We start from the raw sequence: 209,230 nt of genomic DNA, 5'->3' as shown, positions 1-209,230 counted from the left end.
ATAGGTTCGAGGTGGAAGCATGGTGACATGTGGAGCTGACGAATACTAATAGATCGAGGACTTAACCATATAATATGTAGCAAATGTTATCTAGTTTTGAAGGAATATGCCTTCATAGTTTGGTGATGATGGCAGAGAGGTCACACCCGTTCCCATACCGAACACGGAAGTTAAGCTCTTTAGCGCCGATGGTAGTTGGGACCTTGTCCCTGTGAGAGTAGGACGTCGCCAAGCAAAAACCTAAGTCGATTCGACTTAGGTTTTTTTGTGTCTATTTTTATGTGCGAAATGCCATAATCCATACATTTAATAACCTTAAAGAAGAAAAAGAATGAAAATGAGGCTATTCAAAGGGATAAGTATGAGAAGAGCGTAGTTGTTTTTTCATTATTGTCCTCATTATAAATAAAATAAATATAAACGGCATGCTTTATATTCAAGCATGCCGAATTAGTATATAGACCGTTGTCTGTATGATAGATCTCTAGAAATATATATTCTAATTTCTTATCCTTCTTGCATATAGTTACAATAATTCTTTTGAATATAACTAAAACACGAACGTTATTGGTGAGTAATAAAAAAACATTCGATTATTTGTTGACATTGTTTATGAAATATTGTTAATATAGCCATAGAAAGAATAATATATAAGACCTCATATAATCGCGGGGATATGGCCTGCAAGTCTCTACCTAACGACCGTTATTCGTTAGACTATGAGGGAAAGTCACTCGGTATTTTTCTATTCACAAGGGATACGTATGCCTGAGTAGAGCACTTTCTCTCATAGTAAAAAGAGAAACTGTTCTATTTCAGGCTTTTTTTATTTGAATCGGGGGGATTCTAATATGAAATCACTAGTTGGAGTCATAATGGGAAGCACGTCAGACTGGGAAACAATGAAATATGCTTGTGATATTTTAGATGAATTAAATATACCGTATGAGAAAAAAGTTGTATCCGCTCATCGGACTCCGGATTATATGTTTGAATATGCAGAGACGGCTCGTGAACGTGGATTGAAAGTTATTATTGCTGGAGCTGGTGGAGCAGCGCATTTACCAGGAATGGTTGCAGCGAAGACAAATCTTCCTGTAATCGGAGTTCCAGTTCAATCAAAAGCGTTAAACGGCTTAGATTCATTATTATCCATCGTCCAAATGCCAGGAGGGGTTCCAGTTGCAACTGTTGCAATTGGTAAGGCTGGTTCAACAAATGCTGGTTTACTTGCTGCACAAATACTTGGATCATTCCATGATGATATACATGATGCATTAGAATTGAGAAGAGAAGCAATTGAAAAAGATGTGCGCGAAGGTAGTGAGCTAGTATGACGAGAATCATTTTACCTGGAAAAACAATCGGCATTATTGGAGGCGGCCAGCTAGGAAGAATGATGGCATTGGCAGCTAAGGAGATGGGATATAAAATTGCTGTTTTAGATCCTACAAAACATTCACCATGTGCACAAGTTGCGGATATTGAAATTGTTGCATCATATGACGATTTAAAAGCAATTCAGCACTTAGCAGAGATCAGTGATGTTGTCACATATGAATTTGAGAATATTGATTATAGATGTTTACAATGGCTTGAAAAACATGCTTACTTACCGCAAGGCAGTCAGTTGTTAAGTAAAACACAAAATCGTTTTACAGAAAAGAATGCAATTGAGAAAGCTGGGCTACCGGTAGCAACGTATAGATTGGTTCAAAACGAAGAGCAGCTTACTGAAGCAATTACCGAGTTATCATATCCTTCCGTCTTAAAAACAACGACAGGTGGATATGATGGGAAAGGACAAGTTGTTTTAAGAAGTGAAGCTGACGTTGATAAAGCGCGAGAGCTTGCGAAAGCAGCAGAGTGTATTTTAGAGAAATGGGTGCCTTTTGAAAAAGAAGTATCAGTTATTGTCACACGTAGTGTAAGTGGTGAAACGAAAGTATTTCCGGTAGCGGAAAATATTCATGTAAATAACATTTTGCATGAATCTATCGTTCCAGCTCGCATTACAGAAGAACTTTCTCAAAAAGCAATTGCTTATGCAAAAGTGCTTGCGGATGAACTAGAACTTGTGGGAACACTAGCGGTAGAGATGTTTGCTACAGCTGATGGTGAGATTTACATTAATGAACTAGCACCAAGACCTCACAATTCAGGACACTATACACAGGATGCATGTGAAACGAGTCAATTCGGTCAACATATTCGAGCGATCTGTAATTTACCTCTTGGAGAAACAAATTTGTTAAAACCAGTTGTCATGGTAAACATTTTAGGCGAACATATAGAAGGGGTCCTAAGACAAGTGAATAGATTAACCGGGTGCTATTTACACTTGTATGGAAAAGAAGAAGCAAAAGCACAGCGAAAAATGGGGCATGTAAATATTTTAAATGATAATATTGAAGTCGCTCTAGAAAAAGCGAAGGGTTTGCATATTTGGGACCATCAAGAACAACTGTTGGAGGGAAAAAGATGATTAGTCGTTATACACGCCCAGAAATGGGTGCAATTTGGACGGAAGAGAACAAATTTAAAGCATGGTTAGAAGTTGAGATTTTAGCTTGTGAAGCATGGGCTGAGCTTGGCGATATTCCAAAAGAAGATGTTAAGAAAATTCGTGAGCATGCATCATTTGATATTGATCGTATTTATGAAATTGAAAAAGAGACACGTCATGACGTAGTTGCATTTACTCGTGCTGTATCAGAAACACCAGCATTAGGCGAGGAACGTAAATGGGTTCATTACGGTTTAACATCTACAGACGTAGTAGATACAGCGTTATCTTACATTTTAAAACAAGCAAATGAAATCATATTAAAAGACTTAGAAAACTTTGTAAGCATTTTAGCTAACAAAGCGAAAGAGCATAAATACACGATCATGATGGGAAGAACACACGGTGTTCATGCAGAACCAACAACATTTGGTTTAAAACTTGGTCTTTGGTATGAAGAAATGAAACGTAACGTAGAGCGTTTCAAACAAGCTGCTGATACAGTTCGCGTTGGTAAATTATCTGGTGCGGTTGGTACATACGCAAATATCGATCCATTCGTAGAAAAGTATGTTTGTGAAAACTTAGGATTAGAAGCAGCACCAATTTCAACACAAACATTGCAACGTGATCGCCATGCTCATTACATGTCAACACTTGCATTAATCGCAACATCTATCGAAAAGATGGCAGTTGAGATTCGTGGTTTACAAAAGAGTGAAACACGTGAAGTTGAAGAAGCTTTCGCAAAAGGTCAAAAAGGTTCTTCTGCAATGCCACATAAGCGTAATCCAATTGGATCTGAAAATATGACTGGTTTAGCTCGTGTTATCCGCGGTTATATGATGACAGCTTATGAGAATGTTCCATTATGGCATGAGCGTGATATTTCTCACTCTTCAGCAGAACGCGTAATTTTACCAGATGCTACAATCGCGTTAAATTATATGCTAAACCGCTTTGGTAATATTGTTAAAAACTTAACTGTATACCCAGAGAATATGAAACGCAATATGACAAGAACATATGGCTTAATTTATTCTCAGCGCGTAATGCTTACATTAATCGATAAAGGTATGGTACGTGAAGAAGCTTATGATATCGTACAACCTAAAGCGATGGAAGCTTGGGAAACACAAGTACAATTTAAAGAGCTTGTAGAAGCTGATGAGCGTATTACGAGCAAGTTAACACAAGAAGAAATTAATGAATGCTTCAACTATGAGCATCATATGCAACACGTTGATACAATCTTTGAACGCCTAGGATTAAACGAAGCGTAAAATTTCATATGGCACAGAATAGAGTCATTCTGTGCCATTCTTTATAAAAAAATTATTCACATTTTTCAAACTACAGGGGGCTTGCGAAATGCAAAAGCTAGAATTGCTGTATGAAGGTAAGGCAAAAAGAATTTATCGTACAGAATCAGCAGATATGGTTTGGGTAGAGTACAAAGATAGTGCGACTGCTTTCAATGGGGAGAAAAAAGAGACGATTACAGGAAAAGGTCGTTTGAACAATGAGATTACAACTTTATTGTTCAGAAAGTTACAAGAAGTGGGAATTAAAACACATTTTGTTGGGAAGTTATCTGAGACAGAGCAACTTGTTAAAAAAGTGAGTATTATTCCTTTAGAAGTTGTCACAAGAAATGTAATTGCAGGAAGTCTTTCAAAACGATTAGGAATGGAAGAGGGAACTGTACTTGCAGAACCAATCGTAGAATTTTACTTCAAAGATGATGATTTAGGAGATCCGCTTGTAACGGAAGATCATATTCGTGTATTAAACGTTGCGTCGCCAGAGCAAGTAAGCGTATTACGAGAGATGGCTCTACAAATCAATCAAGTGTTGATTGATCATTTCGCAAGCTGTCGTGTAACATTAGTAGATTTCAAATTAGAGTTTGGTGTAACGGAAGCAGGAGAAATTATTTTAGCGGATGAAATTTCCCCAGATACTTGCCGTTTATGGGATGAAACGAGCAACGAAAAGTTCGATAAAGACGTATTCCGTCGCGACCTTGGAAATTTAACAGATGCTTATGAAGAAATTTTAAAACGTTTAGGGGGAATTTCACATGTATAAAGTTAAGGTATATGTAACATTAAGAGAAAGCGTATTAGATCCACAAGGAACAGCAGTGAAAGGAGCACTTCATAGCCTTTCATTCACAGAAGTACAAGATGTTCGAATCGGAAAGTATATGGAACTAACAATTGATAAATCGGTAACTGATTTAGATAGCCAGGTAAAGGAAATGTGTGAAAAACTATTAGCAAACGTTGTAATGGAAGACTTCCGTTATGAAGTTGAGGAGGTTGTCGCACAGTGAAATTTGCCGTAATAGTATTTCCAGGTTCGAACTGTGATGTTGATATGTTCCATGCAATTAAAGATGAGCTCGGCGAAGAAGTAGATTACGTTTGGCACGATACAGAGAATTTAGATGAGTATGATGCAATTTTACTACCAGGTGGATTCTCTTACGGTGACTACTTACGCTGCGGTGCTATTTCTCGCTTTGCGAATGCAATGAAAGCAGTGCAAAAAGCTGCTGAGCAAGGAAAGCCGATTTTAGGTGTATGTAATGGATTCCAGATTCTTGTTGAATCAGGATTACTACCAGGAGCGTTAATGAGAAACGAAAACTTAAAATTTATGTGCCGAACAGTTCAGTTACGTGTTGAAAATAATGAAACGATGTTTACATCACAATATGAAAAAGATGAAGTAATTAATATTCCAATTGCACACGGTGAGGGGAATTACTATTGTGATGAAGAAACGCTTAAAAGATTAGAAGAGAATAATCAAATCGCATTCCGTTACGTAGAAAACCCGAATGGAAGCGTTTCAGATATTGCTGGTATTGTAAACGAAAAAGGAAATGTACTTGGTATGATGCCACACCCAGAGCGTGCTGTAGATGAATTACTTGGCGGTGCCGAAGGGCTAAAAGTCTTTCAATCTATCTTAAAACAGTGGAGGGAAACATATGTCGTTAATGCTTGAACCAAATCCAACACAAATTAAAGAAGAGCGCATATATGCGGAAATGGGGCTAACAGACGAAGAGTTTGCCATGGTTGAAAAGATTTTAGGCCGTCTGCCAAATTATACAGAAACAGGGTTATTCTCTGTTATGTGGTCTGAACATTGCAGTTATAAAAATTCAAAACCAGTGCTTCGAAAATTCCCAACAACAGGTGAGCGCGTCTTGCAAGGACCTGGGGAAGGTGCTGGAATTGTAGACATCGGTGATAATCAAGCGGTTGTATTTAAAATGGAAAGTCATAACCATCCTTCTGCTATTGAACCATATCAAGGGGCAGCAACAGGCGTTGGTGGTATTATCCGTGACGTATTCTCTATGGGAGCACGCCCAGTAGCTCTATTAAACTCACTTCGATTTGGGGAATTACAATCACCACGTGTGAAATATTTATTCGAAGAAGTAGTAGCAGGGATTGCAGGGTACGGTAACTGTATCGGTATTCCAACTGTTGGCGGCGAAGTACAGTTTGATCCATGTTATGAAGGAAATCCACTTGTAAATGCAATGTGCGTAGGCTTAATTAATCATGAAGATATTAAAAAAGGGCAAGCGCACGGTGCTGGAAATACAGTAATGTACGTAGGAGCATCAACTGGTCGTGACGGTATTCACGGTGCAACATTCGCATCTGAAGAGTTATCTGAAAGCTCAGAGGAGAAGCGTCCAGCAGTTCAAGTAGGAGATCCATTTATGGAGAAACTTCTTATTGAAGCTTGCTTAGAGCTAATCCAATCAGATGCACTTGTTGGAATTCAAGATATGGGTGCAGCTGGTTTAACATCATCTTCTGCAGAAATGGCAAGTAAAGCAGGAATGGGTATTGAAATGTACTTAGATGATGTACCACAGCGTGAAACAGGAATGACACCATATGAAATGATGCTATCTGAATCACAAGAACGTATGCTAATCGTTGTGAAAAAAGGTAGAGAGCAAGAAATAGTAGATTTATTTGAGAAGTATGGTCTTGCAGCCGTTACGATGGGGAAAGTAACGGAAGACAAAATGCTTCGTTTATTCCATAAAGGTGAAAAGGTAGCTGAAGTACCAGCAGATGCTCTTGCAGAAGAAGCACCAATTTATCATAAACCATCAAAAGAAGCAGCATACTTTGCTGAATTCCAGGCAATGAAAATGGAAACACCAAAAGTAGAAAATTATAAAGAAACGTTATTCGCTCTATTACAACAACCGACGATTGCAAGTAAAGAGTGGGTTTATGATCAATATGATTATCAAGTTCGCACAAGCACAGTTGTTACACCAGGTTCAGATGCAGCAGTTGTACGTGTACGTGGTACAGAAAAAGGATTAGCAATGACGACAGATTGTAACTCTCGCTACATTTATTTAGATCCAGAAGTGGGCGGTAAAATTGCGGTAGCAGAGGCAGCACGTAATATCGTATGTTCTGGAGGAGAGCCACTTGCAATTACAGATTGCTTAAACTTCGGTAATCCAGAAAAACCAGAAATCTTCTGGCAAATTGAGAAATCAGTAGATGGTATGAGCGAAGCTTGTCGCACATTACAAACACCAGTTATCGGCGGAAACGTATCAATGTATAACGAACGTAGTGGTGAAGCTGTATACCCAACACCGACAGTTGGGATGGTTGGACTTGTACACGATTTAAAACATGTAACAACACAAGAGTTTAAGCAAGCTGGCGATTTAGTTTATGTTATCGGAGAGACGAAAGCTGAGTTTGGTGGAAGTGAGTTACAGAAAATGATTCACGGCAAAATTTTCGGCCAATCACCAAGTATCGATCTAGACGTAGAATTAAAACGTCAAAAACAAGTATTAGCAGCAATTCAAGCTGGCCTTGTTCAATCTGCTCATGATGTTGCTGAAGGTGGTTTAGCGGTTGCAATTACTGAAAGTGCCATTGGTGCAAAAGGTTTAGGGGCTACTGTGAAATTAGACGGAGAAGCTACAGCAGCATTATTCGCTGAATCACAATCTCGCTTCGTTATAACTGTAAAACGTGAAAATAAAGAAGCGTTCGAGAAAGCGGTAGAAGCAATTCAAGTTGGAGAAGTGACAAATACAAATGAAGTAACAATTCATAATGAAGAAAATGAAGTATTACTTACAGCAAATGTAGATGAAATGAGAAAGGCTTGGAAAGGGGCAATCCCATGCTTGCTGAAATAAAGGGGTTAAATGAAGAATGTGGCGTTTTCGGAATTTGGGGGCATGAAAATGCAGCACAAGTTTCGTACTACGGATTGCACAGTTTACAGCACCGTGGGCAAGAAGGCGCAGGCATTGTCGTAAATAATGGTGAGAAAATCGTCGGTCACAAGGGGTTAGGTTTAATATCAGAAGTGTTTTCAAGAGGTGAGCTAGAAGGATTGAACGGAAAATCAGCAATCGGACACGTGCGATACGCGACGGCTGGTGGAAGTGAAGTAGCTAACGTTCAACCATTATTATTCCGTTTTTCTGATCATAGTATGGCATTAGCTCATAACGGGAATTTAATTAATGCAAAAATGCTTCGCCGCGAATTAGAGGCAGAGGGAAGTATTTTTCAAACAAGTTCAGATACAGAAGTACTTTTACATCTTATTAAACGTAGTACGAAAGATTCGTTAATTGAAAGTGTAAAAGAGGCTTTAAATAAAGTGAAGGGTGCGTTTGCGTATCTTTTACTAACTGGAAATGAAATGATTGTTGCGTTAGATCCAAATGGGTTCCGTCCTCTTTCAATCGGAAAGATGGGTGATGCTTACGTTGTAGCATCAGAAACATGTGCTTTCGATGTAGTAGGTGCAACATACATTCGTGATGTAGAACCAGGTGAATTACTTATCATCAATGATGAAGGAATTCACGTAGATCGTTTTACAAATGAAGTAGATCATGCAATTTGTAGTATGGAGTACATTTACTTTGCACGTCCAGATTCAAATATTGCTGGTATTAACGTCCATGCAGCACGTAAAAACATGGGGAAACGTTTGGCGGCAGAAGCTCCTATTGAAGCAGATGTTGTTACTGGTGTGCCAGACTCTAGTATTTCAGCAGCGATTGGTTATGCTGAGGCAACAGGCATTCCATATGAGTTAGGATTAATTAAAAATCGTTACGTTGGACGTACATTTATTCAACCTTCTCAGGAACTGCGAGAGCAAGGGGTTAAGATGAAGCTTTCAGCAGTAAGAGGTGTAGTTGAAGGAAAACGGGTTGTTATGATTGACGATTCTATCGTACGAGGAACAACGAGTAAACGAATTGTTCGTATGCTTCGTGAGGCTGGAGCGACAGAAGTTCACGTAAGAATAGCTTCACCACCTCTGAAATATCCATGTTTCTACGGCATTGATATTCAAACGAGAAAAGAATTAATTGCAGCAAATCATACAGTAGAAGAAATTCGTGAAATGATTGGTGCAGACTCATTAACATTTTTAAGTGAAGATGGATTAGTAGATGCAATTGGACGTCCATATGAAGGGAAATACGGCGGCCTATGTATGGCATACTTCAATGGAGATTATCCAACAGCCCTTTATGATTATGAGCAAGAGCTTTTTGAAAGTATGAAATAAGAAGGAAAAAGCTTCTACTTCTTTTGAGGTAGAAGCTAGCTTCTTTCTTAAAATGGCCCGCACAGGATAGGGAGAAATTAAAAGACGAGGTGTAGATAACGATGGCGAATGCATATAAGCAAGCAGGAGTAGATATTGAAGCTGGATATGAAGCGGTATCTCGCATGAAAAAACACGTACAAACAACAATGAGAAAAGAAGTACTAGGCGGTTTAGGCGGTTTTGGAGGTATGTTTGATCTATCAAAATTTGCATTAGAAGAACCTGTATTAGTATCTGGAACAGATGGCGTGGGAACGAAATTGATGCTCGCTTTTATGGCAGATAAACATGACACAATTGGTATTGATGCAGTAGCGATGTGTGTAAATGATATTGTTGTCCAAGGAGCAGAGCCGCTTTTCTTCCTTGATTATATTGCTTGTGGTAAAGCTGAACCTAGTAAAATTGAAAACATCGTCAAAGGTATATCAGAGGGCTGTCGTCAAGCTGGTTGTGCATTAATCGGTGGAGAAACAGCTGAAATGCCAGGAATGTATTCTACGGAAGAATATGATTTAGCTGGTTTTACAGTTGGGATTGTTGATAAAAAGAAAATTGTAACAGGTGAAAAAATTGAAGCTGGTCACGTGCTAATTGGCTTAGCATCTAGCGGTATTCATAGCAATGGTTACTCTTTAGTACGAAAAGTGTTACTAGAAGATGGAGAACTATCTTTAGAGCGTATTTATGGCCGCTTAGAACTACCTCTTGGTGAAGAATTATTAAAACCAACGAAAATTTATGTCAAACCTATTTTAGAACTATTGAAGAAACATGAAGTATACGGTATGGCGCATATTACAGGTGGCGGATTTATTGAAAATATTCCACGTATGTTACCAGAAGGAATCGGTGCTGAGATTGAACTAGGATCTTGGGAAATTCAGCCGATCTTTAGTTTGCTTCAAGAAGTTGGAAAACTGGAAGAGAAAGAAATGTTCAATATTTTTAACATGGGTATTGGTATGGTAGTAGCAGTGAAGGAAGAAGAAGCAAAAGATATCGTTCGTCTTCTTGAAGAGCAAAAAGAAACAGCTCGTATTATTGGACGTACTGTACAAGGGGCTGGCGTTACCTTCAATGGGGGCACAGCACTATGAGTAGATTAGCAGTTTTTGCTTCTGGAAGCGGATCTAACTTTCAATCTCTCGTTAATGCGGTAGAAGAAAAAAGATTGGATGCAGAAATTAGTTTATTAGTATGTGATAAACCAGAAGCACGCGCTGTTGGACGGGCAAATTATCATCATATTCCGTGTTTTGCTTTTTCAGCGAAAGCATATGAGTCAAAAGAAGCGTTTGAAAAAGAGATATTAAAGAAGCTAGAAGAATATGAAATTGATTATGTTATTTTAGCTGGATATATGCGTTTAATCGGGCCGACGTTACTAGAAGCATATGGCGGGAAGATTATTAATATTCATCCATCATTACTACCGAGCTTTCCGGGCAAAGATGCTGTCGGTCAAGCGTTAGAAGCAGGTGTGAAAGTAACTGGAGTAACAATTCATTATGTAGATGCAGGTATGGATACAGGGCCAATTATTGCGCAAGAAGCAGTGGTTGTTTCTGAAGGGGATACGAGAGAAAGTTTACAAAAGAAAATTCAACAAGTTGAACATAAATTATACGTAAATACAGTGAATCAAATTGTTCAGTCTGTGAAAGAATCAACTGTTAACTAACATACAACCAGGGGTGAAGGATAAATGAAAAAGCGTGCATTAGTAAGTGTTTCAGATAAAACAGGAGTAGTAGAATTTGTTAAAGGGTTACTAGAACAAGGGATTGAAGTTATTTCAACAGGTGGTACGAAAAAGTTACTAGAAGAAAACGGTTTACAAGTAATTGGTATTTCTGAAGTAACTGGTTTCCCTGAAATTATGGATGGCCGTGTGAAAACATTACATCCAAATATTCATGGTGGTCTATTAGCAGTTCGCGATAATGCAACGCATGTAGCACAAATGAATGAGTTAGGTATGGAGCCGATTGATTTTGTTGTTGTTAACTTATACCCATTCAAAGAAACAATCGCTAAGCCTGATGTAACATTTGCTGATGCAATTGAAAATATTGATATCGGTGGTCCAACAATGATTCGCTCCGCTGCGAAAAATCATAAATTTGTATCGGTAATTGTAGATCCAGTAGATTACGATGTTGTATTAGCAGAACTGAAAGAGAACGGTGAAGTAAAAGAAGAAACAAAACGTAAATTAGCAGCGAAGGTATTCCGTCATACAGCGGCATATGATGCGTTAATCTCTAACTACTTAACAGAGCAAATGGGTGAAGAAAGCCCAGAAACATTAACTGTGACATTTGAGAAAAAGCAAGACTTACGTTATGGCGAGAACCCACATCAAAAAGCAACTTTCTATAAAGCGCCATTCGCAGCAACTTCTTCTGTTGCATACGCAGAAAAATTACACGGTAAGGAATTATCGTATAACAATATTAACGATGCAGATGCAGCGCTTAGTATCGTGAAAGAATTTACAGAGCCAGCAGTAGTAGCAGTAAAACATATGAATCCATGTGGTGTTGGAGTAGGAACTGATATTCATGAGGCATACACACGTGCTTATGAAGCTGATCCAGTATCAATCTTTGGAGGTATTATCGCAGCGAATCGCGAAATTGACAAAGCAACAGCTGAAAAGTTACACGAAATTTTCTTAGAAATTATTATTGCACCTTCTTTCTCAAAAGAAGCTTTAGAAGTACTGCAAAGTAAGAAAAACTTACGCTTACTAACTGTAAATATTGAAAAAGCGACAAGTGCAAGTAAAAAACTAACTTCTGTACAAGGCGGTCTTCTTGTTCAAGAGGAAGATACGTTATCATTAGATGAAAGTACAATTTCAATTCCAACGAAACGTGAGCCGTCAGAGCAAGAGTGGAAAGATTTAAAACTAGCTTGGAAAGTTGTAAAACATGTGAAATCAAACGCAATTGTTTTAGCGAATGATAACATGACAGTTGGTGTAGGGGCAGGGCAGATGAACCGTGTAGGTTCTGCAAAAATTGCTATCACACAAGCTGGCGAAAAAGCACAAGGTAGCGCACTTGCATCAGATGCTTTCTTCCCAATGCCAGATACAGTAGAAGAAGCAGCAAAAGCAGGAATTACAGCAATCATTCAACCAGGCGGATCAATCCGTGATGAAGATTCTATTAAAGTAGCGGATAAGTATGGGATTGCTATGGTGTTCACGGGCGTACGTCATTTCAAACATTAATAGAGGATGTTTAAAAAGTCCGGTCAAGATAACAGTCGCATGTCGTCGTTGCATTGCCAGTGCGGTACTCATGTAGGAAAACTACATTCCGTGTCCTCCTGTCAAATGCGCCTCGACCTGCTCGGTTCTCTTGATCCTCCTTTTTAAACTTTTATTTATATGAAACCAAACTAGAAGCATAGCTTCTAGTTTGTACTTATTTAAGTATCGGGGGATGAAATATGAATGTTTTAGTAATCGGCCGCGGTGGGCGTGAGCATGCTTTAGCTTGGAAGTTTGCGCAATCTGAAAAGGTAGAAAAGATATATGTAGCACCGGGTAATGAAGGCATGCGCGATGTTGCAACACCAGTTGATATTGATGAAAATGATTTTGATGCATTAGTTTTATTTGCTAAAGAGAATAAGGTTGAATTAACTTTCATTGGACCAGAAATTCCACTTATGAATGGAATTGTTGATCGCTTTAAAGAAGAGGGACTTCGTGTATTTGGTCCAAATAAAGCGGCTGCTGTTATTGAAGGTAGTAAAGCTTTTACGAAAGAATTGATGAAAAAGTATAATATTCCAACTGCGGTATATGAAACTTTTACAGATTATGAAGAAGCAGTACAGTACATTCAAAAAGTTGGTGCACCGATTGTTATTAAGGCAGACGGATTAGCTGCTGGTAAAGGTGTAACAGTAGCAATGACACTTGAAGAGGCGTTACAAGCTGCGAAAGAAATGCTACAAGATGTAAAGTTCGGCGAAGCGAGTAAGAAGGTCGTTATTGAAGAGTTTTTAGATGGACAAGAATTTTCATTAATGGCATTTGTGAATGGAACAACTGTGCATCCGATGGTAATTGCGCAAGATCATAAACGAGCTTTTGATGGTGATAAAGGCCCAAATACAGGCGGAATGGGCGCGTATTCTCCAGTACCACAAATTCCAGAATCAGCAGTTCAAGAGGCGATAAAAACGGTATTACATCCAACTGCTAAAGCGATGATTGCAGAAAACCGTTCATTTACAGGAATTTTATATGCGGGACTTATTTTAACAAATGATGGCCCAAAGGTAATTGAATTTAATGCCCGCTTTGGCGATCCTGAAACGGAAGTTGTATTACCTCGCTTAGAAAATGATTTAGTGGATGTATGTAACGCTGTATTAGATGAAAGTGAATTAACGTTACAATGGTCAGAGGAAGCGGTAATCGGTGTTGTACTTGCTTCGAAAGGGTATCCAGAAGCATATAAAAAAGGTGACATTATTAAAGGATTAGATACATTGCAAGATGTAATTGTGTTTCATTCAGGTACAGCAATGAAACATGGTGACTTTGTAACAAACGGTGGCCGTGTACTATTTGTTGCTTGTAAGGCAAATAGTTTACAAGAAGCGAAAGATAAGGTGTATAAAGAAATCGGTAAAATTGAGAGTGATGGTCTATTTTACCGAAGTGATATAGGATATCGTGCAATTGGGCATGAGATGACGAGAAGCTAATATGTAAAAATCCCGCTGATTTCTCAGCGGGATTTTTTATGCCTCTTTATCTTTTTTCAATTTTCCTTTTTGCTTTGCCATTTCTCGAAGCAAATATTCGATGTGTGCATTGACGCTACGAAACTCATCATTCGCCCATTTTTCGATGACTGCGTGTAATTCAGGATCAATACGTAATGGAAAGCTTTTCTTTTTAGCCATAATGATTTACAACCTTTTAGTATAGGCTTCCTGTATTAATAACTGGTTGCGCACCTTTATCTGAAACGATGGCAACTAATAAGTTATTTACCATATTTGCTTTACGCTCGTCATCGAGTTCCAGTACGCCTTCTTCATCTAACATATGGATTGAATCTTTTGCCATCTTCACAGCACCTTCAACAATCTCTTTTCTAGCAGCCAATACTGCTTTTGCTTGTTGACGTTGTAGCATTGCATGGGCAATTTCTGTTGCGTAGGCTAAATGTGTTAAACGAGTTTCTAATACTTCTACGCCAGCGATTTCAAGGCGTGCTTCTAACTCACGCTTTAATTCTTCAGATACTTCTTCAGTATTTCCACGCAATGTAATGCTGGTTTCATCTTGGAAATTGTCATAAGGATACTTCGTTGCAACGTGGCGGATTGCCGTTTCACTTTGAATTTCTACAAATCGATCATAATGTTCAACGCCGAACATTGCTTTTGCAGAATCAACAACTTTATAGACGATAACAGCTGCAATTTCAATTGGATTTCCGTCAACATCATTTACTTTTAATTTCTTACTATTAAAGTTTTCAACACGTAACGATACAGTTTGACGGAATGCGAACGGAATCGTTAAAAATAAACCGTTTTGACGAATTGTTCCTAAATAATTACCGAAAAACGTAATGACTTTTGCTTGGTTTGGTTGAACAATACCAATACCTGTAGCAAGAACTGCAGCTAAAATAATAGTTAATGCTGCTCCTATGAAAATTTCTTGTACGAGGAAAAATACACCGATAGCGGCTAAAATTAAAATCCCGATAATACCGAGAAAACCATTTACATAAAATACTTGTTTTTCTTTCATATGATCGCCTCCTGATATAAAAATGATATCACTTTTATATCATTTCAAGCAAGGGGTTTGCACCTAATTTTCTGAATTTTATTGATTAGGTATATTTTAAGGTTCAAAATAAGAATGTACGTTCTGTTTTGTGGTAAAATAAAGAAGACTTAACCGCCCACTGCAGCAGCTAAGTCCCTTTGAGAGCATCTTGCATCGTGACAAATGATTCAAAGCGGTTTTGCCAGGATTATATCTTCAATCGCTGACTCAATCTCTTTGTCAGAAGCGTCATAACTTCCATTTGACCGTGGTTTGTCATAATTGGAAGTTTGGTTCACTTCTTCTTTAGTATGTCTCTTTTCAGCAAAATTCATGCTAGGCATTTTAAATGCCCCCATATTCATGTATTTTCCGAATTTCCACATTTCAACAATAGGGCAGAAACGAACAATTCCCTCTGCAATTTTCATTGCACCAATCCATAGCAAGACGTTAGACCAAGTGCACCACGGCTTGCGTACAAGTTTAGCGCTACTACAGCCGAAGAGGACAAGTCCGAGTGTGATTCGAATTAGGGCATTTATTGTACCGATGTTTTGCTTCATTAGAAAAACACTCCTTTTTATGAAAGTTGAAATAGATAATACTATTTCTCTTATTAGTATCCCGTGTGATTTTTGGGATATGTAATCCAACATTTGACGTTGAAAAAGATGTTGGAATGTGCGTGTGTGCAAGTAGCTTTTTTTGTTATAATGAAAGAATGCATAAAAGGAAGTTCAAAATTAAATCCTCTCGTTTGAAAAAATGTGGAAGAGGGAATTCCAAACTTAATTCTCCGTTTTAAACAAATATTTAAGATGAAGTTAAAAAAATCCTAATGAAAATAAACTGTTACTTTGAACAGAAATATACATAAATAGAGAAAAGAAAGGGTGTTTTCATGTACGATATTTCCGGGTGGAAACATGTATTTAAGCTTGATCCAAATAAGGAGTTAAGTGATGAACATTTAGAAATGATTTGTGAGTCTGGAACAGATGCTGTTATTGTAGGCGGAAGTGATGGAGTAACAATTGATAATGTACTACACATGCTAGTTAGCATTCGTAGATATGCAGTTCCTTGTGTGTTAGAGGTTTCTGATGTAGAAGCAATTACACCAGGATTTGATTTTTATTATATCCCAAGCGTTTTAAATAGCCGAAAAGTAGAATGGGTAACAGGCGTTCATCATGAGGCTTTGAAAGAATTTGGGGATATTATGGATTGGGACGAAATTTTCATGGAAGGGTATTGTGTTTTAAATCCTGAAGCGAAAGTAGCCCAGCTTACAGATGCGAAATGTGATGTAACAGAAGATGATGTGATTGCATACGCGCGTTTAGCAGACAAGCTATTACGTTTACCGATATTTTATTTAGAATATAGCGGTACGTATGGAGACGTTGAACTTGTTAAAAATGTGAAAGCAGAATTGAAACAAGCGAAGTTGTATTACGGTGGCGGTATTTCTAATGCTGAACAAGCGAAGGAAATGGCGCAGTACGCTGATACGGTAGTTGTTGGAAATATTATTTATGATGATATAAAAGCAGCGTTAAAAACGGTTAAAGCAGTAAAAGGAGAGTAGGTGCAGGCGTATATGAGTACGACAGATAAGTTATTAAATGGTTTAAATCCGCAGCAACAAAAAGCAGTACAAACAACGAACGGACCACTTCTATTAATGGCAGGCGCAGGTAGTGGTAAAACACGTGTGTTAACACATCGTATTGCGTATTTACTTGGTGAAAAAGGTATAGCGCCGTGGAATGTACTAGCTATTACCTTCACAAATAAAGCCGCTCGTGAAATGCGCGAGCGTATTGATACACTTGTCGGACCAGAAGCAGAAGATATTTGGATTTCTACGTTCCACTCTATGTGTGTACGTATTTTACGACGTGATATCGATCGTATTGGTATTAATCGTAACTTTACAATTTTAGATTCAGGCGATCAGTTAACTGTAGTCAAAAAAATTATGAAAGAGCGCAATATTGATCCGAAGAAATTTGAACCACGCTCTATTTTAGCGGGTATTAGTAATGCGAAAAATGAATTGTTATCTGCAGATAAATACGCAAAAAAAATTACAATCGCTGATCCATATGAAAAATTAACGAGCGATGTATATACAGAATATCAAAAACGTCTTCTGAAAAATAACTCATTAGACTTTGATGATTTAATTATGACAACGATTCAGTTATTTGAACGTGTTCCAGAAGTACTAGAGTTTTATCAACGTAAGTTCCAATATATTCACGTGGATGAGTATCAAGATACGAACAAAGCGCAGTACCTTCTTGTTAAACATTTAGCTGCACGCTTTAAAAATTTATGCGTTGTAGGTGACTCTGATCAGTCTATTTATCGCTGGCGCGGTGCTGACATTTCTAACATTTTGTCATTCGAAAAAGACTATGAGAATGCGCAAGTTATTTTGTTAGAACAAAATTATCGTTCGTCACAAAACATTTTAAATGCAGCGAATGCTGTTATTGAAAAAAATACGAATCGTAAACCGAAGAAGTTATGGACAGATAATGAAGTTGGAAGCAAAATCTCATACTACCGTGCTGCAACGGAAAAAGACGAAGCGTACTTTGTTGCGAAAAAAATTCGTGATGATATTCAAATGGGAAAACGAAAATATACTGATTTTGCCGTGTTATATCGTACGAATGCGCAGTCTCGTATGGTCGAGGAGATTTTCCTGAAATCTAATATTCCTTACAAAATTGTCGGCGGTACGAAGTTCTATGATCGTAAAGAGATTAAAGACATTTTGGCGTATTTACGTTTAATTGGAAATCCAGATGATGAGATTAGTTTCGCACGTATTATAAATGTGCCAAAGCGCGGAATTGGTGCGACTTCTATCGATAAAATTATTAATTACGGTGTGCAAAATGGAATTTCATTAACGGCTGTATTCGATGAGATTGAGCATGTTGGAGTAAGTGCAAAGGTTACAAAGGCAGTGAAAGAATTCGCAGGTTTATTACACAACTGGGTAAATATGCAAGAGTATTTATCTGTTACAGAATTGGTAGAAGAAGTTATTGAAAAAACAGGCTATCGCGATATGTTGAAAAACGAGCGTACGTTAGAAGCGGAAGGCCGTCTAGAGAACTTAGATGAGTTTTTATCTGTTACGCAAACATTTGAATCTCAAAGCGAAGATAAGAGCCTTGTTGCATTCTTAACAGACTTAGCACTTGTTGCTGATATTGATCGTGTAGATGAAGATCCAACTGCTGGTGAGGAAGTTATTTTAATGACGATGCACTCAGCGAAAGGATTAGAATTCCCAGTTGTCTTTATTGTCGGTTTAGAGGAAGGAATATTCCCACATACTCGCTCTCTAATGGAAGAAGATGAAATGCAAGAAGAGCGCCGTCTTGCTTATGTAGGTATTACTCGTGCAGAAGAAGAGCTATATTTATCCAATGCACAAATGCGTACTTTATTTGGTAGAACAAGTATGAACGCCGCATCTCGATTTATTACAGAAATCCCAGCAGAACTAGTGGAATCATTAAATGAAACAGCACCAAAGCGTGAAACTTCGTTTGGTGCAAAAGGAAGAACGGCTAGTAGCAGTAAAACGACAGTCACAACTACAACACGCTCTCGTTCAGCTTTCGCGCGTCCTGCAGCTAAGACGACAGGCGGCGAACAAATCGGCTGGGCAGTAGGCGATAAAGCTTCCCACCAAAAATGGGGAGTTGGTACAGTTGTAAGTGTAAAAGGTGAAGGTGATGCAAAAGAATTAGATATTGCGTTCCCAAGCCCAATTGGTGTTAAACGTTTGTTAGCAAAATTTGCACCTGTGACGAAACAATAGGAAAGGAATGAGGATATGTCAAAAGAGATAGCAAAACAACGTATAGAAGAACTGCGTGATTTGTTAAATACATTTAACTATCAATATCACGTATTAGACAATCCTTCTGTTTCTGATGCGGAGTATGACCGTAATATGCAGGAGCTTATAAAATTAGAAGCAGAGAATCCAGAGTTTATGAGTGAAGACTCTCCCTCAATTCGCGTTGGGGGAACTGTTCTTGATATATTTGAAAAAGTAACACATAAGTCACCGATGTTAAGTTTAGGAAACGCATTTAACGAGGGGGATTTACGTGATTTTGACCGACGAGTACGCCAAGGAATTGATGATGCGAATGTAAGATATATTTGTGAATTAAAAATTGACGGACTTGCTGTTTCACTTCATTATGAAAAAGGACGCTTCATTCAAGGGGCAACACGTGGTGATGGTGTAACAGGTGAAGATATTACTCAAAATTTAAAAACGATTAAAGCGATCCCGCTTCGTTTAAATGAAGAAGTAACGTTAGAAGCACGAGGCGAAGCTTATATGCCGAAGCGTTCATTCGTTAAGCTAAATGAAGAAAAAGAGCAAAACGGTGAAGATGTATTTGCGAATCCACGTAATGCGGCAGCAGGTTCAATACGCCAACTGGATCCAAAAATTGCAGCGAAGCGTAACTTATCTATGTTTGTATACGGTCTTGCGAATGTAGAAGAAAAAACAATTCCATCACATAGTGAATCGCTTGATTTCTTAGGTGAACTTGGATTCAAAACAAATCCAAATCGTCGTACATGTGAAACAATTGAAGAAGTTATCGCTTATGTAGAAGAATGGCAAGAAAAACGTCCGCATCTTGATTATGAGATTGATGGAATTGTTATAAAAGTAGATGATGTTGCTCTTCAAGAAAGTTTAGGAACTACAGCAAAGAGTCCAAGATGGGCGATTGCTTATAAATTCCCAGCTGAAGAAGTTGTAACAAGATTAACAGGTATTGAATTAAGTGTTGGTCGCACAGGGGTTGTAACACCGACTGCAGAGCTAGAACCAGTGCGAGTGGCTGGTACTATCGTTCGTCGTGCTTCTTTACATAACGAAGATTTAATTCGTGAAAAAGATATTCGAATTGGTGACTATGTTGTTGTGAAGAAGGCTGGAGATATTATTCCTGAAGTTGTGAACGTTATTTTTGATAAGCGTACTGGTGAGGAAGAAGAATATCATATGCCAACGCATTGCCCAGCATGTGAGAGTGAACTAGTTCGTTTAGAAGAAGAGGTAGCACTTCGTTGTATAAATCCAACTTGTCCGGCTCAAATTCGTGAAGGGTTAATTCATTTCGTTTCAAGAAATGCAATGAATATTGATGGACTTGGAGAACGTGTCATTACACAACTCTTTGATGCTGATTATATTCGTACATTTGCGGATTTGTATTCGTTGACGAAAGAGCAATTATTGCAGCTAGAACGATTCGGCGAAAAATCAGCAACGAATTTAGTACAAGCAATTGAGAATTCTAAAGAAAACTCATTAGAGCGGTTATTATTTGGTCTTGGTATTCGCCACGTTGGAGCAAAAGCAGCACGTACATTTGCAGAGCATTTTGAAACGATGGATGCACTTGTGAAAGCAACGGAAGAAGAACTAAAAGCAATTAACGAGATTGGTGAAAAAATGGCTCAATCCGTCGTGACGTATTTTGATAATGAAGACGTATTAGAGTTATTACAACAATTTAAAGAGTATGGCGTGAATATGACATACAAAGGTATAAAAATTGCAGATTTACAAAATGTTGAGTCGTACTTCGCAGGAAAAACTGTCGTTTTAACAGGGAAATTAGAAGTGATGGGACGAAGTGAAGCGAAGAAGAAGATTGAGGCATTAGGTGGAAAAGTAACAGGAAGTGTTAGTAAGAGTACGGATTTAGTTGTTGCAGGTGAAGCAGCAGGTTCGAAATTAGCACAAGCGGAGAAACATAATGTTGAGGTTTGGAATGAAGAGAGGTTCTTACAAGAGCTAAATAAGTAAGAGGTGCAAACTTACCATGAAAAAAATAGCATTAGCGGTATTAAGCCTTGGTCTACTTGTAAGTGGGTGTAGTGCAGGTGCCGACAAAGATGAAAAAGTGGCTGAGAAATCGGGGAAAGCAAAAGAACAATCAGTTGTTCCAAAATACGCTATGTCGGATGAATATTATAAGACGACAATTCCATTTGATGGTGGAAAGGCACGTGGTTTAGTCGTGCAAGGAGTAAATAATCGTCTTGATATAGATGAATTTGAAACAGGATTAATGCGTATTGCGAAGGAATCTTTTAGTACGAAAGATCATTTCTTTAAAGGTGGAAGTACTCTAGATACTCAAAATGTGCAGATGCTTGTTAAAAGAAAGCGTACAGATGCTGAGCAAAAGGAACTAGAGGACAAATTAAAAAAAGATGCCGTTAAATTCCCAAACATTGGGTTAAACCCAGCGTTAGGTGGAGGATCTGAATCATTAGAGGCAAAAAATAAAAAAAATCCAATATATATTTCCAATATTTTAGAGCATGATTATTATGTGAAAAAAGGCGAAACAGATGAACTCCAAGGCATTGTAGTTGGTTTAGCAATGAATTCGGTTCATTATTACGAGGAAGAGCATGGTTATCCGCGTGAGGCTAAAATTGAGCAAGAAAAAATGTTAGCTGAAGGGAAAAAAATGGCGCAAGAAGTCTTGAAATTTATGCATCAAAAAGATCCTACAACAAAAAACCTTCCGATAACATTTGCAATTTATCGTCAGGCTCCAAAGGCTTCACTCGTGCCAGGTAACTTTGTTTCTTATGCGAATGTTGAAAAAGGTAGTGAAACGGTTGAAGATTGGAAACAAATTAATGAGAAATATTATTTATTCCCATCTGAACAAGCGAAAACAGATAATAAACGTGAAGATTTGGCGAGAGTATCAAACTTTAAAGCAAAACTAAGCGATTATTTCCAAGGCGACTATACAGCTGTTATCGGTACTGGTATGTATAGAGACGATGAATTAAGGGAAGTAAAGCTTGATATTCCTGTCCAGTTTAATGGCAAAGCAGAAATAATTGGTTTTACACAATATGTAGCTGGACTTGTTATGGAATACTTCCCGAATTATATGAAAGTACAAGTAACGATTAAATCTGTAGAACGTCCAGAAGCGATTATTATACGTGAAGCGAAGCAAGATGAACCGTTTGTGAAAATTTTAGATTAAATAGAAGGGCCGTTCCTTTGTGGAACGGCTTTTTTTCTTGAAGAATTTTGTTATAATTTAAAATGTTATAAATAATGGGGGGTAAGGGGTAAAGCACATGGACGAATTAAGTTTTCAAGTCATTATTTTATTAATTGCATTCGGCTTTTTAGCAGCTTTTATTGATTCAGTTGTTGGCGGCGGAGGATTAATCTCGCTTCCGGCACTTATGTTTGTTGGTTTACCACCAGCTTCGGCAATTGCAACGAATAAATTAGCTGCAACGATGGGGACGTTTACGAGTGCGATTTATTTCATTCGATCGGGGAAGGTCGATTTTAAAATTGTAGGAAAGTTAATCCCGTTAACTATTATAGGGGCCGTCGCAGGTGCTTTAGTAGTAAAGTTTATTCCGCCGGATATTTTACGGCCGTTAGTGCTTGTAATGTTGGTGTTTATTGCCATTTATATTATCGCGAAAAAGGATTGGGGAAGTGTATCTACCTATAAGAAGATGACGAAAAGAAAAACATTAATATTTTTCTTCGTTATCTTAATGATAGGGTTTTACGATGGTTTTTTTGGCCCAGGGACAGGATCCTTTTTAATTTTTGCATTTTTATTAATTGGTTTGGATTTTATTCAAGCGGCAGCATCTGGAAAACTTTTGAACTTTGTTAGTAATATTGTATCTTTAATTACTTTTTTATTTTTGGATGTAATTCATTTTGAATACGGTATTATTATGGGATTATCGATGATTTTGGGCGCTTATTTTGGATCGAAGTTTGCAGTTCAAAAAGGTGTTGGATATGTAAGGACTTTATTTTTATTAGTAACTATTTTATTAATCGGAAAAAACATTTTGGAATATACTCATATTTTGTAGAGTTATACGTTTGTATAACTCTAATTTTTTATTATATTTTAAAAATTAATTAATTTTTAAAATATAAGTCTAGGAATATTTGAATAAATCTAAATTATCGTGTAGAATAATGTTGTAAAATGTAAACGTTTTTCTAAGGGGAGGCTAAAAGGATGGTAGTAGCATACAAACATGAGCCATTTACAGATTTTTCAGTGGAGGCTAACAAATTAGCGTTTGAAGAAGGTTTAAAGAAAGTAGAATCTTATCTTGGACAAGACTATCCATTAATTATTGGGGGAGAAAAAATCACTACAGAAGACAAAATTGTTTCTGTAAACCCTGCAAATAAAGAGGAACTTGTTGGTCGCGTTTCAAAAGCAAGCCGTGAGTTAGCTGAAAAAGCAATGCAAGTAGCGGATGAAACATTCCAAACTTGGAGAAAATCAAAGCCAGAAATGCGTGCAGACATTTTATTCCGCGCTGCAGCAATCGTTCGTCGCAGAAAACATGAATTCTCTGCTATTCTTGTAAAAGAAGCAGGTAAACCATGGAATGAGGCAGATGCTGATACAGCAGAAGCAATCGACTTTATGGAATATTATGGTCGTCAAATGTTAAAATTAAAAGACGGAATTCCAGTAGAAAGCCGTCCAATTGAATATAATCGTTTCTCTTACATTCCATTAGGAGTAGGTGTTATCATTTCTCCTTGGAACTTCCCATTCGCAATTATGGCAGGTATGACAACAGCTGCTTTAGTTTCTGGTAACACAGTATTACTAAAACCAGCTAGTACAACTCCTGTAGTAGCAGCGAAATTCATGGAAGTATTAGAAGAAGCTGGCTTACCAGCTGGCGTAGTAAACTTCGTTCCAGGTAATGGTTCTGAAGTTGGTGACTACTTAGTAGATCATCCTCGTACACGTTTCATTAGCTTCACAGGATCTCGTGATGTAGGTATCCGTATTTATGAGCGTGCAGCGAAAGTTAACCCAGGCCAAATTTGGTTAAAACGCGTTATCGCTGAAATGGGTGGTAAAGATACAATCGTTGTTGATAAAGAAGCAGATCTTGAATTAGCAGCTAAATCTATTGTTGCATCAGCATTCGGATTCTCAGGACAAAAATGTTCTGCATGTTCTCGTGCAGTAATTCATGAAGATGTATACGATCACGTATTAAATCGTGCTGTTGAATTAACGAAAGAATTAACAGTTGCTAACCCAGCTGTATTAGGTACAAATATGGGTCCTGTTAATGACCAAGCTGCATTCGATAAAGTAATGAGCTATGTTGCAATTGGTAAAGAAGAAGGCAGAATCTTAGCAGGTGGCGAAGGAGACGATTCTAAAGGTTGGTTCATCCAACCAACAATCGTTGCTGACGTTGCAGAAGATGCGCGCTTAATGAAAGAAGAAATCTTCGGACCAGTAGTAGCATTCTGTAAAGCAAAAGACTTTGACCATGCACTTGCAATTGCAAACAATACAGAATACGGTTTAACAGGTGCTGTTGTTACTAACAACCGTGATCATATTGAAAAAGCACGTGAAGACTTCCACGTAGGTAACTTATACTTCAACCGTGGATGTACTGGTGCAATCGTAGGATACCAACCATTCGGTGGCTTTAACATGTCTGGTACAGACTCTAAAGCTGGTGGCCCTGACTACTTAGCACTTCACATGCAAGCAAAAACTACTTCTGAAACTTTATAAGAAATAGTAGAAGAGATCTTCGCAGTCTGCGAAGATCTCTTTTTTTTGAAAAACTTTCTATATGTGGATTAAGATACATATCAGTAGAAAAACTAATATAAGGTGTATTTAAGTAAAATAAGGTATATTATATTGGTTGAATAAATTCTCTTTCAAGATAAGAAAAGTAGGTGAACAAAGTGGGAAAATATCAATTAGATTACAAGAGTCAGGTAGCCGTGGCAAAGTTTCATGAAAAACAGACGCCTGCCAAATTTGATAAAAAGCAGCAAATTGAAAATTTGCGTGCGGAGTATTTGAAAAAGAAGCAAAAACAAACAGATAAATAATAGGAGAGGCTAGTTCCACTTACCATAAATTACTATTTGGTAAGTGGAACTAGCTAAACCCTATTCATATCGGGATAAACATGTAAATAGAAACAAAGCAACGAGAAAAGTTGACTTATTAGTCACATTTTTTAGTATTCATTTTAAGAATTTCCTGTATAATACAATTTGAAAGAAAATCTATGGTTTGACAAGAAACACTCCTTTCGGTTTTGCTCACTGAAGGGAGTGTTTTTTTGTAGCTACAAACTCCGCTGTACTCATTACATTTGCATATACGCCATTTAAACTAGCCAAAATTGTGTTATGAATATAAACGGCTGGTATAGTAGCATTCTTAAAAGAAAGATCTTTTGTAGCACAAGCATCATGTATAACGGTACATTGAAAGCCGAAATCAAAAGCAGCTCTTACGGTAGCATCAATACACATATGAGTCATCATCCCGCATATGACGACGTGCTCAATAGCTAAATGTTGTAATTGTTCTAGAAGATCAGTTTCTCGAAAACTATTTGGATAATGTTTGAGTATAACAGTTTCATCTCTAAGTGGCCGTACACTTTCATGAATATGTACACCTTCAGTATTGGGTAGGAAAAAAGTAGCGTCATCTTTTATGGCTACATGTTGGATATGAAAAATAGGTTCGTTTTTCGTTCGAAAGAGTTGTAGTAGCTGACTAGCATAGTCGCTTGCTTCTACTGGATTACGCAATTCCATCTTTCCATTTGGAAAATAATCGTTTTGAATATCGACGAGTAAAAGAGCTGTTTTCATATATTTATCTTCCTCCGATTTCATATTCAAATAATGGTATTCAATTTATAGAGAGGATTCTCCTTTTAAAAAAATATGAAGGAAAAGAATTTTACATAACTTTAAAAACCAATATTATATTGTGATTTTTCATTTTAAAATTTTAATAAATAAATAATTAATATTTTTCTAAAAAATGTATTGACTCTTATTATTCTGAGTTCTATAATGAGAATTAATTAAACGACAATTAAATCGATACATTCTTATCCAGAGAGGTGGAGGGACTGGCCCTACGATACCTCAGCAACGGGTTTTTTAATACCGTGCTAACTCCAGCAAGCCTTATAAAAGGCTTGGAAGATGAGAAGATGTGACCGAGTACATATAAGTGCTCTCCTTCTTATCTTTATGTTTGATAAGAGGGAGAGCACTTTTTATTTCACCTCGAAAGCTCTACTTCAAGTTTTTACAGCATATAGGAGGGAAGAAAATGATTTCTTTTAACAATGTAAGCAAAGTATATGAATCAGGTGGGCAATCTGTTCATGCAGTGGAAGATGTAACATTATCCGTTGAGAAGGGCGAAATTTTTGGCATTATCGGTTTTAGTGGCGCTGGAAAGAGTACGTTGTTACGCTTAGTAAATATGTTAGAGAGACCGACGGCAGGAACGATTTCAATAGATGATAAAGATATTACATCACTATCGACGAAAGAATTACGGAAGCTAAGACAAAGAATTGGGATGATTTTTCAAAGTTTTAATTTATTTAATTCAAGAACAGTATTTGGGAATATTGCGTACCCATTGAAGTTAGCGAAAGTACCAAAGAATGAGATAAAAGAAAGAGTAAATGAACTGCTGAAGTTTGTAGGATTAGAAGATAAAGCAGACTATTATCCAGAGCAACTATCAGGTGGTCAAAAACAACGTGTTGGCATTGCAAGAGCACTTGCAACATCACCGGGTATCCTTATATGTGATGAGGCAACGTCAGCTCTGGATCCAGAAACAACGACAGAAATTTTAAACTTATTAAAGAAAGTAAATCGAGAATATAATGTAACGATTCTACTTATTACACACGAAATGCATGTTGTGAAAGAAATATGTCATCGTGTAGCTGTAATGGAGAAGGGGAAAGTTATTGAAGAAGGAAAACTGTTTGACGTTTTCACACAACCAAAAACAAAGACAACTCAAAACTTTGTACGCTCTATTATTAATGATCATTTACCGGAAAGTGTTCTAGGGAAAATTCAAAACGGAGGACAGATTTATCGCTTAACATTTACTGGTGAAGAGACAGGACAGCCAGTACTATCATATATCGCGAAAAACTATAACGTCGATGTAAATGTACTGTATGGAAATATTATTGAACTTCAAAATGTGCTATTTGGAAATCTTCTTGTAGAACTGCAAGGTGAACAGAAGGAAATTCAAAAAGCATTACAACATCTAAGACTACAAGTGCAGCTGAAGGAGGTAGAAGCTCATGCGAGTTGATTGGAGTATATTTTGGCCTCGCATAGTAGATGCGACGGGGGATACCCTCTTAATGGTAATCGTAACCCTTATATTTGCTACAATTCCCGGTATACCTCTAGGTTTACTATTATATGTAACGAGAAAAGGAAACTTTTTAGAAAATAAATGGGTCTTTTCTATTCTTAATATCATTATTAATACAATTCGTCCGGTTCCATTCATCATCTTCTTAGTAGCTTTAAGTCCACTAACAAGAAGTGTTATCGGAACGACGATTGGAACAGCAGCAGCAATTTTCCCAATGACGTTAGTTGCATCAATTGGTATTGCGAGAATGGTTGAAACAAATCTTGTTTCAGTTCCAAAGGGGGTCATTGAAGCTGCTCAAGCAATGGGTGCTTCACCATTTAGAATTGTTTTTGAAATTCTTGTACCAGAAGCGTTAGCACCATTAATCTTAGGAGTTACATTTATGACGGTTGGTTTAATTGAATTTTCTGCAGTTGCTGGGCTTGTCGGTGGTGGCGGTCTTGGTGACTTAGCGATGACATATGGTTATCAACGTTTTGATACATCAGTTATGTTCGTAACGGTCGTTTTACTTATTATTCTCGTACAGGTAGCTCAAAATTTAGGAAACTACTTTGCGAAAGTCTTTTTACGCAGATCATAAAAGGGAAGAGGGGAAAAGGAAATGAAGAAAATTTTAGCATTTGCATTATCAGCAATTGTAGGGATTTCAGCGTTAAGTGGTTGTTCAGATGCAGGAGCAAAAGAGAAGACAGTCCGCATTGGTGTAACTGGAACGGATGGAAACGCTTGGGAAATTGTAAAGGAAAAAGCTGAAAAAGAAGGGATTAAAGTTAAACTGGTTGAGTTCTCTGATTATACAACGCCAAATAAAGCGTTAGCTGATGGAGATATTGAACTAAACTCATTTCAGCATATAGCTTTCTTAGAGCAGTTTAAAAAAGAGCATAAGTTAGATATTACAGCTGTCGGTACAACGCAAATTGCACCAATGGGCTTATACTCTGAAAAACATAAGAAAGCAAGTGAAATCCCAGATGGTTCAGAAATTGCGATTCCAAATGATCCAACGAACCAAGCTCGTGCATTAAAACTTCTTGATGCAGCTGGATTAGTAAAGCTTAAGAAAGACTTTGGCTTATTTGGAGATCCAAGCGGCATTGCTGAAAATCCGAAGAAGTTAAAAATTACACCGGTTATCGCACAGCAAACACCTCGTGTATTAAAAGATGTTGCAGCGTCAGTTATTAATAACGGTGTTGCTGGTCAAGCTGGACTAGATCCAGCGAAGGATCCGATTTTCTTAGAAGATCCAAAGAATGAAAATGCAAAGACATATATTAATATTTTCGCAGCTCGTACGAAAGATAAAGATGATCCAATACTGAAAAAAGTAATTGAACTATATCATTCAAAAGAAGTAACAGATGCAATTAAGAAAGAAACAAATGATGGTTCCATTTCAGTAGATCTTTCACGTGATGAGCTTGAAAAAATCGTAAAATAATGATTGGGTTTAACGGGCTAGCAGAAGGAACCCCTCCGCTGTTAGTTCGTTCAACATATAATCTACTTAACAAACCCTAATTCTGTACCTTCCAATTCTGTATAACGTAGAATCCAATGTTTGTTAAGTAGAGTAATGGACCAGGAGTTTTCCTGGTCTTTTTTTTATCCCGCGTTAACGGACAGTAAAACTCCCACCTTAAAATTCAGTTGGAGCAAAGAAGTTAGGTGGGAGTCGGGCTGTCCGTAAACGTCCGATTGGTGAGGGCTGATTAAAGTTTCACTTTATGAATGAAAATAGCTAGCAAATAGTAAGGTAATCCAAATTATAATAGGATAAGAAAATAAGCTGAAAACGAGTGTAATTACAAATTTTTTTTGATAAATTAAGTGTTTTTGGGATGAAAAAAAGAAAATCGAAAATATGAAAATGAAAGCTGCCGATATTACGCCAGGGTTATAGGAACGGTAAATGAAAAACAAAATAATATGTTGAACGGAGTTGAAGAATATAGCCCCTTGTATAAAAATAACCCAGTATATAGAAGACAAGAAGTTTAGTTGATATAGAAAGACGATAAGTAAGACAAAGATTGTTAATGCGGAAATGGCAATGAAAAATTGTTGGCTTGTTATAAAATGAATTGAAAATTGATTAGCAAGATATTGTGGCATTTGGAAAGATTCTTCTAGGTTATGAATGAAAAATAACAAGGGAATAATCCAAAACATAATAGTGGAATGTTTTTTCAACAACTTAGATCACTCCAATATGGAGATAGAAAGCCTACAAAGGCCCTCTATCCAGAGATGTTCATTCAATTATGATACTTTTTAAATTATCTTCATGATGCTCTTGTTCTTGCGGATAAGCAGCTAGCTCCTCTTGTAAAATATTTAGCATTTGCTTAGCTGATTGCTGGATTGGTGTAGGTAACTCTTCTAATATATGCATACCGACTTTTATTTTTGTACGAATTACCTTCCTTAGTAGTTCCTCACGCATGTACTACACCTCCAAACCGAATGTTTAGTACATCATCTTCGAATTTTGCTCCTTGAATAGAAAGGTGTGTTAACGTTTTTGGTAATGTGATGTTTCGTTTAACAGAACCAGCACGAATGATAAGCTCATCACCTTTTTGATTTAATGCAAGTTCATTTTTGTTAGAGAAGGGAATGGACAGAACGAAAATATATTCATCGCCATCTTTTTTTACATATTGAGTGCGACCGTTAAATTTTACTTCAGTAGGAAAATGATCAGTTTTAAATAAAGCATCTCCTACGCGTTCTAACATAGGTAAACCAACAACTTCTTGTTCAAACATTGGGGCTTCGTAAATAGGAAGTGGATCAAAACTATCTTGAATTAATGTTTTATATTTCTTTTGGGTATCTTTCCATGCTTGAAAATAAGGATCGGTGACAGTTTTAGGAATGACACGATTGATCATAATGGCATCTACGTTATAATCGTATAAATTTAAATACGTAAAGCTGCGCTGTGCTTCTTTAATGACCATTTTTTCAGGATTTACAACGATGCGGATACTTGTTACGTCTCGGTTTGATAAAATATCTCTCATTTTTCCGAGCTGCTCAAGTGTATTCGTTAATTCGTCCATAATATCATCGGTTGGAAGGGGGACACCAAGAAGTGGTTGAGCTACAGGGCGAACAACTTTTAAAACTTTTCTTTTAATAGGAAAGAGTTTTTCCATCCACCAGCCGAGCATGTCTGGAAAGCTGAGCATTGCTAATGTTTCTCCTGTTGGAGCACAATCAATGATAATAACGTCATATGTGTTTTGTTTATAATAATCGAGTACGCGAAGTAAACTAATTAAATCTTCCATTCCAGGAAACATCGTTAACTCTTCGGTTGTAATATCATCTGCTGCTTTGGAAGTGAAGAGTAGTGTAATATATTTCTGTAACTTTCCCCAGCCTTTTTCCATCTCATAAATTGTATTAATTTCTTGTGCCCACAAATTTTCACGAATTTCTAGTGGCTCAGAAGATAACTTTATACCAAATGAATCTCCTAAACTATGAGCTGGATCTGTACTCATTACTAAAGTTTTTAATCCTTGTTTTGCGCTTTGAAGTGCAGTTGCTGCTGAAATGCTAGTTTTTCCTACGCCGCCTTTACCTGTATACAAAATAATTCTCATCATTCATATCCCCTTTGTTTCGAGTATCAAATATTACGAGTGTCGAAATATTTGATTGAATAAAAACCCAGATAGGGTTTTATTCAATCGGAATGTTTTTCATTTTAGGTGTAGAAACCTTTTCTTCAGTTTTTTGCTGTGACGTAGCAATGTGATTCATGATCTTTTGGAATATTTGTAGTAAGAATGCTTTTTCTTCTTCTGATAATGCTTCTGTCACTAGGTTAAAGTAATGGGCTGCATTTTGTTGTACTTCTTGAACGAGCATTACACCGTTTTCTGTTAAACGAATTAATACAATGCGTCGGTCGTTTTCATCACGGTACCTTTCGATATATCCCTTTTTTACAAGGCGATTTACAACACCTGTCGTTGTACTCATCGGTATATCAAGAAGGTCAGAGATTTTCGTCATTGTAATATCTGTATTTCGCTCCATCCAAAGTAAACAAAATACTTCTGTTTTAGAAAGTGTTAAATCTAGGCTTACCCATTCTTCAGGATAGAAAAGTTTCTTGGCGTTATCTAGCAGTAAGTCTAAAAAATGTTCATATTGCAACAATTAATTCCACTCCCGTATATTTCGAGGTTCGTAATATTTATTTTTATTTTATGTAGAATAGAAATAATTGTCAATGGTTTTGATTGTTTTTTCAGATTAGACAGAAAACTATCTTTTAAATAGTATTCTTTTATGATAGATTTATAAATATAAAACTAGAATTTACATAAAAATCCATCATGGTAAATATACTTATCTATAATGGGTATACAGCTAACGAGGGGGAGAACGATGAGAAGACGAAATACGCAAGCGTTCACGTTTTTAGCATGGACTTCATTTGTTTGCGCGCTTTCAGGTATGCTAATTGGAATTTATACGTTAGATGAAACGCTTAGTGTAAAAGGATATTACTTAATTGGAACATTATTTTTAACGATGTCTTGTTTTGTATTACAAAAAACAATTCGTGATAATGAAGAAGATAACGAGAGATTTCCGAAAAATAAACCGTTAGATAAAGAGTAAATCGTAAAGAAAGGCGTTTGCCTTTCTTTTTTTATGTAAAAATACCGTAAGTGCCGTGTGTTGACTTGCTTGAAGTACTGAAAATTTGGTATCATCAATAGTATTGTAGATTGAACGATATATTATGGAGGTGGCCTAGCCGTGTCAAGAATTTCCGTTGAGAATGTAAAGCACGTAGCACATTTAGCACGTCTTGCAATTACTGATCAAGAAGCAGAAAAATTTCAAAAACAACTAGATGCAATTGTTACATTTGCAGAACAGTTAAATGAATTAGATACAACAGATGTAAAACCAACAACTCATGTATTAACTATGAAAAATGTTATGCGTGAAGATGTACCAGAAAAAGGTTTACCAGTTGAAGAAGTATTAAAAAATGCACCGGATCACAAAGATAATCAAATCCGTGTTCCAGCAGTATTAGAATAGAGGAGGGGAATTTCGATGTCATTATTTGATCATTCAGTATCAGAGTTACATAAGAAGTTAAACAACAAAGAAATTTCCGTTACGGATTTAGTAGAAGAATCTTACAAACGTATTGCGGATGTTGAAGATAACGTAAAAGCTTTTCTTACATTAGATGAAGAAAATGCACGCGCAAAAGCGAAAGAATTAGATGCAAAAATCGACGCTGAAGATAATGGTTTATTATTCGGTATGCCAATTGGTGTAAAAGATAACATTGTAACTAACGGTCTTCGTACAACTTGTGCGAGCAAAATATTAGCAAACTTCGATCCAATTTATGATGCGACAGTTGTGCAAAAGCTAAAAGCTGCTGACACAATTACAATCGGTAAATTAAACATGGACGAGTTCGCAATGGGTTCTTCAAATGAAAACTCAGGTTTCTATGCTACGAAAAATCCATGGAACTTAGATTACGTTCCAGGCGGATCTAGTGGTGGTTCTGCAGCAGCAGTAGCAGCAGGAGAAGTACTATTCTCTCTAGGTTCTGATACGGGTGGTTCTATCCGTCAGCCAGCGGCATACTGCGGCGTTGTAGGTTTAAAACCAACTTACGGACGCGTATCTCGTTACGGATTAGTAGCATTCGCATCTTCACTTGACCAAATCGGACCGATTACACGTACAGTAGAAGACAATGCATACTTATTACAAGCTATTTCAGGTATTGACCGTATGGATGCAACTTCTGCTAACGTTGAAGTAGGAAACTACTTAGCTGGTTTAACAGGCGACGTTAAAGGTTTACGCATTGCTGTACCGAAAGAATACTTAGGAGAAGGTGTTGGCGAAGAAGCTCGTGAGTCAGTACTAGCTGCTTTAAAAGTATTAGAAGGTATGGGCGCAACTTGGGAGGAAGTCTCTCTTCCACACTCTAAATACGCTCTAGCAACGTATTACTTATTATCTTCTTCTGAAGCATCTGCTAACCTTTCACGCTTTGATGGCGTACGTTACGGTGTTCGTTCTGATAATGTAAATAACTTATTAGACCTATACAAAAACACACGTAGCGAAGGTTTCGGTGATGAAGTAAAACGTCGTATTATGCTTGGTACATTTGCACTTAGCTCTGGTTACTATGATGCATATTACAAAAAGGCACAACAAGTACGTACATTAATTAAAAACGACTTTGAAAATGTATTTGCTAACTACGATGTTATTATTGGACCAACAACGCCAACTCCGGCATTTAAAGTGGGCGAAAAAGTTGATGATCCAATGACAATGTATGCAAATGATATTTTAACAATCCCAGTAAACTTAGCGGGTGTTCCAGCGATTTCCGTTCCATGTGGGTTCGGTGCTAACAACATGCCACTTGGTCTACAAATCATTGGTAAACACTTCGATGAAGCGACAATTTACCGCGTTGCACATGCGTTTGAGCAAGCAACAGACTATCATACAAAAAAAGCAAGTCTGTAAGGAGGCGAGCATAGATGAATTTAGAAACAATTATTGGTTTAGAGGTTCACGTTGAGTTAAAAACAAATTCGAAAATTTTCTCTGCGAGTCCAACAGAATTCGGAGCGGAGCCAAATACACAAACAAGTGTAATTGACCTAGGATACCCAGGGGTACTTCCTACTTTAAATAAAGAAGCAGTTAACTTTGCAATGAAAGCTGCAATGGCATTAAACTGTGAAATCGCAACGGAAACGAAGTTCGACCGTAAAAACTATTTCTACCCAGATAATCCGAAAGCTTACCAAATTTCTCAATTTGATAAGCCAATTGGTGAAAATGGCTGGATTGAAATCGAAGTAGACGGTAAAAAGAAACGTATCGGTATTACACGTCTTCATTTAGAAGAAGATGCTGGTAAATCAACGCATACAGCTGATGGTTCATTAGTAGACTACAACCGTCAAGGTATGCCTTTAATCGAGATCGTATCTGAGCCAGATATGCGTACGCCAGAAGAAGCATATGCATACTTAGAGAAGTTAAAATCAATCATTCAATACACTGGTGTATCTGATTGTAAGATGGAAGAAGGTTCTTTACGTTGTGATGCGAACATTTCCCTTCGTCCAGTTGGACAAGAGAAGTTCGGTACAAAAGCGGAACTGAAAAACTTAAACTCATTCACTTACGTACAAAAAGGTCTTGAGCATGAGCAAGTGCGCCAAGAAAAAGAATTGTTATCTGGTGGTATCATTCAACAAGAAACACGTCGTTATGATGAAGCAACGAAGAAAACAATCTTAATGCGTGTGAAAGAAGGATCTGACGATTACCGTTACTTCCCAGAGCCAGACTTAGTTGAACTTTACATCGACGATGAGTGGAAAGAAGCAGTTCGAGCTTCTATTCCAGAACTTCCAGATGCGCGTAAAGCTCGCTACGTTGCAGAATTAGGCTTACCAGCTTACGATGCACACGTATTAACATTAACGAAAGAAATGTCTGATTTCTTCGAAGCAACTGTTGCAGACGGTGCTGATGCGAAATTAACATCAAACTGGTTAATGGGTGAAGTACTTGCATACTTAAACAAACAACAAAAAGAATTAAAAGACGTTGCATTAACGCCTGCTGGTTTATCTAAAATGGTTCAATTAATTGAAAAAGGTACAATTTCTTCTAAAATCGCGAAGAAAGTATTTAATGAATTAATTGAAAAAGGTGGAGACCCAGAAGAAATCGTTAAAGCGAAAGGTCTTGTTCAAATTTCTGACGAGGGTACACTTCGTAAAGTTGTAACAGAAATTCTTGATAATAATGAGCAATCTATCGAAGACTTTAAAAACGGTAAAGACCGTGCAATTGGCTTCTTAGTTGGTCAAATTATGAAAGCTACAAAAGGACAAGCAAATCCACCGCTTGTTAACAAAATCTTACTTGAAGAGATTAATAAGCGATAATAATAGTAACTTGTAAAGATTAAGCAGAAAAACACCCGTACATGGGTGTTTTTCTAGGTTAATCAAACGTTTGTTTAAATGAGAGAAAATCATTTAAACAAACGTTTGATTAACTGTCAAAAGTGGAAAAATGTTTGTATAGCAACTATGGTATGATAGTTGCAAAAAGGTGGGAATAATGATAAATCTAGACATAGAGGTTTTTTTTCATCTCATGAAATAATAGATAATTATTATTCTTTATATGTAAATTGTTACGAGGAAATAGATGGACATAAATTTTTTGTCAAATAAAACAAAACCATCGAAATGAATATTTATTTTTGATGGGCTACACGAATCGGGTTCTTACTGCCTGTTTGAGCGAGATAAAAAAAGGATAGGAAGATGAGAGGAGGTAGGCATGGGAATACTGAATAAAAGTTCGGTATGTTCTTTTTTAATACATAAAGAAATTTCCTGTGCTAATAAATGATGAAGCGAGCAAGAATTATTTATAATCCTACTTCTGGGCGTGAGCTATTTAAGAAGAGTTTACCAGAAGTATTACAAAAATTAGAACAAGCTGGATATGAAGCGTCTTGTCATGCGACAACGGGTCCTGGAGACGCAACTGTGGCGGCGAGGCAAGCTGCGGATCGTAAATTTGATGTTGTTATCGCAGCTGGTGGTGACGGCACGTTAAATGAAGTGGTGAACGGTTTAGTGGGGCATGAGCATCGTCCGAAATTTGGAATTATTCCCGTTGGAACGACTAATGACTTTGCACGTGCAATCGGTGTACCGCGTTCTATTGAAGAGGCAGCAGATATTATTTGTGAAGGAAAAACTGTACCATTAGACCTTGGTAGAGCAAACGATACATATTTTATTAATATCGCTGGTGGCGGTCGTATTACAGAATTAACATATGAAGTACCGAGTAAGCTAAAGACAGTATTAGGACAACTTGCTTACTATTTAAAAGGTATCGAAATGTTACCGTCATTACATCCAACATATGTGGAAATTGAGTATGATGGAAAATTACTACAAGAAGAAATTACGATGTTTTTAATTACGAATACTCGTTCAGTAGGCGGCTTTGAAAAGGTAGCACCATATGCATCAATTAACGATGGCTTATTTGATTTATTAGTGCTGAAAAAAGGGTCTATCGCTGACTTAATTAAAGCAGCAACACAAGCGCAGCGTGGTGAACATATTAACAATCCAAAAGTACTATACACACAAGCAAATCGAATTAAAGTGCATTCACCAGATAAACTAATGATTAATTTAGATGGTGAATACGGTGGAGATGCACCGATGGAATTCGAAAATATATATCATTGTCTCGAACTATTTGTTCCTGAACATCAAGAGGATGCCCTGTAAAGGCATCCTTTTTATTATGTAGAGGAATTGTAAATTGGAAGTTAGTTTGATTTTTATGGTATTTTTACAATTCGTTTATTTTATATCCATACTTTATTGATACACTGGAGGAGATAAGAAACGAGAGGTAGGATGCTATGGAGAAGGTAAAAGCAATATTATTTGATAAAGATGGGACATTAATGGATTTTCATTCAATTTGGATAAAAGTAGCTGAAGAACTTGTGGCGGAATGTATAAATTTATATGAACTGCCAAAGTCAATGCAGCCTACTTTACTAAAAGAAATTGGTGTGGATGGGGCATTTGTTCATCCTCGTAGCGCAATAGCGGCAGGAACAAGCCTCGATGTAGCAAAGGGGCTTTGTAAGTATATTACGTCATCTAAGGAAGAGGAGATGCATGAGTGGGTAAGTGAAAAGTTATTTTCTCTTATGTATGAGCATCGTTCCTATATGAAAATGACGGCGGATTTACCGAGAATTTTACAAGGTTTAAAGGATAGAGGATTTATTTTAGGTGTTGTTACAGCTGATGATTTTGCACCGACAGAATTGTTTTTAAAACAGTATCAATTAGAGTCTTTTTTTGATTATGTTGTAGCTTCAGATACGTTTCCAGCACAAAAACCAGATAAAAGAATTATAGAATCGTTTTGTGAGAAGTTTCATTTAGAAGCATGTGAAGTAGCCGTCGTTGGAGATACACCAACTGATTTATATTTAGCGAGAAATGGCGGCAATTGCTATGCAATTGGAGTACTATCTGGTACAGGAGATCGTCAAACATTAGAACCACTTGCTGATTTAGTGGTACAATCTGTTGGGGAGTTTATTTCTCATTCGGGTGAGTTCATTTGGGAACAAGGAAAGTCTAATGTGTAAGAAAAATAAGTCTATAAAGACTCTTGATGAGTCTTTATAGACTTATTTTTTATGTCGACATAGAAGGTATGTAGGATGAATGCTGGAAAAGAATGTTGGCATACATTTTGCAATGAAAAGAGAAAACAATGTAAAGAAAAGGATGGGGTACGTAATGAACACAAAAAAATTTGCTAAAGTAAATGAACAAATTCCTGGACCGAAAGCAGCGTCTTTATTAGAACGCCGCCAAAATATAGTACCAAAAGGAGTAAGTAACGGCATCCCAACGTTTGTACAATCTGCAAATGGTGCTCTTGTGACAGATGTTGATGGCAATCAGTATATTGATTTCGCAGGAGCAATTGGAACAATTAACGTAGGACATTGTCATCCAGCTGTGAAAGAAGCGCTTCATAAACAAGTAGATCAATACATTCATACTGGATTTAATGTCATGATGTATGAGCCATATATTGAATTAGCAGAAAAACTTGCGGCATTAGCGCCAGGAAGTTTTGATAAGCAAGTACTATTTTTAAATAGTGGTGCAGAAGCAGTTGAGAATGCGGTGAAAATCGCTCGTAAATATACAAAAAGACCTGGTATTATTGCATTTTCTAAAGGTTTCCACGGACGTACACTAATGACAATGACGATGACAAGTAAAGTAAAACCATATAAATTTGGATTTGGCCCATTTGCACCGGAAGTATATAAAGCGCCATTCCCGTACGAATATCGTCGCCCAGAAGGACTAACTGAAGAGCAGTACGATGACTTTATAATTGAAGAGTTTAAGAATTTCTTCATATCAGAAGTAGCACCAGAAACAATTGCAGCCGTTGTCATGGAACCTGTTCAAGGTGAAGGTGGATTTATCGTTCCAAGTAAGAAGTTTGTGCAAGCAGTACGCAATATTTGTTCAGAACACGGCATCTTATTTGTAGCGGATGAAATTCAAACAGGATTTAGCCGTACAGGAAAGTATTTTGCTATTGATCATTATGATGTCGTTCCAGATTTAATTACGGTATCTAAATCATTAGGTGCTGGTGTACCGATTAGTGGTGTTATTGGGCGTAAGGAAATTATGAATGAGTCTGCACCAGGAGAGCTTGGTGGAACGTATGCAGGAAGCCCACTAGGATGTGCGGCAGCATTAGCAGTACTTGATGTAATAGAAAAAGAGAATTTAAATGATAGAGCGATAGAATTAGGAAAAGTCGTAATGAATCGATTTGAAGAGATGAAAAATAAATATAATTGCATCGGTGATGTGCGTGGTTTAGGGGCAATGTGTGCATTCGAGGTCGTTCAAGACCGTAAGACGAAAGCACCTGATAAAACATTAACAGCTAATTTGTGCGCAGAAGCAAACAAACGCGGATTACTTCTACTATCAGCAGGGACATACGGCAATGTTATTCGTGTGCTCATGCCATTAGTAATTACAGATGAGCAACTTGAAGAAGGATTAACAATCATTGAAGAGTCATTGCAAGTCTGTTATGAGAAGGCAAATACTGCTCGCGTTTAAAAGTTAAATAATAAATCGCAAACATTCTAGCTGACTCTATATAAAATGCAGAAAATTCACTTTATAATAAAGGTAGGGAAGTGAATCGATGGATTTTGGAAGTTAGGGGTGGCTAGGATGGTTGCAGAAAAGGAACGAGTGTTAATGGATTTACAAGATGTATTTGAATATGCGTTTGACGAAATTTTTGTGACTGACGAAAAGGGAATCGTTGTGCGTGTAAATAGTACATGTGAAAGGCACTATCAATTAGCTGCTAAAGAGTTAGTAGGTAAGCATGTAAAAGAGTTGCAGAAGGATGGTATCTTTTATCCATCGGCAACGTTAGAGGTAATTGAAAAAAAGAGGCCGATTGAACTCGTCCAAACGACAAAATCAGGAGAGTATTTACACGTTCGTACAAGGCCTGTTTTTGATGATGAGGGAAATTTAAGAAGAGTGATTAGTTACTCTCGTGATCTTACAGAGCTCTATCAATTACGTCAAAAGGTAGAGGAAATGGATAATCAGTTAAAAACATATAAAAAAGAATTAAGAGAAACATATGAACATGAAGGACTTATTTTTAAAAGTATCGCTATGCAAAAAATAGTCGAGACAATTAAAAAAGTATCTGTAGTAGATAGTACTGTTCTCGTTTTAGGTGAGACAGGAGTAGGGAAGAGTCGATTAGTACGTCATTTACATGAAGTGAGTAACCGGAAGAATGAAAGTTTCTATGAAATTAACTGTGCGGCATTGCCAACAAATTTAATTGAATCAGAGCTTTTTGGATACTCAGGTGGATCTTTTACAGGTGCGAATCGTGAAGGAAAAAAGGGACTATTAGAATCCTCGCATAAAGGAACTCTTTTCTTAGATGAAATTGGCGAAATGCCGCTTGAAATTCAAGCGAAGCTTTTGCAAGTGTTACAGGAGAAGACATTTCGGCCTATTGGCGGAAGAGAATTAAAAAAGGTGGATGTCAGAATTGTAGCAGCCACAAATAGAGATTTAAGTATGATGGTGAAACAAGGAACATTCAGGAAAGATTTATATTATCGTCTGAATGTCATTCCAATTGTAATTCCACCACTCAGGGAAAGAACTGAAGACATTTTACCGCTCATTTATCATTATTTACAGCACTTTAATGAGAAATATGGCCGGAATGTAAAATTAGCACCTAGCACATTGCAAATGTTTGTTGGTTACCCGTGGGAAGGAAATAATAGAGAAATTGAAAATGTGATTGAACGAATTGTTATAACTGCTGATGATATCGTGACGATAGAAGATTTCCCGATAGCGATGCAAGAATCAACGGTTGAACAGTCCGGTCAAAGTCTCTATAAAATGTTAGAAGAAGTAGAACGGAATATTATTTTGAAAGCATATAAAACATATGGATCGAGCTATAAAGTAGCGGAGTTTTTAAAAATAAGTCAATCTGCTGCCACGAGGAAAATAAAGAAACTTATAGAGGAGGAAGAAAACATTGGATAAAAAAGCGACGTTTGTAAGCGTAGAGAAAAAGGCGATGTATATAAATGGTGAGTGGATTACATTGCAAGAACAAATCGAAGTAAATAATCCAGCAACGAAGGAAATATTTGCGACGGTACCAAAGGGCGGGGTAACAGAGGCAAAGCAAGCTGTTGATGCTGCCCATGAAGCTTTTAAATCATGGTCTAAGTTAACAGCAGCAGATCGTGCAATGAAGTTAAAAAAATGGTTCACACTTATTGATGAAAATAAAGAAGAGATTGCAGCGATTATGACGAGAGAACAAGGAAAGCCATTTGCAGAAGCGCTTGGTGAAGTGAATTATGCAAATAGTTTTGTTGAATGGTATGCAGAAGAAGGAAAACGCGTATACGGTGAAATGATTCCTGCTTCTCATCCGAATAAACGTATTTTAGTTATGAAGCAACCTGTTGGGGTTATGGCAGCTATTACACCTTGGAACTTCCCGGCCGCTATGATTACGAGAAAGGTAGCACCGGCGCTTGCAGCAGGATGTACGGCAGTTGTAAAACCTGCAAGTCAAACGCCGTTAACTGCGCTTAAATTGGCTGAATTAGCTCATGAAGCGGACATTCCAAAAGGTGTAATAAATATTGTAACAGGTAGTGCGAAAGCAATTGCGGATACGTGGATGGAAGATGGACGTGTTCGAAAGGTTTCCTTCACAGGATCAACGGAAATTGGGAAGGAATTAATGGCCAGTGCTGCACAAACGATGAAAAAGGTTTCACTTGAGTTAGGTGGTCACGCGCCGTTTATTGTTATGAACGATGCGGACTTAGATAAAGCGGTAGATGCGGTAATTGGTTCGAAATTCCGTAACGCAGGACAAACGTGTATATGTACAAATCGAGTATTCGTTCAAGAAGAAGTATACGAAGTATTTGCAGAGAAGTTCCAAAAGGCAGTAGGGCAGTTGAAAGTAGGAGACGGTTTCGGTGACGGAACGACTGTAGGACCACTTATTGACGAGCATGCAGTTTCGAAAGTACAGGAACATATCGAAGATGCTATTAAACAAGGTGGAACAGTTTTATATGGTGGCCAAAAGGTTGCAGAGCTAGACGGACACTTTATGCAACCAACTGTAATTGGATTAGCAAATGATACGATGCTTTGTATGAATGAAGAAACATTCGGACCAGTTGCACCAGTTGCGAAATTTAAAACAGTGCAAGAAGTAATTGAACGTGCAAATCATACACCATATGGATTGGCTGCTTATATTTTCACAAAAGACATTAGTCAAGCATTCCAAATTAGCGAAGCGTTAGAGTACGGAATTATCGGTTTAAATGATGGACTTCCATCGGTTGCACAAGCGCCGTTCGGTGGCTTTAAAGAGAGTGGTATTGGCCGTGAAGGAGGCCATTTCGGTATCGAGGAATATTTAGAAATTAAATATATTTCATTAGGGCTATAAGGTAGTATACTAGAATCTCTATAAGGTAACAGAGAAGGAGAGTCTAGTATGATATATTGGCTATTATTACTCGTAACAATTATTTTTGAAGTAGCTGGAACAATTGCGATGAAATTATCGAATGGTTTAACAAAGCTCGTTCCAAGTATACTTATTTTCGTATTTTATGGAATTTGTTTCAGCGTATTTGCCATCGTTGTCAAAAAAATTCATTTAAGTATCGCTTATGCCATTTGGTCTGGTGTAGGAACATTACTTATTACAATCATTAGCGTGTATTTTTTTAAAGAGCACATTAGCTTATTCCAAGCGTTTTGTATTCTCTTTATCGTTTTAGGAGTAATTGGACTTAAGGTTTCATCGGCATCATAAAAGGCTATCTTCCGGTGTGGAAGATAGCCTTTTATTTGTATTAAAATGCCCAGTTACCTTTACGGAAGATTGGTTCATGTCTTCCATCATCTGTAATACCGTCGATATCAAGCTCGGCTGATCCGATCATGAAGTCGTTATGTGTAATACTAGTGTTTGCTCCGTTTTCAGCAAGCTCTTCTTTAGACATTGTTTTTCCGCCAACTAAATTGAAAGCATAAGCACTTCCGATTGCAAGGTGGCAAGATGCGTTTTCATCAAATAGCGTATTGTAGAATAAAATATTTGTGTTTGAAATTGGTGAGTCATGAGGTACTAAAGCCACTTCACCTAAGAAGTGAGAACCTTCATCTGTTTCTACTAAATGTTTTAAAGCCTCTTCACCAGTTTCAGCTTTATAGTCTACGATACGCCCGTTTTCAAATGTTAACGTGAAGTTATCGATAATGTTACCTGCAAATGCTAACGGTTTTGTACTAGATACTTGACCGTTTACACCTGTTTTAAGCGGCATTGTAAATACTTCTTCAGTTGGAATGTTCGCCATAAATGGTACGTTCTTTTCATTTAAGCTACCAGCACCAGCCCATACATGCTTTTCTGGAAGTTCAATCGTTAAATCTGTTCCAGGACCTGTATAGTGAAGAGCTTTATAATGTTTTTCATTTAAGTAATCAACTTTTGTATGTAACGTTTTATCGTGTTCTTTCCATGCTTCCACAGGATTTTCTAAATCAGCACGAGTAGCTTTGAAAATAGCATCCCATAGTTTTGCTTCTCGTTCTTCTGGTGCAACGTCAGGGAATACTTTCGCAGCCCATTCTTTCGTAGGGACAGAAATGACACACCAGCTTACTTTATCAGCTTGTACGTAATCACGGTATACTTTCATTGCTTCACCAGCTACTTTATGAGCTGTTGCGATACGCGTTGCTTCTACACCTTTTAATAAATCCGGGTTTTCTGCGTAAATAGACATAAATGCAGCGCCTTCTTTTGCTAATTCTTCACGAGCGTGTGCTTTCCAAGATGGGAACTCAGCGAATGCTTCTTCAGGAGCTAGATCGAACTTTAAGCGTGTTAACGTCTCATCATTCCAATCCACATATACGTGTTTTGCACCAGATTTATATGCTTTTTCTGTAACGAGGCGTACAAATTGTACAGCTTCAAGAGGTGCACTAATTGATAGTGTTTGTCCTGGTTGAATATTAACACCAACATTGACTGCAAGGGCAGCATATTTCTCTAACGTTTGTTCAAATGACATATGTATAATCTCCTTTAATTTGAAAGATTTCTTACTATATATAATACAAGAAAATTCAAAAAATATATATAAATATAGCATAAAAAGAGAGCTCAAAATATATTGAGCTCTCATCATTATTTAATCGAAGAAGCAAATTGTTCTACAGTCGTAGAATTGTGTATGCGAACACGCTTCATTTTTAATAATTCATCGGGTTCACCTTTTGTAATGAATTTTCCGGGTTTTGTTGTCGTCGCAAATTGATAATATTTCTTCGTTTCTGCAACGACTTTATCATCTACATGACCGAATGGATAAGCAACTGCAATAACAGGCTTACCTGTTATTTTCTCTAGCTTTTCCTTTGATTCTTTTAATTCTTTTTCATAGTTTGTAATTTTCGGCAAGTCTGCATGTGTTGCAGTATGGGATTGCATAGAGAAAATGCCGGAATCGACCATTTCTTTTATGTCAGATGTAGACAGTGATCCTTCTACATCAACGTTATCAACAATCATATATTCTGTTGCTGTAGGTTTAAACGTATCGTCTTTTAGCTTTTGTAAAACATGAAATGCATTCATATTATTTTTCATACCGTCATCAAATGTAACGAAGATAGGTTTATTTACTTTATTAATATCGCCCCAACGTTCGAAAGTTAGTAACGTATAGCCGTTGTCCTTTAAATATTTCATTTGTGCTTCAAAGTTAGCAGGTGATACGAATAAATCTTTAATGCCTTGTCCGTGATAATCATCGATTGCATGATACATAAGAACGGGAACCTTTTGCTCGAAAGTAATAGTAGATTTTGTGAGCGGAATGGTTTTCCCATCTTCTTTTATTCCCGTTGCTTCGATTTGGAACTCACCGCGTTTTCCTTCAAATTCTTTTATGTCAAAAGGAAGTGAAAATTGCTTTTCCCTTTCTTTTGAAGATAAGGATTTAGCAGTTTCCTTTCCGTCAGCAGTTCGCCAAATTTTATATTGTACCTCAGTTAAAGTATCTTTTATATCTGCCATGTGAATAGTAGTGTTAGTAGATTCATATGTAATTGGGTTATAAGAAATTTTCCCTTGTTCTTGTACGGTCACTTCTTGTTTCTTAGTCTCTTGAACCTTTTTCTCTTTTTTAGGCTCTTGACTTACATTGCTAGTAGTACAACCTGCTAGAATAGCAGATGTGCATAAAGCGATTGCTGCGTATTTTTTCATAAAATCACCTTCTATTGTGTATTATGTTGCATTCTTACATTTAAAATCCCCACCGCTGTAAGAGAGGTGGGGATATACCCTTGTTCATCATAGCATTTGAAGAATATGAGGGGAATATGATTTTTAGGAGGAGCTATTAGAGCGATAGATTAATGACTTTGAATAGATGTATTTTTTTGTTTCTTATTAGAATTAATTATAATATAACCTACTACAAAGATAAGAGGAATAATGAATACATAGATAGGCATTCCCCATATATAATAGCTTTTCAAGGTTAAGACTAGTAAATGTAAGAAATCAAAAAGGGCGTGAATTTTCATAAGGTCCTCCAATAAGTTTTTTTACAAATTATAACATTTAAAGTTTGTTATTTGTATAATTTGGAAAGTGATTTAAGCTAATTTTAAAGTAAGAAGACTTATTAATGTACAATTTTGCATATGGATAACGAATTTATTGTTATATAATTATTTTATAATATAGTAAGAACGCTATAAAATTAAGTAAGAATGATGTACGGAGTGGAGAACAGAAATGAAATATAAAAAAATAATATATATCTTTTTCATATCGCTATTTATAGTTGGTTGTCAAAGTGAAGTGAGTAGAGCGAATAGTGTGGAAGAGTATATACCATCGCATTTTATGAATGCGGAAGTGACGGCGGATATTATGACACTTGAGATGGATCGAGATACACGTGAAAAAGTAGAGGTTATTACTAAAAAGATGAGTGATCATGTGAAGAAGGATAAAGAGTGGTACATAAACTACATATCAGGGCATACAGATAAACAGGTGAAGCCGTATCATCCTAACTTTGGTATTACAGAAGAAGAATATAACTTTTTTAGGAACGCTGTTGAGAATAGTAGTTTATCTAATACAAGTGATGGAAAGCTTCAATTTAAGCAAAAAAGTAATCATGAAATAGAAATTGTTTCAAGTAGAAACCTAGAACTATTCCAGCATCTAGTAATTGATACAGAGAAGAATATAATAAAAACTTCTTTTGGAGAATGTCAGTATGTTGGAGAAATAAAGCCATCTTCAGAAAAAAGAATATTAGGTCGAGTAAATGGAAAACGATGGATGTTACAGAAAGAAAATTTAATCTATTTATTCTCCTTAGGAAAGCTTGAAGGAGAAGATAAATCTGTTATGGTTATTTCAGTAAAAGGCATACACGAAGGAAAACTTATTAGTAAAGAGGAAGTAGTTGAATTCCGTTCGGTTTCATAAAGAATCAAAAAAATCACCTTACTCGTTAAAGTAAGGTGACTTTTTATTAAATAAACAATCCAGCAATTGTTGCAGATAAAATAGAAGCAAGTGTTGATGCAAATAGCATTTTCCAACCAAATTTAGAAACGATGCTTCCTTGTTTTTCAGAAAGGGCACGGATTGTACCTACAATCGCACCAATTTGGCTAATACTTGCGAAGCTAATTAAGAATACTGTAACGATTCCAACTGTACGTGGAGATAATGTTGCTGCAACATCTTTTAAATCAAGAATTGCTACAAACTCGTTTAATACAATCTTTGTACCCATAATACCACCAGCTGGAATAATATCTTGAGTTGGAATACCCATTAAGAATGCGAATGGGGCAAGTATATAACCGAAGATTTGTTGTAACGTAACAGCATATCCCATTGCACCTGAAGCTGCACTAATTACGTAGTTTACAACTTCCATCACACCGATGAAGGCGATCATTAATGCGGCAACGATACCAGCTACTTTTAAACCATCAAGCGCACCGTTAATCATTGCACCGATAAAGCTGTCACCGAATAAAGTTCTATCAAATTTTTGAATCACTTCATCTTCTTTCTTCGTATCAACTGGTGTTAATAGCGAACAGACGATTAAGCTTGAGAATAAGTTTAGCGGAAGAGCTGCTAGTACATATTTCGCATCTAACATCATTACGTATGATGCTGTAACAGAAGCAGAAACTGAGCTCATCGCAGAACAACAAATGATAAACATACGGTTTTTATTGAAATGTTGTAAATCATTTTTAATAACGATTAACGCTTCACTTGAACCGAAGAATACAGAGTTTACTGCGTGGAATGATTCAACACGTGGTAAACCAGTAATTTTTGAGATGGCACCGCCGACAACGCGAACGATGAATGGTAAAACACCTAAGTAACTAAAGATAGAAAGTAGTGCTGAGAAAAATACGATAATTAATAGTACGTTTAAGAAAAAGACAAAATCTCTTTGAATTCCATTAAAGAGAAAATCGACACCTGTCGTACCAAGTTTAATTAGTTTGTTGAAAACTTTACCAATGAAAATAATGATTTGTTGACCAATCTTTGTGCCAAACATAAACCAACCGATTAAAATTTGAAAACCAATCATAATAGCAATTGCACGGAAGTTGATTTTACTTTTGTTGTTTGACAAAGCAAAGCATAAACCTAAAACGACAAGAATACCGATAATGCTCATTACATATTGCATGTAGTTGCCCCTTTCAGAAGTTCGTATAAAGTTTGTACATAAAACGCTCGTTATATTACTAAAAATAAAACAAAGAGGTTTTATGTCATACGTAAGATGTCTGACCTTTTAGAAAAATAAAAATAAAAAAAAGACCCATATGGATTCACTTTCATCTATGAGAGAAAGCTAATCAATATGAGTCCTTTTTTGCACATAGGCTAATATTCATTAGTTTTCCCCATAGTCCAGCAATTTAAGGTTGCCGGGTAGAAACTCTCGATCCATATTATCGAGTATATATGAGGTAACATCGTCCGTATTAAATTAGTAGTAGCGTAACATTAACAGAGAACTATCGTCAATAGCTTTTTTTCTTCCGATAGAAATAGACCATATAAGTATGATAAAATGTAACGCAGTGTTATGAAAAAGAGAGGTCGGAAAATGAGTACAAAAATGACGCCACCAGTTGAGAAAAACGAGTTTATAGATGTAGTATTTGAAGATTTAACACATGATGGTGCCGGTGTTGCGAAAGTAAAAGGCTATCCTATTTTCGTTAAAAACGGATTACCAGGTGAAGAAGCACAAATTAAAATTATTAAAGTGAAGAAAAACTTCGCATTCGGTCGTTTAATGAAGCTTCATACAGAGAGCCCGTACCGTAAAGATGCAGAATGCCCGGTGTACAATCAGTGCGGCGGTTGTCAACTTCAGCACTTAACATATGAAGGACAATTACAAGCGAAAGAAAAACAAGTACGTGACGTTATGCAACGCATTGGCGGACTAAGTGATGTTCCTGTTCATCCTGTACTTGGCATGAAAAATCCGTGGGTATACCGTAACAAAGCACAAGTACCAATTGGAGAGCGTGAAGGTGGACTTGTAGCTGGTTTCTATCGCCAAGGAACACATGACATTATTAATATGGAATCATGTTTAATTCAGGCAGAAGAAAACGATACATTAATTCAAGAAGTAAAACGTATTTGTGAAAAACATGGTATTTCGGCATACAACGAAGAGCGTAACAAAGGAACACTTCGTCACGTAATGGCGCGTTACGGACAAGTAACAGGGGAAATTATGCTTGTCTTCATTACTCGTACAGCAGAACTGCCAAACAAAAAAGCAATTATTGAAGAAATTGCTGCGAAATTCCCTGAAGTAAAATCGATTGTTCAAAACGTAAACACGAAACGTACAAACGTAATCTTCGGAGACACAACGACAGTACTGTACGGATCAGAATATATTTATGACTTTATCGGTGACATTAAATTTGCGATTTCAGCACGTTCATTCTATCAAGTAAACCCAGAACAAACGAAAGTGCTGTACGATAAAACGTTAGAATACGCAAAATTAGATGGTAACGAAACAGTAATTGATGCTTATTGCGGAATTGGATCAATCTCCTTATTCCTAGCACAAAAAGCGAAAAAAGTGTACGGCGTTGAAATCGTCCCAGAAGCAATCGAAGACGCAAACCGAAACGCAGCACTAAACAACATGACTAACGCTGAATTTGGCGTAGGAGAAGCAGAAGTAGTCATTCCAAAATGGTACAAAGAAGGCGTAATCGCTGACACAATGGTCGTAGATCCACCGCGTAAAGGTTGTGATGAGGCACTACTAAACACAATCATCGACATGAAACCAAAACGCGTCGTATACGTATCATGTAACCCAGCAACATTAGCACGTGACTTAAAAGTACTAGAAGAAGGCGGGTATAAAACGCAGGAAGTACAACCTGTTGATATGTTCCCGCATACGACTCATGTAGAGTGTGTAGCTTGGCTGAAGTTGGTATAATAGGAAAGCAGTTGATATAGGAAAATCTATACCATCTGCTTTTTGGTTTATTGAGAGTTTGAAATTGTATTCATAGTGAGAGGATTTGAATTTGAAATGATAGATAATTTTTGGCGTGATTTACCACGACCATTTTTCGTACTTGCACCAATGGAAGATGTAACGGACGTTGTGTTCCGTCATGTAGTAAGTGAAGCTGGTCGCCCAGACGTATTCTTCACAGAGTTCACAAACTCGGATAGTTATTGTCATCCAGAAGGTATGAAAAGTGTACGTGGCCGTTTAATTTTTACAGAAGATGAACAACCAATCGTGGCGCATATTTGGGGAGATAATCCTGAATATTTCCGTCAAATGAGTATTGGTATGGCAGAGTTAGGATTTAAAGGCATCGATATTAATATGGGTTGCCCTGTACCAAACGTAGCATCAAGAGGAAAAGGTAGTGGCCTTATTCTACGTCCAGATGTTGCGGCAGAACTTATTCAAGCAGCAAAAGCAGGCGGACTACCTGTCAGCGTAAAAACAAGACTTGGCTTTAAAGAGTTAAGTGAGTGGGAAGATTGGTTAACGCACATTTTCAAACAAGATATCGCGAACCTTTCTATTCACTTACGTACAAGAGAAGAAATGAGCCAAGTGGATGCGCACTGGGAGCTAATTCCGGAAATTAAAAAATTACGTGATCGTATTGCACCAAATACGCTCCTAACAATAAATGGTGACATCCCTGACCGTAAAACCGGGCTGGAACTTGCTGAAAAATACGGCATTGATGGCGTCATGATTGGACGAGGAATCTTTAAAAATCCATTTGCTTTCGAAAAAGAACCAAGAGAGCATAGCAGTAAAGAACATTTAGATCTTTTAAGACTACAACTTGATCTTCAAGATCAATATGCAGAAGTATTACCACGCTCTATCACAGGACTACATCGCTTCTTCAAAATTTATGTAAAAGGCTTCCCTGGGGCTGCTGAACTACGAAATCAATTGATGAGCACGAAGTCGACTGATGAAGTACGTGTATTGCTTGATAAGTTTGAGGCGAGTGCTAGTGAGACCCAGGGTAGTGAAACGGTGTAACTTTTGAAAGTTAGAGGGATGGAGTGTAGTAATTTTATTAGTGTAAGGTGAACCGTATCAGAAGTAAGTGAGGTATTCTATATAAAACAAGGGTAAGAAAAGAATACAGGAAAAAATGGTAGGTTGATCTTGATCTTCACTGATATTAGCATGTTTATTTTATCCCGCTATTTGTGGGCAGTAAAACTCCCACCTCAAAATTCTGCTAGTGCAAAGAGGTTAGGTTGGATTCAGGCTGATAATAAGTGGGGGGATGAATCACCCCTCACTTATTAAAGTTGCACTTTATTACGCCTATAATTGGAGGCTATGCAAATGTTAAGTGATCAGACGAGATATTCTAGGCTCGCGAATATAACCAAAATAATAAATACAAAATTAGAATTACGTGAAGTATTACAGCGTGTAACCATGGCGATATCAGAGGAGATTGTTAGGTGTGACGCTGTTGGAATTTATTTACCTGAAGAAGATGGAACATTTAGAGGGTTTGCAGGAAAACCAGAGACCATAAATGGCGTAACGCTCGATACTCAAGTAATTGATCCTGAAGTAGACTTACTGGCAAAAGAAGTTATTGAGACTAAAAAAACCATCTATATTCCTGATACCTCAAAGGATCATCGACCGGATCCGAGACCAGTCGATGCGTTCAAAATTAAGTCTTTATTAGCTCTGCCTATCTCATTTGGGCAAGAGTTATTTGGTCTTGTTTTTTTATTTGATTATGGAGTTCCAATGAACTTAACAGATTCAGAAATTCAAAGTGTTGAAGCTTATGTAAACATGGCGGCGGTCGCCATTCAAAACGCAAAAAATTTAACCCAAAAAGAAAATCTTATTGCCGAGAAGCAGCTGTTACTAAATGTTACCCGTGATTTATCAATGTGTTCCTCAATACAGGAGAGTTTTGATAAATGCTTTTTTTACTTAGGACAGATTTTAGAGAGTAAAAACATGGCTGCCCACCTTTTAGATCCGCTAGACAAAACAACGATTAAAACAACGAAGTTAAGCTCGGGCTGTGATTGGATAGAAGCAGATTGGATGGAGAAAAGCTATGAAGCCAAGATTCAAGAGATTATTCGAACAAAACATATAGATAGTAAGTGTTTACTGATGATTCCATTGGTTTCAATGGGAGAAGTATTAGGGGTAATCGTCGTTGGCAAAGAGGAAAAAACTCCTAATTACGATGATTCCCGAATTCAACTGGCAAAATCTATCGTTGATGCCACAGCTCCTACGTTTTCAAACTTGTTATATATGGATCAACTTGAAAGCATGGTGGAAGAACGAACGAGAGAACTAGCTGCTGCTAATGAAAAAGTCACAAGTGTGATTGAAAGTATTACGGATGGATTCTTGACTTTGAATAATAAATGGGAATTTACGTATGTAAATAAACATCAACATTTCCCACAAAGAAAAACAGCAAAAGACGTATTAGGTAAGAATATATGGGAGGTCTTCCCAAGTAGCGTAGATACAGTTATATATAAGGAGCTTCATCGTGTAATGTCAGAGCGAACTACAGTTCATTTTGAATTTTTTTCTACCTTTGATGAATATTGGCATGAAGTTATTGCATATCCGTATGATGATGGCATTTGTTGTATTTGTAAAAACATAACAGAAAAAAAGCAATATGAACAGGAATTGAAAAGGTTATCCAACATAGAGTTAATAGGGCAAATGGCAGCAGGTATCAGCCACGAGATTAGAAATCCAATGACAACAGTACGAGGATTTTTGCAGTTATTAAAAGAAGAGAACAACTATGAGAAACATAATAACTACTTTAATTTAATGGTTGAAGAACTTGACCGTGCCAATTCTATTATTACTGAATTTCTCTCAATAGGTAATACAAAGAAATCAGATTTGCAGATGTTAGATTTAAACTCAATTATCCACGATATTATTCCTTTAATAAAGATAGATACGCATAATCAAAATAAATATATTCAAGTCGATACAAATGACGTTCCAGCATTACTTTTAAATCGTAATGAGATACGGCAATTATTAATGAACCTATATCGTAATGGCTTAGAAGCGATGAGTACAGGGAAAAATCTAACCATTAGCACCTATAAGGAAGGGCAAAATTGTGTGGTGCTTGCAGTGCGGGATGAAGGGAAAGGTATCAGCCCTGAAGTATTAGAGAAACTGGGGACTCCATTTTACACAACCAAAGATAATGGAACTGGATTGGGATTAGGCGTATGTTATGCCATTGCTACCCGTCATAATGCAAAAATAGAAATTCAAACAGGATCGGAAGGCACTACCTTTTTTGTTAAATTTAATTATGAAAATAATAAAAAATAATCTTATTTAGATTAGTTACGGTAAACTGTATTACAAATAAAAAGTTAAAAATAATCAACATTTCAGGAGGAAAAACAATGGCAATGAGCAACAACGATATATTAAAAAGAGTAAGATACGCTTTAGATATAAGAGATATAGATATGGTAGAAATCTTTAAACTTGGTGGTATGGAAGTAACGAAAGAAGACGTAGTTGATATGCTTACAAAAATAAAGAGAGCACCTCAGCACGAACCTGAAAACCCTGATGTGGAAGAAGATGAGTACGTAAAAACATGCGATATGATGATGTTAGAGGCGTTTTTCAATGGATTTATTACTTTAAAAAGAGGGAAGCAAGATCCGAAACCTGGGCAACCAGCACCTGTACAAAGCAAAGAGAGTGCTAACAACCTTCTTCTAAAGAAAATGAAAATTGCACTATCTTTAACGAGTGAGGATGTACTTGATATATTAGATAGCGTAGGCGTTACGGTGACTAAGGGAGAACTAGGCGCTCTATTAAGAAAAAAAGGCCATAAAAATTACAAAGAGTGCGGCGATAGATATGCAAGGAACTTCATTAAGGGGTTAGCTGTAAAGTATAGAGGATAATGAGCCCGTCAAAGAGGTAAATGATATAATAGGTAGAGTAGGACGTTTGTATCCTACTCTTTTTTATATGTAAAATAATACGTTAGGTGATGAAATGGTACATACATATTTAGGTGAGACAATTAATTTTCATATAACTTATAAAAAGAAAAAATCGGTGCGTCTTTTCGTAGATTCGTACGGAAATGTAGAAGTGCAAGCTCCGAAGGGAACGCCTGTTGAATACTTAGTCCAGTTGCTAGAGGAGAAATGGGATTGGATTCAGAAAACACGTAAGGAAATGCAGGAGCGAGCGCTTGGACCGCAGGAAAAGGATTATGATCAAGGCGAGGGTTTTCTATATTTAGGGAATACGTATCCGATACAAATCTCTCAAGATGCATGTATTACACAAGACAATGCAGTGTTTGAAGGAGATAAACTACATATTTATGTGAAAGAGCTTAAGGACGAGAAAGTACAACAAGCGTTAAAACGATTTTACTATAAGCAGTGTAAGTCATTGGTAGAGAAGAGTATTAAAGTGCATCAAAGTAACTTCAAAACAAAACCACGTTCTATTCGTATTACAGATAGTAGTCGTACGTGGGGCACTTGCGATTCAAATTTACAGCTAACATTCAATTGGAAGTTAGCGATGGCACCACAGCGAGTAATTGATTATGTAGTTGTTCATGAAATGTGTCATATGGTTCATTTAAATCATGATCGCTCTTTCTGGCGTCTTGTCGGGAAGATCATGCCTGATTATAAGGAAATGGAGAACTGGTTAGCGTTATCTAGTTGGAAGATGACGGTTTAATGTTGCGCTTTGTATAGGGTGCGATTATTGTCAATCTTTGCCGGTAAGTCGATATATTTCAAAAATCGCTGATATATTTGGAGTTGCGCCGATATATTTTGAAAATCGCTGATATATTTGGAGTTGCAATCGATATGTTCAATGAAGAGAAAGCAAAAGGAGATGTCATAGCAGACATCTCCTTTTTTTTGTTGTAGCAATTATCGCCCAAACTTCACAACAAAATCTTCATCCACTTTCTCCATCTTATACCCACGATACCCTTCCGAAAGTAACGCCTGCTGTCCACCAGCATCACTCATCGGAACGCTCTTAATCTCAGTCCAATCTCTTTCCTTGTCCCCACGCAATTCCTTCACAAAAACATACCGCATACTCCCGCCATATTTCTCTTTCAATGCAGCAATCTCCATCCCTTGCGCAAACTTATCCTTTAAACTTGGAATGTTAAAAGGGGCAACGGTGCAGCAAACATAATCGTACTGGCTATCTTCTTTTTGTAATTCGTCCATAATGACTTTCGCTAATATTTTTTGCATCCCATTCCCTCGGCAGTTCGGGTGAACGTTTGAGATTTCTTGATAGATGACGCGATGTAGTTCGCTTTCTGGTATGCCAATATCAAGTCCTAAATGTTCTTCGTCGATAGGAGGGACGAGTAGGGCACGAAATGCGATGAGTTCGTTTTCGATAAAAGCACCGATCATCATGCCGTTTCCTTCTAGAATGTATTGAAATTCTTCTTGTGAGAGTGGTTGTAAGCGACTTTTATCTTCTAGCGCTTCAACTACGACGTTTTGTAGTGATAAGATTTGTTCGATGTGCTCAAGTGATAGTAATGTAACGTGAAATGGATCGTTATTTTGTTTTAATGCTCCTTTATATAGCACTGTCATGTTGTTAGTCCTCCTTTAGCGTACAACGTCTTGAAAGACGGTTAGTTCTTGTAATGTATCTTCATTTATTTCAATGCCGAGTCCTGGCTTTTCGTTTAAGCGAATAAATGGTACGTCATAGTGTAAGTTTCCGATGTCTTTCGTGAATTTTAATGGACCTGTAAGTTCAACGCTCGTAATAATTTTTTTCGAGAAAGCGACATGGAATCCTGCGGAAGAGGCAACAGATGATTCGACCATAGATCCAACTTGGCATTCAATACCGGCCATTTCTGCTTGGTGAGCGAGTTTTACAGCTGGATATATGCCACCGCATTTCATTAGTTTTATATTTACTTTATCAGCAGCGTCTAATTTAATAATTTGGCGCATTTCACGAGAACCTTTTAATCCTTCATCAATCATAAGCGGAAGGTCTGTTTTAGAACGGATATGAGCCATGGCATCAATATCGTCCGCGATAACAGGTTGTTCAATCCAGTCAATGTTTAAATGTCCTAATGAACGTAGTGCTGTTAATGTGTTCGCGCTATTTTTCCAGCCTTGGTTTACATCAACGCGAATAGCAATGTCATTTCCTACACGTTCTCGTACAGCTTCAATACGTTTTACATCTTCTTTTACATTTGTACCAACTTTCATTTTGAAAGATTGGTAACCTTTTTGAATCATAGAAGCAGCTTCTTCAGCCATGGCTTCAGGTTCGGCGATACTTAAGACGTGAGTGACAGGAAACTCTTCATGGTAGCGCCCGCCAATTAATTGATATATAGGTTGATTTAGTTTTTTACCCATTATATCAAAACAAGCAATATCCATTGCGGCTTTCGCTGTTGGTACGCCGTAAATTGTATTGTCCATCATATCGTGTATTTTCTCGATATTCATTGGATTTTTTCCGATGAGCGCAGGAGCAAGTGTATGTTTTAAAGTATGGAAAGTACTTTCCCATGATTCGCCTGTAACGTGATCATCAGCAACGCCTTCACCGTAACCGATAATGCCTTCATCTGTTTCCATTTTGACGATAATAGAAGGCATATCAGAATAAGAACCATAACTAATAACAAACGGATCGCGAAGCGGTAAACGAATTGCATAAAGATGAATAGCTTTAATTTTCATTAGGTAGAGACCCCTTCCTGTTTACAATAGTTTTGTACATTTGATATAGTTGACGTTAAATAGTCGTTAATTAATGATAAGGAGTTAGAGAAATGATGATAAAAATTGCAGTTGTCAGTTCAAAAGAGTTTATGGAGACACTTTTACCTGTTGCTCATAAACTAGAAGAAATAGAGATTGATCCATATATTTACCTTCATCCGGCAGAATCTTCTGAACTATTGAAGCGTTTAAAGCCTTGTGATTTCATCTTTTTCTCAGGTGCTTTACCTTATTATATGGCAAAAGAAATAAGAGAACAATTACGAATTCCAAGTACGTACTTACAGCAAGACGAGGCAACTATTGCATCTTCTATTCTCTCTGTCATGTATCACCAAGGTATTCAACCACATCAAATTTCAATTGATTTAGTAGACCGTTCCTTCATTACAAATGTGTTCCATGATATAGGCATAAAAGAAAAGCCACAAGTGTTTGATTATAAAAATATGCTTTGGAGCAAAGATGAAATAAATAGAGTTATTGATTTTCATGTAGCTAAATATCAATCTGGAGAAGCTCATTTAGCTTTAACTAGTATTCACGCTGTCTATGATGAACTTCAAAAAATAGGTATTCCTTCAGAGCGTATGATAGATCCGAAGCAATCTATTATACATGGGTTAAAAGATGCGAAAATAAAAGCTGAGTTAGCAAAAAGCCATTCAGCTACTGTTGGTGCTTGTATGATTTCTTCTTTAGAATTACGAGAAGGTTTGTTTGAGCAATTAGATGTCATTTCAAAAGCACTACATGGTTCATTTAAAAAAATTGATGAAATGACGTTCATTTTGTATACGACTCGTGGTGATATTGAATCGATTATAAAAACGAATATGATAAATAATTTATTTGCGAGTATAGAAGGAACAATAGCTATTGGATTTGGTTATGGAAAAACCGTAAAAGAAGCGGAGCAAAATGCTAAAATCGCTCAAGATTTTGCGAAGAACAATCCACTAGACCACTGTTTTTATATACTAACAAGTGATAAAGAACTATTTGGTCCGTTCCCGAAAGAACAGAGAGTACAAAGTTTGAAGAATGAAAACCCGGAACTAATGAAAATAGCGAAGGAAACGAAACTTAGTCCAGCAAACTTATCAAAAATTATTCAATTTAGTCAATCACATTCGTCATTGAAGTTTACTGCAGCAGATCTTTCTGAATACTTACAAGTGACTCGCCGATCAACAGAAAGGTTATTAAAGAAACTTGTTGATTATGGATATGCTCATATTTGCGGCGAGGAAATGCCTTATCAACAAGGACGCCCTCGCGCAATATATGAACTGAATTTACCGTTATCTTTAAGCTTCTAATTGAGCTTTTTGTTTTTTTAGTAGTTCTGCTTTTTCAATGTCAGATAGTTTTGTAATTGTGAAACCAGTTATACCATAAATGATTGAGATAATAGGTACGATGAAATTCAATATAGCATAAGGAGCATATTCGAATGCGCCAACTCCAAGTGTTGCGAGTATAAATACACCACATGTATTCCAAGGCACGAACACAGAAGTTAATGTTCCGCCATCTTCTAATGCTCTGGATAAATTTTTAGAATGTAGTCCTTTTTCTGTGTATGCATTTGCGTACATTCTTGAAGGAACAACAATCGAAATATATTGTTCAGAGCAAGTAAGATTGGTTGCAAAGCAAGATGCGATAGTAGAAGCGATAAGCCCTTTTGCTGATGTCGCTAATTTTAAAATTTGATTTACAATTGAGCGAAGAATACCAGTATGTTCTAGTACTCCGCCAAAAGTCATAGCGACAATTGTCATAGAAACAGTATTCATCATCGAATCTAAGCCACCGCGGTTAAAGAGTTCGTCTACTAGCTTGTTTCCAGTGTCTATGACAAATCCAGCTTGGAGTGCACCGACAGATGCCGAGACAGAACCACCTTGAATAAAGACTTGTGATAAAAATCCTAAAATAATACCTACGAGAATGGCTGGTATAGCAGGAACTTTTTTTGCGACTAATACCATAACAACTACAGGTATGATTAGTAGGAAAGGGGAGATAACAAAGTTTTGTTGCAACACTTGTAACGTTTGATCGATGCTTTTTGCATCAATATTGTTCTCGCCGAAACTTCTTCCTAAGACTGCATAGACGATAAGAGTAATAATTAAACCTGGGATTGTAGTAAATAACATATGACGGATATGCCCGAATAAATCTGTATTTGTTAATCCTGCGGCTAAGTTTGTCGTGTCTGAAAGCGGTGACATTTTATCGCCGAAATAAGAGCCTGAAATAATGGCACCAGCAACCATTGGAGCTGGGATTCCCATACTTAGGCCAATTCCCATTCCAGCAACACCAATTGTGCCCATTGTAGACCAAGAGCTACCGATCGCTAACGCAACGATAGAACAAATCACGGTAATTGAAACTAAAAATAGTGATGGAGTTAAAAGTTTTAAACCGTAATAAATCATTGTTGCGACGATTCCCCCGCCAATCCAAGCACCGATTGTTAAACCTACAAGAATAATGATAACGATAGCGGGTAATGCAAGACGAATTCCTTTATACATTGCTTCTTCAAGATCGTTCCACTTGTAGCCATAGCGCCAAGCGACGATAGAAGCAACGGTTGTACCGATAATAAGTGGGACGTGAGGGCTTTGTTTTAATACAACAATTGTAACCATCATAACTGCAACTGTAATGATAATAGGGATTATTGCTATTCCAAAAGGTATTTCTTTTTTCATAAAGTTCCTCCTTGTTATGTATGTTTGTTTGTATTTTTAGAATTGTCGTAAAATAGACGTTTATTAGGTTATAATAACTAAAAATATATGTAAGCGTCAATAAAAAAACAGAAAATAAGGAATGTTCTATCGTTATAAAGTGAGTGGGAATAAGCTGTCGATTGTATTTAAAAATAAATAATTGACTTTTTTCTTAAAATTCAATATGTTCATAAAAACATCTGTTTTTCATAAGTATAATTAACCTGAATGGTTTTGGAATTGGGGAAGGAGAATGTAGCTTTGAAAACATTAGAATTACAAGAGCGTTTAACTGAAATTTTTCAGCATTTACATGAAAACCCTGAAGTGAGTTGGAAAGAATATGAAACGACAGCGTATATTACTGACTTTTTAAAAGAAGAAGGAATTTCATATAGAACATTTGATGATTGTCCAGGTGTAATTGCTGAGATTGGAGGCGGTAATCCCGTTATTGCGATTCGTGCTGATATGGATGCACTTTGGCAAGAAGTAGATGGAGAATTTAAAGCGAACCATTCATGTGGTCATGATGCTCATATGACTATTGTAATGGGGCTGATTTTACAATTGAAAAATATGAGATGGAAAAGTGGTACGGTTAGATTTATTTTTCAGCCAGCAGAAGAGAAGGGTAATGGTGCTTTGAAGATGGTGGAGAAAGGTGCTGTAGATGATGCTGATTTCTTATTTGGTGTCCATCTAAGACCGATTGAAGAACTATCTTTGAAACAAGCAGCCTCATCTATTCGCCATGGAGCAGCAGGATTTTTAGAGGGTACGATTCACGGAGAAGATGCACATGGAGCACGCCCACATCAAGGGATAAATGCGATTGATGTCATTTCCATGATTAATATCGGTTTGAAAAATATTTGGCTGCCACCGCAAAGTTCTTATTCAGTAAAAATGACGAGATGCCAAGCTGGTGGTGATAATTTAAATATTATTCCGGGAAATGGTCATTTCAGTTTAGATGTAAGAGCAGAGAGTAATATACTATTAGAAGAATTAAAGAAAAAGATTGAGCATGTAATAGAATCAGCTGCATCGATGGGGTCGAAAACTTCATACGAATGGATGGATCTTGCACCAGGAGCAGAGGTTTCCGAAGAAGCAGAGCGCTTTATGCGTAAAGGTATTCTCGAAGTGTATGGGGAAGAGAGATGCACAGGGCCTCTCTATACGACAGGAAGTGATGATTTCCATTATTATACAGTGAAAAGACCACATTTAAAAGCTGTCATGCTTGGACTAGGAGCAGACCTACAACCTGGATTACACCATCCGTATATGAGGTTTGATCATAGTTGTATTATGGATGGGGTAGAAATATTGAAACAAACTGTATTGAAAGTGTTAGAAAACAGGAGCTAGAGAGCTCCTGTTTTTTTGTCGTGAATTGTCGGCAAATCGATATATTTGAAAAATCGTTGATATATTTTGAGTTATGATAGATATATTGAGAAAATCGTTAATATAATTTCACGTACCTATTAATTTGATGAAAAATGAGCCTCCAGTACATGGTGTATAATAATAAGTACCATTTTCTAATAGGAGAAGAAGAATGAACGAACAATATTACGATGCTGTATTACATATAAAAACTGTCGGTGAGCAAAAAGGGTTTAACAAGTCTATGCATTATCACCGTTATGAACCGACGCCGTATAGCGGATTAGATGAGTTATTGAATCAATATGAAATACGAAGTAGCGACCGAATTGTAGACTTTGGATGCGGAAAAGGACGATTAAACTTTTACATGCACCATAAGTGTGATGCTTCAGCAGTTGGAATTGAAATGAATGAAGAGTTTTATAAAGACGCGATGGATAATCGAGATCGTTATGCACGAAAGGCACGAAACAGTAAGGGGAAAATTCAATTCCAGTGTTGTTTAGCGCAGGAATATGAGATTGATCCACATGATAATAGGTTTTATTTCTTTAATCCGTTTTCTGTACAAGTGTTTATGAATGTAGTAAATAACATTTTGGTTTCAGTAGAAGAAATGGGGAGAGAAGTGGATATTATTTTATATTATCCTTCTGAGGACTATATTTTCTTCTTAGAAAATCAGACTGCGTTTGAGCTGAAGAAAGAAGTTAGATTGCCAGGTGCTTATGAGAAGAATGGGAATGAGAGGTTTTTAGTTTATACATTAAGATTATAAAAAAGCAGGTGCCGAGGCACCTGCTTTTCTTTACTCACGTCTATATAATTAGTTACGGATTAAGTAATCAAATGCACCTAAAGCTGCGTTTGCACCTGAACCCATAGAGATGATGATTTGTTTGTACGGATTATTTGTACAGTCACCTGCAGCAAACACTCCTGGTACGTTTGTAGCGCCGTGCTTGTCTGTTACGATTTCACCGCGAGCGCGTTCAACTGTTTCGCCTAACCAGTCTGTGTTTGGAACAAGACCGATTTGTACGAATACACCTTGTAATTCAACGTGATGAACTTCTTCAGTTTCACGATCGATGTAAGAAATACCGTTTACTTTGTCAGTACCAGTGATTTCTTTTGTTTGAACGTTTTTCAGAACAGTTACGTTTGGTAAGCTGTTAAGACGCTCTTGTAATACAGCATCAGCTTTTAATTCTGGCATGAATTCAAGAACAGTTACGTGCTTAACAATACCTGCTAAGTCGATTGCTGCTTCAATACCAGAGTTACCGCCGCCGATAACTGCTACGTCTTTTCCAGTGAATAATGGACCGTCACAGTGTGGGCAGTATGCTACACCTTTATTTTTGAACTCAGCTTCACCTGGTACGCCAACGTTACGCCAGCGAGCACCTGTAGAAACGATTACGCTCTTACTTTTCAGAATAGCGCCGTTTTCAAGTTCCACTTCAATAAGTTCTTTCTTCTCTAAACGTTTTGCACGTTGTAGATTCATTACATCGATGTCGTATTCTTTAACGTGCTCTTCAAGGCTTGCTACTAGCTTAGGACCTTCAGTGCGTTTTACGCTGATGAAGTTCTCAATGCCCATAGTATCCATTACTTGACCACCGAAGCGCTCAGCAACGATACCAGTGCGGATGCCTTTACGTGCTGCATAAATCGCTGCACTTGCACCAGCAGGACCGCCACCAACAACAAGAACATCGTATGGATCTTTATCAGAAAGCTCTGATGCATCTGGACCGTTACCCATTTTAGCTAAAATTTCTTCAAGAGTCATACGACCGCTTCCGAAAGATTCGCCGTTTAGGAAAACTGTTGGTACTGCCATGATGTCTTTGCTTTCTACTTCCTCTTTGAATGCAGCGCCATCAATCATAGTATGTGTAATACCAGAGTTTAGAACGCTCATTACGTTAAGAGCTTGTACAACATCAGGACAGTTATGACAACTTAGGCTGATATAAGATTCAAAATGATATTCGCCTTGAATGTTTTTAATTTGATCGATTAATTTTTGTTCAACTTTTGGAGCGCGTCCACTTACTTGTAGTAAAGCTAACACTAATGAAGTGAATTCGTGTCCTAATGGAATACCAGCGAATACAACACCAGTGTCTTCACCAGGGCGGTTTACGCTAAAGCTTGGTGTTCTCTCTAATTCAACTTTTTCTACTGTAATCTTAGATGACATAGTAGCTAATTCGTCTACTAGAGCTAACATATCTTTAGATACGTCATCGTCTCCTGCGCTTACTTTAAGTAAAATGTCATTCTCCATTAACTGAAGATATTGGGATAGTTGTGTTTTTATATCTGCATCTAGTATCATTTTGATCGAACTCCTTAGATTTTGCCTACAAGGTCAAGGCTTGGTTTAAGTGTTGCAGAACCCTCTTGCCATTTAGCTGGGCAAACTTCACCTGGGTTGTTACGTACGTATTGAGCTGCTTTAATTTTGTTAACAAGAATACTTGCGTCACGGCCGATACCGTCAGCATTGATTTCCATAGATTGGATAACGCCGTCTGGATCGATGATGAATGTACCACGAGCAGCAAGACCTTCTTCTTCCATTAAAACGTTGAAATTTGTAGTGATTGTGCGAGTTGGGTCACCAATCATGATGTACTCGATTTTGCCGATAGTTTCTGAGCTATCATGCCATGCTTTGTGAGTGAAGTGAGTGTCTGTAGATACAGAGTATACTTCAACGCCTAACTCTTTAAGAGTTGCGTATTGGTTTTGTAAGTCTTCAAGTTCAGTTGGGCAAACGAATGTGAAGTCAGCTGGGTAGAAACAAACTACACTCCATTTTCCTTTTAAACTTTCGTCAGTAACTTGGATAAATTCTCCATTATGGTAAGCATTAGCTTTAAACGGTTTTACTTCTGTGCCGATTAATAACATATTAAAATTCCTCCTAAATGTTGGTTTTGAGCATCAAAAAATAGTGTGCTCATAAAATATATTTTTTAATTAACTATAATAATTCTAATTCGATATTAATTATCATATAGAAGTGGTTATTTTGTCAAGAGAATAAACGAACTTTATATCAATTTAATTAATATTTATTCTCAATTAAGATTGTTAGGGAATGAAAAGGTAGTTTTTATGTAATAGATTTTCAATGAGTATGTAAAAGAGTAGTGCGTATGTTAGAGACATGTTGTAAGTATAAATTGATAGGAAGGGAATAATTCTTAGAAGTTGTGGATTTGAAAAGGGATTGCTTATTTCTATTTTACAAAGAATTGTGTGATAAATAAAATAAAATGTATCGGAATCTTTGTGAACAATTATTGTCATCTCAAATATAATTAGGAAGTATATTTGAGATGATATAGAAGCATTGACTCGAGGGGCTAACAAGATATAATAAAACCTAGATATACATTTTAAGAAAGAAGAACATATAATATAGGATGAAAAAATTTTACCCTATTATTTTTTATAGCTTTTAGAAAACGCTTACAATTAGTGTGGAGGGGAAACCATGTCTAAGTTCACAAAGTATTTTTTAATGGAAGCTAACGATGTGATTGTATATGTGAAAGAGAAATTATGTAAGTTCGAGGATGCAAAGGGGGTACAGTGTAAAGAAATAGGCGATGGTAATTTAAATTATGTATTCCGCGTTTGGGATGAACAGAAGAATATTTCTGTCATTGTAAAGCAAGCTGGGGATACAGCGCGTATTTCAGATGAGTTTAAGTTGTCGACGAATCGTATTCGTATAGAATCAGATGTTTTGCAGTTAGAGGAGGAGTTAGCACCTGGGCTTGTTCCAAAGGTGTATTTGTTTGATAGTGTGATGAATTGTTGCGTAATGGAAGATTTATCGGACCACACAATATTACGTACAGCACTTATAAATCATCAAATGTTTCCAAAGCTTGCGGATGATTTAACGACCTTTTTAGTAAATACACTCCTATTAACATCGGATGTTGTAATGAATCATAAAGAGAAGAAGGAACTTGTGAAAAACTATATAAATCCTGAATTATGTGAGATTACAGAAGACCTCGTATACGCTGAACCATTTACAAATCATAATAAGCGTAATGAGCTGTTTCCGTTAAATGAAGGATGGATTAGAGAACATATTTATAGTGATAAAGAGCTTCGTATGGAAGTTGCAAAACTTAAGTTTTCTTTTATGACGAATGCACAGGCGCTTATTCATGGTGATTTGCATACTGGTTCTGTTTTTGTGAAAAGTGATTCCACAAAGGTTATTGATCCTGAGTTTGCCTTTTATGGACCGATGGGATACGACGTTGGAAATGTAATGGCGAATTTAATGTTTGCTTGGGTGAATGCAGATGCAACCATGCCGCCCGGTACTGAGAAAGATACGTATATGAGTTGGTTACAAACGACAATGGTAGAGGTAATTGATTTGTTTAAGAAGAAGTTTTTAAGTGCATGGGATATTCATGTGACCGAGATTATGGCGAAGGAAGAAGGCTTTAAGGAAGTATATTTACAATCTGTATTAGAGGATACAGCTGCAGTAACAGGTCTTGAGTTAATTCGTCGTATTGTTGGGCTAGCGAAAGTAAAAGATATGACTTGCATTGAGAATGAGGAAGCACGTGCTAGAGCAGAACGCATTTGTCTTCAAGTAGCGAAGAAATTTATTTTACAGGCGAATCAATATAAAACAGGCACAAACTTTGTAGAAGCGTTAAAAGAACAGTCAATGAACTATGCGAAGTAAGGGGAGAAGATGATGGAAGAGCAATTAATACCCATTCAGTGGAAAGATGATTCTTTAGTTTTATTAGATCAAACATTATTACCGAATGAGGTTGTCTATGAATCTTTCAAGACAGCTGAAAGCGTGTGGGATGCCATTCAAGTAATGAAGGTAAGAGGGGCGCCAGCGATTGGTGTTTCAGCAGCGTATGGTGTGTATTTAGGCGCTAAGGAAGTTACTCAAAGTACGGTGGAAGACTTTATAGCTGAAGTCAAAAAGGTGTGTGCATATTTGGCAACATCAAGGCCGACAGCAGTAAATTTATTTTGGGCACTTGAAAGAATGGAGGCAGTCGCGGCAGAGAACTCACATTTATCAATCGCTCAGTTGAAAGATAGATTACTAGAAGAGGCAAAAGAGATTCATAGAGAAGATGAGGAAATTAACCGTCAAATTGGGGAACATGCATTAACGTTATTCCATGATGGAATGGGAGTATTAACACATTGTAATGCTGGTGCGTTAGCGACGACTAAGTATGGTACTGCGACAGCTCCAATGTACTTAGCGAAAGAAAAAGGATGGGACTTAAAAATCTATTCAGATGAAACTCGTCCTAGGTTACAAGGTTCAACGTTAACAGCATTAGAACTACAGCGAGCGGGAATTGATGTTACTGTCATTACGGATAATATGGCAGCTATGGTCATGTCACAAGGAAAAATCGACGCTGTAATCGTTGGATGTGACCGCGTGGCAGCAAACGGTGATGTAGCAAATAAAATTGGGACATTAGGTGTATCTATTTTAGCGAAATACTACAACATTCCGTTTTATGTAGCAACGCCAACGCCGACAATCGACTTGAAAACACCGACCGGAAAAGAAATTCCGATTGAGGAAAGAGATGCTTCTGAGGTGATTAATCGTTTCGGACAATATTCTGCTCCAAAGGAAAGTAAAGTATATAATCCAGCATTTGATGTCACGCCACATGAAAATGTAACAGCGATTATTACGGAAAAAGGGATTGTAAAAGCACCGTTTACGGAGAATTTAAAAAAGCTATTTCAATAAGTAGATAGAATGAAAAGTCAGTCATCATAAGCTTCATACTTAGGGGGATGTATATGTTATTACAAAAAGAAAGAGAAGAAATTGTAGCGTATGGAAAGAAAATGATTTCTAGCGGTTTAACAAAGGGGACAGGTGGTAATATTAGTATTTTCAATCGCGAGCAAGGTCTTATTGCGATTAGCCCAAGTGGTTTAGAGTATTACGAAACAAAACCTGAAGATGTAGTTATATTAAACTTAGATGGTGAAGTGGTAGAGGGAGAGAGAAAACCATCAAGTGAGCTAGATATGCATCTTATTTATTATAGAAATCGTGAAGATATAAATGCGCTTGTGCATACACATTCACCTTATGCGAAGACGATTGCATCATTAGGGTGGGAGCTTCCTGCTGTATCATATTTAATTGCTTTTGCAGGACCGAATGTGCGCTGTGCACCGTATGAAACATTTGGGACGAAGCAATTAGCAGAGGCTGCTTTCGAAGGCATGATTGATCGCCGTGCTGTTTTACTTGCGAACCACGGTTTAATTGCAGGTGCAAATAATATAAAAATGGCATTTACTGTTGCGGAAGAAATTGAGTTTTGTGCGCAAATTTATTATCAAACGAAAAGCGTCGGAGAACCGAAGTTATTGCCAGAAGATGAGATGGAGAATTTGGCGAAGAAGTTTGAAGGATATGGGCAGCAATAGAATGATACAAAAACACCCTCAAGATTTCACTCTTGAGGGTGTTTCTATGCTTTCTTAAGCAACAAATACATAAAGTAAGGAGTACCAATTAAAGCAACGACAATACCTGCTGGAATGCCATTAGGTTCAACGATGTTTCGTCCAATTGTGTCTGCTAATAGCAATAGCCATCCGCCGATTAAAACGGCGATAGGCAAGAAGATTTGATGTCTTGGACCTACTAAAGATTTCGCGATGTGAGGAGCCATTAGCCCGATAAAGCTAATTCCTCCTGTTACGGAAACAGCTGCAGCAGCAAGTGCAACGGCTGCAACTAATAAGTATCGGCGCTCTTTTTCAATTTCAATTCCCACGCCGATTGCGACTGGCTCGTTTAATGCTAGAATGTTTAATCGATTTGCTTTATAGAAAACGAACGGAATGAATACGGTTAACCACGGGAGCATTGCGAAAACGAAGATCCAGTCATCTCCCCAAATGTTTCCAGCGATCCACTTGGCGATAAAGTCCACTTTCATACGATCAGCAGATGAAATAAGGACAATCATCATTCCAGATAGTGCAAATGAAAAACCAATACCAGTTAATGTTAATCGGATTGGCTGAAGTCCAGTTGATTTACTATATGAAAATACGTAAATTAGAACAGCTGTCAGAAATGCTCCGATAAATCCAACGACAGGTAGTAAGTAAAGAAATGAACCTACATCTATTGGAAAGTATAAAAAGAAAATAGCAACGGCAACACCGGCCCCAGAATTGAACCCGAGAATACCAGGTTCAGCTAAATCGTTTCGGGTAATTCCTTGCAGAATAGCCCCTGATAAAGCGAGAGCCATACCAGCTAATAATGTAATGACAATTCTAGGTAGTCTTAAAGAGTATAAAACGAACTCCTCTTTAAAAGTCCCTTGTCCCATTAATGTTGGGAGTAGTCGATCATAAGATAAAGATGCTGAACCGAGTCCCATTCCAACTACAATGGTTGTGATGGTTAGTATAAGTAAAGCGAGTATAATAAGACGTTGTTTTCTTAGAATAGATTGTATCATGAGAATGTTTTTCCTCCTTTACGTACAATGAATAGGAAGAATGGTAGCCCTACAATTGCGACAATAGCGGCAACTGGTGTTTCGTACGGAGCGTTAATCGTACGTCCGATTGTATCTGCAAGTAGCATAAAGGAGGCTCCAGCAATTGCTGACATCGGTATAACAAATCGGTAATCTGGACCGACAATTGGGCGTACCATATGAGGCACCATTAAACCGATAAATGCCATATTTCCGACAAGCGCTACAGACGCACCTGCAAGTAAAATAATAATGATAAATAGAATGGTTTTAATAACAATAATTTTTTGACCTAGTCCAATAGCTACTTCTTCACTGAAACTAAGAACCGTCAATTTTTTTGCTAGTAAGATAGCGATAAAGATACTAATTGAAATGACTGGAATAATAATTTTTAATTGGTCCCAAGTTGTTCCAATTACGCCCCCAGCAGTCCAAAGTGATACCTCTTGTGAAATTTTAAAGTAAATGCCGACACCTTCTGAAATTGCAAGCAAAAATGCTGAAACGGCAGCACCAGCTAATACAATTCGAAGAGGAGAAAGTCCGCCTTTTTTCACCATACCAATGCCAAATACCATAACTGCACCAATTGCAGCACCGATAAAGCAAGCAAATGTTAAGTAAAGATAGCTGATGGAAGGGTTGAAGGCCAGCGTTAACGCAAGTGCAGCATTTGCTCCACCAGATAACCCTAATAATCCCGGATCTGCAAGTGGATTTCGTGTTAATCCTTGCATAATTGCTCCAGAAACAGCAAGTCCAGCTCCTACAAAAATTGCAGCTACTTCACGTGGTAAACGAATTTCGCGAATAATAGATAGTTTGTCCCCTTTAGCGGAGGAAGTGAGTGCTAACCATACATCTTTTATTGAAGTATCTGCAGCCCCTAATACCATTGCCACCATAAAAATAAGAAAGAATGCAATTATGCTCAAAATGAGTTTGTACGTAAAAGCTATAGAACGTGGATTATCGTAATCTTTTGTCATTCGTTTCACATCTTTTCTGTTCATAGAATAAAGGAAGAGGAATTCTTAAATTAAGAATTCCTCATGTTTGTATTATTTACCAAGAAAGCTCTTCTTGAAGAAGTCTAGTTGGAAATCTAATGTAAGTGGATCATTGAAATAGAATTCCATCATGTTTGCTTCGTATACGCGATTATTTTTTACTGCTGGGATGTTTTTATATGATTCTGTCTCTTGGAATGAGTTATCAGTATCTTTGTTTTTACTTAAGATTAAGTAATCACCAGCAAACTCAGGTAATACCTCAGTAGATAATGCGTAGTAACCTTCTTTTAATGCTTTTTCTTTTACTTTTTCAGGCATTTTTAATTTCATTTCTTGGTACAGAATTTCTGTTCCACGGCCCCAGTTCTCGCCGTATACATAAAGCTGTTTGTTGAAGTTTTCTACAACAGAAACTGTTGCATCTTCACCGATTTTTGCTTTAATTTCTTTACCAGCGTCTTGTGCACGTTTCTTGAAGTCATCAACCCAAGTTTTTGCTTCTTTTTCTTTGTTTAATAACTTACCGATTTCTAAATGCTGTGTTAAGTAATCAACTTTTCCGTAAGTGTATGTTACAGTAGGAGCGATTTTCTTTAACTTATCAACATTTTTAATATTTGATAAACCAATGATTAAATCTGGGTTTAGTTCAGCGATTTTTTCAACATTTTCATCTGATACTTCAGCAACATCTTTAAGTTTGCTATCAAAACGTGGGTTTTGTTTAGACCATGAATCTACCCCAACAAGATTTACATCTAATGACATTACGTTACCAGCAAATGATGATAAAACAACAACGCGTTTTGGATTTGCAGGAACTTCTACTTTACCATTTTCAGATTGGTATGTAATTGTTTCTGATTTACTACCTTTTGCCTCGTTCTTTTTGTCTGTAGAGCCATTGCTACAAGCACTCATAACAAGAACGAAAAGAACTGTTAGTGAAATAAATAACTTTTTCATCGTTTTTCTCCTTTAACATAGATGATATGTGTATACAATAATTTGTTTAACTTTAATCTTTTGAAAGAGTAGTGGTAATACAAAATACGTATTAATAATCTTGAATACGAGATTTTACAATATAGTATTAACCATATTAATGAAAGAAGATGTAATCTCAAATTTGCTAATTATTAACAAAATGATAATGATTATCACTATTGATTCTTTAAATAATATAATTTTATATAGGTGTATTGTCAATAGTAATTTTGATTGTAAAATTTGCGGAAACAGGTTATATTTTATTGAGAATGATAATCAATGATTAGTAGCTGAGGAGTGAAGGTTAATGAATAGAGAAGAATTGTTTGATGTAACCGTGATAGGCGGGGGACCTGCAGGGCTTTATTCAGCTTTTTATAGTGGACTCAGAGAGATGAAAACAAAGATAATAGAATTTCAACCACAGTTAGGTGGAAAAATACATGTTTATCCGGAGAAAATGATTTGGGATATTGGTGGATTATTACCGGTTACTGGTGAAAAGTTAATTGAGCAACTTGTACAACAAGGGTTAACATTTCAGCCGGAAGTTGTATTGAATACAAAGATAGAATCAATTATTCGTAATAAAGATGGTATTTTTACGTTAAAAACAAGTACTGGAGAAGAACATTTTTCAAAAACAGTGATCGTTGCAACTGGAAGTGGTATATTAAATCCACAAAAGTTATCAATAGAAGGTGCGGAGCGATTTGAAGTATCAAATTTAAATTATACAGTTAAATCGTTAAAACGTTTCAAAGATAAAACGGTCATTATTTCAGGCGGAGGTAACTCTGCAATTGATTGGGCAAATGAGTTAGAACCAATTGCGAAAAAAGTCTATTTAACATATAGAAAAGAAGAATTATCTGGGCATGAGGCACAAGTAAAACAACTTATGAACAGTTCTGCAGAATGTTTCTTTAATACATCGATTACAACATTAATTGCTGGCGATAACCATGAAGCGATTGAATATGTAGAATTAACAAATCACGAAACGGGAGAGGTTTCTCAGTTAGCTATCGATGAAGTTATTATTAATCATGGATATGAACGTGACATTACATTATTAGAAAATAGTGAGTTAGATGTTGCAATTATAGATAACTATTATATTGCTGGGAATGCCAATAGTGAGTCTTCAGTAGATGGATTATATGCTGCGGGAGATATTTTAAAGCATGAAGGGAAATTACACTTAATTGCAGGAGCATTCCAAGATGCTGGAAATGCTGTAAATAAAGCGAAACAATTCATTCAACCAGATGCAAGTGAGTACGGAATGGTTTCTTCGCATAATGAAGTATTTAAGAAGAGAAATCGTGAATTGATCAAGCAGATGATGAAATAATAAAAAAACAAGTATACCCCCATTTACTTCTCTATTCGAATGACGAGAAAGGTAAATGGGGGTTTTCCTGTTTACTATATTTTCAATCATTATAATGACACCGGTTTCATCAGTTCATGTAATATGAACATTTTATTTGTAAATTTGCCTAGAAAACAATGAGTCTATGTTTTGCTGACGCAGAACAGTATTACATTATGCTGTCCCTTTAGCTCGTTCGTTAGGAAATGGCATATTTAATATAGAAGCAATGTACTGTTTTCCATGCATTCGAGCTAATGATTCTAATATTTGACGGACACGTTTTGTAAGATGTCCTTGTGCCTTTATAGCTTCACAATATGCGTCATAGAAAGCGTATTTAGCCCAAAGGAAATCATCTTGTTGGAATAAAAAATGATTTTTGTACCATTCCCCAATTGTATGGTAACAATTGTTTTCGTGTATTGCTATGCTTTGAGAAAGAATGCGATCAGATAAAGATGTAGTTAAATGAGAAATTGTGTTTTCTGTTTCAATTTGTAATGTTTTTTCTAACATTGTAATGATGTGACGAGTAGCCATATGTTAACTCTCCTTTGTGTAAATGGGTAATACCATTCTATATTTAAAAAATCCTTACTATATTATTATACAATATATGGAATGCAACCACCTTCTTTTTAAATTGCATTTACAAAATCTTTTTTATTTGTTTACAAAAATAAAGTAAGATACAGTATATATGAAAAAATAATAAAGGAATGAACGCGTTGTATATAACAATAGAAGAAGCTGCGGAGTATTTGAATTTACCAAAGTCGTATATTGAAGAGCTAATTCAGCAAAAGAAAGTTCGTGCGCTATTTGATGGAGAACAATATTTATTAAATAAAGAACAATTCAATACACATTTAGAACAAATGGAGAAATATAAGCAATTAGTGGAAGAAATATTAAACGAACCAATTCCAGAAGATATGGATGTTAAAGACGAAGATTAAATGATGGAAAATCCCGTATGAAGATATGCAGAAATGTATCTTCATACGGGATTTTTTTGTGCAAAGATGCCGAATTTAAAAGACCTTAAGTATTCTGTGGGATTTTGATAGGTAGTAGTCTACCATGTTAAAAGCATATTTTTTGCGAGCTAGGACAAACATAGAGAACGTAACCTGTACAGATACATATACTATCAGTGCAAAAGCTTATAAATTAATGGAAGGGGTTTTCTCGTGAGTTTATTTCATTGTGATTTTTTGAAAGACTTAATTGGATCTTTTGTGAGAGTAAACAGGGGTGGTCCAGAATCTCAAAAAGGAACAATAATATCAGTATGTCCGGACTACTTCGTATTGCAGAATGAAAAAGGTGAGCTGTATTACTATCAACTTAGTCATCTAAAAAGTATTACAAAAAATGCGAAAGACTGTGGATCAAGTGATTGCGAATGGGAAGATTGCGCATGTGCAGAAGACTTTGAAGCATTACTGCAAACTTTTAAATATTGCTGGGTGAAAATTAATCGCGGTGGTCCAGAGAAAGTGGAAGGCATCTTACAAGATGTTTCTTGTGATTTCGTGACATTGATTGTAAAAGAAGAAATTATATTAGTTGCAATAAAGCATATTAAAAGCGTTAACTATAATGCATTAGCATGCGGAGAGAGCGATGAGAGCGATGATAGTAGCAGTAAGGAAAGTAGTAGCAATAATTCAGGTCGCGCTCGTGCACAAAGACAATCAAGTAGAGGAAGATAATAAGAAAGGGGGATACAAAATTGGAGAACGTATTATGCTGTGACCAAATTAAATGTTTAGTTGGTGAGACTGTAAAAGTAAACCTGCGTGGACCAGAAAGTCGAGTAGGTGAACTCGTATCGTTAGGCAAAGACTATCTAACGTTACAATTACCTCATGGCGAATTAGTGTATTACCAGTTAAAACATGTGAAGAGTCTAGTTAAGAAAGTGAAAGAAAGTAAATGTGGTGATTGCTATAGTTCATGTTTCTGCTCTGATGAGGATACTTTTTTAGATATATTAAAAGACTTGAAGTATAAGTGGGTAAAAATTAATCGTGGCGGTCCAGAATGTGTGGAAGGTTTATTAAGTGAGGTACACCATGACTGTATTACACTAGTAAACTGTGATGAAGTTATTTATGTAATTAAGTCTCATATTAAGAGTGTGAGCCAAGTAGTTAAATGCAAAAAGAATGAAGATGAATAATGTTTAATAAATAAGAGGGGCATTATGAGGGAAAGAGAAGAACAATTTCTTATTTCGATAGTATGAAAAGGAATTACTTACTATTAAGACAGAACTTTGCCCTGATTATTTTTTTAGAAATGGAAGACAGGAAAGAAGAAATTTATAGGAAGGAGGATATAGATGAATGAGTTAAACAAAAGTATTGGAGAAAATATATATGTTAAATTAATCGGCGAAAAAAGATTTAAAGGTGTATTAATAGACGTAGGAAATGATATCGTTGTTCTTTACAATGGACAAGACTACGTATATATATCTTTATACCATGTACAATATTATAAAATTTTACGACCATATGATGAAGAAATATCAAAACCAGATGTGGATTCTGTAATTAAGAGAGAATCCCCTTCAATTTCTTTGAGGAAAGTATTAAGTACTTCTAAAGGGATTTTCACAGAAATTTATGTAGCTGGAAATGCTCCAATACATGGATATGTTACAAGTATAATGAACGATTATATCGTTTTTTATAGCCCAGTTTATAAAACAGTATATATATCTTTAAAGCATTTGAAATGGTTAATTCCATATAAAGAAAATCAAGTGCCTTATGCCCTTAATAAAAACGAACTCCCTGTAAATCCATTAAATATTACGTTAGCTCGAACGTTTGAAGAACAACTTATTAAAATGTCTGGCAAAATCATGGTGTTCGATTTAGGTGAGGAATCTAATAAAATCGGAAAGATGGCGAAGATTGATGAAGGACATATTGAAATATTAAAAGCACGTGATGCGAAAATGTATGTAAATATTCAACATGTAAAATCTGTCCATTGTCCGTAAGCTAGTTGAAAGGGCTGGCTTTTTCTTTTATATGCAGAAGAAAAGGTCGAGCCTATTTGTTTAGCACGATTTGAATATGAGGGGAAAATGAATTGAATATAAATATGTTAGCTTTATGTAGGGGGTACTAATCTTGTGCGAAATTATAAAAAATATGTACGAGCCATCTTTTCATATATTCAATTTATTTTTTTGAGGGAGAACTGCTTAACTAATCTATTAAAGGGGTTTTGTTGGTGGAGCAGTTTCCGAATTCGTTATCGATTACATTACTTGGTAGTGCTGGTGGGGCAGCAAAAGCAGTTTTAGCAATTTTAAATCAGGCGATAGTAAATGAAAAAGACCCGATTTATGAAGCGATAAAGAACGTTACATTTCATTTGGTTGATATAAAACAAAAAGATAGGGTTTATTATGATGAGTTGTTTCCAAATTTGAAAGAGCAATTGTTTTTATTCGAAATAGACCTCCAAGATGTAGTGACATTTAAAGAGCATTTAAAAGAAAGTGGTACGAGCGTCGTTATTGATGTTTCAGGAGCAGATACGATTAGAGTATTAAGCTGTTGTAATGAACTTGGGATTTGTTATATTAATTCAGCCTTGGAAAATGAGGCAGTAGATCAGGACGATAGCTTAATCGGTTTCCAGCTTACTGAAAGGTATACGAGGTTTGAGAAGGAGAAAGAGAAATTTACAAATACAAAAGCAATTATAGGTTCAGGTATGAATCCAGGTGTTGTTCAATGGATGGTTGTCGAACTTATGAAGGAACGTCCAAATGAAAAGCCAAAAGCATGCTATATAGTAGAACATGACACGTCATTTTTACATGATGCATCACTTATAAAACCTCATACACTGTATGCTTCATGGGCAGTAGAACGATTTCTAGATGAAGCGATATGGAGTTATCCGATGTATATGAGTCATCATCGTCCTCTTTACTTTTATGAAGATGTATATGCTTCAGAGTATAAAGTGAAGTTAGGGGAGAAAGAGTTCTATGGTTGTTTAATGCCACATGAGGAAGTTTTAATTTTAGGGAAAAACTTTAACATGGAAGTTGGGTTTCTTTACCGAATTAACGAGTATACAACAAATATAATTAGGCAAAATTTAGATAAGGTAGAAGATTTATGGAACTGGAATCGTAAAGTATTTAATCCAGCTGAAGAAGAGATTGCGGGCGAGGATCTAGTCGGTGTATTACTCGTTTATGAAAATAGCGAGACATATATGTATAACGTGATGAATAGTAGTCAAGTTTTTCATAAATATAAAACAAATGCGACTTACTTCCAAGTAGGATGCGGAATTTATGCTGGCTTGTGTAGTTTACTGTTCGATGACTTTAAACAAGGTGCTTATTATGTAGAGGAATTATTATTAAATACAGAAAGTAAGTATGGTGAATATTTAAATTTATATATGAAGGATTTTGTAGTGGGCGAAAATGACTTTTCGGATGGATTGCTGCATGACCGGGTAAGATGGATATAAGTTGTGATGAAAAGGAAGGGGAGATCTCCTTCCTTTTCGTATGATAAGGTTACATATTGCCCTGAAAGCAATTTCATACTTATATGAACAACTACTTTAAAAGTTAGATATATGAGGAAAGAGGAGCTGTAAAAGGATTTACACAAATGCAAAAAGAAAGAAATCCTGCCAATACGATATTATGTTATATGTTGTACAGCTTGTGGAAAGTTATGCAGCACAATATAGAGTGAATTTTCAATTGCAAGTAGCATGGGAATAGGAACGAAGGTAGAGATTTTTTTACCGACAGTATGATGTGCTAGAAGAAAATATTTTTCAGAAAAGTGTTCTTGTTGTGTAAATATAAACATTTTATAAAATGTTTCAAGAAGGGTTTTTTTTTAAAAATACTTCGTTTATAATGGAGGAAAATATCGACATGAGATTTGTTATTCATGTAACGGTTCGGTAGTGTTAGAAAAAGAAGGGGTGCACGCGCATCCTTTTTTCTATGCAGATATTATGAAAGAGGTGGTATGATGGAATTAACATTAAATTCGACTGTATGCTTACACACGATTCAATTTCGAAAAGAGCAAAAGAATTATATTGTAAAAGATACAATTACAGGAGAAAAATATGAAATGCCGCCACTTTGGATTGATGCATTGGCAATGATGCGTGACGGTTTTTTATTGGGGGAAATTGAGGAGAAATTAAAAGAAGAGTATCCAGACGAAGAAATAAATATGTTAGCCTTTACGAGGCAACTGTTAGAGCTAGAGCTTGTCGGAATGGTAGATGGGGAAGAAATAGCTTGTACAAAGAAGAAAGAGAAAGATTATTTAGCTTGGTTACGTCCTCGTGTTGAACAATTCTTTCTTAATTTAAATAAAAAAAATAGAAGCAAAGGTCAATGATGATCTTTGCTTTTTTGTATAGTTTATTTAAAAAATTACAGCGAATGCTCTTGCAAAAGCACCGTCGCTATCTTTAATTTTTAAAGGTGCCGCTGAGAAGAAGAAACGTTTCGTGTGAATGGCATCTAAGTTTGTTAAGTTTTCGATTAAATAAATATTATTCCCAAGTAGTATGTGATGAATTGGTGATGTTTCTGTCGTTACCTTATCAGGAGAAATAAAATCTAAACCGACAGATTTTACTCTCAATTGTACTAGTTCCTCGGCTAATTCTTCAGAAAGATAAAAAGCTTCTTTCTCATACGCCTCTGTATTCCATTTAGTAGATAGATTGGAATGGAAAATAACAATATCTCCTTCTTTTATATCAGCATTGTGCAGTACTTCTTTAGGTAGTTTTCGTTCTTGTACATGAGTTACATCGATAAGAACAGCTTCGCCTACAAATTGATCTAGAGGTAATTGATCAATAGTCGTTGCGCCTGAAATGAAATGAGCAGGAGCATCACAATGCGTGCCAACATGAACGACAGAATGAAAATCTGTAACTTGATAGCCTGTCTCTTCAATGCTTGTAATGGCTCCTAAATTGATTTTTGGTGTTCCAGGGAATTGGGACATATTATTTTCAAATGTTTGTGATAGGTCAATTACTTTCACTTTAAATACCTCCAATATAAGTTTTGAAATATAAAAAACTCACCTTTCATAATCAAGAAAGATGAGTTTTGCACACAATAGTTACGTTTTATCTTTCAAAATGCATTGCATTTTGCAGGAATTAGCACCTATTCAGTTTATATAAACTGAGGTTGCTGGGCTTCAAAGGGCCGGTCCCTCTGCCTCTCTTGATAAAGACATATTTAATTGGTTCTGAATATTCATTGTATTTAAATTGTAATTCATTTCCTTTTTTCGTGCAATACAAAATAGGTATTCACCCAAATAAAGTTGCTCGCATATTGTAGCTTATGTAAATAGAATGCTGCGAAGGAGTGAGTGCAGTGACAGGGAATGTATTGAATTATTATGCAGGTGGAAATACAGCTAGAGGATTTCATAATTTATACGAAGAGAATTTAAAAGGACTAAACAGATTATTTATTTTAAAGGGTGGACCTGGAACGGGAAAATCTTCTTTAATTAAGGCAATAGGTCGTGAATGGGTTGACAAGGGATATGATATTGAATTTTTACACTGTTCTTCTGATAATAAATCGGTTGATGGTGTCATTATCCCGAAGTTAAAAGTAGGAATTGTTGATGGAACATCACCGCATGTTATTGAGCCGAAAATGCCAGGAGTTGTCGAGGAGTATATCAATTTAGGTGTTGCTTGGGATTCAGATAAATTAAGAGAGCAGAAGGTGGAAATTGAACGATTTGTCTCAGAAGCAAGCAAAGCGTTTCAAGCTGCTTACGCTCGTTTCCATGAGGCGCTAATTATACATGATGAGTGGGAGAAAATATATATTAGTAATATTGATTTTAATAAAGCAAATGAACTAACAGATCAGCTCATTCAGAAATTATTTACAGATAAAGTTGGGAAACAATCGCTTGTGAAACATCGCTTTTTAGGTGCAGCTACACCGAAAGGTGCAGTTGATTTTGTTCCTAATTTAACAGAAGGATTATCAGATCGTTATTTTATAAAAGGACGCCCTGGCTCTGGAAAATCAACAATGCTCAAAAAATTAGCTAAAGCAGCAGAAGAAAAAGGATTTGAAGTTGAAGTATATCATTGTGGATTTGATCCAAATAGTCTTGATATGGTGATCGTAAGAGAATTAGGATTTGCAATTTTTGATAGCACTGCGCCACATGAGTATTTTCCGAGCCGCGAAGGTGATGAAATTATAGATATGTATGCCTTGATCGTGACACCAGGGACAGATGAAAAGTATGCGACAGAAATTCGTGATGTGTCGATTCAATATAAAGCAAAAATGAATGAAGCGATGTCTTTTTTAGCAAAGGCAAAATCAGTTCGTGATAAATTGGAACGAATTTATATTGCTGCTATGGATTTTTCAAAAGTAGACGCATATAAAGAGGAGATTCAAAAAGAGTTTGAACGAATTGCGGTTAGTGTAACAGAAAAGAACAAGTAAAAATAAGGGTTTTTGGCAAGCTGTCGGGAATTTTCTGACAGCTATTTTAGTATGTAGTAAACTTAGTAGTATATTTGTCGAATTTCCAAGGAAATAATCAAAAAATGGAGAGGGTATGAAATGAGAGAAAAAATTAAGTTGGAGTTAGACAGAATTGAAAAAGAGAATGATGTGAAAATTTTATTTGCAGTAGAATCAGGGAGTCGTGCTTGGGGATTTCCATCAAAAGATAGTGATTATGATGTTAGATTCGTTTATATGCATCCAGTAGAATGGTATTTATCAATTCATGATAAACGAGATGTAATTGAATACCCGATTAGTGATGATTTAGATATAAGCGGATGGGATATTAAAAAGGCATTACAGCTATTCGCAAAGTCAAATCCAGCTTTACTCGAGTGGATTCAATCACCAATTTTTTATTCGAAAAGCTCTAATTTTCCAGAACAACTTCAACAAATGAGTGAAAAGGATTTTGACCCAAAAGCAACGATATATCATTACTTACATATGGCATCAAAAAATTATCGGGAATTTTTGCAAGGTGAGAATGTAAAGTTGAAAAAGTACTTCTACGTATTACGTCCTATTTTAGCTTGTAAGTGGCTAGAGGAGAAAGAGACTTTACCACCTGTAGAATTCGATCGATTGATTACAGAATTATCATTAGAACGTAGCGTATTAGATGAAATTGAACAATTGTTAATAAAGAAAAAGGCAGGTACTGAATTAGATGTTGGATTAAAAATTGAGGTGTTGAATCAATTTTTAGAAGAGCAAATTCATTACTATCAGCAATATGTGAAAGGAATTGAAAAGGGATCAGGAATTGATATTGAGAGTTTAAATACATTGTTTCGAGATATGTTGTTTGCAGTACATAAAACAGAGCACAAGTAAGATTGTGCTCTGTTTTATTTTGTAGGAATAAAGAAAACAGATATAGCTGCAAGAAGACCCGCAAATGAGAATAAGTAAAAATTCCATGCTAAGTCGTATTGCATTGTCATAATAATACCGACAAGAATAGGACCAGCAATTGCACCAACTCGGCCAAGTCCAAGTCCCCATCCTAAGGAAGTGGCCCGAATATGGGATGGGAAGTATTGTGTTACATATGCATTTAATATTTGAGTAATGCCAACTGATCCAATTCCAGCAAGACCAATTAAAAGATAGATGATTGTAACAGACGGTTTAATTGTTAATAGTCCAATACATATAGCTGCCATAAGATAGGAGATGCTAATAACAATTTTAGCTCCTATACGATCCGCGATTGCTCCAGCAAATAATGCACCGACAGCGGCAGTAATATTTAACATAAGTAGAAATGATAAACTAGATCCAAGAGGGTATCCTGCTTGGCGCATCATCTGCGGTAACCAAGTATTTAAACCATATATTAAAAACATTCCCATTATATAAGTGATCCAAAAAAGCAGCGTTGCTTTTCTATATTCTTTTGAGAATAAAGTAAGGAATCCATTTTTCTTTCGTATATTAGATGGGGGTCGGTGAGTTTCATCGTTTTCATGGAATTTAATTTGAAAACGATGTAGGATTTTGTCTACTTCTTCTTGGCGATTACGTGATAATAAAAATTGAATGGATTCAGGTAAATAACGAATAATGAAAGGAATGAGAAGCAGTGGAATCATTCCGATACCAAACATAATTCTCCATCCGAAATCTTCTAACATAAACATAGACAAAATAGCGCCTAATACGATACCTAAAGGATAGCCAGTAAACATAAGAGCATAAATAAAAGATTGTCGCTTTTTTGGTGAATATTCAACAGTAAGTGCTGAAGCTGTTGGAATAACACCGCCTAATCCGATCCCTCCGATAAATCGCCATATCCCAAATAATTCAGGAGAAGGAGCGATAGCAGCTAGGCCCATTGTAATAGAAAAAAGTGCTAAACAGCATATAAGCGTCCATTTTCGACCGATTAGATCTGTAATGGTTCCAACTAGAATAGCGCCAATAAACATTCCAAACAAAGCATAGCTTGCAATTGTACCAGCGTGAGCTGGTGAAAGTGCCCAGCTCTTGTCTTCTAGGAGCTTTGGTAGAACGGCACCGTAAATACCTAAATCGTATCCATCAGCTAGAATGGCTAGCCAACAAATAAAAACAACAAGTTTTGTAATAGAGCTTGAAAAGATAGTTTCTGTAGATTCTAGATGAGGTGGAGCTGAAGGTTGCATAGTATTCACCTCTTTTATTTGTAGATGAATATATTATTTTATTTAATGTTAATATTTCCCTCCTTCCTGTCGAAATTTATCTGAAAAGGTTTTATAACAAATAAAGAAGTTCAACAGGATTTCTGTTGAACTTCTTTATTTGTTTACTCATTATCAACTCGTTTTAACGGTTGATCTGCCGGACCTTCAATAACATCTCCCTCAATTGAAAAGCGGGAACCGTGGCAAGGACAGTCCCAAGTACAATCGCCATTATTCCATTCAACTTCGCAGCCGAGATGTGTACAAGTTGTATCGACGATATGTAATTTTCCATCTTTGTCTTTATAAGCACCTGCTCGTTTCCCGTTAACATGCACGACAGATCCTTCACCAACGTCGAGATCTTCTGGTTTACGTAGTGCAGTTTCAATCTTTCCTTCAATTAAATGTTTCGCAACATCAAGGTTTTGGGAGAGGAACGTTTTTATATCTGGATTTGCATGGAAGCGTGATGGTGCATATAGTTCTTTATATGGACTGTGTACTTTTAGAATGGAATCCTTCAGTAAATGAGCGGCAGCAGTTCCAGTTGTCATTCCCCATTTACGATATCCAGTTGCCACAAATATATTTGGATTGCTCTCGTTAATATGTCCGATATAAGGGAGCTTATCTAGCGTGATTAAATCTTGTGCTGACCATCTATAAGGAACTTCATCTATTCCAAACGTTGCTTCCGCAAAAGAATAAAGTGCTTCGTAATGAAGCATCGTGTTTATTCCTTGTCCTGTTTTATGACTTTCTCCGCCAATTAAAATTAATTTTTCCCCATTGGTTGTTGTGTAGCGTAAGGAGCGTTTTGGATCATCGATACTTAAATACATGCCACCTGGATAATCTATTTTTGCTTTAATAGCAAGAGCATAAGAGCGTTCTGCGTACATTCGCGTAAAGAAAAAGCTATTCGCATCATAAAAAGGAAAATGTGAACAAGAGACAATATATTCACAAGTAATGCGATGGCCCTCCTTTGTAATGACTTGTGGATAATCCCCCTTTTCTACATCAATAGCTGTAGTTTGTTCATAAACTTTTCCGCCCATCTCCACAAACTTTTCTAAAAGTGTTTTCAAATAAAGAAGGGGATGGAATTGTGCTTGATTTTTCATGACAAGTGCAGATTGTACGGGAATTGGAATCGATAGAGATTGAACGTAGTCACAAGGTATATTTAATTTTTGATAGGCTTCATATTCTTTCGATAAATTTCTTAATCCATTATCAGTAGTTGTATATAAATATGAATCTTCATTTGAGAAATTACATTCGATGTTATATGTTTGCACAGTTTCATTAATAAATTGCAGAGCATGATTATTTGCTTCATAGTAAAGCCCGGCTTTTTCCAAACCGAAATGATTTATTAATTCATCATAAATTAGATCATGTTGAGCTGTTACCTTTGCTGTTGTATGCCCAGTTGTTCCGTTTAAAATAAGACCAGAATCAATTAAAACAACATCGATGCCTTCTTTCGCAAGTAAATAAGCAGTAGTAATACCTGTAATACCAGCACCGATAACAGTGACTTTCGTCTTTACATTTTCGGATAAAGGGGGAAAAGCAGGGATTTGAGTAGATTCAATCCAATAAGATAATGGGAATTGTGGAAATGTATCGCTTGTCATTATAGAAACCTCCCGATTTTAGAACAATTTCCCTTTTAATATTTCCATAAAATATGAAATTCATGTGTGCTGTTTTAGAGAGAGCCTATTTTTATTAAAAGAAGGATTAAATTATTTTAATATAATTATTTAATGTTGTCGGTATGAAGAGATAGGCGTTGTGTAAAGCTAGATTCAGGTGAGTTTATTTGTTGTTTACACAGAGAATTCTTGAATAAGTTAGGGTCTATAGTATATTAGTGTATGTATATAGATAATGGATGAAACCTTATAAAATCTATGTTTTTTCTTTAGTGAAATAAAGTATAATTATAAAAATATAACCAACTTTTATTACTAGGTCATAAAAGTTGTTGACAATATGGAAATTCTATTGATATGATTCATCATGTGGAAAGGTTGATAGAGAGTAAAAAGAGAAATGTTTTTCATTGATAATAAAAGCGAAAAATAAGTGACGATAGAGTGAGTATATTTTCCTTATACATAGATGCTTTTTAATCAGCTAGTAAAATCAATCTGGAAGCAAGAATTGATATATGTAAGTTGCGCAAGACGCGGCATAAGAAAGGGGCAAAAGGATGAAGGAGCTTCATACGTTTGGGTGGTATGCAGCACGTGTATCACCACATTTGCCGAAAAAAGCATTTAAACCAGTTCCTACTCGTTTATTTGGTGGACTGGCTTATTTGCTTGTGGCATTGGCGGGATTAATATCGATTGGTGTATTTGAATTGAATGTGTGGGCGAATCTAGGAATTGCGATTGTTCTTGGGTTATGTTTTGCTTCACTTGGGTTTTTAGGGCATGAAATTTTACATGGAACTGTTGTAAGAAAGGCATGGCTTCGAGATTTCTTAGGAGCAATTGCGTTTATGCCATTATCAACAGGACCTAAACTTTGGAGAAAGTGGCACAATGCAACGCATCACGTTCATACACAACATGAAGAGAATGATCCAGATGCATGGCCTACACTTGAGAAGCTTAAAAAGAGTAAGTTTTTGAGCTGGGTATATCGTATGCCTCTTCATGTACGTTCATTCTTTAGTTTTCTGTCACTAACCATTCAATTTACATTGCATTCGACTCGAATGTTCTTTCATTTTATAAAAGAATTTAAGTCATCCAATCAAAAATCTGTATGGCTTCAACTTCTTTTGCCTTGGACAGTTTGGATTAGTTTATTGTTTATTATGGGACCTGGAAAATGGTTATTTGCATATGTGATTCCGTTGTTAATTGCTAACTTTATTGTAATGGCATATATCGCAACAAATCACCGCTTAAATCCAATTGTTCCAGTAAATGATCCGTTAGCAAACTGTTTGTCAGTAACAGTGCCGCGTTGGGTAGACGTTTTACATTTCAATTTCTCATATCATACAGAACACCATCTGTTCCCTGCTATGAGTTCTAAATACTATCCGTTAGTAAAAGAGAAAATTAAAGAAATGTGGCCGGAACGCTATCATGAGATGCCAATGACAAAAGCTTTGGCAGCACTATGGAATACACCGCGTGTGTATTATCAAGGAAGTGAATTAGTAGATCCGCATAGAGAGCATTTCTATGGTTCTTTAGGAAATGGACTAGATCCTCATAATATTTCATATCGTGAGGAACATATAGAGGAAGAAGAGAGTATTAAAAAAATAAATCAGTAAAAATAGATATATGTTGCAGTGAAAAAGCAAGCCATCTCAGGCTTGCTTTTTCTTATAAAGAAACTTCCTTTTTGTTCTTTGTATGGACTTGGACGGAGTTAGTTTCTTTTCGCTGTAGACGTTTTTCTAAAAGATTAACAAAGTAAGTAAATAGGAGAACGAGCACGAGATAATATAAACCAACGATCATGTAGGTTTCCAATTGTTGGAAATTACTTGCAGCAATTGATAAACCTGATCCCCATAATTCGGATAACCCTACATATGCAACGAGGGAAGAGTCCTTTAATCCAATAATAAATTGATTTCCTAAAGGAGGAAGAGATTGACGAAATGCTTGCGGTAATACAATACGGCGCATTGCTAAAGGGTACGGCATACCTAGGGAGCGAGCAGCTTCCAATTGTCCACGGTCGATAGATTGGATGGATCCGCGGAAAATTTCAGTAATGTATGCACCGTTATGGATTGCTAAAGCAATTGCGCCTGCCCAAAAGGGAGTAAAAACGACAACGGATGTAATCCCAAAATAGAGAATGGCAATTTGAACAATTAAAGGTGTACCACGAATAATGGCGATGTATACATGTGCAATACTATTCAAAACTTTATTGTTAGAGATGCGAAAAAAAGCGAATAGTAATCCAATTAGTGAACCGAGTAATAGGGATGTTAGTGTTAGTTGTAATGTGATAATAGTAGCCTTTAAGAGTGTGGGATAAGTAGACATAAAAATTTCAAACATATGTGTCACCTCATATTGTATGGATTTTGGTAAGGAATGAAATGCCCCACTGATTATTAGCTCGGACTACTTGGGAGTTTTACTGCCCAGAAATAGCGAGATAAAAAGTGGGGCATAATTTATGAAACATTTGAATAGCTAATTTACTTCGTTTTTTCCTCTTCACCAAGAATGTTACGTCCAAACCATTTTTTACTGATCTTTTCATACGTACCATCTTTAATAATTTCATCTAAAGCTTTATTTACTTTCTCAGCCATTTCTTTATCATCTTTACGAATAGCAATTCCCATTTCATCAAGGTTTAATGGTTTGCCAGCTTCTTTTATATTTGATTTACCTTCTTTGATCATACGTAAACCAACCATTTGATCTGTGATTACTGCGTCAATACGTCCAGGCTCTAAGTCCATAAGTGCAGTAATATCGCTATCATATTCTGTAATTTGATCTGTATGTTTTGCAACAAGGTCTTTAAAGGTACTAGCTTTTACAACACCAATTTTCTTACCTTTCAAATCTTCTGGAGAAGAGATAGATGTATTCTTTTTAGCCACAAAAATTTGGGCGCCAGAACGATAATAAGGATTTGAGAAATTAACAGCTTTTAATCGTTCTTCTGTAATTGCCATACTGCCGAGTATTGCATCATACTTTTTCGCTTTGAGACCTTGGATTAGTGTTTCCCACGGATTTGTAATAGGAGTAGGTTTCATATTCATTTTTTTCGCAAGTGCCTCACCTATTTCTACATCAAAACCGGCAAGTTTTCCGTCGTTTTCTTTATAGTTAAAAGGTTTATATAAGCCACTCATCGCATAACGAAATTCTTTTTCCCCATTTGAAGAAGTAGTAGAGCTTTCCTTACTACAGGCTCCTAGTATGAAAGATGTACATAATGTAATACTCGCAACAATGGTTAATAGTTTTCTTTTCATAAAACCCCTCCTATATATTGATCATACGGATGGCTTTAAGTATGTTATTGAAATATTGTATTTAGATGATTAGTTGTGCACCGTATGAATGTATTTCTTTTCGTTTGAAACAGAAGTTACACTATAAAACGTTGCGTAAAAATTGTTTTGCTCGTTCGTGGGATGGAGCTGAAAAGAATTGTGCTGGCGGAGCGTCTTCTACAATTTTTCCGTCATCCATAAAAATGACGCGATCAGCTACATCTCTTGCGAAATTCATTTCATGAGTAACAATAACCATGGTCATTCCTTCTTCAGCAAGTTCTTTCATAACTTGCAGTACTTCTCCAACAAGTTCAGGGTCTAAGGCTGAGGTAGGTTCATCAAATAGCATAATTTTAGGATTCATAGCAAGAGCTCGTGCAATGGCGATGCGCTGTTTTTGACCACCTGACAGGAGGTGGGGCGTTACATCTGCTTTATCTTGTAAGCCGACTTTTTGCAGAAGCTGATTTCCGATTTCCTTTGCATTTGCTGCTTCTAATTTTTTTACATGAATAGGTGCTTCTATGATGTTTTCTAGTGAGGTCATATGGGGAAAGAGGTTAAAATGCTGAAAAACCATACCGACGTTTTCACGGACTTTGTTTAAATTTGAATGCTTTGGATCAATTCGTTCCCCTTGTAAGTGAATTTCACCTTCATCGTACATTTCTAAAAAGTTAAGACAGCGAAGTAATGTACTCTTACCGGAACCACTGGCACCAATTAAAACAACAACTTCTTTTTCTTGTACTTCTAAATCAATTCCTTTTAAAACATCAAGTGAGCCAAATGATTTTACTAGATTTCGAACTTGAATCATACAAAACCCCCAGTCAAAAATATATTTTACAAATGTTGCCCCTTATTTCTGTTATTAGTCACAAATTGTCAGAATCCTTTATTTTTTTCGCGGATTTGATATTCAAGGAAATAATAATTTTTTGAAATCCCTATATCCTTCTATAATGAAAATATGGATAATAATATATAGGTAGTACTTATATTACTTATAAAAAGGGGGAAAGAAGAGATGGAAAAAGAAAGGAAGGCATTTTCCTTTGGCTTACGTACACAACTTATGCTATTCACTACAGTTTTAGCTTTAATTACATATTCAACAAGTATATTTTTTATTTATGTGATATACGATTATTTTCAAAGTTATGTAAGTCAAACTGCATATAATATTATCGTTATGCTATTAGGGGTAGTATGGTCTGGAATTTTAGCATATGGAGCAGCCGTATTTTTAATTAAACCGCTTCGAAAGTTGGAGGAGGCGGCGAGAAAAGCGGCTGAAGGAGACATTCGTGAAGATGTTCCGTTACCGCAGACTGATGATGAAATTAAATCTTTAAGTGTTGCATTTAATATGATGCTAGGGAACTTAAGGGGCATGGTAAAAAATATTGATACAACATTTTCGTATACAAACAATCAAGTACAGCAAATTAGAAAACAAACAGGCGAAGCAACGAAACAAGCACAAGGTGTTTCTGAAACACTTGCAGAGATTTCTTCTGGCGCTGAGCAATCAGCGGCATCAATTCAAGCGATTGTTTCTGCTGTTGATACAACAACTTCTATTGCAAGTGAAGTAGAAGAGAAAGCGAAACAGTCTGATGAGTTGTCTTCAGAAATGGTTCAAGCTTTAGGGCATAGTACTCGTGTCTTTACGTCTTTAATTCAAGGTATTCAAACATTGGCGAAAGAAAATGAAGATTCAATGCAAAATGTACAGAAGTTAGAGGAAAGAATGAAACAAGTAGAACACATTGTATCTGTTGTGAGTGAGATTGCTAGCCAAACGAATTTATTAGCACTAAACGCTTCTATTGAGGCTGCTCGTGCAGGAGAGCATGGAAGAGGCTTTGCGGTTGTTGCGGAAGAAGTACGGAAACTTGCTGATGAAAGCGATCATTCTGCAAGAAACATATCGCAGTTATTACGGAATATGCAAGAGGAAGTGCAACAAGTTGCAATGAAAATGACAGAACAAGTGAAAATAGCTAAAGAAGAGGCGAAACGTGGGGAAGCTACGGAATTAATTTTAAAAGAAATGTCATCAAGTGTTATGGAAGTAGCGGATGCAACGAAGCAAATTAGTGGTTATATGAATGAACAAGTGAGCCACATTCATCAAACAGGAGCACAAACAAAGGCCGTAGCAGCAATTGCTGAAGAAACGTCAGCTGGTTCACAAGAAGTAGCACGTGTGACGTTGCAACAATCTAAAAATATGATAGCAATCGATCAATTATTAAAGGATTTAGAGAAACAAGCAACAGACTTGAAACAAACAATTGAACGGTTTTCAATGTGAAAAGGAAGAACAGAATGCTGTTCTTCTCTTTTTTTAGCTAGATTTAATATCTATACTTAAATGATATAAACTATGAACGTTTCCGCAACATTCTTTTATGTCCCTTTCGGATGAAAATTATAGCGAGCTATAATATTAAAAGGGGTGTCTTTTATGAAAAAAGAAAAAAGACAACGATTAATTAAACAATTTGTAAAAGAGTATGAAATAGAGAAGCAAGAAAGATTAGTAGAATTGTTAGCAAAAAAAGATGTATTAGTAACACAAGCTACGGTTTCTCGGGATATTCGTGAGTTAAACTTAACGAAGGTACCTTCTCAAGAAGGATTGATGATATATAAAATTTTCTCAGAAGAGCATTTACAAACTGATATAAAGTTAAAGAAAAAATTACGAGAGGTTGTTGTGAAAATTGATTGTGTAGATCAATTAATGGTTATTAAAACATTACCTGGAAATGCACATGTTATTGGTGTTTTATTTGATGAGTTAGATTGGAAAGAAAAAATAGGATGTATATGTGGAAATGATACATGCCTTATAATTTCTCAGTCGAAATCAGATAGGGAGATTTTAGAAGAAAGGCTAAATTTAATTATTTAGATGCAAAATCCTGTTTTTAATTTTTATTAAAAACAGGATTTTTGTGTAAATACGGAAGTCAAATATTCAACATATATGCGTAATATATGTATTTTTCATTAAAGAATCGGGATAGAGTGTTATAAAAATACAAATTAATATGATTTTAAAAAAATAACTTGTTTAATATTTCACAATTATAATGTGGATGATTTCACAAGAGTGAAAGCGCGTAGCATTTATTATGTACTTGTAAGACATCAAACATATTTAAAAGGAGGTACAACAAATGAAGCATCCGATACATGTTACTTCAGAAATTGGGGAATTACAAACGGTTTTATTAAAACGACCTGGTAAAGAAGTGGAAAACTTAACACCAGATTATTTGCAGCAATTATTATTTGACGATATTCCATACTTACCAATTATTCAAAAAGAGCATGATTATTTTGCACAAACGTTACGTAATCGGGGTGTTGAAGTTCTTTATTTAGAAAAATTAGCTGCTGAGGCGCTAGTAGATAAAAAACTTCGAGAAGAATTTGTTGATCGTATTTTAAAAGAAGGACAAGCTGACGTAAATGTTGCACATCAAACTTTAAAAGAATATTTACTTTCCTTTTCAAATGAAGAATTAATTCAGAAAATTATGGGTGGTGTACGTAAAAACGAAATTGAAACAAGTAAGAAGACACATTTATACGAATTAATGGAAGATCATTATCCGTTTTACTTAGATCCTATGCCTAATTTATATTTTACTCGTGATCCAGCAGCTAGCGTGGGCGATGGCTTAACGATAAATAAGATGAGAGAGCCGGCGCGTAGACGTGAATCATTATTCATGGAGTACATTATTAAATATCATCCAAGATTTTCAAGTCACAATGTGCCAATTTGGCTAGATCGTGATTATAAGTTTCCAATTGAAGGTGGCGACGAGCTAATTTTAAATGAAGAAACAATTGCGATTGGAGTATCTGCTCGTACTTCAGCTAAAGCAATTGAACGTTTAGCTAAAAATCTCTTTAGTCGACAAAATAAAATTAAGAAAGTATTAGCAATAGAAATTCCAAAATGCCGGGCATTTATGCATTTAGATACAGTATTTACAATGGTTGATTATGACAAGTTTACAATTCATCCAGCTATTCAAGGGCCAAAAGGGAATATGAATATTTATATTTTAGAAAAAGGACCAGATGAGGAAACCCTCAAAATTACACATAGTACTTCTTTAATGGAAGCATTAAAAGAAGTACTAGGCTTAAGTGAATTAGTTCTTATTCCATGTGGAGGAGGAGATGTAATTGCTTCTGCTCGTGAACAATGGAATGATGGCTCGAATACATTAGCAATCGCGCCAGGTGTAGTTGTTACATATGATCGCAACTATGTATCTAATACGTTACTACGGGAACACGGAATAGAAGTGATTGAGGTACTAAGTTCGGAATTATCTCGTGGTCGTGGGGGTCCACGTTGCATGAGTATGCCAATTGTTCGTGAAGATATTTAGTATAAATAACGGAGAAAGTAGGGATGAAGTATGTTAATGACTAGACCAAATCTAAAAGGAAGAAGCTTTCTAGCAGAAAAAGATTTTACACAAGAAGAATTGTTATATTTTCTAGATTTAGCAGCAGAATTAAAAGAGAAAAAGAAAAATGGTATCCCGCATCATTATTTAGAAGGTAAAAATGTAGCGCTGTTATTTGAAAAAACTTCTACTCGTACGCGTTGTGCATTTACAGTAGCGTGTACAGATTTAGGTGCGAACCCTGAATATTTAGGGAAAGGTGATATTCAGCTTGGGAAAAAAGAATCCGTAGAGGATACAGCAAAAGTGTTAGGGCGTATGTTTGACGGAATTGAGTTTCGTGGATTTAATCATGAAACTGTAGAATCTTTAGCACAAAATTCTGGTGTGCCGGTTTGGAATGGATTAACAGACATGTGGCATCCAACACAAACACTAGCAGATTTATTAACAATTAGAGAACATGTAGGGAAATTAAAAAATGTGAAGCTTGTCTATGTTGGAGATGGACGAAATAATGTTGCTAATAGTTTACTAGTGGGTGGAGCAATCGTTGGAATGGATGTACGTATTTGTACACCGGAATCATTATGGCCTGCACAAGAGGTAATTGATTTAGCAAAAAAATATAATGAACAGGTAATGATAACAAGTGATGTGGAAGAAGCTGTTGCGAATGCAGATGTAATTTATACAGATGTATGGGTGTCTATGGGGGAAGAAGAAAAATTTGCTGAGCGTGTTGAGTTATTGAAACCTTATCAAGTAAATATGAAAATGATTAAAAAAACAGGGAATAAAAACGTGATTTTCTTACATTGTTTACCTGCATTTCATGATGTCGAAACGATGTATGGCGAAGAAGTTTATGAGAAATATGGGTTGAAAGAAATGGAGGTAACTGACGAAGTATTCCGCAGTAAACATTCAAAAGTATTTGATCAAGCTGAAAATAGAATGCATACAATTAAAGCGGTTATGGCAGCTACTTTAGGAAACATGGAGTAAAGAAGAAAGGGAGTCTTCCTTTCTTCTTTCTCCTCCTTTAGACACTATCATTCACTATTGCTTTTGTATTGTTATTGCAATTAAAGAGAGGTGAGTGGAATGGGTGAAGATAAGAAACTAGGATTGTTTACATTAACGGCTCTTGTAGTAGGGTCTATGATTGGCGGTGGAGCCTTTAATTTAGCGAGTGATATGGCAAAAGGTGCTGGTGCTGGAGCCATTATTATTGGCTGGGTTATAACAGGAATTGGGATGATTGCACTTGGATTATCTTTTCAAAATCTAACTGTAAAACGGCCAGATTTAGATGGTGGTATTTTTAGCTATGCAAAAGCAGGGTTTGGTAATTTTATGGGGTTTAATAGTGCGTGGGGGTACTGGCTATCTGCTTGGCTTGGGAATGTAGCTTACGGCACATTATTGTTTTCTTCATTAGGATATTTCTTTCCAATCTTTGAAGGCGGGCAAAATGTAGCGTCCATTATTGGGGCAAGCGTATTATTATGGTGTGTTCACATGTTAATTTTACGCGGAGTTCAATCAGCAGCACTTGTGAATTTAGTAACTACAATCGCAAAATTAGTACCTGTATTTGTATTTATTGTCATAGGAATCTTCGCGTTTCATATTGATACGTTCCTAGATGGATTTTGGGGGCAAACTAGTTCTTTTTCATGGGGAGCAGTTGGCAGCCAAGTTAAAAGTACGATGCTTGTAACTTTATGGGTATTTATTGGGGTAGAAGGTGCTGTTGTTTTATCTAGTCGAGCAAAAAATAGAAGTGATGTAGGGAAAGCAACGGTTATTGGCTTAATTGGTACACTCATCATTTACATTTTAATCACATTATTGTCTCTTGGACTTATGCAGCAAGCAGATATTGCTGGTTTGAAAAATCCGGCTATGGCTTATTTATTTGAAAGTGTTGTTGGAAAATGGGGTGCTATCTTTATTAACTTAGGTTTAGTCATCTCTGTATTAGGTGCTTGGTTAGGTTGGACTTTGCTCGCTTCTGAAATTCCATATTTAGCGGCTAAAGATGGAGTATTTCCAAAATGGTTCGCAAAAGAAAATAAAAATAAGGCTCCAGTAAATTCATTATGGATAACAAATGGTTTAATTCAAATGTTCTTGTTAACATTCGTCGTTTCTGATCAGGCGTATAATTTTGCATTCTCTTTAGCATCTTCAGCTATTTTAATTCCATATGCTTTTTCAGCATTTTATCAACTGAAGCATAGCTTAAAGTCTGAGGAAGTAGATCGAAATAAAAATATAGTAATTGGCCTGATAGCAAGTATTTATGGCGTTTGGTTAGTTTATGCAGCTGGTTTAGAGTATTTATTATTAACAATGACTTTATATGCGCCAGGTATTTTTATTTTTTACAATGTTCAAAAGCAAAAGAGTTCGAAGCAAATATTTACTCGAGTGGAATTAGCATCATCGGTAGCAATTGGTGCTTTAGCATTCTTTGCGATTTATGGATTAATTACAGGCAGTATTACTTTATAAAGCGCTGTGAAAGCGAAATCAACTGGAGGGCTGAAATATGGCACGAAGAAAAATTGTAGTTGCACTAGGAGGAAATGCGATACAGTCTGGAAAAGCTACTGCGGGAGCGCAGCAAGAAGCATTGGAAAAAACAGCAGAACAACTTGTGAAAATAATGGAAAATGATGTAGATATAGTAATTGCGCATGGGAATGGCCCACAAGTGGGGAATATTTTATTACAGCAAAAAGCTGCAGAAACGGAAAAGACACCTGCAATGCCATTAGATACTTGTGGAGCAATGAGCCAAGGGATGATTGGATATTGGATGGAAAATGCAATTGAAAAGGCATTGAAAAAACGGAATATAAAAAAAGACGTGGCAACGGTTATAACACGCGTTGTTGTGGATAAAAAAGATGAGGCATTTAAAAATCCAACTAAACCGATTGGCCCTTTTTACACAGAAGAAGAAGCTAGAAGATTAATGGAAGAAACAAAAGCAGTGTTTAAAGAAGATGCTGGTAGAGGGTGGAGACGTGTTGTTCCATCACCGAAGCCTGTAAGTATTCATGAACATAAAGTGATTAATTCTTTGGTTGAAGATGGGAATATAGTGATAGCTGTTGGCGGTGGTGGAATTCCAGTAATTGATTCTGAAGAAGGGTTAAAAGGAACTGAAGCGGTTATCGATAAAGATTTCGCTGCGCAAAAATTAGCCGAATTAGTAGATGCAGATACGCTCGTAATTTTAACTGCAGTTGATCATGTATATGTAAATTATAATCAACCGAATCAAAAAAAATTAGAACATATCACAGTGAATAAATTAGAAGAATATATTGAGGAACAGCAATTTGCTGCGGGAAGTATGCTTCCAAAAATTGAAGCTGCTATTAATTTTGTTAATACAAATCCAAAACGAAAAACAATTATTACGTCTTTAGAAAAAGTATATGAAGCATTAGAAGAAAAAGCTGGTACTATTATTTCAAAACAGAATGTATGCATGTATGTTTAAATAATTATGTACGCTACTTATTAGTAAAAAGAATGAAGTTAGTAACTTCATTCTTTTTATTTATTAATATTTTTTGTACTCATTGTTCATAAAGTTTTCATGATGAAATCCGAATATATAAGTTAAATGTGATAAAATTCAACTTGAATACGCTTTCTTGATTTTTTGATCCAACATACAGCAAGAGAGAGGGAATTTTATGAATAGACGCAACGTAGTTAAAGATTTAAAGCAGTTTGAATTATTTGCTCATTTAACAGAAAAGAAATTGAAAGGTTTGACGGAGTTTGTCTATTGGCGAACTTATAAAAAGGGTCAATTTTTATTTTTAGAAGGGGATTCAAGAGAAAGAATTTACTTCATGTTAGATGGATTTGTAAAGTTAGAGCGGGTAAATCAAAGCGGGAATTTATTATATGATGACTATGTAAAGAGGTATTCTATTTTTCCTTATGGTGGTATGTTTACAGACAGAGGATATAACTATACAGCAGAAGCGATGACAGATGTAGAGGTCTATTATATTCCGACAGTAATTTTCGAAGATATGGTGAAATCTAGTAGGACACAATTAATGTATGTTGTTCAGCAATTATCATCGATATTAAAGCTAAACGAAAATCGAGTACAAAATATTACAATTCCTAATGCACAAGATCGGGTCATTCAAACATTAAATTATTTAATGCAGGATTTAGGAGAACAGAGTGGCGAAACGATTGTAATTTCCTGCCCACTTACAACAATTGAAATATCGAAAATATCTGGTACGTCTCGAGAGACGGTTAGTAGCGTATTAAAACAATTAAAAAATGATAGTATTGTTACAATTCTAGATAAAAAAATTACAATACATAATCCAACATATTTTGAGGAAATCTCTATGTGAAAATTGCAGATTGATTTTTTAATTCATATTGTATATTAATAAGGTTCTTTATATATTTATAAGGAACTTTTTTACGTTATCCTCTATAAAAAGATTGTATAGTATAGTAATAATAGCTAAAATCGATAATAAAAAAGCAAAGGGAAGGGGAGAAAGAATGGTCCGAATTGAGTATGATCGATTAGTAGCTATTTTTTACAGCATAGGGGTTTTGTTATTATTAAAAATTCCAAATGATAATGAATTAATAGGGGAAAAGCTATTTAATCTTTATAAGGTTCCGATACATACGTATATTTATATGAATTATAAAGTTTCAAATATATTGATTGTTTCTTTCGTACTACATGTAATCGCATTTATATTATTTGTAAAATGGCTAGGGAAAAAGGAATCTAATACATTTAGAAAAATGAATAAGATAAAAGTAGTAGGCATTAGTATTTTGATTTTAATGATGCCGTTTATTTTAAATAACATACTCCAGACATTGAATAAAACATGGTACTACGCAGGAAAAACAGGGGTAGAAGCAATAGAATATAAAAAAGATGATAGCCAGTGTAGAATGGAGAAAAATGGAGAGCATACCGAACGAAAGTGCATTGTTACTTTAAAAAATTATCGTAATCATTCACAAGCATTAAAAGTTGTTTTATATGATAATACAAATGAGAATTCAAAAAGTTATCCAGTACCGAAACCAGTCTATTTACAAAAACACGAGACAAAGCAATTCGAGTTTCAAATTCCTGTTGCTTATAATAGCAGTATTGAAAAAGAGCAAGTTCCAAATATTAAATTACATTTATTTCATGAAAATGATACGAAATAAAATTAATCCGTAAGTAAAAGTTTATGGGTAGGAGCAATAATTTGAAACGATATAGAAAATCCACTTGAATCATCCGACATGCTACGAGGCAATGGCATATTGGATGATTTTTTATTTTATACCCTTTTACGTATGAAAAGGAGGGATACAAAAGAGAAAAATTTTCGTAACTATGATGTCCGCTTCTTAACCGAAATGGTATGTGACGTTTGCTTGCTCCTTTTAAAGTGTTACAGATATCATTTTTATTTTGACAAAAAGCAATAAAACAAGGGAGTTTTGGAATCCTTAAATTTAAATTCATTTGGAATACGTCATAGTCAGGGTCTGAGAGAACAATGTTACGACCTGTTAATTTTGTTTGTTTGAATTTATCGATACCTTCTAAAATCAGCAGTTCTTTTTATTAATGTATGAAAAGCGTATGTAACGTGCGTGGTCAAGAGTAGGTGAGGAATGAGATTTGCCTTTGTGAGAAATAAATAAAGCATAAGAATAAAGAAACTACATAGAGTTCAATGAAAACAGTTGCAAACTATTCATATTTTGTTATGATAGTGTTACGAAAACGTTTGCATAAAAATTCTGATGGGATGCAAAAGGAGAGAATGACTATGAATAAGACATGGTGGAAAGAAGCGGTTGCTTATCAAATTTATCCACGTAGCTTTATGGATTCAAATGGCGATGGTATTGGAGATTTACAAGGTATTATTGCGAAACTGGATTATTTAAAAGATTTAGGTATAGATGTAATTTGGATTTGCCCAATGTATAAGTCACCTAATGATGATAATGGTTATGACATTAGTGATTATCAAGATATCATGGATGAGTTTGGTACGATGGAAGACTTTGATGCTTTACTAGATGAAGTTCATAAGCGTGATATGAAGCTTATTATTGATTTAGTTATTAATCATACAAGTGATGAACACCCATGGTTTATTGAGTCTCGTTCATCTAAAGACAATCCGAAGCGTGATTGGTATATTTGGCATGATGGTAAAGATGGTGCGGAACCAAACAACTGGGAAAGTATTTTTAACGGTTCGGCATGGGAATATGATGAAGTAACAGGACAATATTATTTACACTTATTCTCGCGTAAACAACCAGATTTAAACTGGGAGAATAAAGAAGTTCGCGAAGTGTTATACGATACAGTTAATTGGTGGCTTGATAAAGGAATTGATGGTTTCCGCGTGGATGCAATCAGCCATATTAAAAAAGAAGATGGTTTCAAAGATATGCCAAATCCCAAAGAACTGAAGTATGTACCATCTTTTGATAAACATATGAATGTGGATGGTATTCAACCTTTATTAGAAGAGTTAAAAGAAAATACATTTTCTAAGTACGATATTATGACTGTTGGTGAAGCGAATGGCGTTAAGATTGAAGATGCTGAGCTTTGGGTTGGAGAAGAGCAAGGCAAGTTCAATATGGTATTCCAATTCGAACATTTAAGCTTATGGGATGCAGAAAAGAAGAAAGATCTTGATGTTGTAGGACTGAAAAAAGTATTAACGAAATGGCAAAAAGGTCTAGAAAATAAAGGATGGAATGCTTTATATATTGAGAATCACGATAAGCCACGTATCGTTTCAACTTGGGGAGATGATAAACAGTATTGGCGTGAAAGTGCAACAGCTCTAGGGGCAATGTATTTCTTTATGCACGGTACACCATTCATTTACCAAGGACAAGAAATTGGGATGACAAATGTTCAATTCCCAAATATTGAAGATTACGATGATGTAGCAATTAAAAATTTATATCGCGAGAAAATTGCAGAGGGCGTATCACATCAAGATATGATGGAAATTATATGGGCTTCTTGCCGCGATAATTCACGTACACCTATGCAGTGGAACGATGAGATGAATGCTGGCTTCACAGCAGGTGCACCTTGGTTTGGTATGAATCCAAGCTATAAAGAAATTAATGTTGAAAAGCAAAAGAATGAAGAGAACTCTATTTTCAATTTCTATAAAAAAATGATTGCCTTGAAAAAAGAGCACGATGTACTGAATTACGGTACGTACGATTTACTTTTAGAAGATGATCCGCAAATTTATGCATATACTCGTACATTAAACGATGAAAAAATCGTTGTAATTAGTAATATCTCAAAAGAGGAAGCTGTATATAATGAGGGTTCATTCGCACTAGAACGCAAACGTTTGCTTTTAAATAACTACGAAGTTGCGGAACATGAACAAGTAACTACAATCACGTTAAAGCCTTATGAAACAAGGGTTTATCGCATTTCATAATAAAAAAGGATGCTCCTAGAGCATCTTTTTTTATGAAAAAAAATAAATTTCTATTGCAAAGTGAAAACGCTTTTATTAAAATAGATTTATGAAAACGGTTGCGTAAAGATAAAAATGAAGTAACATAAGGAATCGTTTTCACAACAGAAACAGAAATTATAATTTAAATTATTATTTTGTTATAAATAAAGGGGAGGAAGAACAGATGAAAATTACGTCTTTTGATTTTTGGCAAAAGTTCGGGAAAGCATTATTAGTTGTTGTAGCTGTAATGCCAGCAGCTGGTTTAATGATTTCTATCGGTAAGTTGATTGGGATGTCTGCTGGGGATATTAACGCAGTTCATACAATCGCTCGCGTAATGGAAGACATCGGTTGGGCAATTATTACAAATCTACACATCTTATTCGCAGTAGCAATTGGGGGATCTTGGGCGAAAGATCGCGCGGGTGGTGCATTTGCAGCGCTATTAGCATTCGTCTTAACAAACAGAATTACGGGAGCTATATTTGGCGTAAACGCTGAAATGTTAGCGGATTCAAAAGCGAAAGTTTCTTCAGTATTAGCAGGGGATTTAATTGTAAAAGATTACTTTACTTCTGTACTTGGTGCACCAGCATTAAACATGGGAGTTTTCGTAGGGATTATCACTGGTTTCTTAGGAGCTACTTTATATAACAAATACTATAACTATAACAAACTGCCACAGGCATTAGCATTCTTTAACGGAAAACGATTCGTACCATTCGTTGTAATTGTTTGGTCTACAGTCACTGCAATTGTATTATCACTTTTATGGCCATTCATCCAAAGTGGGTTAAATGAATTTGGTCGCTGGATTGCAGCTTCAAAGGATAGTGCACCAGTTGTTGCACCATTTGTATATGGAACGTTAGAGCGTTTACTATTACCATTCGGTTTACACCATATGTTAACGATTCCGATGAACTACACAGAGCTAGGCGGAACATATACGATGTTAACTGGCTCAAAAATTGGACAAGTTGTAGCAGGACAAGATCCTTTATGGCTTGCATGGATTACAGATTTAAATAACTTATTAGCAAATGGAGATACAAAAGCATATAACGATTTATTAAATAACGTTGTACCAGCTCGATTCAAAGCAGGACAAGTTATCGGTTCAACAGCAGCGTTAATGGGTATTGCATTCGCGATGTTCCGTAATGTTGATAAAGAAAAACGTGCAAAATATAAACCAATGTTCTTATCAGCAGCATTAGCAGTATTCTTAACAGGTGTAACAGAACCAATTGAATTCATGTTCATGTTTATTGCTCCAGTATTATATGTTGTATATGCAATTACAACAGGACTTGCATTCGCATTAGCGGATTTAATTAACTTACGTGTTCACGCATTTGGATTTATTGAATTAATTACTCGTACACCGATGATGGTTAATGCAGGACTAACTAGAGATTTAATCAATTTCGTTATCGTTTCATTAGTATTCTTCGGTCTGAACTTTACATTATTCAATTTCTTAATTAAAAAGTTCAACTTACCAACACCAGGACGTGCTGGTAACTATATTGATAATGAAGATGAGTCATCAGAAGGAACAGGAAATGTACAGGATGGTTCATTAGCAACAAAAGTTATTGATTTATTAGGTGGAAAAGAAAATATTGCTGACGTAGATGCTTGTATGACACGTTTACGTGTAACAGTAAAAGACTTAGCTGTTGTTGCACCAGAAGCACAGTGGAAACAAAATGGTGCTTTAGGACTGATCGTAAAAGATAAAGGTGTACAAGCAGTATATGGTCCGAAAGCTGACGTATTAAAGTCAGACATTCAAGATATGTTAGGTGCGTAATAATATGAAATTGCTAACTTTAAACTGTCACTCTTGGCAAGAAGAAAATCAAATAGAAAAGATAAAATATCTTGCTAAAGTCATTCAAGAAGAAGAGTATGATGTCATCGCATTGCAAGAAGTAAGTCAGTCGATAGGGGCTAAAAATGTATGCGGTAACAAGAAAAAAGATAATTTTGGACTTTTACTATTAGAAGAGTTAAAAGCGTTACATGTAAAAGATTACAATATTACTTGGGATTTCTCTCATATTGGTTATGATGTGTATGAAGAAGGATTAGCGATTGTAACGAAACATAATGTTGTAAAAGAAGATACGTTCTTTATTTCAGAAAATAAGGATACAACGTATTGGAAAACGCGCAAAATTGTAAGTGCAACAATTGCTTATAATGGTAAGAACATCACGTTTTACTCTTGCCACCTCGGTTGGTGGAATGATGAAGAAGAATCATTCAAAGGTCAAGTTAATCGTTTGATGGAGCGTATAGACAGCAATGAACTATCCTTCTTAATGGGTGATTTTAATAATAACGCCCGTTTGCAAGGTGAGGGTTATGAATATATGATGCAAAAAGGTTTGTATGACACATATGAACTAGCAATAGAGAAGGATGAAGGAACAACTGTCCAAGGTGAGATTGCTGGTTGGGATGAAAATAAACATAATCTACGAATCGATTTAATATTGTGTAACCAAAGTGAAAAAGTTCGTTCTTCAAAAGTCATTTTTAATGGTACAAACCGAAATGTAATTTCAGATCATTTCGGTGTAGAAGTACAAGTAGATATATAATAGAAGAAATCCTCACAGATGATGAAAAGCTGTGAGGATTTTTTGAGGAATACAAGTATTTCCAAGAGAAAATACTTGTATTTTTTATTACATTTCCTATATATTTGTTATTATTGAATGTAAAACCGATTTGGTCATTTTGTATTCATACTTTGACTGACTTCGTTATATAATGTAGTAAGTCAAAGTTAATGGGAAAAAATAGTTCGTTTTTGGTTAATCCACGATGTAGAAAGTGATATAATTGCAAAATGTATGTATCATTTTCTAAAGAAGGAAAAATATATAATTAGGTGATAACTTCTATGAAACAAATTTGGCGTATTTATAAGACAGATTTACGGAATGTAGCTAAACATTGGGCTGCAATTGTTATTGTTGTAGGATTAATGATTTTACCATCGTTATATGCATGGTTTAACATTAAAGCTTCCTGGGATCCGTACGGAAATACAAAAGAGGTTCCCATTGCAGTTTCTAACCAAGATGCTGGCTCTAATTTAAGAGGAAAAGACATCAATATTGGTGACGAGATTGTAGATTCTCTTAAGAAAAATAAAAATCTTGGGTGGAAATTTGTAGACGAAAAACAAGCAATTTACGGAGTTGAGCGCGGGGATTATTATGCAAGTATTACAATTCCAAAAGATTTCTCTGAAAAGATTGCAACTGTTCTGGATGAAAATCCACAGAAACCAGAACTGGATTACTATGTAAATGAAAAAGTAAATGCAATTGCACCAAAAATTACAGCAAAAGGTGCATCAGGTATTACAGAAGAAATTAGTAAAAACTTTGTTAAAACAGCAAATGGTGAGATTTTTAAAGTTTTTAATGATCTTGGAATCGATTTAGAAACAAACTTACCGAGTATTGAGAAGGTAAAGGATCTTGTATTTAAGTTAGAAGCGCAGTTCCCAGAAATGAATACACTGATGGATAAGGCGTTAGATGATGCGACTCGAGCAGAGGATATTGTGAAAGTGGCGCAGAAAGATTTACCTGTTGTAGAGAGTGTCATAAATGATGGACAGGAAGCATTGGCGAATTTAGATAAGTTCTTTGCAAGACAAGATCAAACATTAAAAAATGCTCCAGGGAAGATAAGAAATGATTTAGTAGTAGCACAAGGTGTTATGGATAGAGCAGCGGCGTTTACTGACTTTTTAATGAATCCAGGTGTTGATTTAAGCATCCCTGATTTGTCTGGAATGAATGGCTTGCCTGAATTCCCAGCGAAACCAGATCTTTCTAAGTTGAATAATGATGGGTATAAAAATATAGCGCAAAGTATCAATCAAACGGTAAATAATGTTTTAAGTTCATCGCGTGCAGGAACAGCTTATGGAAAAAGTATTGTAAATGGATTGCAAAATGGTCAGTTTGATCCTGAACAAGCAAAGAAAGATTTAAATGCTGTATCAGATCAATTACAAGCGCGTACAGAAGGTATTTCATATCTTATTAATGTATTTACTGAACTTCAAAAGTCAGCGACGACTGATTTTGGTCAAAGCTTTTTCCAAGGACGTGTGGATCGCTTAACTAAGCTGAAAAGCGGTATGGAAAATGCAAACAACGGTATTAAAGATATTGTAAATGTTATTGGCACAGGACAAGAAGTAAAGAAAGATGTAACAGATGTAGCCAATCAAAAATTAGATGCAGCAAATGGATTAATTGATCAAGCAGAAAAAGATTACAATGAAACATTTGTGGCAGATTATAAAAAAGCAGTTAGTACGGTAGAGCAAGCTAAAGCTGATGCAAATGCAGCATATGATAATGCAAAAGCAGATTACGATAAAGTAAAAAATGGCATTGAAGGTGCAAAGGCAGATTTACAAAAGGCAAAAGAAGACGTACAAAATAGAGGTATTAACGGTTTAGATTCAACAAAGGTAGCTCTAAACAGTTTAAATGGTCAATTCCAAGCTGGAATCGGTTTAATTGATGATATGATTCCTGTTCTAGAAAGTACAAATAAGGTTTTAGCTGATGTAAATAGTGATAAAAACCTTAATAATGGAATTGCGAAATTAAATAAAGCAAAAAGTAGTCTGCAAAAAGGTGTAGAGGCAACAAATAAGGGAATTACACTTCTTAACAATGGCCAGAAACCTACAAAAGATGTAATTGAAAGTATTAATAACGCTGCGAAGGGCGGGTCAGCTCAATTAACAGATGTATTATCGACGTATGATTCAGAAATTGTACCTAATTTCAATACAGCAATTGCTCGTACAAAAGAGATGTCGAAAAATACAACTCAAATTTTAAATGATGCAGACAAAAAGCTTCCAGATGTTAAAAAGTTACTAGAAGATTCATCAAAAGGCTTAGTAGACGGTAAAAAGAAATTAGCAGACATTAAAGCTGAAATGCCGGAAACTGAGAAAAAGATTAAAGAATTAGCAGATAAAATTCGTGATTTTGAATCTGAAGAGGATTTAAAAGACATCATACGCTTATTGAAAAATGATGTTGAAAAGCAAAGTGATTATTTCGCGAATCCAGTAAACTTAAAAGAGAATAAATTATTTGCGATGCCGAACTACGGTTCAGCAATGTCACCATTCTATACAGTGCTTGCATTATGGGTAGGCGCATTATTAATGGTTTCATTATTAACAGTAGAAGTACACGAAGAGGGCGCGAATTATAAGAGCCATGAAATTTACTTCGGACGTTTATTAACATTCTTAACGATAGGTCTTTCACAAGCGTTTATCGTATCGATGGGGGATATATTCTTACTCGGTACGTACGTAGTCGATAAGTTCTGGTTTGTATTATTTAGTTTATTTATTGGTGGAGTCTTCGTTTGTATCGTATACTCACTCGTTTCTATTTTCGGAAACGTTGGGAAATCGATGGCGATCATTTTACTTGTACTGCAAGTAGCAGGGTCGGGGGGAACATTCCCAATTCAAATGACACCAGCGTTCTTCCAAGCAATTTATCCATTCTTACCGTTCACATACGCAATTAGTGCAATTCGTGAAACAGTAGGTGGAATGCTTTGGGATATCGTAACGCGAGATTTACTTGTGTTAAGTGCTTTCGTAGTAGTTATGATTGTTGCTGCGTTATTACTGAAAACACCAATTAACAAGTCGAGTGAAAAATTCGTTGAGAACGCCAAAGGAAGTAAAATCATTCACTAAAATAAAAGGTTCCTACCGATAGAGGTAGGAACCTTTTTGTTTAATCAAATTTTAATTTCTTTAATGCCTCTGCGAATGGATTGTTTAATGGTTCTTCTTCTTTGTTCTGTTGTTTCATATATTTTTGAACGTCGCGCTTATCAGCTTTATTTCCAGATTCTTTTTTACGTCTTTCTTGGAATGTGGAAAGTTTTTCACGATAGCCACATTTACATGCAAAGATTTGTCCTGCACCTTCACCACGTAATTCTAACTTCTTCTTACATTGCGGACAGCGAGCGTTTGTTGTACGAGATACATTTTTACGATGGCCACATTCACGATCTTGGCAAACGAGCATCTTTCCTTTTTTGCCGTTTACTTCTAGCATTGGTTTACCACAGTCTGGACAAGACTTTGTTGAAATGTTGTCATGTTTATATTTTTTATCACTCGATTTAATTTCAGATACAATTTCTTTCGTATAGTTCTTCATTTCTGAAATGAACACTTCTTTTTTCAGTTTACCTTTTGCGATAGCCTCTAGTTTTTGTTCCCACTCACCAGTTAGTGTAGGTGATTTTAACTCTTCTGGTACTAAATCAAGTAACTGACGGCCTTTTGAAGTAATGTGAATATCTTTACCGCGTTTTTCAATTAAGAATGAATTGAATAGCTTGTCGATAATATCAGCACGCGTTGCTACAGTACCTAATCCACCAGTTGATTTTAACGTATCAGCAAGTTGTTTATTTTGCGTATCCATATATTTTGTAGGATTCTCCATTGCTGAAAGTAAAGTCGCCTCGTTAAAACGTGCAGGTGCTTTCGTTTGACCTGATGTTTGCATAATTAGTTTTACAGTTAATGTATCGCCTTTTTCGATGCGAGGTAAAAGTTGCTCTTTTACGTCATCCATTACATCATCATCTTCAAAGCGATTTTCATATACTTCTTTCCAGCCGGCATGCAGAACAGTTTTTCCGCGTGCAATAAACGTTTCATTGCCAACTTTTGTACGTAACGTTAGTTGTTCGTATTCGAATGCTGGGAATAAGACAGCTAAGAAACGTTTTACAACTAAATCATAAATTTTACGTTCTTTATCTGTGAAGGCTGAGAAGTTAACGTATCCTTCTGTCGGAATAATTGCGTGATGATCACTTACTTTACTATCATCAACAAATGACTTATTAGCCTTGATAGGTCTTTGTAATACTTTATGTGCTAAAGGACGGTACTCTCCAACTCCGCACGCCTTTAGACGTTCTGGAAGTGTTCCAACGATATCAGATGAAATATAGCGTGAATCTGTACGAGGGTACGTTAGCACTTTATGTTGCTCATACAATTTCTGCATAATATTTAATGTTTCTTTTGCAGAGTAACCGAACTTTTTATTTGCATCACGTTGTAATTCAGTTAAATCGTAAAGACCAGGAGAGAAGGACTTCTTCTGTTTTTTATCAATTTCCACAACAGTAGCATTATGCTTATCTAAACCTCTTACAATGCCATCAATTTTTTCTTTATTAAAACTGCGGCTATTACCGTTAGCATCTTGCCAAGTTAGTTTTAACTTATCGGCTGTTTGAGCTTCGATGCTGTAGTAAGTTTGAGCTTTGAAGTTCTTTATTTCATCTTCACGATTAGCGATCATAGCGACAGTAGGTGTTTGTACACGGCCACAATTCAGCTGGGCATTAAAGCGAGTCGTTAAAGCGCGAGTTGCGTTAAGACCGATATACCAGTCAGCTTCTGAACGTGCAACTGCTGAAGCGTATAAATTGTCATATGCTTTCCCTGGTTTTAAATTAGAGAAACCATCTTTAATCGCTTTATCAGTAACAGATGAAATCCATAGACGTTTGATCGGTTTGTTAACTCGAACTTTATCAATAATCCAGCGAGCGACTAATTCTCCTTCACGTCCAGCGTCTGTCGCTACAATAATTTCAGTTACATCTTTTCTAAGTAGCTGACTTTTTACAGCATTAAATTGTTTCCCTGTTTGTTTAATAACAGTTAATTTCAAACGCTCAGGCAGCATCGGTAAATCTTCTAAATTCCACTTTTTATATTTCACATCATAGCTTTCTGGATCTGCTAATGTAACAAGGTGACCTAAAGCCCAAGTTACAATATATTTACTACCTTCAAGGTAGCCGTTTCCTTTTTTATCGCACTTAAGTACACGCGCAATATCTCGTGCAACGGAAGGTTTTTCAGCGATTACAACGCTTTTTGCCATATTAAAAACATCCTTTCAAATTTCCATACGTTAACTATAGCATACATCTTCTTGAGATTCAGTTTCGCTCCAGATTTGAACGTTTTTTAGTGGAATGAACAAAGTCCCCGCTGATTAAAGTTTCACTTTATTATGCTTATTGTTATATCGGTTGCTTCCATATTAAATAGAAAAGTAAAGAACTTGTTATTTTAGTAGAATAAGAGTAGACTTTGAAGTAGCAGAATAATAAGCACATGGGAGTTTGTGGATGCGAACTGAGAGTATGACTAATCCGTCATTGACCATTTGAACCTGTTGGATAATGCCAGCGTAGGGAGAGTGTAAAAGCACATGTTCAGGCACTTTGCGTACGCGCAAAGTGCTTTTTTGTGTATCTCCCATCACTATAGTTAGGAGATGAAAAGGATGAATATGAAAGAAATTAGTAAAGTAGTGGATTTGGTGAGAGAGTCTAATCCGCTCGTTCATAATATTACAAATGTTGTTGTAACAAATTTTACAGCTAACGGCTTGTTAGCGTTAGGAGCATCACCTGTAATGGCGTATGCAAAAGAAGAAGTAGCAGAAATGGCTAGCATTGCTGGAGCGTTAGTATTAAATATGGGGACACTTCGCCCTGAAGAAGTAGAAGCGATGTTACTTGCGGGTAAATCAGCAAATGTGAACAATGTACCAGTACTGTTTGATCCAGTTGGTGCAGGAGCAACATCGTATCGAACAGAAGTTGCGAGGTATATTCCGGCTGAAATCGAGTTAGCAATTATTCGCGGGAACGCAGCTGAAATAGCGAACGTTATTAATGAGAGCTGGGAAATTAAAGGGGTAGACGCCGGTGCTGGAAATGGCAATGTTGTAAGTATTGCAAGGCAGGCAGCGGATGAATTAAATACAGTAGCGGTGATTACTGGAAAAGAAGATGTTGTTACTGATGGAGAACGAACGGTTCTTATTCGAAATGGTCACTCTATTTTAACGAAGGTTACGGGAACTGGTTGTTTACTAACTTCTGTAATAGGAGCATTTGTAGCAGTAGAAAAGGATTATGTAAAGGCAGCAGTAGCGGCATTAACGTTTTATGGTGTAGCTGCGGAACTGGCAGCTGCTAAGACAGTGGAGCAGGGACCTGGTAGTTTCCAAATTGAATTTTTAAATCAGTTAGCGAATACTACTGCAGGTGATATTGAGAAGTACGGGAAGATTGAGATTATATAGTAAGGAGGGGAACTAGATGTCGCGTATTACAAAGACTGAAATGTCTAGATTATTATTAGTATACTTTATTATGGGAAGTAACAATTGTACGAAGGAGCCACTACAAGTGTTGAGAGATGCACTGGAAGGCGGTATAACAATTTTTCAATTCCGTGAAAAGGGGGAAGGCGCTTTAACGGGAGAGGAGCGTATTTGTTTCGCAAAAGAACTACAAGCAATTTGTAAGGAGTACGGTGTCCCATTCATTGTAAATGATGATGTGGAACTAGCTATCGAGTTAGATGCAGATGGTGTGCATGTTGGACAAGATGATGAAGGAATTACTTCTGTTCGTGAAAAAATGGGAGATAAAATTGTTGGTGTATCTACACATACAATTGAAGAAGCACACTGGGCAATTGAAAACGGAGCTGATTATTTAGGTGTTGGCCCTATTTTCCCAACGAGTACGAAAAAAGATACGAAAGCTGTGCAAGGAACGAAAGGTTTAGCTCATTTTAGAGAACAAGGAATTACAATACCGATCGTTGGCATTGGCGGCATTACAATTGAAAATACAGCTTCAGTTATAGAAGCAGGTGCGGACGGCGTTTCCGTTATTTCTGCGATTAGTTTAGCAGAATCTGCGTATGAAAGTACGAAGAAATTAGTAGAGGAAGTAAGTAGGAGTTTGTAGAAAAAAGCTATGTAGTATTAAAATGCTACATAGCTTTTTTGGTATTAATCATTAGAAATAGGGGGGATTATTTGAAACGGGGAAGATTTGTAGAGTTGCAAAATGAATTGTTTCGTCTATTTGAAAAAGGGGAATTTGATGCGATTTATAGATGTATAGATGAAGCGGAAAGAGAATTTCCTGAAAGAATAGATAAAACGAGTTTTTGGAAAGCTTGTGCATAATGGAAGAATGGACAGTTAAAAATATTTAAACAAACGTTTGATTAAAAAAGCACAAACCCTTTAAAAATGTAGGTTTGTGCTTTTTCTTTAAAACATAATTGATATTAAGAGCATTCCAATGCCGATAGAAGTGAATGTTGCGATTAGGCCTGGAATCATAAAGCTATGATTTAAAACATATTTACCAATGCCAGTTGTACCAGTGCGATCAAAGTTAATGGCAGCAACGATTGTTCCATAGTTTGGAATGAAGAAATATCCATTTACTGCAGGGAACATCGCGATTAGTAGTGCTGGTGGAATACCGAGTGATAATCCAAGAGGCATTAAAGCACGTACTGTTGCGGCTTGGCTATATAGTAAAATAGATAGAATGAATAATGCGATGGCAAATAGCCATGGTGCACTTGTTACTAGGTGTTGAATTGATCCTTGAATCATATTTAAGTTTCCGTTAAAGAAAGTATCTCCCATCCAAGCGATACCGAAAATAGCAACAACTGCTGTTGCTCCCGCTTTAAAGACGTTACCTGACACGATGCTTTCTACATTTGGTTTACAGAAAATAATAATAAGAGCTGCGATCGTTAACATAACCATTTCAATTGTGTTTGGCATGGAAAGACGAACTAACTTCCCGTCAACCATCCATCCTGGACGAAGTGCTTCAAACGAACCGAGAAGTACAACAAGAAAAGTTGCTACTAAGAAAAGGATAACGGATAGTTTAGCGCCTTTTACACCAACAAATTCCTTCTTCTCTTCAATCTTAGGAATCATTCCTTCTTTTAATCGTTTTAAGTATTCAGGGTCTTCATTTAAGTCTTTCCCCATTTTACTAGCAACAAATGCAGCTACCATACAAGCGATGAAAGTAGAAGGGATACTTACTTTTAAAATATCTAATAAAGTGATTTTATAGTCAGCTAACATTGCTAAAAGTGCAACTGTTGCAGCTGATATAGGACTAGCTGTAATTGCTTGTTGGGAAGCGATTACGGCAATTGACATTGGTCGTTCCGGTCTAATCCCAGATTCGCGAGAAACTTCTGCGATAACAGGGAGTACAGAATAAGCAACATGACCAGTTCCTGCGCAGAGTGTAAATAAATAAGTAACAATTGGAGCAAAGAATGTAATACGCTTTGGATTTTTTCGTAATGCTTTCTCAGCCAGATGGACAAGGTAGTCCATTCCTCCAGCGGCTTGAAGTGCACCGGCGGCTGTAATTACTGCTAAAATCATAAGCATTACATCAATAGGAGGAGCTGTAGGTTGTAAATGGAAGACGAAAACAAGTATTGCCATACCGACGCCACCCATTACTCCTAAACCAACTCCGCCTAGGCGTGCGCCAATAAAGATGCAGAGTAGTAACGTAAGAAATTGTAGCCAAAACATGATAAACTACCTCCGAAATTCGTTAGTTAAGATATATTTGAATAATTTAATTTGAACGAAAATTAAAATAAATACTCAAAATAATCCTTGTGTTTCATACATTTTTTATTATATAACACAAGAAATGTAACATTCACGTACTTTGTTAAATTATTTCGAAAAAATAATACATTGAAACTTTATATTTACATCTATAAATAGGTAGACATTTTAATTTTTATGTTGTAACCTTTGATAGAGAATAATTTAATTCTCATAGAACTCCCATATCGTTCAACTCGTTCAGCGAGAAAAGCAAACTGATGGAAACATTAGGACGCAAAACTACAGGAGCTAAGGCCGAAAGGCTATGCTAGCCAGTTACCGGACGGATAGGGTTGGTCTTGACCAATGCTCTTTTCATTGGTCTTTTTTTTATTTGTAAACAAATGAGAACCTTTATCGATTGTTAATGAGGTTTATATTTTAATAGTCTTAATTTATCCGACTTTAATGGGCAGTAAGACCCCCACCTCAAAATGCAGCGAAAGCAAAGAATTTAGGTGGGGGATCAACTGCCCATAAAAGTCCGATTGGTTCAACTAATAATCAGTGGGGGATGAAGAAAATCCCTACTGATTAAAGTTTCACTTTATATTACGTTAATTAAGAAAGGTGATGTTAATGGAAAGATATTGGCACAAGCTATCATTTCTTCAAAAAAATGTATTGTTAACTGTGCTAGTTATTTTGACGCTTGTTGGTACTATGGGAGCGTTAAGTTTTAACATGTTTCAAAATAGCATGATGTCTATATTTGAAAGACATTCTTTTGAAACAGGAGATACGGTATTACATAAATTAGACGTGGAAATATTAAGAGATGTTGCAAAAGACCCAACGGCAGAAAGAGAAAAGAGAGAGAAATTAACAGAGAAATTAGATGAATCAACGGAAGAATTGAACAGTGTTGGACAAACATATATTGTTGGAGCGAAAAAAAATGAAAAAGGTGAGCTGCAAATCATTGATTTGTCTACAGGTTTAGCAAATGTTGTTGAAGTAAGGCCGGGAGAATATTATAAACAACCAGATCTTTGGATGGAAGCATATGATAAAGTAATGAGCACAAAAAAAGCAAACATGACAGTAGTATATGAAGACGCATTAGGAACATGGGTAACGATATTAGAGCCAATTAAAGATAGAGAAGGTAACATTGTGGCACTTGTTGCAGCTGATGTAGATGCCTCTATTGTTCCTAGTACAAAGGAAAAGTTCATTATACAAGGTTTAATGTTTATTTGTATTTCTGTTTTAATTGCAACTGTTATTCAATTCTTAATTGTACGTAACGCACTTGCTCCATTACGGGATTTACGTGAAGGATTGCGCAGAGTCGGTGAAGGTGATTTGAGTATTAAATTAGAGGAAAGACCAGATGATATTGGTATTATTAATTCGTATTTTAATAATACAATCGAGAAGTTTAAAGGAATTATAGATAAAGTGAAGCAGACAGCAGAACAGGTTTCCTCATCTTCACAAGAATTGTCAGTGAGTACGAAAGAGAATAGCATGGCAGTCCAGGGAATCGTAAGTTCTATAGTTGAGTTAAGAGCTGGCGTTCAATTACAAGAAACGTCAGTACCAAAGTATTTAGATATTATATATGAAATGGAAGGTAGGATGGAAGAGATAACGAATACTGCAAAACAAATAGCGAAAGAGTCTGAAGGTACAAACCATCATTCAGTAAAAGGAAATGGTATTATTGAGCAGACGATTAATCAAATGAACATCATACAAAATGCAGTACAAGATTTATCTTCTATTATTTATTATTTGGAAAAAAAATCAAAAGAAATTAGTGGCATTGTAACAGTAATTACCGGTATTTCAGATCAAACGAATTCGCTAGCTCTAGATGTTACTACTATTGAAGCTTCATGTGCTGAGGAAACTGGTGAGAGATTTGTCGTTGTTGCGGATGAAGTACGTAAATTAGCAGAGCAGACGGAAGCATCAGCAAAAGATATAGCAAAATTAATAGGGGAAACACGAGTTGGTACGGAAGATGCTGTTGTTTCAATTCAAAATGCTTTAAAAGAAGTAGAATCTGGAATGAAACTTGTTGAAAGTAGTGGTGCTTTCTTTGGTGAAATTTCAAAATCAGCACAATCTGTTACAAATCAAGTTAGAGTTGTTTCTAGCAATTCAAGTGATATATTGCAAAATAGCCAAAATATTGTTCGGGTTGTAAATGAACTATCACTTATCGCAAATACGTATGCAAATAGTAGTAATAATATTGAAGAAAGTATGAAAGAACAGGAAATGTCTGTACAAGATATTGCGGAATTAGCAAGTTCTTTAAGCTGGCTTTCACAAGAGTTACAAGAGTTAATTGGTGAATTTAAAAGTTAAATGAAATGATTATACGTACTTTTGTTTGTTCAATAAAATAAATCATGCTACAATGAAAACGAATTAAGGACCGGGGAGCCAATTGGCTGAGAGGATGTAAACAAACATCGACCCTCAACCTGATCTGGATAATGCCAGCGTAGGGAGTTACTTAAAGTGATGTAGCATATGTTATTCTATAATAACTTGCATACAAGGCTTTCCTACGCAGTAGGAAAGCCTTTTCTTTTTTTAATATTTCATTTTATAAGGGGGATTTTACTATGTCACAACAAGTTACAATTTCATTTTCAGTAGTACCACAAGCGAAGAACAAAGATGTGTATTCTGTTGTTGATAAAGCAATTGAGGTTGTACAACAATCGGGAGTTCGTTATGAAGTAGGGGCAATGGAAACAACGCTGGAAGGAGAATTAGATGTACTTCTTGACGTCATTAAACGTGCACAACAAGCGTGTGTGGATGCTGGAGCAGAAGAAGTAATTACTTCTATTAAAATCCACTATCGTCCAAGCACTGGTGTAACGATAGATGAAAAAGTTTGGAAGTACCGTGATGAATATGCAAAACCAGAAGCAATCTAAAATAATTACAACAATTTGGCTTATCCTTCTCATCGCGATATGGGAAGGATCTGTTTCATTATTTAAAATTGAACCGTGGATTTTACCGAAGCCTTCTGCCATTGTTCAAGAGTTAATAGGAATGAAAGATTTACTATTACCGAATACGATGCAAACGTTGCAAGAGGTTATAATTGGACTGTTCTTTGCGATTTTAATTGGGACAAGTATTGCAATTATTATGGACGTTATTCCTTTATTTCGTATTTTAATAAATCCATTGCTTGTTATTTCGCAAACGATTCCAATCGTTGTACTTGCACCGTTATTTATTATTTGGTTTGGATATGGAATGTTACCGAAAGTAATGGTAGTCATACTCGTTTGTTTCTTCCCGATTGCGCTTAGCATTTTAGAAGGTTTTCAAACAGTAGATAAAAATATGTTGAAGTTGTTGCAAACGATGAAGGCAACGAAATGGCAAGTTTACCAGAAAGTAAAGTTTCCAGCAGTACTTCCATACTTTTTCTCAGGGTTAAAAATTGCAGTTACATATAGCGTAATGGGAGCGATTATTGGAGAATGGCTCGGTGCCAGTGAAGGATTAGGAGTTATGCTTACGAGGGCTACGAAATCCTTTTTAACAGCCCGAGTATTTGGTGTTGCAGCAATTATTGTTATGGTGACATTATGCCTGTATTTTATCGTAGAGTTTATGGCAAGAATAACAGCACCATGGATATATAGAAAGGACGGCAGAAAATGAAAAAAGGTTTAAAAGTTATGTTGGCTGCCTTATTAGCAGTAGGTGTTGTTGGGTGTAACCCAGCGAAGAAAGAAGAAAGTTCGAGTAAGGATCAAAAAGTAAAAGTAGTATTAGATTGGTTTCCAAATACGAATCATACTGGCTTATATGTAGCGCAAGCGAAAGATTATTATAAAAAGCAAGGCTTAGATGTAGAAATTATTCAGCCTGGTGATAATGTGACAGCGGAGCAAATGATAGCTTCAGGAAAAGCTGACTTCGCAATAAGCGCACAAGAAAATGTAACGTTGGCTCGTGTGGAAGGGATTCCTGTTGTATCTGTCGGAGCGATTATTCAGCATAACACTTCAGCTTTTGCATCGCTTAAGAAAGATAACATGACTTCACCGAAAGATTTTGAAGGTAAACGTTACGGAGGCTGGGGAGGACCAGCAGAAGAAGCAACGTTAAAGACAATTATGGAGAAACATCAAGCTGATTTTAATAAAGTTGAAAAAATCATCTTAGGACAAACCGATTTCTTTAAATCAATCGGCCGTGATGCAGACTTTGAATGGATTTATTACGGATGGGATGGAATTGAAGCGAAGCGCCAAGGAAAAGAGTTAAATACGATTATGGTGAAAGACTTAGACCCAGCGCTTGATTTCTATAGTCCTGTTATTATTACGAGTGAAAAACATACGAAACAAGATAAAGACTTTGTGAAAAAGTTTATGAGTGCAACGACAGATGGTTATAATTTTGCAATTAAAGAACCGAAAGAAGCTGCTGATATTTTAATTAAAGCTGTTCCAGACGTGAATAAAGACTTAGTACAAGAAAGTCAAAAGTGGTTAAGTACGAAGTATCAAGATGATGCAAAAGCATGGGGAGTACAGAAGGAAGAAGTTTGGACGAATTACATGAATTTCTTATATGATAACAAAGTTATTAAGAAGAAAATTGATGTGAAAGATGCCTTTACAAATGAGTTCCTTCCAAGCGAAAAATGAGCGGATTACAAATAAAAGATATTGTAAAATCTTTCGATGGAAAGAATGTATTAGCAAATATTAGTGCTTCTATACAAGAAGGAGAGTTTGTTTCCTTTGTAGGACCGAGTGGTTGCGGGAAAAGCACATTATTAAATATGATTGCAAATGTTGAAAATCCAACAAGCGGGAATGTAACGTATAAGGATAAGCACGTACAAGAGCAAGATGTCGTAAGTTATATGCCGCAACAGGATTTATTACTACCGTGGCGATCAGCTTTACAAAATATCGTTCTTCCGTTAGAAATTGAAGGGAAGCCGAAAAAACAAAGGCTGACAGAAGGAATGGAAGCATTAAAGCAGTTTGAACTAGATGAATATGCAGACCATTATCCAGATGAATTGTCAGGTGGTATGCGCCAAAGGATTAGTTTTCTGCGCACATATTTATGTGAAAAGCCAATTATGCTACTTGATGAACCTTTTGGAAAATTAGACGCTTTTACAAAAATGGAAGTACATAGCTGGCTTTTAAACTCTTGGCATCAAGAGAAGCAAACAATCGTTATGGTTACACATGACTTGGATGAAGCTATCTTACTTTCGGATCGCGTATTTATTTTATCTCAAAGGCCAGCATCAATAGTTGGCGAGGTACAAGTGAAATTACCTAGGCCGAGAACGATGGATATGTTAACATCACTTGAGTTAAAGAAGGATAAGGAAGAAATTCTGAGAGTATTAGCCCCGTATATGAAAAAATAGAAAAAGTCTTTTAACAGTTTTTGGTATAATTGCTGTTAAGAGGCTTTTTTGTATAGGGGGGAAAAAGATGAAATCTATAGAGCAAATAGTTGATTCGTTAACAGCTGATAATCTTGAGGAAGGAAAGTCCTTATTAAAAAATCAAATTTTATTAATGAAGTATGGTATGGAACATCACGAATTAAAAGAAGAAGAAATGACAGAAATTTCAAAGTGGGTTCAAGGCCGAAATCAATTGAGAGAAGAAGTTCCGGAATTACGTGATTTACATTTAATTAAAAAGTTTCAGTCGCTATTAGATGAATTTATTCATTCTATAATTTCAAATGGTTATGTAGAAGACGCGGTAGAAATTTTAGAGAGTGTATTAAAAAGTATGGGAGCAGTCGCTCATATTGTAAAAATTATGTTTGTTGGCAAAAGAAAAGTTAATAGAAATTCTTTAGAAATGGTAGAAGAGTTAAAACTAGAGTGCTACAACTTAATGGAACAGCGTGCTGCTGTCGGTTTACATGCTCAAATCTTTCACGTTTTAGGTTTCGTTCATTCGATTCAGTTTGATTTAGAAGAAAGTTCACAGGAACATGGACGGTCTGTAATAGGCTTTTTAACAGATTTTAAAACGAATGAATTGAAATCGGTGCAACAATTTCAAACGGAAGACCATATCCCAGAAGTGAAAAATATGGTGAGTAAAGAGTATGGGGTAGAATTACAAAGAAGAATTTATATGTGGAAATCGTTAATGCTTATCTTTACAAGTCCATATGCATTAGAAAAGATGTATAAGGAAATTTATGCGGAAAATGAAAAAGTGGAGAAGGAACAAAAGAAAAAATAGAGAATAGAATATAACAGAGTAGTTTATACTCTTAATATAACAAATGTTAAAGGAGTGAAAGGATATAATGACTTTATCAACTGTTCTTCAAATGGTTTTAGCTTGATACGGGAGAAGTCTGCCCATTTTTAACGATTAAGCTAAATTGAAGACAGCAGGTAAAGAACCTTAATCCTTTTTTACGATAATATGTAATGGGTAAGGTGTATTCACCTTACCCATTTTTTATATGCACAATTAAATAAGGCTTTATACTGTTGCGCTCTCTATTTAGCTTATGAACGATAAGTAAAGGAGAGAAAAAAATGAGTATATTAACAGTAGAAAATTTAAGTCATTCGTATGGTGAGAAGACCATTTTATATAATGCGTGTTTTCGACTATTAAAGGGTGAGCATGTTGGATTAGTAGGGGAAAATGGAATTGGAAAATCAACATTGTTAAAGATTTTAACAGGAGAGCCTATACATGATAATGGGAACATTGAATGGTTTCCACATGTAAAGGTAGGTTTTTTACAGCAGCATATGGATTTACAAGAGGGAATCACAATTGAAGGATATTTACAAAGTGCATTTTCGGATTTGTATGAGATCGAACACGAAATGTTAAAAATTGCAGAAGAAATGGATGGAGCAGAAGAAATAGAAAAACTGTTAGTAAGATATGGAGAATTACAAACTATATTGGAAAGCTCTAATTTCTATCACATTCATACAGAAATTGAAGAAATAGCAGTCGGTTTAGGGTTATTTGAAATAGGGCTTAAAAAGGATGTTTCAAAATTAAGTGGAGGACAGCGAACAAAGTTATTACTTGGGAAACTCCTTTTAGAAAAAGCTGATGTTTTATTGCTAGATGAGCCAACAAACTATTTAGATACAGCTCATATAGAATGGTTGCAATCGTATTTGAGACTGTATGAAAAAGCTTTTGTGATCATTTCGCATGATGAACTATTTTTGAACAGTATTACAAATATTATTTATCATCTAGAAGGAGGGAAAGTAAAGCGATACGTAGGAAATTATGAAAAGTTTGTACAAAGTTATCAAGTGCAAAAGAAACAATTACAATCGGCGTATGCGAAACAACAAAAAGAAATTTCTCAGTTAGAAACATTTATTCAAAAAAATAAAATTCGAAAAGCGAAACAGGCTAAAAGTCGAGAGAAAGTATTGGAGAAAATGCAAAGGGTTGAAAAGGTTACTCATGTAACTCGGTCCCGTTTTGATTTCAATGTTTATGAGGAGCCAGTAAGTCGTATATTGCAAGCTGAGAAACTAAGGATAGGTTATAGTAATCCGTTATGTCCAGAGTTGAATTTACAAGTAAAAAAAGGCGAAAAGATAGCGGTTATTGGTCATAATGGAATTGGAAAAACGACGATGTTAAAAACGTTATTAGGTCAAATAAAGCCGCTAAGTGGTTCAATTTCTGTTGGCGAGCGAGTAAATCCTGCCTATTTTGCACAGGAAGAGTTTGCTTCAGAAACAACACCATTAGAGAAAGTTTGGGCAGAACGACCAGATATGACAAGGAAAGAAGTACGCCAAGCATTAGCAAAGTGTGGATTGAAAGAAGAACACGTATTAAAACCTATCCGTTTATTAAGCGGCGGGGAACAAACGAAAGTACGTTTATGCGAACTTATCGTAACGAAAAGCAATGTTTTAATTTTAGATGAACCAACTAATCATTTGGATATAGAAACAAAGAAGGCGTTACAGGAAGCGTTACAACAATATAAAGGAACAGTTTTACTTGTCTCACATGAGCCTTCTTTCTATGAAGCATGGATAACAAAAGTATGGAATATAGAAGAATGGAACGCTGAACAATAGGAATAAAGAAAAGGCATTAGCTTGTATAAGCTAATGCCTTTTCTTTGTGATTAACATGATTTTCGAGAACTCTTACATGAGAATTGTATGAAGAAGCACTCTTATGGTGCGCTTATAAGCGTGCTTTTTCTTTTGTTATATTTATAATATTAGATGCCTTTCCCTAATAGGCGACTATCTTTCTTTATATATATAGATAGTTTGAAATGGAATAAAAATAATTCCTATATGTAAAGGATAATGTGATTAGTATAGGAAGACAATAGAACTTAAAGGAAATTCATGTAAAATTCAGATGAACTTCACACTAACTTCATATTATAAACTAAATATGAATATAATAGGTTATTATAATTTTCATTTGTGATTTTTCATAAAATTAAAAGTTTGAATTTAGGATAGAGTACTCAAACCTAAATTCAAACTTTAATGAAATAATTAATGGAAGTTACGTTTAGTTTTCACTAATGGATGCATTTACAAGTTCAGCAGGATTGCCTGTTCCTGCCCCTCCGATTGTAACCGATCCTCCAGGAGGAATCTCACCATTCCATCCTGCATTCGTAATTACGTAATGATTATTTATTTTACTATTAATCTTAGAATCCCAAACTTGTGTTAAATTGCCGTTGTAATCAAATTCTAATTTCCAATTTTTAATAGGGGTCGTTCCACTATTTTTAATTACAATTGAGAAGTTGTAACCACTTCCCCAATTTGAAGTGACTGAAAAGGTAGCAGTCCCATTTCCATCAGGAGGTGTTGTGTTCGTATCATCTGTTTTTACAAGAATGGAAGTAGGCTGTGACTTATTCCCAGCAGCATCTTTTGCTATTATTGAAAATGTGTATTCTGTATTAGATTTTAAGTTTTTAATTGTAATGCTATTTGTAGTTGTACTCCATTTCTCTTCTCCGGCAGTAATTTCATATTCCGTAACTCCTACGTTATCAGTAGATGCAGTCCAGTTTAATTGAACAGAGTTTGAGTTTTTATTTGTAACAGCAATGTTTTTTACGTGTGTGGGTGATTCAGTATCTTTTTGAGTAATAGGTCCATCAAGTAACTCTTTTACTAGCGTATCAAGTAATTTAGGTCCACTACAACTATATTTTGGACTTGTACGGCAATCCCCACTTAGTTCCCAAAACATTGCGCCACTTAAACCTTTTGTTTTTATATAGTCTGTTTTATATTTCATAGATTCGCTGTCATCATAGCTAATAAACGTGCCCGTAGTCGCATTATATAAATAAGGTACTTTTGCTACATCGTTCCAATAGCGAACAAAACCATTTTTATTAACATAATTAGCTGCTAAATCACCATAATCGTATACACCTGTGTCACCGGTAGAATAATCATCCCAAGTTCCTTTAGAAGCGAGTTTTCCATCACTACCTGGCTTACAAGGTTGGTATTGGCCGTTATTTTCTTTTCCGCAACTTTTCCATCCACGTCCGTAAAAAGGTACACCTAATACGAGTTTATCAGCTGGAACCCCTTCATTTGTGTAAATGTCTATCGCACCATCTACATAAAATTTCGTATCCGCTGCTGGGTCATTTGGGTCTTTGTATAGAGCTGCATTATGGTTAGAAGTAGCTTCCCATCCACCGTGGAAATCATATGTCATAATATTAATCCAATCCAGTATTTGAGAGATTTTCTTTAGCTCTGTATGATCCGCATAACGTTGGCTTGCACCTGACGCGATTGTTAGTAAATATTGTTTCCCATCTTCTGCACCAGCTTTTGTTAATGCATTTCGAACATCTTGAAGGAGTAGGGTGAAGTTTTGCTTATCTTCAGGACGATAACTACCGCCAGGAATCGTTTCAACACCCGGGTATTCCCAATCTAAATCAACACCGTCAAATCCATATTCGCGAAGAAAAGCTACTGTAGATTCAGCGAATACTTTTCTTGTTTTTTCATCGGCAGCCATGTCAGAAAAGCGGTTAGACCAAGTCCAGCCACCAACGGAAATAATTGTTTTTAAGTGAGGATACTTAGCTTTTAATCGTTTCAGTTCTCCAAAATTTCCACAGCGGGCGTATTTATCACAATCTTCCCAAGTTGTACCTGATCCCGGATAAGATTTTGTGACATCAGCCCATGGTTCACCGAGTACGAGAGTACCATTAGGAATCTCTTTATTTTGCAGTGGTACACCAGATTCTTTACAGTTCCACGTTTGTTTATTTGGATTATCGGGGTGAGTAGAAGGGTTTCCATGTTTTCCATTCCAGCAAATATCAGCGAAAGCATAGTTTAAATGAGTTAGCTTTGATGCATCAATGTCTGCAACTTGATAATTACGTCCGTAAATGCCCCACGAAGGAAAATACCCAACAATTTTTTGACCTTGCTTTGGTGAATCTGCTAATGCGAAATTTGGAGTAATAAAGTTTGTGAGAAAAAGAGGTAAGAAGAGTAGTAGGGATAGTAATAGCAGCGTGAATTTTTTTGATTTCATAGTCATTTCTCCTTTCAAAATAAAAGATATATTTAAAGGCATGCGCCAATAAACCAAAATGAATCTAGACTTATGAAACTTTAATCAGTGGGGGCTTCATCCCCCACTGATTATTAGCCCTCACCAATCGGACTTTAATGGAAAGCCCGATCCCCACCTTACTTCTTTGCTTTCGCTAAATTTTGAAGTTGGGGTCTTACTGCCCATTAAAGCGGGATAAAAATGATCAGACATCACGAAGTCTATACAAGGGAGCTGGGGTGATTAAATCGTAGCAAATGTAAGATTTGGTGTAAACGCTTTATTGGATTCGAAAAGACTTTCTCAATATGAAATGGCTCTAATACAGATTACAAATGAGAATAAAATATTGATTAGGGAGGAAAGGGCTTCTTGGAATTAAATTTGAGAAAAAATTGTATGAAGTCAATTTGTAATAGCGTAGCAAGATGAGAAAATATCATGTAAAATAATAGTAAAAATATGTAAAGGAGCGAATGGTGTGGATGTCTTTTTGAACATTGCTGAAGAAAAAATTCGACAAGCAATACGGAATGGAGACCTTGATCATATTCCGGGAAAAGGAAAACCACTACAATTAGAAGACCTTTCAATGGTACCTCCAGAACTTAGAATGAGTTATAAAATCTTAAAAAATGCGGGCATGATTCCACCAGAAATGGAACTACAAAAAGATATATTAAAAATAGAAGACTTAATTGCGTGCTGTTATGATGAAGCAGAGAGAAAAAAATTACAAGAAGAGTTAACAGCAAAAACGCTGCGTTTTCAGCAGGTAATGGAAAAGAGGAAAATGAAAGATAGTTCAGCTTTTCGTATGTACCAAGGTAAAGTATTTCGTAAATTACGCTAAGAGGGATAAGATGAATACATTTGAAACGATAGAAGAATTAGAGACATATATTGAAGAACAACAATTAGTACTTCTGTTTATTAAAACAGAAAATTGTGGTGTTTGTGATGTTATGTTAAGAAAAGTAAATGGTGTATTAGAGAATTATGATTACGTAGAGAAAGTAGAAATATTACTACAAGACATGCAAGAAATTGCAGGGCGATATGGAGTATTTACAGGGCCAACAGTTTTATTATTTTATAATGGAAAAGAGATCCTTCGTGAATCTCGCTTTATTTCACTTGAAAATCTAGAGAGAACTATTCAATTATTCGAAGATTAAGGGAGGTTTTTATATGGAATTCATTATTTTCATACTATTATTTGTTGTAGTTGGAATAATTATAACGGCAGTTCGATCAAACAAAAAGAAGGTAAATCTTACGAAACAAAACAACATTCATAATTCATCTAACAACTCATCACCATTATTTTTCTTTGCTGGATCTGATAATGATAGCTCGCATGGAGGTTCACATGATTGCGGAGGATCTTTTGGCGGAGATAGCGGAGGCAGCTGCGATGGCGGCGGAGGTGGCGGTGATTGATGAAAATGCGCCTTATAAAGGCGTATTTCTTTTTAAACAAACGTTTGATTAGTTGGCTTACATATGCATAAAAACAGTTAAACAAACGTTTGATTAATATTTTTAACGTACTAAGGGGAATAGAAATGAAAAGGGAACCGAAAGTGAAAAACAAGGGGAAAGTAATGTTATTTTTATTAGCTGCGGGAGGCGTATTTCTTGTTAAATTAGGATTTAAAATTGGAATCATACATATGATTCGAACGTGGTTTGAAAGTACATTTTCTTAAATAAAAAATATAGCCTCTTGTAATAGAGGTTTTTAATTTGTTATTATTAGACTGAACGGTCGGTTTAAAGAGGTGTAAATATGAGAAGAAGCGCAGAAGAGATAAAGAAAGAAATTGCATATAAAGCAGAAAGTCTGTTTTCACAGAAGGGCTATGCAGCTACATCTATGGAAGAAATTTGTGAAATTACAGAGAGAAGTAAAGGAAGCATTTATTATCACTTTAAAAGTAAAGAAGAATTATTTTTATTTGTAGTAAAACAGCATACGTATGATTGGCTTGAAAAATGGAATGAAAAAGAGAAGTTGTATAGTACGAATACTGAAAAACTATATGGTCTCGCGGAATATCATGTAGAGGACATACAGCAACCAATTTCAAATGCAATAGAGGAATTCTCTATGAGCCAAGTTGTAAGTAAAGAGATTTTGGATGAACTATTAGCTTTAACTAGGGAATCATACGTTATGTTTGAGAAACTAATTGAAGCAGGTATACAGTCTGGAGAGTTTCGTGAAGATAATACGCGCGATCTTATGTATATTGTGAATGGATTATTATCAGGGCTTGGGGTACTTTACTACGAGTTAGATTATAAAGAGCTGCAACGTATTTATAAAAAGGCAATAGATGTATTGTTAAAAGGAATGGCAGCTGAATCATAAGTCAGTTGCTTTTCTTACAAAACAAATTAGACCGAACGGTCGGTTTATGAAAGGGGAATGAAAATGAACGCTTTATTTACAAACCGAGCATTTATGCTCGTTATGGCATCTGATATTTTACAACAATTTGCAATTTGGATCAGAAATATGGCTCTTTTGTATTTCATAATGGAGCGAACGAATAATGATCCGGTTTCTGTATCGTTGTTATCGGTTATGGAATATGCACCTATTTTTATTTTCTCGTTTATCGGTGGTGCGCTAGCGGATCGTTGGAATCCAAAAAGAACAATGGTCGCTGGAGATGTATTAAGTGTACTGTCTATTATAGGAATTGTCCTGTTGTTAAAACTGGATTATTGGCAGGCTATATTTTTTGCAACACTCATTTCCGCGATTGTAGGTCAGTTTTCTCAGCCATCATCTTCGCGTATATTTAAGCGCTACGTAAAAGAAGAACAGGTAGCAAATGCGATTGCATTTAACCAAACATTACAGTCATTATTTCTGATTTTTGGACCAGTGGTAGGATCGCTTGTGTATACACAACTTGGTTTATTTACGTCACTATATAGTTTAATCATTCTATTTTTGTTATCTGCTATCGCCCTTTCATTCTTACCAAAATGGGTTGAAAAGGAGCAAGTGGCGAGAGGTTCATTAAAAAATGATATCAAAGAAGGGTGGAAATATGTTTTTCATACGAAAAATTTACGTATGATTACGATCACTTTCACCATTATCGGCTTAGCTGTTGGATTAACAACTCCATTAGAGGTGTTTCTTGTAATAGAACGTCTTGGAATGGAAAAGGAAGCAGTTCAATATTTAGCTGCAGCTGATGGAATAGGTATGTTAATCGGTGGTATTGTTGCTGCAGTTTTCGCTTCAAAAGTGAATCCGAAAAAGATGTTTGTATTCGGTATGAGCATATTAGCGATGTCATTTTTAGTAGAAGGGCTATCTACATCATTTTGGGTTACTAGTTTTATGAGATTTGGAACAGGTATTTGTTTAGCTTGTGTTAATATCGTTGTCGGTACGCTTATGATTCAACTTGTACCAGAAAATATGGTTGGAAGAGTAAATGGGACGATTTTACCACTGTTTATGGGAGCAATGTTAATTGGGACTTCACTAGCTGGAGGATTGAAGGAGCTGACCTCGCTAGTTACCGTATTTTGTATAGCAATGTCACTTATTTTATTAGCAATAGGTCCGGTTTTACGTATGCAAATAAAGAAAGAAGATGTTGTTAATCAAGAGGAAATGACGAATTCATTGGTTTCAAAATAGCTATTGTAAGGGGGCTGAATTGCTCCTTTTTTCATGACGATATTTTGACAATGAAATGTACCGACTATATACTAATGTTGTAAAAACGATTTTACATGTTAGGAGAAAAGATGTGAAAAATCAAATTTATGAATTACGCACTGAAAATAATATTTCACAAGGTGCATTAGCTGATAAGTGTAAAGTTTCAAGACAGACGATAAATGCAATTGAGAATAATAAATATGATCCAAGTTTAGCATTAGCTTTTCGTTTAGCGGAAGTATTAGGAACAACTGTTGATAAACTATTTTTGTATAAGATGTAGCGTCTTTCGTAGCGGGGCGTTATCAATAAAAGATCCTCTTCTTATGTGAAGAGGATCTTTTTCTTATAGTGTTTTCGTTTTTGGACTAGGTGGTGTAACGGATGTATGATTTTCTGGAACTCTAGTTAGTAAGAATCCCCCGATAATGAACAGTACAATAATGCTAAGGACACCAGCGTTTGTTTTTCCTGTTAATTGAGTTGTAACACCGACTAATACTGGACCCATAATCGCGGCAAACTTGCCAAATATATTATAAAATCCGAAGAATTCATTTGCCGATTCTTTAGGTACTAGTTTTGCAAAATAGGAACGACTAAGTGCTTGAATCCCACCCTGAGAAGTGGCAACTAACATTGCTAAAATCCAGAAATCGAGTGTCGTTTTTAAGAAATAAGCATATGTGCAGATAATAATATAAATAATAATACCGACATATAGCATCTTTTTACCTGTAAATGTTTCTGATAATTTTCCGTATAATAAAGCAAATGGACAAGCTACAATTTGTGTGACGAATAAGATGATTAATAGATTCGTTGCACTAATACCAAGATCTGTTCCGTAAGCGGTGGACATAGTAATAATTGTATCGACCCCATCAATGTAGAAGAAGTAAGCGATTAGGAACATAAAGACTGTTTTATATTCTTTAATATTTTTAAAAGTAGCAGCAAGGCGCTTGAAGCTCATTGCAATTGGTCTAGGGTGACGTTCAATATAGTGTGTTTGCTCTACGTTTTTTAGCATTGGAATCGTAAATAACCCCCACCAAAGAGCTGTTATCGCGAATGAAATTTGACTAGCAATGCCAACAGATAAAGGGATAGTTCCTTTTTGAGCAAGAATAATAAGAGCGATACAACCGATAAAAGGAATAGTACTCCCGATATAACCTAATGCAAAGCCTCTCGTAGAAATTCGGTCCATTCTATCTTCGGAAGTGACATCTACTAAAAATGCATCATAAAAGATATTTGCCCCAGCAAAACCGACTAACGCTAGCATATAGCACCCTAGTAATAAGTACCACTGAGATGTTGGGACGACTGCTAGCATACTTGTAAATACGATACCGAGTCCAAAGAAGAATGTGAAAAATCGTTTTTTAAATCCTTTATAATCAGCAACTGTGCCGAGAATAGGGGCAAGTATAGAAATTAAAAGTGTAGCGAACGAGTTTGCATATCCCCAATATGCTGTTGAAGTTGCACCAGATAGTCCAGCTTCTTTTGCAGCTGCCTTAAAGTAAATTGGGAATAATGCAGTTGTAATGACGAGCGAATATACTGAGTTCGCCCAATCGTATAATATCCAGCTTTTTTCTTGTCTGGACATTTTCTTCATATAATGTTCCCCCTTAAATTTGTTCTACTAACAGTGTACAAAATTAAAAATTATAAAAAGAGAAACAGTGATGATTTTTACATAACTTTTACATATATACACAGTTCTTTACAATTGGAGTAAATCCTCTACAATTGATCCGTCTGTTTCACCTAAGTGTAAACCGAGTAGTCTAGCGATAGTTGGACCTTCATCAATAAGTCTCATATACGGGATGGTAACGCCGCTTTTTATCCCTTTCCCAGCAGCGATAAAAATTGTTTCATAGTTAGGTTTTGTTGGAGAGTATCCATGCGTACCAAATGTATATTTTTTACTAGGCGTAACGTCTTTTTCAGTAATCTCTTTTATAAAATCTCCTGTATAGTTTTCAGTGAAATAATATCCTTCTCGCGCTTCTAACATAAATAAACAATCACCATCTGCACCGCAGTCTTTTGCAGCTTCATCATGAAATATAAATTCAATTCCATTTTGTTTATTTTGAAGTAGTTCTTCAAGGAGTAGTTGTACGTCTCGAATTGTATCGGTATCGTTCTTATCTTTCACATATACATAGGCAGATCCATCACAACTTTGACAATAGGCCTTCCAGTCTATTAATTTTCCTTTTGAATTTATAGATAGTAGCCCGTTTTGATGAAATAGTACATTTAATTGAATGGCTTTGCTTTCACTTAAAGCGCTATGGTCACCAAGAGCGATAATTGTACTCTCTTCGTATAGGTCACTATCTTTTAAAGCTTGAATAATTTTTCCTAGCCGTTCATCGTGTCTATGAATTGCAGCTATTGTTTCTTTTGATTCAAAGCCGTGATAGTGTCTTTGAGTGTCTAAATCGGTGAAATGTACAAACATGACATTAGGCTTCTTCGTCTGAATTGTATGCACAGCAGAAGCAAGTACGAAATCATCGAGTTCAGGTTGTGACAAACCACTTCGTATATGGCCGAAGCGACGATTTAAATCTAATTGATATAGCGGACTACCGCTAAATAATGAAACTAAAACTTGATTTTGCCACGGTCTATTAGGGAAGATTTCTGGTAAATTGTAATCAATATTTGCCCTTCCAGTAACAGGCCATAGAAGGGCAGCTGTCGTTAAATTTGCTTTACGTGCTTCATCGTATAACGTTGTTCCTTTAATAGATTTTCGGTACCAATGCCAATCTGGTGACTCGCGTCCAGGTTGAAGTAACGTATTGCTAACTACGCCATGTTTATTAGGATAGTTTCCAGTAACGATTGTTGAGTGGCTTGGGTATGTTACAGAAGGATAAATAGGTTCCACTTTTTTCGCCATCGCGCCCTTGTTTATTAATGTTTGGAAATTAGGTAGTTTTTGTAATATAGGAAAATCTAAAGCTGATAAGCAATCGAAAGATAAAATAATGACGCGGTTTGTTAATGCTTTATCCATAAAGGTCCCTCCTGATTATATAAAACCTATTCTTATATATTACTATTAATACCTAGTAATAAAAATATATTTCGAGGTGAAAATTTATTGTTTATTTTCAGAAAAGTTAATCATATAATTAAGTATAAGGGAATGAATGGAAGGAGGGAATACTATGGATTGGCTAGATGGATTTAGTATCTTTTACATCATTGGCGGAATTACGATTATCCTTGTATTTGCTATTTCGTACTTATTAAAGAAACGGTTTCCAGACAAGCAGTTCGATATTATATTTGCACTTAGTTTAATACTTCTTTGTTTAGTATCCTTCCCGGTTACAATGATGGTGATTGGTGGATGGGAAGGAATGGGATATGGATTTATTGGTTTTTTCGTTCTACTTGGTACACTTATCGGTATGAGTGCACATCAACTTGTAAAAATCACGAGAAAAAGCTACGTATAAAACTGCAGAAAATGAAAAGAATATATAAAAATGAGAAAATTAGCTATTGTTTTAAAAAAGAATTTGTATTATGATAATCAACAAATTTATTTCGTCATAACGATGAAAAAGGATTAGTACATGTTCAACCTTTTTAGCAGAGAGAGAATCCAGCAGGCTGAAAGATTCTTAAAAAGGCAATATGGAACCTACCTTTGCGTTCTGCATATGCAGCGGGAGTTTCCCGTTATCAAAAAGAGAGCATGCGCAATTTTTGTGCATGAATCAGGGTGGTAACGCCGGCAAAGCTCGGTCCCTATTTAGGGACACGGGCTTTTTTGTATTTTCTAGAAGGAGGAAGACTGACTATGGCAAAAGAACAAGTACAAGCGATTACGAAGATGGAAGAGGACTTTGCACAGTGGTACACAGATATTGTGAAAAAAGCAGAACTTGTTGATTATTCAAGTGTAAAAGGGTGTATGATTCTACGCCCGTACGGTTATGCCTTATGGGAAAATATGCAGAAAGTGATGGATGAGAAGTTAAAAGCAACAGGTCATGAAAATGTGTATATGCCAATGTTTATTCCAGAGAGTTTATTGCAAAAAGAGAAGGATCACGTAGAAGGGTTTGCTCCTGAAGTAGCATGGGTGACACATGGCGGGGATGAAAAATTAGCAGAAAGGCTTTGTGTACGACCTACATCTGAAACTTTATTCTGTGAGCATTTTTCAAAAATTGTGCAATCCTATAATGATTTGCCAAAGCTATATAATCAGTGGTGTTCTGTAGTTCGTTGGGAAAAGACAACGAGACCATTCCTTCGTACAACGGAATTCTTATGGCAAGAGGGTCATACAATTCATGAAACGGCAGAGGAATCGCAAGCTGAAACATTAAATATTTTAAATTTATATGCTTCTTTCTGTGAAGATTACTTAGCGATACCAGTCATTAAAGGACAAAAAACAGAAAAAGAAAAATTTGCGGGCGCAAAGGCAACTTATACAATTGAAAGCTTGATGCATGATGGGAAAGCACTTCAAACAGGAACATCCCATAACTTTGGAACGAACTTCTCAGAAGCATTTGATATTAAGTTTTTAGATCGTAACGGTAAGTGGCAATATGTACACCAAACATCTTGGGGAGTATCAACAAGAATGATAGGTGGACTTATTATGGTTCATAGTGATAATAATGGGCTTGTAATGCCTCCTAAAGTCGCACCAGTACAAGTTGTTATCGTACCAATTGCTCAGCATAAAGAAGGAGTTTTAGCGAAAGCAACAGAGTTACAAGGGCATATTCAAAAGGTTGCACGCGTGAAAATAGATGCTAGTAATAAAACACCAGGCTGGAAATTTAATGAGTATGAAATGAAGGGCATTCCAATTCGATTAGAAGTTGGTCCTAAAGATATTGAAAAGAATCAAGTTGTACTTGTAAGAAGAGATACGAAAGAAAAAGAATTTATATCAATGGATCAATTAGAAAAACGTATTCCAGCACTACTTGAGGAAATTCATCATTCTTTATTTAATAAGGCAAAAGTATTCCGCGATGAGAATACGTATAGCACGGCGAATTTCGAAGAGATGAAACAAGTAGCTGATGAAAAGCAAGGCTTTATTAAGGCAATGTGGTGCGGAGAATTAGCTTGTGAAGAGAAACTAAAAGAAGAAGTTGGAGTATCTTCTCGCTGTATACCTTTTGAGCAAGAGCATTTAGCTGACGAATGTATTTGTTGTGGTAAAGAAGCTAAACAAATGGTGTATTGGGGAAAAGCGTATTAAGACTCTTTCTGATAAGTGATAAAAAGGACTTTGGTCTGCATAATAAAATGCAATCCAAAGTCCTTTTTAGTTTTACAATTTATCCCGCTTTAATGGGCAGTAAGACCCCCACCTCAACATTCAGCGAAAGCAAAGAAGTTAGGTGAGGGTCGGGCTGCCCATAAAAGTCCGATTGGTGAGGGCTGATAATCAGTGGGGGATGAAGAAAATCCCCACTGATTAAAGTTTCACTTTATTTCATGTATGTTTTAGATGGAAGGATGTGTTTTATTTTGCGTTTTTACGGCGGATAAATAGTAACATACCAATTAGGAATGTTGAAAGTCCCATTAAAATAGATGCAGGATAATGTGTTGCTGTATTCGGTAACTTATCGCCTTGTTTTTTCGCATTATCTTTTACGTTACCACCTTGGGAACCGTTACTGCCTTGAGAATCATCACTACCTGGAGAACTGCTATCGCCTTTAACACGATTACCGCCCTGAGAGCCATTACCGCCTGAGCCATTACCGCCTGAGCCATTACCGCCTGAGCCGTTACCGCCTGAGCCATTGCCACCAGAACCGTTACCACCAGAACCATTGTCACTAGAACCGTTGCCGCCCGAACCGTTACCGCCTGAGCCATTGCCACCGGAACCATTACCGCCTGAGCCGTTGCCGCCCGAACCGTTACCGCCTGAGCCGTTACCGCCTGAGCCATTGCCACCAGAATCGTTACCACCAGAACCATTGTCACTAGAACCGTTGCCGCCTGAGCCATTGCCACCGGAACCATTGCCACCGGAACCATTACCGCCTGAGCCGTTGCCGCCTGAGCCATTACCGCCTGAGCCATTACCGCCTGAGCCGTTACCACCAGAACCATTGTCACTAGAACCGTTGCCGCCTGAGCCGTTACCGCCTGAGCCGTTACCACCGGAACCATTACCGCCTGAGCCATTGCCACCCGAACCGTTACCACCGGAACCACTGTCGCCCGAGCCACTGCCATCAGAACCGTTACCGCCTGAGCCATTGCCATCCGAACCACTATCGTCCTGAGAACCATTGTTTCCTGGTGGTTTATTATTATCTTTTGAGTTACCTTCTGCTAAATGATCGTTATTTTGTACAATTGCGTTTGTTGCTGGAGAGAAGTTTTCCGTTGCTGCATTACCGATATTTAACCCACTAAAAAAAGATAAAGAGAGTGTTGATGCTAAAATGAAGATTTTCGTCATTGTTTTCCTCCTAAGAAATTAATATTCCATCTAAAATACATCCCTTTGTAATATTTCTTAGGAAAAAGAGTTTTATGCAAAAAAAACTATATATAGAAAAAGGTGGTGTATTTCTAAAGAGAGAAAAGAGTGAGTGTAAGTTCTTTATAATAGTAGAGCAGTAGGAGTTTCACACTAATTACAGTAGAGGAAGTGACAGCAGATGAAAGAATATATTGCATTTGATATTGGTGGTACACAAATTAAATATGGAATTGTTTCAGAAACGGGAGTAGTACTAAAGCATAAAACAGTTCCAACAGAAATTCAGTTTGGTGGAGAACAAATCATTCAAAAAATTATTCTCCTATCCAAACAATTAATGAATGAACATACTATTTCGGGAATTGGCATTAGTACTGCGGGAATTGTTAATATTCATAAAGGGGTTGTAACGGGAGGAGTGGAGCATATTCCGAACTACGCGACTATTCCTATCATTGATAGATTACAAGGGGTATTACAAGTTCCTGTGTCCGTTGAAAATGATGTAAATTGTGCAGCTTTGGGAGAGAAATGGAAAGGTATTGGAAACGGAAAGAGAAATTTTATTATGCTTACTCTTGGAACAGGTGTTGGAGGAGCAATTTTTATAGATGGAGAGTTGTACCGAGGACATTCATTTAGTGCTGGTGAATGGGGAAATATGTTAATAGAAGGGAAAACGTTTGAAGAGGTTGCTTCCATTTCAGGGTTAATTCATCTTGTACGAAAATATAAAGGTGAAAGTGATTGGAATGGAAAAACGATTTTCGAATTGTATGATAAAGGCGATAGGGAAGTGACGCAAGCTGTTGAAGTTTTCTTTAAACATTTAGCTATTGGAATTAGTAATCTTGCTTATAGTTTTAATCCAGAAATGATTGTTATAGGTGGCGGAATTACTGATAGAGGAAATAAGTTCTTAAAAGAAGTAAAAGAAGAGGTAGAAAAATATTTAAATAAGGAGATTTATAGTAATTGCGAGATTGAGCTTGCGCAAAACGGTAATTGCGCAGGAATGATTGGTTCTATTTACCACTTCTTACATCATCATAAGTAAATTATATGAATGTTTTCATATAACTGAGAATTTATCCTTTTTATCACTAGGTAAATAATGCTACAATATAAGGGAAGAATACAATATTTTCCGTCTTGGAAAATGCTTTGTAGAAAGGAAGAAACTTCATGCCTATTATTTTAGAAAAAGGTCAAAAGATCGATTTAACGAAAGGACAACCAAAAGTAGCAAAACTACAGGTTGGCTTAGGCTGGGATCCAATTGGGCAATCAGGTGGGTTTCTGTCTTCATTATTTGGAAGTAAACCAAATGTAGATTGTGATGCATCTGTTGTTATGTTAGAAGGGGATCGTTTTTTAAACAAAAACGATTTAGTTTACTTCGGAAACAAGCTTTCTACTTGTGGTAGTATTATTCATTCAGGAGATAATTTAACAGGTGAAGGCGCTGGTGATGACGAAACAATTTTCGTAGAATTACATAAAGTTCCGAGCCGTATTAATCGTTTAGTATTTGTTGTAAATATTTATGACTGTGTAAATCGTCGTCAAGATTTCGGGATGATTCGTAATGCGTATATTCGTATTCAAAACCCGCAAACTGGTGAAGAATTAGCGCGCTATAATTTATCGGATAATTATGCTGGCAAAACGACTCTAATTGCAGGTGAAATGTATCGCCACGGAAGTGAATGGAAGTTTTCAGCTGTTGGAGAAGGCACACAAGACAAAAACTTAAGTGAGATTGTATCACGTTATCAATAAAATAAACCGAGGAGGAATTGTGTATGGCATCAATTTCATTGAAAAAAGGACAAAAGGTAGACTTAACAAAAACGAATCCAGGTCTTTCGAAAGTTCTTGTAGGACTTGGTTGGGATACGAATCGTTATGACGGACAAAACGATTTCGATTTAGATGTTAGTATTTTCTTAGTAGGTGCTAACGGTAAAGTTTCAGGTGCAGAGGATTTCGTCTTCTATAATAACCCAAAAGGTGCGAATGGTGCAGTAGAGCATTTAGGAGATAACCGAACTGGTGAAGGTGAAGGCGATGATGAATCGATTAAAGTAGATTTAAAAAATGTACCTGCACATATCGAACGTATTTGTTTCACAATTACAATTTACGATGGAGAAGGTCGTAGCCAAAACTTCGGACAAGTTTCTAACTCTTTCGTACGTATTTTAGATGAAGAAAAGAATGCAGAGTTAATTCGTTACGACTTAGGAGAAGATTTCTCTATTGAAACAGCTGTTGTAGTAGGTGAATTATACCGTCATGCAGGTGACTGGAAGTTCAATGCAATCGGAAGTGGATTCCAAGGTGGATTAGCGTCTCTATGTAATAACTTTGGTTTAGATGTAGAGTAATAGATTAATAAATCCATCAGTGAAACGTATGTTTACTGATGGATTTATTTTTAAAAATTAAATTATAGAGGTGAATATAAATGGTTATTCAATTGCAAAAAGGACAGAAGATTGATTTAGGCAAGACAAGCCCAGGTTTAACAAAAGCAGTAATTGGTCTTGGGTGGGATATTAAATCTTACGACGGTGGATCAGATTTCGATTTAGATGCATCAGCATTCCTATTAGATGCGAACGGAAAATGCACGAAGGAAACTGATTTTATCTTCTATAATAATTTACAGTCTCCTTGTGGATCTGTTCTACATACAGGAGATAACCGCACAGGTGAAGGTGAAGGTGACGATGAGCAACTTGTTGTGGACTTAAAGAAAGTTCCAGCAGATGTGCACAAAATTGCTATTACAGTTACAATTTATGATGCAGAAGGCCGTAGTCAAAACTTTGGACAAGTAGGAAATGCATTCGTTCGTTTAGCGAATGAAGAAACGAACGAAGAAGTTCTTCGTTTTGATTTAGGGGAAGATTTCTCCATTGAAACAGCAGTTGTCTTTTGTGAATTATACCGTCATAATGGACAGTGGAAGTTTAATGCAGTAGGAAGTGGATTCCAAGGTGGTTTAGGTGCGCTTGTAAGAGCGTATGGCTTGGATGCATAGAAAGGAAACGATATTCGTTTCCTTTTTTTGACCTTTCTATAAATCTAGCAAAGAATAGGGGATAAAGGTAAGATGAGTATTTTGCAAGGAATCCTTGATACGTATGCTCAGTTTTTCGACTTGGACATGTGGATTAAAGTGTTGCAGGATCCAGTATCTTGGGGATTAATTGGTACACTTGTTGTACTTGAAGGATTGTTATCTGCTGATAACGCACTTGTATTAGCAGTAATGGTAAAACACCTTCCGGAAGAAAAACGTAAAAAAGCATTATTCTATGGACTTATTGGAGCTTATGTATTCCGATTTATTGCAATTGGAATTGGAATGTTCTTAATTAAATTATGGTGGGTAAAAGTGTTAGGTGCACTTTACTTAGCATGGCTTTCAGTTAAATACTTCATTGATAAAAGAAAAGGTAATGCAGAAGAAGAGGAAGCTCATGGTATGAACCAAAATAGTATTCTCTTCAGAATGTTTGGTGTCTTCTGGGGAACAGTTGCGATGGTTGAATTAATGGATATCGCGTTCTCTGTAGATAGCGTACTTGCTGCATTTGGTGTATCAAATGAAGTTTGGATTTTATTATTAGGTGGAATGCTCGGTATTTTAATGATGCGCGGTATCGCTGGCGTATTCTTAAAGTTGTTAGAGCGTATTCCAGAACTGGAAACGACAGCATATATTTTAATCCTAATTATTGCAGCAAAAATGTTATTGTCTGTTATTCATATTGAAGTAAGCCATACGCTATTCTTTATCATTTTAGTTGTAGCATTTGGAGCAACATTCATACTTCACTACATGAAGAATTCTGGACAAGCTAAAGAAGAAGTTGCAGCTACTAGAGAAGATAATAAATAATTGAAATGGGTTTGCTCGTTTTACGAGCGCCCATTTTTTATAACCAAAAATAGTTTATAATAGAAGGAAGACTTAGAAAAAGTAAATGTTTTTGGAGGTGAACTGTTGTGTTTTCACGTTTTACACTTCAACCATATGCATTAAAAGATGAATCAGATTTAAAGCAATTTGAAACACTCTTAGAAAAACGCCCACAGTATGAGCTGACAGAGAATGAGATGAAATTTAGTTATATAGCATGTCGAATCCTTGGAGTTCCTAATGATGTAGATGAATATTTTAATGAACTGTTTGATTATAGTGAAGCGAAAGGGATTGAAGTTTTACACGAACAAAATTTAAACAAAGTGATTGATTCGGAAAAGCTTCGTCACATTCAAGAAGTGTTCGGATTACATCAAGAAGCACCAAATGGTCTGACAGTAAATAGGTTAGTGGCGCACTTATCCGGGAAACAACTTTTGCCGAAAGTAGACAATCCTGATTTACAGCATTATATACATACGACGTTTATTTCTGTATTGAAATTATATGAGAAACAACATAATCAATCTTTAAAGACAGAAGGCTTCCGTCGTTTCTTAATCGACATGATTAAATTAAGCGAAAATTACGTAGCGAAGTGGTTCTCTACGATTAACTATAAGAAACAAATGCCGCGTATCGTTTGGTACGGTGATGCACAGGAAAGCCGTATATATTTCTTATACTTTCTTATTATGCTCGGCTGCGATGTACTTTATTATCATCCAGAAGGAAAAGATGGATTTGAGAATGTTGATGAAGAGGGAAGAACTTTTATTGTGTCTCATCCAGGTCGCATTTCTCTTGAACCATTTCCAGACCGCCGCCGCGAGCGTGTGGCAACAGTAGCATATCAAGCTTCAAAAGAAATTGAACAAGTACTGCACCACGATAATTCACTATTGTACAAGCCGTGGCAATTCCGTTCCTATACGCCTGTAGCTCGTACATTAAAAACAACATACGATGAACTCTTTTTAATTACGAAAGAAAAGGCGTTTGTACGCCCGACATTCTTTGTTGAAAATAAACACATTTATATTCCTTCTTTATTTGCGAAAATATCAGGTGTTTCAAAGAATGATAAAGAATATTTTCAGCGATTAAAGGCTGTTACATCGTTTGATAACAGTTTATTAATTAATACATTCCCGTTTACGAAAGAACAAAAAGCGAATTTCCAATATCATTATCGAGATGCATTAGACCGCGGGGGGAAATTACATCCAGATTTAATTATGAACAGTCATTGGTGGCCGCATAAACGATTGCCAGAGGGATTACAACATGGTATTGCAGAAGCAATCATCCATACGTGTGAAAGTGAAATGTGTAAACCAATTGCAAAAGAGACGAAACAAGATGTAGCGCTATATGTTTTTGCACAACTTTCTCAAATACCACCGAATATTTTAGAACAGCTTGAGAAATTTGATTATTCACAAGATGTACCGAAAATTGTTATATATAATAATGAGAAGAGTGGAGAATTGACTCGCTCTGATGCTGTTTTATTACTATTTTTAAATCAAATAGGAGTAGATGTATTCCACTTCAATCCGACAGGAAGAAACGATATTGAACCGTATATTGAAGCGGAGGCATTTGATTCACATTGGCTTGAAGAGGTTAATTTCGATCTTGAGTTTCATGGTTCATCAGCCTATAAAAATTTATCACAAACAATAAAAGGACTATTTCGTCCATTTTTATAAGGAAAGGGAGAATACCATATGAATAACCCAGTCGTACTAGATTCGAAAACAGAATTAAATGAGCAAACAGCACAAGATGTTCGTTTGCAGCTTAGACAAGATGCGGATGTACAACGTATTTATAATGCGGTAGATATTAAAGACCAATTAGAATTAATTGAACTTGGAAAAGAACCTTCTATGGAAATTTCACGTTTTGCTGATCAAATTTTACATACAATGTCATTATCAAAAATAGAAGATTCGGGTGAATTATTAAAACAACTTGGTAAAATTATGGACCGATTTGATAGCAAAGACTTTGCGGAAGAGAAAAGCGGTTTCTTCTCACGTATGTTCAAAAAAGCGGATAAAATGATTGAACAAATCTTTAGCAAGTACCAAACGATGGGCCGCGAAATTGATAAAGTATATGTGGAAATTACGAAGTATCAAGATGAAATGAAAAAATCAATTGGTACGTTAGACGGTTTATATGAGCAAAACTTAAAATATTACTTAGACTTAGAAAAATACGTAGTAGCAGGGGAAATGTTATTAGAGCGTTTAAATACAGAGCTAGTTCCGATGTATGAAGAGCGTGTACGTAACAATGACCAATTAGCAGGTATTGAATTAGAGTCACTTAAAAACTCTGTTGAAATTTTAGAACAGCGTATTGATGATTTAGAAAAAGCACGTATGGTTGCGTTACTGACAGCACCACAAATACGTATGATTCAACGTGGTAACAATAAATTAATTGGTAAAATTAATACAGCATTTATTACGACAATTCCTATCTTTAAAAATGGTATCATTCAAGCGGTAAATGCGAAGCGTCAAAAGCTTGTTGCAGATTCCATGGCTGAACTGGATCGCCGTACAAATGAATTACTTAAGAAGAATGCACAAAATATCGCAACGCAAAGCGTGGAAGTAGCGAGATTATCAGGTTCTTCTAGTATTAAGATGGAAACACTTGAGGAAACTTGGAACATTATTTCAAGAGGTATGCAAGAAACACAACAAATTGAAGAGCAAAATAAACGTGAGCGTGAAGAAAGCCGCAAACGTATGGCTACATTAACAGAGAACATTAAAAAAGAATTACAAGGATAAAGGAAAAGGCAATGAGGAATAGTCCTCATTGCCTTTTAGTTTCTCTTCACTAATTTAATAATCTCATTCACAACAAGCGGAATGATACTTAATAAGAGAACAAATCCCCAATCTCGCATCGTTAGTGCATGCACACCGAATATATTTGCAAGAGGTGGGATAGAGATGATACAAACTTGCATAAGAATACCGATAAGAAGAGAGAAGACTAAATATTTATTTGTAAATACCCCAATTGAAAAAATGGATTTCGTTCTTGAACGCAAGTTAAATGAATGAACGAGCTGAGAAAAACTAAGAACGACAAATGCCATCGTTTGAGCGTGTAATAGAGCATCCTCATCAATTTTCTCTGGGAAGAGAGGGAATAAATTTGTATCTCCGGTATAGAATTTTGCACCGGCGATAAAGGCTATTAACGTTAACAGTCCAATGACAGCCCCATTGAAAATAAGAAAAGGAACACTACCACTAAATAAGCTTTCTTTCGCATGTCGTGGTTTTTCCTTCATCACATCTGGATCTTCAGGATCAACCCCAAGTGATAATGCAGGCAGTGTATCTGTAATTAAATTCACCCACAAAATGTGAATAGGTCGTAGTGGTGTTGCCCAGCCGAGTAAAATAGCTAAAAATAAAGCGATAATTTCTCCGAAGTTACAAGAGAGTAGGAAGAGGATTGATTTTTTTATGTTACGATAAATATTTCTACCTTCCTCAACAGCCTTCACGATAGATGAGAAATTATCATCTGTTAACACAACATCCGCAGCACCTTTTGCAACGTCTGTTCCTGTAATGCCCATCGCTACGCCAACATCAGCTTGCTTTAAAGATGGAGCGTCATTGACGCCATCACCAGTCATAGAAACGATATTTCCTTTCGTACGTAATGCCTTTACAATTTTCACTTTATGCTCTGGAGAGACCCTCGCGAATACATGTAAGTGATTAATTTTGCTTGCTAGCTCTGTATCTGAAATGTTATCTAATTCAGTTCCAATCATAATTTCAGATATTTCTTCAGCAATACCAAGTTCTTTGGCAATGGCAAAGGCGGTATCTTTATGGTCACCAGTAATCATAACTGTGCGAATACCGGCTTTTTTACATTCTGTAATGGAATCTTTTACTTCAGTTCGCGGTGGATCAATCATACCGACAAGACCGATAAAGATGAGGTTTTCTTCAAGATGATCTATATCCACATCGCTTGAATTGTATTGTTTAAATGAGAATGAAAGTACTCTTAAAGCCTCTTGAGACATTGCCCCGGAAGCCTCTAATATTTGATTTTTATCAGCCTCTGTTAAACCCTCTATTTTCCCGTTTTTAAATATGCGAGTGCATCGAGGTAAGAGCTTATCGATAGCACCTTTCGTCATACTATAGTAGCTTTCATCGTATGTATGCACAGTTGACATCATTTTACGATCTGAATCGAAAGGCATCTCGTTAACGCGCTCATGTATCTTTTCTAAATAATCTTTTTGCATGTTAAAAGTGTTTCCAGCAACGAGAAGAGCAATTTCGGTCGGGTCTCCGGTTTGTGATTCGTTATTGTAAGACGCATCGTTACATAGCACCATATTTTCTAACAGTAGACGTTGCGCATCATTATTTACATTTAAATTTTCTAATTGATCATATGTGTTATCACTATAAAAGTGAGTAACGGTCATTTTATTTTGTGTTAACGTACCCGTTTTATCTGAACAAATAATTGTGACAGAACCGAGAGCTTCAACAGCTGGTAGTTTCCGAATGATGACGTTTTGTTTAATCATGCGCTGCACACCAATTGCAAGAACGATGGAAACGATAGCTGGCAAGCCTTCTGGAATGGCTGCAACGGCTAAACTAATAGCAGTCATAAACATTTCTAACGTATCCCGGCCTTGGAAAAAGCCGATGAGAAACATAACGATACAAATCGCTACAGCGACAAATCCTAAATATTTACCGACTTGTGCTAAGCTTTTTTGAAGTGGTGTCATATCATCGTCTGCTTCATGTAAAAGAGTAGCAATCTTACCAATTTGTGATTTCATGCCAGTTTCAACAGCAATACCGACGCCTCGCCCGTATGTTACAAGAGTAGACATAAAGGCCATATTCTTTTGATCGCCGAGTGGTACTTGTTCATCACTTTGCATGGAAGGATGGTAGATTGCATCTTTATCAACAGGGACAGATTCACCAGTTAGAGCAGATTCTTCAACTTTTAAATTTGCGGTTTCAATCAGGCGTAAATCGCATGGGATATATCGTCCAGCGTCGAGCATAACGATATCACCTGGAACGACGTGCTCAGATGGAATTTCTTTTAGTTCACCATTTCGTTTGACGATAGCTTTAGGTGTCGCCATCTTTTTCAATGCCTCTAACGCTTGTTCTGCTTTTGATTCTTGGACGACGCCAATAACAGCGTTTAAAACTACAACGAGCGCGATAATACTTGCATCAGCCCATTCACCTACAAAGGCTGAAATAAGGGCAGCAATAATAAGGACATATACGAGGACGTCATTAATTTGGGCGAAAATACGCTGCCATAACGTGCGTTTTTGTTTTGTAGCTAATTCATTAAAACCATATTGCTTTAAACGTTCATTTACGATTTCATCTGTTAAACCGTGTTGTTCATTTGTTTCTAAGTCGATTAATGTTTGATCTTTCGTCTTACTGTACCAATTGCTCATAAGTAAGCACCTCCAGTAAAAACAGTTAGCAATGGTAGTGTTGCTATTATTTGTGAGTAGTATGTATGGAGAAAAAATCTAAGATGAGGTTCTACTTCTATTGTACAATATTTTACAGTTGGTTGAGGGAAAGAGAAGAGTTGTCATGAATTTGTTGGAAATAAAAAAGAGCCTCGTAAGCGAGGCTTTTTACTTTTTAATTAATGTACCTAATTCTTCTGTAATAGCTTGCATTTCACTAATGCTGAATGTTTCACGCTTCATCACATGCTCATAAATGTCACGTAAGTCTTCGTACATTTCTTCATTAAAGCTAGCAGCTCTCATCGCTCCAGCATTAACCATACGTAATTTTTCTTTAATAGCTTCGACCATATATTCAACGTTTTCTTCTGACTTTACGGATAAATCCACCGAAGTGTCCCCCTTTAAAATAACATAAGGCTATCTTAACATTTTTTATCATTTTCGTTAATGAATCTTTTCAATCCTATTAAATTAGTAGGGATTTCCTTTATATTCACTAATTGGTTGTTTATACTATAAGTATATATAAAGAAATGCACCAAGAAGGGAAGAAACAAAATATGGTTCAAGTATTGTTTGTTTGTCTTGGGAACATTTGCCGTTCTCCGATGGCAGAAGCGATTTTTCGAGATCTTGTCGTAAAAGAGGGACTCGAAGAGAAAATTGTCATTGATTCTGCAGGAACTGGAGATTGGCATGTTGGCCATCCGCCACATAAAGGAACACAAAAAATTTTAAAAGAAAATGCAGTCACTTTTGAAGGAATTAAAGCAAGGCAAGTAGAAAAAGAAGACTTAACAAAGTTTGATTATATTATTGCCATGGACAACAAGAATATAGCAGATTTAAAAAGTTTAGGTGAAACTGGAGGCTATATTGGTAGGCTGTCCGATTTTGTTCCAGACGGTGGCTGGACAGACGTTCCCGACCCTTACTATACAGGGAATTTCCAAGAAGTATATGACCTTGTAACAGAAGGGTGTGCAAAGCTATTAGCTTTCATTCGAAATGAACAAGGAATATGAGGAAGCTTAGAAAGAAATACTTTCTAACATAAGAAATGAAAGGGTGAAGGAATATGGCGAAGAAAAATAATATTGCTCGAAACATTGCGATTGGTGTAGCTGCAGGTGTAGCTGTATCTATGTTGAAGAAAGAAAACCGTGAAAAAGTAAAAAATACGGCGGAAAAAGCAAAAACAAAGATGATTGAAATTGGTGAAAATGCAAAGATCAAAGAAAAAGTGCAAACTGTTACAGATAAAGGACGCGAACTTGCTGATTTAAATGTAGTGAAAGCGAAAGTAGCAGAAATTAAAAAATTGACGCCATCTGTTGTAGAGACGTTAAAAGAAACAAAAGAAATTTTTAGTAAGAAAAAGGTTGAGCCAGCAGAGAAGCCAGAAACGATTGAAATTCAAGCTGTATCTACAAAGGTAGATGAGCTGAAAGCAGAGGAAGAGCCAGTAGTTGCTGAAGATGGCGGTATGAAAGAAGCGCGTGAACTATTTATGAAAGACTCAAATGCAGAGGAAAAAAAAACTGAAGCGTACATTGAGTTAAAGCAAGATAAAGAAGAGAAGAAAAGCGTTTAAACATATATGAGAAAAATTTTAGAAAAGGTGAGGAGACATCGTACTTATTCGTTTGGTAAAGATTTGTATGATCGAACGATGCGCGATGATGTAGCGGGCTTGGCAGCACAGCTCGCTTATTTCTTCTTGCTTGCGATTTTTCCTGGGCTTGTTTTCTTAATTACGCTTCTTGGATTCATTGACCTTCAAACAGAAAGTGTGCTCAACTTATTAGAACCATACGTACCCGAAGATGCAATGTCTTTAATTGAAGTAAACGTTGATAAAGTTGTTAATGAGCAAAATGGTGGTTTATTATCATTTGGTTTATTATCGATGCTATGGTTTGCTTCAAACGGGGTAAATGCGGTTATGAATGCTTTTAACCGTGCGTATGATGTAACAGAAACACGTTCCTTTATTAAAACGAGAGCTTTATCTATTGTGTTTACGTTAGCAATCATTTTTATGATTGTGTTTGCGCTAATTGTTCCAGTGTTTGGACAAGTCATTGGAGCAGCGGTATTTAAAGCAATTGGTTTATCAGATAGTTTTTCTTACGTGTGGAGTATTACGCGGTTAGTAGCGAGTTTCTTCGTGTTATTTGCATTGTTTAGTTTTTTATATACATTTGCACCAGATCGAAAGTTAAAAAGAAGAGAAGTCATTTCAGGAGCGACATTTGCTACTGTAGGATGGATTGTGGTATCGTACTTATTTGCGTATTATGTAGATAAGTTTGCGAATTACGCCAATACATATGGTGGTCTCGGTGGTATTATTATTTTAATGTTATGGTTTTACTTAACTGGATGGGTAATTTTACTTGGCGGTGAAATTAATGGTTTACTCCATCATTATAGAACGGGTGACAATAATTCCCGTAATGAAAAATGACCTTTTGTTCCATAATAATAGGGAATAGGGGGGATATTTCATGAGTAATAATAAAAAGAATCACAACAATAAAAATAACAATAAACAAAAGAGCAGTTCGCATCCTAAGCATAAAACGAGTAGTAGTGCGAACGGACATAATAGCTACCATTAAAAAAAACGGGTCCTCTATGAGGGACCCGTTTTTTTTAATGGGCAGTAAGACCCCCACCTCAAAATTCAGCGAAAGCAAAGAAGTTAGGTGGGGGTCGGGCTGCCCATAAAAGTCCGATTGGTGAGGGCTGATAATCAGTGGGGGATGAAGAAAACCCCCACTGATTAAAGTTTCACTTTATTTGTTTCCTTTTAATAATCGTAAGCCATTCAAAATGACAAGAATTGTACTTCCTTCATGCCCAATAACACCGAATGGAAGAACTAAAAATTGCAAGAAGTTTGAACAAATCAGCATTGCAATTACAGCTAGTGAAAAGATTACGTTTTGCTTTACAATACGGTTCATTCGTTTTGATAAACGGATTGCTTGGGAAAGTCGAGATAATTCGTTCTTCATAAGTACAACGTCTGCAGTTTCTAAAGCTACGTCTGTTCCTTCCCCCATTGCTACACCAATGCTAGCAGTAGCGAGTGCAGGGGCATCATTTATACCATCTCCGACCATTGCTACTGTCCCGTATTTTTCTTTTAGCTTTTTAATCGTTTCAACCTTTGTTTCTGGTAAGCATGATGCGTAATATTCCTTTATATTACTTTCAGAGGCAATAGCTTTTGCCGTTTCTTCATTATCTCCAGTAATCATAATGGCCTCGACACCGATGCTTTGTAATTCGCGAATAGCAGCTATTGTTTCTTGGCGAAGTGTATCTTTTAAAGCGATAAGTCCAAGAATGCCATCTTCATCACTAATATAAACGACAGTTTTACCTTCCTTTTCAAGTGAGGCAGAAATACCATTATGAAATGTCTTTGTTTCTTCACCGATAAAATCAGACTTACCTATTTTATAAGCCTTGTTTTCGAATATTCCTTTTAGCCCAAAACCAGTTACATCTTCAACATTTTCTGGTTTTTGTAATGTAATGTCATGCGCGTGTTGCGCATATTTCACGATAGATGCAGCTAAAGGATGTGTAGAGTGACTTTCAATTGCCGCTGTAATAGAAAGTACTTCTTTTTCAGTCATATTTTCTCGAACATATACATCTGTTACGGTAGGTTTTCCTTCTGTTAATGTTCCTGTTTTATCAAAGGCAATCGCTTTTACAGAAGCGAGGCGTTCTAAATGAATGCCACCTTTAAAAAGAATTCCGTTTCTTGCGCCGTTAGAAATTGCAGATAACGTTGCTGGTGTAATGGCAGCAACGAGTGCACAAGGAGATGCGACTACAAGTAAGATCATAGCGCGATAAAATGTTTCATTCCAGCTCCAATCCAGTAAGAAATGAGGAACGAACATCATAAGCGCAACAACGAGTAGTACACCTTTTACATATGTTCCTTCAAACTTTTCAATGAATAGTTGTGATGGTGATTTTTCACTTTGTGCACTTTGGACGAGACGGATAATCTTTTGGAATAATGTTTGATCGCTCGGCTTCGTAATTGTAACTTCGATAGCACCGCGTAAATTTACAGTACCAGCAAATACTTCATCGCCATGTTTTTTTTCATTTGGGATAGGTTCACCAGTAATCGCTGCCTCATCGATATTTGTTTCACCGCTATGAATCGTACCGTCAGCAGGAACGCGTTCACCTGGCTTAATTAAAATAATGTCGTTAATTTGTAATCGTCCAACAGGAACACGTTCTTCAGTTCCATTTGAAATACGTAATGCTTCTTCAGGTTGTAGATCAAGAAGCGCTGAAATTTCCTTTTGACTTTTACTTAATGTATAAGATTCCATCGCACCGCTTAGTGCGAAGATGAAGATTAAAATCGCGCCTTCTGCCCAGTAGCCAATGAGTGCAGCACCGATAGCAGCAAAGAGCATAAGCATTTCGACATTCAGCTCTTTCTCTTCAATTGTATCTTCAATACCTTCTTTCGCTTTTGCATATCCACCAACTATATAAGCAAGGATATAGCAAGTAATGCCTACATTCATTACATCGTTCTTTGTGAATAACCAACCAGCTAAAATGAAAATACCAGATGCGATTGCAAATATAAGTTCATGATTTTTTTTTAATGTATCCCATAAAGAGGGATGAGAAATAGACCTTTGTACTTGTAATGTTTTTACTTCTGAGTTCATTACTACTCGCTCCTTCCAAATTCTTATTGAGAAAAATAATCAAAATCGAAACCCCTATAAAACGACGAAAGCTGCCATCCATAATGGATAGCAGCATTTCTGTTGAATCTGATTTTAATAGTTATTATGTTGTAATTATTCTATAGTATAGCATATGTTTTCGCTGGATGATATGTTTTTGTTTGCGTATAAACTGAAAACTTGTGTTTTCTCAATTCCTTTGGTATATATGAATACTGTTCATAAAAAGATCGGAAAGGAAGACAACAAGTGAAGACAGAGAAATTTTTTACTCATCCGATTGGCGTATTTATTGCTGCAATAGTAGCAACTTTTTTATGGGGGAGCGCATTCCCATTTATTAAATTAAGTTATGCTGAACTTGGAATTCAGCCACAAGAAGTTGGAGAGCAAATATTATTTGCTGGTTATCGTTTCTTTTTATCTGGAGTCATGCTCTTATTATTTTTTAAAGTGTTAGGAAAAGATATGAGCTTCAAAAAAGGAACGGGAAAGCAATTAGTACAAATTGGTTTATTTCAAACATTTCTTCAATATATATGTTTTTATATTGGAATGAGTTATAGTTCTGGTATTGAAGGAGCTATCATTTCAGGAACATCATCATTCTTTCAAATTTTACTTGCTCACTTTCTATATAAAGATGATGCTCTCAATATGAGAAAAATAATGGGGGTCTCTATCGGCTTTTGTGGTGTCATTTTAGTAAATGTACCGAATGATGGTAGTTTGTCATTCGATTTCGGGATCGGTAGTTTATTACTTCTTAGTGCAGCAATGTTGTATTCATATGGAAACATATTGGCGAAAGAAGGTAGTAAAACATTAGATGTTGGCTATATGACAGCATACCAAATGATTTTTGGTTCTATCGGGTTATTATGTATAGGAGCTTTGCAAGTTGGAGTTATGCCATTTACATTTAGTGTACATGCAATATTTATGCTTATGTACTTATCTTTCTTATCCGCAGCAGGATTTTGCATTTGGAATACAATTATGAAGTATAATAAGGTTGGAAAAGTATCAATGTACATGTTCTTTATACCCGTATTTGGTGTATTATTATCGAGCATGATTTTAGGAGAAGCAATTCATTCATTCGTACTATTCGGTTTAGTTTGTGTAGCTGCGGGAATTATCGTAGTGAATCGGACGCCAGCTAAGCAAAAAATAGAGCAAGAAAAACAAGTAGCATAGACAACGAGAAAACGATTACAATGGAAGAACAGTACTGTTCTTCTTTTTTTATGTAGAAAAAGGATAATAGACTAGGTGTAACGAAAAAGGATACAAAAAGCATTTATTGAGGAGAACATGTTATGAATCTACTTTACATGGTGTTAATCGGACAAATCATTCTTTTTTTAATTGGTGCAATGTACGCGGTAGGACAGACAAAAAAGACAAGAAAGAATATGCCGTTACCGTTAGCGGTGCGTCTTATTCTTAGTTTTTCGTTAACAGCAAGTGCAATTTCGATATGGTTACAAGATCCATCAGTGGAGTATAGTACGTGGGTTGCACTAGGTATGACGTTATCAACTGTAGGAGATTTATTTATGGCAGGTTTGATTCCAATTGGTCACAGGTTAATTGGAGGGATGATTACTTTTGCGCTTGCGCATTGTTTTTACGTAAAAGCATTTTTGCAAACAGGCATTTCATGGAATGGTTTTTGGATTGGTTTACTCGTATACGGACTCTTTCTTATTATAGGTTGGTTCTTCTTTATCCGAAATGAGAAACAAGATAAATTGTTTACGATAGGAGCTTTAATTTACGGACTGTGGGTTGGAGGAATGGCTTGCTTTGCGTTCGCCTTATACTATGAGAATACAGGAATATGGTGGATACCAGCTTTTGGTGGCTTACTATTTGTCATTTCTGATTTTATTATAGGCGTGACAGATATTGGAGGGCGCAAATTAAAGTATGAGCCACTTTGGATTTGGTTTACATATGTAGCGGCTCAAATGTGTATTGTATATGTGGGAATATAAAAAGATACTCTTCGAATAGTGGATAGAATATTTGAAGAGTATCTTTTTTACTATTTTCCTCCAGCCGAATTTTGAGAAGGTAGTTTTACTGCCCACAAATAGTAAAATAAATATAGAGTATAGTATTTAAAATAGGAAATTTATAAAAGTCCGATTGGTTCAACTAATAATCAGTGGGGGATGAAGAAAACCCCACTGATTAAAGTTTCACTTTACGAGGAGAGTTATTTTTAAGTTTTTAATATTGCGATTTTATAATTCGGAATTTTGTGGAAATCATACAGTTGTAGTCCTTATAATAAAAGTAAAAAGACGATGAGATGGTGGAATGATGCAAAAGAAAAAACGTTTGCGTGAATTCTTTGGAACAATTGCAATTGCATGTTTGTTGGTATTTTTAGCGAAAATTTTTGTGTTTTTTCCTACGACTGTAAAAGGAGCGTCCATGAAGCCAACGTTGCAAGATGGGGATAAGGTGATTGTAAACAAGTTGGCAAAGCAATTTGAAAGTTATGGGAGAGAAGATATTATTGTTGTGAAGACGGATAATTTTTATGTGAAAAGGGTTATTGGTTTGCCTGGCGATGTCATTGAGGTGAGAAATGATCAATTATATGTGAATCATGAAGTGATAGAGGAAGCATATTTGTATAGTAATAGAAAACAAGCTGAAAAAAAACTTATGAATTTAACAGAAGACTTTGGACCGATTACAGTTCCTAAAAATAAGATTTTTGTTATGGGAGATAATCGCTTAATAAGCAGAGATAGTAGAAATGGTTTAGGACTTATTGATAAAGCAGATGTATTAGGCGAATTAGCGGCAATTTATTATCCATTTGAACATATGAAAATAATGAATTAATGTAAAAAACCAAGCAAATTTTAGTTTGCTTGGTTTTTTATGTTAAATCGTAGGAGACTCATTAAATTCATAGGCATCTTCATTATTTTTATTCGTACTTAAAACAAATTTGTGCTGCAATAGTTGAAGTTTAAAGAATGCTAACGGATCGTGATAAGTTTCTGGGTTGCTTCTTAACGTTGCTAATGTTTGCTCGTCTTCCTGTATTTCAAGTTGAGCTGATTCTACATTTTGTTTCAGGATGCTAAGTGGATCTTTAAAGAACATCATGATATCTCGTTCTAATGCACCTTCGAATACTTCAAATTGAAGGAAGAATTGTTTTGAGATTGTTTGAGCAATTTCCGTATAATCTTCCGTTTCAATATATTGTTTATATTTGTTTGCGAGCATAGATTGATTTTTTTGCATGTTACCAAATAGTTTTCCCGCACTCTTTAAGAAAAATTGTGTCGGTGTAAAGCGTAATAAAATATTGATGTTCGATACTGTAATTCTATTTGTCATACGTACAACATCTCGATTCCAATCATCTAGTAATTTGAAATCGCAAGGAAGTTTCATACGTTCTTCTTTATATAATTTATTAAACGTTTCACTCATTTCATCTAAATAAGATTGAGCTTGAATAAATTCATTATGCGCTGTTTCAATCCACTCTTGAATAAATCCAGTAAATTTAGGAAGAAGCACTTGCTGTACATGTTTTTGAATTCGTTCGTTCATCGCAGCATTTAATTCTTCATGAACTAATTTGAAGTCACTATCTTCTTGAACAAGGTCAGAACAGCTCTGCAATAATTCAGGAATTTGAGAATGGATGTCTCGTGTGATTTCTTCTTTCGTTAAAAGATAAGATTCTGTAATAGAACGAATTTTATCTTTTTCAAGAGCAGTAAGATTGTTAATAAATCCGTTTAGTTTTACTGAGATATGTTTATTCCAGCGTACTGATTTCACTAATGTGTTTTCTAATTCCACACGTTCATTTACAAGGTATGCGATTGTCTTTTGAGTAAACCATATTAGTTTTTCTATACGTTCTTGTTCTATGTCGCGTCCTGCTAGATTAGAAAGAATAGACTCTGTAACATCTCCAAGTTGCTGGCTACTCTCTTGTGAAGGAGAGTATGGGAAGAACTGCGCATTTGGGAAATGGATTTTCATCTTACTCATTAGTTTTTCATTATTGTCCGCACTATTTGTGTGTAATACGAAATGGATTTGTAAGTTTGGTACTTGTTCACGTAAATAAAGTAATGTATCAAGCTCTTCACCGTGTAATGGTGAAGCTGAATTTAATACGTAAATAAGGCTATCTGCTGCTTGTAAGTATTCAAAGTATGAGCTGTTTTTATCCACTTGTCCTTGAACAGATGGCGTAACAAGAAATGCAAACTTATTTTTTCTTAAAAATCTACTTGGTAATTTAATTTCTATACATTTTTTCTCAAGCTCTGATTCGGAAGGCGTAGCCATTATTTGATGGAATTCATCAAAGTTCGGTATATTGTGCACATCTAACGCAGTGAATTCTGTTATTTCAGTTTGGCTATCATCTTTAAATAGAATAGGAGTTGTTACAGTCTCAGTTAAGATGTTCTCTCCTAATATTGAATTGACGAATGATGATTTATCATGGTCACTAGTTCCTACTATTAGCAATTGTGTAACATTTAAATCACATAGTTCATGAACGAGTAACGTAAATTGATGACTTAAATCTACATCATTTTTTTCAGCCCATACAGCAATTGTTTCGAATAAATGAGAAACGGTTTCCATATTTACATTTGTTTCAGCTGTTGAATTAGAGAGGAGGGCTCCCGCACTTTTTACGAGTAATGACTCTAACGTTGTAGGTGAAACTTCATTCCACGCTAACACTGCAGCAGAGACAAATAGGGCATCTTTTGCTTTCGTTAAACTAAACCAATTTGTTAATAAATCAGGTACAAGACCTTGCATTTCATGCATGAAATGTTCACCAGTAATTAATTCAAAGTACGTATCTTGGTAGCGTTCAACAATTTCATGCCAATCGTCATTGTTGTCTGTTTCAATATGTAAGAATAAATGATTTATTGTTTGAATCCAAGATAGATGTAACGTTTCATTTTGATAGCTGTTCCAAAGAGCAATAACAAGTTCTTTAAATTGGACTTGATCAATTGTATATAGAGCTTTTAAAGATTCATAGAAATATTCTGGTTTAATTTGTTTCGTAAATCCTTGATTCACATAATTGATTAAAGTGTCGAACCAGTGTAATGATTTTGTTCGAATTCCTTCTTGAACGGCAAGTTCAATGGCATTATTCCAATCTGCTTGTTTTTCATAGAATGAGCGAGCAATGGAAGTAATATTTGGATAGTCGGGTTGGAATGCAACAGCCTCACTAATCGTCTTAAATGCTAGACCTAAACGATCTTGTTCGATGTAAAGAGAAAGAAGTTGTAAGGAAACTTCCATTGTAAGAGTTGTATCTTCCGTTTGGATAGATTGATATATTTCTTCTGCCTTTGGCAAGAATCCTAGTTCAAAATAAGAATCTGCAATATTTTTGGTTGCCCAAAGTGCAAGTTCGTTATTTACTTTCTCCCATTTAAATATTGCTGCTTCAAAGTCTTTATTTTGGTAATAAAATTCACCTTGAGCAAAGCGGATATTAGAAATATTGGAGAATTCATTGGTAGATTCATTTATATATGCTTCACCGAGTACTTCTGATACTGGAGTAGAAGTTTCTTCTGTTAAAAATGTTTTATAATAAACTTTTTGGATAAATTGATTTTCAATGGTCATGTTCGTTCCCCCTGTATAATTTAGAAAAATGATGTTGTATGTAAAGGGTGCATGTTCTTTTAATAGGTAGAAGTTGCATTATATCGACCAAACTATGTTTTTGCTAGGTATATCATTTTTCCTGAGAGTTAAACCGTTGCGAAAAGTAACTTTCCTTTATTGTAACAAAAAAACAAGCATATGAATTTTTATTTTTTAATCCTGCTATTTGTGGATAGTAAGACTAGCACTTTAAAAATCGGTAAATACAAGGGAAGTGGGTGAAGGATGGGCGCATGATTGATGTGTGCTAAAGATTAGTGAGAATGAATAAATCTCTACTGATTAATTGTTTACTTTCGTCCCGCTAAAGGAATGGATAGAAGTAGAGTTCATTATAAAAACAATGTATAGTGAATATGTATACCATGTTTGTCTAAAAGATAGAAAGGGCACAATGTGGAATAACGATCGTGCATAGGATGTGTCTTCCGAATGGAACAACATATTGGCGAGTTAATCGCACATTATGGGTATTTTGGAATTATTATAGCTTTAGCTGGCGGGATTGTTGGATTACCAATACCAGACGAGTTTTTATTGACCTTCGTTGGTTATAACGTTTCAAAAGGCGTTATGTCAGGATCTGCTGCGTTTTTAAGTGGGATGGCTGGTGCGATGTTAGGTATTACATTAAGCTATATATTAGGTTTAAAACTTGGGCTCCCTGTTTTAAAAAAATATGGGCCGAAAATTAGAATTAAGGAACATCACATTGAAAAAACACATATTTTATTTGAAAAATATGGCCCATTTCTTTTAATAATTGGTTACTTTATCCCAGGAGTACGCCATTTAACAGCATATTTTGCTGGGGTGTCGAATTTAACACTTTGGCGTTTTTGTTTGTACGCTTACGGTGGTGCGTTTATTTGGATAAGTGTTTTTATTGGGCTTGGCTGGAAGTTAGGAGAGAAGTGGCGTTTCGTTGAGTATAGTTTGCATCATTATGGAATATGGATTATATCCATTTCAGTAGTTGTTACATGTGTCGTATGGTTTTACATAAAGAAAAAGAAAAACCGCGAGTAGCGGTTTTTTTAGCTGAAAGCAATAAATAGTACACCGGCTGTAATAAAGACTACACCAATGCCACTCATAAAGTTTAACTTTTCACCGAGTATAATCATCGCTAGAATGATAGAAAATACGACGCTTAATTTATCGACAGGAGCCACTTGTGAAACTTTCCCCGTTTTGAGGGCAAGAAAATAAAATAGCCATGACGAAGCACCTGCAACCCCGCTTAATGTGATAAAGAGCAGTGCTTTTTTATTTAGCAGTACGTCGCCAATATTTTGAAATTTACCTTGGATAATAATAACGCCTACCATAAATAATGCCATAATAATAGAACGAACCGTTGTCGCGACATTGGCATCGATTCCATCTAAACCAATCTTTCCGAAAATAGATACAAGGGCAGCAGCAATTGCTGATAATAGTGCGAACAAGAGCCATGAACTCATAGTAAAATTCCTCCAATCTTACATTATTATACATGAAAACCATTCTCACGTATAAAGTGAAACTTTAATCAGTGGGATTTTACCGCCTTGCAAATAGCGGAATAAATAACGAAATAATCCCCACCTTATATTGCTAATAAGGTGGGGATTATTATACTACTCTGCAATTTCCTCATACAAAAAGTACGTTACATTATAAATATGTTCTACTTCATCGTCTGTCATAAATAATAATTCGTCACGCTCAATCCCTTTTTTCTTTTCAATAAACTCAATCATGTTTTTGCGTTCTTCTCTTTTCATCAATTTTATTTCTCCTCTCAATCTGTTTTAATACAGTTTATTTAAGTTACTGCTATTATATAACAGAATCTTTAGAAAGTTCCACCTATTTTATTGTTTTTTTCAGAAGAACTTTTCGACAAAACAAGCCCACCTAAAGGGGGCTTGTTTTGTTTTATAGTCGTAAAAACTCGGGCTCCGTCGTACCAGCACCATCGATGTAATAAATTGTGTCAGGATTGATTTTTATTAATACGTAATTAGGGTCTTCAGGACCAAGTAACCAACGTTTTAAGCTATTATTCCAGAACTTGTTTTTTAATGTGGAGTCTTCCTCGATGGAGGCTAAGCCTTCCAGTTCAATATAATCTTCATCTAATTTTTTTCCTTCACGGCCAAGTAGTACATGTACATTTGGATTGTTTTCAATATCTGTTATCTTTTTTGATTTCCGATCTGTTGCAACATATAACACAAAATCTTCGTGGAAAAACATCATAAAAGCGCTATGAGGTTTATTTTCACGTACAGTAGATAATACACCAGTTCGTTGACCACAAATAATCGTTTCAATTTTTTCTTTTAAATGCATGTTTTTAACCCCTGTTCATAATTTATTGTTTTCTCTGTTTAAACGAGATAATTTGAATATCTTTCATACTGTTTTCTTCAATTCGATTTTTTAAACGTAATTGTGATGAAATCGGACAAGTTAGGAGAAGAATAATAATAATATCGAGGAGAAATACATACGATGGAAGGATGAAAAGCATGTTTAATAAAATATTTCTTATAGTAGCGCTTATAGGTGTACCCCTTTCTGTGCTTGGGAAAACGCTTCATTGGCCTCAAACAATTATGTTCGCTGTGTATTGCATTACGATTATCGCATTAGCGGGCTTTATGGGCAGAGCGACAGAAAGTTTGGCAATTGTTTCTGGACCTAGAATAGGCGGATTGTTAAATGCTACTTTCGGTAATGCTGTTGAACTAATCATTTCGATTTTTGCACTTCAGGCAGGGTTAATTGAAGTCGTGTTAGCTTCTTTAACGGGTTCTGTACTTGGAAATTTATTATTAGTAGGAGGACTTTCCTTCTTTGTAGGGGGACTTAAATATAAAAGACAAAGTTTTAATGTGTATGATGCAAGGCATAATTCAGCTTTATTAATCTTTGCTGTAGTAGTAGCTTTCGTTATTCCAGAGATTTTTTCAATGAAGATGGATGCTGGAAAGACATATCAATTAAGTATTGGTGTTTCAATTATTATGATTATTATGTACCTTGCTGCATTGCTATTTAAGTTAGTTACGCACCGTGGTGTATATCAGCATAAAAGTGATGAAATCGCTCATGAGGAAGAACCAGAGTGGTCGAAAGGGAAAGCACTACTCATTTTAGCAATAGCGACAATTGCGGTCGCTTATGTGTCAGAGGCGCTCGTGCATACATTTGAGACAGTTGCAAAATCATTTGGTTGGTCAGAATTATTTATAGGGGTTATTATCGTTGCAATTGTTGGGAATGCAGCGGAACATGCATCTGCAATTATTATGGCGTATAAAAATAAAGTAAATATTGCAGTTGAGATTGCGATAGGTTCTACGTTACAAATTGCCATGTTTGTTGCTCCTGTATTAGTACTGCTTTCTATGTTCTTCACGCAAAGGATGCCTTTAGTATTTACAATACCAGAACTTGTTTCTATGATTACAGCTGTTTTCTTAACGATTGCGATTTCAAATGACGGAGATACAAACTGGTTTGAAGGCGGTACATTATTAGCGGCGTATGTCATTATGGGAATTGGTTTTTATTTATTATGAAAAATAGGCATAACAATTGTGCTCAGGGAAAACAATAAACGAAGTAGTATATATACCTTTACGTAGGAAGGAGCCAGACAGGTGAAACGAGTATACAGCATATGTCTTTCAACTATGGTCTCGTTTATTTTATTATTTCCTAACAGTGGCTTTGCAAAGACAACGGTAGAAACAAAAATGCCTTCATCTGTTTTAAATATTTCTAAAGACAATACGTTTCCAAATGATGCGCAAGATTTACCTCGTTTACAGCCGAGTAAATTTGCTCAAGAATTATTAAAAACAGCAAATATTAAAATTGAAAATCCGGACTTAATTCGAATGTTTAATGAAACGACAATTTCGAATGCGCCGCTTGCGGTAGGGTACCGAGCGAAGATTTATTTAGGGCAATGGGCTTTACATTATGAATCGATTGATACATCGGTTAATTGGGAATATAAACAAGTAAATCGCAATGTGTACGATAATCGCGGAGGAGATCGCCTATATCCACTACGCTATAAGCAAGAAACACAAAAGACGGTTGAAGGCGATTTAACAGCAGATATGAAAGATGCAGCAGATGTGAAAAAAATGATGCTTCTCAAAGCGCTTGAAAAAGTACAATTGCCACTTTCATTTAAAACGACTATTGGTTATGGTACAGGACATGAGCGAGTGTATAATATTAGTCCGAGTCAACTTGGATATTTATATGCTTATACACCAGCAGTAAATGAAAAAGGAAAAGTAACCTTTGGAGAAGTATACCTCGTATTAAAAGGAAATCAAAAAAGACTTGTTGTAAAAAATATTACATCTCAAGGAATTGGAGCTGCTATTCCAATTCATGATCATTTATATTTTAAATTCATTTCTTCTTCTCATTCGCAATAATATAAAAAACGTCAGCTTATAAGCTGACGTTTTTTTATAATGTAATATTTGCTGTTTTTGATAAGAAATCTTCGGTTGGATAGTAGCTGTTTTTTACAAGAACATTCGGTCCAAGACATTTTACTGCAGGACAGTGACAGCTTAATGATTTTGCTGTTTTTGAAGCGCTCCATTTTTCATACGCTTCTTGTAACGTATTTGTTTGAATGTTACCTAGAAGTGGAACATCACCAAAGTCCGTCACAATAATATTTCCATCAAAAATATTTACATTTAAACGAGAACGGCCATCTGGATCGTTACGAACAGTGACGTTTTTGCTCTCTTGTAATTTTTTTAATGTGGAAATGTCTCGCTCATCATCGCTACAAGCATAGAAAGGTAAAGTTCCAAATAACATCCATACATTTTCATCGCGAATTTCTAGTAAATGCTCAATTGCATCACGAATTTCAGCTTTCGTTAAAATCTCTAGATTACTCGCGAAGTCACTTGGATACATTGGGTGAACCTCATGACGTTTACATCCCATTTCGTCAACGATTTGACGATGAATATGTTCAATGTGTGGTAGAGTTCGTTTATTCAGCATCGTTTCGGCTGATACGAGTACACCTGCATCTGATAGAGCTTTACTATTTGTGATCATACGTTCAAATAATTTTGCACGTTGTTCATACGTAGGTTTACGCTCCATCATTGCAAATCCGCCTTCAACGAAGTCGTCAATTGTTCCCCAGTTATGAGATATATGCAATACGTCTAAATAGGGAATAATTTGTTCGTAACGTGCTAAATCTATAGTTAAGTTTGAGTTGATTTGAGTGCGAACGCCTCGTTCATGGGCGTATTTTAAGAGTGGTGTTACATAGTTGTCGACGGATTTTTTTGAAAGCATAGGTTCTCCGCCAGTAATACTTAAAGAACGTAAATGAGGAATCTCATCTAATCGTTTTAATAAAAGATCCATCGGAAGCGGATTCGGGTCTTTCGGCTGTAACGTGTAACCAACAGCGCAATGCTCACAGCGCATATTGCATAACGTCGTTGTTGTAAACTCAACATTTGTTAATAGTAGTTTGCCGTACTCTTCAAGGTCCATATACGCTTCCCATGGATCGTAAGAAGGAGTAATCGGCTTCATTTTTTGTGATATCGTCATATGAAATACTCCTTTGACTATTGAAATAACAATTTGTCCATCCTCTATAATAGAAGAATATGCGCTTTTTATAAAGTGAAACTTTTTTGTGAAAAAAGAGAGAGGGCTTACATTTAAATGAATGAATGTGACAATATTGATGAATTTACATACCCATAGCAATCATTTTTGCGGTATAATAAAAGCAACTCGAATTAAAAGGAGAGTGCCTTCATGGGAAAAGCAATTCAAGATAAAGACACACAATTAGTATATTTAAAAGAACGTTTAAATATGTTCATTGAAGTAATTGATACAATTGAACCTGAAGAAGTAGAATTAGAAGATGTAGATCGTCTTCTTGCAATGCTAGATGAACTAGAATTAAAATGTGAGCAATTTAAAAAAGACGAATAATATATTAAAAAGGCTGCCAATTCTAATTTGGTAGCCTTTTTCTGTGCGGATAATAGAAGGACGATAGAAAAAGAGGTATAATCAAGTTGTGAAAAATTTCATTTATGCTTTAATAGCGTGAAATAAATAAAAGCTAAAGAGCATAACAATGGAATTTTCAGCTCATAACGTTTTGGTAGCGTTCACAATTGAGGGGGAAGTAACAATGGAAAAGCTTCAAGAAAGCATGTATCAACTAATTGTTGAAACGTCAACGAACTTACCGAAAGATGTTCGTCGTGCGATTCAACAAGCGAAAGAGCGAGAAAATGCAGGGACTCGTTCTGCGATGGCACTTGGCACAATTACCAATAATATTAAAATGGCTGATGATAACATCTCGCCAATTTGCCAAGATACAGGGATGCCAACGTTTAAAATTTATACACCAGTTGGTGTGAATCAATTAAAGTTGAAGGAAGCTATCTATAATGCGCTTGAGCGGGCGACAAAAGATGGTAAACTTCGTCCCAATTCTGTTGATTCTCTTTTTGGAGACAATAGTGGAAATAATTTAGGACCAGGTACACCGGTTATTAAGTTTGAACAATGGGAAAAAGATTATATTGATGCACGTTTAATCCTAAAGGGTGGTGGCTGTGAGAATAAAAATATTCAGTATAGTTTACCATGTGAACTAGAAGGACTTGGACGAGCTGGTCGTGATTTAGAAGGGATTCGTAAATGCCTTCTTCATGCAGTATATCAAGCACAAGGTCAAGGATGTAGTGCAGGTGTAATTGGTGTTGGTATCGGGGGAGACCGCACATCAGGTTACGAATTAGCAAAAAATCAATTATTCCGTACATTAGATGATGTCAATCCAATCCCAGAGTTACAACAACTTGAAGAGTACGTATTAGAAAATGCGAATAAGCTTGGTATTGGTACGATGGGATTTGGCGGAGAAACAACTTTACTTGGGTGTAAAATTGGCGTGTATAACCGTCTGCCAGCTAGTTTCTACGTATCTGTGGCGTATAATTGCTGGGCATACCGCCGCCTTGGAGTAACAATCCATCCTGAAACAGGTGAAATTATGGATTGGTTATATCAAGAAGGTGAAGATACACTGGAGCAAGAAGCACAAGAAAAAACAGAACAACGTGAGATTGTATTACAAGCACCAATTACAGAAGAGCAAATTCGTGAACTTCGCGTTGGTGATGTTGTAACAATTAATGGCATGATGTATACAGGTCGTGATGCAATTCATAAGCATTTAATGGATAACGATTGTCCAGTAGATTTAAATGGGCAAGTTATTTATCACTGTGGTCCAGTTGTCGTGAAAGATGAAAATGAAAACTGGCAAATTAAAGCGGCAGGTCCAACGACAAGTATTCGTGAAGAACCGTACCAAGGCGATATTATGAAGAAATTCGGTATTCGCGCTGTCATTGGAAAAGGTGGTATGGGTGCGAAAACATTAGCGGCTTTAGAAGAGCACGGTGGTGTATATTTAAATGCAATTGGCGGTGCAGCACAATACTATGCTGAATGTATTAAAGAAGTAAAAGATGTTGATTTCTTACAGTTTGGTATTCCAGAGGCAATGTGGCATTTACGTATCGAAGGATTTAAAGCAGTTGTAACGATGGATTCTCACGGTAATAGCTTACATGCAGATGTTGATAAAACATCACTTGAAAAATTAGCTAGCTTTAAAGAGCCAGTATTTAAGTAAACAAAAATGCATCTCGAATCATTCGAGATGCATTTTTTTGGTATATATAGAAAAACATGTTCAGCATGAAAGGATGTGTGGCAACAGAAACTACAAGTACGATTATATATGGAAAGGAGACTATTTATGAAATATAAATGGTTATATATCGGTCTCATTTTTTCAATTATGATGGCACTTGTTCCAGTTTCGGCATTAGCTTATACAAATACTCCACATAGCTGGGGAATCCCACGCCCTAAAAATGAAACAGTACCAGATGCAGGAAAGTTATATACAGATTTGCTACAAAAAAATGGTGGGTTTTATTTAGGGGATACAAAGAAAAAAGATATTTATTTAACATTCGATAATGGATATGAGAATGGATACACAGGGAAAATCTTAGACGTATTAAAAGAGAAAAAAGTACCAGCAACTTTCTTTGTAACGGGGCATTACATTAAAACACAAAAAGATTTATTGTTAAGAATGAAAGATGAAGGACACATTATTGGAAACCATTCGTGGAGCCATCCTGATTTCACAGCGGTAAATGATGAGAAACTTCGTCAAGAATTAACGAGTGTAACGGAAGAAATTAAGAAAGTAACTGGGCAAAAAGAAGTAAAATATGTACGTCCTCCGCGCGGCGTATTCAGTGAAAGAACGTTAGCTCTTACGAAAGAAATGGGCTATTATAATGTATTTTGGTCACTTGCATTTTTGGATTGGAAAGTGGATGAACAAAGAGGATGGCAATATGCCCATAATAATGTAATGACGATGATTCATCCAGGATCTATTTTATTACTTCATGCAATATCAAAAGATAATGCAGAAGCACTTGCAAAAATCATTGATGATTTGCGCGAGAAAGGGTATGATTTTAAAAGTCTAGATGACTTAGTAAAAAGCAATCAACCGTAAGCATGTATGCTTGCGGTTTTCTCATGCTATAATGATGTGTAAAAAGGATGGGGAAACGTATGTGGAGCGAACATGTTACGTTAGAGTATCCGTATCATTTTGAAGAAGTGTTAAAACGTTTATCTTTTGATCCTCTTAACGTCATTCAATTAGATGAGAAAGTTATTTATGTCCCGCTTTGGATAGATGAGGAACAGATTGTTGTTCGTCTGCAAGGGATTGGTACTGTTCAAAATCCACAGTTTTGGATTTCTAGTCAGACAGGAAATCCAGAGAAAGTCATGAAACGAATGAGGGCCATTTTTCATTGGAATGAACCGTTTCAAGATATACAAAATCATTTTTTAAACACATCATTACGTCCACTATTTGAAACATATGCGTATACTCCAATTATTTTAGAATTTGATTATTTTGCTTGTCTTCTTCGCTGTATCATTCATCAACAAATAAATTTGAAATTTGCTACTGTGTTAACAGAACAGTTTGTGAAACGATATGGAACAGAGAAGAATGGTGTATTCTTTTTCCCAACTCCAGAAAGAGTAGCAAACATTTCAATAGAGGGATTGAGAGAGCAGAAGTTTAGTCAGCGAAAAGCTGAATATATAGTAGGATTAGGTAGAAGTATTGTCAGCGGTACATTAAATTTAGCGAGTATAGAAACCAGGGCGGAAGAAGAGGTTTCAGCACAACTGTTACCAATTAGGGGGATTGGTACATGGACAGTGCAAAATTTTTTAATGTTTGGGCTTGGACGGAAAAATATGTTTCCGAAAGCGGACATTGGGATTCAGCGTGCAGTACAAGGTGTATTTCAATTAGATGATAAACCTGATGATGCATTTTTAGAAAAAGTGAAACAAGAGTGTGAACCATACTGCAGTTATGCAGCGTTATATTTATGGAAAAGTATAGAGTAGAGGTGTAATAATGATACAAAAGCAACATGAGAGTAAGTTGGAAGTTGGTCAAACGTTTCCTGTGACAATTAAACGTCTTGGGATTAACGGAGAAGGCGTTGGTTATTTTAAGAGACAAGTTGTTTTCATTCCAGGGGCATTACCAGGAGAAGAAGTTGTTGCTGAAACAACGAAAATTCAGCGTGGTTTCGCTGAAGCGAAAGTGAAAAAAGTTCGTAAAGCTTCACCACATCGTGTGAAAGCGCCATGTCCAGTATATGAAGAGTGCGGCGGTTGCCAATTGCAACATTTAGATTATAAAGAACAATTAAATCAAAAGCGTGATATCGTTGTACAAGCATTTGAGAAGTATATGAACAACAGTTTAGAAGAGAAAATTCGTCCAACGCTTGGTATGGAAAATCCATGGCATTATCGTAATAAGAGTCAACTACAAGTGGGACGTAAAGACGAAAAGGTTATTACAGGGCTGTATAAACAAAACTCACATCAGTTAATTGATATTGCTCATTGTATGATTCAACATAAAGCAACGAATGAAGCGACAAAAGTTGTAAGACGTATATTAGAAAAGTTAAATTTTTCTATTTATAATGAGAAAAAGCAAAAAGGTTTAGTACGTACAATTGTGACACGTACTGCAGTGCAAACAGGGGAAGTACAAGTTACACTTATTACAACAAAAGAAGAATTGCCAAATAAAGAGCAATTTATCGCAGAAGTACAAAAACAGATGCCAGCTGTTAAATCAATTATGCAAAATGTAAACTGGCGTAAAACATCTGTTATTTTCGGTGATAAAACATTTAAATTAGCTGGAAAAGAAGTAATTCAAGAAACGCTTGGTGATTTATCATTTGAATTATCAGCACGTGCATTCTTCCAGTTGAATCCAGAACAAACGGTTGTTTTATACAATGAAGCGAAAAAAGCCGCTGCTTTAACAGGCAATGAGAAAATTGTAGATGCGTATTGTGGCGTTGGTACAATCGGTCTTTGGCTTGCAAATGATGCAGCGGAAGTACGTGGTATGGATGTAATTCCAGAAGCGATTGCAGATGCAAGAAAAAATGCGAAGCGTCACGGGTTTACAAATACAAGATATGAAGCAGGTAAAGCTGAACAATGGTTACCGAAATGGGTAAAAGAAGGATGGCGTCCAGATGTAATTGTTGTCGATCCACCTCGTACAGGTTGCGATGATAAATTACTGGAAACAATTTTAAAGGTGAAGCCGAAACAAGTTGTTTACGTATCTTGTAATCCTTCTTCATTAGCTCGTGATGTACAAGCATTAATGAAGAGTTATGAAGTGGAGTATGTGCAACCAGTTGATATGTTCCCGCATACAGCTCATGTAGAAAATGTAGTGAAGCTTGTTAGAAAGTAGAGTTTATTCATATTCCCTCACGATATGAGGGAATATTTTCTATGAAGGAGAGTAAAATGAATAATTATAAATTAACGATTCAGTACGATGGTGCACGTTTTAAAGGATGGCAACGTCTCGGTAATAACGATAATACGATTCAAGGAAAAATCGAAAGTGTTATATCTGAAATGGTCGGAAAAGAAATTGAAATTATCGGTTGCAGTAGAACAGACGCTGGTGTGCATGCTTTGAATCAAGTTGCTAACTTTCAAAGTGATGAGAAGTTAGTGGAACATAAAGTGAAAAAATATTTGAATCAATATTTACCAAATGATATTAGCATTACGAACGTAGAAGAAGTACAAGACCGCTTCCATGCTCGTTACAATTCTAAAGCAAAAACATATCTTTATAAGATTTGGAATGAAGAGCATACAAATCCATTTATGCGTAAATACAGCATGCATGTGAATAAAAAATTAAATGTGAAAAGCATGAAAGAAGCTGCGAAACATTTAGTTGGTTCACATGACTTTACTGCATTTTCAAATGCGAAATCAAAGAAAAAGTCTATGGTTCGAGAAATATATACACTTGAAGTGATGGAAGAGGCAGGATTCGTACAAATTAGAGTAAGTGGTAACGGATTCCTTCATAACATGGTGCGAAAAATTGTTGGAGCATTAATTGAAGTTGGATTAGAACAATTAGATGCAGGAGCAATTCCGCACATTTTAGAGTCGAAACAACGTAATCAGATTAATTGCCTTGCTGAGGCGAGTGGTTTGTATTTGGAGAATGTTGAGTTTTAAAAGATATGGATATGAAAAAAAGCACTCCTGTGAGTGCTTTTTTTATGCTGATGCAGTCGTTTTATCTTTTCGGAAAATCCCCATTAATCCTCCGATTAATAATAAAACACCTGGTAATAAGTAAATAACAGAAATACAAATAAATCCACCAATAGCAGCGATCGTCATCATAATACCGCCTGCTTTAGTCTGTATATAATCAATTTTAAATTAAGTTTTGAGGTAGAGGGAATATAAAGAAAAAAACATGAGAGTAGTAAACATCTCGTGTTTAAATAAGATAATTAACTTTGTCGGTTTAAGAAGATTTCTCTTTCTTCATCCGTATCTTCAAATTCCAAAAAGCAGCAAGCATAATAGCTGCAAAGGAGCCGCTAATTGTTGCTAATAGCTTTGCATAAGGATAGGTATTCATATTAATGAGTAGCATCATACATAGAAGGGTAGGGAAGAAGGCTAAGTATTGTAACAATTTTAATCTTTTATCATTACTCATATACATCGTTCCTTTCTAGTATGTTATATGTTTATTATAGCATATTTTACCAAATGTTTATTTGTATGTTAAAGCAGATTTATGCTGCATTAACAAGCAATAAAAGTCGAATTGGTGAGGGCTAGTAATCCACTGATTCAAGTTTCATTTCATATGTGTAAATGTAGTTTTTTAATTCGATATTGTAAGTTTTGTCTACTTAACCCTAAAAACTTTGCAGCTTGTGAGATATTACCGTGATATTCTTTTAGAATTTGATTGATGTAGTTCTTTTCCATTGCTTCTATTGTGTGCTTTAACGTTTTAGGTGCATCAGTATCGTTATTAGTTAGGGAAGGTTGCAGATTGAATTCTTTTTTTATTCGTTCGCGAAAGCGAGTGGGAAGATGAAACGCTGTAATGATATTTTCATCTTCAACCAAGTTCATCGAACCTTCAATGATATGTTCCAATTCTCGTACGTTTCCGGGCCAATCATATGCATACAAGAATTCTCTTACATGTACATCTATATCTGTTACGCTAAGTCCAAATTGAATATTGTACTTTTCGATAAAGTGCTGAACAAGATCGGGAATATCTTCTTTCCGTTCGCGTAAAGGCGGGAGACATAAAGTAACGACGCTTAATCGGTAATATAAGTCTTCCCGTAATCGATTGTGTGTAATAGCTTCAAGAGGGTCTTCATTCATAGTTGCTATAATGCGAACGTCAATTTCTTTTTCTTGTGTGCCTCCGACTCTTCGTATTGTTTTTTCTTGTATAGCTCGCAGCAACTTTGCTTGAAGTGCTGGACTTAACGAATTGATCTCATCTAATAACAAAGTTCCTCCGTTCGCTTCTTCAAATAAACCAGCTTTATCGATAGCTCCTGTAAATGCACCTCGGTTCGTACCAAATAATAGGCTTTCCATGAGTGTATCAGGTATAGCGGCACAGTTTTGTGAAATAAACGGTTTGCCTGAACGCTGGCTTTCATTATGGATACTTTGTGCAAATAGTTCTTTACCGGTCCCTGTTTCCCCTACGAGAAGTATGGATGAAGATGTGCGAATGACTCTTTTCGCTTCTGTAATGACGGATTGAATAGCGCTAGAATCCCCGATTATGTGATCAAAGGTAAACTTGTTATTTATTTTTCGAGCAGGGCCCGTTTTCATCGTTTGTTTGGAATGGCTAATCTCTGTTGAAATTTCAATAGCGCCTTTAATTTTTCCATTTTCTATTATAGGGAAAGTATTGTTAATCGTCGTAATTTCTTGCCCTTTATTGTTAAAATACGTTTGTTTTATATTTTTGTTTGTTTTTCCTAATTTTAATGCCTCTATAAGAGTACTATTTTTATTTTCTTCAAATGCAAAGACTTCTAAAGGACTTTTATATAGCACATCTGAGCGTTCCATTGATTCAATTTCCATCATTTTGCGGTTGTAGATAATCGTTTTACTTTCCTCATTAATAATATGAATCCCGATATCGAGCTCATTGAGTAAAGTTTCATATAGCATATTCATTTCAATGATCTGTTTCAAATTAATTTCTTCTGTACGCATAGATTATCTTCTCCTCATTTCACCCTATGAAGACTGACTTTTTATAATTTTATTAAAATTCTTATAAAATCGCAAAATTTTTTTGCTATTTTCCTTTTAAAACTTCTCAAACGATAGAAAAATTTTGCGGTTATGAACATTTTTTTTTGAGAAACCTTCATTTTAAATAGGAATTGGAGATTGGTACGCATTTTGCATAAATAATAGTTGAAATCTCTAAAGGAGGGATATGCAACGTTTCAGTACCAATTAAAAAGAAGGAGGAGTTTATAAAGTGAAGACGGTTATAGAAGGCGTGTATAGTCCTTGTTACGGGAAAGTTGAGAAGTTATTTGTTACGGAAAGTTCTTACGTATACGAATGGGAGAAATTAGCGTTAATTGAAACAATAGATAAACAGAAAGTAGAAATTAAGGTAGGAATCAGTGGGTATATCGAGTCATTAGAAGTAGTAGAAGGACAAGCTATCGCTGATAAAAAGTTGTTAATAACAGTTAGGGATGATCTTTTAATAACAGGTAGTGATTAATACTATGTATTTTGCTCTTTTTAATAATTATTCTTATTATGAACATTTTTAAAAACGCTTACATGAAATGGGGGGATTTATATGATGGATCAAAACCAAGGGTTAAAAAGGGAATTGAAAAGTAGGCACATATTTATGATTGCACTCGGAGGAGTTATTGGTACCGGTCTTTTTTTAGGATCTGGGTATACAATTCATGAGGCTGGGCCTGGAGGAGCGATTGTAGCGTATCTTGTTGGAGGATTTGTTATGTATTTAACGATGCTCTGTCTTGGAGAATTAGCTGTTGCGATGCCTGACGCAGGATCTTATCAAACGTATGCTACGAAGCACATTTCCCCTGCAGCAGGTTATGTAGTCGGATGGATGTCGTGGCTAAACTGGTCTGCTACGATAGGTATTGAACTAATTGCAGTTAGTATTTTAATGAAACGATGGTTTCCTGATGTACCGTCATGGATTTGGTGCGTAGTGTTTGCGGTACTACTTTTTGCTATCAACGCGTTATCTTCAAGAAGTTTTGCAGAAGTTGAATTTTGGTTTGCAAGTATTAAAGTTATTACAATCATTGCATTTATTATTTTGGGTGGGGCAGCAATGTTTGGTTTTCTAGATATGAAAGGAAATGAACCAGCACCGATGTTTTCTAGCTTTACCGAGTATGGTGGATTGTTTCCAAATGGGTTATCAGCAATTTTAATAACGATGATTGCAGTTAATTTCTCCTTTCAAGGAACGGAGCTTGTTGGTATTGCGGCTGGAGAGAGTGAAAATCCAGAAAAAACAATCCCAAAGGCAATTAATAATACAGTTTGGCGTATACTGGTGTTCTTTGTATTATCTATTTTCATTCTTGCAGGATTATTCCCATGGCAACAAGCGGGAGTGATAGAAAGTCCATTCGTAGTTGTATTTGATAAAATTGGTATTCCTTATGCAGCTGATATTATCAATTTCGTTATTATTACAGCAGTACTATCCGTTGCGAATTCAGGATTATATGCAACTTCTCGTATGCTATGGTCTATGTCTAATCAAGGAATGATTAGTCCGATTTTTGGTAAGTTATCTAAAAATGGTGTTCCTATTTATGCATTGATTGTAAGTACGATTGTAGGGTGTCTTTCATTACTATCAGGTATTTATGCGGAAGATACAGTTTATTTATGGCTGCTTTCTATTGCCGGATTTGGGGCGATATTAGTTTGGGCATCTATTGCTCTATCTAACTTATTAGCTAGAAGATCATATGTGAAGCAGGGCGGGGATGTGAAGGACTTGAAATTTAAGACACCGCTGTATCCGTTCGTGCCACTGCTTGCGTTAGTATTAAATATAACAGTAATTGTTGGTATGGCCTTTATTCCAGAACAAAGAATGGCATTGTATTGTGGTATTCCATTTATGATTGTTTGTTTACTGTTTTACAGTGCGACAAGAAATAAGGCACGTAAGGTAGAACATATTGAAAAGACAAAGACAACAGAAATAGAAAGTTTATAATAGTGATTAATTTGGAGACTGTAAAATTGTAAACAGTCTCTTTTTTTGTGAAAATAAAGCTGGAAACATGCTACGTATGCAAAGGGGAATTAGTGATGAATGAAGAAGTTTCACAGCTATTAGAACAGATTGATCTACGAAAAGGTGAGTTACTAGAGCTTACAAAAACATTAATTCGTTTTGAAACACCAGCACCGCCGGCGAGAAATACAAATGAGGCGCAAGAATTTGTTGCCCATTTCCTAAGAAAACGAAATTTTAGTGTAGATAAATGGGATGTATATCCGAATGACCCGAACGTTGTTGGGGTGAAAAAAGGGGTAGAAAGTGACACGCATAAAAGTCTTATTATTAACGGACATATGGATGTAGCTGAAGTGTCAGCAGATGAGGCGTGGGAAACGAATCCGTTTGAGCCGTTTATAAAAGATGGTTGGTTAGTCGGACGTGGTGCGGCAGATATGAAAGGTGGACTGGCTGGAGCGCTATTTGCTATTCAGCTTTTTCAAGAAGCTGGCATTGAATTACCTGGAGATTTAATCTTTCAATCCGTAATTGGGGAAGAAGTTGGAGAGGCAGGTACACTTCAATGCTGCAGGCGAGGTTATGATGCTGATTTTGCAGTCGTAGTGGATACGAGTGATTTGCATATGCAAGGACAGGGCGGCGTAATTACTGGATGGATTACTGTGAAAAGTCCTCAGACGTTTCATGATGCAACACGCAGGAAAATGATCCATGCGGGAGGACGTTTATTCGGGGCGAGTGCGATTGAAAAAATGATGAAAATTGTGCAAAGTTTACAAGAGTTAGAGCGTCATTGGGCAGTTATGAAAACATATGAAGGCTATCCATCTGGAACAACAACGATTAATCCAGCTGTTATTGAAGGCGGACGGCATGCAGCGTTTATTGCGGATGAGTGCCGATTATGGATAACGGTGCACTTTTATCCGAATGAAACACATGAACAAATAATAAACGAAATTGAAGAGTATATTGGGAAAGTAGCAGCCGCTGATCCATGGTTAAGTGAAAACCCACCACAATTTAAGTGGGGTGGAGAATCAATGATTGTGGATCGTGGCGAAATTTTCCCTTCATTAGAAGTAGATAGTGAACATGCAGCTGTAAAAACGCTTAGCTCAGTACACGAATCAATTCTATCTCAAAATGCAATTTTAGATATGTCTGCAACGGTAACCGATGGTGGTTGGTTTAGTGAATTTCATATTCCAGCTGTTATTTACGGACCAGGTACATTAGAAGAAGCTCATTCAATAAATGAGAAAGTTGAAGTAGAACAGCTAATTGAATTTACAAAAGTAATAACAGCATTTATATATGAATGGTGTCATACAAAAAAAATAGATTAGTATGTTGAAATCGTACAGGTATGTATACTTGTACGATTTTTTTGTGAACTATTTCAGAGGTAAATAGCAACAACTGAAATAGTTCTATATATTTCTATGTCTTTCGTTTTAATTCGATTAATTTCTCTTTCGCTAATTCAACAGCAATTGCATCATCTAAATAGCCAATCGGAAAGAGATAATCGGGGATAATGTCTGTTGATAAAATGAAATACAGTAATGCGCCTCCGAGAACCGCACGTTCCTCGTTTGAAATAGTCTCATTGCAAAATTGTTGATACATATCTGTTAATTGTTCAATGAAAGGACCAGCGCTATCAATTTGTTCTAATTTGCTCGCGAAACTTTCATGAATACGTCTTTCGCCTTCTGTTGTTTGAGCGTAGCGTTCATAGTTTTCAAGTTCTTGTTTGACGCGAGTTGTTGTGTAGTCGAAATCAAATAAGTTAGAGGATTGCAGCGTTTGCTGGATTGTATCAAGAGATGTGTACATATCCGTCTTTTCTTTATTAATGTGAGGAGAATCAGGATACATTTCATCAAATAATAATTGGGGCGGAACTTGCAGACATTCTGCAAATTTTTGTAGATGTTTTTGTTTTGGTGGTTGTTTACCATTCATAATTCTTGAGATTGTTGCAGGATCAATATTTGTAAGCATTCCGAGTTGGCGCATGGATAAGGCACGTTCTTTTAAAAGTTTTTTTATTAATGTACTAAGCCGTTCATTTGGATTTTCTTTAGGCATAGTGAAGGCACTCCTTTTTTATTGTTGAAAAAATGTTGAGCATTTATTACATGTATATGAAACAGACAGGCACAGTTGCTCAACATTTTCATAAGATGCATGGAAAAGTGAGAAAAAGGGGTGGCTGTTTATGAGTACGGCAGGTCTGTTTTCAATTTTTTTAATCGGGATTGCTTCTAATTTAGATAATGCAGGTGTTGGGATTGCATATGGCATTCGTAAAATCAGAATTTCGTGGTTTAACAATTTTATCATCGCATTTTTGGGGTTTTTATTTACTTTATTAGCTGGATTTTTTGGGAACTGGATTGCATTATTTATTTCAGAGTTTACTGCAAACCTAATTGGAGCAATCGTTTTAGGGATAATTGGGGTGTTTATTTTGTGCCAGCCTTTCTTGGGGCAAAGAAATACCGTAAGCTCTAAAGATGGTAATGTACTTATGGGGATTTTACGTGATCCAGAAAAAGCAGATTTTGATGGTTCTAAAACAATTAGTTTTTCAGAAGCAATTGTTTTGGGGGTTGCATTATCTATTAATAATATTGCGGGTGGATTTGATGCTGGGGTAACAAACTTGAATCTGTGGCTTACAGCAACTATTTCTGGGGTATTTAGTTTTATTTGTATTAGTGGGTTTGCGTATGTAGGAAAACGATTTTTAGCAGCATACTTAGGGAAATGGGCTACTGTTATTGCGGGAGTTTTATTAATTCTTATTGGAATTGATCAGTTGTTGTAAGGAGAACAGAAAACAATGTTCGAGTATTTCCTTGGAAATACGGCAAAGGATTGCATATGTCGACGTACTTTTCCCTATACTAATACGGATTTCTTTTAAAGAAAGGGGGATCCGTATGGGACGAGGAAAAGCATTTGATCATAAGAAAAAAGGGCATGACCATCAACCGCCTAAAGGTGCGTTCATTCATAAAGATGTAAATGAACATACTTTAGAAGAGGAAGAGCTACCAGTAAATATTGAGACGTATAAAAATAGTTTGAAAAAACATTAAAAGCACCTACATAGGTGCTTTTTAGCGTATATCTTCAATTAGTTGCTCAGATTCTTCGTGCATGCTGTATTCACTTAAAACTTGAATGCAAAGCCACTTTAATTCTTCAATCGTATGTTCAAGTTCTTCAGGAAGTACATGATGAATGTCTTCAAGTCCCATTCCGAAATGAATAAGTTCAAGTACTTGATCATCGATGTTCCGGTCCATTAGCAGCTCAAGTACTTCTAAATTGAATATGTATCGGTGAGCTTCATCGAGTGAAACCACTTTTAACTTCAAGCTTTCTACAATACTCAATATAAAGAGAAGAATTGTTTTTTCAAGAACAGGTTGTTTTTCCATCTGAAATATTAGTTTCATCCTTCACACCTCCACATATAGCGCTAGGTTGTACTATACTATTCAGGGTGGGGGAGCAAATATGCATGATATAGAGAAACTTTCAGTACTGTTTTTGTAAGGGATTGGTAACTGATAAAGTTAAGGTTTTTATGGAATAAAAAAATCCTGCTAGTATAGCAGGATAACGCTAAATTAAAAAATACTCCAACCTTCTTGAGCAGACAGAAGTTCAAGAATCTTAAAACCAGCGATACTATTTCCGTTTGCATCTAAAGCCGGTCCGAAAATACCAATTCCCATTTCTCCTTTTACGCAGCCGAAAATACCACCAGCTACACCACTTTTAGCTGGAATACCAACACGAATCGCAAATTCGCCAGACTCGTTATACATACCACATGTAACCATAAATGTTTTACAAATTTTTGTAATATGTTTAGGGATAATTTGTTTTTTCTTATATGGATCATAGCCATCCATCGCAAAAATTAAGCCGATACGTGCTAAATCGATACAGTTTACTTCAACTGCACATTGACGAGTGTATAAATCCATAAGTTCTTCAATGTCACAATCGATAATTCCGTTTTGTTTCATATAGTAACAAAGTGAACGGTTTAAGTAAGCTGTCTCTAATTCTGAATTGGCAACTTTAGAAGAATAATTAATAGTAGGATTATCTGTTATTTCACGTACAAAATGAAGGATGCGCTCCATTTTTTCTTCATTATCTTTTCCTGCTAACATGCTTGTAATAGCTAGCGCTCCTGCATTAATCATTGGATTAAGTGGTTTAGAAGGACTTGTCGTTTCTAACTTAATAATGGAATTAAATGGATCGCCAGTTGGCTCCATTCCAACTTTAGAAAATACATATTCTTCACCACGATCTAAAAGGGCAAGTGCAAGTGTAATTACTTTTGAAATACTTTGAAGAGTAAATAGTGTTTGTGAGTTGCCAGCATGGATGTATTCTGTTTCTTTATGGAAAATGGCAATCCCTAAATCATCTGGATTTGCATTTCCTAGTTCGGGGATATAAGTAGCAAGCTTTCCTTTTTTCGTATATGGTTTTACTTGTTCTAACAACTGTTGTAAGTTGTTTGTTTCAATGCACTGCATAGTACCAACGCTCCTATTTCGAATTAACTAAGTTTACTTTTCCCGATATGCTCGGAAATAAATAATAACATGAAAAAGTGGAATGATAAAACGAAAGTTACATGTTCTATAGCAGGTCTTTCGTTTCGAGTATTTTGTAGTCAAAAAGGAGAATTTTCCTTTTATATAACAGTTTGGAAATAGGAGATTTATCCATAAAAAATTTGAAAATAAAAACTACACATCTATACAACTATATGTTATTATGGTTATGTAAATAGAAAGCGTTTTCTAAGGCGTACTTATAATGATAACGATTTCATAAATTTGATAGGGGGAATTAAAATGTTGCAGTTTCTACAACGTATTGGTAAAGCATTAATGCTTCCAATCGCCGTACTACCAGCAGCAGGATTATTGCTTCGTTTAGGACAACCAGATGTATTTGATATTCCTGTTATGGCACAGGCCGGTGCAGCAGTTTTTGATAATTTAGCACTTATTTTTGCAATTGGTATTGCAATCGGTCTTTCAGTTGATGCTAGTGGTGCAGCAGGTCTTGCAGGTGCAATTGGTTATCTAGTTATGAAAAACAGTATTGATGCACTTAGTAAGGGGTATTCTACTGTAGAATTACAAGATAAATTAGGCAAAGTCCAAGATTTAATAGGTAATAGTGCTAATGTAGATCCATCTAAACTTGCAGATACAATGACACAAGTATCTAAGGCAGCCGAATTATCGACTAAAGTGGATATGAAAGTTTTAGGTGGTATTATTGTCGGTGTTATAGCAGGACTTCTTTATAATAAATTCCATAAGATTAAACTTCCAGAATGGTTAGGATTCTTTGCTGGAAAACGTTTCGTTCCGATTGTTACATCGGTTGTGATGCTACTATTAGGAATTCTATTCGCACAAATTTGGCCAGCAATTCAAAATGCTATCGATGCATTAGCTCATGGAATTGTTAATTTAGGGGCAGTTGGTTCAGGTTTATTTGGTTTATTAAACCGTCTATTAATTCCAATTGGTTTGCATCACGTAATGAACACATACTTCTGGTTCGTACTTGGTGACTTTACAAATGCAGCAGGTAATGTTGTAAATGGTGATATTGCTCGCTTCCTTGCAGGAGATAAAACAGCGGGTATGTTTATGACTGGTTTCTTCCCGGTTATGATGTTTGGTTTACCAGCAGCATGTTTCGCAATGATTGCAGCTGCTAAACCAGAAAAACGTAAAATGGTTACAGGTATGTTAGGTGGTCTAGCATTAACTTCATTCTTAACTGGTATTACAGAACCAATTGAATTCTCATTCATGTTCTTATCACCAGTATTATATGGAATTCATGCTGTATTAACAGGTCTGTCTCTATTTATTACAACAACTCTTGGCATTCACGATGGTTTCACATTTAGTGCCGGTGCAATCGACTACTTCTTAAACTTCGGTATTGCAACAAAACCAGTATTACTAGCAGGAGTCGGTTTAATTTATGCAGTAATTTACTTCGTTGTATTCTACTTCTTAATTAAGAAGTTCGACCTAAAAACTCCTGGTCGTGAAGACGAAGAGGAGCTAGCTGAAGGTGAAGAAGCTCCAGTTGCAGGTTCAATTGGTGAAACTTACGTAGCAGCTTTAGGTGGAAAAGAAAACTTAACAGTTATTGATAACTGTGCAACACGTCTACGCTTACAAGTGAAAGATGCTGGTCAAGTAAACGAAGCAGCATTAAAACGTGCTGGTGCAAAAGGTGTTATGAAATTAAGTAATACGAGTGTCCAAGTTATCGTAGGTACAAATGTTGAATCTGTTGCCGATGATATGAAAAAACACGTATAAATAATGAGATAAGAGGATATCTGAAAAGATTGATGACATCAATTTTTAGAGGATATCCTCTTTTTTGTTAACAATTTAACAGCAATCTTACTTTTGTAAATTTTCTTTTTCTTTTTTATACATATAGGTTGGTAATATGTGCAGTGCGTGATAAAGTAGGGATGACATAGAATGGAGTATCCATAATCTGCTAAAAAAATTAGTAGAGGGATTAAATTATTGTTGAGTAAGGGGAAAAAAGTAATCATGGATCAGGAAAAAAATAATGCGAATGGGAAAGCACGTCGGCCGATTGTATACATAAAAAGAACAATCATTCTCGTCTTACTATTTTCAGTTGTATATTTCATGTATACAAAAATTGTTGCGGATAATAAGAAAGAAGAAACTTTAAAAGCAGCAGCAGAAATGAAGAAACAAGAAGAGCTAAAAAAGAAAGAAGAAAAAAAGAAGCAAGAGGCACAAAAACAAAAAGAGCAGGAAGAAAAAGTGAAGCAAGCGCAAGCTGTGGAGAAGCCTGCTGAGGGACCACCTCAAGAAATTAATGAAAACGCTCAATTAGATCAATATTTACAAAACGCAGGATTTAGCGGGACAGCTGTTATTGTGAAGAACGGAAAAGTTCTTTTGAATAAAGGATACGGTATGGCGAACAAAGAGAAACAAGTGCCGAATAATTCAGAGACAACTTTTTATATTGGATCTATTTCAAAGGCGTTTGTAGCGACTGCTATTATGCAATTAAAAGATCAAAATAAGTTAAACGTAGAGGATACGGTTGCAAAGTATATTCCAGATTTCCCTCAAGGTAATGGTATTCAGTTAAAACATTTACTAACACATACATCAGGTATCCCAGAGTATGAACAGGGAACAGAGGATATTTCTCATGAGGAATTGATAAAACGAATAGGAAAACAAAAGCGTGTTGGGAGTCCAGGGGAGAAATGGAAATATTCCGATTCGAACTATTCGATACTCGCCTATATCGCTGAGAAGGTAAGTGGACAACCGTTAGAAGAATATATTAAACAACATATTTTTGCTACTGCGGGTATGAAACACTCTGGTTTCGGTAAAGCGTTAGAGCAAACAAGGTTTCCATCGACAGGTTATAAAATAGTAAATAACAATATGACAACACCGAATATTCCAAGTATGTCACAACTATATGGTTGTGGTGATATATATACAAGTGCACATGATTTATATTTATTTAATGAAGCACTCTTCTCTGGAAAGTTAATTTCAAAAGAGAGCTATGATCAAATGTTTACAGGCGGAAAAAAAGATTACGGATTTGGATGGTACGTAGACCCGGGAAGTTATTCGAATCACGGTGTAATGCCAGGGTGGAATTGCTTAAATGGATTTAGTAAAAACGGAAGTGTGTATGTCGTTTTATTATCTAATATTCAAAACAATATTAAATCGTTTGGTAAAGTGAATAACGACATTTATACGATGTTGCGAAATATTGAAGTGTAAAAGGCTATCCGATTGGATAGTCTTTTTTTGTGTGATTAGAAAAGATTGTTTCCTTGAAAAATGTATGTCTTACCTATCACAAAAAAAGCCTGCTTTGTATACATTAAGATGTATGGATGTATTTTTAGAATTTAAAAATAATAGGAGGAGAAATATATGTGTCTGTTCGGTAAGTATTGGGAAAAGTTATCGAGATTGTTTAATAGGCAATTAGATTATTTTTTAGATAATAAGTTGCTACCTGCTGTGGAAAGACTTTTATTTTCACAAAACTTCGCGAGATTTATTCAAAGAAACTCTAAGCAAGCTACGGAAGAATTTATTGAATCAAGTAGATTTCAATCTATTATTTGTAACATTTTAAAAGAATGTAATACATCACCTTTTAAAGAAATTGCAGAGCAGTATTTGGGTAAAAACGTAGAAATTACTGTGACAGTTGGACAGTTAACGGGTGTGATTGTAGCGGTTGGAGATGATTTCTTAACACTGCAAGAAGGAATAGGAACAGAAGTTTTATTACCATTTACAAGTATTATATCAATTAAAGAAGCGTAAGAAAGGAGAGTTATATATGTTATTTACTGATGAATTACGTAACCATGTTGGTGAACTAGTGCAAGTTGTGACAGCTGTAGAAATCATTGCAGGCGTTCTTTTATCTGTGACGGATGGGGCAGTAATTGTTCGTACTTCTCCTTCTTATGGACCACCAGAAGATGTAGTTGTACGTATTCCTATTATTGCTTATGTTCGCTTGGAAGGGTAAGAGTGATACAAGTATGAGAGTGTCAGTTGTGATTCCAGTGCATAATGAAGCAAGTACTTTATCAAAAGTATTAGTAGAAGTGGAGAAGCTCGAGCCATATGAAATTATCGTAGTAGATAATGGATCGACAGACGGTACGAAAGAAATAGCGTTACAGCATAATTGCCGTGTAATTTATTATAGATATTCTCTTGGTAATGATGTGGGACGGGCAATTGGTGCTAGAGAAGCAAAAGGTGAAATTGTTTTATTTTTAGATGGCGATATCGTTATGAAAAGTGAAGAATTATACAATTTTATTAAAGGAATACAGCAAGGACATGAGATTGTTTTAAATAATTTGACATGGTCCGTTTATTTGAAGATGAGACCGCATTATACGACGGTTGGAAAATATATGTTAAACCGTTATTTGAACAAAAAAGAGTTTGTTGTAGGATCTTTAATTGCGATACCACATGCGATAAGTCGTGAAGTGATTGAAAAACTAGGGTGGTGGAATTTAGCGGATCCAGCACTATTTCAAGCGATGGCGATGTCTAGAGGAGTAGATATTTCTGATATGGCTTCAGTTGATGTCATTTACACAAATAAAGTCCGTCCTGTCCATACGGGCACATCACCTGGCTCTCCTTATCCGAAAGCGACTAGTCGTATTATGGGTGATCATTTGCGAGCTTTACAATACGTAATCGAAACATACGGTAATCGCGGTGGTTTTTCAGAAGGCAATAAAGATAGGGAGTTTGTAGGAAAGTATAAACCAGTTTTATTACAAAAGAAAAAAGCGAAATATAGTGCCATTATCCCGGTATCAGAAGAGAAAACAACTATAAGGTCTGTTATACAAGAAGTGAAAAAAGCAGGTGTAGATGAAATTATAGTTGTTGCGAATGGAGCTGCCGTAAAGACCATGAAACAAGTAAAGCTAGACAATGTTATTGTTGTTGAGTTGGAGGAAGCGCTTGGGCATAATGTAGCACGAGCGATAGGGGCCATGCATGCTACGGCAGATATTTGCTTATTTGTTGATGGTGATTTTGTTATTCCAGCAACAAATTTAATTCTATTTTTGCACGCTATTGAAGATGGAAGTGATGTGGCATTAAATGATTTACAGTGTTTATTAGATATGTTTCATCCAGCAGATCCAATTAGCATGGGAAAATATTTTGTGAATTTGATAGCGAAGCGACCAGATTTATGGAATAACTCATTAACGGCAGTACCACACGCTATGCATAAAAAAGTAATAGAGAAAATTGGTTATGATTCTCTTGTGATTCCTCCATTAGCTCAGATGAAAGCTATTTTAGAAGGATTCTCTGTTACAGCAGTAGAGTTAGTAGATGTTATAAAAACAAATCGAGTACGTCCAGAGCAACACGAATTTGTAAATGGGCGTATTTCAGCATTTGATCGTATTTTCGGGGATCAAATTGAGGCGATTGCGTATTTATTACAATGTACGGACGAACGCGGTAGTTTTACGGATGGAGACAGAGATAGGGATATCATTCAACAATTGAGAAGGGAAGAAGAGAATACAAATGAGTAGTAGTAAAGTAGCTATTATTGGGTTAGGGTATGTTGGCCTTCCTTTAGCAGTCCATTTTGCAGAGAGAGGGCATACAGTACTTGGGTTAGATAAAGATATTAGAAAAATAGAATCAATTATAAAAGGAGAAAGCTATATTCCGGATGTTTCTTCTAAAGAGTTACAAAGTTTATTGACTAAAAACAAATTAATAGTAAATACACCGGATCAAGGTATTGCTGATTTTCAAAATAGTGATTATGTCATTGTCACTGTTCCAACTCCAATTAATGAAAAAAGAGAACCAGACTTAAGTGCCCTCATTTCAGCCTCACATTATATACAACAAAATCTTCAAAAAGGACAAACCTTCATTTTTGAAAGCTCCACATATCCAGGTACACTCGAGGAAGTTATCATTCCTATTATTTCTCAAACGGGGAAAAAGGTAGGAGAAGATTTCTATATCGGATATTCCCCTGAGAGAATTGATCCGGCTAATAGTCACTATTCTGTTCAAACGATTCCAAAAGTTATTAGTGGACAAACAGAGAAGTGTAAACAAAAAGTACAGGAGTTGTATAGCACTACATTTGATGTAGTTGTTCCAGTTAGTTCTCCGAAAGTAGCGGAAATGTGTAAGTTATTTGAAAATATTCAGCGCCTAGTCAATATTTCATTAGTAAATGAGTTAAACACACTATGTGAAAGTTTAGGAATTGATTTTTATGAGGCGCTTGAAGCTGCGTCTACAAAACCGTTTGGATTTACCCCATATTGGCCAGGGCCAGGGATAGGGGGACACTGCATTCCAGTAGACCCTTTATATTTTCAATGGAGAATAAAAAAGAATGGAGCAATTAGTCAATTAATTGAGGCAGCACATGTAATTAATGAAGAAATGCCAGAGAAAATAGTCCGGAAAGTGAAAGGTGTTGTGCAATCACCTGCAACGGTTTTAATTGTAGGGATTGCATATAAGAAAGATGTAAATGATTTAAGAGAATCACCAGCGTTGCCAATTATTGAATTGTTAATAAAAGAAGGGTATGAAATCGAATATCACGATCCATATATTTCTTCTGCAAAGTTTGAAGGTAAGGTGTACCAATCTGTTTCTTTGGATGAACAAGTCGTTAAACAAGCGGGTTGTATTTTAGTTTTAACTGATCACTCTAATATCGATTGGCAGCTTTTTAAAGGTATGAAGCGAGTAATAGATACACGTGGCATTATAAAGAAGGTGAGTGTATGAGTAAGAAATGTTTAATTACAGGTGGAGCAGGATTTATTGGTTCACATTTAGCTGAAGAGCTGGTGAAAAGAGGGTATGGGGTTACGATCGTTGATAACTTCTATAAAGGAAAAAATAAGTATCATGATGAGTTAATGAAAGAAATTCGGGTTATTCCAATAAGTGTTTTAGATAAAAATTCTATTTATGAATTAGTAAACCAACATGATGTCGTGTTTCATTTAGCAGCAATTTTAGGTGTGAAAACGACAATGGAAAAGAGTATAGAGCTTATTGAAACGAATTTTGATGGAACGAGAAACATTTTACAAGCAGCGCTAAATGGAAAGAAGAAAGTAGTCTTTGCGTCTACTTCAGAAGTATATGGTAAGGCAAAACCACCCTTTTCTGAAGAGGGGGATCGATTATACGGGGCAACTTCTAAAATACGTTGGAGTTATGCAGTGTGTAAAACATTAGAAGAGACATTATGTTTAGGATACGCTTTAGAAGGTTTACCTGTAACGATTGTTCGTTATTTTAATATTTATGGTCCAAGAGCGAAAGATGGTCCGTATGCGGGGGTAATCCCGCGATTTATCAGTGCGGCACTGCAAGGAGAAGACATTCTCGTATATGGAGATGGAGAGCAGACACGTTGCTTTACGTATGTAAGTGATGCGGTAGAAGCAACGATTCGAGCAATGGATGAAAAGGTGAATGGTGAAATTATTAACATAGGATCTGAGAATGAAAAGAGTATAAAAGAAGTAGCAGAAGTAATTAAAAAACTAACGAAATCTTCTTCGAAAATTGTCCAAGTTCCTTTTGAAGAGGTGTATCCACATGGCTTTGAAGAAATTCCAAATAGAAGACCGGATGTTGCGAAATTAAGAGAACTTGTTCAGTTTCAAGCGACGGTAACGTGGGAAGAAGGATTGAAAGAAACTATTAAGTGGTTCCGTGAAGAAAATAATGACTAAGTCACTATCGGTCATTATACCTGTATGTAATGAAGCTGAAACGATTTCAGGTGTTATCCAATCGGCAAAAGGATTAAATCCAATAGAGATTATTGTAGTAGCAAACGGTTGTAACGATGGTACAGAAGAGGTTGCTGATTGTTTAGGGTGTAAAGTAATTAAGCATACGGAGCTACTAGGGAACGATGTTGGCCGCGCGGTTGGCGCAAAACACGCGATAGGTGATGTATTACTATTTATAGATGGTGATTTTGTTATTCCAACTTCAAAATTACAATTATTCCTGAATCCCATTTTACATGATCAGGCCGACATCGTTTTAAATAACTTAGATGCATTATTTTTAAAAAGGCAAAAACCCAATTCTATTACAGTATGGCGCCAAATATTAAATGCAATGTTAGAGCGTGAAGAATTAAAAATTGATTCCTTATTAGATGCACCTCATGCGTTGACGAAAGAAGTCGTTCAAAGTATTGGATATGAAAGCTTTGTTAATCCTATTGTCGCTCATTTACGCCTAGTTCAAAGCGAATGGAGAATTAGTCGGCATTGTGCAATTGACGTTATTACGCCAAATAAATTTCGGCCGACCGAGCATGATGCGTATGGTACGGGTCTTTCGCAATCTGAAAAACGGATGATAGGTGATCATATAGAAGCTGTAGCAGAGCGAATAGTAGGTAGCGATGAGCGCGGAGGATATTATGATGGAAATAGGAAAAGAGATAGTGTGTACCATACTTTAGATTTCGAAGATCTTTATCAAGGATGGGGCATTACATCTAAATTGTATAAAGGAAAGCAATTATCGGTCATTATTCCTGTACAAGATGAAGAGAAAACAATTGGAAATGTTATAGATGAACTTCGAAAAATTGAACCTTTTGAAATTATCGTTGTAGTAAATGGCTCGTCTGATCAAACCGCAACGATTGCAAAAGAAAAGGGAGCAACAACAATTGTATATAAAGAAGCACTTGGAAACGATGTAGGACGTTCACTTGGAACTTACTTTGCAAAAGGTGATATTGTGCTGTTTGTAGACGGTGACTTTGTTATCCCGGCTAGGGAACTATATCCTTTCGCAAAAGCTATTGCAGATGGAATGGATGTTGCATTAAATGATCTAAATCATTATTTAGATTTAAGAGTACCACTTCATCTTGTAACTGCATTTAAATATGCATTAAATTTAGCTTGTGATAGAAAAGATCTAGGAGTAGGCTCTCTTATTGCTGTACCCAATGCGTTTAGTCGTAAGTGCTTGAAAGAAATCGGTTATAGATCTTTACTGTCACCTTGTGTAGCGCAAGTGAAAGCGATTCTGTTAGGCTTTGAAATTGCATGTGTAAGTCGTGTAGAGGTCGATAAGATGAACCGTATTCGTCCCAGTGAACATTTTGCAAAAATAGGTCATCCTGCAGCTGTTTTGCGAATTATAGGTGATCATATAGAAGGATTAGAGCAATTAATTGTTTTAGAAGGTAATCGTGGCGGATTCTATGATGGGAATAGAAAAAGAGATGTTTTAGAGTAGTAACAAAAAAAGTGTACAACATATGTACACTTTTTTGTTCTGTTATAAAAACTATAACAGATTAGGAGATAAGAGTATTACAGCTCTACAATGGGTATTGTTCTTATATTACAAAATAGGACTCGTATATAAGGATACCAAAAAAATACAATTAAGGGAAGTGTTAATTATAAAGACTTTTAAGTGAAGTTAACACTATGCGCATAGTAGTTTGCTCAACATTTCACAAACATGTCACAACTATTTCGTTCACTTTCGCCAAAAAGTAGTATTCTAAGTGTGTAAGCTGTTATATAAAAAATCTTAGTCCTGTACTAATCAAAAATGGAGGAGATTAGGATGACTCAAGTATTAGAAAATGTTAAAAACGCATGGGAAAACTTTAAAGGTGAAAAATGGAAAGCAGAGATTGATGTTCGCGATTTCATTTTAAATAATGTAAACGTTTTCGAAGGGGATGAATCTTTCTTAGCGGGAGCAACTGAAGCAACGAAACAACTTTGGGATCAAGTAATGGATTTAACAACGAAAGAACGTGAAAACGGTGGCGTTCTTGATATGGATACAAAAATTGTTTCTTCTATTACATCACATGAACCAGGATATTTAAATAAAGATATTGAAAAAGTAGTCGGTTTCCAAACTGAAAAACCATTTAAACGTTCTTTACAACCATATGGTGGTATTCGTATGGCGGAACAAGCTTGTGAATCTTATGGATACGAAATGGACAAAGAACTTAGTCGTATTTTTAGAGATTGGAGAAAAACTCATAACCAAGGTGTATTCGATGCTTATACACCAGAAATGAGAAATGCGCGTAAATCAGGTGTAATTACTGGTCTTCCAGATGCATACGGACGTGGACGTATTATCGGTGACTACCGACGCGTAGCATTATACGGTATTGATCATTTAATTGAAGCGAAAAAAGCAGATTTAAATTTAACTGGCGGTGTAATGAGCGAAGAGACAATGCGTTTACGCGAAGAGTTATCTGAGCAAATGCGTGCACTTCAAGAGTTAAAACAAATGGCTGCTTCTCATGGCTTTGATATTTCTAAGCCAGCAACAAACACGCAAGAAGCATTCCAATGGTTATACTTCGCATATCTTGCAGCAATTAAAGAGCAAAACGGAGCTGCAATGAGTCTTGGACGTACTTCTACATTCTTAGACATTTATATTGAAAGAGATTTAGCAAATGGTACTTTAACAGAAGAAGAAGTACAAGAAATTGTGGATCACTTCATTATGAAATTACGTCTTGTGAAATTTGCAAGAACACCTGATTATAATGAATTATTCTCTGGTGACCCAACTTGGGTAACTGAGTCTATCGGTGGTATGGCATTAGATGGTCGTCCATTAGTAACAAAGAACTCATTCCGTTTCTTGCATACATTAGATAATTTAGGACCAGCTCCAGAGCCAAACTTAACAGTTCTTTGGTCTAAACAATTACCACAGAACTTTAAAAACTACTGTGCGAAAATGTCTATTAAAACATCAGCAATTCAATATGAAAATGATGACATTATGCGTGCTGACTACGGTGATGACTATGGAATTGCTTGTTGTGTATCTGCAATGAGAATTGGTAAACAAATGCAGTTCTTCGGCGCACGTGCAAACTTAGCAAAAGCATTACTATATGCGATTAACGGCGGTAAAGATGAAAAATCTAAAGCACAAGTTGGTCCAGAGTACGCACCAATTACTTCTGAAGTATTAGATTATGAAGAAGTTATGCATAAGTTTGATATGACAATGGAATGGTTAGCAGGTCTATATTTAAATACATTAAATGTTATTCACTACATGCACGATAAATATAGCTACGAACGTATTGAAATGGCACTTCATGATACAAATGTTCTTCGTACAATGGCAACAGGTATCGCGGGTCTATCTGTAGTAGCAGACTCTTTAAGTGCAATTAAGTATGCAAAAGTAAAACCAATTCGTGATGAAAACGGAATTGCAGTTGACTTTGAAATCGAAGGAGATTTCCCTAAATACGGTAACAATGATGACCGTGTAGATGAAATTGCTGTAAATCTTGTAAAAACATTTATGAATAAACTTCGTAAACATAAAACATACAGAAATTCTGTTCATACAATGTCGATCTTAACAATCACATCTAACGTTGTATACGGTAAGAAAACTGGTAACACTCCAGATGGTCGCCGTACTGGAGAACCATTTGCACCAGGTGCGAACCCAATGCATGGACGTGATACAAAAGGTGCATTAGCTTCATTATTATCTGTAGCTAAATTACCATATGAAGATGCACAAGATGGTATTTCTAACACATTCTCTATTATTCCAAAAGCACTTGGTAAAGAAGATGATGTACAAGTACGTAACTTAGTATCGATGCTTGATGGTTATGCAGTAAAAGAAGGACATCACTTAAATATTAACGTATTTAACCGTGAAACATTAATGGATGCAATGGAACATCCTGAAAAATATCCACAATTAACAATTCGCGTATCTGGTTACGCTGTAAACTTTATTAAATTAACTCGTGAACAACAAATTGATGTAATTAACCGTACAATGCATGAAAGCATGTAAGTGAAAAAAGTGTCCCTCTGCATTTTATAAATAGCAGAGGGAGGCTGTTTCAATAAAGGAGGAAGTAACATGGTAAAAGGAAGAATTCATTCTGTAGAGTCTTGTGGTACTGTTGATGGCCCAGGAATTCGTTATGTCATATTTACACAAGGGTGTTTATTACGTTGTCAATATTGTCATAATGCTGATACGTGGGAGATTGGTAAAGGAAAAGAAATAACAGTCGAAGAAGTAATGCAGGATGTGACATGTTACCTTCCTTTTATTGAAGCTTCCGGAGGCGGTATAACAGTTAGTGGCGGGGAACCATTATTACAGCTAGATTTCTTAATTGAATTATTTAAGAAATGTAAGGAAGCTGGAATTCATACAACAATTGACTCTTCGGGTGGTTGTTATTCTGAAGAACCAGTATTCCAAAATAAGCTAGATATTTTAATGGAGTACACAGATTTAGTTTTATTAGATTTGAAACATATTGATTCAAAGAAACATCGTAAATTAACAGGAAAACCAAATGAACATATTTTACAATTTGCTCGTTATCTATCGGATAAAAATAAACCGATTTGGGTACGACACGTATTAGTTCCTGGTATTACTGATAATGAAGAAGATCTACAAAAACTATCTAGCTTTATTCAAAGCTTGTCTAATGTTCAGAAAGTTGAAGTGTTACCATACCATAAGCTTGGTGTATATAAATGGGAGGCACTTGGGCATAAGTACCCACTAGCGAATGTAGAACCACCTACTGAAAAAAATGTAGAGCAAGCAAGACATATTTTACAAGCAGTCTAATCCAAATATTGGATTAGGCTTTTTGCTTTCTTTACAATAAAACCTAGAGTATGTATATAGAAAAGAGTATACTGAAAATAGAATATCCATATTTTTGTAAGGAATAAGTGGAGAAATTTACATAATTGTAAAGGGAAATCAAAATAGTAAAAAGAATTAAGAAGTAAAAGAGTGAGTATCATGGAATAGAGAACATTTGTAAGTTATTGCGAAAGCTCTTATAGGAAAGTATAATGTAAAGATATGAGCACAGATAGGATTAAGGGGTCAATCTTATATGCTTTGCATATCCACGACAGGTACATAGCTGAAAGAGAAATTTTAGAGTCTGTTTATGTAATTTTTAAGGAAAATGTTTTTCCTATTGTCGTATATGCAATATGGAGAAACAATAAGCTAGGAGTGGATTTGTTTGATAAAAAACCCCAAGGTTTTAATATTAACTGCACATTACGGTAACGGTCATGTGCAAGTAGCGAAAACATTAGAACAAACATTTCGCCAAAAAGGAATTAAAGATGTAATTGTATGCGATTTGTTCGGAGAATCACATCCAGTTATAACCGATATTACAAAATATTTATATTTAAAAAGTTATACAATAGGAAAAGAATTATATCGCTTGTTTTATTATGGCGTAGAAAAAATTTATGATAAAAAAATAGCCTCTTGGTATGCGAATTTCGGAAGAAAACGTTTGAAATTACTTTTACAAGCAGAGAAACCGGATATTGTTATTAATACCTTTCCGATTATAGCTGTACCAGAATTGAAAAAGCAAACAGGTATTTCAATTCCTGTGTATAACGTATTAACGGATTTTTGTGTGCACAAAATATGGATTCATCGGGAAGTAGATCGTTATTTTGTAGCAACTGATCACGTGAAAAAAGTTATGGTTGATATTGGTGTGCCTGCGGAACAAATTGTTGAAACTGGAATTCCGATTCGTAATAGTTTTGAGTTAAAGATCAATCCAGACATTATATATAATAAATATCAGTTATGTAAAAATAAAAAGATTTTACTAATTGTAGCAGGTGCTCATGGGGTATTAGGGAGTGTAAAAGAACTATGCCAATCATTTATGTCAGTACCTGATTTGCAAGTAGTTGTCGTTTGTGGGAAAAATGAAGCATTAAAACAGGATTTATTAGGATTACAGGAAAACAATCCTGATGCATTAAAAGTATTTGGTTATGTTGAAAATATTGATGAATTATTCCGTGTTACTTCGTGTATGATTACGAAGCCAGGCGGTATTACGTTAAGTGAAGCGGCAGCATTGCAAGTACCTGTCATTTTATATAAGCCTGTTCCAGGGCAAGAAAATGAAAATGCGATGTACTTTGAAAGAAAAGGAGCGGCAATTGTCATTCGTGATGATAGTGAGGTTTTTGCAAAAACAGAGGCGTTATTACAAGATGATATGAAGCTTCTTCAAATGAAAGAAGCGATGAAAAGCATTTATCGTCCGGAGCCAGCTGGTCATATTGTGGATACAATTTTGGCGGAAAATCATGTAAAGCCGAATCATATACCTATTAAATCACCTGCTCTTGCACAATCATTTACTTAATATGAAACCCTCTTTTGACTGTTTAAAGAGGGTTCTTTATTATTTTCTGAGATAAAGACTTATCCACATGAAGATTACGCTTTCATTAAACAGTAAAGTCGGAATATTAACAACTATATCCACATTGTCCACAATTTTTAGAAAAATATCCACAATTCTAACATCTGTTATGCGTTACAACATATAAACTTGTGAAGGGTTTGTGTAATTTATTCACAATTCTATAAATTATGTGGATAACGTTATCCACAGAAAAAAGGTTCCTTATAAATAAGGAACCTTTTTTCTACTCTATCACGTAGAAAAAATATGTAATGAGAATGAATAATTAGGGGGGAGAACTTCTAATTATTCATTCTCACTTTAAATACTTTTCGAGCGATAACCCGCTGCGCGATCTGCTTTACGAAATTCTCGTTGGTAGAGAACTTCTTGTGTACTAGATAATGCATTTTTTGCTTTGTCACGTTTCTTTTTATCCATTACAAATCACCTCGTGTCCTAAAGTCACTATCTATCGTTTCCAAAGACATCGGGTGATATACGTATATGTCAAAATGTTAATGGTTAATTATTTTTTCTAAAAATTTAGATTAAGCTTCTTTTAAGTGATGAGCATCTTGGAACGTTGTGTCTCGCATTGTAGCAAGTGTATATTGATCTTTTGGAATTTCATATAAGTTATATACTTCTTCATTCGCGTTAATTTCATCATAAACGGCTTTTCTTGTTTCGTTTGCTAGATTTACGTATTGTAATTTTTCGGCAGCTTTAATAGAGCGAATATTTATTTTGCGAATACGCATAAAGATTGTTTCAATATCTAATTCATAGAAAAGTTCGCTAAAAAATGAATCTTTTGCCAATTTATTATAGCCTTTTCCATGATAAGGTTTGCCAAGCCATGTTCCAAGGAATCCGGCTTTTTCCTGCACATCAAATAGAGTAATTGTTCCGATAGGGTTACCCCATTCATCTAAAATTGTGCGTGAAATTAGTTCCCCGCGCTCTTCAGCTTCAATCGTTTGCTTTGTTAAAAATAAATATTCCTCATAAGAATAAGCCTTTTGACGCACAAAAGGGAAGACAGCTGGATCCACCATTAACTCGTATAGAACGTGGCTGTCGTGTAAGTCGCGTTTTTTTAACATACTAACTCCTCCTCACACGAGGGTAGCATGACGAAAAAACACCCCACCCTCGAAATTTTTATATCAATCTTTAAAAAATTTCGGGGTGGGAATCGAACCCACTAGAACCAGTTTCTAACGCTGGTGGCGCACCATTTGCCTTCCCCATTCATCAATTTGAAAATGATAATCACGACACAAATTGATTATGGTTTCATTCAGTTTATAATCGTATAATACTTTATCTAGTCAAAAAAATAAACTAGTTTTTTTTATTTTTTTTGTAAATTATTTTTCCGTCAATCATGGTTAGTACAGGCTTGGCTAAATAATGAAAAGGATGATGAGTCCATAACACGAGATCAGCGTCTTTTCCAACCTCAATGCTTCCAATTCTATCCTCTAAACGTAAATTTCGTGCTGGAAATATAGTGATTCCTTCTAATGCCGTTTTTTCGTCTAATCCTTCTCTTACTGCGACAGCAGCACAAACATTTAAATATTGAATGGGTGTATAAGGGTGATCTGTTGTTATAGAAACTTCCACTCCATTTTTCGATAATATATGGTAAGTATCCCATGTCTTGTTTTTTAGTTCGATTTTAGAACGGCGTGTAAGAGTGGGGCCAACTGAAACTTTCAAATTGTGTTTCGAAAGTTCTTCAACAATAAAGTGTCCTTCTGTACAATGTTCAATACGTAAATCGAGATTGAATTCTGTTGCAAAGCGTAGAGCAGAGCTAATATCATCTGCTCGGTGAGCGTGGATACGTACGGGTATTTCACGGCGTAATGCTTTTAAGATAGGAAGCATTCGAAAATCAGCTTCATGTCCGTAGTGCTGTGCTTCATAGAATGATTCCCGAAGTAACCCCATAATTCCCATACGTGTTATAGATTCTTTTGTTCCATTACTATGGACCTTTTTAGGATTTTCTCCAAAGGCAATCTTTAAGCCGGCAGGTTCTTGAATAATCATATGATCAATACAAGTTCCAGCTGTTTTTATTACACAAGTCGTACCACCGATAATGTTTTGACTTCCTGGCATAACGTGAACAGTTGTGATGCCATTTTGTACAGCATCTTGAAATGCAATATCAAGAGGGTGGATTCCGTCCAAAGAACGGATATGTGGTGTTGAAACTTCAGATGTTTCATTTGCATCATTGCCAGCCCAACCAGTACCTTCATCATAGAGACCAAGATGAGTATGAACATCAATAAATCCGGGTAAAAGATGAAGAGCACGTGCGTCTATAACTGTCATATCTTGAGTAGGTTGAATGGTAGGCTTGACCTCGGCAATTCGTTCTCCTATAACGAGTACATCCCCTTGAAATTTTTGGGATGTAATAGGATAGACAATGGCTTGCTTAAGCAATATTTTCATAGGTACCTCATTTCTGTTACTTTATAATGTTAATGGAATTTAAGGGAAAGTAACGGAAAGATTATTTGTGTAATAATGCTTCGGATTCTAGAAAATAAAAGTTTTGAAAGGGCCCCTGTAAAACTGTGTTTTAGAAGTACTACATTGTATGCGAAAGTATATTTTGTAATGCATGGTCTATTGCCGGAAATGTGTATTCATACCCATGCTCAATTGCTTTACTAGGTAATACATGTTGCCCTTCTAGTACAAGTATGCTCATCTCACCAAGTAAAGTGTGAAGCATAAATGAAGGGACAGGTAACCAATGAGGTTTTTTCATTATAGCTGCAATGGTTTTTCCAAACTCCTTCATTCTTATAGGGAGAGGAGCTGTAATGTTAAGCGGTCCATCAATTTCTTTTTTGTGTATGATGAAATCAATTAGGCGAACGACATCGTCTATATGAATCCATGATAACCATTGGTTTCCAGAGCCAATTGTACCGCCGATATAGAATTGATAGGGGAGTAGCATTTTGGGAAGAGCTCCTCCATCTGCACTTAATACGACTCCAAATCTTGCATAGATTGTTCGTATTCCGAGAGCGCGTGCTTTAGATGCTTCTTGTTCCCATGAATATACTGTATGTGCTAAGAAGTCATCTCCAGAAGTCTCATGCTGTTCTGTAAAAGACTCGGTTTCAGACGTTCCATAGTATCCAATAGCACTTGCATTAATAAATGTGTGCGGTTTTATGGTGAGTGTCTGCAATTGTTTAATGAGCCCTTTTGTCGTTTGAATTCTACTGTTTAAAATGGCTTTCTTTTGTTTCTTTGTCCATCTACTGTTAATAGACTCTCCAGCTAGATTAATAACGATATCAATAGAGGAGAGGGGAAAGATTTGTAAATCTGGTGTCCATTGTACGTATTGAAGGTTAGGGTCGGAAGTTTCAGTAGTTTTGTTTCGAGTCAGAATGTAAACCGTATATCCTTTTTGAATAAAAAAAGTAGAAAGGTATTTACCGATAAAGCCGGTACCACCAGAAATTGCGATTCTCACAATTATTTCCTCCTCATTATATATATTCTTGAAAAGCAAAAACGTTCCTTGACTATGTTAAAATAATAGAGAGGTGAGAGTATGGCTGTCATTACAAAAATAGAAGTACAAAAACGATCGAAAGAACGATTTAATATTTATATTGATAAAGGTCAAGGTGAAGAGTACGGATTTAGTGTGAATGAAGTAATCTTAATAAAACACGGATTACAAAAGGGCTTAGAAATTGATGAAATAGCGTTAGGAAATATTTTGTACAATGAAGAGGTACAAAAAGCATATTTACAAGCAATCTCCTATTTATCCTATCAAATGAGAACGAAACTAGAAATAGAAGATTTTTTACGAAAAAAAGAAGTGGGACAGGCCATCATCTCTGAAGTCGTTTCGAAATTATTACATGACCGATATATTAATGATAAAGAGTACGCTGTTTTATATACGAGAACGCAAAGCAATGTAAATCGAAAAGGTCCCACTGTTATTAAAAGAGAGTTGTTGAATAAAGGTGTTCAGGATCTAATTATTACGCATAGTTTACAAGAATATCCGAAGGAAAAGCAAATTGAGAATGCTTTAATTCTTATAGAGAAGAAGAAAAAAGCTTATCAAAAGCATTCTTTTTTACAAATGAAGCTCAAGTTAGACGAGATGCTTGTTCGTAAAGGATATTCTAGAGATGTGATTCAAATTTGTTTAGAAGAATTGAAAGACGAAAAAGATGACGAAAAGCAACAAGAGGCGTTACACTATCATGGGAATAAATATTATGAGAAATATAAGAAGTATGATGGATGGACATTCGAAAATAAGATGAAACAAGCGTTATACCGCAAAGGATTCTCTATCGATGAAATAGAGGTATTTTTGCAAATGAAACGCGAAGAGGGATGAGGAGAATAAGATGAATATGCCAAAGCGCTACAGTGAAATGACACCACATGAGCTAAGGGAAGAAATTGGGCTTTTGAAAGAGCAAGCGATAAAAGCTGAGCAACTTGGAATTGTAAATGAGTTCGATGTATTAATGCGAAAGATAGCAATGGCCCGCGCTTATATGACTGACATAAACAAATTCCATATCGGTGAGACATACGAATTAGTAGAAGAACCTGGTATATTATTTGAAATTACGTACTTCAATGGGGTATTTGCTTGGGGACATAAGCAAAATGATAATGAAGAGATTGGAATACCGATTTCTTTATTGCAAGAAAAATAAAAACCAGAGAGCGAATATCTCTCTGGTTTTCATCTTTGGTAGGTGTTACAGGAGATAGGAGATTCTAAAATTGGCGTTTTTTACATTCGTTCGCCAATATAATGAGAGACTGGGTTTGTTGCGTCTGTCCGTTAACTTGCGCTTTAGCATGTTTCGGACGAGTCCACGTATGGTTAAATAATTCAGAACGACTATCTAAGCGATCACGGTAGCTCATCTTTATCACCTCGTGTAGGAAGTTGACTTACTTTGTATTACTCTTCCTGCTGATTTGCAGCACGCATACGTTCTTGTGGGTGCGTGTTAATTGTGCCGTTAGGTCGTTTCGAAGCGAAGCGTGATTTCGCTTTCGGCTGACCGTCGATTTTGCTGTTGTTTTTTGACTCAGACCAAAATTCGGCTTGTTTACCCATTGCGAACGCCCTCCTCATCATCAGTTGATACCTCTTGAAGAAGTATCAATTATAGAATGTGCAAAATAGAAGAAACTATCCTTTAGAAATGAAGGGATAAATAGGTAAAAGGAGATTAGAACATGAATGATATGTATGAAGCATTAACAAAAGAACTATTAGAAAAAAATGACAAACTTTCTTACGCACAAGCACGTGCGTGGGTTGAATTACTATGGGAAGATTTCCAAACAACTTATGCGAAATCAGGACGTTACCAAGGTGATGAAATGACTGAACAAGTGGTAAGAACATGGATTAATAATCATGGAGCGCGTCTTCATGAAATGCGTACAAATAATCCGAAATATAGCCATTTAATCAATCAAGAAGATCATTTGAAACATTAAAAAAAGCGACTTAAGTCGCTTTTTTTAATGTGGAAGTAACTCCAGTTTTTTTCGAAGTTTTTCTTCACTGAAAATCCATCCTGTATAGGAACTAATAATATTTAAATTATGATCGAGTTGAACGATCGCAACGAATGGATAATAATCTTTACTGCGATAGCGCAAATCAATGAATCGAACTTCGTAATAATGATCATAATCGAAAATGTCCCAGCGATACACAGGGGAGAAAGATAAAAATGCTGAGATGTTTTCATCTTGTTTAGCTGCGCGCATAATAGCATTGTCTGGGAACGGTACCCGGTCGAACTTATCATAGACCATGATGTTACCACGATGCCATCTAGCAACGTAGTAATAATCAGTTGTAACGATTGCTAAATGGTAATGATAAAATCGATAAGAAGGAGAAATGATTATCTTTTCAACATGTTTGAAACGTTTTTGTACAACGCTTCTTATATTTCTATGCATCATAATCCGTCCGATATAGTAAACAATCATCAATATATACGCTGCTAAGGCAGTATACCCTTTATGGGAACCTACGATCATACATGCAATTGCGAGTAGATGAATAAAGAAAATGACAGTATCGAATGTATTAATGATACCGAGCGCTACCCATTTTTTTGTGAAGGGCCGTAACGCCTGTGTACCGTAGGCATTAAAAATATCTACAAAGACATGAAGAAAGACGGCGATAAATGACCAAAGTAGTAGATGCAAGTATGGAGCGTCTGAAAAGAAGGCAAAAGAGATGCCACTTATAAGGAATGACCAAAGAATTACTGCAGGAATGGAATGAGTAATCCCGCGATGATTTCTTATATATTTAGCGTTATTACGCAATTTTAAAACTGTATCGATGTCAGGAATATTGGAACCGGCAATTGTAGCGAGCATAACTGCTTGTGGCCCAATATCACTTTGTGCTATGGCTGGATCTAACGTGGCCAAACTGCCTAGAGTAACGCCCATAACAAGGTGAGTGGCTGTGTCCATAGAAATCCACCTCCGTTTTTTATTAATGTAACTCTTTTTATTCGATACCTCAAGTCCTTTGCCTTCTATTTCCTATGTCATCTTACTTAAATTTTTTCCTAAAATCTTTATAATAGTACTTATATGCAAAAAAATGAGGGGGATTAAGTTTGACACTTGAAATATTAAATAATTTTAACATAGAGCAGTTTCAAAATGATTTAATTGGTTGGTTTGAAAAAGAGCAACGCGACTTACCGTGGCGTAAAAATAAAGATCCATATCGTGTTTGGGTATCGGAAATTATGTTGCAGCAAACTAGGGTAGAAGCTGTAAAACCATATTACGCGAATTTCATGGGGAAGTTTCCTACTCTAGAAGCTTTGGCAAATGCTGATGATGAAGAAGTGTTAAAAGCATGGGAAGGTTTAGGGTATTATTCTAGAGCACGAAATTTACATTCGGCCGTAAAAGAAGTAAAAGAAGTATACGGCGGGATCGTACCGAGTGATGTAAAGAAAATTGAAAAATTAAAGGGAGTCGGACCATATACAAAAGGTGCTATTTTAAGTATTGCATATGGTATACCAGAGCCGGCAGTTGACGGAAATGTTATGCGTGTATTATCCCGTATTTTATCCGTATGGGATGACATTGCAAAACCGAAAACGAGAAAAGTATTTGAAGAGATTGTGCGTGAAATTATTTCAGCTGAAAATCCATCTTATTTTAATCAAGGTTTGATGGAATTAGGGGCACTTATTTGCATTCCAAAAAATCCAGCATGCTTACTTTGTCCTGTACGTGAGCATTGCAGGGGGTATGCTGAAGGTGTTCAAAAAGAGTTACCAGTAAAAAGTAAAGCGAAAGCTCCTACGATGGTACCGATTGTTGCAGGAGTGCTTCAAACAGAAGATGGTCGTTACGTCATTAATAAACGTCCAAGTACCGGTTTATTAGCTAATATGTGGGAATTTCCGAATGTGGAACTTGGCGAAGGGATTCGTAATCAGAAGGAACAGCTTATAGATTATATGAAAGAAAAATTTGGGCTTTCGATTTCTATTGAAGAATACGCAATGAATGTACAACATACGTTTACCCATCGTACTTGGGATATATTCGTATTTTACGGAAAAGTAACTGGTGACATTGTTGAAACAGATACATTGAAATTTGTATCGAAAGAAGCATTTGAACAGTTACCTTTCTCGAAATCGCATCGTACAATTTATGAAAATTGCGTTGAGAAAATTACAATGCAATAAATAAAAAGTGTTCCCTAGATTGGGAACACTTTTTTAGTCGTAAGAAATTTTTGTCCCATGAGTCCAACTAGCCTCACCTTCTTGTAAACCGCCTCTTGTTTCAATTTCTATTACAATTTCTTTGTAAATACTTTGCCCTTCTGCATTTAAATAAGGCAAAATCTGTTGTAATGAATGATGAAAATAAGCTAATTCATCTTCTTTCCATTCACTTTTTGAAACCATCGTTAGCTCAGTCATATCGCGTCCTATATACATATTTTCACCTCCATTTTTTATAGTTTGAATGAGTAATAAGAGATATATGCGTAATTTTTTCAAAAGAAAATTGCGGATAGTTTCTAAGTGAATTGGTTACATTATTGGTTGTGGAGGTGAGAAAGATGAGTAAAAAACAACAAGGTTATAACAAGGCAACTTCTGGTGCTAGCATTCAAAGTACAAATGCTAGCTATGGTACAGAGTTTTCAACTGAAACAGATGTGCAAGCAGTAAAACAAGCAAACGCACAATCAGAAGCAAAGAAAGCACAAGCTTCTGGTGCACAAAGTGCAAATGCTAGTTATGGTACTGAATTTGCAACTGAAACAGACGTGCATGCTGTGAAAAAACAAAATGCACAATCAGCTGCAAAACAATCACAATCTTCTAGTTCAAATCAGTAATGAAAGAAAAACACTTCTCTAATTCGGGAGAAGTGTTTTCTTTGTGCTTTGGTCATGGTAATGAAAATAAAGCGAACGACATAACTTCTAATAAGTCAACAAATGTAGTCAAAGGAGAAGGAAGTTAAAGATTAGAAATATGTAATGAGGAATAATAACTGATCAATAAATCTAAAAGGGGGTAAGTAATGAACGACTTTGATAAGTTGGTTGGAGAGCAATTGGAAACGATGGATGAGTTGTTGAAGTTACAAGCTCATCTAGAGAAGTATCAGCAAATTGAAATGAGCGAAAAGGATACGTGCGATAAAAAAGAATTACATTTTATACGCCAAGAAATATATAGAACAGAATTAGCACTCAAGTTATTACATGAGAAATTTGAAGAGCAAACAAATAGTGTGATTCAATCTTTTGAAACCGAAAAAATGATTTCGAATTTAGGATAAGACATATTGTTACCTTCTGGTAAAAGGTCCTTCTTTACATAGAAATAAGGAAGGGCTTTTTCTATTTCTATTTCCTTGTTTGTAAATAATTCAGTGGAGGCCCGGTTTCTATGGTATTCAGTTTGAAAATTGGAGTCTTGTCTCTTTAGTTTTAAAATTTCGACAAAAAAGTTATAATAGAAAAAAAGTGGATGCAGCTCAAAGGGCATTTGCAGTTGAAAGAAGGGAGCATATATGGGATTTCCCAAAGAAGGAGAAAAAGTACAAATACATAGTTATAAACATAATGGCTCCATTCATAGAATGTGGGAAGAGACAACGATTTTAAAAGGGACACAAAGTCTTGTAATCGGAGCGAATGATCGTACAGTAGTGACAGAATCAGATGGCCGAACGTGGATTACGCGTGAACCAGCAATTTGTTATTTTCATGCAAACTATTGGTTTAATGTAATTGGAATGTTAAGGGAAGAGGGCGTATATTATTATTGTAATTTAAGCTCACCTTTTGCATATGATTCTGAAGCGTTAAAGTATATTGATTATGATTTAGATATTAAAGTGTATCCAGATATGACATATACGCTTTTAGATGAAGATGAGTATGAAAAACATAGTCAGATTATGCAATATCCACCTGTGATTGATACGATTTTAAAACGAAATGTAGCACAATTAACACAATGGATTCATCAAAGAAAAGGACCATTTGCGCCAGACTTTGTAGATATGTGGTATGAGAGATATTTAATGTACAGAAATTAAAACAAACCTGCATGGGATTTCCCGGCAGGTTTGTCCTATTAGAGGGGGGATTATGTGCAAGGTATAAAGAGATATTTGCAATTTGTTAAACCATATAGATGGCTTATTGCTATTACGATTATGATTGGTCTAGTTAAATTTGGCATCCCGCTTATTATGCCGTGGTTATTAAAGTATATTATTGATGATGTAATTCAGGGCGGAGGTTCACTTCAAGATAAAACGTCCCAACTAGTAACAGCAATTGGGATTGCTTTTTTTATTTTTGCAGTAGTAAGACCGCCAATTGAATATTATCGTCAATATTTCGCGCAGCGTATCGCAAATACAATACTATATGATTTGCGAAAACATATTTTTGGTCATTTGCAAAAGTTGAGTTTACGTTATTATTCGAATACAAAAACAGGCGAAATTATTTCACGTGTCATACATGATGTAGAACAAACGAAGGACTTTGTAATTACTGGTTTGATGAATGTTTGGTTAGATACAGCAACAATTGCTATTGCTATTATTGTTATGTTTTCTATGAATGTAAAATTGACATTTGTCGCACTATTAATTTTACCTATTTATGTAGTAGCAGTGAAATACTTTTTCGGGCGTCTTCGAAAATTGACGAAAGAGCGTTCACAAGCGTTAGCAACGATGCAAGGGTATTTACATGAGCGGATTCAAGGGATGCAAGTGACACGTAGCTTTGCATTAGAAGAGTATGAGGGGAAGCAGTTTGAAAAAAGAAATAATGAATTTTTGACGAAAGCGTTAACGCATACGAGTTGGACCGCGAGAACATTTTCGGCGGTAAATACGTTAACAGATTTAGGACCATTACTTGTAATCGGTTTTGCAGCATATGAGGTGGTTCAGGGGCAGTTAACGTTAGGGACTATGGTTGCCTTTGTCGGGTATATGGATAGTTTGTATAGTCCACTTCGTCGCCTTGTTAATTCTTCTACAACATTAACACAGTCTTTCGCATCGATGGATCGAGTGTTTGAACTGTTAGATGAAAAATACGATATTGTGAATGTGCCAAGTGCGGTACAAACGAAGAAATTAAATGGTGAGGTGATATTTGATAATGTATCTTTTCGCTACAATGCGGATGAAAAAGAGATATTACATAACCTTTCATTAAATATGTCGCCTGGAGAGAAGGTAGCACTTGTAGGAGCAAGTGGGGGAGGGAAGTCATCTCTTGCTAGTCTAATCCCACGTTTCTATGATGTTTCTTCCGGTGCAGTTTATGTAGATGGGATAGATGTCAGAAAGTATGATATGAGAAATTTACGTAGTCATATTGGAATTGTACTGCAAGATAATTTGTTATTTAGTGATACAATCGGGGCAAATATTTTATACGGAAATCCGAAAGCTACAGAGGAAGAAGTGATTGCAGCTGCCAAAGCTGCGCAAATTCATGATTTTATTATTGAGTTACCTGATGGTTATGATACTGTCGTTGGGGAACGCGGTGTGAAGTTATCCGGTGGACAAAGACAACGTGTAGCGATTGCACGAGTGTTTCTAAAGAATCCCTCGTTACTTATACTAGATGAAGCGACTTCTGCTTTAGATTTAGAAAATGAACGATATATTCAAGAAGCACTTCAGACGTTAGCTGCTGATCGTACGACGATTATAATCGCACATCGATTAGCAACAATTACGCATGTGGATACGATTATTTACATTGAAGATGGTGAAATTAAAGAAACAGGTTCTCATGAAGAATTAATGAAAAAAAGAGGATTTTATTACAACTTATATCAACTTCAACATATAACAGAAACAGCTCCTTTAGCGTAAAAGGAGCTGTTTTTTATTCGTCTTCTTTTTTATCGTCGATTTTAAGTTCTGCTTCTGGTTTATGGTATGTGTAGAAGCTATCCACAAGTAAATCTAAATGCTCTACTTCCTCGCTATAGTTAATAATAGCGGAAATAAGAGGGAAGAGGTGTAGCCATGTTTTATACGCTTCCTCATCGTCTTTGTTTTGATAATCCATAAAGATATCAATTAATTCTTGTTTACCTGTTTCAACTTCATCAAGCATTTCAACGGATTGTTGTTTTTTTGCTTTACCAATAAATTTTAATAAAACTTGTTCATGATAATGCGTTAATGAATCAAGTTCATTCTGGATAGATTCTTGAAATTCTTCTGGCATATAGCGCAGTTCATTTTCCGTACGATGTAATGATTTTAACGTACTTAAGGCACGGCTTGTCGTTGCTAACATTTGTCTGAATAAAACGAGCTTACGAATTTTTGCGAACTGTACTTTTTTCGTGTAGCTTCTTTCTTCTTTATACAGCAAATAGTAGTGGTTTAGTTTGATCATTTTTTCTTTCATACGATCAATATCAGTTTTTAGCGTTGTAAAATCAGAAGCTTGCCTGCTATTCATTCGAATCCATTTTACAATTTCTTCTGTATTATCAACGATACGATGATATAGCTTTGTTTCGTATTTTGGCGGCATAAACACTAAATTTACAAGTGAAGCCGCGATAATTCCAATCATAATTGTTGCAAAACGAAGTAAGGCAAAACTAAAGAAATCTTCGCCTTGATACTCCATAATGGCGATAACTGTTACTAAAGCAATTGATATTGTGTTTTCTAATCGTAATTGCAGTGTAAGTGCAATTACTAATATACATGTTAATCCAATAATAAAAGGATTATGTCCAAAAGCAGTAGCAAATGCGATAGCGAATACCGCACCAATGACGTTTGCTTGAATTTGTTCAAGTGCAGTTAAATACGAACGGTATACAGACGGTTGAACAGCGAATATAGCTGAGATTCCTGCAAATACCGGACTCGGTAATTGAAGTAAAATACAAGCAAATAAAGCTAATGTGATGGCAATACCCGTTTTTAAAATGCGAGCACCAAGTTTCATACCCTTAATAAGATCCTTTCTCTTGTCATAATGAATGTACAACATGATACTATACATTCATTACAATATGTTAGCAAGTGATATTTTAGTGACGTTAATAAGAAATTGAGATTCATTTTATAATTTTTCCTAATTCTTTTTAAACATCAATTTTTAGTAAAAAAACCTGCTGAATTTCAGCAGGTTTCAAATTGTTACTATAGATTACTATGAGAAGTGTACTTCGTCAATTTATTCTTGAAAATGAAAGTAAGGCATATCACTCAGTTGAGATAGATGGGTCAGCTTGCTCTTTTTTCGGGATAATTTCAAAAAACTGGTGCTGTATATCATCGAGTAACGGTGTTAATAAAGCAACTTCTTCGTATTGCTCATGTTCATTTAATACACGAATATAATCTAACAATAATTCAGTCACATCTTGCACACCATTTTTACTAATTGGTTGTAATGTAACATTTGCCCCTTTTGCGATTCTTCTTTTTAAGGCCTGTTCTGTTAAACCTAAGCTTGAATCATGACGTAAATAAACAACACCGCCAGTCATACCAGCGCAAATCCATGGACCAGGATCCCCTAAAACAAGCGCTCGCCCATTTGTCATATATTCAAAAGCGAAACCTTTAATATTAGAGTATGCTCCTATATTTCCTTGCTCTTTTTCACGGAGTGGCTTTGTCATGCGCCCTCCAATTATCATGTCTGCTCCAGAGAGGCGAATGCCAGCGCGAGCATCGGCGTTACCTTGAACGTATAGCGCTCCTTTTTGTGCACCGTATCCAAAACCTTTTCCGACAGAACCGTTATAATATATGCCGTCTTTTCCTTTTGCTTTCGTTATATAAATACCACCACCAAAGGAGGTTTTACCAATGCCATCTTGTGCACCGCCATTTACGTGTATAAATAAGTTCTCACTATTGTAAGCGCCTAATCCATTTCCAGGAATAGAGCCATTCGTATACTTTAATGTAAGTGGTTCAAGCTTCGTGTCTTCATATAATTTGCTACGAACGCGATAGCAAGATTCTAGACCGCCCATAACGCGTTGCTCTACGCCAACTCCTACTAATTCTTTCGAATGAGGGGAATGAACTGTTTCAAATTGTTTTTCTAGTACGTCTTCTGTTTTTGTGACAGATGGATGTTCTATCGTTTGTAGTAAATTACATAAGTCTAATAAATTTTCGCCTCGAACTTGTTCTAATAAATCGGAACGCCCAACAATTTCTTGTAAATGTGTATAACCAAGATTTCCTGTTAATCGTTTTAGTTCTACGCCAAAAGTAGTGAATAAATGTAATAATCCAGCGACGGCGCTTTCTAATTCACGTGGGACGAAGCGGCGTAATCCGTGTTCTTTCGCCTGTGCTTCAGATTCAATTTGTGTTGCAATTCCGACATGACAAGTATCTAGATGACATCCGCGGCAAGTTGTACAGCCAATTGCAATCATCGATAATGTACCAAATCCAATACGGTTTGCCCCAAGAAGCATGATTTTTAAGGCATCATTCACACTTCGAATACCACCATCAGCCCAAATTTCTACTTTATGTCTCATATTCGCTTCTAATAAAGCATTGTGAGCGGCTTTAACGCCGATTTCTACAGGAAGCCCTACATGTTGCAATGCGTGAATACGTGCGGCACCTGTACCACCATCAAATCCGCTAATGTTAATAAAATCAGCACCAGCTTTTGCGATACCGACAGCAATTGTTCCAATGTTAGGGACGACAGGAACTTTTACAGCTACTTTCGCAAGTTGATTGGCCGTTTTAATTTCTGTAATCATTTGAGCTAAATCTTCAATGGAATAAATATCATGGTTGTTAGAAGGTGAAATTAAATCAGAGCCAATTGTAGCATTACGCGCTTCAGCGATTTTGGCTGTTACTTTTGAACCAGGCAAATGTCCGCCTTCACCAGGCTTGGCTCCTTGCCCAATTTTTATTTCAATTAAGTTTGATGAATTTAGTAGTTCGGCGTTTACACCAAATCGCCCAGATGCAACTTGTTGTCCACGTGTATGTGGATACTTTCCAATCATATCTTTAATTTCTCCGCCTTCACCGTTCAAACTAATCATATTTAGCTGGTTAGCTGCTTCTGCATATGCACGAAAGGCGACTTCATTTTGAGAACCGAATGACATGGAACTAATAATAAATGGTAAATCATGATTTTGAATGCGGATGGACACTTCTTCAGCCGGAACGATCTGTTTTGTTTCTTTCATTTGAACAAGATGTCTAATCGCGATTGGATTATTTTCTTCTAACTCACTTAATTTTTCACGGTAATCATCATAAGAGTTTCCTTTTGCAACATCACCAATTGCTTTCCAAATTCGCGGGAATATATGAAAAGATTTTCGCATTCTAACTTTAGGATCGTTATAATCATCTGCTCGCATTTGTGCATCTTCAGCAAGTGACTCAAGCGAAAAAGCTAAATTATTTGAGCCGAAGAAATTCGTAATTTGTAATATATTTGCGATTTCCTCATGTAATCCGATAGAAGAATAGAGGCGACCGTAACCACGTAATTCATGAATTCCAATTGTTGAAATGACTTTTTCTAGTCCTTTATTAAGTGCATGATATAAATTCGTAATTGGTGTTTTTGTCCCATCATTTACGGTTGCAAATAATAAATATGGATTAATACTATCCGCTCCTAATCCATACAATGTGACGATATCGTGTAAGGAACGAAGGGCACCAGAACGTATAACGAGAGAGCAGTTTCGGCGTAATTTATTTTCGCTTAATACTTGATGTACTTTAGCAGTAACTAAATGCGGATCAATCCATAACTGTTCATTTAGATGAGCGTTGGCATCGTCTATTAATAGTAGGGAAGCTCCATCGTTCACGGCTGTTATCGCTTCAGAACTAATTCGATTTAAGGCGCATTGTAAAGTTTCTGCTGGACTGAATGTAGCTGAGATTGTAGCGATAGAGCTATGAGTATTGAATAGCTGTATAAGTTGTTCGTACGTAATGGTGTGTAATTCCTCTGCAATAGATTGCGCTACACTTCCTTCTAAAATAATTGGGGAAAGCATCTCAACTACAAATGGTTGTTTAGCACCAGCCAATAAACTTGGACGTTCTCCAAGTATCGTTCGTGTGGAGAAGTGTTCGACCTCTCGATCACGATCGATTGCTGGATTTGTAACAACGGCTACACTTTCCTTAATGAAGTCAGCGATATTTCGTCTATCAGTATCGAGTGCAGCAAGTGGTGAGTCATGCCCAAGTGAGCGAATTGGCTCAACACCTTTTGTTGCCATTTGTTCAAGAAGCTGAATATGTTCACGATCCCATCCGAAAGCAACGTATTGCTTCGTTTCAACTTGCATAGGATCACATAATCCTTGGATTTCTTTCATTTCAGGAGTAGATAAGTTTAAATGATAATCTTTGGTATCAACTCGCTTTTTAAAACGGTCGTATACGTGAGCTTGGTATTTGTCATATTCATAAAGAATAAGCTCATCTTGTTCATTCCACTTTAGGCCGACCTTTTCCCCAGGAGCGAGTGGTTTCGGTTCAGCCACATATTCAGTTGGAGATACAACTCCAGGTTCAGAAGAGAAAATATAAGAACTCTCTGTCTCTACTTTCCAAACTGGTCGTAGTCCAAGGGAATCGACGCTGAAAACGGCTTCATCTTTATAACGTGAGATAATACCAGCTGGACCTTGTGCAAAATGGCCCCATGCTTCACGTATATACGTATATAAATCTTGTAAATGCGGTTCATAAAGTTTAATTTCATTAATAATTGGTGGGAATAGTATATCCATTGCTTCAAATAAGCTGTAGTCGTATTGAACAAGTAGAGTTTCTAAGGTGCGGTTTAAATCTTGGGAGTCACTGCCCCCAGCAGTAAGTGGAACATGAATCATGTCAGCTTGATCGCGTAATTTTGCAATCGTGTTAATTTCACCGTTATGTCCGAGAATGCTAAATGGTTGTACACGAAAAAAATTAGATAATGTATTAGTAGAATAGCGATTATGTCCTAATGTCATAGTTGAAGCGATCAGCGGATGTTGTAAATCATTATAATAAGCAACGAGTGTATCACCAGCACCTAGAACTTTATATACAACATGATCACGACTTAAGGAAGCAACATGAATCGCTTCGTTTTCCTCTATTTTTATCGTTACTGAAAATAATGTTTGCTCAATATTTTTAACTCCATTTTCTGCGATAAGGGCAACTTGCCAAAATAAAGGTTCTTCTTGTTTGCCAAGTGGACCGAGTGCATCGGAGTTTATTACATCATCACTTTCAAATATAATTGCAAAGTTTTCGTTGTTTAGTTGTGTACGAATATGATTTTTTAAATTAATTATATTTGCGCTTTTGTTTAGAAAAAAATGTCCAACGATAAAGTGGGGATGATCCACGATCGTTGGATTATATCCGCTACTTTTTAGTTTTTTACTCCAAAGTGCTTTTGGTACATCAATGTGAATGCCGATTCCATCGCCTTCACCATTAATGAAACCAGCTCTATGATTCATTTTGACGAGTGATTGTATGCAAAGGTCAATGTTTTCTTTTGTAGGAATTTTTCGTTTCTCCATAACGGAAACGATTCCACACGCATCATGTTCTGCATTTTTATAATCTCGAAATAAAGACGGTGTCCATGTATTTGTTTTATTGAGCATCCGTCAATCCCCCCTCTTATTGAAGTTTGAATAATCTTACTATTCGAGGCGTGAGCAGCCTTGTATACAAAGATAGTAAGGATATAAAAGAAAATTAAACAGATAATTATGAATAATTATACTATTAATAAGGGATTTATGAAATAGAAAAAAGGAAAAAAGAAAGATGTGCTTTCTTTTTTCCTTTTAATGATGCGATTATTTATTGTCTGCTAAAGCAGCAAATGCTCTGCCTACAGCTTCAATTGTATATTCAATATCTTCTTTTGTATGTTCTGTCGTTAAGAACCATGCCTCATATTTAGAAGGTGCTAAGTTCACTCCTTCTTGAAGCATAAGCTTGAAGAATTTACCGAACATTTCACCGTCTGTATCTTGTGCTGCATCGTAATCTTCAATTGTATTTGTTGTGAAGTATACAGTTAAAGCACCTTTTAGTCGGTTTAATGTAATATCGATGTTATGTTTGGCAGCTTGCTCTAAAATTCCTTTTTCAAGCATTGCACCAAGTTCATCTAATTTTTCATAAAGCCCTTCTTGTTGAAGAACTTCTAAACAAGCAATACCAGATGCCATAGAAGCAGGATTTCCTGCCATTGTACCAGCTTGATATGCAGGTCCAAGAGGAGCAACTTGTTCCATAATTTCTTTCTTACCACCGTAAGCACCGATTGGAAGCCCACCGCCAATAACTTTACCAAGAGCTGTTAAGTCTGGTGTTACGCCAAGTAAGTCTTGGGCACCACCGTACATGAAGCGGAAAGCAGTAATAACTTCATCATAAATTACTAGTGCGCCAGCTTCGTGAACAAGTTCATTCACTTTCTCAAGGAATCCAGGTTTTGGCTCTACAATACCGAAGTTTCCAACAATTGGTTCTACAAGAATAGCTGCTACTTCATGTCCCCATTTATCTAATGCTTCTTTTAAAGTTTCTACATTATTAAATGGAACAGTAATAACTTCTTGAGCGATACTTTGTGGTACGCCAGCTGAGTCAGGAGTTCCTAGTGTAGAAGGACCAGATCCAGCTGCTACAAGTACTAAATCAGAATGACCGTGGTAACAACCAGCGAATTTCATAATTTTTGTGCGGCCTGTGTAAGCACGAGCGACACGAATTGTTGTCATTACTGCTTCAGTACCAGAGTTTACGAAACGGACTTTATCTAATGCAGGCATTGCTTCTTTTAACATTTTTGCAAATTTTACTTCTAGAGCTGTTGGTGTTCCGTAAAGTACACCATTTTCAGCAGCCGTTGTAATTGCTTTTGTAATGTGCGGGTGAGCATGTCCAGTAATAATAGGACCGTATGCTGCTAAATAATCGATATATTTATTTCCGTCTACATCCCAGAAATAAGCACCTTTTCCACGTTCCATAGCAACAGGAGCGCCGCCGCCAACTGCTTTAAAAGAACGAGAAGGACTATTAACGCCGCCAACGATATGTTCTAAAGCTTCTTTATGTAATGCTTCTGATTTTGTGAATTTCACTACCATTCATCTCCTTACAAAAATCTATGTATTATTCTAACATGTTTTTCGAAAAGACGTATTGTTTGTGATAGAGAAGGCAGTTGGGTAAACTATTCGTTGTGACATTTAGGAAGGGGGTCCGGTTATGAAATCGGTAATTGAGGTACAAGGGTTACGTAAAGAATTTACAGCCTATTCAAGTCGTCCAGGTTTAAAGGGTGCATTTCGCGATTTATTAAATCGTAATTATAAAATAGTACCAGCAGTAAATGACGTATCTTTTACTGTGAAACAAGGTGAAATGGTTGGATATATCGGTGAGAATGGTGCCGGTAAATCAACGACAATTAAAATGCTTACTGGGATTTTGACTCCGACATCAGGTGAGATTTTAGTAAATGGGATGAATCCGCATAAGCAGAGAGAAGAATTCGTAAGAACAATTGGTGTTGTTTTTGGTCAACGTTCGCAACTTTGGTGGGATATTGCTGTACAAGAATCGTTTCGTTTATTAAAAAAGGTGTACGGTGTATCAGACGCCCAGTATAAAGAGCATATGGAGCACGTGATTGAAACATTAGATATTGGGCCTTTATTAGATAAGCCAGTGAGAAAGTTATCTCTTGGTCAAAGAATGCGTTGTGAATTAGCGGCAGCATTAATTCATAATCCGCCGTTATTATTTTTAGATGAACCAACAATTGGTTTAGATGTACTTGTTAAATTGAAAATACGTGAATTTTTAAAAGAAATGAATGAACGTTATAAAACCACAATTTTATTAACAACCCATGATATTACTGATATTGAAGCTTTATGTGAGCGTGTCATCATGCTTGATGAAGGAAATATTATGTATGACGGTTCTTTAAATAATCTTCGTACGCAGTGGGGAGCAGAGAAGGAAATACATTTTCAATTTATTGCACCAGTTTCCTATCAAGCTTTATCAATGGTTATGCCAGATAGCCATGTCGTTTGGTCGAAAGCGAAAGAGGAAAACGCGTGGATTGCAAAAATACCGAATGAAGAAGTTATCATTTCAATGCTTATTTCTAAAGTAGTACAAGCCTTTCAAATTAAAGATTTAAAAATTAACGAAGTGTCTACAGAGGAAATTATTCGTAACATCTATGAAGAAGGTATTAAACATGGGTAAGTATATTGAAATGATTCGAATTCGCTTTTTAATGATGCTTGCGTATCGTACAAACTATTATAGCGGGATTTTAATTTATACAATTAATATCGGCGCGTATTATTTTTTATGGCAAGCAATTTATAGCGGAAAAGAGAATATTGAAAGTTTATCTATTTCGCAAATGACTACGTATATCGCAATTGCGTGGATGGCACGTGCCTTTTATTTTAATAATATAGACAGGGAAATTGCGATGGAGATTCAAGAAGGACGTGTAGCGGTAGAACTTATTCGTCCATATAACTATTTAGGGATGAAAGTGATGCAAGGTCTTGGTGAAGGAATATTTCGCTTTGCCTTCTTTTCAATTCCGGGTATGGTTATTGTTACCTTATTATTTTCATTGCAAATTACAACGAATTTTCAAACGTGGTTATATTTCTTCTTGTCTTTAATATTTAGTTTTATTATTAATACACAAATTAATTTAATGACGGGAATGCTTACATTCTTCTTATTTAATAATAGTGGAATTATGTATGCAAAACGTGTTGTTATTGATTTATTTTCAGGTTTATTATTACCAATTAGTTTTTATCCGTTATGGGCCCAGAAGGCAATGATGTTTTTACCGTTTCAGGCCATTAGTTATATTCCGAGTATGATTTTTTCAGAAGGTATACAAGGAAGTAAATTGTATGAGGCATTATTATTCCAAGTAATTTGGGCAATTGTACTTATTATTCCAATTGTACTCATGTGGAGAACGGCGAGAAAACGTCTAATTGTACAAGGGGGATGATGAGATGATATATATAAAACTATTTTTGCAGTATGCAAGCCAATATATAAAAACAAAATTGGAGTATCGGGGCGATTTTATCGTTGGATTACTTTCTGATTTATCACTACAGGCTGTTAATTTAATCTTTATTCTCGTTGTGTTTGGACATACACAAGCATTAAAAGGTTGGAGTAGAGAAGAAGTCATCTTTATTTATGGTTTCTTTTTAGTACCGTTTGCCATTTTCTCTGCTTTCTTTAACATATGGGACTTTAATGATCGTTACATTATTAAAGGAGAAATGGATCGTATATTAACGAGACCGATTCATAGTTTATTTCAAATTATATTAGAAAGAATGGAACTTGAATCTTTAATTGGAGCGATTACAGGGATGGTTGTAATGGGCTACGCAGCAGTGGAGTTGCAATTATCTTTTTACTGGTACGATTTCTTCTTATTCTTACTAATGGTAGGAGGGGGCGCACTTGTATATGGAGGGATATTTGTTACGCTTGCAAGCCTTGGTTTTTGGTCGGATGCGAAAAGTTCAATTATGCCGCTAATGTATAACATAGGTAACTATGGCCGTTATCCTGTTAATATTTATAACCGTGTGATTCGCTTCATTTTAACCTTTGTTCTACCATTTGCGTTTGTTGGAGTGTATCCAGCAGCATATTTCTTAAGAAAAACAGAGTGGAATAGTTATGCATTTGCAACACCATTTGTGGGTGTTATCTGTTTTACGATTGCAATCACTCTTTGGAATCAAGGGGTAAAAAGGTACCGTGGTGCTGGGAATTAATTATAGAAGCTTGTTTGTTTCTAAGGGATAAATCTAATGGCCGTCTCATACATATAAAATGAGGTGGAGGACATGTTATGGGGATTTATTCTATTAATTGCGGCAATCGCTATTTTGAGAAGTGTCCAATTGTTATGGAGTTCATATTCAGATTCTAGGCGATTCTTTTCGCTGTATAATTTAGCCTCCTTATTTCTAATTTATACAACGGTACTAATTGCGTTTGGGTTAAGTTATGTTGTATTAGAGGAAATGGGTTTTGCAGTTTTGAAAGAAGATGGAGAAAGCTTGCATGCCCAATCTTTTCAACTTGTAGAAATTTGTTTATATTTTAGCGCAGTTACTTTGTTGTCCGTTGGGTATGGTGATATAGCTCCGATTGGAATAGGGAGATGGATTGCGATTGCAGAAGCGCTAATTGGATATACATTACCGTTTGCTTTTGTAATGAGGTCTGTAATAGACAATGAAAAATAAGCTAGCATTTGATATAGTAAAAGAAAAAAAGTAGGAGTGATAACAATGATCACAGTCGGAGAAATGGCTCCAGAATTTACATTAGAGGGAAGTAACGGGGAACAAGTTCGCTTAGCTGATTTTCGTGGTAAAAATGTAGTTCTATATTTTTATCCGAAAGATATGACTCCAGGATGTACAACTGAAGCGTGTGATTTTCGAGATGCATATGGATTATTTCAAGAGAAAGATACAGTTATTCTTGGTGTAAGTCCTGATTCAGCGAACAGACATCTGAAATTCATTGAGAAGCATGAACTTCCATTTGTACTTTTAGTAGATGAAGATCATAAGGTAGCGGAATTGTACGATGTTTGGAAATTGAAAAAGAACTTTGGAAAAGAGTACATGGGAATTGAGCGTTCTACATTCCTTATTAATAAAGACGGTGAGCTTGTAAAAGAATGGCGTAAAGTGAAAGTGAAGGGACATATTGAAGATGTTCTTTCTTATATAAAATAAATTCATTTGGGAGATAAAATATATAGAAGTAAGGCGAGTGTCTATACATATTTTATCGTCTTACATAAAGTGAAGTGTAGGGCATACCTCCTCAGATGATAGTATTCCAAGTGCGATTATGTCGCACTTTTTTTCTATGTAAATGTATAGAAAATGGGGAAAGATATATAAGAATAAGGCTATGTACAAAAATAAACCACATACTTATAGTAGAAATATTGACGATTTATAAGAAAAGGAGTACACTCTTTATAAGAATTATAAAATAATAATCCGTATAGAATCGGGGTGCATGACGGTGGTCAAAGAAGAATTAAAAGAAGCGCTAGAAATGCTGAAAAATACGGGTGTACGCATTACTCCACAGCGTCATGCTATTTTAGAGTACCTTGTGGAATCTATGACGCACCCAACAGCGGATGACATTTATAAAGCATTAGAAGGTAAGTTTCCAAATATGAGTGTTGCAACTGTTTATAATAACTTACGTGTATTTAAAGAGGTTGGACTTGTAAAGGAATTAACTTATGGAGACGCTTCAAGTAGATTTGATTATGTTACAAGTCAACATTATCATGTGATTTGCGAAAAATGTGGTAAGATTGTTGATTTTCCTTATGGGGGTTTGGAACAGCTTGAAGAGGAAGCTGCGAAAACGACAGGCTTCGTTATTAATAGTCATCGCTTAGAAATTTATGGCGTTTGTCCAGAGTGTCATAAGGCGTAATATATAACATAAGAAGGAGGGAGACGTTTACGTCTCCCTCTTTCTTATGTTAGGTTCAGAAGGATTTAAAATGTTCAGTACACAACCTAATTTTGTAAGGATGCATTGTCCCCATATATACCTATGACTTATAGCTCTTCTTATTATATTTCTCATCAAATTCTTTTCCTTCTAGATTTCGATCCATTGTTAAAGGTTGATTGCAATGCATACATGCGTCAACGCGGCCGAGCATTTTTGTAGGTTTATCGCAGCTTGGACAAATGATTTGTACAGTTTTAGTGGATAGCATACCGATCCAAAAGTAAACGACAGTACTAGCGATAACAGCTAAAAAGCCAACCATCATAAATGTTGTCATAATAATAATGTTTTCACGGAAAAAGACTCCTAAGTATGCAATGAAGAGGCCGATAAATACTAAACTTAATGCAAAGGTCCGGATTTTATTGATTTTGTTTGAATACTTAATGCTCATTCTCACCACTCCTTATAACAATAATATAACATAAAATTTAGAATTTTCACTCGTTCGAAAACGTGCTAAAGTGATAAGATAGGAAATACGGAATGTGATGAAGAATGAAGGGAGACTTTAATGATTTTTGGAACATGTTTTTAAAGTTTTAACGGGATGTGAAATTTTTTTATGAAAAGTATTGACCCTGTATGTACTACATGATATATTAATAACCGTCGCTGATGCGGAAACGCAGAAAACGGCAAAAAAGAAAATGAAAAACTTAGTTGACATTAAAAAATGAAGATGTTAACATAAGGAAGTCGCAAATGAGCGACCAAGTAGTTCTTTGAAAACTGAACGAAACAAACAACGTGAAACGTCAATTTTTATTTTAGATGCTAGACAAACTAA

At 36.0% G+C, this 209,230-nt stretch carries 194 protein-coding genes, 1 rRNA gene, 5 pseudogenes, 7 riboswitches and 1 other annotated feature; of the genes and pseudogenes, 141 read left to right on the top strand and 59 right to left on the bottom strand.

Annotated elements, in window-relative coordinates:
• The first annotated feature begins 118 nt into the window (after positions 1-118).
• The 13 genes from rrf to purD all read left to right on the top strand — a co-directional run bounded on the left by rrf (position 119) and on the right by purD (position 13,906).
• Positions 119-234 (top strand): 5S ribosomal RNA (gene rrf, locus AC3WVA_RS20500).
• Between the two features lie 404 nt (positions 235-638).
• Positions 639-740, top strand: a riboswitch (purine riboswitch).
• Between the two features lie 111 nt (positions 741-851).
• Positions 852-1,337 carry a 5-(carboxyamino)imidazole ribonucleotide mutase gene (purE, locus tag AC3WVA_RS20495; RefSeq protein ID WP_000839367.1) on the top strand — a complete coding sequence of 162 codons (486 nt, stop codon included), beginning with the start codon at positions 852-854 and terminating at the stop codon, positions 1,335-1,337.
• Complete coding sequence (purK, locus tag AC3WVA_RS20490; protein WP_098347367.1) at positions 1,334-2,485, top strand: 5-(carboxyamino)imidazole ribonucleotide synthase; 1,152 nt, start codon at positions 1,334-1,336, stop codon at positions 2,483-2,485. The genes purE and purK overlap by 4 nt, the downstream gene beginning before the upstream one ends.
• Positions 2,482-3,789, top strand: a complete 1,308-nt coding sequence (purB, locus tag AC3WVA_RS20485; RefSeq protein ID WP_000625682.1) for an adenylosuccinate lyase — start codon at positions 2,482-2,484, stop codon at positions 3,787-3,789. Before purK ends, purB begins: the two co-directional genes overlap by 4 nt.
• A gap of 88 nt (positions 3,790-3,877) precedes the next feature.
• Positions 3,878-4,597 (top strand): phosphoribosylaminoimidazolesuccinocarboxamide synthase, encoded by a 720-nt coding sequence (gene purC, locus AC3WVA_RS20480; RefSeq protein ID WP_492322125.1) that lies wholly within the window; start codon positions 3,878-3,880, stop codon positions 4,595-4,597.
• Positions 4,590-4,844 (top strand): phosphoribosylformylglycinamidine synthase subunit PurS, encoded by a 255-nt coding sequence (purS, locus tag AC3WVA_RS20475; RefSeq protein WP_195756151.1) that lies wholly within the window; start codon positions 4,590-4,592, stop codon positions 4,842-4,844. The genes purC and purS overlap by 8 nt, the downstream gene beginning before the upstream one ends.
• On the top strand, positions 4,841-5,524 hold the full coding sequence (gene purQ, locus AC3WVA_RS20470; RefSeq protein ID WP_048375606.1) for a phosphoribosylformylglycinamidine synthase subunit PurQ: 684 nt from the start codon (positions 4,841-4,843) through the stop codon (positions 5,522-5,524). The genes purS and purQ overlap by 4 nt, the downstream gene beginning before the upstream one ends.
• Entirely contained in the window at positions 5,508-7,727 is a 2,220-nt protein-coding gene (gene purL, locus AC3WVA_RS20465) for a phosphoribosylformylglycinamidine synthase II (protein ID WP_492322124.1), read from the top strand. Before purQ ends, purL begins: the two co-directional genes overlap by 17 nt.
• Positions 7,712-9,127, top strand: a complete 1,416-nt coding sequence (gene purF, locus AC3WVA_RS20460; protein WP_098521203.1) for an amidophosphoribosyltransferase — start codon at positions 7,712-7,714, stop codon at positions 9,125-9,127. The genes purL and purF overlap by 16 nt, the downstream gene beginning before the upstream one ends.
• A 101-nt stretch (positions 9,128-9,228) precedes the next feature.
• Entirely contained in the window at positions 9,229-10,269 is a 1,041-nt protein-coding gene (purM, locus tag AC3WVA_RS20455) for a phosphoribosylformylglycinamidine cyclo-ligase (protein WP_098521204.1), read from the top strand.
• Positions 10,266-10,853, top strand: coding sequence for a phosphoribosylglycinamide formyltransferase (gene purN / locus AC3WVA_RS20450; RefSeq protein WP_000088589.1), 588 nt, complete (start codon positions 10,266-10,268; stop codon positions 10,851-10,853). Before purM ends, purN begins: the two co-directional genes overlap by 4 nt.
• 24 nt (positions 10,854-10,877) lie before the next feature.
• Positions 10,878-12,413 carry a bifunctional phosphoribosylaminoimidazolecarboxamide formyltransferase/IMP cyclohydrolase gene (purH, locus tag AC3WVA_RS20445; protein WP_098521205.1) on the top strand — a complete coding sequence of 512 codons (1,536 nt, stop codon included), beginning with the start codon at positions 10,878-10,880 and terminating at the stop codon, positions 12,411-12,413.
• A gap of 221 nt (positions 12,414-12,634) precedes the next feature.
• A complete protein-coding gene (gene purD, locus AC3WVA_RS20440) occupies positions 12,635-13,906 on the top strand; it encodes a phosphoribosylamine--glycine ligase (RefSeq protein WP_098521206.1) in 1,272 nt (423 codons plus the stop codon).
• Positions 13,907-13,942: 36 nt separating this feature from the next.
• Here the strand turns inward: purD and AC3WVA_RS20435 are convergent, their stop codons facing one another.
• The 3 genes from AC3WVA_RS20435 to AC3WVA_RS20425 form a co-directional block, all read right to left on the bottom strand.
• On the bottom strand, positions 13,943-14,107 hold the full coding sequence (locus AC3WVA_RS20435; protein WP_087957387.1) for a type II toxin-antitoxin system antitoxin: 165 nt from the start codon (positions 14,105-14,107) through the stop codon (positions 13,943-13,945).
• A gap of 16 nt (positions 14,108-14,123) precedes the next feature.
• Positions 14,124-14,969 carry an SPFH domain-containing protein gene (locus tag AC3WVA_RS20430; protein ID WP_098347372.1) on the bottom strand — a complete coding sequence of 282 codons (846 nt, stop codon included), beginning with the start codon at positions 14,967-14,969 and terminating at the stop codon, positions 14,124-14,126.
• Positions 14,970-15,178: 209 nt separating this feature from the next.
• The gene (locus AC3WVA_RS20425) at positions 15,179-15,556 is read right to left on the bottom strand and encodes a YgaP family membrane protein (RefSeq protein WP_071757773.1); all 378 of its coding nucleotides are present in this window, start codon (positions 15,554-15,556) and stop codon (positions 15,179-15,181) included.
• A 338-nt stretch (positions 15,557-15,894) separates the two neighbouring features.
• Between AC3WVA_RS20425 and pcrB the strand changes: the two genes are divergently transcribed.
• The 7 genes from pcrB (at position 15,895) to AC3WVA_RS20390 (ending at position 24,978) form a co-directional block, all read left to right on the top strand.
• Positions 15,895-16,584: a heptaprenylglyceryl phosphate synthase gene (gene pcrB, locus AC3WVA_RS20420; RefSeq protein WP_000272090.1), complete on the top strand. Its 690-nt coding sequence runs from the start codon at positions 15,895-15,897 to the stop codon at positions 16,582-16,584.
• Between the two features lie 12 nt (positions 16,585-16,596).
• Positions 16,597-18,846: a DNA helicase PcrA gene (gene pcrA, locus AC3WVA_RS20415; RefSeq protein ID WP_048529451.1), complete on the top strand. Its 2,250-nt coding sequence runs from the start codon at positions 16,597-16,599 to the stop codon at positions 18,844-18,846.
• Between the two features lie 15 nt (positions 18,847-18,861).
• Entirely contained in the window at positions 18,862-20,871 is a 2,010-nt protein-coding gene (gene ligA, locus AC3WVA_RS20410; RefSeq protein ID WP_071757775.1) for an NAD-dependent DNA ligase LigA, read from the top strand.
• Between the two features lie 16 nt (positions 20,872-20,887).
• Positions 20,888-22,081 (top strand): CamS family sex pheromone protein, encoded by a 1,194-nt coding sequence (locus tag AC3WVA_RS20405; protein ID WP_071757776.1) that lies wholly within the window; start codon positions 20,888-20,890, stop codon positions 22,079-22,081.
• Positions 22,082-22,178: 97 nt separating this feature from the next.
• Positions 22,179-22,949 (top strand): TSUP family transporter, encoded by a 771-nt coding sequence (locus AC3WVA_RS20400; RefSeq protein ID WP_048529418.1) that lies wholly within the window; start codon positions 22,179-22,181, stop codon positions 22,947-22,949.
• 152 nt (positions 22,950-23,101) lie between these two features.
• The gene (gene pruA / locus AC3WVA_RS20395; RefSeq protein ID WP_048529416.1) at positions 23,102-24,649 is read left to right on the top strand and encodes an L-glutamate gamma-semialdehyde dehydrogenase; all 1,548 of its coding nucleotides are present in this window, start codon (positions 23,102-23,104) and stop codon (positions 24,647-24,649) included.
• 179 nt (positions 24,650-24,828) lie between these two features.
• Positions 24,829-24,978 (top strand): hypothetical protein, encoded by a 150-nt coding sequence (locus AC3WVA_RS20390; protein WP_000521652.1) that lies wholly within the window; start codon positions 24,829-24,831, stop codon positions 24,976-24,978.
• Positions 24,979-25,194: 216 nt separating this feature from the next.
• On the opposite strand, the gene AC3WVA_RS20385 is transcribed toward AC3WVA_RS20390, so the two are convergent.
• Entirely contained in the window at positions 25,195-25,758 is a 564-nt protein-coding gene (locus AC3WVA_RS20385; protein ID WP_098347374.1) for a cysteine hydrolase family protein, read from the bottom strand.
• 242 nt (positions 25,759-26,000) lie between these two features.
• A riboswitch (SAM riboswitch) is annotated at positions 26,001-26,107 on the top strand.
• 123 nt (positions 26,108-26,230) lie between these two features.
• Between AC3WVA_RS20385 and AC3WVA_RS20380 the strand changes: the two genes are divergently transcribed.
• Genes AC3WVA_RS20380 through AC3WVA_RS20370 form a run of 3 tightly spaced genes read left to right on the top strand, consistent with a single transcriptional unit; the run spans position 26,231 to position 28,769 of the window.
• The gene (locus tag AC3WVA_RS20380; RefSeq protein WP_492322123.1) at positions 26,231-27,250 is read left to right on the top strand and encodes a methionine ABC transporter ATP-binding protein; all 1,020 of its coding nucleotides are present in this window, start codon (positions 26,231-26,233) and stop codon (positions 27,248-27,250) included.
• Complete coding sequence (locus AC3WVA_RS20375) at positions 27,240-27,905, top strand: methionine ABC transporter permease (protein ID WP_492322122.1); 666 nt, start codon at positions 27,240-27,242, stop codon at positions 27,903-27,905. Before AC3WVA_RS20380 ends, AC3WVA_RS20375 begins: the two co-directional genes overlap by 11 nt.
• 21 nt (positions 27,906-27,926) lie before the next feature.
• A complete protein-coding gene (locus AC3WVA_RS20370) occupies positions 27,927-28,769 on the top strand; it encodes a MetQ/NlpA family ABC transporter substrate-binding protein (RefSeq protein WP_098881149.1) in 843 nt (280 codons plus the stop codon).
• Positions 28,770-29,053: 284 nt separating this feature from the next.
• On the opposite strand, the gene AC3WVA_RS20365 is transcribed toward AC3WVA_RS20370, so the two are convergent.
• The 4 genes from AC3WVA_RS20365 to AC3WVA_RS20350 all read right to left on the bottom strand — a co-directional run bounded on the left by AC3WVA_RS20365 (position 29,054) and on the right by AC3WVA_RS20350 (position 31,507).
• A complete protein-coding gene (locus AC3WVA_RS20365; RefSeq protein ID WP_142342020.1) occupies positions 29,054-29,521 on the bottom strand; it encodes an HXXEE domain-containing protein in 468 nt (155 codons plus the stop codon).
• A gap of 61 nt (positions 29,522-29,582) precedes the next feature.
• Positions 29,583-29,774 carry a DUF3926 domain-containing protein gene (locus AC3WVA_RS20360; protein WP_048529409.1) on the bottom strand — a complete coding sequence of 64 codons (192 nt, stop codon included), beginning with the start codon at positions 29,772-29,774 and terminating at the stop codon, positions 29,583-29,585.
• Positions 29,767-30,948, bottom strand: coding sequence for an ArsA family ATPase (locus AC3WVA_RS20355; RefSeq protein ID WP_492322121.1), 1,182 nt, complete (start codon positions 30,946-30,948; stop codon positions 29,767-29,769). The genes AC3WVA_RS20360 and AC3WVA_RS20355 overlap by 8 nt, the downstream gene beginning before the upstream one ends.
• A gap of 76 nt (positions 30,949-31,024) precedes the next feature.
• Entirely contained in the window at positions 31,025-31,507 is a 483-nt protein-coding gene (locus AC3WVA_RS20350; protein ID WP_098881152.1) for a MarR family winged helix-turn-helix transcriptional regulator, read from the bottom strand.
• Positions 31,508-31,738: 231 nt separating this feature from the next.
• On the opposite strand from AC3WVA_RS20350, the gene AC3WVA_RS20345 reads away from it, so the two are divergent.
• The 10 genes from AC3WVA_RS20345 to AC3WVA_RS20300 all read left to right on the top strand — a co-directional run bounded on the left by AC3WVA_RS20345 (position 31,739) and on the right by AC3WVA_RS20300 (position 42,403).
• Positions 31,739-31,975 carry a YiaA/YiaB family inner membrane protein gene (locus AC3WVA_RS20345; protein WP_001254393.1) on the top strand — a complete coding sequence of 79 codons (237 nt, stop codon included), beginning with the start codon at positions 31,739-31,741 and terminating at the stop codon, positions 31,973-31,975.
• 141 nt (positions 31,976-32,116) lie between these two features.
• Complete coding sequence (gene gatC, locus AC3WVA_RS20340) at positions 32,117-32,407, top strand: Asp-tRNA(Asn)/Glu-tRNA(Gln) amidotransferase subunit GatC (RefSeq protein WP_000086999.1); 291 nt, start codon at positions 32,117-32,119, stop codon at positions 32,405-32,407.
• Between the two features lie 15 nt (positions 32,408-32,422).
• Positions 32,423-33,880, top strand: coding sequence for an Asp-tRNA(Asn)/Glu-tRNA(Gln) amidotransferase subunit GatA (gene gatA / locus AC3WVA_RS20335; RefSeq protein ID WP_098881153.1), 1,458 nt, complete (start codon positions 32,423-32,425; stop codon positions 33,878-33,880).
• 14 nt (positions 33,881-33,894) lie between these two features.
• Positions 33,895-35,322, top strand: coding sequence for an Asp-tRNA(Asn)/Glu-tRNA(Gln) amidotransferase subunit GatB (gatB, locus tag AC3WVA_RS20330; protein ID WP_001047685.1), 1,428 nt, complete (start codon positions 33,895-33,897; stop codon positions 35,320-35,322).
• Between the two features lie 471 nt (positions 35,323-35,793).
• On the top strand, positions 35,794-36,699 hold the full coding sequence (locus AC3WVA_RS20325; protein ID WP_000977671.1) for a diacylglycerol kinase: 906 nt from the start codon (positions 35,794-35,796) through the stop codon (positions 36,697-36,699).
• Positions 36,700-36,836: 137 nt separating this feature from the next.
• Entirely contained in the window at positions 36,837-37,583 is a 747-nt protein-coding gene (locus tag AC3WVA_RS20320; protein WP_098881154.1) for an HAD family hydrolase, read from the top strand.
• Between the two features lie 154 nt (positions 37,584-37,737).
• Complete coding sequence (gabT, locus tag AC3WVA_RS20315) at positions 37,738-39,102, top strand: 4-aminobutyrate--2-oxoglutarate transaminase (RefSeq protein WP_098881155.1); 1,365 nt, start codon at positions 37,738-37,740, stop codon at positions 39,100-39,102.
• A 117-nt stretch (positions 39,103-39,219) separates the two neighbouring features.
• Positions 39,220-40,587 (top strand): sigma-54 interaction domain-containing protein, encoded by a 1,368-nt coding sequence (locus AC3WVA_RS20310; protein ID WP_195756148.1) that lies wholly within the window; start codon positions 39,220-39,222, stop codon positions 40,585-40,587.
• Positions 40,580-42,031, top strand: coding sequence for an NADP-dependent succinate-semialdehyde dehydrogenase (gene gabD / locus AC3WVA_RS20305; protein WP_341013840.1), 1,452 nt, complete (start codon positions 40,580-40,582; stop codon positions 42,029-42,031). The genes AC3WVA_RS20310 and gabD overlap by 8 nt, the downstream gene beginning before the upstream one ends.
• 48 nt (positions 42,032-42,079) lie before the next feature.
• The gene (locus AC3WVA_RS20300; protein WP_097840589.1) at positions 42,080-42,403 is read left to right on the top strand and encodes a DMT family transporter; all 324 of its coding nucleotides are present in this window, start codon (positions 42,080-42,082) and stop codon (positions 42,401-42,403) included.
• A 40-nt stretch (positions 42,404-42,443) separates the two neighbouring features.
• Here AC3WVA_RS20300 and AC3WVA_RS20295 read toward each other — a convergent pair whose 3' ends face one another.
• The gene (locus AC3WVA_RS20295) at positions 42,444-43,673 is read right to left on the bottom strand and encodes an aminopeptidase (RefSeq protein WP_071757783.1); all 1,230 of its coding nucleotides are present in this window, start codon (positions 43,671-43,673) and stop codon (positions 42,444-42,446) included.
• Positions 43,674-43,789: 116 nt separating this feature from the next.
• Complete coding sequence (locus AC3WVA_RS20290; protein ID WP_098347381.1) at positions 43,790-44,872, bottom strand: polysaccharide deacetylase family protein; 1,083 nt, start codon at positions 44,870-44,872, stop codon at positions 43,790-43,792.
• Between the two features lie 537 nt (positions 44,873-45,409).
• On the opposite strand from AC3WVA_RS20290, the gene AC3WVA_RS20285 reads away from it, so the two are divergent.
• A complete protein-coding gene (locus AC3WVA_RS20285) occupies positions 45,410-46,117 on the top strand; it encodes a hypothetical protein (protein ID WP_492322120.1) in 708 nt (235 codons plus the stop codon).
• Positions 46,118-46,163: 46 nt separating this feature from the next.
• On the opposite strand, the gene AC3WVA_RS20280 is transcribed toward AC3WVA_RS20285, so the two are convergent.
• Complete coding sequence (locus AC3WVA_RS20280) at positions 46,164-47,360, bottom strand: NupC/NupG family nucleoside CNT transporter (protein WP_048529387.1); 1,197 nt, start codon at positions 47,358-47,360, stop codon at positions 46,164-46,166.
• A 203-nt stretch (positions 47,361-47,563) separates the two neighbouring features.
• Positions 47,564-47,665, bottom strand: a riboswitch (purine riboswitch).
• A gap of 121 nt (positions 47,666-47,786) precedes the next feature.
• Here AC3WVA_RS20280 and rlmD (AC3WVA_RS20275) point away from each other — a divergent pair.
• The 5 genes from rlmD (AC3WVA_RS20275) to AC3WVA_RS20255 all read left to right on the top strand — a co-directional run bounded on the left by rlmD (AC3WVA_RS20275) (position 47,787) and on the right by AC3WVA_RS20255 (position 53,981).
• A complete protein-coding gene (rlmD, locus tag AC3WVA_RS20275) occupies positions 47,787-49,163 on the top strand; it encodes a 23S rRNA (uracil(1939)-C(5))-methyltransferase RlmD (protein ID WP_048529384.1) in 1,377 nt (458 codons plus the stop codon).
• A gap of 96 nt (positions 49,164-49,259) precedes the next feature.
• The gene (locus AC3WVA_RS20270; protein WP_098521210.1) at positions 49,260-50,249 is read left to right on the top strand and encodes a tRNA dihydrouridine synthase; all 990 of its coding nucleotides are present in this window, start codon (positions 49,260-49,262) and stop codon (positions 50,247-50,249) included.
• Between the two features lie 315 nt (positions 50,250-50,564).
• Complete coding sequence (locus tag AC3WVA_RS20265) at positions 50,565-52,583, top strand: ATP-binding protein (RefSeq protein ID WP_098347383.1); 2,019 nt, start codon at positions 50,565-50,567, stop codon at positions 52,581-52,583.
• A gap of 77 nt (positions 52,584-52,660) precedes the next feature.
• A complete protein-coding gene (locus AC3WVA_RS20260) occupies positions 52,661-53,179 on the top strand; it encodes a YehS family protein (RefSeq protein WP_001251737.1) in 519 nt (172 codons plus the stop codon).
• Between the two features lie 94 nt (positions 53,180-53,273).
• Positions 53,274-53,981 (top strand): M48 family metallopeptidase, encoded by a 708-nt coding sequence (locus tag AC3WVA_RS20255; RefSeq protein WP_098881157.1) that lies wholly within the window; start codon positions 53,274-53,276, stop codon positions 53,979-53,981.
• Positions 53,982-54,181: 200 nt separating this feature from the next.
• Here AC3WVA_RS20255 and AC3WVA_RS20250 read toward each other — a convergent pair whose 3' ends face one another.
• Complete coding sequence (locus AC3WVA_RS20250; protein ID WP_098347387.1) at positions 54,182-54,877, bottom strand: N-acetyltransferase; 696 nt, start codon at positions 54,875-54,877, stop codon at positions 54,182-54,184.
• A gap of 15 nt (positions 54,878-54,892) precedes the next feature.
• A complete protein-coding gene (locus tag AC3WVA_RS20245) occupies positions 54,893-56,002 on the bottom strand; it encodes a mandelate racemase/muconate lactonizing enzyme family protein (protein WP_098347388.1) in 1,110 nt (369 codons plus the stop codon).
• A 92-nt stretch (positions 56,003-56,094) separates the two neighbouring features.
• Here AC3WVA_RS20245 and AC3WVA_RS20240 point away from each other — a divergent pair, with 92 nt between their 5' ends.
• On the top strand, positions 56,095-57,366 hold the full coding sequence (locus tag AC3WVA_RS20240; protein WP_071757788.1) for a transcriptional regulator: 1,272 nt from the start codon (positions 56,095-56,097) through the stop codon (positions 57,364-57,366).
• Here AC3WVA_RS20240 and nhaC read toward each other — a convergent pair.
• A complete protein-coding gene (gene nhaC, locus AC3WVA_RS20235) occupies positions 57,355-58,776 on the bottom strand; it encodes a Na+/H+ antiporter NhaC (RefSeq protein ID WP_098347389.1) in 1,422 nt (473 codons plus the stop codon). The two genes, AC3WVA_RS20240 and nhaC, sit on opposite strands and share 12 nt — an antisense overlap.
• 282 nt (positions 58,777-59,058) lie before the next feature.
• On the opposite strand from nhaC, the gene AC3WVA_RS20230 reads away from it, so the two are divergent.
• Together AC3WVA_RS20230 and AC3WVA_RS20225 are read left to right on the top strand one after the other, a co-directional pair.
• Positions 59,059-60,174, top strand: a complete 1,116-nt coding sequence (locus AC3WVA_RS20230; RefSeq protein WP_048529364.1) for a M20 peptidase aminoacylase family protein — start codon at positions 59,059-59,061, stop codon at positions 60,172-60,174.
• A 193-nt stretch (positions 60,175-60,367) separates the two neighbouring features.
• The gene (locus AC3WVA_RS20225) at positions 60,368-60,976 is read left to right on the top strand and encodes an SAM-dependent methyltransferase (protein ID WP_098521212.1); all 609 of its coding nucleotides are present in this window, start codon (positions 60,368-60,370) and stop codon (positions 60,974-60,976) included.
• A 48-nt stretch (positions 60,977-61,024) separates the two neighbouring features.
• On the opposite strand, the gene ahpF is transcribed toward AC3WVA_RS20225, so the two are convergent.
• Entirely contained in the window at positions 61,025-62,551 is a 1,527-nt protein-coding gene (ahpF, locus tag AC3WVA_RS20220) for an alkyl hydroperoxide reductase subunit F (RefSeq protein WP_048529360.1), read from the bottom strand.
• Positions 62,552-62,565: 14 nt separating this feature from the next.
• Positions 62,566-63,129, bottom strand: a complete 564-nt coding sequence (gene ahpC, locus AC3WVA_RS20215) for an alkyl hydroperoxide reductase subunit C (protein WP_000924422.1) — start codon at positions 63,127-63,129, stop codon at positions 62,566-62,568.
• Between the two features lie 589 nt (positions 63,130-63,718).
• Here ahpC and mtnK point away from each other — a divergent pair.
• From mtnK to AC3WVA_RS20200, 3 genes are read left to right on the top strand one after another with little or no spacing between them, the layout of a single operon-like run.
• Positions 63,719-64,948: an S-methyl-5-thioribose kinase gene (gene mtnK / locus AC3WVA_RS20210; RefSeq protein WP_071757790.1), complete on the top strand. Its 1,230-nt coding sequence runs from the start codon at positions 63,719-63,721 to the stop codon at positions 64,946-64,948.
• A 12-nt stretch (positions 64,949-64,960) separates the two neighbouring features.
• Positions 64,961-66,004, top strand: a complete 1,044-nt coding sequence (gene mtnA, locus AC3WVA_RS20205; RefSeq protein WP_071757791.1) for an S-methyl-5-thioribose-1-phosphate isomerase — start codon at positions 64,961-64,963, stop codon at positions 66,002-66,004.
• A 53-nt stretch (positions 66,005-66,057) separates the two neighbouring features.
• Positions 66,058-66,699 carry an L-fuculose-phosphate aldolase gene (locus tag AC3WVA_RS20200; RefSeq protein ID WP_071757792.1) on the top strand — a complete coding sequence of 214 codons (642 nt, stop codon included), beginning with the start codon at positions 66,058-66,060 and terminating at the stop codon, positions 66,697-66,699.
• Positions 66,700-66,743: 44 nt separating this feature from the next.
• On the opposite strand, the gene AC3WVA_RS20195 is transcribed toward AC3WVA_RS20200, so the two are convergent.
• Genes AC3WVA_RS20195 through AC3WVA_RS20185 form a run of 3 tightly spaced genes read right to left on the bottom strand, consistent with a single transcriptional unit; the run spans position 66,744 to position 69,754 of the window.
• A complete protein-coding gene (locus tag AC3WVA_RS20195) occupies positions 66,744-67,751 on the bottom strand; it encodes a FecCD family ABC transporter permease (RefSeq protein ID WP_492322119.1) in 1,008 nt (335 codons plus the stop codon).
• Positions 67,748-68,788: a FecCD family ABC transporter permease gene (locus AC3WVA_RS20190; protein WP_141539646.1), complete on the bottom strand. Its 1,041-nt coding sequence runs from the start codon at positions 68,786-68,788 to the stop codon at positions 67,748-67,750. The genes AC3WVA_RS20195 and AC3WVA_RS20190 overlap by 4 nt, the downstream gene beginning before the upstream one ends.
• A gap of 48 nt (positions 68,789-68,836) precedes the next feature.
• Complete coding sequence (locus AC3WVA_RS20185; RefSeq protein WP_342717136.1) at positions 68,837-69,754, bottom strand: iron-hydroxamate ABC transporter substrate-binding protein; 918 nt, start codon at positions 69,752-69,754, stop codon at positions 68,837-68,839.
• Positions 69,755-70,085: 331 nt separating this feature from the next.
• Here AC3WVA_RS20185 and AC3WVA_RS20180 point away from each other — a divergent pair, with 331 nt between their 5' ends.
• Positions 70,086-71,135, top strand: a complete 1,050-nt coding sequence (locus tag AC3WVA_RS20180) for an NAD(P)/FAD-dependent oxidoreductase (RefSeq protein ID WP_151633967.1) — start codon at positions 70,086-70,088, stop codon at positions 71,133-71,135.
• Positions 71,136-71,330: 195 nt separating this feature from the next.
• Here AC3WVA_RS20180 and AC3WVA_RS20175 read toward each other — a convergent pair whose 3' ends face one another.
• A complete protein-coding gene (locus tag AC3WVA_RS20175) occupies positions 71,331-71,699 on the bottom strand; it encodes a hypothetical protein (protein ID WP_048529346.1) in 369 nt (122 codons plus the stop codon).
• A 179-nt stretch (positions 71,700-71,878) separates the two neighbouring features.
• Here AC3WVA_RS20175 and AC3WVA_RS20170 point away from each other — a divergent pair, with 179 nt between their 5' ends.
• The 7 genes and pseudogenes from AC3WVA_RS20170 to AC3WVA_RS20140 all read left to right on the top strand — a co-directional run bounded on the left by AC3WVA_RS20170 (position 71,879) and on the right by AC3WVA_RS20140 (position 76,582).
• Entirely contained in the window at positions 71,879-72,118 is a 240-nt protein-coding gene (locus AC3WVA_RS20170) for a helix-turn-helix domain-containing protein (protein WP_002037874.1), read from the top strand.
• Positions 72,119-72,352: 234 nt separating this feature from the next.
• The gene (locus AC3WVA_RS20165) at positions 72,353-72,877 is read left to right on the top strand and encodes a spore coat protein (protein WP_098347394.1); all 525 of its coding nucleotides are present in this window, start codon (positions 72,353-72,355) and stop codon (positions 72,875-72,877) included.
• A 20-nt stretch (positions 72,878-72,897) separates the two neighbouring features.
• Entirely contained in the window at positions 72,898-73,347 is a 450-nt protein-coding gene (locus AC3WVA_RS20160; RefSeq protein ID WP_000432506.1) for a PI-PLC domain-containing protein, read from the top strand.
• A gap of 162 nt (positions 73,348-73,509) precedes the next feature.
• Positions 73,510-74,178: an LSm family protein gene (locus AC3WVA_RS20155; protein WP_001004285.1), complete on the top strand. Its 669-nt coding sequence runs from the start codon at positions 73,510-73,512 to the stop codon at positions 74,176-74,178.
• Positions 74,179-74,414: 236 nt separating this feature from the next.
• Complete coding sequence (locus AC3WVA_RS20150) at positions 74,415-75,680, top strand: S-adenosylmethionine decarboxylase related protein (protein ID WP_098347397.1); 1,266 nt, start codon at positions 74,415-74,417, stop codon at positions 75,678-75,680.
• Positions 75,681-75,805: 125 nt separating this feature from the next.
• Positions 75,806-75,930, top strand: a pseudogene (locus AC3WVA_RS20145) (ATP-binding protein); the annotation flags it as partial.
• 271 nt (positions 75,931-76,201) lie between these two features.
• The gene (locus tag AC3WVA_RS20140; protein WP_071757798.1) at positions 76,202-76,582 is read left to right on the top strand and encodes a hypothetical protein; all 381 of its coding nucleotides are present in this window, start codon (positions 76,202-76,204) and stop codon (positions 76,580-76,582) included.
• A gap of 27 nt (positions 76,583-76,609) precedes the next feature.
• On the opposite strand, the gene AC3WVA_RS20135 is transcribed toward AC3WVA_RS20140, so the two are convergent.
• Complete coding sequence (locus AC3WVA_RS20135; RefSeq protein ID WP_098347398.1) at positions 76,610-77,242, bottom strand: cyclase family protein; 633 nt, start codon at positions 77,240-77,242, stop codon at positions 76,610-76,612.
• 85 nt (positions 77,243-77,327) lie between these two features.
• A riboswitch (SAM riboswitch) is annotated at positions 77,328-77,440 on the bottom strand.
• 146 nt (positions 77,441-77,586) lie between these two features.
• On the opposite strand from AC3WVA_RS20135, the gene AC3WVA_RS20130 reads away from it, so the two are divergent.
• A complete protein-coding gene (locus AC3WVA_RS20130; protein WP_195756142.1) occupies positions 77,587-78,696 on the top strand; it encodes a PRK06851 family protein in 1,110 nt (369 codons plus the stop codon).
• A gap of 120 nt (positions 78,697-78,816) precedes the next feature.
• Positions 78,817-79,599 carry a nucleotidyltransferase domain-containing protein gene (locus AC3WVA_RS20125; RefSeq protein WP_195756141.1) on the top strand — a complete coding sequence of 261 codons (783 nt, stop codon included), beginning with the start codon at positions 78,817-78,819 and terminating at the stop codon, positions 79,597-79,599.
• A gap of 14 nt (positions 79,600-79,613) precedes the next feature.
• Here AC3WVA_RS20125 and AC3WVA_RS20120 read toward each other — a convergent pair whose 3' ends face one another.
• Together AC3WVA_RS20120 and AC3WVA_RS20115 are read right to left on the bottom strand one after the other, a co-directional pair.
• Positions 79,614-80,915 carry an MFS transporter gene (locus tag AC3WVA_RS20120; protein WP_195756140.1) on the bottom strand — a complete coding sequence of 434 codons (1,302 nt, stop codon included), beginning with the start codon at positions 80,913-80,915 and terminating at the stop codon, positions 79,614-79,616.
• A 143-nt stretch (positions 80,916-81,058) separates the two neighbouring features.
• The gene (locus AC3WVA_RS20115; protein WP_492322118.1) at positions 81,059-82,585 is read right to left on the bottom strand and encodes an FAD-dependent oxidoreductase; all 1,527 of its coding nucleotides are present in this window, start codon (positions 82,583-82,585) and stop codon (positions 81,059-81,061) included.
• Positions 82,586-83,166: 581 nt separating this feature from the next.
• On the opposite strand from AC3WVA_RS20115, the gene desB reads away from it, so the two are divergent.
• The gene (gene desB / locus AC3WVA_RS20110) at positions 83,167-84,252 is read left to right on the top strand and encodes a Delta(10) desaturase DesB (protein WP_000661224.1); all 1,086 of its coding nucleotides are present in this window, start codon (positions 83,167-83,169) and stop codon (positions 84,250-84,252) included.
• A 52-nt stretch (positions 84,253-84,304) separates the two neighbouring features.
• Here the strand turns inward: desB and AC3WVA_RS20105 are convergent, their stop codons facing one another.
• From AC3WVA_RS20105 to AC3WVA_RS20095, 3 genes are all read right to left on the bottom strand, one after another.
• Entirely contained in the window at positions 84,305-84,997 is a 693-nt protein-coding gene (locus tag AC3WVA_RS20105; protein ID WP_000461602.1) for an amino acid ABC transporter permease, read from the bottom strand.
• A 143-nt stretch (positions 84,998-85,140) separates the two neighbouring features.
• Positions 85,141-85,935, bottom strand: coding sequence for an ABC transporter substrate-binding protein (locus AC3WVA_RS20100; protein WP_000823747.1), 795 nt, complete (start codon positions 85,933-85,935; stop codon positions 85,141-85,143).
• Between the two features lie 121 nt (positions 85,936-86,056).
• A complete protein-coding gene (locus AC3WVA_RS20095; RefSeq protein WP_000616944.1) occupies positions 86,057-86,779 on the bottom strand; it encodes an amino acid ABC transporter ATP-binding protein in 723 nt (240 codons plus the stop codon).
• A gap of 210 nt (positions 86,780-86,989) precedes the next feature.
• Between AC3WVA_RS20095 and AC3WVA_RS20090 the strand changes: the two are divergent.
• The 9 genes and pseudogenes from AC3WVA_RS20090 to AC3WVA_RS20050 all read left to right on the top strand — a co-directional run.
• Positions 86,990-87,340, top strand: a pseudogene (locus tag AC3WVA_RS20090) (HAMP domain-containing protein); the annotation flags it as partial.
• 369 nt (positions 87,341-87,709) lie between these two features.
• A pseudogene (locus tag AC3WVA_RS20085) lies at positions 87,710-88,282 on the top strand (methyl-accepting chemotaxis protein); the annotation flags it as partial.
• A gap of 153 nt (positions 88,283-88,435) precedes the next feature.
• Entirely contained in the window at positions 88,436-88,885 is a 450-nt protein-coding gene (gene argR, locus AC3WVA_RS20080) for an arginine repressor (protein WP_000711839.1), read from the top strand.
• Between the two features lie 268 nt (positions 88,886-89,153).
• Positions 89,154-90,386, top strand: coding sequence for an arginine deiminase (gene arcA, locus AC3WVA_RS20075; protein WP_492322117.1), 1,233 nt, complete (start codon positions 89,154-89,156; stop codon positions 90,384-90,386).
• Between the two features lie 30 nt (positions 90,387-90,416).
• On the top strand, positions 90,417-91,415 hold the full coding sequence (gene argF, locus AC3WVA_RS20070; protein ID WP_195756138.1) for an ornithine carbamoyltransferase: 999 nt from the start codon (positions 90,417-90,419) through the stop codon (positions 91,413-91,415).
• A gap of 99 nt (positions 91,416-91,514) precedes the next feature.
• Positions 91,515-92,930: an arginine-ornithine antiporter gene (gene arcD / locus AC3WVA_RS20065; RefSeq protein ID WP_000503406.1), complete on the top strand. Its 1,416-nt coding sequence runs from the start codon at positions 91,515-91,517 to the stop codon at positions 92,928-92,930.
• A 37-nt stretch (positions 92,931-92,967) separates the two neighbouring features.
• Positions 92,968-93,930 (top strand): carbamate kinase, encoded by a 963-nt coding sequence (arcC, locus tag AC3WVA_RS20060; RefSeq protein ID WP_000113962.1) that lies wholly within the window; start codon positions 92,968-92,970, stop codon positions 93,928-93,930.
• Positions 93,931-94,129: 199 nt separating this feature from the next.
• Positions 94,130-94,819, top strand: a complete 690-nt coding sequence (locus AC3WVA_RS20055; RefSeq protein ID WP_001081912.1) for a Crp/Fnr family transcriptional regulator — start codon at positions 94,130-94,132, stop codon at positions 94,817-94,819.
• A gap of 157 nt (positions 94,820-94,976) precedes the next feature.
• Positions 94,977-95,654, top strand: coding sequence for a hypothetical protein (locus tag AC3WVA_RS20050; RefSeq protein WP_048529318.1), 678 nt, complete (start codon positions 94,977-94,979; stop codon positions 95,652-95,654).
• Between the two features lie 148 nt (positions 95,655-95,802).
• On the opposite strand, the pseudogene AC3WVA_RS20045 reads toward AC3WVA_RS20050, so the two are convergent.
• Positions 95,803-96,033, bottom strand: a pseudogene (locus AC3WVA_RS20045) (FAD-binding oxidoreductase); the annotation flags it as partial.
• A gap of 235 nt (positions 96,034-96,268) precedes the next feature.
• On the opposite strand from AC3WVA_RS20045, the gene AC3WVA_RS20040 reads away from it, so the two are divergent.
• The 4 genes from AC3WVA_RS20040 (at position 96,269) to AC3WVA_RS20025 (ending at position 103,739) form a co-directional block, all read left to right on the top strand.
• Positions 96,269-97,933 (top strand): glycoside hydrolase family 13 protein, encoded by a 1,665-nt coding sequence (locus AC3WVA_RS20040; protein ID WP_098347012.1) that lies wholly within the window; start codon positions 96,269-96,271, stop codon positions 97,931-97,933.
• A gap of 205 nt (positions 97,934-98,138) precedes the next feature.
• Positions 98,139-99,776, top strand: a complete 1,638-nt coding sequence (locus tag AC3WVA_RS20035; RefSeq protein ID WP_098347013.1) for a PTS transporter subunit IIBC — start codon at positions 98,139-98,141, stop codon at positions 99,774-99,776.
• Positions 99,777-99,780: 4 nt separating this feature from the next.
• The gene (locus AC3WVA_RS20030) at positions 99,781-100,572 is read left to right on the top strand and encodes an endonuclease/exonuclease/phosphatase family protein (protein ID WP_098347014.1); all 792 of its coding nucleotides are present in this window, start codon (positions 99,781-99,783) and stop codon (positions 100,570-100,572) included.
• Positions 100,573-100,877: 305 nt separating this feature from the next.
• Positions 100,878-103,739, top strand: coding sequence for a YhgE/Pip domain-containing protein (locus tag AC3WVA_RS20025; protein ID WP_098881164.1), 2,862 nt, complete (start codon positions 100,878-100,880; stop codon positions 103,737-103,739).
• A 40-nt stretch (positions 103,740-103,779) separates the two neighbouring features.
• Here AC3WVA_RS20025 and topB read toward each other — a convergent pair whose 3' ends face one another.
• Entirely contained in the window at positions 103,780-105,969 is a 2,190-nt protein-coding gene (gene topB, locus AC3WVA_RS20020; RefSeq protein WP_098881165.1) for a DNA topoisomerase III, read from the bottom strand.
• Between the two features lie 226 nt (positions 105,970-106,195).
• Positions 106,196-106,305, top strand: a riboswitch (TPP riboswitch).
• Positions 106,306-106,377: 72 nt separating this feature from the next.
• Here topB and thiM point away from each other — a divergent pair.
• The 3 genes and pseudogenes from thiM to AC3WVA_RS20005 form a co-directional block, all read left to right on the top strand.
• A complete protein-coding gene (thiM, locus tag AC3WVA_RS20015) occupies positions 106,378-107,184 on the top strand; it encodes a hydroxyethylthiazole kinase (protein WP_098521791.1) in 807 nt (268 codons plus the stop codon).
• 16 nt (positions 107,185-107,200) lie between these two features.
• A complete protein-coding gene (gene thiE / locus AC3WVA_RS20010; protein WP_492322116.1) occupies positions 107,201-107,860 on the top strand; it encodes a thiamine phosphate synthase in 660 nt (219 codons plus the stop codon).
• A 71-nt stretch (positions 107,861-107,931) separates the two neighbouring features.
• Positions 107,932-108,081: pseudogene (locus AC3WVA_RS20005) on the top strand (DUF3089 domain-containing protein); the annotation flags it as partial.
• Positions 108,082-108,171: 90 nt separating this feature from the next.
• Here AC3WVA_RS20005 and AC3WVA_RS20000 read toward each other — a convergent pair.
• A complete protein-coding gene (locus AC3WVA_RS20000) occupies positions 108,172-109,485 on the bottom strand; it encodes an anaerobic C4-dicarboxylate transporter family protein (RefSeq protein WP_098347019.1) in 1,314 nt (437 codons plus the stop codon).
• Between the two features lie 283 nt (positions 109,486-109,768).
• Positions 109,769-109,853, top strand: a riboswitch (cyclic di-GMP riboswitch).
• Between the two features lie 295 nt (positions 109,854-110,148).
• On the opposite strand from AC3WVA_RS20000, the gene AC3WVA_RS19995 reads away from it, so the two are divergent.
• From AC3WVA_RS19995 to AC3WVA_RS19965, 7 genes are all read left to right on the top strand, one after another.
• Positions 110,149-111,891: a methyl-accepting chemotaxis protein gene (locus tag AC3WVA_RS19995; RefSeq protein ID WP_098881166.1), complete on the top strand. Its 1,743-nt coding sequence runs from the start codon at positions 110,149-110,151 to the stop codon at positions 111,889-111,891.
• Between the two features lie 61 nt (positions 111,892-111,952).
• Positions 111,953-112,054, top strand: a riboswitch (TPP riboswitch).
• 100 nt (positions 112,055-112,154) lie between these two features.
• On the top strand, positions 112,155-112,475 hold the full coding sequence (locus AC3WVA_RS19990; RefSeq protein ID WP_000082898.1) for an MTH1187 family thiamine-binding protein: 321 nt from the start codon (positions 112,155-112,157) through the stop codon (positions 112,473-112,475).
• Positions 112,447-113,220, top strand: coding sequence for an ABC transporter permease (locus AC3WVA_RS19985; protein ID WP_001057155.1), 774 nt, complete (start codon positions 112,447-112,449; stop codon positions 113,218-113,220). The genes AC3WVA_RS19990 and AC3WVA_RS19985 overlap by 29 nt, the downstream gene beginning before the upstream one ends.
• A complete protein-coding gene (locus tag AC3WVA_RS19980) occupies positions 113,217-114,215 on the top strand; it encodes an ABC transporter substrate-binding protein (RefSeq protein ID WP_098521605.1) in 999 nt (332 codons plus the stop codon). The genes AC3WVA_RS19985 and AC3WVA_RS19980 overlap by 4 nt, the downstream gene beginning before the upstream one ends.
• Positions 114,212-114,961, top strand: a complete 750-nt coding sequence (locus AC3WVA_RS19975; protein ID WP_098347171.1) for an ABC transporter ATP-binding protein — start codon at positions 114,212-114,214, stop codon at positions 114,959-114,961. Before AC3WVA_RS19980 ends, AC3WVA_RS19975 begins: the two co-directional genes overlap by 4 nt.
• A gap of 67 nt (positions 114,962-115,028) precedes the next feature.
• Entirely contained in the window at positions 115,029-115,802 is a 774-nt protein-coding gene (locus AC3WVA_RS19970; protein ID WP_492322115.1) for a hypothetical protein, read from the top strand.
• A gap of 305 nt (positions 115,803-116,107) precedes the next feature.
• Positions 116,108-117,646, top strand: a complete 1,539-nt coding sequence (locus AC3WVA_RS19965; RefSeq protein ID WP_098521606.1) for an ABC-F family ATP-binding cassette domain-containing protein — start codon at positions 116,108-116,110, stop codon at positions 117,644-117,646.
• Between the two features lie 454 nt (positions 117,647-118,100).
• Here AC3WVA_RS19965 and AC3WVA_RS19960 read toward each other — a convergent pair whose 3' ends face one another.
• Entirely contained in the window at positions 118,101-120,125 is a 2,025-nt protein-coding gene (locus AC3WVA_RS19960; protein WP_492322114.1) for a glycosyl hydrolase family 18 protein, read from the bottom strand.
• 502 nt (positions 120,126-120,627) lie between these two features.
• Between AC3WVA_RS19960 and AC3WVA_RS19955 the strand changes: the two genes are divergently transcribed.
• The 7 genes from AC3WVA_RS19955 to AC3WVA_RS19925 all read left to right on the top strand — a co-directional run bounded on the left by AC3WVA_RS19955 (position 120,628) and on the right by AC3WVA_RS19925 (position 124,126).
• On the top strand, positions 120,628-120,999 hold the full coding sequence (locus AC3WVA_RS19955) for a DnaJ family domain-containing protein (RefSeq protein WP_098347167.1): 372 nt from the start codon (positions 120,628-120,630) through the stop codon (positions 120,997-120,999).
• 10 nt (positions 121,000-121,009) lie between these two features.
• Positions 121,010-121,324, top strand: a complete 315-nt coding sequence (locus AC3WVA_RS19950; RefSeq protein ID WP_098347166.1) for a thioredoxin family protein — start codon at positions 121,010-121,012, stop codon at positions 121,322-121,324.
• Positions 121,325-121,337: 13 nt separating this feature from the next.
• A complete protein-coding gene (locus tag AC3WVA_RS19945; RefSeq protein ID WP_098347165.1) occupies positions 121,338-121,589 on the top strand; it encodes a hypothetical protein in 252 nt (83 codons plus the stop codon).
• Between the two features lie 125 nt (positions 121,590-121,714).
• On the top strand, positions 121,715-121,858 hold the full coding sequence (locus tag AC3WVA_RS19940) for a hypothetical protein (RefSeq protein ID WP_000817976.1): 144 nt from the start codon (positions 121,715-121,717) through the stop codon (positions 121,856-121,858).
• Between the two features lie 80 nt (positions 121,859-121,938).
• Positions 121,939-122,523 (top strand): TetR/AcrR family transcriptional regulator, encoded by a 585-nt coding sequence (locus AC3WVA_RS19935; RefSeq protein ID WP_048529283.1) that lies wholly within the window; start codon positions 121,939-121,941, stop codon positions 122,521-122,523.
• Between the two features lie 63 nt (positions 122,524-122,586).
• Entirely contained in the window at positions 122,587-123,819 is a 1,233-nt protein-coding gene (locus AC3WVA_RS19930) for an MFS transporter (RefSeq protein ID WP_098347164.1), read from the top strand.
• A 55-nt stretch (positions 123,820-123,874) separates the two neighbouring features.
• Positions 123,875-124,126, top strand: coding sequence for a helix-turn-helix transcriptional regulator (locus tag AC3WVA_RS19925; protein ID WP_002078892.1), 252 nt, complete (start codon positions 123,875-123,877; stop codon positions 124,124-124,126).
• A gap of 63 nt (positions 124,127-124,189) precedes the next feature.
• Here the strand turns inward: AC3WVA_RS19925 and AC3WVA_RS19920 are convergent, their stop codons facing one another.
• Both AC3WVA_RS19920 and AC3WVA_RS19915 read right to left on the bottom strand, forming a co-directional pair.
• Entirely contained in the window at positions 124,190-125,473 is a 1,284-nt protein-coding gene (locus tag AC3WVA_RS19920; RefSeq protein WP_098347163.1) for an MFS transporter, read from the bottom strand.
• Between the two features lie 108 nt (positions 125,474-125,581).
• Positions 125,582-126,895: an alkaline phosphatase family protein gene (locus tag AC3WVA_RS19915; RefSeq protein ID WP_098347162.1), complete on the bottom strand. Its 1,314-nt coding sequence runs from the start codon at positions 126,893-126,895 to the stop codon at positions 125,582-125,584.
• Positions 126,896-127,049: 154 nt separating this feature from the next.
• On the opposite strand from AC3WVA_RS19915, the gene AC3WVA_RS19910 reads away from it, so the two are divergent.
• Both AC3WVA_RS19910 and proS read left to right on the top strand, forming a co-directional pair.
• A complete protein-coding gene (locus AC3WVA_RS19910) occupies positions 127,050-127,343 on the top strand; it encodes a YesK-like family protein (protein ID WP_492322113.1) in 294 nt (97 codons plus the stop codon).
• 93 nt (positions 127,344-127,436) lie between these two features.
• Positions 127,437-127,643 (top strand) — a binding site (T-box leader).
• Positions 127,644-127,690: 47 nt separating this feature from the next.
• Positions 127,691-129,121, top strand: a complete 1,431-nt coding sequence (gene proS, locus AC3WVA_RS19905) for a proline--tRNA ligase (protein ID WP_098347160.1) — start codon at positions 127,691-127,693, stop codon at positions 129,119-129,121.
• A 267-nt stretch (positions 129,122-129,388) separates the two neighbouring features.
• Here the strand turns inward: proS and AC3WVA_RS19900 are convergent, their stop codons facing one another.
• Positions 129,389-130,345: an LPXTG cell wall anchor domain-containing protein gene (locus tag AC3WVA_RS19900; protein WP_492322112.1), complete on the bottom strand. Its 957-nt coding sequence runs from the start codon at positions 130,343-130,345 to the stop codon at positions 129,389-129,391.
• Between the two features lie 202 nt (positions 130,346-130,547).
• On the opposite strand from AC3WVA_RS19900, the gene AC3WVA_RS19895 reads away from it, so the two are divergent.
• From AC3WVA_RS19895 to AC3WVA_RS19865, 7 genes are all read left to right on the top strand, one after another.
• Positions 130,548-131,426, top strand: coding sequence for an ROK family protein (locus AC3WVA_RS19895; RefSeq protein ID WP_071757072.1), 879 nt, complete (start codon positions 130,548-130,550; stop codon positions 131,424-131,426).
• Between the two features lie 128 nt (positions 131,427-131,554).
• Positions 131,555-132,151 carry a TerD family protein gene (locus AC3WVA_RS19890; protein ID WP_001121586.1) on the top strand — a complete coding sequence of 199 codons (597 nt, stop codon included), beginning with the start codon at positions 131,555-131,557 and terminating at the stop codon, positions 132,149-132,151.
• A gap of 23 nt (positions 132,152-132,174) precedes the next feature.
• Positions 132,175-132,759, top strand: coding sequence for a TerD family protein (locus AC3WVA_RS19885; RefSeq protein WP_000146729.1), 585 nt, complete (start codon positions 132,175-132,177; stop codon positions 132,757-132,759).
• Positions 132,760-132,839: 80 nt separating this feature from the next.
• Entirely contained in the window at positions 132,840-133,418 is a 579-nt protein-coding gene (locus AC3WVA_RS19880; protein ID WP_000236649.1) for a TerD family protein, read from the top strand.
• Between the two features lie 72 nt (positions 133,419-133,490).
• Positions 133,491-134,282, top strand: coding sequence for a TerC family protein (locus tag AC3WVA_RS19875; RefSeq protein WP_048527906.1), 792 nt, complete (start codon positions 133,491-133,493; stop codon positions 134,280-134,282).
• Positions 134,283-134,389: 107 nt separating this feature from the next.
• A complete protein-coding gene (locus tag AC3WVA_RS19870) occupies positions 134,390-136,021 on the top strand; it encodes a YceG family protein (protein WP_098520781.1) in 1,632 nt (543 codons plus the stop codon).
• A gap of 18 nt (positions 136,022-136,039) precedes the next feature.
• Positions 136,040-137,122, top strand: a complete 1,083-nt coding sequence (locus AC3WVA_RS19865; protein WP_001064413.1) for a toxic anion resistance protein — start codon at positions 136,040-136,042, stop codon at positions 137,120-137,122.
• 35 nt (positions 137,123-137,157) lie between these two features.
• On the opposite strand, the gene AC3WVA_RS19860 is transcribed toward AC3WVA_RS19865, so the two are convergent.
• Positions 137,158-139,824 (bottom strand): cation-translocating P-type ATPase, encoded by a 2,667-nt coding sequence (locus AC3WVA_RS19860; protein ID WP_492322111.1) that lies wholly within the window; start codon positions 139,822-139,824, stop codon positions 137,158-137,160.
• A 189-nt stretch (positions 139,825-140,013) separates the two neighbouring features.
• A complete protein-coding gene (locus AC3WVA_RS19855) occupies positions 140,014-140,238 on the bottom strand; it encodes a DUF1128 domain-containing protein (RefSeq protein ID WP_000366197.1) in 225 nt (74 codons plus the stop codon).
• A 173-nt stretch (positions 140,239-140,411) separates the two neighbouring features.
• On the opposite strand from AC3WVA_RS19855, the gene AC3WVA_RS19850 reads away from it, so the two are divergent.
• From AC3WVA_RS19850 to AC3WVA_RS19840, 3 genes are read left to right on the top strand one after another with little or no spacing between them, the layout of a single operon-like run.
• Complete coding sequence (locus AC3WVA_RS19850; RefSeq protein ID WP_048527903.1) at positions 140,412-140,876, top strand: low molecular weight protein-tyrosine-phosphatase; 465 nt, start codon at positions 140,412-140,414, stop codon at positions 140,874-140,876.
• 53 nt (positions 140,877-140,929) lie between these two features.
• Positions 140,930-141,445, top strand: coding sequence for a DUF4075 domain-containing protein (locus AC3WVA_RS19845; RefSeq protein WP_071757074.1), 516 nt, complete (start codon positions 140,930-140,932; stop codon positions 141,443-141,445).
• A 6-nt stretch (positions 141,446-141,451) separates the two neighbouring features.
• Positions 141,452-142,321, top strand: a complete 870-nt coding sequence (locus tag AC3WVA_RS19840; protein WP_349302779.1) for a YihY/virulence factor BrkB family protein — start codon at positions 141,452-141,454, stop codon at positions 142,319-142,321.
• A 331-nt stretch (positions 142,322-142,652) separates the two neighbouring features.
• On the opposite strand, the gene AC3WVA_RS19835 is transcribed toward AC3WVA_RS19840, so the two are convergent.
• On the bottom strand, positions 142,653-144,578 hold the full coding sequence (locus tag AC3WVA_RS19835) for a heavy metal translocating P-type ATPase (protein ID WP_195756132.1): 1,926 nt from the start codon (positions 144,576-144,578) through the stop codon (positions 142,653-142,655).
• 270 nt (positions 144,579-144,848) lie between these two features.
• Here AC3WVA_RS19835 and AC3WVA_RS19830 point away from each other — a divergent pair, with 270 nt between their 5' ends.
• From AC3WVA_RS19830 to lepB, 3 genes are all read left to right on the top strand, one after another.
• Positions 144,849-145,799, top strand: coding sequence for a DMT family transporter (locus AC3WVA_RS19830; RefSeq protein ID WP_492322110.1), 951 nt, complete (start codon positions 144,849-144,851; stop codon positions 145,797-145,799).
• Positions 145,800-145,921: 122 nt separating this feature from the next.
• The gene (locus AC3WVA_RS19825; RefSeq protein WP_417902091.1) at positions 145,922-146,602 is read left to right on the top strand and encodes a lysoplasmalogenase; all 681 of its coding nucleotides are present in this window, start codon (positions 145,922-145,924) and stop codon (positions 146,600-146,602) included.
• A 328-nt stretch (positions 146,603-146,930) separates the two neighbouring features.
• Positions 146,931-147,467 (top strand): signal peptidase I, encoded by a 537-nt coding sequence (gene lepB, locus AC3WVA_RS19820; RefSeq protein ID WP_098668588.1) that lies wholly within the window; start codon positions 146,931-146,933, stop codon positions 147,465-147,467.
• A gap of 42 nt (positions 147,468-147,509) precedes the next feature.
• Here lepB and AC3WVA_RS19815 read toward each other — a convergent pair whose 3' ends face one another.
• Positions 147,510-150,272 carry a tetratricopeptide repeat protein gene (locus tag AC3WVA_RS19815; protein WP_492322109.1) on the bottom strand — a complete coding sequence of 921 codons (2,763 nt, stop codon included), beginning with the start codon at positions 150,270-150,272 and terminating at the stop codon, positions 147,510-147,512.
• A gap of 474 nt (positions 150,273-150,746) precedes the next feature.
• On the opposite strand from AC3WVA_RS19815, the gene AC3WVA_RS19810 reads away from it, so the two are divergent.
• Positions 150,747-151,343 (top strand): DedA family protein, encoded by a 597-nt coding sequence (locus AC3WVA_RS19810; protein ID WP_098346042.1) that lies wholly within the window; start codon positions 150,747-150,749, stop codon positions 151,341-151,343.
• Between the two features lie 8 nt (positions 151,344-151,351).
• Here AC3WVA_RS19810 and AC3WVA_RS19805 read toward each other — a convergent pair whose 3' ends face one another.
• The 3 genes from AC3WVA_RS19805 to AC3WVA_RS19795 all read right to left on the bottom strand — a co-directional run bounded on the left by AC3WVA_RS19805 (position 151,352) and on the right by AC3WVA_RS19795 (position 152,654).
• The gene (locus AC3WVA_RS19805) at positions 151,352-151,780 is read right to left on the bottom strand and encodes an EamA family transporter (RefSeq protein ID WP_098346043.1); all 429 of its coding nucleotides are present in this window, start codon (positions 151,778-151,780) and stop codon (positions 151,352-151,354) included.
• Positions 151,781-151,936: 156 nt separating this feature from the next.
• Entirely contained in the window at positions 151,937-152,083 is a 147-nt protein-coding gene (locus AC3WVA_RS19800) for a BH0509 family protein (RefSeq protein ID WP_000817786.1), read from the bottom strand.
• A gap of 154 nt (positions 152,084-152,237) precedes the next feature.
• The gene (locus tag AC3WVA_RS19795; protein ID WP_048527894.1) at positions 152,238-152,654 is read right to left on the bottom strand and encodes a pyridoxamine 5'-phosphate oxidase family protein; all 417 of its coding nucleotides are present in this window, start codon (positions 152,652-152,654) and stop codon (positions 152,238-152,240) included.
• Positions 152,655-152,833: 179 nt separating this feature from the next.
• Here AC3WVA_RS19795 and cax point away from each other — a divergent pair, with 179 nt between their 5' ends.
• Together cax and AC3WVA_RS19785 are read left to right on the top strand one after the other, a co-directional pair.
• On the top strand, positions 152,834-153,889 hold the full coding sequence (gene cax, locus AC3WVA_RS19790; protein ID WP_141539558.1) for a calcium/proton exchanger: 1,056 nt from the start codon (positions 152,834-152,836) through the stop codon (positions 153,887-153,889).
• An 81-nt stretch (positions 153,890-153,970) separates the two neighbouring features.
• Positions 153,971-154,768 (top strand): YfkD famly protein, encoded by a 798-nt coding sequence (locus AC3WVA_RS19785; RefSeq protein ID WP_001992424.1) that lies wholly within the window; start codon positions 153,971-153,973, stop codon positions 154,766-154,768.
• 34 nt (positions 154,769-154,802) lie between these two features.
• On the opposite strand, the gene yfkAB is transcribed toward AC3WVA_RS19785, so the two are convergent.
• Entirely contained in the window at positions 154,803-155,930 is a 1,128-nt protein-coding gene (gene yfkAB, locus AC3WVA_RS19780; protein ID WP_098346045.1) for a radical SAM/CxCxxxxC motif protein YfkAB, read from the bottom strand.
• A 213-nt stretch (positions 155,931-156,143) separates the two neighbouring features.
• Between yfkAB and AC3WVA_RS19775 the strand changes: the two genes are divergently transcribed.
• The 6 genes from AC3WVA_RS19775 (at position 156,144) to truA (ending at position 162,068) form a co-directional block, all read left to right on the top strand.
• Entirely contained in the window at positions 156,144-156,326 is a 183-nt protein-coding gene (locus tag AC3WVA_RS19775) for an SE1561 family protein (RefSeq protein WP_000513558.1), read from the top strand.
• Between the two features lie 205 nt (positions 156,327-156,531).
• Complete coding sequence (fumA, locus tag AC3WVA_RS19770) at positions 156,532-158,052, top strand: class I fumarate hydratase (RefSeq protein WP_095210993.1); 1,521 nt, start codon at positions 156,532-156,534, stop codon at positions 158,050-158,052.
• Positions 158,053-158,178: 126 nt separating this feature from the next.
• Complete coding sequence (pdaA, locus tag AC3WVA_RS19765; RefSeq protein WP_098346046.1) at positions 158,179-158,961, top strand: delta-lactam-biosynthetic de-N-acetylase; 783 nt, start codon at positions 158,179-158,181, stop codon at positions 158,959-158,961.
• A gap of 59 nt (positions 158,962-159,020) precedes the next feature.
• On the top strand, positions 159,021-159,884 hold the full coding sequence (locus AC3WVA_RS19760; protein WP_098346047.1) for a DNA-3-methyladenine glycosylase family protein: 864 nt from the start codon (positions 159,021-159,023) through the stop codon (positions 159,882-159,884).
• A gap of 10 nt (positions 159,885-159,894) precedes the next feature.
• Entirely contained in the window at positions 159,895-161,274 is a 1,380-nt protein-coding gene (gene rlmD / locus AC3WVA_RS19755) for a 23S rRNA (uracil(1939)-C(5))-methyltransferase RlmD (RefSeq protein ID WP_492322108.1), read from the top strand.
• A gap of 56 nt (positions 161,275-161,330) precedes the next feature.
• Complete coding sequence (truA, locus tag AC3WVA_RS19750; protein WP_098346049.1) at positions 161,331-162,068, top strand: tRNA pseudouridine(38-40) synthase TruA; 738 nt, start codon at positions 161,331-161,333, stop codon at positions 162,066-162,068.
• A gap of 42 nt (positions 162,069-162,110) precedes the next feature.
• On the opposite strand, the gene AC3WVA_RS19745 is transcribed toward truA, so the two are convergent.
• The 3 genes from AC3WVA_RS19745 to AC3WVA_RS19735 all read right to left on the bottom strand — a co-directional run bounded on the left by AC3WVA_RS19745 (position 162,111) and on the right by AC3WVA_RS19735 (position 164,117).
• Positions 162,111-162,239: a hypothetical protein gene (locus tag AC3WVA_RS19745; RefSeq protein ID WP_267876739.1), complete on the bottom strand. Its 129-nt coding sequence runs from the start codon at positions 162,237-162,239 to the stop codon at positions 162,111-162,113.
• A gap of 127 nt (positions 162,240-162,366) precedes the next feature.
• Positions 162,367-162,564 carry a hypothetical protein gene (locus AC3WVA_RS19740; protein ID WP_048527886.1) on the bottom strand — a complete coding sequence of 66 codons (198 nt, stop codon included), beginning with the start codon at positions 162,562-162,564 and terminating at the stop codon, positions 162,367-162,369.
• A gap of 149 nt (positions 162,565-162,713) precedes the next feature.
• Positions 162,714-164,117 carry a sigma-54 interaction domain-containing protein gene (locus tag AC3WVA_RS19735; protein ID WP_098346050.1) on the bottom strand — a complete coding sequence of 468 codons (1,404 nt, stop codon included), beginning with the start codon at positions 164,115-164,117 and terminating at the stop codon, positions 162,714-162,716.
• A 274-nt stretch (positions 164,118-164,391) separates the two neighbouring features.
• Here AC3WVA_RS19735 and AC3WVA_RS19730 point away from each other — a divergent pair, with 274 nt between their 5' ends.
• The 3 genes from AC3WVA_RS19730 to AC3WVA_RS19720 all read left to right on the top strand — a co-directional run bounded on the left by AC3WVA_RS19730 (position 164,392) and on the right by AC3WVA_RS19720 (position 167,525).
• Complete coding sequence (locus AC3WVA_RS19730; protein ID WP_000859492.1) at positions 164,392-164,646, top strand: biotin/lipoyl attachment domain-containing protein; 255 nt, start codon at positions 164,392-164,394, stop codon at positions 164,644-164,646.
• 81 nt (positions 164,647-164,727) lie between these two features.
• Complete coding sequence (locus AC3WVA_RS19725; protein WP_492322107.1) at positions 164,728-166,149, top strand: amino acid permease; 1,422 nt, start codon at positions 164,728-164,730, stop codon at positions 166,147-166,149.
• Between the two features lie 95 nt (positions 166,150-166,244).
• Complete coding sequence (locus AC3WVA_RS19720) at positions 166,245-167,525, top strand: acetylornithine deacetylase (protein ID WP_195756130.1); 1,281 nt, start codon at positions 166,245-166,247, stop codon at positions 167,523-167,525.
• 94 nt (positions 167,526-167,619) lie between these two features.
• Here AC3WVA_RS19720 and AC3WVA_RS19715 read toward each other — a convergent pair whose 3' ends face one another.
• Positions 167,620-168,273 carry a helix-turn-helix domain-containing protein gene (locus tag AC3WVA_RS19715; protein ID WP_098346053.1) on the bottom strand — a complete coding sequence of 218 codons (654 nt, stop codon included), beginning with the start codon at positions 168,271-168,273 and terminating at the stop codon, positions 167,620-167,622.
• Between the two features lie 130 nt (positions 168,274-168,403).
• Between AC3WVA_RS19715 and ytaF the strand changes: the two genes are divergently transcribed.
• Together ytaF and AC3WVA_RS19705 are read left to right on the top strand one after the other, a co-directional pair.
• Positions 168,404-169,015, top strand: a complete 612-nt coding sequence (ytaF, locus tag AC3WVA_RS19710) for a sporulation membrane protein YtaF (protein WP_098346054.1) — start codon at positions 168,404-168,406, stop codon at positions 169,013-169,015.
• Between the two features lie 115 nt (positions 169,016-169,130).
• Entirely contained in the window at positions 169,131-169,289 is a 159-nt protein-coding gene (locus tag AC3WVA_RS19705; protein ID WP_000532411.1) for a hypothetical protein, read from the top strand.
• A gap of 21 nt (positions 169,290-169,310) precedes the next feature.
• Here the strand turns inward: AC3WVA_RS19705 and AC3WVA_RS19700 are convergent, their stop codons facing one another.
• Entirely contained in the window at positions 169,311-169,652 is a 342-nt protein-coding gene (locus tag AC3WVA_RS19700) for a DUF3969 family protein (protein ID WP_000766602.1), read from the bottom strand.
• Between the two features lie 174 nt (positions 169,653-169,826).
• Positions 169,827-170,756 carry a glutaminase A gene (gene glsA, locus AC3WVA_RS19695; RefSeq protein ID WP_001149853.1) on the bottom strand — a complete coding sequence of 310 codons (930 nt, stop codon included), beginning with the start codon at positions 170,754-170,756 and terminating at the stop codon, positions 169,827-169,829.
• 69 nt (positions 170,757-170,825) lie between these two features.
• Between glsA and AC3WVA_RS19690 the strand changes: the two genes are divergently transcribed.
• The 12 genes from AC3WVA_RS19690 to AC3WVA_RS19635 all read left to right on the top strand — a co-directional run bounded on the left by AC3WVA_RS19690 (position 170,826) and on the right by AC3WVA_RS19635 (position 185,103).
• Positions 170,826-170,939, top strand: coding sequence for a transcriptional regulator (locus AC3WVA_RS19690; protein WP_071757087.1), 114 nt, complete (start codon positions 170,826-170,828; stop codon positions 170,937-170,939).
• Positions 170,940-171,080: 141 nt separating this feature from the next.
• Positions 171,081-172,583, top strand: a complete 1,503-nt coding sequence (nagE, locus tag AC3WVA_RS19685; RefSeq protein WP_088314135.1) for an N-acetylglucosamine-specific PTS transporter subunit IIBC — start codon at positions 171,081-171,083, stop codon at positions 172,581-172,583.
• A gap of 246 nt (positions 172,584-172,829) precedes the next feature.
• Positions 172,830-174,071: a serine hydrolase domain-containing protein gene (locus tag AC3WVA_RS19680; RefSeq protein WP_098346055.1), complete on the top strand. Its 1,242-nt coding sequence runs from the start codon at positions 172,830-172,832 to the stop codon at positions 174,069-174,071.
• A 156-nt stretch (positions 174,072-174,227) separates the two neighbouring features.
• Positions 174,228-174,629, top strand: a complete 402-nt coding sequence (locus AC3WVA_RS19675; protein ID WP_048527878.1) for an LSm family protein — start codon at positions 174,228-174,230, stop codon at positions 174,627-174,629.
• Positions 174,630-174,645: 16 nt separating this feature from the next.
• The gene (locus tag AC3WVA_RS19670; protein ID WP_000899469.1) at positions 174,646-174,840 is read left to right on the top strand and encodes an LSm family protein; all 195 of its coding nucleotides are present in this window, start codon (positions 174,646-174,648) and stop codon (positions 174,838-174,840) included.
• Positions 174,841-174,853: 13 nt separating this feature from the next.
• A complete protein-coding gene (locus AC3WVA_RS19665; RefSeq protein WP_098346056.1) occupies positions 174,854-176,398 on the top strand; it encodes a glycosyltransferase family 2 protein in 1,545 nt (514 codons plus the stop codon).
• Positions 176,391-177,632 carry a nucleotide sugar dehydrogenase gene (locus AC3WVA_RS19660; protein ID WP_417902089.1) on the top strand — a complete coding sequence of 414 codons (1,242 nt, stop codon included), beginning with the start codon at positions 176,391-176,393 and terminating at the stop codon, positions 177,630-177,632. Before AC3WVA_RS19665 ends, AC3WVA_RS19660 begins: the two co-directional genes overlap by 8 nt.
• The gene (locus tag AC3WVA_RS19655; RefSeq protein WP_492322106.1) at positions 177,629-178,594 is read left to right on the top strand and encodes a UDP-N-acetyl-alpha-D-glucosaminuronate decarboxylase; all 966 of its coding nucleotides are present in this window, start codon (positions 177,629-177,631) and stop codon (positions 178,592-178,594) included. Before AC3WVA_RS19660 ends, AC3WVA_RS19655 begins: the two co-directional genes overlap by 4 nt.
• Positions 178,587-180,134 carry a glycosyltransferase family 2 protein gene (locus tag AC3WVA_RS19650; protein ID WP_492322126.1) on the top strand — a complete coding sequence of 516 codons (1,548 nt, stop codon included), beginning with the start codon at positions 178,587-178,589 and terminating at the stop codon, positions 180,132-180,134. Before AC3WVA_RS19655 ends, AC3WVA_RS19650 begins: the two co-directional genes overlap by 8 nt.
• Before the next feature lie 339 nt (positions 180,135-180,473).
• Positions 180,474-182,723, top strand: a complete 2,250-nt coding sequence (gene pflB, locus AC3WVA_RS19645; RefSeq protein WP_071757090.1) for a formate C-acetyltransferase — start codon at positions 180,474-180,476, stop codon at positions 182,721-182,723.
• Between the two features lie 69 nt (positions 182,724-182,792).
• Positions 182,793-183,524: a pyruvate formate-lyase-activating protein gene (gene pflA, locus AC3WVA_RS19640; RefSeq protein WP_098881174.1), complete on the top strand. Its 732-nt coding sequence runs from the start codon at positions 182,793-182,795 to the stop codon at positions 183,522-183,524.
• Positions 183,525-183,936: 412 nt separating this feature from the next.
• Positions 183,937-185,103, top strand: coding sequence for a diglucosyl diacylglycerol synthase (locus AC3WVA_RS19635; RefSeq protein ID WP_098346058.1), 1,167 nt, complete (start codon positions 183,937-183,939; stop codon positions 185,101-185,103).
• A gap of 363 nt (positions 185,104-185,466) precedes the next feature.
• On the opposite strand, the gene AC3WVA_RS19630 is transcribed toward AC3WVA_RS19635, so the two are convergent.
• The 4 genes from AC3WVA_RS19630 to AC3WVA_RS19615 all read right to left on the bottom strand — a co-directional run bounded on the left by AC3WVA_RS19630 (position 185,467) and on the right by AC3WVA_RS19615 (position 188,671).
• The gene (locus AC3WVA_RS19630) at positions 185,467-185,586 is read right to left on the bottom strand and encodes a YfhE family protein (RefSeq protein WP_000358480.1); all 120 of its coding nucleotides are present in this window, start codon (positions 185,584-185,586) and stop codon (positions 185,467-185,469) included.
• A gap of 110 nt (positions 185,587-185,696) precedes the next feature.
• Positions 185,697-186,254, bottom strand: coding sequence for a GNAT family N-acetyltransferase (locus tag AC3WVA_RS19625; protein WP_000914736.1), 558 nt, complete (start codon positions 186,252-186,254; stop codon positions 185,697-185,699).
• A gap of 241 nt (positions 186,255-186,495) precedes the next feature.
• Complete coding sequence (locus AC3WVA_RS19620) at positions 186,496-187,626, bottom strand: amidohydrolase (protein ID WP_098346059.1); 1,131 nt, start codon at positions 187,624-187,626, stop codon at positions 186,496-186,498.
• Positions 187,627-187,765: 139 nt separating this feature from the next.
• Complete coding sequence (locus AC3WVA_RS19615) at positions 187,766-188,671, bottom strand: TIGR01777 family oxidoreductase (RefSeq protein WP_098346060.1); 906 nt, start codon at positions 188,669-188,671, stop codon at positions 187,766-187,768.
• Between the two features lie 81 nt (positions 188,672-188,752).
• Between AC3WVA_RS19615 and recX the strand changes: the two genes are divergently transcribed.
• Both recX and AC3WVA_RS19605 read left to right on the top strand, forming a co-directional pair.
• Positions 188,753-189,565, top strand: a complete 813-nt coding sequence (gene recX, locus AC3WVA_RS19610) for a recombination regulator RecX (protein ID WP_048527868.1) — start codon at positions 188,753-188,755, stop codon at positions 189,563-189,565.
• Between the two features lie 10 nt (positions 189,566-189,575).
• Positions 189,576-189,893 carry a YfhH family protein gene (locus AC3WVA_RS19605; protein ID WP_048527867.1) on the top strand — a complete coding sequence of 106 codons (318 nt, stop codon included), beginning with the start codon at positions 189,576-189,578 and terminating at the stop codon, positions 189,891-189,893.
• A 64-nt stretch (positions 189,894-189,957) separates the two neighbouring features.
• On the opposite strand, the gene AC3WVA_RS19600 is transcribed toward AC3WVA_RS19605, so the two are convergent.
• Positions 189,958-190,110: a YpzG family protein gene (locus AC3WVA_RS19600; protein ID WP_000122093.1), complete on the bottom strand. Its 153-nt coding sequence runs from the start codon at positions 190,108-190,110 to the stop codon at positions 189,958-189,960.
• A gap of 37 nt (positions 190,111-190,147) precedes the next feature.
• Positions 190,148-190,306: a small, acid-soluble spore protein K gene (locus tag AC3WVA_RS19595; RefSeq protein ID WP_000517891.1), complete on the bottom strand. Its 159-nt coding sequence runs from the start codon at positions 190,304-190,306 to the stop codon at positions 190,148-190,150.
• Between the two features lie 122 nt (positions 190,307-190,428).
• On the opposite strand from AC3WVA_RS19595, the gene AC3WVA_RS19590 reads away from it, so the two are divergent.
• Complete coding sequence (locus AC3WVA_RS19590; RefSeq protein WP_048527866.1) at positions 190,429-190,695, top strand: YfhJ family protein; 267 nt, start codon at positions 190,429-190,431, stop codon at positions 190,693-190,695.
• A gap of 24 nt (positions 190,696-190,719) precedes the next feature.
• Here the strand turns inward: AC3WVA_RS19590 and AC3WVA_RS19585 are convergent, their stop codons facing one another.
• Positions 190,720-191,700: a metal-dependent hydrolase gene (locus tag AC3WVA_RS19585; RefSeq protein WP_048527865.1), complete on the bottom strand. Its 981-nt coding sequence runs from the start codon at positions 191,698-191,700 to the stop codon at positions 190,720-190,722.
• 149 nt (positions 191,701-191,849) lie between these two features.
• Here AC3WVA_RS19585 and mutY point away from each other — a divergent pair, with 149 nt between their 5' ends.
• The gene (mutY, locus tag AC3WVA_RS19580; RefSeq protein WP_492322105.1) at positions 191,850-192,947 is read left to right on the top strand and encodes an A/G-specific adenine glycosylase; all 1,098 of its coding nucleotides are present in this window, start codon (positions 191,850-191,852) and stop codon (positions 192,945-192,947) included.
• A gap of 33 nt (positions 192,948-192,980) precedes the next feature.
• Here the strand turns inward: mutY and yfhS are convergent, their stop codons facing one another.
• A complete protein-coding gene (gene yfhS, locus AC3WVA_RS19575) occupies positions 192,981-193,205 on the bottom strand; it encodes a mother cell protein YfhS (protein ID WP_073518180.1) in 225 nt (74 codons plus the stop codon).
• A gap of 125 nt (positions 193,206-193,330) precedes the next feature.
• On the opposite strand from yfhS, the gene AC3WVA_RS19570 reads away from it, so the two are divergent.
• From AC3WVA_RS19570 to AC3WVA_RS19555, 4 genes are all read left to right on the top strand, one after another.
• Entirely contained in the window at positions 193,331-193,612 is a 282-nt protein-coding gene (locus tag AC3WVA_RS19570; protein WP_000039045.1) for a gamma-type small acid-soluble spore protein, read from the top strand.
• Positions 193,613-193,800: 188 nt separating this feature from the next.
• Entirely contained in the window at positions 193,801-194,061 is a 261-nt protein-coding gene (locus AC3WVA_RS19565; RefSeq protein WP_000997582.1) for a YgaB family protein, read from the top strand.
• 234 nt (positions 194,062-194,295) lie between these two features.
• Positions 194,296-194,826, top strand: a complete 531-nt coding sequence (ntdP, locus tag AC3WVA_RS19560) for a nucleoside tri-diphosphate phosphatase (RefSeq protein WP_000506628.1) — start codon at positions 194,296-194,298, stop codon at positions 194,824-194,826.
• A gap of 54 nt (positions 194,827-194,880) precedes the next feature.
• Positions 194,881-196,641 (top strand): ABC transporter ATP-binding protein, encoded by a 1,761-nt coding sequence (locus tag AC3WVA_RS19555; RefSeq protein ID WP_098346064.1) that lies wholly within the window; start codon positions 194,881-194,883, stop codon positions 196,639-196,641.
• A gap of 13 nt (positions 196,642-196,654) precedes the next feature.
• Here AC3WVA_RS19555 and AC3WVA_RS19550 read toward each other — a convergent pair whose 3' ends face one another.
• The 3 genes from AC3WVA_RS19550 to hemL form a co-directional block, all read right to left on the bottom strand.
• A complete protein-coding gene (locus AC3WVA_RS19550; protein ID WP_016078602.1) occupies positions 196,655-197,743 on the bottom strand; it encodes an aromatic acid exporter family protein in 1,089 nt (362 codons plus the stop codon).
• A gap of 259 nt (positions 197,744-198,002) precedes the next feature.
• Positions 198,003-202,439, bottom strand: coding sequence for a glutamate synthase-related protein (locus tag AC3WVA_RS19545; protein WP_195756128.1), 4,437 nt, complete (start codon positions 202,437-202,439; stop codon positions 198,003-198,005).
• A 198-nt stretch (positions 202,440-202,637) separates the two neighbouring features.
• The gene (gene hemL / locus AC3WVA_RS19540) at positions 202,638-203,942 is read right to left on the bottom strand and encodes a glutamate-1-semialdehyde-2,1-aminomutase (RefSeq protein ID WP_000260532.1); all 1,305 of its coding nucleotides are present in this window, start codon (positions 203,940-203,942) and stop codon (positions 202,638-202,640) included.
• 121 nt (positions 203,943-204,063) lie between these two features.
• On the opposite strand from hemL, the gene AC3WVA_RS19535 reads away from it, so the two are divergent.
• From AC3WVA_RS19535 to perR, 6 genes are all read left to right on the top strand, one after another.
• A complete protein-coding gene (locus AC3WVA_RS19535; RefSeq protein ID WP_048527860.1) occupies positions 204,064-205,077 on the top strand; it encodes an ABC transporter ATP-binding protein in 1,014 nt (337 codons plus the stop codon).
• Positions 205,070-205,861: an ABC transporter permease gene (locus tag AC3WVA_RS19530; RefSeq protein ID WP_000521517.1), complete on the top strand. Its 792-nt coding sequence runs from the start codon at positions 205,070-205,072 to the stop codon at positions 205,859-205,861. The genes AC3WVA_RS19535 and AC3WVA_RS19530 overlap by 8 nt, the downstream gene beginning before the upstream one ends.
• 4 nt (positions 205,862-205,865) lie before the next feature.
• Positions 205,866-206,651 carry an ABC transporter permease gene (locus AC3WVA_RS19525; RefSeq protein WP_016078606.1) on the top strand — a complete coding sequence of 262 codons (786 nt, stop codon included), beginning with the start codon at positions 205,866-205,868 and terminating at the stop codon, positions 206,649-206,651.
• A gap of 72 nt (positions 206,652-206,723) precedes the next feature.
• Positions 206,724-207,128 carry a potassium channel family protein gene (locus AC3WVA_RS19520; RefSeq protein WP_000964347.1) on the top strand — a complete coding sequence of 135 codons (405 nt, stop codon included), beginning with the start codon at positions 206,724-206,726 and terminating at the stop codon, positions 207,126-207,128.
• 45 nt (positions 207,129-207,173) lie between these two features.
• Positions 207,174-207,629, top strand: a complete 456-nt coding sequence (gene bcp, locus AC3WVA_RS19515; RefSeq protein WP_000633720.1) for a thioredoxin-dependent thiol peroxidase — start codon at positions 207,174-207,176, stop codon at positions 207,627-207,629.
• Between the two features lie 298 nt (positions 207,630-207,927).
• Complete coding sequence (gene perR, locus AC3WVA_RS19510) at positions 207,928-208,356, top strand: peroxide-responsive transcriptional repressor PerR (RefSeq protein WP_000237831.1); 429 nt, start codon at positions 207,928-207,930, stop codon at positions 208,354-208,356.
• A 121-nt stretch (positions 208,357-208,477) separates the two neighbouring features.
• Here the strand turns inward: perR and AC3WVA_RS19505 are convergent, their stop codons facing one another.
• Positions 208,478-208,834 (bottom strand): YgzB family protein, encoded by a 357-nt coding sequence (locus tag AC3WVA_RS19505; RefSeq protein ID WP_000025063.1) that lies wholly within the window; start codon positions 208,832-208,834, stop codon positions 208,478-208,480.
• Positions 208,835-209,230: the final 396 nt, after the last annotated feature.

This window comes from Bacillus sp. EB106-04-02-XG92 (genome assembly GCF_058791995.1).
Note: the sequence above shows the minus strand (reverse complement) of the source record. Positions and strands in the feature narration are given on the sequence as shown.

Excerpts from the sequence above, each read along its gene's own strand:
- pcrA (WP_048529451.1), top strand. The coding sequence starts at position 16,597 with ATGAGTACGACAGATAAGTTATTAAATGGTTTAAATCCGCAGCAACAA.
- gatB (WP_001047685.1), top strand. The coding sequence starts at position 33,895 with ATGAATTTAGAAACAATTATTGGTTTAGAGGTTCACGTTGAGTTAAAA.
- AC3WVA_RS19530 (WP_000521517.1), top strand. The coding sequence starts at position 205,070 with ATGGGTAAGTATATTGAAATGATTCGAATTCGCTTTTTAATGATGCTT.
- AC3WVA_RS20425 (WP_071757773.1), bottom strand. The coding sequence starts at position 15,556 with ATGAAGCAAAACATCGGTACAATAAATGCCCTAATTCGAATCACACTC.
- pcrB (WP_000272090.1), top strand. The coding sequence starts at position 15,895 with ATGTACGATATTTCCGGGTGGAAACATGTATTTAAGCTTGATCCAAAT.
- AC3WVA_RS20280 (WP_048529387.1), bottom strand. The coding sequence starts at position 47,360 with ATGCAATATGTAATGAGCATTATCGGTATTCTTGTCGTTTTAGGTTTA.
- AC3WVA_RS19525 (WP_016078606.1), top strand. The coding sequence starts at position 205,866 with ATGATATATATAAAACTATTTTTGCAGTATGCAAGCCAATATATAAAA.
- AC3WVA_RS19680 (WP_098346055.1), top strand. The coding sequence starts at position 172,830 with ATGGATCAGGAAAAAAATAATGCGAATGGGAAAGCACGTCGGCCGATT.
- AC3WVA_RS20170 (WP_002037874.1), top strand. The coding sequence starts at position 71,879 with ATGAACGCGTTGTATATAACAATAGAAGAAGCTGCGGAGTATTTGAAT.
- AC3WVA_RS20095 (WP_000616944.1), bottom strand. The coding sequence starts at position 86,779 with ATGATTCAAGTTCGAAATCTAGTAAAATCATTTGGCTCACTTGATGTT.
- AC3WVA_RS19865 (WP_001064413.1), top strand. The coding sequence starts at position 136,040 with ATGAATAACCCAGTCGTACTAGATTCGAAAACAGAATTAAATGAGCAA.
- AC3WVA_RS19625 (WP_000914736.1), bottom strand. The coding sequence starts at position 186,254 with ATGTTAAAAAAACGCGACTTACACGACAGCCACGTTCTATACGAGTTA.
- AC3WVA_RS20240 (WP_071757788.1), top strand. The coding sequence starts at position 56,095 with ATGATGATAAAAATTGCAGTTGTCAGTTCAAAAGAGTTTATGGAGACA.
- AC3WVA_RS20035 (WP_098347013.1), top strand. The coding sequence starts at position 98,139 with ATGAAAATTACGTCTTTTGATTTTTGGCAAAAGTTCGGGAAAGCATTA.
- mtnK (WP_071757790.1), top strand. The coding sequence starts at position 63,719 with ATGTCTAAGTTCACAAAGTATTTTTTAATGGAAGCTAACGATGTGATT.
- desB (WP_000661224.1), top strand. The coding sequence starts at position 83,167 with ATGAAGGAGCTTCATACGTTTGGGTGGTATGCAGCACGTGTATCACCA.
- argR (WP_000711839.1), top strand. The coding sequence starts at position 88,436 with ATGAAAAAAGAAAAAAGACAACGATTAATTAAACAATTTGTAAAAGAG.
- AC3WVA_RS20050 (WP_048529318.1), top strand. The coding sequence starts at position 94,977 with ATGGTCCGAATTGAGTATGATCGATTAGTAGCTATTTTTTACAGCATA.
- AC3WVA_RS20115 (WP_492322118.1), bottom strand. The coding sequence starts at position 82,585 with ATGACAAGCGATACATTTCCACAATTCCCATTATCTTATTGGATTGAA.
- AC3WVA_RS19760 (WP_098346047.1), top strand. The coding sequence starts at position 159,021 with ATGTGGAGCGAACATGTTACGTTAGAGTATCCGTATCATTTTGAAGAA.
- AC3WVA_RS19590 (WP_048527866.1), top strand. The coding sequence starts at position 190,429 with ATGAATGATATGTATGAAGCATTAACAAAAGAACTATTAGAAAAAAAT.
- AC3WVA_RS19930 (WP_098347164.1), top strand. The coding sequence starts at position 122,587 with ATGAACGCTTTATTTACAAACCGAGCATTTATGCTCGTTATGGCATCT.
- AC3WVA_RS19665 (WP_098346056.1), top strand. The coding sequence starts at position 174,854 with ATGAGAGTGTCAGTTGTGATTCCAGTGCATAATGAAGCAAGTACTTTA.
- gatA (WP_098881153.1), top strand. The coding sequence starts at position 32,423 with ATGTCATTATTTGATCATTCAGTATCAGAGTTACATAAGAAGTTAAAC.
- AC3WVA_RS19545 (WP_195756128.1), bottom strand. The coding sequence starts at position 202,439 with ATGCTCAATAAAACAAATACATGGACACCGTCTTTATTTCGAGATTAT.
- purN (WP_000088589.1), top strand. The coding sequence starts at position 10,266 with ATGAGTAGATTAGCAGTTTTTGCTTCTGGAAGCGGATCTAACTTTCAA.
- AC3WVA_RS20320 (WP_098881154.1), top strand. The coding sequence starts at position 36,837 with ATGGAGAAGGTAAAAGCAATATTATTTGATAAAGATGGGACATTAATG.
- AC3WVA_RS20225 (WP_098521212.1), top strand. The coding sequence starts at position 60,368 with ATGAACGAACAATATTACGATGCTGTATTACATATAAAAACTGTCGGT.
- ytaF (WP_098346054.1), top strand. The coding sequence starts at position 168,404 with ATGAGTACGGCAGGTCTGTTTTCAATTTTTTTAATCGGGATTGCTTCT.
- AC3WVA_RS19970 (WP_492322115.1), top strand. The coding sequence starts at position 115,029 with ATGAAATCTATAGAGCAAATAGTTGATTCGTTAACAGCTGATAATCTT.
- AC3WVA_RS19920 (WP_098347163.1), bottom strand. The coding sequence starts at position 125,473 with ATGAAGAAAATGTCCAGACAAGAAAAAAGCTGGATATTATACGATTGG.
- AC3WVA_RS19795 (WP_048527894.1), bottom strand. The coding sequence starts at position 152,654 with ATGCATTTAAAAGAAAAAATTGAAACGATTATTTGTGGTCAACGAACT.
- gabT (WP_098881155.1), top strand. The coding sequence starts at position 37,738 with ATGAACACAAAAAAATTTGCTAAAGTAAATGAACAAATTCCTGGACCG.
- topB (WP_098881165.1), bottom strand. The coding sequence starts at position 105,969 with ATGGCAAAAAGCGTTGTAATCGCTGAAAAACCTTCCGTTGCACGAGAT.
- AC3WVA_RS19775 (WP_000513558.1), top strand. The coding sequence starts at position 156,144 with ATGGGAAAAGCAATTCAAGATAAAGACACACAATTAGTATATTTAAAA.
- recX (WP_048527868.1), top strand. The coding sequence starts at position 188,753 with ATGGCTGTCATTACAAAAATAGAAGTACAAAAACGATCGAAAGAACGA.
- AC3WVA_RS20430 (WP_098347372.1), bottom strand. The coding sequence starts at position 14,969 with ATGAAAGAAAAACAAGTATTTTATGTAAATGGTTTTCTCGGTATTATC.
- AC3WVA_RS20040 (WP_098347012.1), top strand. The coding sequence starts at position 96,269 with ATGAATAAGACATGGTGGAAAGAAGCGGTTGCTTATCAAATTTATCCA.
- arcC (WP_000113962.1), top strand. The coding sequence starts at position 92,968 with ATGGCACGAAGAAAAATTGTAGTTGCACTAGGAGGAAATGCGATACAG.
- AC3WVA_RS19825 (WP_417902091.1), top strand. The coding sequence starts at position 145,922 with ATGAATCTACTTTACATGGTGTTAATCGGACAAATCATTCTTTTTTTA.
- AC3WVA_RS20245 (WP_098347388.1), bottom strand. The coding sequence starts at position 56,002 with ATGAAAATTAAAGCTATTCATCTTTATGCAATTCGTTTACCGCTTCGC.
- hemL (WP_000260532.1), bottom strand. The coding sequence starts at position 203,942 with ATGGTAGTGAAATTCACAAAATCAGAAGCATTACATAAAGAAGCTTTA.
- AC3WVA_RS19705 (WP_000532411.1), top strand. The coding sequence starts at position 169,131 with ATGGGACGAGGAAAAGCATTTGATCATAAGAAAAAAGGGCATGACCAT.
- AC3WVA_RS19660 (WP_417902089.1), top strand. The coding sequence starts at position 176,391 with ATGAGTAGTAGTAAAGTAGCTATTATTGGGTTAGGGTATGTTGGCCTT.
- AC3WVA_RS19945 (WP_098347165.1), top strand. The coding sequence starts at position 121,338 with ATGGAATTCATTATTTTCATACTATTATTTGTTGTAGTTGGAATAATT.
- AC3WVA_RS19720 (WP_195756130.1), top strand. The coding sequence starts at position 166,245 with ATGAATGAAGAAGTTTCACAGCTATTAGAACAGATTGATCTACGAAAA.
- AC3WVA_RS19745 (WP_267876739.1), bottom strand. The coding sequence starts at position 162,239 with ATGATGACGATCGCTGCTATTGGTGGATTTATTTGTATTTCTGTTATT.
- nhaC (WP_098347389.1), bottom strand. The coding sequence starts at position 58,776 with ATGAAAAAAGAAATACCTTTTGGAATAGCAATAATCCCTATTATCATT.
- argF (WP_195756138.1), top strand. The coding sequence starts at position 90,417 with ATGTTAATGACTAGACCAAATCTAAAAGGAAGAAGCTTTCTAGCAGAA.
- pruA (WP_048529416.1), top strand. The coding sequence starts at position 23,102 with ATGGTAGTAGCATACAAACATGAGCCATTTACAGATTTTTCAGTGGAG.
- AC3WVA_RS20295 (WP_071757783.1), bottom strand. The coding sequence starts at position 43,673 with ATGTCATTTGAACAAACGTTAGAGAAATATGCTGCCCTTGCAGTCAAT.
- AC3WVA_RS19715 (WP_098346053.1), bottom strand. The coding sequence starts at position 168,273 with ATGCCTAAAGAAAATCCAAATGAACGGCTTAGTACATTAATAAAAAAA.
- purL (WP_492322124.1), top strand. The coding sequence starts at position 5,508 with ATGTCGTTAATGCTTGAACCAAATCCAACACAAATTAAAGAAGAGCGC.
- thiM (WP_098521791.1), top strand. The coding sequence starts at position 106,378 with ATGAATATGAAAGAAATTAGTAAAGTAGTGGATTTGGTGAGAGAGTCT.
- AC3WVA_RS19875 (WP_048527906.1), top strand. The coding sequence starts at position 133,491 with ATGAGTATTTTGCAAGGAATCCTTGATACGTATGCTCAGTTTTTCGAC.
- AC3WVA_RS19910 (WP_492322113.1), top strand. The coding sequence starts at position 127,050 with ATGGATTGGCTAGATGGATTTAGTATCTTTTACATCATTGGCGGAATT.
- AC3WVA_RS19655 (WP_492322106.1), top strand. The coding sequence starts at position 177,629 with ATGAGTAAGAAATGTTTAATTACAGGTGGAGCAGGATTTATTGGTTCA.
- AC3WVA_RS19735 (WP_098346050.1), bottom strand. The coding sequence starts at position 164,117 with ATGCGTACAGAAGAAATTAATTTGAAACAGATCATTGAAATGAATATG.
- AC3WVA_RS20370 (WP_098881149.1), top strand. The coding sequence starts at position 27,927 with ATGAAGAAAATTTTAGCATTTGCATTATCAGCAATTGTAGGGATTTCA.
- AC3WVA_RS19570 (WP_000039045.1), top strand. The coding sequence starts at position 193,331 with ATGAGTAAAAAACAACAAGGTTATAACAAGGCAACTTCTGGTGCTAGC.
- AC3WVA_RS19605 (WP_048527867.1), top strand. The coding sequence starts at position 189,576 with ATGAATATGCCAAAGCGCTACAGTGAAATGACACCACATGAGCTAAGG.
- ligA (WP_071757775.1), top strand. The coding sequence starts at position 18,862 with ATGTCAAAAGAGATAGCAAAACAACGTATAGAAGAACTGCGTGATTTG.
- AC3WVA_RS19845 (WP_071757074.1), top strand. The coding sequence starts at position 140,930 with ATGGCGAAGAAAAATAATATTGCTCGAAACATTGCGATTGGTGTAGCT.
- AC3WVA_RS20175 (WP_048529346.1), bottom strand. The coding sequence starts at position 71,699 with ATGGCTACTCGTCACATCATTACAATGTTAGAAAAAACATTACAAATT.
- AC3WVA_RS20285 (WP_492322120.1), top strand. The coding sequence starts at position 45,410 with ATGAAATATAAAAAAATAATATATATCTTTTTCATATCGCTATTTATA.
- AC3WVA_RS19700 (WP_000766602.1), bottom strand. The coding sequence starts at position 169,652 with ATGAAACTAATATTTCAGATGGAAAAACAACCTGTTCTTGAAAAAACA.
- rlmD (WP_492322108.1), top strand. The coding sequence starts at position 159,895 with ATGATACAAAAGCAACATGAGAGTAAGTTGGAAGTTGGTCAAACGTTT.
- pflA (WP_098881174.1), top strand. The coding sequence starts at position 182,793 with ATGGTAAAAGGAAGAATTCATTCTGTAGAGTCTTGTGGTACTGTTGAT.
- AC3WVA_RS20155 (WP_001004285.1), top strand. The coding sequence starts at position 73,510 with ATGAATGAGTTAAACAAAAGTATTGGAGAAAATATATATGTTAAATTA.
- AC3WVA_RS20290 (WP_098347381.1), bottom strand. The coding sequence starts at position 44,872 with ATGAAAAAATACGCAGCAATCGCTTTATGCACATCTGCTATTCTAGCA.
- arcD (WP_000503406.1), top strand. The coding sequence starts at position 91,515 with ATGGGTGAAGATAAGAAACTAGGATTGTTTACATTAACGGCTCTTGTA.
- AC3WVA_RS19550 (WP_016078602.1), bottom strand. The coding sequence starts at position 197,743 with ATGAAACTTGGTGCTCGCATTTTAAAAACGGGTATTGCCATCACATTA.
- AC3WVA_RS20120 (WP_195756140.1), bottom strand. The coding sequence starts at position 80,915 with ATGCAACCTTCAGCTCCACCTCATCTAGAATCTACAGAAACTATCTTT.
- AC3WVA_RS20030 (WP_098347014.1), top strand. The coding sequence starts at position 99,781 with ATGAAATTGCTAACTTTAAACTGTCACTCTTGGCAAGAAGAAAATCAA.
- glsA (WP_001149853.1), bottom strand. The coding sequence starts at position 170,756 with ATGCAGTGCATTGAAACAAACAACTTACAACAGTTGTTAGAACAAGTA.
- AC3WVA_RS19850 (WP_048527903.1), top strand. The coding sequence starts at position 140,412 with ATGGTTCAAGTATTGTTTGTTTGTCTTGGGAACATTTGCCGTTCTCCG.
- yfhS (WP_073518180.1), bottom strand. The coding sequence starts at position 193,205 with ATGTATATAGGACGCGATATGACTGAGCTAACGATGGTTTCAAAAAGT.
- AC3WVA_RS20105 (WP_000461602.1), bottom strand. The coding sequence starts at position 84,997 with ATGTTTGAAATTTTTATGTCTACTTATCCCACACTCTTAAAGGCTACT.
- AC3WVA_RS19815 (WP_492322109.1), bottom strand. The coding sequence starts at position 150,272 with ATGACCATTGAAAATCAATTTATCCAAAAAGTTTATTATAAAACATTT.
- purS (WP_195756151.1), top strand. The coding sequence starts at position 4,590 with ATGTATAAAGTTAAGGTATATGTAACATTAAGAGAAAGCGTATTAGAT.
- AC3WVA_RS20360 (WP_048529409.1), bottom strand. The coding sequence starts at position 29,774 with ATGCGTGAGGAACTACTAAGGAAGGTAATTCGTACAAAAATAAAAGTC.
- AC3WVA_RS20260 (WP_001251737.1), top strand. The coding sequence starts at position 52,661 with ATGGCAATGAGCAACAACGATATATTAAAAAGAGTAAGATACGCTTTA.
- AC3WVA_RS20195 (WP_492322119.1), bottom strand. The coding sequence starts at position 67,751 with ATGATACAATCTATTCTAAGAAAACAACGTCTTATTATACTCGCTTTA.
- AC3WVA_RS19985 (WP_001057155.1), top strand. The coding sequence starts at position 112,447 with ATGAATATGCAAAACCAGAAGCAATCTAAAATAATTACAACAATTTGG.
- AC3WVA_RS19805 (WP_098346043.1), bottom strand. The coding sequence starts at position 151,780 with ATGAGTTCATGGCTCTTGTTCGCACTATTATCAGCAATTGCTGCTGCC.
- AC3WVA_RS19925 (WP_002078892.1), top strand. The coding sequence starts at position 123,875 with ATGTACCGACTATATACTAATGTTGTAAAAACGATTTTACATGTTAGG.
- thiE (WP_492322116.1), top strand. The coding sequence starts at position 107,201 with ATGTCGCGTATTACAAAGACTGAAATGTCTAGATTATTATTAGTATAC.
- lepB (WP_098668588.1), top strand. The coding sequence starts at position 146,931 with ATGATGCAAAAGAAAAAACGTTTGCGTGAATTCTTTGGAACAATTGCA.
- AC3WVA_RS20100 (WP_000823747.1), bottom strand. The coding sequence starts at position 85,935 with ATGAAAAGAAAACTATTAACCATTGTTGCGAGTATTACATTATGTACA.
- AC3WVA_RS19620 (WP_098346059.1), bottom strand. The coding sequence starts at position 187,626 with ATGAAAATATTGCTTAAGCAAGCCATTGTCTATCCTATTACATCCCAA.
- AC3WVA_RS20270 (WP_098521210.1), top strand. The coding sequence starts at position 49,260 with ATGATAGATAATTTTTGGCGTGATTTACCACGACCATTTTTCGTACTT.
- purB (WP_000625682.1), top strand. The coding sequence starts at position 2,482 with ATGATTAGTCGTTATACACGCCCAGAAATGGGTGCAATTTGGACGGAA.
- purH (WP_098521205.1), top strand. The coding sequence starts at position 10,878 with ATGAAAAAGCGTGCATTAGTAAGTGTTTCAGATAAAACAGGAGTAGTA.
- AC3WVA_RS19675 (WP_048527878.1), top strand. The coding sequence starts at position 174,228 with ATGTGTCTGTTCGGTAAGTATTGGGAAAAGTTATCGAGATTGTTTAAT.
- AC3WVA_RS19950 (WP_098347166.1), top strand. The coding sequence starts at position 121,010 with ATGAATACATTTGAAACGATAGAAGAATTAGAGACATATATTGAAGAA.
- cax (WP_141539558.1), top strand. The coding sequence starts at position 152,834 with ATGTTTAATAAAATATTTCTTATAGTAGCGCTTATAGGTGTACCCCTT.
- truA (WP_098346049.1), top strand. The coding sequence starts at position 161,331 with ATGAATAATTATAAATTAACGATTCAGTACGATGGTGCACGTTTTAAA.
- pdaA (WP_098346046.1), top strand. The coding sequence starts at position 158,179 with ATGAAATATAAATGGTTATATATCGGTCTCATTTTTTCAATTATGATG.
- AC3WVA_RS20180 (WP_151633967.1), top strand. The coding sequence starts at position 70,086 with ATGAATAGAGAAGAATTGTTTGATGTAACCGTGATAGGCGGGGGACCT.
- AC3WVA_RS20190 (WP_141539646.1), bottom strand. The coding sequence starts at position 68,788 with ATGAACAGAAAAGATGTGAAACGAATGACAAAAGATTACGATAATCCA.
- AC3WVA_RS20000 (WP_098347019.1), bottom strand. The coding sequence starts at position 109,485 with ATGTTTTGGCTACAATTTCTTACGTTACTACTCTGCATCTTTATTGGC.
- AC3WVA_RS19520 (WP_000964347.1), top strand. The coding sequence starts at position 206,724 with ATGTTATGGGGATTTATTCTATTAATTGCGGCAATCGCTATTTTGAGA.
- AC3WVA_RS19650 (WP_492322126.1), top strand. The coding sequence starts at position 178,587 with ATGACTAAGTCACTATCGGTCATTATACCTGTATGTAATGAAGCTGAA.
- AC3WVA_RS19690 (WP_071757087.1), top strand. The coding sequence starts at position 170,826 with ATGAAAAAGTGGAATGATAAAACGAAAGTTACATGTTCTATAGCAGGT.
- AC3WVA_RS19595 (WP_000517891.1), bottom strand. The coding sequence starts at position 190,306 with ATGGGTAAACAAGCCGAATTTTGGTCTGAGTCAAAAAACAACAGCAAA.
- AC3WVA_RS19585 (WP_048527865.1), bottom strand. The coding sequence starts at position 191,700 with ATGGACACAGCCACTCACCTTGTTATGGGCGTTACTCTAGGCAGTTTG.
- bcp (WP_000633720.1), top strand. The coding sequence starts at position 207,174 with ATGATCACAGTCGGAGAAATGGCTCCAGAATTTACATTAGAGGGAAGT.
- AC3WVA_RS19935 (WP_048529283.1), top strand. The coding sequence starts at position 121,939 with ATGAGAAGAAGCGCAGAAGAGATAAAGAAAGAAATTGCATATAAAGCA.
- AC3WVA_RS19880 (WP_000236649.1), top strand. The coding sequence starts at position 132,840 with ATGGTTATTCAATTGCAAAAAGGACAGAAGATTGATTTAGGCAAGACA.
- ntdP (WP_000506628.1), top strand. The coding sequence starts at position 194,296 with ATGGGATTTCCCAAAGAAGGAGAAAAAGTACAAATACATAGTTATAAA.
- AC3WVA_RS19565 (WP_000997582.1), top strand. The coding sequence starts at position 193,801 with ATGAACGACTTTGATAAGTTGGTTGGAGAGCAATTGGAAACGATGGAT.
- AC3WVA_RS20185 (WP_342717136.1), bottom strand. The coding sequence starts at position 69,754 with ATGAAAAAGTTATTTATTTCACTAACAGTTCTTTTCGTTCTTGTTATG.
- AC3WVA_RS19810 (WP_098346042.1), top strand. The coding sequence starts at position 150,747 with ATGGAACAACATATTGGCGAGTTAATCGCACATTATGGGTATTTTGGA.
- AC3WVA_RS19885 (WP_000146729.1), top strand. The coding sequence starts at position 132,175 with ATGGCATCAATTTCATTGAAAAAAGGACAAAAGGTAGACTTAACAAAA.
- AC3WVA_RS20250 (WP_098347387.1), bottom strand. The coding sequence starts at position 54,877 with ATGACAGTGCTATATAAAGGAGCATTAAAACAAAATAACGATCCATTT.
- AC3WVA_RS19535 (WP_048527860.1), top strand. The coding sequence starts at position 204,064 with ATGAAATCGGTAATTGAGGTACAAGGGTTACGTAAAGAATTTACAGCC.
- AC3WVA_RS20405 (WP_071757776.1), top strand. The coding sequence starts at position 20,888 with ATGAAAAAAATAGCATTAGCGGTATTAAGCCTTGGTCTACTTGTAAGT.
- nagE (WP_088314135.1), top strand. The coding sequence starts at position 171,081 with ATGTTGCAGTTTCTACAACGTATTGGTAAAGCATTAATGCTTCCAATC.
- purE (WP_000839367.1), top strand. The coding sequence starts at position 852 with ATGAAATCACTAGTTGGAGTCATAATGGGAAGCACGTCAGACTGGGAA.
- AC3WVA_RS19975 (WP_098347171.1), top strand. The coding sequence starts at position 114,212 with ATGAGCGGATTACAAATAAAAGATATTGTAAAATCTTTCGATGGAAAG.
- AC3WVA_RS20125 (WP_195756141.1), top strand. The coding sequence starts at position 78,817 with ATGAGAGAAAAAATTAAGTTGGAGTTAGACAGAATTGAAAAAGAGAAT.
- ahpC (WP_000924422.1), bottom strand. The coding sequence starts at position 63,129 with ATGTTATTAATCGGCACAGAAGTAAAACCGTTTAAAGCTAATGCTTAC.
- AC3WVA_RS19940 (WP_000817976.1), top strand. The coding sequence starts at position 121,715 with ATGAAAAGGGAACCGAAAGTGAAAAACAAGGGGAAAGTAATGTTATTT.
- AC3WVA_RS19895 (WP_071757072.1), top strand. The coding sequence starts at position 130,548 with ATGAAAGAATATATTGCATTTGATATTGGTGGTACACAAATTAAATAT.
- AC3WVA_RS20025 (WP_098881164.1), top strand. The coding sequence starts at position 100,878 with ATGAAACAAATTTGGCGTATTTATAAGACAGATTTACGGAATGTAGCT.
- AC3WVA_RS19840 (WP_349302779.1), top strand. The coding sequence starts at position 141,452 with ATGAGAAAAATTTTAGAAAAGGTGAGGAGACATCGTACTTATTCGTTT.
- AC3WVA_RS19900 (WP_492322112.1), bottom strand. The coding sequence starts at position 130,345 with ATGACGAAAATCTTCATTTTAGCATCAACACTCTCTTTATCTTTTTTT.
- AC3WVA_RS20385 (WP_098347374.1), bottom strand. The coding sequence starts at position 25,758 with ATGAAAACAGCTCTTTTACTCGTCGATATTCAAAACGATTATTTTCCA.
- AC3WVA_RS19740 (WP_048527886.1), bottom strand. The coding sequence starts at position 162,564 with ATGAGTAATGATAAAAGATTAAAATTGTTACAATACTTAGCCTTCTTC.
- AC3WVA_RS19860 (WP_492322111.1), bottom strand. The coding sequence starts at position 139,824 with ATGAGCAATTGGTACAGTAAGACGAAAGATCAAACATTAATCGACTTA.
- AC3WVA_RS19630 (WP_000358480.1), bottom strand. The coding sequence starts at position 185,586 with ATGGATAAAAAGAAACGTGACAAAGCAAAAAATGCATTATCTAGTACA.
- arcA (WP_492322117.1), top strand. The coding sequence starts at position 89,154 with ATGAAGCATCCGATACATGTTACTTCAGAAATTGGGGAATTACAAACG.
- yfkAB (WP_098346045.1), bottom strand. The coding sequence starts at position 155,930 with ATGACGATATCACAAAAAATGAAGCCGATTACTCCTTCTTACGATCCA.
- AC3WVA_RS20400 (WP_048529418.1), top strand. The coding sequence starts at position 22,179 with ATGGACGAATTAAGTTTTCAAGTCATTATTTTATTAATTGCATTCGGC.
- AC3WVA_RS20300 (WP_097840589.1), top strand. The coding sequence starts at position 42,080 with ATGATATATTGGCTATTATTACTCGTAACAATTATTTTTGAAGTAGCT.
- AC3WVA_RS20380 (WP_492322123.1), top strand. The coding sequence starts at position 26,231 with ATGATTTCTTTTAACAATGTAAGCAAAGTATATGAATCAGGTGGGCAA.
- purM (WP_098521204.1), top strand. The coding sequence starts at position 9,229 with ATGGCGAATGCATATAAGCAAGCAGGAGTAGATATTGAAGCTGGATAT.
- purF (WP_098521203.1), top strand. The coding sequence starts at position 7,712 with ATGCTTGCTGAAATAAAGGGGTTAAATGAAGAATGTGGCGTTTTCGGA.
- fumA (WP_095210993.1), top strand. The coding sequence starts at position 156,532 with ATGGAAAAGCTTCAAGAAAGCATGTATCAACTAATTGTTGAAACGTCA.
- mtnA (WP_071757791.1), top strand. The coding sequence starts at position 64,961 with ATGGAAGAGCAATTAATACCCATTCAGTGGAAAGATGATTCTTTAGTT.
- AC3WVA_RS20140 (WP_071757798.1), top strand. The coding sequence starts at position 76,202 with ATGGAATTAACATTAAATTCGACTGTATGCTTACACACGATTCAATTT.
- purC (WP_492322125.1), top strand. The coding sequence starts at position 3,878 with ATGCAAAAGCTAGAATTGCTGTATGAAGGTAAGGCAAAAAGAATTTAT.
- AC3WVA_RS20375 (WP_492322122.1), top strand. The coding sequence starts at position 27,240 with ATGCGAGTTGATTGGAGTATATTTTGGCCTCGCATAGTAGATGCGACG.
- AC3WVA_RS19980 (WP_098521605.1), top strand. The coding sequence starts at position 113,217 with ATGAAAAAAGGTTTAAAAGTTATGTTGGCTGCCTTATTAGCAGTAGGT.
- AC3WVA_RS20325 (WP_000977671.1), top strand. The coding sequence starts at position 35,794 with ATGATGAAGCGAGCAAGAATTATTTATAATCCTACTTCTGGGCGTGAG.
- AC3WVA_RS19835 (WP_195756132.1), bottom strand. The coding sequence starts at position 144,578 with ATGAACTCAGAAGTAAAAACATTACAAGTACAAAGGTCTATTTCTCAT.
- AC3WVA_RS19995 (WP_098881166.1), top strand. The coding sequence starts at position 110,149 with ATGGAAAGATATTGGCACAAGCTATCATTTCTTCAAAAAAATGTATTG.
- AC3WVA_RS19800 (WP_000817786.1), bottom strand. The coding sequence starts at position 152,083 with ATGAAAAGAGAAGAACGCAAAAACATGATTGAGTTTATTGAAAAGAAA.
- AC3WVA_RS20200 (WP_071757792.1), top strand. The coding sequence starts at position 66,058 with ATGTTATTACAAAAAGAAAGAGAAGAAATTGTAGCGTATGGAAAGAAA.
- purK (WP_098347367.1), top strand. The coding sequence starts at position 1,334 with ATGACGAGAATCATTTTACCTGGAAAAACAATCGGCATTATTGGAGGC.
- pflB (WP_071757090.1), top strand. The coding sequence starts at position 180,474 with ATGACTCAAGTATTAGAAAATGTTAAAAACGCATGGGAAAACTTTAAA.
- AC3WVA_RS20355 (WP_492322121.1), bottom strand. The coding sequence starts at position 30,948 with ATGATGAGAATTATTTTGTATACAGGTAAAGGCGGCGTAGGAAAAACT.
- ahpF (WP_048529360.1), bottom strand. The coding sequence starts at position 62,551 with ATGATACTAGATGCAGATATAAAAACACAACTATCCCAATATCTTCAG.
- AC3WVA_RS20055 (WP_001081912.1), top strand. The coding sequence starts at position 94,130 with ATGAATAGACGCAACGTAGTTAAAGATTTAAAGCAGTTTGAATTATTT.
- AC3WVA_RS19915 (WP_098347162.1), bottom strand. The coding sequence starts at position 126,895 with ATGGATAAAGCATTAACAAACCGCGTCATTATTTTATCTTTCGATTGC.
- AC3WVA_RS20255 (WP_098881157.1), top strand. The coding sequence starts at position 53,274 with ATGGTACATACATATTTAGGTGAGACAATTAATTTTCATATAACTTAT.
- AC3WVA_RS20310 (WP_195756148.1), top strand. The coding sequence starts at position 39,220 with ATGGTTGCAGAAAAGGAACGAGTGTTAATGGATTTACAAGATGTATTT.
- AC3WVA_RS19600 (WP_000122093.1), bottom strand. The coding sequence starts at position 190,110 with ATGAGCTACCGTGATCGCTTAGATAGTCGTTCTGAATTATTTAACCAT.
- AC3WVA_RS19670 (WP_000899469.1), top strand. The coding sequence starts at position 174,646 with ATGTTATTTACTGATGAATTACGTAACCATGTTGGTGAACTAGTGCAA.
- AC3WVA_RS19965 (WP_098521606.1), top strand. The coding sequence starts at position 116,108 with ATGAGTATATTAACAGTAGAAAATTTAAGTCATTCGTATGGTGAGAAG.
- rlmD (WP_048529384.1), top strand. The coding sequence starts at position 47,787 with ATGAGTACAAAAATGACGCCACCAGTTGAGAAAAACGAGTTTATAGAT.
- purD (WP_098521206.1), top strand. The coding sequence starts at position 12,635 with ATGAATGTTTTAGTAATCGGCCGCGGTGGGCGTGAGCATGCTTTAGCT.
- AC3WVA_RS19505 (WP_000025063.1), bottom strand. The coding sequence starts at position 208,834 with ATGAGCATTAAGTATTCAAACAAAATCAATAAAATCCGGACCTTTGCA.
- AC3WVA_RS19960 (WP_492322114.1), bottom strand. The coding sequence starts at position 120,125 with ATGAAATCAAAAAAATTCACGCTGCTATTACTATCCCTACTACTCTTC.
- AC3WVA_RS20345 (WP_001254393.1), top strand. The coding sequence starts at position 31,739 with ATGAGAAGACGAAATACGCAAGCGTTCACGTTTTTAGCATGGACTTCA.
- AC3WVA_RS20265 (WP_098347383.1), top strand. The coding sequence starts at position 50,565 with ATGTTAAGTGATCAGACGAGATATTCTAGGCTCGCGAATATAACCAAA.
- AC3WVA_RS19725 (WP_492322107.1), top strand. The coding sequence starts at position 164,728 with ATGATGGATCAAAACCAAGGGTTAAAAAGGGAATTGAAAAGTAGGCAC.
- AC3WVA_RS20435 (WP_087957387.1), bottom strand. The coding sequence starts at position 14,107 with ATGGCTAAAAAGAAAAGCTTTCCATTACGTATTGATCCTGAATTACAC.
- AC3WVA_RS19890 (WP_001121586.1), top strand. The coding sequence starts at position 131,555 with ATGCCTATTATTTTAGAAAAAGGTCAAAAGATCGATTTAACGAAAGGA.
- AC3WVA_RS19990 (WP_000082898.1), top strand. The coding sequence starts at position 112,155 with ATGTCACAACAAGTTACAATTTCATTTTCAGTAGTACCACAAGCGAAG.
- proS (WP_098347160.1), top strand. The coding sequence starts at position 127,691 with ATGGCAAAAGAACAAGTACAAGCGATTACGAAGATGGAAGAGGACTTT.